This is a genomic window from Streptomyces sp. NPDC002206 (genome assembly GCF_053593595.1).
Genome location: NZ_JBSFCW010000004.1, coordinates 1 through 229,756 on the forward strand (window position 1 = coordinate 1; position 229,756 = coordinate 229,756).

Consider the following 229,756-nt stretch of genomic DNA (forward strand, 5'->3'; position numbering starts at 1 on the left):
TGCCTGGGGCTACGGCGGTGCCTTCGCCCTCGCGGGCAGCATCGGGCTCGCCTCCGCGGTCCTGGCGGTGTTCCTGCGGGCGCCGGGCCGGCCGAGGGCCAAGCGCATCGAACCCAATCCGCATCCGATCAGCCGGGAGATCGCCTGATATGACAGCGGAACCTCATGTAACGGAGTCCGCACCGGCCACCACGGCGGGCGCGGGCTTCCGCGAGATCACGGACGCGCGGGGCGACGTCTGACGCGTCGGCTGGACCGACCGGCGGATCCTCGGCCGGCCCCGGGCTTGGTCACGCAGTTCGGGGTGCTGGTCAGGCACCGTACGCTCCTGGTGACGGCCATGGAGCGTACGGTGCCTGACGTCACCGGGCGGGCGTTTGCACTGTTCCCCGATGTCAGGAATTCGGGGTGAGCCGCGGACCGCCCCTCCGGTGCCGCCGATGGCCTTACTTGCGCAGCGCCGCCAAGTTGTCGTAGCCGATCCGCGCATGGTTCAGGGACTGCGCGGGGATGGTCGAACTCGGTGCGTTGTCCTGCTCGACCATCGGGTTGTGGTAGTTCTTCGCCCCGACGCGGCGGAAGAACGTGCGGTAATCGATGACCCCGGTACCGAAGGGGACCATGTCGTAGCCCTGGCCACTGTTGGTGTTGACGACGCCGTCCTTGGCGTGGAACAGCGGGTAGCGCTTGGTGTTGTCGCGGACCAGCGCCGCCGGGTCGAAGATGTTCTCCTGCTGCGATCCGTCGTGCGCCGTGTAGGTGTGGAACTTGTACTGGGCGACGTGCGCCCAGAAGATGTCCATCTCCAGCCATACGGATTTCGGGTCGGTGACCTGAAGGAAGTACTCGAGCTTGCGGGTACCGGAGCTGCGCGTGGGGCGGCCCTGTGCGTCCAGCGGACCGCCGTCGAGCAGGAAGCCGTAGGCCGCGTCGTGGTTGTGGGTGTACAGCTTGATGCCCGCACCCTGAGCGATCTGTCCCAACGTGTTCCACTTGTCGGCGGCCACGTCCCAGTCGGCACGGTAGGCACTGCCGGTGGGGTCGCCACCGGTGCCCATGTGTTCCATGCCGAGGATGTTCGCTATCTCGAGGTGACGCTTGAACTGGTCCAGGTCGCTCTGGTTCAGCGGCCAGGACGACGGGATGAAGCCGTGGTTGCCCTGGGCGCGCAGACCGTACTCGTCCAGCCACGAGCGCAGCAGCTTCGCGCCTTCCACCGATTCGAGGTTGTTTCCACCGGGTGCGTTGGCGTGCTGGCCGTACCCGGCGAACTCGACCTGCTTGTAGCCGTAGCGGGCCAGCTCCCCGAAGACCTCACGGAAGCCCGAGGGAAGGTCGGTGCTGAGCGGATCCCGGCCCGTGGCGTCGCGCACGGTGTACAGGATGATTCCTCGCTTGTCCGCCGGGACCAGAGCCAGGCCGACGCCCTGACCCTGGTCGGGGACGGGCTCGGCGAAGGCCGGCGACGCGCCGAAGGCGGGTGCGGCAATGGCCGCTGCCGCAGCGGCCGTGCAGGTGCTCAGAAAGCGGCGGCGGCTGACGCCGAGGCTGCGGCGCAGGGCGCCGTCCGTTCCGGATTCGTCGTTGTACGCGGTCACGGTCTCTCTCTTTCTCGAAGATGCTCGAAACGCTGTGCACGGACCGATCTCATGCGAGGCCGGCAAGCGTGAGGAGCAAGGACTTCACTTCGGTGGCCCGGACGGGTCCGGTGAACGCGTGGGGGGTGGAGCAGAGGATGAGCGGACCTTCTTCGTCGCTCATGGGGAGGCGGCCGTGGCTGCCGCGAATGGGTGACGGGTCGAGGGGCACGACCGCCATGCGGTAGCGCATGCCGAGTTTCTTGCGGGCCACGGCGGTGGCCGCCTTGATCCGCACGTACGGATCCTGGGGGTCCAGGAAGAGTTCGACCGGGTCGTAACCGGGTTTGCGGTGGATCTCGACGAGCTGCGCGAAGTCGGGGGCGCGCGCGTCGTCGAGCCAGTAGTAGTACGTGAACCAGGCATCCGGGTCGGCGACGGCGACAAGCTCGCCGGAGCGCGGGTGGTCGAGGCCGTGGGCTTTCTTGCCCTCGTCGTCGAGGAGCTGTTCGATGCCCTGGACGTCCTGGAGCGCTTCACGGGTCGCATCGAGATCCTCGGGACGTCGTACGTAGATGTGGGCGAGTTGGTGGTCGGCGACGGCGAAGGCACGGGAGGCCATCGGGTCCAGGTACTCCATGCCGTCCTGGGTGTGGACCTCCAGCAGGCCGGCGCGGCGCAGTGCCCGGTTGATGTCGACCGGGCGGTCGACACGGGTGATGCCGTACTCGGAGAGCGCGACGACGGTGCGCCCCTCGCGGCGGGCGTCGTCGAGCAGCGGGGCCACGGCCCGGTCGAGCTCGGCCGCCGCCCGGTACGCGCGGGGGTCGTCGGGCCCGTAGCGCTGCAGGTCGTAATCGAGGTGCGGGAGGTAGCACAGGGCCAGATCGGGGTGGCGGGTGTCCAGGATGTGCCGGGTCGCGTCGATGATCCACTGCGAGGAGACCAGGTCGGCGCCGGGGCCCCAGAAGTGGAAGAGGGGGAAGGTGCCGAGCTTCTCGGTGAGTTCGTCGTGGAGCGCGGGCGGCCGGGTGTAGCAGTCGGGTTCCTTGCGGCCGTCGGCGTAGTAGACGGGGCGCGGGGTGACAGTGATGTCGGTGTCGGCGCCCATGGCGTACCACCAGCAGATGTTGGCGACGGTGTAGCCGGGGTGGACACGGCGGGCGGCGTCCCAGAGCTTGTCGCCGGCGACGAGTCCGTTGTGCTGGCGCCAGAGGAGCACGTCACCGAGTTCGCGGAAGTACCAGCCGTTGGCGACGATGCCGTGCTCGGCGGGGGTGGTGCCGGTGAGGAAGGTCGACTGGGCGGCGCAGGTGACGGCGGGCAGCACGGTGCCGAGGGGGGCGTGGGTGCCCGACTGGCCCAGGGACTTGAGGTGCGGCATGTGGTCGAGGAGCCGGGGGGTGAGGCCGACGACGTCGAGGACGAGCAACGGGGTGGGAGTGGCGGTGGCGGAGAGAGGAGAGGACGTACCCGTTTCGGCTGCGGTCATGGGAGCTCCTTGAGGCCGAGGTCGACCAGGAGGTCGCGGGCGAGGGTGAGTTCGGCGGCGATGCCGTCGGCGAGCTGGGGGCGGGTACGCGGGCGCAGCTCGGCGGGGAGCGCCTGCCAGGTGTACGTCTCCACCTCCAGGTGACGGGTCAGCGGTCGGGCTCCGCCGACCAGGCGGGTCAGCGCGGCTCTGAGCACCGGGAGCGTGGAGGTGAGCGGTGGGGCGGGTGGTGCGTGCAGGGGTACGTGGAAGTGGGCGCGCCACGGAGTGCCGTCGGGCAGTGCCTGGCCGGTGACCGCCTCGTCGAGGTCGTCGGTGCCGCGCAGTCCGTGGGTGGTCCGGGTGCGGGTCTGGTGGAGGAAGCGGGGTTCGGCGAATGCGGCGAGCGCCGTACGCACCTCGGGCAGGTGCGGGTGCTCGGCGTGGAGTGCGGCGGAGAGCTGGGCCTTGGCCACCGGAATGCCGGCCGCGGCGAGCGCATCGAGGGCGGTGCCCGGGTCCTCGAAGGAGGTGGCGAGGTGGCAGGTGTCGATGCAGATGCCGATGCGCCGGTGTCCGACGGCGGTGAGCGGTGCGATCGCGTCGGCGGTGGTCTCGACCGTGCAGCCCGGTTCGGGTTCGAGGCCGATCCGGATGGACTTGCCGGTCAGCTCGGCCAGGACGTCGAGACGTTCGGCGAGGGTGGTGAGGGCGGTGTGCGCCGTGCCGGCGGCTTGCGGGTCGCCGGTGTACGGGGTGCGCCAGGCGATCGGGAGGGTGGAGATGGTGCCTTCGGTGACGTCGTCGGGAAGGAGCGTGACCAGGAGCCGGGCGAGATCGGTGGTGTGGGCGAGCCGTTCGGGGTCCGTCCAGTCCGGCTTGTACACCCGGTACTTGACCTCTTCGGCGCCGAAGCCTTCGTAAGGGAAACCGTTCAGGGTGACGACTTCGAGGCCGCGGCGGTCGAGTTCGACGCGCAGTGAGCGCAGCTGGGCCGGGTCGTTGATGAGGGTGCGCGCGGCGTCCTTGGCAAGCCAGAGGCCGATGCCGAGGCGGTCGCGGCCGAGGCGTTTGCGGACCGGTTCGCAGTGGTCGCGCAGCTGGGCGCGGACCCCGTCCAGGGTCTCGGCGGGGTGGACGTTGGTGCAGTAGGCGAGATGGACGGTGGATCCGTCGGGGTGGCGGAAGCGCATCGGGTCACTCCCCGCCACGAAGGATGGAGTTCCCCTCGTGCAGCTGATCGGGGGTGGTGAGGTCGAGCTGGAGGCGGCCGCTCTGGCCGTAGAAGGCGACGGGATTGCGCCAGAGCACCTGATCGACGTCGTCGTCGCTGAACCCGGCGGCGAGCATGGCATCGCCGACCTTGCGGGTCTTGAGGGGGTCGCTCCTCCCCCAGTCGGCGGCCGAGTTGACCAGAATCTTCTCCGTACCGTGGATCTTGAGGATCGCGATCATGCGGTCCTCGTCCATCTTGGTGTCGGGGTAGATGGAGAAGCCGGCCCAGCAGCCGCTGTCAACGGCGTCCTTCACGGTCGTCTCGTTGAGGTGATCGAGCAGGACCCGCTCCGGAGGGAGGTGGGACTCCCGGACGACGTCGATGGTGCGGTGCAGGCCGGCGAGCTTGTCGCGGTGCGGGGTGTGGACGAGGGCGGGCAGCCCGTGATCGGCGGCGAGCTGGAGCTGGGCGGCGAGGGCGGTGTCCTCGGCCGGGGTCATGGAGTCGTAGCCGATCTCTCCGACGGCGACGACGGAGTCCTTGACGAGGTAGCGGGGCAGGGCGTCCAGGACGGGGGTGCAGCGGGGGTCGTTCGCCTCTTTGGGGTTGAGGGCGAGCGTGCAGTGGTGGGCGATGCCGTACTGAGCGGCTCGGAAGGGCTCCCAGCCGAGCAGGGCGTCGAAGTAGTCGAAGAAGCTGGCGGGTGAGGTGCGGGGCTGGCCGAGCCAGAAGGAGGGTTCGACGAGGGCGCGGACACCCGCGTCGTACATCGCCTGATAGTCGTCCGTGGTGCGGGATGTCATATGGATGTGCGGGTCGAAGATGCGCATCAGGACTCCTCCGTGGGGGGATGGGGCCGCCCCTGCTCGGGGAAGGGTGCGGGGGCCGTGAGGGCGAGGACGCGGCTCAGGTCGTGCGGGACGCTACGGCCGGCCGCGGTGCGTTCGGCGGCGAAGTCGCCGAGCATGCGGGCGAGTTCCGCGTCGCCGCGGGCGCGCCGTGCCAGTCCGTCGACGGCGTCGACGGGGACGCCGGTGAAGAGGCACTTGAGGATGGCGTGCCGCCATTGGTGCGCGTCGAGATGGATGGCGGCGTACGGGCCGACTGCGGCGGCGACCAACCGGGTGTCGTTGGTGCGCAGGGCGTCCTCGACAAGCGGAAGGGCGGTGGGGCCCAGGTCCAGCCGGTGCAGGGTGAGGAGGACGGCGCGCCGTTCGGCGGCGGTGCCCTGTTCGTAGAGTCTGGTCACGGCGGGCAGGTCGGCGCGGGCTTCGAGGAGCAGCAGGGCGCGTACGGAGTCGGCGTGCTCGAGTCCGCAGTGCCGGCCGGCGGCGGCGAACCGCAGCTCCCAAGGGGGGACGGCGTAGGGGCTGCCGGGTGCGGTGTCCTCGGTGTCCTCGTGGAAGGCGGTGTGCGCGGCTTCGGCGAGGGCCTCGTCGAGCCAGGCGCGTGCGGCGCCGCCGAGCTGTGCGTCGAGTTGCTTGCGGGTCATCGGCACGGTGTTGCTCCCTTCGAGGACTTCGACGGGATGAGGTCGCGCAGGAACTCGATGGAGGTGCCGGCCAGTTCGGGGCCCGCGTGGGAGTGGCGGGGCAGTTCGACGACGGTGAGGCCGCGATATCCGGTGTCGCCGAGGGCGTCGAGCGCGTCGAGTACGGGCGGGAAGTCGATCTCGCCGTCGCCGAACGGGAGGTGCTCATGGACGCCCCGGCGCATGTCCTCGATCTGGACGTGCCGCAGCCAGGGGGCGGCGGCACGGACACAGTCGACGGGCGCGGCCGGTTCGAGGCACTGGCAGTGCCCGATGTCGAGGGTGAGCCCGAGAGGTTCGGGGTCGCCGCTGAGGACGCGGAGGTGGTGGAAGTCCGAGAGAGTGGCGAGGAGATGGCCGGGCTCGGGCTCGATGGCGAGCGGGACGCCGGTACGGGCGGCGGCGTCGAGCACCGGGGCGAGGGCGTCGGTCAGCCGCTGCCAGGCCGTGTCCGGTGGAGTCTCGGGTGGGGTGACGCCGCTGAAGCAGTGCACGGCGTGGGCGCCCAGGTCGGCGGCGACATCGACGGCCCGCAGCAGCAGCCGGGTGCGGGCTGCACGGGCCTCCGGGTCCGGGTCGAGGAGGGACGGGCCGTGCTTGCGGCGCGGGTCGAGGACATAGCGGGCCCCCGTCTCGATGGTCACGCCGAGCCCCAACCGGCCGAGGCTGTCCGCTACGTGCCGGGTGCGGGCGGCGAGATCCGGGGCGAAGGGGTCGAGGTGCATGTGGTCGAGGGTGAGACCGACGCCGTCGTAGCCGAGGTCGGCGAGGAGTCCCAGGGCGTCGTCCAGGCGCAGGTCGGTGAGCCCGTTGGTGCCGTAGCCGAGGCGGATCGTCATGTGAGGCTCACCTTCCGGGCGAGTGTGCGGGCAAGGGGGACGAGCCCCATGACGGCGAGCCCGGTGCCGGCCGCTCCGGCGCGGGCGGCGAGCACGGCCTGGAGCGGGATCATCGCCCGGATGCCGCTGCCGACGGCGCGCTGGGTGAGGGGCGGGGACGGGTTGAGGGTGGCGTGGAGGAGGGGCTTGGCGGCGGTACGGAGGTAGGCGGTGGTGAGTGCGGTGAGGAGGAGGCGGGGGGCGGTTGATCCGGGTCGGGTCCGGTGGTGGTCACCGGGCCCGCCCTTTCCCGGAACCGGGGGCAGGTCCCGGGACCCACGCTGCTCGCGCATCGCGGCGGCGCCGAGCGCGACGATCGCCGCGAGTGCGCCGAGGGGCGCGACGGTGGAACCGCCCTGCGCCTCGTGGCGGGAGACGGCGGTGACGGCGTAGGTGTGCGCCCCGAGCAGGGCGGCGGCAGGTACGGCGGCACGGACGTCGAGGTGGGTGGTGCGAGCGGGGCCCATGGACTGGGCAGGGACCGCGGCGCGGGCACGGCCCAGGGCGCGGGCGCCGCGCAGGATGCGGGCGGTGCGCGTGGGAGGGACGGTGCCGGCGCTGCGGGCGGCGTACGACGTGCCGGTCGCGCCCACCGGGCGCTTGACGCCCACGTACCCCGCACCCGTCCCCGCCGTCGCCGTCGCACCCAGCAGCAGGTCCAGTGCGCGTGCTCCCGCCATCGCCGCCGGACCGGCCTGGGTGTGCTTCAGATGGAGGTCGTAGGCCCAGACCGTTGCCGCCAGGCCGGTGGCCACGGTCAGGGCCGGGCGGCCCGCGCGGGCGGCCAGGGTCAGGCCGGCGGCCGTCAGGGCGCCGGCTGCCGCGAGGGCCGCGCCGGGGGTGATCCGGCCCGAGGGGATCGGGCGGTGCGGGCGGTCGATGGCGTCCTCGTCCCGGTCGGCCCAGTCGTTGAGGGCCATTCCCGCCTCGTACAGGCAGAGGGAGGCGCCGACCGCCAGCGCGGTGCCTCGGTCGGGCCGGCGGCCGAGGGCCGCCGCCCCGGCGAGCGCGTCCCCGGGGACGGTGAACAGCGCCGAGACCCTGAGCAGTTCGGCCCAGGCCCGTACTGCGGCTTTCACTTCTGCCCCCGCAGTCGTTCGGCGAAGGCCAGGAGCTGCAGGTACTGCTCGGAGAGTGCGGCGGGGCCGCCGTCCGGGTCCTTGAAGTAGAAGCCGAGTTCGGGCCGCGGACCCGTCAGACCCGCTTCGTGGGCGCGGGCCAGCAGTCGCGCCAGGTCCAGTACCAGCGGGGCCGCCAGCGCCGAGTCGCAGCCCTGCCAGGTCGTCTGGAGGACCATGCGCGCCCCGAGGAAGCCGTCGAACGCGATGTGGTCCCAGGCCGTCTTCCAGTCGCCGAGGGCCGGCACGTCGTCGATGTGGACCTCGCCCTCGGGCGTGGTGCCCAGTGTGTCGGCGAGAACGCGTTCCTTGCCCGCGTTCTTGGCCGCCGCCGCGCCCGGGTCGGCCAGCGCCGCCCCGTCCCCGCCGCCCAGCAGATTCGTGCCGGACCAGGCCCGTACGGGCAGGGCGCGTTGCACGAACATCGGGGCGAGTACGGAGCGGAGCAGCGTCTGGCCCGTCTTGCCGTCGCGGCCTGCGTGAGGAAGTCCGCAGTCCGCGACGGCGTCCTGGAGCGCGGGGGTGCGCAGCCCGGTGGAGGGGGTGAAGTTGATGTAGGGGCAGCCGGCCCGGAGCGCCGCGGCGGCGTAGAGCGAGCTGGCGGGCAGCCTGCGCTCTCCGGGTGCCGGGACCGGCTCCGTCGAGGCAACGTTGACCACGACGGTGCGGGCGAGTTCGTTGCGGCGGCCGAAGTCGGTGAGGTCGGCGGCGAACGCCGCGATGAGTTCCTCGTCCGTACGGGTGTCGCCGGGCAGCGGCCCGCCGGGGCGTATCTCCGCGTCGGCGGCGGCGAGTTCGGAGCGTACCGCCGAGGGCAGCCCGTGCGGCAGCACTCCCCCGGCGGCCAGTGCCTCGGCCCGTTTGGGCAGCGGACAGCCGACGGTGTCGTGTCCGCCGAAGACCAGGGAGTTCAGTGCCGGCAGCCCGCTGTCGGCGAAGGGCGCGGTCTCGGTGACCATACCCGCCGCCGGGTGGAGCCCCGCCGTGACGGCTGCGCAGCCCGCCGTGGCGGTGGTGGCGACGGAGCCTCGTGCTCCGATGAACCAGACTCCGGTACGAACGGCATGTGCTGACACGGGCTGCCTCCCTGGCTGGGGATCCTGGCTGGGCAGTGCGAAGAGAGCGGTGCTGATCAGATCGGGGCGGGTCGGGAAGTGGTGGTGACGGCGGGCGGGGTAGGGCCTTTGCCCCGCCCGCCGTCGGACTGCGGCTGTCGCCCTACGTGGCGGGCAGCTCCTTCAACTGAATGTTGCGGAAGGACACCTGGTCGTCGGCTCCGTGGTTCTGGAGGCCGATGTAGCCGTCCTTCAGGCTGCGTACGGGATCGGTGTTGGTGAAGTCGTTGATCTTGACCCCGTTCAGGAAGACCTGGAGCCGTTCACCCTGGACCTTGATCTCGTAGGTGTTCCACTGGCCGGGCGGCCGCAGGACCTGGTCGCGGGCCTTGATGTTCGCCGCCTTGAAGGTGTAGATGGAGCCCGTGGTGCGGTCGGGGACGTCGGTGGCGTCGATCTGGACCTCGTAGCCGTTGTTCACCGCGGACCAGGGGTCGCCGGACTCCGGGAATCCGACGAAGACACCGGAGTTGTCGTCACCCTCCAGCTTCCAGTCGAGCTTCAGCGAGTACGACCCGAGCTCCTTGGCCTGGTAGGTGAGGAGGCCCAGGCCGCCCTCGGAGCGGAGTTCACCGTCGACGACGTTGAACTTCCCGGGGCCGGCCTGCTTCCAGCCTTCGAGCGTCTTGCCGTTGAAGATCGACCGGTAGCCGGTGTCCGGCTTGCAGTCGGCATTCACCTGTCCGGCCGCGTAGCGGACTCCGCCGAGGAGGAGCTGACGGAAGGCAGGTTCGGCGTACGACGCCTTGGTGTGGCCGAGGCCGGTGTAGAAGGACCGGCCGCCCTGGTAGGTCTGGCACCAGGTGATCGGGTGATCGCCCTTCATGGTGCCGCCGGTGTAGGTCGTCTCGTCGAGTGTGGCGAGGACCTTCACCTTGTCCCGCGGGTTGGTGCGGTAGTTGTACAGCTCGTCGGTGTGGTCCCAGGCATCGCCGAGGTGGGCGGTGGCCGGGTTCTTGTGGTCCTCGACGCGGACGGTGACGGGCTGGATCGCGGGGTGCCCGGCGAAGTACGCGCCGACGAGCCCGCCGTAGAACGACCAGTCGTACTCGGTGTCCGCGGCGGCGTGGACGCCCATGTAGCCGCCGCCGGTGGCGATGTAGTTCTCGAACGCCTTCTGCTGGTCGGCGTTGAGGACGTCACCGGTAGTGGAGAGGAAGACCACGGCGTCGTAGCGGGCCAGGTTGCTGGTGGTGAACTGGCCGGCCTCCTCGGTGGAGTCGACGGTGATGTTGCTGCTCGCGCCGAGCTCCTTCAGTGCCGCGATGCCCTCGGGGATCGCGTCGTGACGGAAGCCGGCCGTCTTCGAGAAGACCAGGACCCGCTTGGCGGTCCGGTCGGGGGCGCTGTTGGAGAGCTCGAAGTCGTCGACGTCGTAGAGCGCTCCGTCGCCGCCCTTGAAGACCAGGAAGAGTTCGGTGGCCTTCTCCGGGACGCCGCGCAGCGGTACGTCGATGTCCTGGAAGTTCTCCCAGCCGCCGGTCACCGGCACCGGTGAGGAGCCGAGGATCTTGCCGGTCGGGGAACCGGACCGGACTTCGAGGAAGCCGCCCGCGCCGCCGGACGAGATCCGGGCGGTGAGCTTGGTGGAGTCTCCGAGGATGTACGGCTTGAAGGCGATCCAGTCGCCGTTGTTGATGTCGCCGACCGTCTTGCCGCCGTGCGCAGCCGCCTTGTCGTACAGCTGGATGCCGGACGACTCGGTGAAGTGCTCGGCCTGGCGGTGGCGGGGCTGAAGCTGCGACTGGTCGTGGCCGGAGAGTGCGGCCTGGCCGCCGCCCCCGCCGTCGGTGTACGAGGCGTCGATGACTCCGAAGATGTTGGCGTTCGGGTCGTGTCCGCCGTCGATCTGGGTGCTGATGGTGCCGGTGCAGCCGTTGGTCGTGGTGATCGGGTGGCCGTGGCTGTCATGGCCGAGCACGAAGCGGACCTCGACCTTCGAGCAGTCGATCGTGCCGTCCTCGGGGTCGGTGACGGTCACCTTGAACGGGACCTTGTCCCCGAAGCTGAACAGCTGCCCGTCACCCGGGAGTTCCAGGTTCACCTTGGGTGCGGTGTTGCCGACGGTCACATGGACGCTCGCCGATCCGGTGCGTCCGGTGGGGTCCTTGGCGGTGACGGTCGCGGTGTAGGTGCCGTTCTTCTTGTACGTGTACGTGGGGTTCGCGGCGGTCGACGTGCCGCCGTCGCCGAAGTTCCAGGCGTAGGTGAGCGCGTCGTTGTCGGAGTCCGTGGTGCCCGCGGAGGAGAACTGCACCTTCAGCGGCGCGGTGCCGGACGTCTTGTTGGAGGAGGCTTCGGCGACCGGTGAGTGGCCGCCGGTGGCGTTCTCGATGCGGTAGAGCGCGGAGTGCTCGTCGCCGCCGAACCAGGAGACCCCGTAGTCCAGGACATACAGCGCGCCGTCCGGGCCGAAGGCCATGTCCATCACCTGGGTCCCGGACCACGGGATGTCGTTGATGGACTGGACGTTGCCGTCGCCGTCCTGCTCGATGCGCTTGATCCACTGCCGGCCGAACTCACCGGCGAAGAAGTCCCCGTCGTACGCCTCGGGGAACTTCACGGGCGAGTCGAGGTTGGCGTCGTAGTGGTAGACGGGGCCGCCCATCGGCGACTCGGAGCCGGTGCCGAACTCGGGCACGGATCCGCCGTCGTACGGGATCCAGGCGGGCTGCGCCGGGGGCAGGTCGACCAGGCCGGTGTTGTGCGGCGAGGTGTTCTTCGGTGCGGCGCAGTCGAAGGTCGCGCCGGACGTCTTCGTCGCGAAGTCGTAGTCGACGAAGGGGTCGTTCTTCCCGGTGCAGAACGGCCAGCCGAAGTTGCCCGCCTTGGTCACCCGGGCGAACTCGACCTGTCCGCCCGGTCCGCGCTTCGGGTCGGCCGCGCCCGCGTCCGGACCGTAGTCACCGACGTACGCAATGCCGGTGGCCTTGTCGACGCTGAAGCGGAACGGGTTGCGGAAGCCCATCGCGTAGATCTCGGGGCGGGTCTTGTCCGTGCCCGGCGCGAAGAGGTTGCCCTCGGGGATGGTGTACGAGCCGTCGTCGGCGACCTTGATCCGGAGGAGCTTGCCGCGCAGGTCGTTGGTGTTGCCCGAGGTGCGCCGGGCGTCGAACGCCGGGTTGCGGTCGGGGCGTTCGTCGATCGGCGTGTAGCCGTCGGAGGCGAAGGGGTTGGAGTCGTCACCGGTCGACAGGTACAGGTTGCCCTGTGCGTCGAAGTCGATGTCGCCGCCGACGTGGCAGCAGATGCCGCGCGACGTCTTGACGTCGAGGACCTTCTTCTCGCTGCTCAGGTCGAGGGTGCCGTCCTCCTTGAGGACGAAGCGGGAGAGCCGGTTGACGCCGTCGAACTTGGCGAAGTCGGCGGCGGTGCCGGTCTCCGGGGCGTCGCCGGACGGGGTGTCCAGCGGCGGCGCGTAATAGAGGTAGATCGCCCGGTTCTTGTCGAAGTCCGGGTCGATGCCGACGCCCTGGAGGCCTTCCTCGTCGTGCGAGTAGACCGGGAGCACGCCGGAGACCTTGGTGTTGCCGGCGCTGTCGGTGATCCGCAGCTCGCCGCTGCGCGAGGTGTGCAGGACGCTGCGGTCCGGGAGCACGGCCAGCGACATGGGTTCGCCGGTTTCGGCGGCGCCCTTGGCGAGGGTGACCTGCTGGAAGTCCTCGCCCGCGGCCGCCGCGGCGTCGGTGGCTGCCGGCGAGGCCGGGCCCGACGCGGAGGCGCCGGGGGCGCCCAGGGCGAGGGTGGCTGCGGTGAGCAGGCCGCCGGTGAGCAGGGCGAGGGACTTGCGGAGTCGGGGCCGGATTCTGGTTCTGCTTCTGTGCACGAGTGTCCTCCGGAGAGTGCCGGTTGTACGGGCGGGTGGAGCCGAGCCGTTCCGCGCGGGGACTGCCGCGCAGGTCACCTGGGGCCTGGTGGGGCACCAGCGACGCCAGTCATTTCGTGTACACCACAGGGACGGTAGACCTGTTCGTCCGGGGCGGAAAGCCCTTGCGCAGCAGTTGAGTTAAACTTTTTCCCGCTGCAGGACAAAGAGGGATGAGGGCAGCCGGGACCGCCCCGACAGCGCGCCTGCTGCCGTCGGGCCTTTCCCCTGTCCGAACCGGGGCTGTGCCCCGGGCCCCGCGGACCTCAATCGCCGGGCGCGCTGAACAAGGTGCCCTCGAACGCCGGGCAGGCTTTGGTTTTGCCGCCCGAGCGGGCCGCCGGAGCCGAGTCCGAATATCCAGCCCTCCTGCGATCGAGGAGCGGAGATCCGGGGGCAGAGCCCCCGGGAACCGTCAGTCGCCGCCCCCGAATGCCGCGTCGAACGACGCCGCCGGCGGGTCGAAGTCGTACCGCTTCATCGTGGCAAGCGCTTCCGGCGCACCCACCAGCCGGTCCATCCCGGCGTCCTCCCACTCCACCGAGATCGGCCCCTCGTAGCCGATCGACCGGAGCATCCGGAACACGTCCTCCCACGGCACATCACCGTGCCCGCCGGAGACGAAGTCCCAGCCGCGCCGTGGGTCGCCCCACGGAAGGTGCGAGCCGAGGCGGCCGTTGCGTCCGTCGAGGCGTTTGCGCGCCTCCTTGCAGTCCACGTGGTAGATCCGGTCCCGGAAGTCGTAGAGGAAGCCGACCGGATCGAGGTCCTGCCAGACGAAGTGGCTCGGGTCGAAGTTCAGCCCGAACGCGGCCCGGTGGTCGACAGCCTCCAGGGCGCGGTGCGTGGTCCAGTAGTCGTACGCGATCTCGCTGGGGTGCACCTCATGGGCGAACCGCACGCCCTCCGCGTCGAACACGTCGAGGATCGGGTTCCAGCGTTCGGCGAAGTCCTCGTACCCCCGCTCGATCATCCGCGGTGGCACCGGCGGGAACATCGCCACCAGGTGCCAGATCGACGAGCCGGTGAAGCCGATGACGGTGCGGACCCCGAAGGCCGCGGCCGCGCGGGCGGTGTTCTTGATCTCCTCGGCGGCCCTGCGCCGTACCCCTTCGGGCTCACCGTCGCCCCAGATCCTGGCGGGCAGAATGCCCTGGTGCCGTTCGTCGATCGGGTTGTCGCAGACGGCCTGGCCGACGAGGTGGTTGGAGATCGCCCAGCACTTCAGCCCGTACTTGTCGAGCAGCTGGTGCCGCCCGGCCAGGTAGCCGGGGTCGTTGAGGGCCTTGTCGACCTCGAAGTGATCGCCCCAGCAGGCGAGTTCGAGCCCGTCGTAGCCGAAGTCACGGGCGAGTCGGCAGACCTCCTCCAGCGGCAGGTCGGCCCACTGGCCGGTGAAGAGAGTGAAGGGACGGGGCATGCGCGGAACCTCCTAGAGCTGTACGGGGGTGTGGACGGAGTTCTTCTCGGCGCTCTCCTCCACGGCCGCGAGCACCCGCTGCACCTGGAGCCCGTCGGCGAACGACGGCACCGGGTCCGTCCCTTCGGCGATCGTCCGGACGAGGTCGCGGGCCTGGTGGATGAAGGTGTGCTCGTAGCCGAGGGCGTGGCCCGGCGGCCACCATGCCTCCAGGTACGGGTGTTCGGGCTCGGTGACGAGGATGCGCCGGAACCCCGCCGTGACGGTCGGTTCGATGTGATCGTGGAAGGACAGTTCGTTGAGCCGCTCCAGATCGAAGGCGAGCGAGCCGCGCTCCCCGTTGAGCTCCAGCCGCAGCGCGTTCTTACGGCCCGCCGCCATCCGGGTCGCCTCGAACGACGCCAGCGCTCCGGAGGCGAGCCTGCCGGTGAACACGGCCGCGTCGTCGACGGTGACCGCCCCTCGGGCCTCGCTGCTCGCGACGCCCGAGAGCCCCCCCGACGCTCCGGCGAGCAGGGGGCGCTCCCGTACGAACGTCTCGGACACCGCCGACACCCCCACCAGCAGCTCCCCCGCCAGATACTGGGCGAGGTCGATGATGTGCGCCCCCAGGTCGCCGAGCGCACCGGATCCGGCGTGTTCGCGCTCGAGTCGCCAGGTGAGGGGCGACTCGGGGTCGACCAGCCAGTCCTGGAGGTAGGTGGCCCGTACGTGCCGCAGGGCGCCGAGCCTGCCGTCGGCGATCAGCTTCCGTGCGTACGCGATCGCCGGCACCTTGCGGTAGTTGAAGCCGACCATCGCCACCTGGCCGCGGGCCCTGGCCCGTTCCGCGGCCTCGGTCATGGCCTCCGCCTCGGCGACCGTGTTGGCGAGCGGCTTCTCGCACAGCACGTGTTTGCCGGCCTCCAGGGCGGCGATGGCGATCTCCGCATGGCTGTCGCCGGGGGTGCAGATGTCGACGAGCTGGACGTCGTCCCGGGCGATCATGGCGCGCCAGTCGGTCTCCGCCGCCGCCCAGCCGTGCCGTTCGGCGGCGGCGGCGACCGCCGTACGGTCGCGTCCGCAGATCGCGGCGAGAGCCGGCCTCATCGGCAGGTCGAAGACGTGTCCCGCGGTGCGCCACCCCTGGGAGTGGGCGGCACCCATGAACGCGTATCCGACCATGCCGACCCCGAGCGTCGCCGCCGGCTCTGTCGACGGCGGCGCTTCGGCTTCCTGCTCCGTCTCTTCCCTACGGGCCATACGGGCTTCCTCCTCGTCGGTCGTTCGGTGGGGGCGACAGGAGGGTCAGCACCCTCCTGGACTGCGGATCAGCTGAAGCCCGTCGGCAGGTACTGGTCGATGTTGTCCTTGGTGACCACGGCGGAGTAGAGCGTGAGGCTGGTCGGGATCTCCAGTTCGGAGAGGCCGCCGATGCCCTTGCCCTGGCCGAGTGCGCGCGCCAGGTCGATGGCGGACGCGGCCATCGTCGGCGGGTAGAGGACGGTGGCCTTCAGGACGCTGTTGTCGGCCTTGATGGCGTCCATGGCGGACTTGGCGCCCGCGCCGCCGACCATCAGGAACTCGTCCCGGCCGGCCTGCTGGATGGCACGCAGCGCGCCGACACCCTGGTCGTCGTCGTGGTTCCACAGGGCGTCGAACTTCTTCTGCGCCTGAAGGAGTTGGGCCATCTTCGCCTGGCCGGACTCGACGGTGAACTCGGCGGCCTGCCGGGCGACCAGCTTGACGTTGGGGTAGTTCTTGAGCGCGTCGGCGAAGCCCTGGCTGCGCTGCTTGGTGAGCTCCAGGTTGTCGATGCCCGCGAGCTCGACGACCTTGGCGTTCGGCTTGTCCTTGAGCTGTTCGCCGATGTACGTACCGGCGTTGAGGCCCATGCCGTAGTTGTCGCCGCCGACCCAGCAGCGGTAGGCCTGCGGTGAGGCGAAGATGCGGTCCAGATTGATGACGGGGATGCCCGCCTTCATCGCTTCCAGGCCGACCTGGGTGAGCGCCTTGCCGTCGGCGGGGAGGATGACGAGGACGTCGACCTTCTTGTTGATGAGGGTCTTGACCTGGCCGATCTGGGCGGCGGTGTCGTTGGAGCCCTCGGTGATCTCCAGGGTCACCTCGGAGTACTTCTCCGCTTGTGACTTGGCGTTCTCATTGATGGCGTTGAGCCACCCGTGGTCGGCCTGCGGACCGGCGAAGCCGATGGTGACGGGCTTGCCGGGCTTGTTGTCGGCGGCCGGCTGATTGCTCTGCGCGGTCTGCGACTTCTTGGGCTCGTTGCTGGTGCAGGCGGTGAGGAGGGCGCCCGCGGAGACGGCTGCGGTGCCGAAGAGCAGTCCTCTGCGGCTGGTTTCTGGCATGGCTGTGGAACCCTTCATCCGGTGCGTGGGTGGCATGCGGAACTGTGGGTGGGGCGGGATGGGGTGAGGTGGGACGGGGGTGGGGAGAGCCCGGGGCTCAGGTCTCCCCGTGGGCCGAGGTTCGGCGCTGGACCAGGACGGCGGCGACGATGATCGCGCCCTTGGCGATCTGCTGGACATCGCTCTGCAGATTGTTGAGAGCGAAGATATTGGTGATGGTGGTGAAGACGAGGACGCCGAGGACGGATCCGACGATCGTGCCGCGTCCGCCGCTGAGCAGGGTGCCGCCGATGATCGCGGCGGCGATGGCGTCGAGCTCGTACAGGTTGCCGTTGGTGTTCTGTCCCGAGCCGGACAGGATGATCAGCATGAAGGCGGCGATGCCGCAGCACAGCCCGGAGAGCAGATACAGATAGAGCCGCTGGCGCCGTACGTCGATCCCGGCGAGCCGGGCCGCTTCCGCGTTGCCGCCGACCGCGACGGTACGGCGTCCGAAGGTCGTCCGGTTCAGCACCAGCCAGCCGATGACGGTGACCGCGGCGAACGCCATCACCAGGGGCGGTATGCCGAGGACGTACGAGTCGGGCAGGCCCAGGTCGAGAACCGACTGGACGGTGACGATCTGCGTCTTGCCGTCGGTGAGCAGCAGGGCGAGGCCGCGGGCCGAGGCGAGCATGGCCAGCGTCGCAATGAACGGCACAATCCTCCCGTACGCGATCAGCAGCCCGTTGACGAGTCCGGCGCCGAGTCCGACGAGCACGGCGGTGAAGAGGATGCCTGCGAAGCCGTACTCCTGGGTGGCGAGCGTGGTCGCCCAGACCGAGGCGAGCGCGACCATGGCACCGACTGACAGATCGATCCCGCCGCTGGTGATGACGAACGTCATGCCGACGGTGACCACGCCGATGACGGACGACTGGGTCAGGATCAGCTGCAGGTTCCCGGTGTCCAGGAAGGCGTCGGGCTCGGTGAAACCGCCGACGGCGATCAGTACGGCGAGGACGCCGAGCAGCGACAGGTTACGGAAGTCCGCGCGCACCCCGAGAGCGCGCAGTCCGCCGCCCTTCGAGGGCGGCACCGAGGCCGGGGCGGGTGGGACCGCCTTGTCCGGCCCACCGTGCTGCGCCGAGGAGACGGGCTGTGTCATGACGTCGGGCTCCCTTCCATCACGAGGTCGAGTACACGGTGCTCGTCGAGCTCCCGGGCGTCCGCCGTATGCACGACGCGGCCCTCTCGGAGCACCAGCACCCGGTCGGCGAGGCCCAGCACTTCGGGCACTTCGCTGGAGACCAGCAGGACGGCGAGGCCTTCGTCGGCCAGCCGGCGGATCACGGCGTAGAGCTCGGCGCGGGCGCCGACGTCGACACCGCGGGTCGGTTCGTCTAGCAGCAGCACCCGGCAGCCGCGCAGCAGCCAGCGGGCCAGGACGGCCTTCTGCTGGTTGCCGCCGGAGAGGGTACGGACGGGGGTGTCCGGGTTGTCGGGGCGCAGCGACAGTTCACGGGTGGCGGTGCGGGCCGCCCGGCGCTCGGCCCCCCGGTCCAGCCAACCTGCCCTGGAGAAGCGGGACATGGAGGAGACGGAGACATTGCGGGTGACGGATTCGAGCATCAACAGGGCCTGCGCCTTGCGTTCCTCGGGGGCGAGCCCGATGCCCGCGGCGACGGCGGCGCGGACGCTGCCGGGGCGCAGCGGCCGCCCGCCCACCAGGACCCGGCCCGCGCTCGGCCTGCGGGCGCCGTAGATCGTCTCCAGGATCTCGGAGCGCCCGGAGCCGACCAGGCCGGCGAGGCCGACGATCTCGCCGGGCCGCAGTGCGAGGTCGAGCGGCGCGAACTCCCCTTCCCTGGCGAGTCCTTCGACGGTGAGTACGGGTTCCTTCCGGGCGACCTCGGTGACCTCCGCGGACGTCCCGGGGCGCTGCGGGAAGACGTACTCGACGTTGCGGCCGGTCATCATGGCAACGATGTCCCGTGTCGGGGTGGACTTGGCGGGCAGACCGACCGCAACGGCCCGCCCGTCCTTCAGCACGGTCACCCGGTCGCCGATCCGGCGGATCTCCTCCAGCCGGTGGGAGATGTAGACGACGGCGACGCCGTCGGCGGTGAGTGAGGCGACGATACGGAAGAGGTTGTCGACCTCGTCGGGGTCCAGGGCAGCGGACGGCTCGTCCATCACGATGAGGCGTACGTCGTGGGAAAGCGCCCGTGCCATGGAGACGATCTGCTGCTGGGCCGCGGAGAGCGCGCCGACCCGGCGGGCGGGATCGATCTCGGGGTGGCCGAGGCGCTTCAGCAGTGCGGCGGCCGCCGTCCGGCCCTCGCGGGTGCGGACGATGAAGCGGGCGGTAGTGGGTTCATGGCCGAGGAAGATGTTCTCAGCGACCGACAGGCCCTCGACCAGGTCGAGTTCCTGGTAGATGGTGGCGATGCCGAGGCGCATGGCGGCGATCGGCGACTTCAGCGCGACGGGGGCGCCGCGCCAGGCGATCTCGCCGTCGTCCGGCTGGTGGGCTCCGGCGAGCACCTTGATGAGGGTGGACTTGCCGGCGCCGTTCTGCCCGAGCAGACAGTGGACCTCACCGGCCTGGACCTCCAGGTCCACGCCGTCGAGAGCGCGCACACCGGGGAACGACTTGGTGATGCCGGACATGGTGAGCAGGGGTGGTTCTGGTGCCATGACAAATCCCCTCGGCGAATGGGGTCTCCCCCCTGCTCGAGCGAAGCCGAGAGCTTGGGGAAGGGCCGGTGAGCGGGCAGGGCTGTACCAGGTGCGGGTGGTGCTCAGTTGGCGATGTATCGCTGGTGCCGTACTGCCGGCCGAGGATCAGGCCGGTGAGAACAGGTGGTCGCTGATGAGCCGGGCGGCGCCGATGACTCCGGCGGCCGGTCCCAACTCGCCCAGCACGATGGGCAGATTTCCGGTGGCCAGCGGCAGGGACTGCCGGTAGACCTGGGTCCGGACGCTGGCGAGGAGCGTGTGGCCGAGGCCGGTCACGCCGCCCCCGATCACCACCAGTCCGGGGTTGAAGAAGCTGACGAGTCCGGCGATGACCTGACCGACCCGGTTGCCGCCCTCGCGGATCAGGTCGAGCGAGGTCGCGTCACCGGCGGCCGCCGCGGCGCCCACATCGACGGCGGTGAGCCGGCCCGCCGCCTCCAGTCGGGCCGCGAGCTCCTGCGACTGTCCCGTGCGCGCCGCGTCCTCGGCGTCGCGGGCCAGCGCCGCGCCGCTGAAGTGGGCCTCCAGGCAGCCCCGGTTGCCGCAGGCGCAGGCGCGCCCGTCGGGTTCGACCTGGATATGGCCGATGTCGCCCGCGCTGCCCGTCGTACCGCGGTAGACGTCGCCGCCGACGACGATGCCGCAGCCGATGCCGGTACCGATCTTGACGCAGAGGAAGTCGCCCACGGAGCGCGCGACGCCTGCGTGCTGCTCCCCCATCGCCATCAGGTTCACATCGTTGTCGACCATGACGGGGCAGCCCAGTTCCTGGCTGAGCGCCTCGCGGACCGGGAAGCCGTCCCAGCCGGGCATGATCGGGGGTGCGACCGGTACGCCTTCGGGGAAGCGGACCGGTCCCGGTACTCCGATGCCCGCGCCGTCGAAGCCTTCCGCGAGCCCGGAGGCCCGGAGCTTGGCCGCCATGGACAGCACCTGCTCGAAGACGGCGACGGGTCCCTCACGTACGTCCATGGGGTGGTTGAGGTGACCCAGGACCTCCAGCTCCGCGTTGGTGACCGCCACATCGATCGATGTGGCACCGATGTCGACGCCGAGGAAGCGCAGTGCGGGAGCGAGCCGGATGTTGTGCGAGCGACGCCCGCCGCGGGAGGCGGCGAGTCCGTCGGCCACGACAAGTCCGGTCTCCAGCAGCCGGTCCACCTCGACGGCGAGCTTGGAGCGGGAGAGATCGATCTGATCCCCCAGCTGTGCACGTGAGTTGGGCCCGCCGTCGCGCAACAGCCGAAGCAGTCGCGCCTGATGCGCATTCGCGGGTCGTGCCGTCATACGTCTCACGCGTCCCTCCCCGCCACTTCGGCTCATCCGTCGGGCTTTCGAGTGGAACGTAGCAGCGGTTGCCGGGAGTGGGAAGAAGTTGCGCAGGAATCCGCTACAACTTTCTCCACACCCAGGACAAAGCCGTTCGATGGAGTGGTGGCTCCGCTGTCGGCGCGGGCGCCTTCGGGGCGTGCACCGTGATACGGCGGGGCGGGGAAGTCAGCGGCGCCGGAACGGGCCTTCCGGAGCCGCGCGCACCCTGACCGCACATCGAATTGACCGCACCTGTGCCGACTTCGCGACGGCTCCCGACCGGGCATGCCGGGTCGGCCTCACCATCTCGCGCCCGCGCCGGCGCCCACGTCGCCCTGAACTCCCGGCCGGGAATGGCGGCCGTGTTCAGTCGCGGGGCCAGGGACGGCCGTCGAGGCGTTCGATGTCGCGGTTGAGGCGCCCGAGGCAGTGCGCGAGCTGGGCCGCCTCCTCGGGTGTCCAGTCGGCCAGCACGTGGGCCAGGCCGTTCACGTTCTCGGCCCGGTCGCTGTCCAGGCGGCGCTTGCCTTCGGCGGTGATGGCGAATTTGCGGGCGATGCCGCCCTCGGGGTCGGGGATGCGCTCGACGACACCGGCTCGCAGCATGGCGGCGGTCTGGCGGTTGAGGGTGGAGGTGTCCAGACCGAAAGCGTCACTGAGCTGGCTGATGGACAGCGGGCCCTCGGCCTGGATGCGGCTGAGGAGGATGTAGGCGCTGCGGTCGAGCCGCCCGCTTCCCCGGTGGGTGAGCAGATGCATGTACCGACCGAGAAGCATGGTCTCGAACTCGATCTGGTCAAGGGGCATGTCCACGCAGGGTTTCCTTCGGCCGCGGGCTTGCCTTCCCTTCGGGAAGGTCACCTTCCAGCTAGATATACCACGAATTACATGCATGATGCACGTGATATGTATGGCGCACATCAAGTGCAAGATGCATATTGACTGCATGGCGCATCTCACCATGGCCCCGAAAAGCAAGAGGAGTACCGGTGTCGCCGATCGGCGCCAAGCTCTCTGCCGCCAAGGGCCCCGAGGTCATCCTGGCCGTGGGCAGCCTGATCATCGCCGTCGGCTACGGCATCTCCCGGCAGCTCGGTCTCGGCCGCCGTGATCGGTGTGGTCCTGGCCCAGCTGACCACCGACTTCGGCGGTTACGCCCTGCCCTCCGAGGACGACTTCCGCATCGCCCTGCCGATCGGCTCCGGCGTGGGTCTCGCGGCTGCGGTCGTCGCTTCCCTCATCCCCGCGAGGGCGGCCGCACAGTCGGGGTCCGCCGTTTCGCAGCAGGCCGCCTCCGAGGTGGCCGAAGTCAAGGCCTGACCGGCCGGCCACCACCCGAGCGAGGTTGTCCTGTCCCGTCGCGGGGCAGGACAACCTGCTTTTTGCCTGGGTGGCGGTGCTGAGCGCTGTCGGCTCGAGTCCCACAGGCATTCGATCCGATGGAACGGCGCTTCCCCGGGGCCATGGCCGACCGGGCGAGCGCCTGGGTCGTCTTCGTCGCTCCCGACGGGCAGACGGTCACCGCGTCCCGATGGTGATGGTCCTGCCGTCGGGGCCGGGCGACGCGAACACGACGTTGCTGTCACGACCATCACGGACCGGATCGCGGGCGGCCTCATCACGTGGCCGGCCGCCCGCGCCTCCTCAGTTCGATCTAGCCCTCTTCGCGCTGGTGGTACGTCTTGCGCGTGTGTTCCGTGTGCGTCCGCATGATCTCCGTGGCCCGCTGTTCGTCCCGCGAGGAGATCGCCGCAATCAGTGCGCGGTGCTCGATCCAGGACTGGGTGCCGCGCTGGCGGGCCACCGGGGTGTAGTACCAGCGGACCCGGCGGTCCACCTGCCCGGCGAGCTCGGTGAGGACGACGTTGCCCGCCAGTTCCATGACCTTGGCGTGGAACGCGGCATTGGTGACAACCGCGAGATCCACATCGTCGTCGGCGACGGCCTGCTCACCCTTGGCGCAGAGCTCTTCGAGCGCGGCGATGCCGGCCGTGCCCGAGTTGGCCGCGGCCAGCCGGGCGGCCTCGGCCTCCAGGAGCGTACGGACCGACAGCAGCTGGTCCGCTTCCTCCTCTGTGGGTTCGTGGACGAACGCACCTTGCGCGGGCCGCAGATCGACCCAGCCCTCGGTGTTCAACCGCTGCAACGCCTCGCGCACCGGCTGCCGGGACACGCCGAGGTGTCCCGCGAGTTCGCTCTCGACCAGATGCTGGCCGGGGCGGAGCGCACGCGTGGTGATCAGTTCGAGCAGCGCCTCGTAGACACGCTCGCGCAGCGGACCGGGCCGTTCCAGCTTCGGCACAGCCCCTTGCGGCAGTCCTGTGGACAACATCGCGGTCCCCCTCCGGGCGACGAGCCAATTGCTTATCGTCTACAGTCTACCGAGCACAATGGGGCTCAGGGGCAGCGGATCACCTGACCGGCGTACGAAAGATTCCCGCCGAACCCGAAGAGCAGCACCGGAGCACCGCTCTCGATCTCACCCCGTTCGACCAGTTTCGACAGCGCCATGGGGATGGAAGCGGCGGAGGTATTGCCCGAATCCACTACATCCCGGGCGATGACGGCGTTGACCGCACCGATCTTCCGGGCGACCGGTTCGATGATCCGCAAATTGGCCTGATGCAGTACCACCGCAGCGAGATCCTCGGGGGCCACCCCGGCCCTTTCGCACACCTTGCGCGCGATGGGCGGCAGCTGAGTGGTGGCCCAGCGGTAGACGGACTGCCCCTCCTGGGCAAAGCGCGGCGGCGTCCCCTCGATCCGTACCGCACGCCCCATCTCCGGCACCGAACCCCACAGCACGGGGCCGATTCCGGGCGCAGCGTCCGCATCGCCCCGCGGATCCGCGACCACGACCGCGGCGCCCGCGCCGTCGCCGAGCAGGACGCAGGTGGAGCGGTCGGTCCAGTCGGCGATGTCGGCCATCTTGTCGGCGCCGATCACCAGCGCACGGGTCGCGGCGCCCGCCCGGACGGCGTGATCCGCGGTGGCGAGGGCGTGGGTGAAGCCGGAGCAGACCACATTGATGTCCATCACGGCCGGCGAACCCATGCCGAGACGGGCGGCGACCCGCGCCGACATGCTCGGCGAACGGTCCATGGCGGTGGAGGTCGCGACGAGGACCAGATCGATGTCGGTGGGGAGCAGACCGGCCGTGGCGAGCGCCTTGGCCGCCGCATGTGCGGCCATCTCGTCCACCGGCTCGTCAGGGCCTCCCACATGGCGGGTCTTGATCCCGACGCGACTGGTGATCCACTCGTCACTGGTGTCGACCATGGCCGCCAGGTCGTCGTTGGTGAGCACCTTGGTGGGCTGGTAGTGGCCGAGCGCCACGACACGTGAGCCGGTCATGTAGAGGTTCCCCTCGCTACGTATGGCAGGAACTATCCAGTCTTGGTGGCTACCGCCCGGTACGAGTGCACGTGATCCCACAGGATTACCGGCCGAGGCTTGGAGACTTGACAACACCCTTGACCCCCCTGAACACATACTGTAGACAATATTCTGTCGCCTTGGCACCATCTCCTGTTCCCTCACTCGGTCCCTTACCGAACGGAGAGCTCCGTGAAAGTCGCCGTCCCGGACAGAGACCACCACCGTCTGCGCCCACTGCGGCGTGGGATGCAACGTCACACTCCATGTGCAGGACAATGAGATCGCCGAGGTCACCTCACCGCACGACAACCCGGTGACCCACGGCAACCTCTGCATCAAGGGCCGTTTCGGCTTCCAACACGTACAGAATCGGGTTTAACCGCCATGGGACGGGTCACCGAGCGCCGCCGCACCATTCGCATCCGGGACGGGGTGGTCTCCGCCCGCCCCGACACACTTGTCGCCGAGGAGCCCCTGGAGATCCGGCTGAACGGCAGGCCGCTGGCGATCACGATGCGTACGCCGGGCGACGACTTCGCACTGGCCGCAGGCTTCCTCGTCAGCGAGGGCGTGATCGGTGACGGCTCCGAGGTGCAGTCGATCGTGTACTGCGCGGGGGCGACGGCGGACGGCGTGAACACGTACAACGTGGTGGATGTGAAGCTCGCGCCCGGCGTGGAGGTCCCCGACATCACGCTGGAGCGCAACGTCTACACGACGTCGTCCTGCGGGCTGTGCGGCAAGGCGAGCCTCGACGCGGTCCGCACCACGACCCGGCACCCGATCGCCGACACTCCTCCGGTCCGGGTCGAGCCCGCGCTGCTCTCGGCCCTCCCCGACCGGCTGCGCGAGTCGCAGCGGGTCTTCGACCGAACCGGGGGTCTGCACGCTGCGGCGTTGTTCTCCGAGACGGGGGAACTCCTCGACATCCGGGAGGACGTCGGCCGGCACAACGCGGTCGACAAGCTCGTCGGCCGGGCCCTGACCGACCACCGGCTGCCGCTGTCCCGGGCGATTCTGCTGGTGTCGGGGCGGGCCTCGTTCGAGCTGGCCCAGAAGGCGGTGATGGCCGGGATCCCGATACTCGCCGCGGTCTCGGCGCCGTCGTCGCTCGCCGTCGATCTGGCGATCGAGACCGGACTGACCCTGGTCGGCTTTCTGCGGGGCCCGTCCATGAACGTGTACGCGGGTGACCACCGCATCGCCCTCGAGGCGACGGTCGGCCAGGGCTGAGCCGCCCGGCCCGCAACACGGGTCAGGGATCCGGCCGGCGGGGAGCGCCCCCTGCGCCGGCCGGTCCCGCCCCCGTGAGTACGTCGTCCGCCCGTTCGGGGGCGGCAGAACGAGCGGTCGGGCCACGCCACCGATCAGCAGCTCATGCCAGGGGCGAGCCGGTCAGCCCACCGCGACGGACTCCTGCGCCGCTGCACCGCTCGCCGGAATCCCGGGCCGCTCCCGGCGCCCCTGCCGCGGATCCTGCGGGTCGAGCCGATCGAGCGGATCGCGCGAGCGACGCTTCGCGATCACCGCGCACACCATCAGCTGCATCTGGTGGAAGAGCATCAACGGCAACACGGCCAGGCTCGCGTGTGCCCCGAAGAGCACGCTCGCCATCGGCAGCCCCGCGGCCAGGCTCTTCTTCGAACCGGCGAACTGAATGGCGATCCGGTCCCCCCGGTCGAAGCCGAGCCGCTTCGCCCCGCACCAGGTCAGTGCGAGCATCAGCGCGAGCAGCACCGCTTCGGCGGCGAGCAGCGCACCGAGCCGGGCCGGGGTGACCTGGTGCCAGATGCCGGCGACCATGCCCTCGCTGAACGCGGTGTAGACGACCAGCAGGATCGAGCCCCGGTCGACATAGCCGAGCCCCTTCTTGTGGCGGGTGATGAACCCGCCGATCCAGCGGCGCAGCAGCTGCCCGGCAACGAACGGCAGCAGCAGCTGGACCCCGATCTTCAGCAGTGCGTCCGCCGAGAATCCGCCACCGCTGTTGCCGAGCACCACGGCGGCGAGCAGCGGGGTGAGGAAGATCCCGGCGAGCGAGGAGAAGGAGCCCGCGCAGATCGCCGCCGGCACGTTGCCGCGGGCGATCGAGGTGAAGGCGATCGACGACTGGATGGTCGACGGGACGAGGCAGAGGAAGAGAAAGCCGCTGTAGAGCTGGGGTGTCAGGACGTATGGAACCAGGCCCTCGCCCGCCAGGCCCAGCAGTGGGAACGCGACGAACGTGCAGATCAGGACGGTGAGGTGGAGCCGCCAGTGCTTGAGTCCGTCGAGCGCCTCGGCCGTCGAGAGTCGGGCGCCGTACAGGAAGAAGAGAAGGGCGACCGCTCCGGTCGATGCGTCGCCCGCCACGTCCGCGGCGCCTCCGGACGCGGGCAGCAGCGCCGCAAGCGCGACGGTGCCGATCAGCGCCAGGATGTACGGGTCGATCGGCAGCCGGGACGGCAGCTTCAGGGTGCGGCGGCTCATGTGCTCCACGTATCTCTCGTTCAGGTCGTGCCCTCTCCATTTTGCTCTTGATCACCGCGATCGGGAATCCCGCATACCGTTCTCACTGTCATTATGCTTCGCGATAACCTGGACCATATGTACGACCCTGCACAGCTCCGTACCTTTCTCGCTGTCGCCCAGACGTTGAGCTTCACCCAGGCCGCCCGCCGGCTCGGCGTGCAGCAGTCCACGGTGAGCCAGCATGTACGGCGGCTCGAGGACGCGACGGGACGGCAGTTGTTCACCCGGGACACGCACCGGGTCGATCTCACCGGGGACGGTGAGGCGATGCTCGGCTTCGCCCGGACGATCCTGCAGGCCCATGAGCGGGCAGCGGCGTTCTTCACCGGGACCCGGCTGCGCGGGCGGCTGCGGTTCGGGGCCTCCGAGGACTTCGTGCTGACCCGGATGCCGGAGATCCTGGAGTCGTTCCGCCGCGACCACCCGGAGGTCGAGCTGGAGCTGACCGTGGAGCTCTCCGGGACGCTGCACCGGAAGCTGGCGGCGGGCCGGCTCGATCTGGTCCTCGCCAAGCGGCAGACCGGCGACACGCACGGTGAGCTGGTCTGGCAGGACACGCTGACCTGGATCGGCGCACCGCACGTGCGGATCGATCCGGACCGCCCGGTGCCGCTGGTCCTCTTTCCGCCGCCGGGCATCACCCGGGCCCGCGCCCTGGAGGTGCTGGAGGAGCACGGCCGGTCGTGGCGGGTCGCCTGTACGAGTACGAGCCTCAGCGGACTGATCGCGGCGGCCCGTGCCGGGCTGGGCGTGATGGCGCACACCCGCGGCCTCATCCCGCCGGGACTGACCCCGGTGCCGGCCAGGGCGGGTCTGCCGGAGCTCGGCGATGTGGATTTCGTCCTGCTGCACGGCCGCCGCCGGCACGCGGCGCAGGAGGCGGCGGACGCGCTCGCGGCGGCGATCCTGGCGGGAGGCGACCGGCTGATGCGCTCCGTCGGCGGAATCAACGCGGTCAGCGGCCGCGAAGGCGCGTGACCGAGGCGTACAGATTCGGTGGAGATTCCGGCGCAAGCTACTTACTCCTCCGTCAGATGTGCGCCCGAGCCTTGCCCATGTGGCCGGATATTTGTGGCTGACCTGTGCAGATGCCACGCTTTCCAAAGCCTCCGGGCCCTCCCGCCGCGCTGTCCGATCAGGTAGCGTCACGGCGCTGTGCGGAGCGCCACAAGGAGCAGTTCATTGCGCGAGTTCACGGTCCCACCCATGGCGGCCGCGCCCCACGTCGGCGGTCTGGCTGATGTCGTCTTCGACTACCCGGAGGAGGACCCGCATCGGATTGCGCTCGGCCGGAAGGACGCGAGCGGACGCTGGCGTGACATCACCGCAGCGACGTTCCGTGACGAGGTGCTGGCCCTCGCCAAAGGGCTGATCGCCCACGGAGTCCGGTTCGGCGACCGGGTCGCGCTGATGTCCCGAACCCGCTACGAGTGGACGCTCTTCGACTTCGCGCTGTGGACGGTCGGTGCCCAGTCCGTGCCGATCTACCCGACGTCCTCGGCCGAGCAGGTCTTCTGGATGCTGCACGACGCCGATGTGTCCGCCGTCGTGGTCGAGCACGAGGACCACGCGATGACGGTCGCCTCGGTGATCGACCGGCTGCCCGGGCTGAGGCGGCTGTGGCAGCTGGACGCCGACGCGGTGACCGAGCTCGTCGACGCGGGCGCCCATCTCGAGGACGAGGTGGTGCACCGGCACCGGCGGGCGGTGACGCCCGAGTCCGTGGCGACCATCATCTACACCTCGGGTACGACCGGCCGGCCCAAGGGCTGTGTGATCACCCACGCCAACTTCATGTTCGAGACGGACACCATGGCCTCCCGGTGGGGGTCGGTCTTCCACTCCAAGCCGGGCGACGAGGCCGCCACACTCCTCTTTCTGCCGCTGGCGCATGTCTTCGGCCGGATGGTGGAGGTCACGGCGATCCGCGGCCGGGTGAAGCTGGGCCACCAGCCGGAGCTGTCGGCGAAGGCGCTGATGCCGGACCTGGTGACGTTCCGGCCGACGTTCATCCTTGCGGTGCCGTACATCTTCGAGAAGGTCTTCAACGGCGCCCGGCGCAAGGCCGAGGCGGAGGGCAAGCTCGGGCCGTTCGACAAGGCCTTCGACGTCGCGGTGAGGTACGCGGATGCGATGGAGCACAAGGCGTTCGGAACCGGCCCGGGGCCGTCGCCGGGGCTGCGGATGCAGCACCAGTTCTTCGACAAGGTCGTGTACAAGAAGGTCCGCGAGGCGATGGGCGGGAGGGTGCGGCACGCCATGTCGGGCGGCTCCGGGATGGAGCGGCAGCTCGGTCTGTTCTTCGAGGGCGCCGGCATCACGGTGTACGAGGGGTACGGACTGACCGAGTCGACTGCGGCAGCCACCGCCAATCCGCCGGAGCGCACCCGGTACGGCACGGTCGGGCAGCCGATCCCCGGCACCACTGTGCACATCGCCGACGACGGCGAGATATGGGTGTACGGCGGCAATGTCTTCGGCGGCTATCTGGGCGACCCGAAGGCCACCGACGCGGTGCTGCACGACGGCTGGCTGGCCACCGGCGACCTGGGTGCACTCGACGAGGACGGCTATCTGACCATCACCGGGCGGAAGAAGGAGATCCTGGTGACGTCGGGCGGCAAGAGTGTGTCGCCGGCCGGTCTGGAGGAGCGGGTGCGGGCGCATCCACTGGTCGCGCAGTGCATCGTGGTCGGCAACGACCGGCCGTACATCGCGGCGCTGGTGACCGTGGACCAGGAGTCCGTGGACCACTGGCTCTCCATGCAGGGGCGGCCGCCGATGAGGGCGGCGGACCTGGTGCGCGACCCGGATCTGGAGATGGAGGTCCGGCGGGCGGTGGTGGCGGCCAACACGGCGGTGTCGCAGGCCGAGTCGATCCGTACGTTCCGGATACTGGCGCATCAGTTCACCGAGGAACACGGTCTGCTGACCCCGTCGCTGAAGCTGAAACGGAAGGCGATCGAGACGGCGTACGCCGCCGAGGTGGACGCGCTGTACCGCTGAGGCGTTCCCGGGCGCGCCGACCTGAAATGCCCCTCGCCGGGAATGCATCGCGGCACTTGATCGTTGACCCTGCGAATACCGAACCGACGACGTAAGGATCGACCGCTCGTGAGCCAGGTCCCCTCCATCACCCTCAACAACGGCGTCGAGATGCCGCAGCTCGGTTTCGGTGTCTGGCAGGTGCCGGACACCGAGGCGGCGAAGGCGGTCAGGACAGCCATCGAGTCCGGGTACCGGAGCATCGACACCGCCGCGATCTACGAGAACGAGCAGGGCACGGGCGAGGCCATCGCCGCCTCCGGTGTCGCCCGTGAAGAGCTGTTCGTCACCACGAAGCTGTGGAACAGCCAGCAGGGCTACGACGCCACCCTGCGGGCGTTCGACGCCTCGCTCGACAAGCTGGGTCTCGACTATGTCGACCTGTACCTGATCCACTGGCCGGTGCCGGCCAAGGACGCGTACATCGACACGTACAAGGCCTTCGAGAAGATCTACGCCGACGGCCGCGCGAAGGCCATCGGTGTCTCGAACTTCCTGCCCGAGCACCTGGAGCGCCTGCTCGGCGAGACCTCCGTGGTCCCCGTGATCAACCAGATCGAGCTGCACCCGCAGCTCCAGCAGGCCGAGTCCCGCGCCTTCCACGCCCAGCACGGCATCGCGACCGAGGCCTGGTCGCCGCTGGGGCAGGGCAAGGGCCTCCTGGAGGTCCCGACGGTCGTCGCGGTCGCCCAGAAGCACGGTCGCACACCCGCGCAGGTGGTGCTCCGCTGGCACATCCAGACGGGCAACGTGGTGATCCCGAAGTCCGTGACTCCGTCGCGGATCGCGGAGAACCTCGATGTATTCGGCTTCGAGCTGGACGCCGACGACCTCGCTGCGTTCGCCGCGCTGGACGAGGGCAAGCGCCTCGGCCCGAACCCGGGCGAGTTCAACCTCGGTGCCTGAGCCCTGCCGCTCCACGACCGAATCACGCGGAACCGCCGCCCGGCCTCGCGCCGGGCGGCGTCCGCATGCCCGAACCAGCTCTCACCGGTGCACGAGGGCGCCGCCCTCTACCACCTGACCAACGCGCACAGCGGCAAACGGCTGGACGTCGCCAACGCCTCCACGGAGAACGGCGCCAACGTCCAGCAGTGGAAGGCCAACAACTACGGCGCCCAGGAATGGCTGGTCGAGCAGCACCTGGATGCGCCGGGCACCGTGACCCTGGTCAGCTTCATCAGCGGACTCGTCCTCGAAGTGGCCGACGGCAGCACCGCGGACGGCGCCAACGTCCAGCAGTGGGAGGACACCGACTCCCCCGGCCAGTGGTGGCATTTGGAACCGGTGTCCCAGGTGCGCTGAGGGCTGTCCCGAATGACGGGACAGCCGTTAGGCGCGCCGGGCCAGGTGGACCGTGCGTGCCGTGAGCAGGAAGACGTCCGGGCGGTGGCGCAGTCCGGCCGGGTCGTCGGGGTCGAGCAGCCGGTCGAGTACGGCGAGATCGTCGGCGGTGAGCGCGTCGGCGAACATGTCGCGCCGCCGGGCGAATTCGGCGATGACATGGTCGCGGGCCTGGTCGGAGAGTGGTGCGGGCAGGTCGAGCAGGAAGCTGCGGGTGCCCTGCGGGGCCAGCCCCACCGCGGTGAACAGGGCGCTCCAGTCCTCGATCTCCCGCTTGGTGTCCGGAAGGGACGCCCGCATCTCCTCGAACCAGTCCGCGGTCACCGCGTCGAGCCTCGCCTCCAGGCCCGGTCGGCCGAAACCGATGTCCCGTGGCAGCTGACGGGGCGGCAGCCCGCCCTCGACGAGGGCGACCGTGCCACCGGGGCGCAGCAGCCCGGCGAAACCGGCGAGGACGGCGCGCTGGTCACCCATGTGGTGCAGCGCGTTGCCCGCCCAGATCAGGTCCGCGTCCCCCAGTTTCGCCGGCTCGTCCGGGATCTCCGCGTGCAGCGTACGGACGCGGTCACCGAGACCGAGCCGTTCGGCGCGGGCCCGGGTGCGCTCCAGCAGCGCCGGGGTGCCGTCCACGGCGACGACTTCGGCTTCCGGGAAAGCCTCGGCGAGCAGACACGCGATCACGCCGGGGCCGCTGCCGATGTCGAGGACCCGGCGTACCCGCGGGGCGGTGGGAAGACCGGCGATCCAGCGGGTGGCCTCCTGGTACTGCGGGCTGCTGAGCTCGGCGTTCCGCTCCAGGAGCGGGCTCATGACGTCCCAGTCGAAGTCGGTGGTGTCGTGGTGAGGGCTGTGCGCGGCACGGTCGTGCCGACCGTGGGCGGTGTCGTGGTGAGGGCCGTGACCGGCGTGCTTCGTCATGCGGACAAGACTCGCCCCGTGTCAGGTGTCCGGCAAAGCTTTGTTGCCGGTTCGGCAAACCGACATTCCTCGCGCCACTCATGCGCCACCTGGGTGCCAGGTGCGCACCATCCGTGCGGCACGGTCCCGCCGTCAGTCCCTGCGGCGGAACACCAGCAATCGGTACTCCGGGTCGGGGCGCGGCCTGTCCGGGTCGGGCAGGGCCAGCAGCGCCGCCGCGAGCCGTTCGGCCGCCGCCCCCGGCAGCTCCAGACGCGAGACGAAGTCGCCCCTGCATACACTTCGCGCCGCCGCCTTCGGTGTCCGCCCCTGTCCATGGCCGAGGAAGCGGGCCTCCCCCACCACGTCGAGCCCGGCTTCCGCCCCGTACGCCACGACCAGTTCCTCGCTGTCCGACGGCTTCGGCCTCAGATGGGGGGCGAACGCCTCGTCGATGTCGCTGCCCACGTCGTGCGCCGCGTCCTTGTCGACCGTGGTGACGAACACCCCGCCGGGCCGCAGTACCCGGGCCGCCTCGGACACCACCGCCCGCACCTCCCCCGCTCCCCGCAGCAGATGCAGCAGCCAGATCGCACCGACCGCGTCGATCGTCGCCGCGCCCAACGGCAGCCGCCGCGCGTCGGCGAGCGCCACCGCGCCGATCCGCTGCCGGGCGAGCCGCGCCATTCCGTACGAGGCATCGGTGCCCAACACCTTCAGTCCGGGCCGGGCCACCGCGATCCGCTGGGTGACCAGCCCCGTACCGCAGCCGATGTCCAGCAGCGTGCGTACGGACTCCGGGATCAGGCCCAGCACGGCACGGGCTGCGGACTCGGCCCTGGGCACGCCACCGCGGGTCGCGTCGTAGCCAGCCGCCTCGGTGTCGTAGTCGAGCATGCGGACGACTGTAGGACACCGGCCGGACCCCGGTGGGCGCTGCCGGAAAACTGCGGATGCGCGCTACGACCGACGGCGCGGCTTGCCGCGCCCGCCGCCCTTCGGGCCGCCGGAACCGCCCCGTGGGCTCTTGCCGGCCGACTTGCCGGCCGCGGGCTTCCGCCGTGCGTCGCCCGCGTCGGCGCGCTTGCGCTGCTTCGGCTGGGGCGGGGTGGCGGTGCGGCCGCGGGAGCTGTTCACGGTCCGCCCCCGGACGATCCCGATGAAGTCCTCCACCATGTCGGTGGTTGCGTCCTCCGGCCACGACAGTGCGACGCGTGACTCGGGAACGCCGGTGACCGGCCGGTACGTGAGGTCCTTGCGGTGGTGCAGGCGGGCCAGCGACTGCGGGACGACCAGCAGTCCCACTCCTGCCGCCACCAGTTCGATGGCGTCCGCCGTCGTGGCGGGGCGCTCGATCGCGGGCCGTCCCGGCGGACGCTCCCAGTCGAGGGTGTCGTCGAGGGGATGCAGCACGATCTCGTCGGCCAGATCCTCGGCGGACACCTCGTCGACCGCTGCCGCGATGTGGTCCTTCGGGATCACGACCACCGTCGTCTCGGTGTACAGGGGGATCGCGCTGAGGTCCGTCCGGTCGATCGGCAGCCGCACGAATCCCGCGTCGGCGCCGCCGCCCCGCAGCACGTCGGATGCCTCCGCGGCGGTCACCGCGACGAGGGTCAGCGGGATCTCGGGCAGCCGCTCGTTCCAGATACGCACCCACTTGGTCGGCGTCACGCCTGGTACATACGCGAGCCGGAAAGAAGGGGGGATCTCGGAGCCTGTCACCCCGCCAGGTTACCGGTCGTGGTCGGAGGTATCGCACACGCTCGCTACTCTTGACACCATGACGTCGCACCAGACCACCCAGACCATGAAGCCCGCAACCGCGGCGAAGAAACTGGGTGTGTACCTCGAGGCCACCCCCGCCGAGTTCCAGGAAGGTGTCGTCTCGCGCAGCGAGCTCAACACGCTGCAGGCCGATCCGCCCGAGTGGCTGCAGGAACTGCGGCGCAACGGCCCCCACCCCCGTCCGGTGGTCGCGGCGAAGCTCGGCATCTCCATCTCGGGTCTCGCGCGTGGCGGCATCACGGATGCCCTCACCACGGAACAGATCGAGGCGCTGAAGAAGGACCTTCCCGAGTGGCTGCAGAAGGAACGCGCCATCCAGGCCGAGGTCCGGAAGGAAGCGGTCCGCATCAAGGAGAAGACCGCGGAGAAGAACGCGGAGCAGGGCGACCAGACTCGCTGAGCTCCCTCCCCCCGCGCCCGACGGCTGCTGACGCGGCCGTCGCCGCGGTGAGCGGGCACATCCGGGCGGCGTACGCGGAGGCGGTGGAGCGCAGCGACACCGATACGCGTCGGCTCGCCGCGCACCCCCGGTTCGGCGCGGCGCCCCTACGAGCGCTGCGCCCTGGTTCTGCCGCCGCGACATCGCGCGCTGCGTGGCGCCCCCGTTCTGTCACTGGCGTTACTTGCGTCACTCGCGCTTCGTCAGTGCGCGCCGTGCCCCGTAGCGACCGCCTCCACCCGCGCCGCCAGCGTCAGGTCCTTCTCGGTGACCACACCGCCCGCATCGTGCGTGTGCACCGCCAGGGCAACAGTGTTGTAGCCGAGCGTCAGATCGGAGTGGTGGTTCAGCTCGTCCTGGATCTGAGCGACATGGACGGCCAGTGCGGCGGCGGCGAAGTGCGAGGCGAGCCGGTAGGTACGGGTGATCCGGTCACCTTCCAGCGCCCATCCGGGCAGCTCGCTCAGCCGGTCCTCGATCTCTTTCTGCGACAGCGGTTCGGTGGGCACGGGGCGGCTCCCTCACGAGGTCGGTTGCTGATGGGCGGTGGCGGTGACGTTACGGTCTCCGTATGACAACTGTCGCGCTTGACACGGGGGTAGGGCCACTGCTGCGCAGCTGGCGTCAGCAGCGGCGGATCAGCCAGCTGGAGCTGGCCCTGCGCGCCGACTCCTCGGCCCGTCATATCTCCTTCATCGAGACGGGCCGTTCGCGCCCCAGCGAGGAGATGATCCTGCGGCTGGCCGATCATCTCGACATCCCGGTCAGGGAACGCAACGCCCTGCTGGTGGTGGCCGGTTACGCGCCCCGCTACGCGGAGACCGCGCTCGACGACCCGGCGATGGGCGCGCTGCGCGACGGCATGGAGCAGCTGTTGCAGGGGTACGACCCGTATCCGGCGCTCGTCGTCGACGGCACGTACACCGTGGTGGCGGCCAATCAAGGCGTCGCGATGCTGCTGGAAGGGGTGGCGGAGCATCTGCTCGCCCCGCCGCTGAACGCCATGCGGCTCACCCTTCATCCGCAGGGTCTCGCCCCGCGGATCCGCAATCTGCGGGCGTGGCGGGCGGATCTGCTGGCGCAGATGGAGCGTCAGATCGCGCTGGCCCGTTCGGCGGAGCTGCGTGAACTGTACGAGGAGGTCGCCGCCTATCCGGTGCCGGACGACGCCGTCGGTCAGGACGAGCCGGCGGGACCGCCTTCGGCGCTGTCGTTCGCGCTGCCGCTGGTGATCGAGCACCACGGGCGGGTGCTGTCGTTCGTCTCCTCCATCGCGACGTTCAATACGCCGATGGATGTGACGGTGGCCGAGTTGGCGATCGAGACGTTCCTGCCCGCCGATCAGGAGACCGCCGCGTATCTGCGGTCGCTCGCCTCCTGACGGACGGGCGTCACGTGCGGCCCCCGCCGGGCGCGAGGTGTCATTTCTCGGCGAGGGGGCGGGTCCACGGGGCGTCGGTGCGCGCCAGGAAGGTCGCGGCCGCGCTCGCCGCGGCCAGAATGACCGCGGCGAGCAGCAGGGGCGGTGTCGGGTGTCCGTTCAGGACGGCGAGGGCTCCGACGACGGCGCCGAGCAGCATGGCGCAGGCCGAGACCACCCGCCGTCCGGCCTTGTTGCCGGCTCCTCCGTGAGCTGGCTGTCGGCGGCGATGCCGGCGAACGCGAAGCCGGAGAAGACCACGTTGCCGGTCATGTCGGCGACGAAGACCGCGCCCAGCTGCAGATGGCTGATGGCGTCGACCAGGCCGGTGACGACGGTCAGGGCGAGCATCAGGGGCGGCAGCGGCCCGTGCCGGTCGGTCATGTCGGGTACGAGGGTGGCCCAGGCCTCACGCAGCGGGACGGGCACGGTCACGCTCCGATCACCGGGACGGAATCAGGATTGTGCCGTGATCGGGGTGCGGAACGCAGGATCGCCGCAGCGTGTGCCGCCCCTGCACGGGTGGGCGGGGGCGGCACACGCTGCGGGAGCGCGAAGCGGTTATACGCGCGCTCCGTTGTCGCGCGGATCCCGGCGTTTCGCTCCCGCGCCGGACGTGCGTCCGGGGGCGCGCTTGCGTGCGGGCGGCGGGGTCTTGCTGCTCCTCTCCAGGGTGAGCGCGACCGGTACGGCAGTCAGCACGGAGGAGTATGTGCCGACGCAGATGCCGATGAGCAGGGCGAGCGCGAAGTCCGCGAGGGAGTCGCCGCCCAGCACGGCGAGGGCAGCCAGGATGAAGAGGGCGCCCATACCGGTGTTGACGGTTCTGGGCACGGTCTGCAGGACGGCACGGTTGGCGATGGTCGTCACGGATTCGCGGCGTGCCTTCGCCCACAGCTCGCGGACCCGGTCGAAGACGACCACCGAGTCGTTGACGGAGTAACCGATGACGGTGAGGAGTGCGGCCAGGAAGATGCCGTCGACGGTGCGGCCGAGCCAGGCGAACGCGCCGACCAGCAGGACGACGTCGTGGACGAGCGCGGCAACCGATGCCAGGGCGAAGGTCCAGCGGAACCGGACCGCCAGATAAGCGAGTTGTACGAGGACGGCCACGGCGAGTGCGATCAGCGCGTTGCGCCGCAGTTCGTCGCCGAGGCTGGGGCCGATGAGTTCGTCGCGGACCTTGGTGGTCTGGCCGCCCTCCTCGGCAAGGACGGCACGCAGGGCGTGCTCCTCGTGGTTGTCGAGGTCTCCCGTGCGTACGGAGAGGTCGCCGGCGCCCGCCGTGGTGACCTCGGCGTCGCCGAACCCCGCTGCGGCCAGGACGGTGCGGGCGGTCTCCACGTCGACGGGCCGGCTGGTGGAGTACTCGACGAGCCGGCCGCCGGTGAACTCCACGCCCAGGTTCACACCCCGCACGACGATGCCGAGGACCGCGACGGTGATCAGTGCCGTGGAGATCAGCAGCCAGCGGCGGGGGGACCGGAACAGCTGCGGATCACGGCGGGCCAGCCAGGTCCGTACGCGTCCGGGGCGTGCGATGCCGTTGACGCCCCGGTAGTCGCCGACGAACCGCGAGCGGGACGCGATCTCGGTGAGGGCGCGAGCGATGACGAGCGCCGAGAACATCGAGGCGAGAACACCGATGGCGAGCGTGACCCCGAAGCCCTTGACCGGTCCCGAGCCGAGGAAGAAGAGCAGACCGGCCGCGATCAGTGTGGTCACGTTGGAGTCGGCGACCGCGCTCCAGGCGTTACGGAACCCGGCGGTCATCGCGGAGCGCAGGGAACGGCCGGACCGTTCCGCGTACTCCTCTCTGGCGCGTTCGAAAACCAGCACGTTGGCGTCGACCGCCATCCCGATGGCGAGGACAAATCCGGCGAGTCCGGGGAGGGTGAGGGTGACGCCGAGGGCGACCAGCGCGGCGTACGAGACGACTCCGTACGCGGCCAGGGCCACCGCGGCGAGGGCGCCGAAGAGCCGGTAGACGAACGTGATGAAGAGTGCGGTGGCGGCGGCGCCGATGAGGGCGGCCCGGGCGCTGGCGTCGATGGCGGCGGCGCCGAGCGTCGGGCCGACGGTCCGCTGTTCGACGATCTCGACGGGGAGGGGCAGCGCGCCGCCCTTGATGAGCAGCGCGAGATCGCGGGCCTCGTCGGCGCCGAAGGAGCCGGTGATCTGCGTGGAGCCGGACGGGAGGCCCACGTTGCAGCCGACGGACGGGGCGACCTGGGGGGAGGAGATGACCTGGTCGTCGAGGACGATCGCGACCCGCCGCCGTTCGTCCTGAGCGGGATGGCAGGCGGCTTGGCCGGTCAGCCGGGTCCAGTCCCGGCCCGCACCCTTGTGGAAGTCGAGGGCGACGGTCCAGCCGGCGCCCTGCTGGGCATCGAAGGAGGCCCCGGCGTCCTTGACGCCCGCGCCGGTGAGCCGGGCCGGGCCGAGGGCGAGAGGGCGGCCCTCCTCGTCGGGCAGCGTCAGCCCGGCGGCCTTGCCCTGCTTCTGTTCCGTGCCCGGGCCCTGGACGGCGTGGAAGCTGAGCTGGGCGGTCCTGCCGATGACTTCGGCCGCCTTGCGCGGGTCCTGGACGTCGGGCAGTTCGACAATGATCCGGTCCTCCCCGGACCGGGTCAGGGTCGGTTCGGCGACGCCGAGCGAGTCGATGCGCCGGCGCAGCACCTCAAGGGTCCGGTCGGTGCTCTCCCGGTCCGCCTTCGTGGTGGCGGAGTCCGTGGCCTGGAGCACCATCCTGGTGCCGCCCTGAAGATCGAGGCCGAGTCTGGGTGACATGGTCAGCGTGATGAGCACGGAGACGAGCAGCACGGCCGCAGCCAGGACCGCTCGCACCGTGGTGGCGCGAGTCATGGAAATCCTCCGAGGGACGACGGCCGCCCTCACCTCGGCGAGGACGCGCCGTCAGATCTGTCGAGCAGAACGGTGGCCGGGGGAACGGTCCGTCCTCGGAGGGCCACGTACGCCGGGGAGCGCCACGCGGAAGCGGTCGGCTGCGAAGGAGGAGGCGTCCGGGGTCTGTTGCAGAGCGGGAAGCGGTACCTGGATGCCGAGCGACCCCGGCAACAGGGCGCCGCCGGGGCCGGGCGGCGGGAGCTGGTGCTGAATGCGGATGTGGTCGGTGGCGACCCAGGGGCGGGGAACGGCCGGGAGGTCTGTGCGGTCGTGGCCGGTCGCCGTGGCCGTGCGGGTCCGCCGGATGTCGTGCGGGAGGCCGGGGCAGGCGGTCCGGTCGGTGCGCTGGGCGGGCAGTGTCGGGGCGGTGGGCGTGTACGCGGCGGCGGATGCAGGACCGGACAGGGAGCGTGGCGGGGTTACGCCTCCGGCGGCCGCGACGGCTGCGGACGCGCCGCCGACGACGGTGAGCACGACGAGGAGGAGCACGACCAGGGCCTGACGGGCCGCCGTCGCACGCCCTCGGCCCGCCGTACGGCGGGCCGGCCTGTTCGGTCGCCGTCTCGGGGGTGTGTACCCCGGGGGCGGCCCCGGGAAGGTGGTCACCTCACCGGGCCGGGCCGGGCAGGGCCGGTGCCGCGCCGGGGTGCCGGAGCGCGGAGCCGAGGATCAGTCCCGCGCCGCGGACCACCGTGGTGGCCGGGTCGTCGGCGAGCCGCACCGGAACCCCGAGGCGGACCGCGATCCGGTTGGTGATGTCGGGGCGCAGCGCACCGCCTCCGGCGAGCAACGGCCCCTTGCGCAGGGCTCCGAGGACCGCGCCGTGCCGGTCCTGCCGCCACATCTCCATGATCATGTCCAGTGCGGTGCGGACGACTGCGGTGGGCGGCTCGGCGGGTCCGAGGTCACTGAGCCCGGTCTCGGCCTGGCGGGCGTCACGGACCATTCCGTCGACCAGGAGGGTGACTTCGGTCAGCTCGGCGCCGATGTCGACGACGAGCAGCGGGCCACCGTCCTGCGGTCCGGCGTATGCGGCGGCGGCTCTGGCGCTGTCCAGCACGATGATGCGCGTCGGCCCGAGTGCGGCGAGCAGCTCCCGCACCTCGGCCCGGTGTTCGGGCCCGGCGAGGACCGGGTGGCTGAGAACGATCAGGGTCTCGCTCCGGTCGGCGCCCAGAGCCGTGTCGGCGATGCGGCTGAGCATCCGGCCGCAGGACTCGGGGTCGACGATGCGCCCGCGCCGGACCGGACGGCCGTGACCGGACCCGCCCTCGGGATCGCCGGTGGACTCGGCGTCGGTGACGATGCCGAGCCCGGGGATCCAGGCGCGGGTGCGGGAACTGCCGAGGTCGAGGGCGAGTCCGCGGGTGACACCGCGGTATCCGTTGCGGATGGACCGGCCGTGTCGCCGTCCGTCGTGCGGAGAATGCATCGTCCCTCATCCCCCGGCTTGCCGCAGCAGCCGTTCACACACACGTCGACCCGCTGATAGCGAGGCACGACCGAGCCCTCACTATGCAATAAGAAGGCAAAGAAAGCCACTCTTAGGTAAAATCCAAGGGATCGGCGCGCCCGTCCGTCCACCCGCGCGGACGAGCGCCCGAGTGTTCCGCCCCTCACACCTCCGACGGCAGGAACTCGGCGATCAGCTCGGCGAACTCGTCCGGTGCGGCGATCCGTACACCGAGATCCTCCGCCTTGGTGCGCTTGGACCCGGCCTTCTCCCCGGCGACCAGCAGCGTGGTGCGCTTGGAGACGCTGGACGAGGACTTCCCGCCGGCCCGCTCGATCAGCTCGTTCATCTGGTTCCGCGAGAGCTTCTCCAGGGCCCCGGTCATGGCTCCGGTGACCACGACCGTCATCCCGTCCAGCGGCCGTTCGGCTGCCGCCTCGCCGTCCGCGGGGGCAACGGCCCCGTCCGCGTTCTCCTCGCCGGCCTCCGGCGGCGGCGTCGCACCGGGCTCGACCATGTTGACCCGGGCGGCGACCAGCTTCTCGATCAGCGGGGCGAGCTCCACCAGCTCCGCGACGACGGCCGCGGCCTTCTCCTTGCCGATGCCGTCCACCTGCTGGAGCGCATCGGCATCGGCGGCCCGGATCCGGTCCATGGTCGCGAAGTAGCGGGCGATCCGTCGCGACATGGAGCGCCCGGTGCCCCGCACCCCCAGTGCGCAGAAGACCCGGGAGAGCGGCCGGCTGCGCGCCGTCTCGATGGCGGCCAGCAGATTGTCGGTGCTGGTCTCGCCCATCCGCTCCAGGCCGAGCAGCTGCTCGCGTTCGAGTGTGAAGAGATCGGCGAAGTCGGCGACCAGGCCGGCATCGACGAGCTGGACGACGCGGGTCGCCCCGAGCCCTTCGATGTCGAGCTGGTCGCGTCCCGCCGCGTACGAGATGGAGGCGACCAGTCGGCAGTCCCGGCCCCGGACACAGCGCCAGCGCTGCTCACCGGTGTCGATCTCGGAGCCGCACTGCGGGCAGGCCTCCGGGAAGACGATCGGCTTCTCGTCGCCGGTCCGCAGATGGGCGACGGGTGCTTCGATGCGCGGGATGATGTCGCCCGCCTTGTAGACCATCACCCGGTCGCCCAGGCGGAGATCACGGCGGGTGATGTCGGCCGGGTTGTGCAGCGTGGCGTAGCTGACGGTCGATCCGTCGATCTCGACCGGCTCCAGCACGGCGCGCGGCGCGATGATGCCGGTCCTGCCGACGTTCCACTCGACAGCGAGGAGCCGGGTGACCTTCTCGACGGCCGGGAGCTTGTACGCGATGGCCCAGCGCGGCGCCCGGGTCCCCGAACCGGCCTCGCGCTGGTCGGCCGCGAGATCCGCCTTGATCACGATGCCGTCGATGCCGAACGGCAACGAGGCGCGCAGCGCGGCGACTTCCTCGACCCGGGACTGCACCTCCTCGACGGTGGTGACGGTGCGCGGCGCCACGTCCGTGCCCGCCGCGGTGTGCACGCCGAGTCCGGCGACGTACTCCAGCACCTCGCTGTGCGGGAGTTCGGCCAGGGTGCCGGTCAGCTCGCCGGACTCCGGCAGCGGCAGGGCACCGTACGCGAAGAACGTCATCTCGACCGTGTAGGGGCGGTCCTTGGCGCGGAGGGTTCCCGCCGCGCCGTTCCTCGGGTTGGCGAAGGGGGCGCCGCCGTGCTCGGTGCGCACGGTGTTGGCCTTTTCGAACTGCTCGTTCGTCATCAGGATCTCGCCGCGCATCTCGATCGTCACCGCCTCACGGAGCTGTTCCGGAAGCCCGACGACGGTGCCGATCGCATGCGACACGTCCTCTCCCGCGGTGCCGTCGCCCCGGGTGATCAGGCGCTCCAGCCGGCCCGACCGGTAGCGGGCGGCGACCGCGAGTCCGTCGAGCTTCGGCTCCACGGACCAGGCGGCCACCGGTCTGCCGATCCGGCGCTCCAGGGACGCCGTCCAGGTGACGAACTGCTCGGCGGAGAACACATTGTCCAGGGAGAGCATCGGCACCGTGTGCGGCACGTCCCCACCCGCGGCGCCGCCGGCGACCTTGCCGGTCGGCGAGGCAGCCAGCACGTCCTGTGGATGCACCTCCTCGTACGCGGCGATCCCGCGCACCAGCCGGTCGTACGCGTCGTCGTCGAGCGTGCTCTCGCCCGTGGCGTAGTACGCGGCGGCGGCCGCCGAGGCTTCTTCGACCGCAGCGGCGTAGGCGGCGGCATCGGCGAGCACAACAGCTGAGTTCGTCATGGCCTCCATCCTGCCGCCCACCACTGACAACGCCCCTCAGCCGGCCGCCTGCACGGTCCCGTCCCCCTCGCCGGCGTCATCCGCGCCATTGGGCGTCAGCGGTACCTGCGGCCCGGAGCACTCCCGCAGCCAGCGCCGCAGCACCCCGTGCACCTGCTCGGCCCCCACCGGTTCGGCGTCCGACTCCGCCGATGCGTGGGAGGCCACCGGATCCGACATGGAGCGGGGCCACAGCAGGAACGGTCGCGACTGCCGGCCGCCGAGTCCGCCGTGCGAGCCGATCTGTTCCTCGAAGGCGTGCACACAGCCCGTGTCCGGGTCGTACATCGAGTTGACCATCACATCGGCGACGTGCGGGAAGGTGTCGGTGCGCCGCACCGCGGCCGCCGCGCCCGGGCCGAACGGGGCCAGCGGGCCTTCCCCGTCCTTCAGTTCCGACAGAGGTATCTCGGCGCCGCCGCGCCCCAGCACGACCGATCCGTGCCGCTCGCTACGGACCAGCAGGAAGCCGATGCCCGGGTGGTTGGCGAGGGTGCGGAGCAGCGCGGGGTGGCGGCGGTCGAGCTGTTCGCGGGTCGCGCGTCCGTCGATGTCCGGGAAGGAGATCAGGCCGAGGTTGCCGGAGGCCAGCACAATCGGGTCCGACGGGGGTCCGGCGTGCTCCGCCGCGCTCTCGTCGACGGGGCGGTGCAGGGCGATGCGTACCGCGTCACGCGCCTCCGAGGCACTCCTCGTATGCTGCGCCCGGCGCGGCACGGGCAGCCCGCAGCCCGCCCGCACCAGGTCCTTGAGCGTCAGCCCGTATGCCCCCGCAAAGGTCTCCCCCGGGCTCTGTCCGTGGTCGGAGAGCAGCACGATCCGGTAGGTGCGCGGGGTGTGTTCGGCGACCTTGACGATCAGGGCGAGCGAACGGTCCAGCCGTGCCAGGACCTTCTCCGCGTCCCGGCTGTGCGGCCCGGAGTGGTGCGCCACCTCGTCGTACGCGACCAGGTCGGCGTAGACGGCGGTGCGCCCGGCGAACATGTCGCCGATGACCGCGGCGACCACCACATCGCGTTCGACGACGGTCGCGAAGGCGCGGATGAAGGGGTAGAGCCCGCCGCGCTTGATCCGGGGCGTGTCCTTCCGGAGCCTTGCCCGGGTCGACTGGACGATCTCCCGGACGACCTCGGCGACGAACGACAGCGCGGTTCGGACGGCGTTGGCCGGGTCGGAGAAGTAGGCGAAGTAACCGGCCCGTGAGCGACGGCCCTTGCCGCGCCTTGCGGCCATCGACAGCACGAGGGCGAGCTGGTCGGCGCCGCCGCTGAAGAGATTGCCGCGGCTGGCTCCGTCGAGGGTCAGCAGCCCGCCGTCATGGGTGCGAACGATGGCGCGCCGCTGCAGTTCGAGGGCGCTCGCCGGTCTGCTGGAGACCATGACGTCGCCGGTCTCCTTCTCGTACCAGCGGAAGGCGGGGATGTCGTAGTTGCTGCCGTGCAGAATGCCCAGCTGGCTGGCGCCGGTCTGGCTGGACCAGTCGGTCCGCCACGGGGTGAGCCGGTGGCTCGACCGGTCGCCGAGCCAGTGCGCGACGGTGGGCATCAGCCCATCGGCGGCGGCCTGCGCGAGGACATCGTGACCGACGCCGTCGAGCTGGATGAAGACCGTTCCGGGCGGTCCGCTGCGGCCGCTGTCCGCGCCCCGGCCCGTGCCGGTGCGACGGCGGCGCCGGTCGGCGAGGCGCGAGAGTCTGCGGCGGTAGGCGTTGTCGTCGCGGACGGCGAGCGCGGTGGATGTCGCGGAGGCCACGGCGGACATCACGGCGGCGACGACGACCGCGGTCTCGGGGTCGGCGGCGCCGCTCCCGTCCGGGGTGAGCCGCAGGGCGACCAGCAGCAGCGAGCCGTTGAGGAAGAAGACCAGCATCCCCAGGACGAGGGCGGGCACGATGAGCAGGGCCCGTACGAGAGCCGGCCAGACCAGCGCGGAGAGCAGACCGAACGCGCCCGCGCCCCAGGCCGCCGTGAACGCGATCCTGGTGATGCTGTCACCGTTGTCCGACTGGAGCTGGAAGTCCGGCAGAATCGCGGCGAGCGCCAGCATCGTGAGGGTCGAGACGGCCCACACCACGATCACTCGCATGAGGGCGCTGCCGGCCGTTCGCCATCGCCCGTCACTCACGCCGTCCCACCTCACACGTCCGGGCCGCCTTGCTGCTGAGGGCCCGATCCCAGCCTTTCACAAAGGGCTCGTACGGCGCGGAGCTCCGGGCGGCGGTCAGCAGCCGTCGTAACCGGCGGTCGGCATGGAGAGCCTGCGGTGCACGCTCGCCTTCGTGCGGCTGCTGTACGACGGCTCGTCGAGACAGGCGAACTCCAGCCGTACGCCGCGCCGCTCGCACTCCGCGGTGAACTGCGGCACCGACGTCAGTGCCCGGGCGAGGACTCGGTCGTTGGGGGCCACGAACAGTTCGATGTCGCCGCCCTCGACATCCGCCCACAAGGCGTGGTGGTCGGGGCGCAGGCCGTAGAAACGCAGCTCTCGCGTGACGACATAGCCCTTGTCCGCGGCCCACCGGGCGCACATGGCCTGCTGGCTGCGGGTGTCCACGAGGAACGGGTCGCTGTCGAGCTCCTCGAGCGGTGTGAGACTGGCGATCGCCGCCACCCGTACGTCCCGTACGTCCCCCATGGGCGTTCCCCCCGTGCTAGGCGTACCGGCGACCCTACCTCTCCGACACTCGTACAAAAAGGCGCATGTCAGGACGGGAGGCGTACGGGCGGGAGCGCGCCGCCGCCCCCGCGCCGGGGCGGAACCCGGAGCGGGGGCGGCGGAAGGAGCGGGTGTCAGAGCGACGTCATGACGTGCTTGATGCGCGTGTAGTCCTCGAAGCCGTACGCGGAGAGGTCCTTGCCGTAGCCGGACTTCTTGAATCCGCCGTGCGGCATCTCGGCGACGAGCGCCATGTGCGTGTTGATCCACACACAGCCGAAGTCGAGGTTCTTGGACATCCGCATCGCCCGGGAGTGGTCCTTGGTCCACACCGAGGAGGCGAGGGCGTAGTCGACGCCGTTGGCGTACGCGACCGCCTGGGCCTCGTCGGTGAACGACTGGACGGTCATGACGGGGCCGAAGACCTCGTTCTGGATGATCTCGTCGTCCTGGCGCAGGCCGGAGACGACCGTCGGGGCGTAGAAGTAGCCCTTGTCGCCGACCCGGTGGCCGCCCGCCTCGACCCTGGCGTGCTCCGGGAGCCGGTCGATGAAGCCGCTGACCTGGGCGAGCTGACCTGCGTTGTTGAGCGGGCCGTACAGCACGTCCTCGTCGTCCGGCTGCCCCGTCTTCGTCTCGGCGGCGGCCTTGGCGAGCGCGGTGACGAACTCGTCATGGATCGACTCGTGGACGAGTACGCGGGTCGCGGCCGTACAGTCCTGGCCGGCGTTGAAGAAGCCGCCGACGATCAGGTCCTCGACCGCCTTCTCCAGGTCCGCGTCCTCGAAGACGACGGCCGGGGCCTTGCCGCCGAGCTCCAGGTGGACCCGCTTGACGTCCTTGGCCGCGCTCTGCGCGACCTGGATGCCGGCCCGGACGGAACCGGTGATGGAGGCCATCGCCGGGGTCGGGTGCTCGACCATCAGCCGGCCGGTCTCACGGTCGCCGCAGATGACGTTGAAGATGCCGCGAGGCAGCTCCAGCGCCTCCAGCACGCCGCCGATGATCTCGGCGATCAGCACGGTGGAGGCCGGGGTGGTGTCCGAGGGCTTGAGGACCACGGCGTTGCCTGCGGCGAGCGCGGGTGCGAACTTCCAGACCGCCATCAGCAGCGGGTAGTTCCACGGCGCGACCTGTGCGCAGACGCCGACCGGCTCGCGGCGGATGATCGAGGTCATCCCCTCCATGTACTCGCCGGCCGAGCGGCCTTCGAGCATCCGCGCCGCACCCGCGAAGAAGCGGACCTGGTCGATGGCCGGGGCCAGTTCTTCGCTGCGGGTGAGGTGGAGCGGCTTGCCGGTGTCCCGGCTCTCCGCCGCCACCAGTTCGTCGGCCCGCGCCTCCATCGCGTCGGCGATCTTCAGCAGGGCCAGCTGTCGTACGGAGGGGGTGGTGTCGCGCCATACGGGGAACGCGGCAGCGGCGGCCGCCATCGCCGCGTCGACGTCCGCGGCACCGGAGAGCGGGGAGGTGGCATAGACATCGCCGGTGCTGGGGTCCACGACATCGAGCGTGCGGCCGTCCGAGGCGTCGGCGAAGGCGCCGTCGATGTAATTGCGGAACGTGGTGCTCATGGAACCGGTCTCTCTCGTGGTCGGTCGGCGTTCGCGGGTACGCCCCCGGTCGGGCAGCCGCACCCGCGAACGCCTCGTCAGGCGGTGGTGCGGGCGGACAGGTGCTCGTGAACGGCGGGCCAGCTGCCGTCCTCGGCGCGGGCGAAGACGATCGTCTCCCGCTCGTGGACGGTCTCCTCACCGGCCCGGGTGGCGATCCTGGTCTCGACGTCGTGGCTGAATACGGCGGTGGAGCCGAGGTGCTGGATCAGCTGTCCGGTGGAGGTGCAGCCCAGGATCCGGAAGTCGTCCTCGGCCACCCACTGCTGCCACAGCGCGCGGTACTCGGCCGTGGAGGCGAGCCGCTGCGGCGTGGAGTGGAAGACGAAGGTGGCGTCCGGGGCGAAGGAACCGAAGTAGTCGTCGAGGCGCCCCTCGGCGAAGGCGGCGACGAGCGCATCGGCGGCGGCCCGGATCTCCTGGACGGGGGTGCTCTCGGACGTGGTCATGGGTGGCTCCTGGTTACGGGCGGGGCGGGCGCTCAGTGAGCGGCGGCGGGTTCGGCGGCGAGGGGCTCCTCCGGGTCGCCGGTGATCGGCGGGACCTCGGTGTCCGACGCCCGGACGAGCCGGGGTCCGTCCGGCCCGTACACCCCGCGCGGCTCCGGGAACACGGTGAGCAGGGCGAGGTAGAGCACGGCTGCCAGGGCGAGGCCGACCGGCAGGGAGATGTCCGCGCCGTTCGCCAGGTTGCCGAGCGGTCCGACGAACTGACCGGGCAGGTTGGTGAAGAGGAGCGCCACGACGGCGGAGATGACCCAGGTGGACATTCCGCGCCAGTTCCACCCGTGGTTGAACCAGTAGCGTCCACCGATCTGGCGGCGGTTGAAGACCTGGAGGGCGTCCGCGTCGTACCAGCCGCGCCGGGTGAGGTAGCCGAGAGCCATGACGATCATCCACGGGGCCGTGCACGTGATGATCAGGGTGGCGAAGGTGGAGATGGACTGCGCGAGGTTGAGCGCGAACCGGCCGACGAAGATGAAGGCGATCGACAGGGCCCCGATGAAGAACGTCGACTGGACCCGGTTGAAGCGCGTGAACACGCTGGAGACGTCGAGCCCGGTGCCGTACAGCGCGGTCGTGCCGGTGGAGAGGCCGCCGATCAGGGCGATCAGGCAGAGCGGCAGGAAGTACCAGCCGGGCGAGATGGCGAGCAGTCCGCCGACGTAGTTGGGGGCGGCCGGGTCGACGTACTTCGCGGCCTTGGCGGCGATGATCGACGCGGTGGCCAGGCCGAAGAGGAACGGGAGCAGGGTGGCGATCTGGGCGAGGAACGCGGCGCCCATGACCCGGCGGCGCGGCGTAGCGGTCGGGATGTAGCGCGACCAGTCGCCGAGGAAGGCGCCGAACGAGACCGGGTTGGACAGGACGATCAGCGCGGAGCCGATGAAGGCCGGCCAGAAGAGCGGGTCGGCGGTCGAAGCGAAGGCTCCCGCGTACCCCGGGTCGAAGTCCCCGGCGAAGGCGAAGGCGCCGAGGACGAAGAGCGCCGAGGCGGCGACGACCGCGATCTTGTTGACCAGCAGCATGAACCGGAAGCCGTAGACACAGACGACGAGCACCAGTCCGGCGAAGATCGCGTAGGCGACGCCGTAGCTCACATCGGACTCGGGGAGACCGGCGAGCCGGTGGGCTCCGCCGACGAGTGCGTCACCGGAGGACCACACAGAGATCGAGAAGAACGCGACCGCGGTGAGCAGCGAGAGGAACGAGCCGACGATCCTGCCGTGCACGCCCAGGTGGGCGGAGGAGGAGACGGCGTTGTTGGTGCCGTTGGTCGGGCCGAAGAGCGCCATCGGGGCGAGCAGCAGGGCGCCGACGAGCAGCCCCAGCACGGTCGCCGCCAGGCCCTGCCAGAAGGAGAGCCCGAAGAGGATCGGGAACGCACCGAGCACACAGGTGGCGAAGGTGTTGGCGCCGCCGAAGGCGAGCCGGAAAAGGTCGAGGGGGCGGGCGGTGCGGTCCGCTTCGGGTATCCGCTCGACCCCGTTGGTCTCGACTTCGGTGATCGAGGAAGTCACGGACGCTCCACCTACTGTTCATGCACAGGGACTGGTCCCTCAGTCTGTGGTCCCGAACCGTGGGCGGCAATTGTGAAAGTCACAAAGGGATACGCTGTTATCTGTGGCCAGCAACAAACTCACTGTTGAGGATCTACTCTCCTACCCCGCTCTCCAGCTCACCGTGAAGGCGGGCAGCAGCGGTCTGGGCCGCTCGGTCTCCTGGGCGCACGCGAGCGAGCTGGACGATCCGACGCCCTGGCTCCTCGGCGCCGAGGTGATCATGACGACGGGCCTGGCGATCCCGCGTACCGCCGCCGGGCAGCGCGCCTATCTGGAGCGGCTCGACGACGCCGGGGTGTCCGCGCTGGCCCTCTCGGCGCAGCTGCACATGCCCCCATTGCACGACGCCTTCTTCCGGGCCGCCGAGGAGCGGGGCTTCCCGGTCCTCGAGGTGCCGCTCGCCGTCCCCTTCATCGCGGTGTCCCAGGAGGTCGCCGCATCGGTCCAGGAGGATGCCCGGCACCGGCTCGGCGCCCAGCTGCAGGTCTTCGGTTCGCTGCGCTGGCTGGTCGCCGAGGACCTCGACACGCCGACGCTGCTGCGCCGCCTCGAACGCCTCTCGGGTTACGACGTCTACCTCTGTACGCCGCAGGGGCGCCCCCTCCTGCCCGGCGTGCCCGTGCCCGATCCGGGCGTCCTGCCCGCCTCCGTCGATGCTCCGCCGACCGTGCCCGGCGGGTTCGTGCTGCCCGTTCCGGCGCCCGGCGGCCCGGCGGGGTTCCTCGTCGCCTACGAACGGGAGGGCGCCCAGCCGGCCGGGCTCGCCGTCGTCCAGCACATCGCCACGGTGGCCGCGCTGCGGGTGGCGATGGTACGCAACGAACGCGAGACGCTGCGCCGGGAGGGTGCGGAGACCCTCGCCGAGCTGCTGCAGGAGGTCCTCGACCCGGAAGCGGCCCGGCGCAGGCTCGCCCGGCACGCGATCGAGGGCGACACCGTGCTGATCGTGGTCCGGCGTACCACGGACGAGGCGCTGCTGCGGTGTCTCCAGGACCATCCGCATCTCCTGCTCACCCGGGGCGAGGACCGCTATGTGCTGGGTGCGCCGCAGCTGGCCGACCGGATCGGTGAACTGCCGGACGTGGCGGCGGGGATGAGCCGCCCGTTCCTGCCGGGTGCCGCGCTGCGGGTGGCGCAGCGCGAGGCGCTCTGGGCCGTCTCGAAGGCCGTCGAGTCGGGCCGCCCGGTGATCCGTTACGGGGACGACTCGATGGGCCGCTGGCTGCCCGCCGACCCGGCGGTGTTGACGGCGCTGGTCGAGCATGTCCTCGGCGCGGTCCTGCGTTACGACGAGGCGCACGACTCACAGCTGCTGGTCTCCGCCCGCACCTGGATGGAGCGCGACCGCCGCACGGATGCGGCGGCGGCCGCCCTCCACATCCACCCGAACACCCTCACGTACCGACTACGGCGGTTCGGCGCGCTGACCGACCGCGATCTGGCGTCGACGGGAGCACTGGCGGAGGTGTGGCTGGCGATCCAGGCGGCAGGCGCGCTGGGGCTCACGGACTGAGATCTCCCTGTCGCCGGGCCCAGTGGCGGCCGGACGCGCCCGGCCGCCTGCCCGGCTCCGGCATTACGCTCATGGCCAGGGCCGGACAGCGGGAACCACGGGCGAGGAGGCAACGGTGCCGGTGGAAGTCACCTGGTGGGGTCATGCCACCTGCACCATCGAGGACTCCGGAGTCCGTGTCCTGACCGACCCCCTTTTCGTGCGCCGCCTCGCCCACCTGCGCCGCCGCCGCGGCGCGCTCCCGGGCCCCGAGGCCACCGTCGCCGATGTCGTCCTCATCTCCCATCTGCACTCCGACCATCTGCATCTGCCGTCACTGGCCTGCCTCGCGCCCGGCAGCCGGCTGATCGTGCCGCTCGGCGCCGTCCGTTCCGTACCGGGGCTGCGGATGCTGCGTCGGGTGCGCGGGCTGCGGATCACCGAGGTGGCGGCCGGTGACGAGGTGCAGGTCGGCGGCGTGCGGGTCCGGGCCGTCCCCGCACAGCACGACGGGCGGCGGCTGCCGGTGGGCCCGCACCGTTCGCCCGCGCTGGGCTATGTCGTCGAGGGCGAGGCGCGCACGTACTTCGCCGGGGACACCGGACTGTTCGACGAGATGGCGGAGGCGGTCGGTCCGGTGGACGTGGCGCTGCTGCCGGTCGGCGGCTGGGGCCCGTATCTGGGCCACAGCCATCTGGACGCGGGCCGTGCCGCCCAGGCCCTGGCCCGGCTGGCACCGCGATCGGCCGTGCCGGTGCACTACGGCACGTACTGGCCGATCGGGATGGACGGGGTCCGGCCCCACGAGTTCCACTCACCGGGCGACGAGTTCGTCCGTCAGGCGGCTCTGCTGGCACCGGACGTGACGGTGCACCGGCTGGCCCACGGGGAGCATGTGCGGCCGGAGGCCGCCAGGTGATCCAGGAGGTCGTGGGGCAGCTGCCCCCTGAGTCGACACAGCAGGCCGTCGGCTATCCGTCCCTGTTCCTGTTGGTGGCGCTGGGTGCTCTGGTGCCGGTGGTTCCGACCGGGGCGCTGGTGAGTTCGGCGGCCGTGGTGGCGTTCCATCAGACGGACCCGTTCGCGCTGCTGGTGGTGTTCGCGGTGGCGTCCTCGGCGGCGTTCCTCGGGGACATTTGCCTGTACTGGCTGGGGCAGCGCGGGGTGCGGTCCAGGAACGGTTCGAAGTGGCTGCAGGCGATCCGCGACCGGGCGGCGCCGGAGCGCCTGGCCCAGGCGCAGCAGAAGCTGGACGAGCACGGTTCGGTGGTGCTCGTGCTGTCGCGGCTGGTGCCGGCCGGGCGGATTCCGGTGATGCTGGCGTGCCTGCTGGGCCGGATGCCGATGCGCCGGTTCGCCCGGGGGGATGTGCCGGCCTGTCTGGCGTGGGCGGCGACGTATCAGCTGATCGGCATTCTGGGCGGTTCGCTGTTCCCCGAGCCGTGGCAGGGCGTGGTCGCGGCGGTCGGCCTGACGCTGCTGATCAGCGGGGCGCCCGCGGTGTGGCGCAGGGCGCGGGCCCGGTTCAGCCGCTGAAGCCCTGGGGCGGCTGCGGTGAGCGCGGGGTGCGGGCCCCGTCCAGCACCCGGGAGCCACCGATCGGCAGGTCCCAGAGGTGTTCGCGCGGATGGCCGGCCCGCTGCCAGGCGGCATGGAGCCTGGTGAGCGGTTCGAGTACGGGCTCCGCCGAGAGCAGGAACGTCGCCCAGTGCATCGGCGCCATCGCGCGGGCGCCGAGATCCTCGTACGCCTGCACGGCCTCTTCCGGATCGGTGTGTACGTCGCCGAGCCACCAGCGCGGTTCGTACGCCCCGATCGGCAGCAGGGCCAGATCGATCCCGGGGTGGCGGCGGCCGATCTCCGTGAACCAGTGCCCGTAGCCGCTGTCCCCGGCAAAGTAGACCCGCTGTCCGCCGCCAACGCCGATGCCGTTGATGATCCATCCGCCCCACAGTGAGCGGCAGGTGTCGGTGAGGGTCCGCTTCGACCAGTGGTGGGAGGGCACGAAATCGAAGCGGACGCCGTTCAGCACCGCCGACTCCCACCAGTCGAGCTCGGTGACGCAGGAGAAGCGGCGGCGACGGAACCATCGGCCGAGACCGGCGGGGACGAGGAGCGGGGTGTCCTGCGGCAGTCTGCGCAGGGTGGGGGCGTCGAGATGGTCGTAGTGGTTGTGACTGATGACCACCGCGTCGACCGTCGGCAGATCCTCCCAGCGGACGCCGACGGGCGTGATCCTGGCGGGTGTGCCGAGGATACGGCGGGACCAGACGGGGTCGGTGAGGATGGTCAGCCCGCCGGTCCGGACGATCCAGCTGGCATGTCCGACCCACGTCACGGTGGTCGTGCCCGCGTCGGTGTCGGGCAGCGGTCCGGGGGCGTACGGGAGCCGGTGGACGCCGCGCAGTCCCTCCGCGTCGGGCCGTACGGTGCGCTCATGGGCCAGCCTGGTCATGCCCCTGACACTAGGGAGCGGCGCGGTGAGCCGGTCGGCGAACGTGTCGGGCCAGACCCTCACCTCGCCGAGGGGGCGCGGTGACACGATCCGGCCGAGGGGAGCCGGGCGCGCGGGCCCGTCGAGGGAGCGCTCGGTCTGTTCCGTCATCGAGGGACTCCCGTCTCGGAGTGCGGCGTCGAGTGGGCCATCGCGGGTGCGGCGCCGCGGGTACGGCGTCGCGCAGGCCATCGGGGACGCCGTCGGGTATGCCGTCGTCAGTGGAGTTCGCCGAGAGCTGCTGTGAAAATGCTCAGCGCTCGGGCGACGTGCGGCAATTCGAGGGGCTCCACCGCAGTGAGGGACTCCATCTGCTGCTCCGGCGTCGAGCCCAGCAGCGGCCCGGTGCCCAGCCGCACCCGCAGCGCACCCAGTTCGTCGCCGAAGCGGTGGCCTCCCGGGGTGGGAGCGCCGAGGCGTTCGGTGAGGTACTCCTCCAGTTCCAGGGAGTCCGTGACACCTTGGGTGGCCAGCCGGGACCGGAGAGGGCCGAGGTCGGCGTAGAGATGACGGCCGGCCTGCGGGGGTCTGGCCAGCGCCCCCGAGGCGAGCACCGCCCGGTGGGCCGCGGCCGCGACCTGCGCCTGCAGCCCGGCGGCCAGGCGGACCCGCGCCGTGACGGGCTCCGGTTCACGCAGCGCATGGGCGGCCGCGGCAGCCACCGGTCCCGCGACGAGGGCGCCGAGCGCGGTGAGGATGTCGAGGGTGCGGGCGTGCCGCGCCGCCGCCCGTTCGGTGTCCGGGAATCTGGCGACCGCGACCGGCCAGGCGGACGGAGTCAGCGCACCGGCCAGATCACAGACGACGGTGACGTCCTCGGGGCACATCTCTGCGGGGCTGAGCAGGACGGTGTCGTGCGGCCGGTGCAGGGTGTCGCGCCAGGTCTCGTCACTGACGATGTGCATCCCCTCGGCGACCGCGGCCTCGCACGCCTCGCGCACGAGCTCCGGCGGCGCGACCGTGGCGGTCGGGTCGTCGACGACGGAGATCAGCAGGAGCCGGGGTCTGCCGCCCTCGGCGCGCACTCTGCGTACGGTCTCGAGGAGCGCGTACGGATCGGGCACGCCGCCGCACTCGGCCGGGGTCGGCACATGGTAGGCGGGCCGGCCCAGCAGCCGGGCCTGCGGGATCCAGGTGGGGGGACAGGGGCGCGGCATGAGGACATCGCCACCGTGTGCGGCGATCAGGGCGAGCAGCAGGGGTGAGGCGCCGGGGGCGGCGGCGATGTGCTGCGGTCCGCCGCGCAGTCCGCGCCGGATCCAGTAGGCGGCGGCCGCCTCGCGCAGGGCTTCGCCGCCGCCGGTCGGTTCGGGCTCGCTGCGCCCGGCCGCGGCGGCGAGCACGCCGGCCAGTTCGGGCAGCACCGGCAGCCCCGGATCAGGGGCGGGCGGCCCGTACCGAACGGGCCCGCGGTCCTCCCGAAGGGGCCGGACGGCGGCCCGCCCGGCGCCACTCCCGGCCGGTCCCGCAGCCCCGTCCTGCCCGGCCCGCTCGGCCCGCTCGGCCCGCTCCCGCGCCATCCCGGGCCTCCTTCGCTGTCGCTCCGTCACCCTGTCTCGTCCTCAGGGCCCTTTATACGGAGGTTTGAGCGACACCGCTTGCCCGGCCGGGCGACACACCGGCCGCCCCCGGGCGGGCCGGCCGACCGGGAGCACCCTCCCGACCGGGAATGGCACCGGGACCCGACGGCCCCATTGACACTCGGCCCGCCGCGTCATTACGGTCACGCCAGAATTTCGAACGAGTGACGAAATATCGAACACGTCGAGGGGCAACTCCCGTGCGCATCACCGGAATCAGCACACACGTCGTCGGCACCCCCTGGCGCAACCTCACCTACGTCCAAGTCCATACGGACGAGGGGCTCACCGGTGTCGGCGAGACCCGGATGCTCGGCCGCACCGACGCACTGATCGGTTACCTGCGCGAGGCGGAGACCAACCACATCGCCGGCTCCGACCCGTTCGCCGTGGAGGACCTCATACGCCGGATGAAGTACGGCGACTACGGCCGGGCCGGAGAGATCGTGATGTCCGGCATCGCGGTCGTCGAGATGGCCTGCTGGGACATCAAGGGCAAGGCGCTCGGCGTCCCCGTCTGGCAGCTGCTCGGCGGACAGGTCACCGAGCGGGTCAGGGCGTACGCGAACGGCTGGTACACCACCGAGCGCACCCCGGAGGCGTACCACAAGGCGGCGCGGGCCGTCGTCGAGCGCGGCTACCGCGCCCTGAAGATCGACCCGTTCGGGACCGGCCACTTCGAGCTGGGGCAGCAGGAGACCCGGTACGCGGTGTCGCTGATCGAGGCCGTACGGGACGCCATCGGCCCCGACGCCGAGCTGATGCTGGAGATGCACGGCCGGTTCAGCCCGTCGACCGCCGTACGGATCGCCCACGAGATGGCACCGTTCCGTCCGGCCTGGCTGGAGGAACCGGTGCCGCCGGAGAACCTCAAGGCGCTGAGCAAGGTCGCCGGCAAGGTCGATATGCCGATCGCGACCGGTGAACGCATCCATGACCGGATCGAGTTCCGTGAGCTCTTCGAGTCACAGGCGGCCGACATCATCCAGCCGGACGTCGGCCACATCGGCGGCATCCTGGAGGCCCGCAAGCTCGCCGCGACCGCCGAGACCCACTACACGCTGATCGCACCGCACAATGTGGGCGGCTCGGTGCTGACCGCCGCCAGTCTCCAACTCGCGGGCTGCACTCCCAACTTCAAAATCCTCGAACACTTCAACGACTTCGCGGACGCCGACATCAAGAAGGTCGTCAAGGGCGCCCCGCAGGTGGACCCCGCAACCGGCTGCTTCGAGCTCTCCCACGCTCCGGGCCTCGGCGTGGAGCTCGACGTGGACGCGGCCGCCGAATTCCCGCAGCAGCAGGCCCGGTTCGATCTGTGGGCGGACGGCTGGGAGAGGCGGCAGCCCAAGTGAGCAGCACCCGCTCACGGTCGGTCACGGTCGAGCGGCCCGGCGAGCACCGGCTGACCAGCGGCCCCGTTCCCGAGCCCGGTCCCGGTGAGGTCCGGGTGCGGGTCGCCGCGGCCGGGATCTGCATGAGCGACCGCGAGGTGTACGACGGCCATCGCGACCCCGCCTATGTCCGCTACCCGGTGGTGCCCGGCCACGAATGGTCCGGGGTGGTCGACGCCCTGGGCGCAGGCGTCGATCCGGCGCTGCTCGGCCGCCGGACGGTCGCCGAGGGCTTCCGGTCCTGCGGCAGATGCGAGCGGTGCCGGAGCGGGGAGACGTCGCTGTGCACGGCGGGGTACGACGAGACGGGGTTCACCCGGCCCGGGGCGTTCGCCGACCATGTCGTGGTCCCCGCACGGCTGTTGCACCCGCTGGCCGACGACGCGGATCTGCGGGCCGCCGCCCTGCTGGAACCGGCAGCGGTGGTCGCTGCGGCCGTACGGGCCGGGACACCCGAACCGGGTGAGCGCATCGCCGTCGTGGGTGCGGGGACGCTCGGGCTGCTCGCCGTGCAGCTGCTCTCCGCCATGTCCCCCGGAGAGCTGACGGTGATCGACCCACGGGACGAACGGGCAGGCCAGTCCCTGGCGTTCGGGGCGAGCGAAGCCCGGACCCCGAAGGAGGCCACCGAGGTGCACGGCCGCTACGACCTGATCGTGGAGACGGCGGGCGCGCCGTCCACCGCCGCCGACGCCTGCTTGCTGGCGCGGCGCGGCGGCCGGGTGGTGCTCACGGGCATGTTCGCGCCGGGTGCCACCGGTATCGATCCGGTGCATCTGTCGCTGAGCCAGCTCACCGTGCGCAGCGTGTTCGGGGCGCCGTCGGCGGCCTGGTCCTATGCGGTGCGGGCGTTCACGGCCGGGCTGCTCGATCCGGCGGCGCTGATCACTCACGAGTTCCCGCTGGAGCGGTTCGCGGATGCCGTGGCGCTGGTCGGCGGCGGCGGTTCCGGGACGGGCAAGGTGCTGCTGCGCCCTTAGAGCCCCTTCGGCCCCACCGCTCTCCTCACACCACGCACCGATACCGCCCCACACACGTCCACCCGAACCTCGTCCGATATATCGAACACGAAAGGTCGCTCATGACCTCGTCCGACTCCCCCGCCCGTCGCCCCGGCGAGCCCGCGCTCACCGAGCTCGGGCTGGGCGCGCCCGCCGCCGACCCGGCCGACACCTCCCCGTACGCCTTCCCCGACGGTGGCACCTGGCGGACCGAGGTCCCGTCCGTCGAAGGCCCGGAGGCCCTCTCCGTCGTCCTCAAGGAGTCCTCCCGGCTCGATGTACCGATCCACCGGATCAGCCAGGGCAGCGGCATCTGGATGCTCAGCGACGCCGAGATCACCGAGATGGTCGAGGGGTGCGCCGAACGCAGCGTCGAACTCTGCCTGTTCACCGGACCGCGCGGAAGCTGGGACACGGGCGCCGCCACCCGTACCGACTCGGGCGGGGCGGGGCTGCGTGCCCGCGGCCATGACGCACTGGCCGGCTGCGTCGAAGACGCCCTGCGGGCATCCGAGTTGGGTGTGAAATGTCTGCTCGTCGCCGACGAAGGGGTGCTCTGGACACTGCACCGGCTGCGTACCCGGGGCGTGCTGCCCGCCGATACGACATTCAAGGTGTCGGCGCTCATCGGGCCGGTGAACCCGGCCTCCTTCGCGGTCCACGAGGGGCTCGGCGCCGACTCGATCAATATTCCGTCCGACCTGACACTTGCTCATTTCACCGAGATCCGACGGGTGTCGGGCGCACCGATGGACCTCTACATCGAGGCGCCGGACGACCTCGGCGGCTATGTGCGGATGTACGAGGCGGCCGAGCTGATCCGCCGCGGCGCCCCGATCTATCTCAAGTTCGGCCTGTCCAGGGCGCCCGGCATATATCCGTACGGCGCGCATCTGCGTGATGTCGCGCTGGACACGGCCCGAGAGCGGGTGCGTCGGGGGCAGCTGGCCCTCGACCTGCTGGCCCGGCACGGCGCCGGCACAAACATGTCGCCGCTCGGCTCCCGGCTGCCCGGCCCGCTGCGCCGCTTCACGAGCGAGTAGCGCGCAGCGCGGCCGAGTTCCTCGAAGCTCCCCGCCCGATTCAGCCCGCGAAGGCCGTCCCCGGCATCCCTTGCCCCGCGCCCGGCAGCACCAACAGCGAACCGGACAGCGGGTGCGGGGCGACGAGCCCCGTCCGGGCCGTGGAGATGTACAGGTCGCGCAGGTCCGTACCGCCGAAGGCACAGGCCGTCGGGCGCCGCACCGGCAGTGCGACGGTCCTGTCCAGCGCGCCGTCGGCCGTGTAGCGACGCAGCGCCCCTCCGTCCCACAGGGCGACCCATACGTATCCGTCGGCATCGACCGTCATCCCGTCGGGGAAACCCGCACCCTCCTCGACCGTCACGAACGGCCGCCGGTTCAGGGCGCGCCGGCCGTCGAAGTCGAAGACGTCGATGCGGCGCGTCGGGGTGTCGATGTAGTACATGAGCCGCCCGTCCGGGCTCCACCCGATGCCATTGCTGCAGGCCACTACGGGCAGCACCGGGGTGACCGTGCCGTCGGGTGCGATGCGGGCCAGGCTGCCGCCGACCTCCGCCTCGTTGTAGCGCATGCTGCCCGCCCACAGCGCCCCGTCAGGCGCCACGGCCGCATCGTTGCCGCGCCGCCCGGGCTCGGGGTCGTGCACCAGCCAGCGGAAGGCACCGTCGGGGTCGTAGAGTCCGATGCCGTCGCGCAGATTGACGACCAGCCCGCCGCCCGCGCGCGGCTTCGCCGCTCCGACATGCTGCTCGGTGGCCATGACCGTGCGGCGGCCGCTCACCGGGTCGTACGTGTGGACGCGGGCGGAGAGGATGTCGACCCAGATCAGCCGACCGGTCGCCGGGTCCCAGGTCGGGCCCTCGCCGAGCTCGGCCTGCTCCCGCACGGCCACGTCGAGGCGCATCCCGCTCACCGCTCCCTCCGGTGGTGTCCGAGACGGGCGGAGAGGGCGTCGGCGCCGTCCGCCGCGAGGACCGCCAGCTCCTGCTCGCGCTTCTCGTTCCAGCGGATCATCGGTACGGAGATGGAGAGCGCGGCGACGACCCGGCCCGCCCGGTCCCGTACCGGAGCCGCCACACAGCTCACATCCGGGTTGGACTCACGGTGCTCCACCGCAATACCCCGCTCCCGCACGCCGGCGAGCACGGTCCGCAACTCGGCAGGGTCCGTAATGCTGTTGGGGGTCATGCCGGTGAGTTCGCGGCCGTCGAGCCGGGCGTCGAGCTCCCGGTCGGGCAGGGTGGCGAGCAGCATCTTGCCGACAGAGGTGCAGTGGGCGGGCAGCCTGCGTCCGGCCGCCGAGACCATCCGTACCGCATGGGTGGAGTCCACCTTGGCGATATAGATGACGTCGGTGTCCTCCAGGATCGCCACATGGACCGTCTCGCCACAGGTCTCGGCGACTTCGCGGGCCACCTGCTGTCCCTCGGCGGCGAGGTCGAGCTGCTCGGCGTACCGACTGCCCAGCTGATAGGTGCGGACACCGAGGCGGTAGCGGCCGGGCTGGTCCGGGAGCGCCACCAGGTACGAGCGGGCGGCGAGGGTGGTCAGCAGCTCGTGAACGGTGGTGCGCGGCAGCTGGAGTTTGCGGGTGACCTCGGGCGCGGAGAGTGTTCCGTCGCCGTGGAGGAAGAGTTCGAGTACGTCCAGGGCTCTGGTCACCGCAGGGACGAGTCGCCCCATGTTGTGCACCCACCTCTCGCGTTCGACACTCCGACCATTGGCCGGAATCGCGAACACAGGCTAGTCGTAGCGCACTTGTGACGGCAATGCCGCCGACCCGTCCCGATGCCCCGCCGATTCGCCGATGTGACCCGTTTACCACCTCTTTGTTCAGACCTGCCGCCCGAGCAGCGCGAGCAGCTCGGTCTGCGGGTCTGCGCCCTTCTCGGTCTTGACGGGCGGGGCGAACAGGCCTGTCTGCGACAGAGCTTTCACGTACGGCCCGACCTCACGCCGGGTGAACTCGACGAGATCCGCCGGCAGCCGTTCGTCGGCGCCGATCGCCCGGGAGAGGTCCCAGGAGTGCACCACCGCGTCGCTCACCATCTGCGCGCAGTAGGCGTCGGCGGCGCTGTCCCCGTACGAGAGATTCACGGTCCGCTTCAGCGCTCCGGGGGCGGCGAAGGCGTCGCGGGCCTCTGCCGCCGCACGGTCCCACACGGTGACCGGGTCGTCGCCCAGCACATCGCCGTCGAAGGCGTCACCGACCTCGGCGACGGTACGGCCCTCCGTCAGCAGCGGTGGGACCCACAGCTGCTCGGACGTGAGATGGGTGACCAGATCGCGGACGGACCACTCGGTGCACGGCGTCGATGCGGACCACTGGTCGTCGCGCACGGCATGCACCCGGTCCGTGAAGAGCTGGAGTGCCGCGGCGTGCCGGTCGAGCAGGTCGCGGACGGAGGAATGGTGAGATGACATGTGACCACTGTCTCCGTCCGGAGAGCCGCGCGCGAGCGCGTCTGCTGCTTCGGCGCGGCCGAAAAGGGTATCCGCAGTCCCATGTCGTCTCCGAGCAACGCGTCCTCAGTCCCCTCGCCCACCGGACTCCGTACCTGGCTGCACCGGCGCGATCTCGCCGTCTTCCGGAGCGTGGCCGGCCGGCACTGGCCGGGCGCCGGCCCCGTACTGCCGCGGCTGAGCCGCAGTGCCGATCACGGGCTGCTGTGGTTCGGTGCCGCGGCGGGCATGGCGGCACTCGGCGGCAGCGCCCGGGCCCGGCGCGCCGCGCTCCGCGGGGTGGTCTCGCTGGCCGTGGCCTCGGCCGCGATCAACACCGTGGGGAAGGGTGCAGTGCGCAGGGAGCGGCCGGTACTGGACGCCGTACCGGTGATACGGCGGCTCACGCGCCAGCCGTTCACCACCTCCTTCCCGTCCGGTCATGCCGCGTCGGCGGCGGCTTTCGCGACGGGCGTCGCCCTCGAATCGAAGGGCTGGGGTGCGGCGGTCGCCCCGCTCGCGCTGGCGGTCGCCGCTTCCCGCGTCTATACGGGGGTCCACTATCCGAGTGATGTGCTGGCCGGTGCGGCGCTCGGCATAGGAGCCGCGTTCGCGCTGCGCGGTGTCGTACCGACGCGAGGACAGCTGCCCGCGCCGGGCAGACCACCCGCCCATGCGCCCGCCCTGCCGGGCGGCCGGGGCCTGGTGGTCGTCGTCAACCAGGAGTCCGGCTCGGCGACGGCCACGGCCTCGCTGGTGCGGGACTCGCTGCCGCTCGCCGAGGTGGTGGAGTGCGCGCCCGGCGAGCTCTCCGCCGAACTGGAGAAGGCTGCCGGACAGGGCCATGCGCTCGGGATCTGCGGGGGCGACGGCACGGTCAACAGCGCCGCTGCCGTCGCCGCCGCGCACCGTGTGCCGCTCGCGGTGTTCCCCGGCGGAACCCTCAACCACTTCGCCTACGACCTGGGCATCGAGACGGTGGACGACGTATGTGCCGCGCTGGCCGCGGGCGATGCGGTACGGGTGGACCTCGGCCGCTTCCGGCCGGGGCCGGACGGGCCGACCGGCGCGCCGGGCTACTTCCTCAACGCCTTCAGCCTGGGCGCCTATCCCGAGCTGGTACGGACCCGCGAGCACTGGGCACCACGTATCGGCGGCTGGCCGGCAGGCGTCCTGGCCGCGCTCCATGTACTGCGCGGCGATCGCCCGCTGGAAGCCGAACTGCAGGGGGAGCGGCGGCCGTTGTGGCTGTTGTTCGTGGGTAACGGCCTGTTTCGGCGGGTGGGCCCGGCACCGGGCCGACGCCACAACCTCGCGGACGGACTGCTGGACGTCCGGGCGGTGCACGGCGGCCGCACACCCGGCCTTCGCCTCCTCGCGGCTGCGGTTGCGGGCCCGTTGACCCGCTCCCCCGTTCATGCGGCGGTCCGGCTTCGCAGGGTGCGGATCGCCGGCCTGACCCCTGGCACACCCTATGCGTACGACGGCGAAGTAGCGCACAGCCAGAGGGAGTTGGTGATCGACAAGCTTCCGGAGGCGCTGACCGTCTACTGCCCGATGCTCGTGTGAGCCACCAAGTGGGTCGTCCAGATACCAAGACGTCCATCTCAGAGTCCGACATCTCGGCGTACCGTTGGTGCCACGCTCAGTGCTTCGCATCACGCTCCGGGAGAGGACGCACAGCCATGCCGAAGGAGACCGCCGTCTACACGCACGGCCACCACGAGTCGGTGCTGCGCTCGCACCGCTGGCGCACCGCCGCCAACTCGGCGGCCTATCTGATCGGCGAACTCCGGCCCGGCATGGCGGTGCTGGACGTCGGCTGCGGTCCGGGCACCATCACCGCGGATCTGGCGGCGCTGGTCGCCCCCGGCCGGGTGACTGCCGTGGACACCTCCGGCGAGATCCTGGACCGGGCCGCCCAGGTCGCTGCCGAACGCGGCCTGGACAAAATCGAGTTCACCACCGCCGACGTGCACGACCTGGACTTCCCCGACGACTCCTTCGACGTCGTGCACGCCCACCAGGTGCTGCAGCATGTGGGCGACCCGGTGCAGGCGCTGCGCGAGATGCGGAGGGTCTGCCGCCCCGGCGGCATCGTCGCGGCCCGCGACAGCGACTACGCGGCGATGGCCTGGTTCCCTGAAGTGCCGGTCATGGACGCGTGGCTGGAGCTGTACGGGCGGGTGGCCCGCGCCAATGGCGGCGAGCCGGACGCGGGCCGGCGGCTGCTCTCCTGGGCCCGGCAGGCCGGCTTCACCGACATCACGCCGTCCGCCGCCGCCTGGTGTTTCGCCACGCCGGAGAACCGGGTCTGGTGGAGCGGTCTGTGGGCGGACCGTACGGTCGGCTCGGTGTACGCGAAGCTGGCCGTGGACGGTGGCCATGCGACCACCGAGCAGCTGAACGACATCGCGGCGGCCTGGCGCACCTGGGGTGAGCAGGACGACGCATGGTTCATGGTCCCGCACGGCGAAGTGCTCTGCCGCGCCTGACGCAGCCGGGCCGGCCACGGGAATCGATCACAGGACGCGACCCCGCCAACTACCCTGTTCCGCATGGAAATCCTGGGAACCACGCTGCGCATCTGCGTCGACGACCTGGAGGCCGCGGTGGCCTTCTACGAGGACCTCACGGCCAGTCCGGCGCTGCGCTTCGAGCGCGGCGGTGTCTCGGTCGCCGCGATCAGCTGCTTTCTGCTGATGAGTGGCCCCGAGTCGGAGCTGGAGATCCTGCGCAAGGTCACGGCGACGATCGCGGTGAAGAACGTCGACGACGCGCATGAGTCGCTCACCCGCGTCGGCGCCCGGATACTCGCGGGCCCGGTGCCGACCCCGGTCGGCCGGAACCTGATCGCGGTCCACCCGGACGGCTCGGTCTTCGAGTACGTCGACCGGAACCTGCCGGCCTGATCCGGCAGGTTCCGCAACTCCTGACGCCGCTCCGTAGCCACGCGCGCCGGCACCTCACCCGCCGGTTCGCACGTGGGCGGCTCACTCCAGCGTGTGGCCGGTCAACTCTTCGGGCGCATACGGTAGTTGTACGCGTCGGGCAGTGGCTCGTCGGTGAGCGCCGACCAGACCTCGTCCAGGATCTCCGTCCCCTCCCGCAGGTCCGCGACCTCGAAGCCCTCGTCGAAGACGGCACGGGCCGCCGCACGGTCGCCCTCGGCGAGCAGAAGCCGGGCCTCCAGCAGGCGGAACCGGCCGCGCTGCCGGATCGCCGGGCGCAGCCCGGCCCAGACAGTGCGCGCCTCGTCGGTCCGCCCGGCCGCCAGCAGCGCCTCGACCACCTCATGGCCGAGGGCGGTGGTGGCGGCCGTCCAGGCTTCGCCGTCGTCCCGGCGTTCCGCGCAGAGGTCCTCGAACGCCTCGGCGTAGTGGTCGGCGGCCCTGTTCCGCTGGCCGCCCTCCTGGGCGGCGACGGCAAGGCAGCGCAGCAGCGGCCAGCGGGACGGGGCGAGGGCCAGACCGCGCTCCCAGCTGCGGACCGCCTGGGCGCGGTCGCCGGCATGCCACTGGGCGACGCCGAGGTGGTACTCGGTGAGGGGTTCGGCGGATGCCGTCTCCAGCATGTCGCGCCAGTGTGCGGAGACAAGCGAGGGTCCGGGGGGCGTCACACGGCGCGGCTCGGGGAAGGCGCCCTGATCGAGCAGGTGCAGCCAGGGTGCCTGCTGTTCGCCGAGGGTGGACTCGGCGAACGGTGTGCCCGGGAGCAGGTACTTGCCGCGCCGGACTTCGAGGGCGCCCCAGCCGGAGCCGGTGGCGAGGGACTCGCCGGGCTCGGTGTCGGCGTGCGGGCGCCAGGCCGCGTACGCGGCGTCGACGTCGGCGCGCGGCAGGGCTTCGGCGAGGCGCTGCTCGGTCTCGGCGCGGGCCGCGGCCCAGTCGTCGCCGTGCACGACACCGGGGTCGGCGGTCAGCGGTCCGTACGACTCCAGCCAGCTGAACTCCGCGCCGGGTTCGAGCGGGATGTGCTCCAGCTGGGTACGGGCGAGTCCGGCCTGGATCTCCGCGTAGCCGACGGTGCCGGGTTCGGTGAGCCACTCCTGCCACCGTCGCCCGCCGGGCCCGCTGCCCCAGAGGAACAGCTTGCGTCCGCGCAGCAGGTCGGTGGAGGTCTGGACGAGTCCGTGACCGTCCCCGTCGAGGGAGGCGATCCAGCGGCGGGTGCCGTCGGGCACCTCGTAGAAGTAGTCGGCGGGGAAGTCGCTGCGCAGCGGGTAAGTACGGTCGACGGAACCGGTCTCCGGCACGGGCACCCGGGTCAGGGTCCGCTCGTAGCCGAAGTGCCAGGCCTCGTCGGCAGGGGCCAGGACCCGGGACCGTGCGCCCTCGGGGACGGCGATGTTGGACCACCAGTAGACGGGCGCGGTGTGCTCGTGCGGGTTGCGTATCCGTACCCCGACATGGAGGAAGTCGGAGTCCTCCGGCAGCCACAGGTCCACCTGGAACGGCAGGTCGCGCAGCCGCTCCCACTCCCAGAGCCGGACCATTTCACCACCGTCGGGTGCGGGGACGCGGGCGGCGTGCACCGGGGCGCAGGACAGTGTGGTGTGGCCGGTCGCACCGATGTTCCACTCGATGCCGCCGGAGAACCAGGCGCCGTTGAGAGCGAAGTCGGCAGGCTGCAGGACGGGGTTGGTGTAGAGCAGCTCCCGACCGGTCGGCTTGTGGTGAAGGGAGTGGATCCGGCCGCCGAGCCCGGGCAGGACGGTGGCCCGGAGCCGGTCGTTCTCGATGACGATCGCGTCCAGGTCGGTGGGGGTCCGCTCGCGCCCGTACCCGTCGAGAATGCGCACCGGCAGGACGGTGGTCAGCGGCTCGTAGCCGATCTGCCGCGCCATGTCGCGCGGCAGCCCGGCCCGGTCACGGTCGTCGACGACATGCATCTCGTCGAGCGGCCGCAGCGCGGGCAGCGGGTTTTCCGGGCCCAGCGGTGCGGCGGGCAGAGTCAGTACGGCACGTCGTACGGTCGTGGCCAAAGCAACCTCGCTCCCTCGCGCGGGCCGCCGCAGGTCCGGGCGCCCCCCGATGACCATGGAACACTCTCGAAGCCGCCCCGACCAGGGGCGTCGCCGTCAGACTTCGGCAAAGGCCGCTACGGGCGTCGACGCCGACAATATTCCGCGTGCGTCTCACCCTCGCCGTCGTAGCCTTGATCCTCAACGGTTCATGCGACAGAGGCGGCAGAACGGGATGAGCACCCAGCACACCTACCGAGTGATCGTGCGCGGCACCTGGGAGGGCCTCACGGACGAGGCCCGCGCCCGCCTGCTGGCCGAGGTGGAGCAGCACGGCCTGGAGGCCATGCAGTTCACCGAGGAGGGTTCGCTCACCTACGACACGGTGCTCAAGCACTTCAGCTTCCGGTACGTGGTCGTGTCGGACGCCGAGGACGGCGAAGAGATGGCATCCGCGATCGCCGAGGACCGGGCGGAGACGACGCTGAAGGAGCACGGGTACGGCTACGGACGGCTGCGCTCCACCGCGACGGACATGGACACCATGAAGATCAACTACAAGGGGCGCTGAGCGGCGGACTCGGCGCGACACCGCGTCGGGGGCCGGGGCGGGTGGGCTACTGCCCATTGAACGCGACGAAGCGTTGGGCTGCTTCCCGGGCGTCCTGGCGTCCGGTGTCGATGACGATCGCGTCGACCGTCCGCTGGTTGTCGCCGGCCTGCTCGACGCGCAGGTCGCTGTGACCCCGTCACGGTCGGGTCACGGATTCGAATATGCCCAAAAAAGATACCCTGGGAAAACAAGCATGTACCCAAGGTCACAATTCAGTGTCTTGGGGGCAGCCGTGGCGGATCTTGTACTGGCCGGAATTCTGGGGGCCGTCGCCCTGGCGGTATTCCTCCTCCACTGGGCGCACCAGAGAAGTCGAGAGACCATCACCCAGCTGCGCGCAAAGGTAGCCGCACAGAGGATTGCAGCAACGCCGCTTGGCCGAACGTCCGTTGTAGCTGCCTCTGACGCCCCGGAGGGGCCGGTCCGCCGCAGCGGCGGTGCAGCCGCCCTTCTCGCCTCCTTCGGTGACCGAGCCCGGTCTGCCTGGAGGGGACATCGCACGGCCACCATCACGGTGACAGCCGCCACCGTCGCCATCGTCGGCGCGCACGCCCTGACGTCGGGCGGGAGCACACCCCAAACAGCCACCGCCGCGCCGCCCGCCACTGCCCCGGGCGCCATCCCGGACGCCCGCCAGGACAAGAAAAGGGACGGTCAAGATACGGAGCACAGCCCCGCCGAAGAGGGAGACGACACAGGCACCACCCATGACGACAGCAACGCGCGTGCGTTCTCCGGCCCCGGATCGGTGGCCCCCCTCGAGGGGGAGCCCACCCCTGGGACCAGCAGCACGCCCGCCTCCGGCGGCGAGGACCGGACCGAGCCGCCCACCGGAGGCACCCCGGCCCCGGACCGGACGACGGCACCCGGCCCGCCCGGGACCACCGCACCCGGCCCGGGCGCTTCCCCCGCCACTACGCCGCCACCTCCCACGCCGAAGCCCTCAGCGCCCCAGAAACCGGACACGTGTGACGGCGTGATCGACCTCCACCTACCACTGCTGCCGGACGTCTGCCTCCTGTAGCGCAGAGGGCAGAGCGCGCAGCCAGTTCGGTGATCTTGGTTTTGAGCTGCTGCGACACGTGGCCGTCCGGTGGCCCGGACTCAGGGGCTCCCGCCCTCTGGCGATCACTCCGCCATCGTCGTGGCGTTGCCACCCGGCATCGGCGGCATGCTCGCCCTGCACCAACTCCCGCTGCTCAAGCCCGAAGCAGACCGCGGATCGGAGACCGCGCAGGCCTCGTGACGCTCAAAGGTGCCTCCGGTCGGTCGTCGTCCACAAGCACGTCCGCCCTCAACCGAGTCGAGCGGTTGCGGAGGCTGCCGGTCTGCCCGGAGACATCACTTGGGCAGCCAGGCGCGCCACGTCGACTCGTTCTCGTCGACCCACTTCTTTGCCGCCTCCTGAGGTGAGAGCTTCTGATCGGCGATCATCAGAGCCACCTCGTTCTGCTCCTCGGTGCCCCAGGAGAAGTTCTTGAGGAACTGAGCCGCCTTGCCGCCGTTGCCGGCGAAGCGCGCGTTGAGGTACTTCTTCAGCGGCGTGTGCGGATAGGCGCACTCGACCTTCTCTGCGTCGGCGTCGCAACCATCCTTGTACGGAGGCAGTTCGATCTCCGTCATCGGTACCTTCTCGAACAGCCACTGCGGCTTGTACCAGTAGGTGAGGAACGGCTTCTTCTCCTTGGCGAACTGCTTGATCTGGGTGATCTGCGCCGCTTCGGAGCCCGAGAACACGACCTGATAGTCCAGGCCGAGGTTCTGCACGAGCGCCTTGTCGTTGGTGACGTACGACGGAGAGCCGTCCAGCAACTGGCCCTTGCCGCCGCTCTCGGCGGTGCGGAACTGGTCGGCGTACTTGTTGAGGTTCTTCCAGTCGGTGACGTCGGGGTGCGCCTCGGCGAAGTACGTGGGGACGAACCAGCTGATGTGGCCGGTGACCCCGAGGTCCCCGCCGGGCGTGATCGTCTTCTTGTCCTTGACGTACCGGGCCTCCTGGTCCGGATGGCCCCAGTCCTCCAGGATGGCGTCCACCCGGCCTTGGCTGAGGGCGTCCCAGGCGGGCACCTCGTCGATCTGAACGGTGTCGACGCGGTAGCCCAGCTCGTGTTCGAGGAGGTATTCGGCCACGGCCGTGTTCGCCTGGGCGCCGACCCATGACTGGACCGAGAGCGTCACGGTCCTGGCGCCCTGCGCGTTGGCGAACGGAGAGGGCTGGCGCGTCATGTCCGCCGCCCCGCAGCCGGCAACGGCGACGAGACCGGCGGCGCAGACGAGCGCGATCAGAGGTGTGCGCGGACGAGCCATGTCAGGCCCCCTTTTCGGTGCGGCGCTGTGTCGGCTGCGTGACACGGTCGAGCATCAGGCCGAGGCAGACGATCGCGGCACCTGCGACCAGACCGGTCGCGAGGTCGCCCTGGGCGAGGCCGAACACGACGTCGTAGCCGAGAGCACCTCCGCCGACGAGACCGCCGATGACGACGACGGCGAGTACGAGGACGACTCCCTGGTTGACGGCGAGCAGCAGTGCCGGGCGGGCCAACGGCAGCTGGACCTTGCGCAGCTGCTGCATCCCGGTGGCACCGAGCGAACGCGAGGACTCCATGACGACGGGGTCGACGCTGTTCATTCCCTGTGTGGTGATGCGGACGACGGCGGGCAGCGCGTAGATGACGGCGGCAGCCACCGCCGGTGCGCGACCGACGCCGAACAGAGCGACCACAGGGATGAGGTAGACGAACTGCGGCATCGTCTGGAACACGTCGAGCACCGGACGCAGCAGGCGTTCCACCCGCTCGCTCCGGGAGGCGGCGATACCGACGGCGAAGCCGATCACCAGGGTGACGGCGACGCCGGCCAGCACCTGGGAGAGTGTGTTGAGCGCCGGGTCCCAGACGCCGAGCGCGCCGATCGCGGCCATCGCGAGGACGGCGGTCAGCGTGGTGCGCCATGTGCCGATCACCATGGCGAGTACGGCGACCAGCAGGAGCAGTGCCCACCAGGGCAGCCACTGGAGCCCGTCGCGTACCGGATCGAGGATCCAGGTGGTGAAGTGGGCGGCCCAGTCCGCCGTGCCGCCGATGACGGGCACACCGGAGTAGAGGTGGTCGGTCATCCAGCCGACGGCCTCATTGACCGGCTCTGCGATGCCGACCGTCCAGGCATCGGGCCAGGTCGGCTTGGAGGCGAGCCGCGCCACGACGGCGGCGACGACAGTGCCGGCCATCACGACGGCCCAGCCGGACCAGGCGGGCCGGGCCTGCGGGGCGGTGCCGATGCGGTTGCCGGCCGCGGCGGTGACCCGGTCGAGGACGACGGCGAGCAGCACGATCGGAATGCCGGCGGCGAGCGCGGCGCCGACGTCGACGGAGGCGAGGGCCTGGTAGACGCGGTCACCGAGGCCGCCCGCGCCGATCACGGAGGCGATGACGGCCATCGACAGGGCCATCATGATCGTCTGGTTGAGGCCGAGCAGCAGTTCCTTGCGGGCGAGCGGAAGCCGGGCGGTGAGGAGCCGCTGCCGTCCGGTCGCGCCGAGCGAGGCCGCGGCCTCCATGACGCCGGCGTCGGCGTCGCGCAGTCCGAGCGCGGTCAGCCGGGCCATCGGAGGTGCCGCGTAGATGACGGTCGCGAGGACGGCGGCAGGCACACCGATGCCGAAGACCAGCACCACCGGTAGCAGGTACGCGAAGGCCGGCATGACCTGCATGGTGTCGAGTACCGGGCGCAGAGAGCGGAAGACGCGGTCGGACAGACCGGCGGCCAGGCCGAGCACTGCTCCGAGGATCACGGAGGCCAGGACGGCGACGACCATCAGCGCGAGGGTCTGCATCGTGGGCACCCACATGCCGAGCAGTGCGCAGAGGATGAACGCGGCGACGGCGGTGAGTGCGAGCCGGACACCGGCGACCCGCCAGGCGATCAGACCGGCGGCGGCCGTGACACCGGCCCAGCCGGCGGCGAGCAGGACCAGGTAGATGCCGCGTACGGACAGCACGACGGCGTTGCTGATGTGCCCGAAGAAGTAGAGGAACAGCGGGTGGGTGTCGCGGTTGTCAATGATCCAGTCGCTGACGTCCCCGAGCGGACCGGTCAGATCGACGGTGAGGCTCTCGGGCCATGTCCCGCCGCCGATGAGGAAGGCGCCGAGTATCAGCAGTGCGAGGGCGCCGACCAGCACGACGCCGGTGCGGTGCCGCGCGAAGGAGGAGGCCGGCGTGGAGGCGTCCAGCCCGGTGGTGCGCGGAGCGGTGACAGTGGCGGTCATCGCGACCACCCCACGCTCGTGGGCCAGGAGGCCCGCGCGGCGGCCCGGCATTCCGGCGCGGACGGGTCAGCTGACGTATCGCCCGGCGGAGCCGAGGAGGTACTCACATGCATCACGCGGCCTCCTTCACGGCCGGTATCCCGGCTACGACGCCGAGCAGGCAGGCGTGGTCGACCACGCCCAGGCAGCGGCCGTCGTCGACCACGCGTGCCGTCCTGCCGGTTCGGACGACCGCCTCGATCGCATCGGAGACCGTGGTACCGGGTGCAAGCGCCGGGCCCGAGATGCTCTCCTCGCCGTCGGCGGGACGCATGGCGGTCAGCACCGTCACGACCTGCTCACGCGGCACGTCGCGCACGAAGTCCCGTACGTAGTCGTCGGCCGGCGTCACCACGATCTCCTCCGGAGTGCCCAGCTGCACGATCCGTCCGTCGCGCATGAGCGCGATGCGGTCGCCGAGCTTGAGTGCCTCGTTCAGGTCGTGGGTGATGAAGACCATCGTGCGACCCTCCTCGCGGTGCAGGCGTACGACTTCCTCCTGCATGTCGCGGCGGATCAGCGGGTCGAGCGCGCTGAACGGCTCGTCGAACAGCAGCACTTCGGGGTCGACGGCGAGCGCACGCGCAAGTCCGACCCGCTGCTGCTGACCGCCGGAGAGCTGTCCCGGACGGCGGTTCTCCATGCCGTCGAGGCCGACCTTGGCGATGAACTCGGCCGCCCGCTCGCGCCGCTGCGCGCGGCCCATGCCCTGGATCTCGAGCCCGTAGGCCACGTTGTCGATGACCGAGCGATGCGGCAGCAGGCCGAAGTGCTGGAAGACCATGGCGGCGCGGTGGCGGCGCAGTTCGCGCAGCCGGCCGGCGTCCATCGACAGCACGTCCTCGCCGTCGATGGTGACCTCACCGGACGTCGGCTCGATGAGCCGGGTGAGGCAGCGCACGAGCGTGGACTTGCCGGACCCGGACAGGCCCATGACGACGAACACCTCGCCCTTGCGGACGTCGAACGAGACGTCGCGCACGGCTGCGGTGCAGCCGGTGCGTTCGCGCAGCTCGGCCGGGGTGAGCGCACCGAGTTCGGCATCACCGGGGACGCGGTAGGCCTTGGGACCGAACACCTTCCACAGGTCGCGTACGGAGAAAACGTGCGGCGGCGTGTTCATCAGGCATGACCCCCAGGAGTGGCACCGAGCAGATCTGCGCATTTCTCCCCGACCATCAGCACGCCGATCATCGGGTTGACGGTCGTCATCGTCGGGAAGACGGACGCGTCGGCTATCCGGATGCCGTCGAGGCCCCGGATCGTCAGGTCGGGTTCGACAACGGCGAGTTCGTCGTCGGCCGCGCCCATGCGGCAGGTGCCGGCCGGGTGGTAGACGGTGTGCGCGACCTTGCGCGCGTACTCGCTGATGTCCTCGTCGGAGGTGATCTCGGGCCCCGGGCAGACCTCGCGCTTCAGCCAGCCGGCCAGCGGTTCCTGCGCTGCGATCTCGCGGGCGATCCTGATCCCGTCGACGAGCGTGCGGCCGTCGTAGTCGTCCTCGTCGGTGAAGTACCGGAAGTCGAGTGCGGGTTTGACCTCGGGGTCGGGGCTGGTCAGGTACAGCCGTCCGCGGCTCTTCGGCTTCGGGATGTTCGGCGTCATCGACACGCCGTGCGCGGGCCGCTCATAGCCGAGGCGCTCGGGGTTGTCGGTGAACGGGATCTGGTAGAAGTGGAACATCAGGTCGGGGCCCTGGCTGTTCGGATCCCGCCGTACGAAGAGCCCGGCGTCGCTGTCCATCGCCGAGTTCTCGGGGATCGGCCCGTGCGTCTCCCAGACGATGACGGACTCGGGATGGTCGAGCAGGTTCTCACCGACACCCGGCAGGTCGTGCACCACGGGGATGCCGAGCTTCTCCAGCTCCTCGCGGTGCCCGATGCCGGAGTGCATCAGCAGCCTCGGGGTGTCCACCGCACCGGCGCACACCACCACTTCTCGCCGCGCCCGCACGACCCGCTCCGCACCGTCCTTGGTCCGCACGTGCACGCCGGTCGCACGCATTCCTTCCAGCTCCAGCCGGAACGCCCAGGTCTCCAGGGCGATGTGGAGGTTCGGGCGGTCGAGGAAGGGGTGCAGATACGCCACCGACGCCGAGGAACGCTTGTTGTTCTCGGGATGGTAGGCGAGGTCGAAGAAGCCGACACCGTCCCGGAAGGCCTCCTTGTTGAAGCCCTCGACGCGCGGCACCCCGAGCGTGGTCTGCGCCGCGTCGACGAAGTCGCGGGCGATGGCGTTCCGGTCGGCCTCGTCGACGGGGACGATGTTGTTGCGCAGCTTGTGGAAGTACGGGTCCATCGACGCCGCGTCCCAGCCGGCCGCGCCCGCCTCGGCCCACTCGTCCCAGTCGGACGGCAGCGGCTTGAAGGCGATGAGGGTGTTGTGGGACGAACAGCCGCCGAGCACCCGGGCCCGGCTGTGGCGGATGTTCGAGTTGCCGCGGGGCTGCTCGGTGGTGGGGTAGTCGTAGTCCAGCTCACCGCCGAGGAGGCCCATCCAGCGGCGCAGGGTCAGGACGTCGTCCCGACCCACGTCGCTCGGTCCGCCCTCGATGAGGGCAACGGTGATGTCCGGGTTCTCGGTGAGCCGGGAGGCGATCACCGAACCTGCGGTGCCGCCCCCGACGATGACGTAGTCGTAGTCGGTCATGTTCTCCACCTCTGCTCCCGTTCAGCCCGCGAACCAGCGCACAGGGCGCGGGGCGAGGTTCTGGTAGATGTGCTTGGCCTCGCGGTACTCGGCCAGGCCCGTCGGGCCCAGCTCCCGGCCGATGCCGGACTTCCCGAAGCCGCCCCACTCCGCCTGCGGCAGGTAGGGGTGGAAGTCGTTGATCCAGACGGTGCCGTGGCGCAGCCGGCCCGCGACCCGGCGTCCGCGGCCCGCGTCCGCAGTCCACACGGCGCCGGCGAGTCCGTACTCGGTGTCGTTCGCGAGGGCGACGGCCTCGTCCTCGGTACGGAAGGTCTCGACGGTCAGGACCGGCCCGAAGATCTCCTCGCGCACGACGCGCATGGATCGGTCGCAGTGGTCCAGAACCGTGGGCCGATAGAAGTACCCGGGGCCTTCGGGACGCTCGCCACCGGCCCGCAGCACCGCACCTTCCTTCAGCGCGGAGGCCACGAACTCCTCGGTCCTGACGAGCTGCTGCTCGGAGACGAGAGGACCGCATTCGACACCGTCGTCGGTGCCGCGGCCGATACGGATCCTCGCGGCGCGCCGGGCGAGTTCGGTGACGAAGCGGTCGCGGACCGACTCCTCGATGATCAGCCGGGAACCGGCGGAGCAGACCTGCCCGCTGTGGATGAACGCGGCGTTCAGTGCCTGATCGACGGCGGTGTCGAAGCCCTCGTCGGTGGCGCACGCGTCCGCGAACACCACGTTGGGGTTCTTGCCGCCGAGTTCGAGCGCGACCTTCTTGACGGTGTCCGCGGCGGCCCGCATCACCTTCGTACCGCTGGCGAGTCCGCCGGTGAAGGAGACGAGATCGACGTCGGGGTGGTCGGCGATCCGGGCACCGACGGCGGCACCGGCACCGGTGACGATGTTGGCCACACCTGCGGGCAGTCCGGCCTCGACGAGCAGCGCGACGAGGGCAACGGTGGTCAGCGGCGTGATCTCACTGGGCTTGACCACAAAGGTGTTGCCCGCGGCGAGTGCGGGCGCGATCTTCCAACTGGCCTGGAGCAGCGGGTAGTTCCAGGGCGTGATGAGTCCGCAGACTCCGACGGGCTCGTGCACGACAACGCTGTGGATCTCGTCGGATCCGGCGTCGACGACGCGTCCGCCGCTCTCGTTCATGACGAGGTCGGCGAAGTAGCGGAAGGCGTCGCGCACGCAGTCCACGTCGACGCGTCCCTCTTCGAGCGTCTTGCCGGCGTCCCGGCACTCCAGAGCGCCGATCTTCTCCCGGTCGCGCTCCAGCAGGTCGGCCACCCGCCTGAGCAGTGCGGCCCGCTCCGCGACGGGCGTGTGTGGCCAGGGCCCCTTGTCGAAGGCGGCCCTGGCTGCGGCGACGGCGGCGTCCGTGTCCGCGACGCCACCCTCCGCGACGACGGCGAACGCCGTCGCGTCGACGGGGTCGAGAATCTCGCGCGTGGCGCCGGAGGCGGCTTCTCGCCACTCTCCGCCTACGTGAATGGTCTTTTGTGCCGACACGTCGAGCCTCGCCCTTCTTGAGCCGGTTTGTCTGATACGGGGCGCATCCCAGCGGTCTGGTCCTCTTCCCCGGAAGGTGAAAGCCATGCGCAACGATTGACCGAAAGTGACTGGGCTCACGCGCGTGTGCTGCTGCGGAGGCTCTCCGCATGCGATCCCCACGTCAGGCGGCAGGCCGGGCCGGTTGGCACGATGCGCGGAGTTCCGGCCCGAGGCGGCTCCTCGGCGGGAAGGGCACGGGATTCCGTGCCGTGGGAGGTCAGTTGGGTATCCGGCCGGCCGCGTGGGCTCTCCCACACCCCGGTCCGTGGCCTGACCACTTACCTGCGGCCCGTCCCCCTGGTCACCGAGTGCTTCAGCTTCCACGGCCCCCGGATCGATCGAACACACATCAGTCGCTACGGGGACGTCGGACCAAGCCCAGCCAATGTGCGATCACCACCGGTGGAACATCCCCCGGCGCCGCCGAGGCAGTCACGACGCCGCGTCCACCCGCAACAAAAGAATTGACCATATGTTCGAATTCTTTGCCGGTCAGGGTGCACGAACAACCAATAGCGTGGCCAGCCAGTCACCAGTCATGTCCCTCGACCAGGAGGCAGTCAGACCATGGCCGCAAAACCTGAAGGCACGCCCTGTTGGGCCGACGCGATGTTCCCCGACCTGGAGGCCGCCAAGGGCTTCTACGGTGAACTGCTGGGCTGGAACTTCGGCGAGTCGTCGGAGGAGTACGGCAACTACACGCAGGCGTACTCGGGCGGCAAGAATGTCGCCGCCGTCTCCCCCCAGATGCCCGGCTGGGAAGGCCCGCCGGCCTGGAACATCTACCTCGCCTCGTCGGACGTCGACGCCGCCGCCGCCAAGATCCGCGACAATGGCGGCGAGTTGATGATGGAGCCCATGTCCGTCGGCGAGTTCGGCAAGATGCTGATGGCCAAGGACCCGAGCGGCGTCGTCTTCGGCGTCTGGCAGGCGGGCACGCACGAGGGCTTCGAGAAGCAGGACGAGGCCGGCGCGTTCTGCTGGGCCGAGGTCACCACACGCGATGTCGAGAAGGCCGACGGTTTCTTCCCCGCTGTCTTCGGTTACGGCGTGAAGACCATGCAGGACGAGGCCATCGACTTCAAGCTCTACGACCTCGACGACGACACCGCGCTCGGCCGGATGAAGATGACGAAGGACTGGCCGGCCGAGGTCCCTCCGTACGTCAACGTCTACTTCTCCGTCGACAACTGCGACGACGCGATCGCCACCGTCACCAAACACGGCGGCCACGTGCACTTCGGCCCGCACGACAGCCCGTTCGGCCGCTTCGCGGCCGTCTCCGACCCGCAGGGCGCGGCCTTTTCCGTGATCGACGTCAAGACGACGAAGGGTGAGATGCCCAAGATCACCTGAGCGACGGGGAACCGCCGCCCCTCCCTCGTCCGGTCCGCGGCGGCTCGTCGGCCGCGGACCGACTACGAAGGACGCTGAGCGACAGGATCGGTCCCCTCTCCTACTGCTGCGGCAGCGGATCGGCGCGCTCATCCCCGCGGTTCGGCTCCGGAGCCGAGGCGTCACTCGTCAGCATGGATGATCTTTCCGTGGGGGCGGTCCCAGTGGTGGGCGGGTGGCCGGTGGATCGCGATGAGGGCGGCGTCGTCACCGAGGCGTCCGCCGGCGTGAGCGAGGAGATCACGCTGGATGTGGTGCAGGAGTGCCTTGGGGTTGCACTCGGTCCACTGTGCCGCGCGCTGCGCGAACGGATAGAAGTCACCGGCCCGGTCACGGGCCTCGATGACGCCGTCGGTGTACAGGACGAGGGTGTCTCCGACCTCGAAGGTGAACACGTCAAGAGTGTGGGCCGTTCGCATCAGGCCGAGCCCCAGCGGAGGCGCGGGGTGCAGGCTCGGGACGGTGACGGAGTGGCCGGGGCTGAGCAGCAGGGGCGGAGGGTGCCCGCAGCCGGTCATCCGGGTGATGTGATCGTTGTCGGAGATCTCCAGCAGCAGGGCGGTGACGAAGCGTTCCCCGACCTCACCCTCCGGCTCGGAGAATTCTGCCTGGTAGCGGTCCACGCTCTGATCCAGGGCGTCGGCCAGTGCGGGCAGGGACGTGTGCTGGTGGGCGGCCTCGCGGAAGGCGCCGAGGAGCAGTGCTGCCTCTCCGATGGCCGCCAGGCCCTTGCCCCGTACATCCCCGATCATCACTCGGGTACCGCCGTCGGTGCGGGTCGCCGCGTACAGGTCACCGCCGATCTCGGCCTCGTCCTCGGCGGCCAGGTACAGGCAGGCAGTCCGCAGTGGACCGATCCGGTCCGGGAGGGGCCACAGCAGCACGTGCTGCGCGGCCTCGGCCACCGACCGCACCTGGGCCAGCTTCCTTTCGCGCCGCTCGCGCACCACGCAGAAGCCCACGATCAGACATGAGAGCACCGCCAGCGCGACGACCTGCACCACCACGTTGCGGGAGAATTGCGCGCCGAAGTGCCAGCCGATGTACGCCTGGGCAGCTACGGCGAGGAGTCCGATCGCGCCGGTCAGCCGGGGACCGGCGAACGAGGCAGTGATCGCCGGTGCGATGACCAGCAGCGGACCGAGGTGCACGTCGGCCGGGACCAGGATGTCCACGACCGTGATCACCACGATGAACGCGATCGGGATCACCAGCAGTGCATGGCTCGACTGCCATGGCCGCCAACCGGCAGAACGCTGCCCACCTCCCATGACTTCCACAGTGCACCGTCCGAGGGGGACTGACGAGCTGGGCACACCACGAAGACATGGCCGGGCGTGGAAGTCCGCCTTGCGGCAGTCGTCGAGCAGGCGCATGCGCGCGCTCCGACAACGCCGTGCGGCGCCGTAGTGCCGTTGTGCGCCCGTCAGGGGTTACGGGACAGCCCTTGGGCCGCCCCCGACGCCTTGAACGCGATCCGCCGGGGCGGCCGCACGGCCGCGTCCCGAGTCCCGCAACTCACTGCGGAAGGCACAGCTCCGCCCAGATGATCTTGCCACGTGCGGCGTAGCGGGTGCCCCAGTGGTCGGTGAGCTGGGCGACGAGGAACAGGCCGCGACCGCCCTCGTCGTCGGTGTGGGCCCGGCGCAGATGCGGAGCCGTGCTGTTGCCGTCGGACACTTCGCAGATGAGGCTCTGATCGTGGATCAGGCGTAGCCTGATGGGCGGCTTGCCGTACCGGATGGCGTTGGTGACCAGCTCGCTGACCACCAGTTCGGCGACGTACGCCAGATCCTGCAGCCCCCACAGGTCCAGCTGCCGGGTGGCCGCGGCCCGCGCGTCCACCACGATGGCGGGATCCAACGGCAGATCCCAGGAAGCCACGCGGTCCGGGCCGAGTGCGCGGGTGCGGGCGACCAGCAGCGCGACATCGTCCGGCGGCCGGAACGGCAGCAGCGTCGCGATCAGCTGATCGCAGATGTCCTCGAGCGTGGGCTCCGGTTGGGACAGGATGCGGCGCAGCGAGTCCAGGCCGATGTCGATGTCCTGGTCCCGGGCCAGGATCAGCCCGTTGGTGTACAGGACGAGCAGGCTGCCCTCGGCAAGGTCCAGTTCGGTCGTCTCGAACGGCAGTCCCCCCAGACCCAGCGGAGGCCCTGCGGGTACCTCCGGGAAGTCGACGCTGCCGCCGGGGCCCACCACAGCGGGCGGATAGTGGCCGGCACTGGCGAGCGTGCAGCGCCGCTCGGCGGGGTCGTACACCGCGTACAGACAGGTTGCCCCGATCGCGGGCCCGTCGGCGTGCGGTTCGTCGCGGCCCCCACCTTCTTCCTCGGTGAGGCGGGCCACCAGGTCGTCGAGATGGGTGAGCAGTTCGTCGGGCGGCAGGTCCAGGTCGGCCAGGGTGTGTACCGCAGCGCGCAACCGCCCCATGGTGGCGGAGGCCTGTACTCCGTGTCCGGGCACATCCCCCACGACCAGGGCCACCCGGGCCCCGGACAGCGGGATCACATCGAACCAGTCCCCGCCCAGATCGGTGTCCGAGCCGGCGGGCTGGTAGCGGCCGGCGACCTCCACCGCGTTGAGCACCGGCAGGCGTTGCGGGAGCAGGCTGCGCTGCAGGGCCAGGGCGGTCTTGCGTTCGCGCGTGTAGCGGCGGGCGTTGTCCATGGAGAGGGCGGCCCGGGAGGCCAGTTCGGCGGCCAAGGTGACGTCGTCGTCGTCAAAGGGCTCGGGATCCCGCCACCGGTAGAACGTGACCACGCCCATCAGGACGTTCCGCGCGGTCAGGGGTACGGCGATGAGCGAGTGGACCCTGGTGGCACGGATGATTGCAGCCCGCTTGGGATCCTCGTCCAGCCACGGCGCCGTGAGGTCCAGGTGAGCGATGAATTTCGCCTCGAGATCGGCCATGCACAGGGCCTGGGGCAAGGCCGGACCGAATCGGCTCAGTTCGCCCACGGCCAACGCCTTCGGTGGCCGCGTCGACTCGGAAACGGTCTCGTGGGCCGCACGACGCAATGTGAGGCCCTGGTCGGGCGGGCCCGGTGTGGGCGTGTCGCCCCGGAGCACCGAGTCCAGCAGATCCACCGTCACGCTGTCCGCCAGTCGGTGGAGCGCCACTTCGGCCAGTTCCTTCGCGGTGCGCCCCACATCCAGGGTGGTGCCGATACGTATGCTCGCCTCGTTGATCAGCTGCATCCGCTCCCTGGCCCGATGGGCATCGGTGATGTCGACGACCGCGTGGCACAGTCCGAGCACCGTTCCCTCGGAGTCCTGGAGCCGGAAGATCCCGGTGGACCAGACGTGCTCGCGGCTGGGATCGGCCGGGGTGAGGCCGCGTTGGATGAAGTCGAGCACCGGTTCGCCGGTGGCCAGGACGCGTTTCATCACCGTCTCGACCTCGGCGGCGTTCAGGTCGGGCAGCGCCTCGCTGATCTTCTTGCCCAGCCGCTGCCCGATCGGCACGCCGGTCATCCGCTCCAGCGCCAGATTGCGCCGGGTGCAGCGGAGATCGGTGTCGGAGACCAGCAGACCGACCGGTGACTGGTCGAACAGGCCGGACAGTACCGCGAAGTCTTCCTCCCACCGCCGCGTCTCGGCCTCCTCGGCGGCCAGCAGCAGCCAGAACCGTGCCTCGTCCGGGCCCACCCAGGGGTGTGCCCGCAGGGCCACCGCCAGCTCTCGCCCGTCCTTGCATCGCAGAGTGGCACCGACGTGCCGCCCCTGCGCCGCCTCGTGGCTCAGGTCGGCGGCCGCCGTGAGGAATGCTGCGCGCCCGGCAGTGGCGAGCAGGGACGCAGCAGGCTGCCCCAGAACCTCGGCAGCTTCGTAGCCCAGCAACTGCTCCGCACCCGCACTCCACCCGACGAGAACCCCGCGGGCGTCCATCACCGCTGCGGCCGCTCGATTCGCAGCGAACGGACTGCAGGACGGACTGCCGACCTCGGTGTGGTGTGTGTCCGGTGCCATGCACCCCGTCCTTGCCGTGTCGTCCTCAGAGACCTTCCCAAGACAGTCCTGCTCGCGAACGCACTCCGATTATCATCCGCCGTGTCCGAATGGGCCTTTCCTGGTCACCGGCCCGGCCGGCACCGATCCGGTGGAGACGGTGAAGAGACCTCCACCGGGGTCGCTGATGACGGACTCGGTCCCGCCGCCCGGGGACGGAGCCAGGGGAGTGGCGGTTCCTCCTGCCCTGCGTGCGGCGACGACGACCGGTTCCACGTCGTCGACCCGGAAGTGCACGTGCCAGCGTGGCCGCACGCGGGGGTCGGGAGATTCCCCGACGCCGCCTCCGCGCACGGTGGCCACGGTGTTCTTGACCTGCCGCACGGTGACGGTGTCGTTCTCGTAGGCGTAGGCGACCTCGCAGCCGCCGGGTTCGCCGGAGGCCCAGTCGAAGATCTGTGCGTAGAAGATGGCGGCGTCGAACGCGTCCCGGGTGCGCAGTTCGAGAAAGGCCGGTGGGTTGCCGTGCTCGTCCGACCAGCGAAGCGCCCGGCCTTCCCAGAAGCCGAAGACGGCCCCGTCGCGGTCGGCTGCCACCGCGCCCCGGCCCAGGGGGAATCGCACCGGACCGACGGCGACGGTGCCGCCGCGCTCACGGACCCGGGCCGCGGTGGCGTCCGCGTCCGCCACGGCGAAGTACGGGGTCCACGACCCGGCCACCGGCCGCCCGGGGGCGGCCACTTCACCCATCCCGGCCACCGGCCTCCCCTGGGCGAAGGCGACCGAGAAGCCCGTTCCCAGGCTGCCCGGCCGGAACTCCCATCCCAGAACGGCCGAGTAGAAGTCCTGCGTGGCGCGCAGGTTGCGGGTCATGAGGTTGACCCAGCACGGTGTTCCGCACACCGGCATGACGTGCCCTGTGGGCGTCATCAGCGTTGTCTCCTCGCCCCCGCACGATGCGCTGTCAGCGGCCGAGCGCCTCGCGCAACTCCTGCTTGTTCATCGTCGAGCGGCCCTCGACGTGCTTCTTCTTCGCCTCTTCGTAGAGCTGGTCCTTCGTGGGCCCCTGCGCTCCGCGATGGGACCGCTCACCGCCACGCTGTGGGGCGGATTTCGGATCGCGCAGGGAGGTCCTGCTCGCCGTTTTCGCCTCTCCCGAGCGGGCCCGCTCCTTGTTGACGGTGCGCGCGGCGAGTTCCTTCGCGCGCTCCTCGGAGGCACCACGTTCCTGGGCACTCTCCTTGATGTGCTCGTACTGCCGCTCCCGCTGACGACTCGATCCTGCCGGCATCACATCGTTCCCTTCCTGCATCCGGCCCTGCGCGCGGCAGCCCGGGTGGCGATTGCCTCGCGCCGTGCGACGTCCCCTGCCGAGCCGCCGCACGCACTCCACCCATACGCCCACTACGCCCCGTACGCCACCGGACTCCTGCCCGCCGATCCGTCGGCGCTCCCGGAAAGTTCACGCACTGACAGGTACCGATTGCCGCACGAACTCCGCGCTCTGCAACCACATTCCCGCCGTACGCGTTCACACGCGGGGCCGGTAGCCCAGCGCCCGCACTATCTGCCCGGCGTTCCCGTACCGCTCGTCCGCGGGCAGGTCCCGTACGACTTCGAGCAGTGGGTCCGGCACATGCTCCTCGGCCAGGGTCCGCAGGAGTGACGTGCGGTCGGCCGGGAAGTCGCTGCGGTTCAGATGCCGTGCCAGGTCGGACCTGAGCCGTCCGGCCTCGGCCTCGGCACGCGCCCGGTCCCTTCCTGCCCCGGGCGGCGGAACGGGACCGCCGACGTCCACCCTCACATCGTCGTCGGCCGCCGGCTCGGGGTCGTACGACTCCACGGTGTGGGTGGGGTGTCCGGACCTCAGATAGTCCTTGAGCTCGTGCTTTCTCTCGTCGTCCATCCACGGACTGACCTGGCTGCTTCCTCGCTCCATGGTCAAGCACCTCCTAGGCCTCCGTCGCTGACACAGGCGCGACCTCGCTCAGCCTTGGATCTCATTGTGCTCTGCGTGTCCGTCGATGGCGATCTTGCGATCTTGTGGGGCTCGGCGCCCTCGGTGATCGGCAGCACAGGGGCAGTACCTGCTTTCGTCGCGCTCGGTGCCGATGTGCTCCCCCGTGCGGTTCGCCCGACATCCGCTGCAGCATGTCATCCATGGGATGACATGCTGGATGTCGTCCAGTCGATGACGTCACTTCGGAGGAAACACGGTGCCCACAGCAGCCCCGCGCGATCCGTCCCGGGACCCGGATCGGGGCGCGGTTTCCTTCCTCGCCGCCGCAGCGGCGCTGGAAGCCATCGACGCAGCCGTGCGCAGCGCCCGCACCGGCGGCGAGACACCGCCCTCTTCACTCGCAGGGCGCGAGCAGGCGCTGGCCTCGCTCCTGCTGCTGCGCCAGGTGCGCGAACAGCTCGCGGGCTGGGAAACGAGCCTGATCGAAACGGCCCGGGAGGCAGGGGCCAGTTGGGCCGATCTCGCAGGCCCCCTCGGCGTCGCCAGCCGTCAGGCCGCCGAACGCCGCTACCTGCGGCTGCGCCCCGGCGCCGACGGCACCACCGGCGAACAGCGGGTCAAAGCCACCCGGGACCGCCGCGCGGCCGACCGGACCGTCACCGCGTGGGCCCGTACCAACGCGGCCGACCTGCGCACCCTCGCCGGGCAGATCACCGCCCTGACCGACCTTCCCGCTCCTTCCCGCACCTGCCTCGGACATCTCCGCCAAGCCCTGGCCGACGACGACCCCGCCCTTCTCGTCGCCCCGCTCGCCGCGATCCGTCCTCACCTCGAGGCCGACCACCGCGACCTGGCAGGCCGGATCGACTCCATCACCCACCACACCGGCCAACTGCGCCGGAACGCCACGGTCCGACGCCAGGACGCCTGAACGAGCCCGCCCCGCTGCGAAGGTCGCAGCCGCGACCGTCATCCGGGCCGGCCTCGACCGCCGAAGCGAGCACTCCGGGCTCCGGCGGGCCGGTCCCGAGGGGCAACGGTACGGATGCCGACCGAAACTGGTTCCATGAACCCGTACGAGGGACTGGCAACGGTGAAGTTGGCGGACGACTCAACGGTTCGCGTGTGGGCCGAAGTCTCGCTCGACGAGAACCCCGACGACACCGCCGGGCCCATCGACACGCCTCGATGGACAGCCCGGCTGACGGCCCCCGGCGGCGAAGCACTGATGCTCCGGGGCTGCGTGACCCTGATCCTCGACTCCGGTGCCCGCTGGCCGGCCGAGGTGACCTCCTCGCACCCGTCATCCGGACCCCACTCCCCGAACTGGACCGAGGTCAAGGGCGCGGGCCCGGCCGTGAGCCGGACGACGTGATCGCCTGCTGCCCCTGCATCGCAGAGAGTGCACCGGCGATCTCGTTCCCGCGGCCGCTGCACGAGGCGGCGGGCTACGACGGTGTGCGCCTCGGCGGTTTCCTCCCGGCAGCGGCGGGCCTCCCGCCGCCCCGGCCCCCTGGGCAACAGGCCGCATGCTGCGTGCATCGCGTCCCACCACGTGAGGCCTTCCTCGACCGGCGCACCGGACCTCCTCGGTCCAGGATGTTGTTCGCGTACACACGTGGCCGGCCTGCCGGCCCCCGCGGCTCGTCATCGGCCTGCGGGAAGCGGTCCCGACCGCTGCGTCGGCACGTATGTCCGCGGACGCTTAGTCTGAGTGAGGTCGTCATACGTCTGATATCTGACGGTTCGGTGCGAGCGGGAAATGGCCTGAGCCGGACGGACCGGCGCGGACCGCGTAAGCGTCGCCCCGGAAGATGGGCGGAGGGTATGCATTACGAACATGTGGACGGAGCGGAGGCGGCCGGTTCCCAGGCGTCGTCGGCAGCCGCGGGGTTTCCCGCCTACGCGACGTGCGAGTGGCCCGGATCCGGGGTGCGCATCGATGTCCTGGGTGGATTCGGCCTGTGGGTGGGCGACGAGCCCGTCGCCGTCCCCGCGGGGTCGGAGCGGGTGCTGGCGTTCGTCGCTCTGTGCTGCAGGGCCGGCGTTCCCCGGCCGATGATCGCGGGCACGCTGTGGCCTGAGACGTCCGAGCCCCGTGCCTGCACCAACCTCCGCTCCGCCCTCGCCCGTCTGCGCACCGAGGGCAGGCGGGCCCTGGACATCGGCCCGGCCTCGGTGTGCCTGGCCCGCGGCACCACCGTCGACCTCCACCACGCCCAGCGGGTCGCCCGGCGCGTCCTCGCCTCCACCGATCCCGCCCGGCTCCCCGGTTCCATCCCGGCCGCCGTCGAAGCGCTCTCCGTGGACCTGCTGCCCGGCTGGTACGACGACTGGGCCCAGCTGGAGGCGGAGGAGTGGCGGCAGCTGCGGCTGCACGCCCTGGAGACGCTGGCCGGGCGGCTGATCGCGGCGGGACGTCACGCCGAGGCGGTTTCCGCCGCGCACGCGGCCGTGCACGCGGATCCGCTGCGCGAGAGCGGCCAGACCCGACTGCTCCAGGCCCACTTGGCCGAGGGCAACCGCTCCGAGGCCCTGCACGCCTTCCGCCGCTACTCGCGGCGCCTCCACGAAGAGCTGGGGCTGGAACCGACCGAGCGGCTCCGTGGGCTCGTCGCCGAGATCTCCCCGTCACCTCGCGGTGACGCCCAGCCCGGACGGTAGGGACAGCCGGACTCCGGCACCGCACCGACGGGCCCGCGCCCGGGCGCACGGCGCAACTACGGGTGCTCCGGAGGTCCACCCGGCCACGGGCGATCTCTCGGCCCGAACCGTCGATCACCGCTCCGGCCGCTCGGCCACCCGCAGCAGCAGCTTGCCCGTCGAAGTGCGTCCGCCCATCAGCGTGTGGGCGTCGCCCGCCGCGGACAGCGGGAACTCCGCACTGATCGGCACGTCCACGACGCCGTCGACGACGGTACGGAACGCGCGTTCGACGAGCGGGCGCAGAACCTCGGGCGCGGTCCGGGCAAGCGACAGGACGCGCAGCTGCGGCAGCTTCGACGTCCCGGTCGGCAAGGCTGCGCTCAGCCACCACTTCTCCGTGCTGCGCGGCGCCGGCCTGGTCGAACAGCGCGATCAGGGGCCCAAGCGGGTCAACCGACTGCGGCGGGAGGAGTTCGACACGCGCTTCCCCGGTCTCCTCGAACTGGTCCTGCGCGCCGACAGCCCTCGTCGGTGATTTCTGCCACTGGTCGAGGCAGGGCCCTGTCGAACGGGCGGCCGTCACGGGATATCTTGATGTCAAGCAATGTTGCAGACGTGGAGCGGAGCACCCGGTGACTGACTCGACCATCATCTATACGCACACCGACGAGGCCCCGGCGCTGGCCACGTATTCGTTCCTGCCCGTGATCGAGGCGTACGCCTCGACGGCCGGGGTCACCGTGGAGAACCGCGACATCTCCCTGTCGGGACGGATCATCGCCGCGTTCCCCGAGCGCCTCGACGAGAACCAGCGCATCGATGACGCTCTCGCCGAGCTCGGCGCGCTGGCCAAGACGCCCGGCGCGAACATCATCAAGCTGCCGAACGTCTCGGCGTCGATCCCGCAGATGAAGGCGGCGATCGCCGAGCTGCAGCAGCAGGGTTACGCACTGCCGGACTACCCGGACGACCCGCAGACGGACGAGGACAAGGACGTCCGCGCGCGCTACGACAAGATCAAGGGCAGCGCGGTCAACCCGGTGCTGCGCGAGGGCAACTCCGACCGCCGCGCCCCCGCGTCCGTGAAGAACTACGCCAAGGCGCACCCGCACCGCATGGGCGCCTGGACGGCCGACTCGAAGACGAACGTCGCGACGATGGGCGTCGACGACTTCCGCTCCACCGAGAAGTCTGTCGTGATCGCCGAGCCGGACACGCTGCGCATCGAACTCGTGGGCGACGACGGCACCACCACCGTGCTGCGCGAGTCGGTACCGGTTCTCGCGGGCGAGGTCGTGGACGCGTCCGTCCTGCGTGCCGCACCGCTGCGCGAGTTCCTCACCGCGCAGATCGCCCGGGCCAAGGCCGAGGGCGTGCTGTTCTCCGTGCACCTGAAGGCCACGATGATGAAGGTCTCCGACCCGATCATCTTCGGCCACGTGGTCCGCGCCTTCTTCCCGAAGACGTTCGCCAAGTACGGCGAGACGCTGGTCGCCGCGGGCCTGTCCCCGAACGACGGTCTCGGCGGCATCCTCAAGGGCCTGGATTCGGTGCCCGACCTGGGCGCCGAGATCAAGGCGTCCTTCGAGGCCGAGCTGGCCGAGGGCCCGGCCCTCGCGATGGTCGATTCCGACAAGGGCATCACCAACCTGCACGTCCCGAGCGACGTCATCGTCGACGCCTCCATGCCGGCCATGATCCGCACCTCCGGCCACATGTGGGGCCCGGACGGCAAGGAGGCCGACACCCTCGCCGTCCTCCCGGACAGCAGCTACTCCGGCGTCTACCAGGTCGTCATCGACGACTGCCGTGCGCACGGCGCGTTCGACCCGTCCACCATGGGCTCGGTCTCGAACGTCGGCCTCATGGCGCAGAAGGCCGAGGAGTACGGCAGCCACGACAAGACCTTCGAGATCCCCGCCACGGGCACCGTGCGCCTCGTCGACCAGGCCGGCAACGCCGTGCTGGAGCAGCAGGTCGCCCAGGGCGACATCTTCCGCGCCTGCCAGGCGAAGGACCTGCCGATCCAGGACTGGGTCAAGCTCGCGGTCACCCGCGCCCGCGCAACCGGCGTCCCGGCCGTGTTCTGGCTCGACGAGACCCGCGCCCACGACGCGCAGGTGATCGCCAAGGTCAAGACGTACCTCGCCGACCACGACACCGACGGTCTGCAGATCGAGATCCTGTCGCCGGTCGAGGCCACCGCGTTCTCCCTGGAGCGCATCCGCCGTGGCGAGGACACCATCTCTGTCACCGGCAATGTGCTGCGTGACTACCTGACCGACCTGTTCCCGATCCTGGAGCTTGGCACCAGCGCCAAGATGCTCTCGATCGTCCCGCTGATGGCCGGCGGCGGCCTCTTCGAGACGGGCGCCGGCGGCTCCGCCCCGAAGCACGTCCAGCAGCTCGTCAAGGAGAACTACCTGCGCTGGGACAGCCTCGGCGAGTTCTTCGCCCTGGCCGCCAGCTTCGAGCACCTGGCCACCACCACGGGCAACGCGCGCGCCCAGATCCTCGCCGACACCCTCGACCGCGCCACCGGCACCTTCCTCAACGAGGACAAGTCGCCGAGCCGCAAGCTGGGTGGCATCGACAACCGCGGCAGCCACTTCTACCTGGCGATGTACTGGGCCCAGGAGCTGGCGAAGCAGACGGACGACCCGCAGCTCGCGGAGGCGTTCGCCGGTCTCGCCAAGACGCTGACCGAGCAGGAGCAGACCATCGTCGACGAGCTCATCGCCGTGCAGGGCTCGCCGGTCGACATCGGCGGCTACTACCGCCCCGACGCCGCCAAGGCCTCGGCCGTCATGCGTCCGTCGGCGACGTTCAACGAGGCCATCGCGACCCTCGGCTGACCCTCGGGCCACCCGACGACTTCGGTACTCGTTCCGCCCCGGCTGCACTTCCGTGCGGCCGGGGCGGTCCCGTATCCGGACACCGCCGGCTCAAACCTGCTGGGGACAGCCCTTAGGCTGGGGACGACGCTGTTCGTACCCGTGACCTGCGCGTATGAAGAGACCTGTGCATGCCTGACAGCTCTGTCGACCGCCGCCGACCGACCCGGAGCAGCACGTGTCCGCACCCTTGACCGTCGCCGTCGCCCAGCCCGTCTGTCTCCACCTCGACGTCGCCGCGAACGCCACCGCCCATGCGGCGGCAGTCGCTGAAGCCCGGGCTCGGCTGGTCGTCTTCCCGGAGCTGTCGCTGACCGGCTACGACCTCACCGCCCCGGCCGTCTCCCCCGACGACTCCCGCCTCGGGCCGATCGTCTCCGCATGCCGGGCCACCGGGGCGACGGCGCTGGCCGGGGCCCCGGTGCTCGACGCCGACGGGCGTGAGCACATCGCCACGCTCGCCGTCACGGGAGAGGGCGCGCGCGTCGTCTACCGGAAGATTTGGCTGCACGGCGAGGAGTTCGACCGTTTCAGCCCGGGCGAGAAGCCGGAGGTCCTCGGTGTCGGCGGTGTGCGGCTGGGGCTTGCGATCTGTTACGACGCGGCTGTCCCCGACCATGCCGCCGACACCGCCGCTCTGGGCATCGACGCGTATGTGGCGAGCACCCTCTACGGTGCGGGTCCCGAATCGGCCGCCCGGCGCGACGGGCACATGAGCGAGCGGGCCGCCGCCCACGGTGTGTGGGTGGTGCTGTCCACCTCGGCGGGGGCCGGCGGAACCTATCCTCAGACGTCGGGCGGCTCCGGAATCTGGGCTCCGGACGGGACGGTGGTCGTTCAGGCCGGACCGGAGCCCGGGGCCATGGTGTCGGCGACCCTCGGCGGGTCCTGACGCACCATCTCGGCCGTGATCGCCCACCGCTCGTGATCACGCCACGCCCCGTCGATGAAGAGGAAGTCCGGGGAGAAGCCTTCGAGGCGGAAGCCGGCCCGGCGCACCAGGGCGATCGAGCCCGCGTTGGCAGGCTGGATGTTCGCTTCCAGGCGGTGCAGGCCCAGCGGGCCGAAGGCGTACCGCATCACCAGGTCGAGCCCCTCGCTCATCAGGCCGCGCCCGGCCGCGTGGGCGAACGCCCCGTATCCCAGCGCGCCGCAGCGGAAGGCACCGCCGACGATGTTGTTGATGTTGATGAAGCCTGCGATGGGGCCGCTTCCGGCCGCGGTCCCGTTCCCGTCGTCGACTGCACGTTCGCAGACGAGGAAGCCCGCCTTTGAGGCGTCCTCCGTCAGCCGGCCCGCGTACGCGGCGTACGCGGGCACGTCGTCGGGCGGGAACAGCCACGGGCGGTGCATCCGGTGGCTCTCCCTGGCGCGGGCGGTGAACTCTTCGGCGTCCGCAGGGGTGAAGGGGCGGATCGCCGTGCGCGCGCCCTCGGCCAGGTAGGCGTTCTCAGACATCCGGACAGCGTAAGCAACCGCCGTCGGCCTCACTTCGCCCGGCGGCGGAAGAGATAGCCGCCGCACACCATCCCGGCGACGAACATCGCCAGCAGCGCAACCGCGAGCGGCATCGTCACCAGCGGGATCAGCAGACGGATGGTGACTTCGCCGGTGTTCTCGACGATGAAGACGAGCGACAGCAGGGCGATGACGAGGGCAACGATGCGGGACGGTGAGAACGGTCCGGTGGAACCCTTGCCGCCGCTCGACACATCCTTCGGGCTCATGGTCCGGCCCCTTCTCTGGTTCCTGGAACGCCGCCGCCCCCGGTACCAGAATGTCCCCATCCGGGCGCCAGGGGGCGGTGGTGAGCGGCCGTACGGGTGACGGGCCGGTCCGCGTCGGTCTGCCCGGTCTCAGTTCAGCCCTCCTGAAGGATGTTCAACTTCTTCGCATCCGGAGTACGTTCAGACCAGCGCGGGCACCTCGACCGTGAGCGTGCCCGGGCCGCCGTCGTCCGGCGCGTCCAGCACCGCGGGCACACCGAGTGGGATCGTCAGCGCCGTCGGGCCGTGCCCGAAGCCCAGCTCCTCGACGACGGGCACGCCGAGCCCGCCGAGCCGGTCGGCGAGGACCGCACGCACCTCCTCGTACGGTGCGCAGCCCTGCCACGAGCCGCAGGCGACCCCGGATATCCCGGACAGCGCCCCGGCCCTCAGGAGTTGGGTGAGGATGCGGTCGAGGCGGTACGGATCCTCCGTGGTGTCCTCGATCATCAGCAGCCCGCCCCGGGCGGACGTCCGGGCGTGCGGGGTGCCGATATCGGCGGCGAGCAGGCTCACACAGCCGCCGTATGTGATGCCGCGGGCCCGGCCGGGCACCAGCACCCCGGCCGTACGAAGGCCGAGGGTCCGTACCGACTCCGGCTCGAACAGGGTGGCCCGCAGCGATTCCTGGGTGTCCGGGTCCTTGAGGAAGGTCTCCGTGGCGGCCATCGGGCCGTGCAGCGTCGAGAGCCCCATGCGCCGGGCGAACGCCTCGTGCAGCACGGTGATGTCGCTGTAGCCGACGAACACCTTGGGCCCGGCCGCACGCATCGCCGCCCAGTCGACCAGGTCGATCATGCGGTGTGCCCCGTACCCGCCGCGGGCGCACAGCACCGCCTCGACCGACGGATCGCACCAGGCCTCCTGGAGGTCCCGGGCACGCTCCTCATCCGTACCCGCGAGATAGCCCAACTCCGATTGCACTGCGCGGACATGAGGCATCTCGACGAGCTCCAGGCCCCAGCCGCGCAGCACATCGAGACCTGCTTCGAGGCGGTCGACGGGCACCGGTCCGCTGGGCGACACGACGGCGACCCTGGCGCCCGGTCGCAGGCGGGCGGCGCGGGTCAGAGGAGTCAGAGTCACTTCTTCAGCTCCAGTTGCGGTACGTCGGGGCGGTCGATCCCGAAGGTCTGTGCATAGAGGGAGAGTTCGGCCTCCAGCGCGGCGATCATGGTGTCGGCACGCCGGAATCCATGGCTCTCTCCCTCGAACGCGAGATACGCGTGCGGGATGCCGCGGCCTTCGATCGCAGCCAGGAACCGCTCGCACTGGGCCGGCGGGCAGATCACGTCGTCGAGCCCCTGGAGCAGCAGGAACGGGGTGGTCAGCCGGTCGGTCCGGTTGATCGGCGACCGTTCGCGGTAGCGGTCCGGGACCTCGGCGAGCGGGCCGATCAGGGACTCCAGGTACTGCGACTCGAAGTCATGGGTCTCGTCGGTGCCCCAGCCGGTCAGGTCGAGGATGGGGTAGCTGACGGTTCCGCAGGCGTAGACATCGGTGCTGGTCAGCGAGGCGGCGGTGGTCCAGCCACCGGCGCTGCCGCCGCGGATGGCGAGCCGGTTCGGGTCGGCCGCGCCCTCGGCTGCCAGCGCCTGGGCGACGGCGGCGCAGTCCTCCACGTCGACGACGCCCCACTGTTGGCGCAGCCGGTTGCGGTACGTCCTGCCGTAGCCGGTGGAGCCGCCGTAGTTGACCTCGGCGACGCCGATGCCGCGCGAGGTGAAGTAGGCGATCTCCAGGTCGAGGACGAGCGCGGCGTGCCCGGTGGGACCGCCGTGCGCCCACACCACATAAGGCGGCAACTCACTTTCCGGACCGACCCGTTCGGGGTTTCGCGGCGGGTAGACGTGGGTGTGGATGTCGCGGCCGTCGGGCCCGGTGAAGGTGCGCTGGTGAGGTTCGGGGTAGTACGCGGGATCGACTTCGTCCCGGTGCCGGGCGCCGATGATCCGGCTGCGGCCGGTCGTGGTGTCCAGCTCCACGATCTCGTACGCGCTCCGCGGGCTAGCGGCGACACCGATGACCCGGCTGCCGTGCACGGCGAGCGTCTCGGCCCATTCGGTCCAGGGCCCCGCGATGTCGGCGAGTTCACCGGTCTCCGGATCGAGGATGCCGAGGGTGGTGGTGCCCTTGCCGTGGATGGTGGCGATCAGTCCGTTCTCCAGTGGCCGGAACCAGCCGAGCCCGATCTTCCAGAGGGGTCCGGCGAACTCCTGCTCCTGTGTGCAGAGCGCCACCGTGCCCCGGTGCGGATCGGCGCGGTACAGGTTCCACCAGCCGCTGCGGTCGCTCGCGAAGAGGAGCTGTCCGTCGGTGGTCCATTCGATCTGTGGCACCGATTCCTCGGGTCCGCCGCCGAAACTCCAGGCGCTGTGGAACGTGCCGTCGTCGGCGATGTCGGCGAGCATCACCTCGGTCCCGTCCCACGGCATCCGCGGATGGTCCCAGGCGATCCACGCCACCCGCCGCGCGTCGGGCGAGACCTTCGGTCCGGTGACGAAGCGGTGCCGGTCGTCGGAGAGTTCGCGCACCGCGCCGCGGTCGTCGGCCGCCGTTCCGTCCAGCGGCACTGCGGCGATCACCCGTCGCACCTCGGTGGGCGCCTCGCCGGTGAACTCCTCCAGGACACACCACACTTCGCCCCGCTCGCCCCGGTCGAGGTGCAGCTGCGGGTCGACCCAGCGCAGTCCGCCGCCGACGCCCGACAGCGGGGTGAGCGGCCACGGCTCGCCGGGCGCGTCCGGCGCGTACGCGTACAGCCGCTGGTCGGTGAAGTTCACGAAGACGACGAGCGGCCCGCCGTCGGTGCGCCCGGCGCCGGCCCAGGGCCGTCCGCCGTACTCGATGACGCGGCTGCGGACGTTCCACGGAACAGGCAGCACGGACTCGGTGGTCCCGTCCGCCCGGCGGCGGACCAGGGCGCGGCGGCCCGCCTCGGCGGGGCGCGGCTCCGTCCACCACACCTCGTCGCCGACCACGCCGACGTATTCCGGGCGGCCGTCGTGCGACGCGGCCAGCCGTGCGTCGATCGGTGACGGCCATGTTCCGTAAGCTCCTGTGGACACCATGATCAAATCCCCCCGTGCGGGTCAGGCCGTGCGCAGATAGTGGTCGAGTACGCGGACGCCGAAGTGCAGCGCCTCGACGGGCACGCGTTCGTCCACGCCGTGGAAGAGCGCCTGGTAGTCGAAGCCCACCGGGAGCTTCAGCGGTGAGAATCCGTAGCCGGTGATGCCGAGGCGGGAGAACTGCTTGGCATCCGTGCCGCCCGACATGCAGTACGGCACGACATGACCGTCCGGGTCGAAGCGTTCGACGGCGGCGCGCATCTTCGCGTACGTCGGCGAGTCGACCGGGGCCTGCAGGGCGACCTCGCGGTGGTGGAAGTCCCAGTCGACATCGGGTCCGGTCAGCCGGTCCAGGGTGGCACCGAACTCGTCCTCGCCGCCGGGCACCATCCGGCCGTCGATGTAGGCGACGGCGCGGCCCGGGATCACGTTGACCTTGTAGCCGGCCTCCAGCATCGTCGGGTTGGCGCTGTTCCTGACGGTGGGTTCGACCAGTGCGGCGGCCGGTCCGAGCTTGCCGAGGAGTTCGTCCACGTCGAATCCGGGAGCGTCGACATCCACCTGGATCCCGTGCAGCGCGGCGATCTCGGTGAGCGCCGCGCGTACGGTCGGGGTGAGCCGCACCGGCCATTCGTGCGCGCCGATCCGGGCGACGGCGGCGGCGAGTGTGCTGACCGCGTTCGCCTTGTTGACCTTGGAGCCGTGGCCCGCCTTGCCGTGTGCGGTGAGCTTCAGCCATCCGGTGCCGCGTTCGCCCGCGGCGATCGGGTAGAGCGGCATCCTCGGTCCGGCGTGGAAGGTGAACGCACCGGACTCGCTGATGCCCTCCGTGCACCCTTCGAAGAGTTCGGGGTGCTGGTCGGCGAGGAAACCGGAGCCGTCGGCCGCGCTGGCCTCCTCGTCGGCGGTGTACGCGATCACGATGTCCCGGCGGGGCCGGATGCCGGCCCGGGCCCAGGCCCGGACGACGGCGAGGACCATCGCGTCCATGTTCTTCATGTCGATCGCGCCCCGGCCCCAGACGACCCCGTCGCGGACCTCCCCGGAGAAGGGGTGCACGGTCCAGTCGTCGGCCTCGGCGGGCACGACGTCGAGATGCCCGTGGACCAGGAGCGCGTCGGCGGACGGGTCGGTGCCTTCGATCCTGGCGACCACGTTGGTGCGGCCCGGGGTGCGTTCCAGCAGCGTGGGTGCCAGACCTGCGGCGGCCAGCCGTTCGGCCACGTACTCGGCGGCGGGGCGCTCCCTGCAGTCGCCGTCGCCCCGGTTGGTCGTGTCGATCCGGATCAGTTCGGAGGTGAACGTCACCGATTCGTCGAGCGCCAGATCGTCGACGGAGTCCTGGGGGGTGGTCACCTCAGCCATACTGCTCCTCCACAGCGGACGACACGATCGTCGTCACCGCCTTGAACGTGCGAATACCTTCGTACATCGTCGTACTGGTGTAGGCGACACGCCGCTCACCGCTCGGCGCCACGCCGGGGACGACGGTCGCAGCCGCCGCCAGGTGCTCGGCGTCGAACTCCAGCTCCACGGTGAACGAGCCGCCCCGCACCGGATCACGGCGCCCGGCGAGCACGGTCGCCTCCTTGGCGGCCGCACGGATGTCGGCGGCGGTACGGGCCGGGGTGCGGCACACCGCCGCGTACCGCGACACATAGTCCTTCACGGCGACCTTGCGGGCCTCGGGGGCATATCCGTCCGCGTCCACGCAGGTCAGGTTGTCGCCGGTGACGAGGACGACGGGCACGCCGTACTCGGCGGCGACATGGGCGTTGAGCAGCCCTTCGCTGGCGCGGACGCCGTTCAGCCAGACGCCGGTGATGGAGTTGGCGAGGTAGGTGTGCGCGAGCACGCCCTCCGTACCGGCTCCCGTGTGGTAGCCGACGAAGGCGATCGCGTCGACGTCCCCGTGCTGGATGCCCTCCACCATGCTGAGGGACTTGTGCTTGCCGGTGAGCATCTGGACCCGGTCGTCGAGCCGCTCCAGCAGAAGGTTGCGCATGGACCAGTGCGCCTCGTTGATGAGCACCTCATCGGCTCCCCCGTCGTAGAAGCCGAGGGCCGCCGCGTTCACATCGGAGGTGAACATCGAGCGGCAGCGCTCCCACTGCGGGGTGCCGGGCAGCACATCGGCCGGCCAGGTCACCCCCGTGGCACCTTCCATGTCCGCGCTGATGAGGATCTTCACGATGTACCGGTCCTCTCACAGGTCAGAAGTCGTTGCGATCTTCCTGCCGCAACACCGTACGCGGCGGTGGAGTCCCAGGCCAGAGGTGTTTTCAGCTCCAGAGGTCCAGTCCAGTGCAAGACCGTTGGGATCTCGGAGCCGGGCGTGCGGTGTGTTCGGCGCCGGCAGTACGAGGTCGGTGACTGCACCAGCGGCGAGCTCGGCGGTGCGGGTCAGCGCCTGGGTTCGCGTCGCTTGCGGGCTGCCCCGATGAGGCCGCAGCCCGTCAGTACGATCCCGCCCGCGAGCATGCCGATGCCTGCCAGGACCTGGGTGTTCAGGCCCGCGCCGGCCAGGGCCGGCTGTGCGGACGACCTGTCGCCGGTGGCGGCCTGGCGGATGAGATCGGTGACGGCCTCCGGGTGCGACACCGGGGCGGCGTGGGATGCGTCGACCTCGATCGTCTGCGCGTGGGCACGCTGCGCCTCGAAGCGCTCGAGGGCCGGGGAGATGGCCTTGTCCCGGGTGGAGACCAGGGCCCAGGACGGGATGGTCTTCCACGCGGCTTCGGCAGCCTTGTCCATGAACGCGGAGGCGACGATGGGGCGTTGGGTGGCAGCCATCACGGCCGCCATGGCCGCGGGGAGGTCCGCGGCAAAGGCCTGGTGGAACTTGGCGGCCTGCAGGTAGAGGTCGGTACCGTTGGTGCCGTCGGCGTTGCGGAACGGTACGGGCTTGAGGGCCGCGGCGAGTTCACTGCCCGGGAACCTGTCGCCCAGTGCGCCGAGGGCCTCGCCCTTGTCCGGCATGAACGCGTTGACGAACACCAGGGACTTCACCTGGGGGTTCCCGGCGGCGGCGGTGCTGATCACCGCGCCGCCGTAGGAGTGCCCGACCAGCACGATCGGTCCCTGGATGCTCTTGAGGAAGCTGGCTATGTACGCGGAGTCCCCTGCCAGTCCCCGGAGCGGATTGGCCGGGGCGACGACGCTGTATCCGTCCCGCTGCAGCCGTTCGGCGACGCCGTTCCAGCTGGAGGCGTCAGCGAACGCACCGTGCACCAGTACCACGGTCGGCTTGGTCACGACTGTGGTGCCCGTGTCGGCCGCTGCCGATCCGGCAGCTCCGGCGAGGACCGTCGCGGTCAGCGCCGCAGCGATCGCATGTCCACGACGGGAACGTGTCGGTTGTATTCGCCGGTGCCGCGGTGCGAGAACGGGTGACACAGTCATGCGGTTCTCTCTTCGGGAGGAGGGGGACGACGCACCCAGCGTTTCCGGAGCCGGCCGGTACGGCGCGGCCCGGGAAGCAGCGGAGTGACATCGGCCGACCGTCCGGGTGAAGACGGCTCCTGACCGCATGGCGACCGGCGGATCGGGTCACCTTTTGCCGGCCCCAGGTACGGCTCCGTTCCCGGGCGGACCGGGCGGGCTGCCCGGTCCGCGCCCTCCTCCGAAGGACAGCACCTCCTTCAGGAGGTCTTCAGAAGTTCCTCGATCCGGGCCAGTTCCTCGTCGCTGAACTCCAGGTGACGCACCGCGTCGACGCTGTTCTCCAGCTGGGCGACACTGCTCGCCCCGACCACGGCCGACGTGACCCGTCCGCCCCGCAGCACCCAGGCCAGCGCCATCTGCGCCAGGGACTGCCCGCGCTCGGAGGCGACCTTGTCCAGTGCGCGCAGCCGGCTGATCAGCTCCGGGGTGACCGACTCGGGCGTCAGGAAGGGGCTGTCGCCCGCCGCGCGCGAGCCCGCCGGGATCCCCTGCAGATAGCGGTCGGAGAGGATGCCCTGTTCCAGCGGCGAGTAGGCGATGGAGCCGACGCCCAGCTCGTCCAGTGCCGTGAGCAGGCCGTCCTCGACCCAGCGGTCCAGCATCGAGTAGCGCGGCTGGTGGATCAGCAGCGGAGTGCCGAGGTCCTTGAGGATCCTGGCCGCCTCCCGGGTCTGCTCCGGCGAGTAGTTGGAGAGGCCGACGTAGAGCGCCTTGCCCTGCCGTACCGCCGAGTCCAGCGCCCCCATGGTCTCTTCGAGCGGGGTGTCCGGGTCGGGCCGGTGCGAGTAGAAGATGTCGACGTAGTCGAGGCCGAGCCGGGTGAGGCTCCGGTCGAGCGACGAGAGCACGGACTTGCGCGATCCCCACTCCCCGTACGGCCCGTCCCACATCAGGTAGCCCGCCTTGGTGGAGACGACGATCTCGTCCCGGAGCCGGGCGAAGTCCGTCCTCAGGGCGCGTCCCATCGCGCTCTCGGCGGCGCCGGGCGGCGGGCCGTAGTTGTTGGCGAGATCGAAGTGTGTGATGCCGAGGTCGAACGCCCGGCGGAGGATCTGCCCCTGGGTGTCCGCGGTCCGGTCGCCTCCGAAGTTGTGCCAGAGGCCGAGCGAGAGCGCGGGGAGCAGCAGACCGCTGCGTCCGGTGCGCCGGTACGGCATGGCCTGGTAGCGGTCGGGCGACGGGAGGTACATACGGGGCTCCACGGAGAGAGGAAGGGGTGCGCGAATGCGTGGGTCTCCAGGCTCCCCGACATCGATCCAGCAGTCCAACAGAAGATTTAGGTTGGATTCATCGTCTATGTTTCTCAATCATGGAGTTGCGCCAGCTGGAACATTTCATCGCCGTCGCCGAGGAGCAGCACTTCACCCGTGCCGCCGAACGGGTCGCCGTGTCGCAGTCCGGGCTGTCGGCCTCCATCCGCTCCCTGGAGCAGGAGTTGAAGACCCCACTGTTCAGCCGGACCACCCGCACCGTGCGGCTGACCGAGGCGGGCCGCGCACTGCTCGTGGAGGCGGAGCGCACGCTGGCGGGTGCACGGGCGGCGAAGGACGCCGTCGATGCGGTACGGGGACTGCTGCGCGGCACACTGACGGTGGGGGTCGAGCAGTGTGTGGCCGGTGTGCGGGTCCCGCGGCTGCTCGCGGCCTTTCACCGCAAACACCCGCAGATGGAGATCCGGCTCCGCCAGGAGGGCACGTCGAGTCTGGTGGACGGGGTGGCGGGTGGCCGGCTCGACGTCGCGTTCGCCGCGGCGGTGAGTGCCGGGGAGTGGCGTGGCGAGCTGATCCCGCTGGCGCGGGAGCGGATGGTCGTCCTGTGCGCCCGCGGCCACCGGTTCGCGCAGGCGCCCCGCGTCCCGTTCGACGAGCTTCCCGGTGAGTCGTTCATCGACTTCCATCCGGACTGGGGGCCGCGCCGCGCCGCCGACGAGGCGTTCGCGACGGCGCGGGTGCGCCGCACGGTGGGCCTTGAGGTGAACGACGTACACAGCCTGCTGGAGCTGGTGCACGAGGGACTGGGGATCGCCGTGGTGCCGCACCACTTCTCGCGCAAGCCCGAGGCCCTGGGGCTGGTCGCGGTGGAACTGGACGGGGCCGACCAGCCTTTCTACGAGAGCGTCGTGGTGCTTCCGGCCGCCGGGGCGATGAGCCCCGGCGCCCGCTCGCTGATGACCTTGGTGCGCAGCGACGTGCGTGATGGCGCCACGCGCTGACCGCGGTCACCCGCCCAGCGCCGTCGCGAAGGCTCCTGGCTTCTGCTCGACCCCGCTGCACGTGTCGCTCGCCTTCGTGGTGTCCTCGTCGGTGCACTCCCGGTCGCGGAAGGTGGCCCACATGGAGAGCGCACCGACGCCGGTCCGCCGGGCGAAGGCGCGCAGGGAGGTGGCGTCGGCGAGGGTGAACGTCTCTCCGGCTGTGTCGTTGACACCGAGCATCACCGTGATGTGCAGCGCCTGCCAGGCCTCGGAGTCCGACAGACCGAGTACGTGGGTGAGCTGATCGTGGGTGGCTTCGGCGGCCTGCTGCGCATAGTCGCTCATGTCGCCGTCGTGGGACGTGCTGTAGTTCATGGCCATGATGTTCACCGCGGAGAGGTCGACCTTCTGCTCGGCGGCGTCGCTCAGGAGGTCCGTGCCGGTGGTCTCCAGGCCGTCCGGCATCACGGGCAGGGTGTACGTGACATCGAGGTGCCGCTTCTTCTGGAGCAGGTGGAGCGCCTTGTCGCGGAGTTTGATCGACGCCCGGTCGGTCAGTGCCTCGCCCTCGATGTCGAAGTCGGCCTTGGTGGCGCCCACGGCGTCGAGCACCCGGGCGTAGGCGTCGGCCAGTTCCTCGGCGCTGTCGCAGGCGAGCGCCAGCTCGGTCCCCGCGGCCCCGCCGAACGAGACCCGGATGTCCGCACCGGTCGCGGTGAGTGCGGCGACGCGTGAGGCCACCGCATGGCTGGCGGCCTCGGCGGTGCCGCCCCAGAGCGGGGCGCAGGTGTCGTCGTCGGCGACGACAAAGGCGAGGTTGTACGTGTCCGCGGAACCGACGGCGTCGGTATCGGCCGCGGTCGTCGCGCTGACATACGGGGTGTAGGCGGTCGTGGCGGCGGAGGCCGTGGGGCCGCCCGGGCGGGAGCGGGAGTCGCCGCCCTGGTTCGCCGCCGCGCCCGTCGTACACGCCGAGCAGGCGAGCCCGAGTGCGACGAGTCCGGCGACGACGGCGGTCGCCCGCCTCGCCGCACCCTTCGGAGAGCCCTTCGGTGAAATGCGCATAAAGTTTGTACCTGCTCTCGTGAAAATTGTCCCGAAACAGCAACAATGAAGAACGGGAAACACCGAAAACCTCTCACACATCGCCATGTGTCCGAACCCGATGATTTCACCTAGGGCCCACCGAAGAGCCACCCACGGATTATTCATTCGCCCGTCGCCAAAAGGGATATGACGAGGCATCATATATCCCGTACGGAGTCCGGCTCGCGGTCGCGTTCTCAGTTCGTCCACAGACTTTCCGCGTTCTCACAGCGTTCGGCCAGGAACGGCTCAGACTTCGCACATCGCAGTTCGTCAGCATGCGCAAATGCATTCCGACACCGCCATCGAGAAAAATCCGACCGGACACGGCCGGCGCAAACACGCCGGCCTGCGCAGGCCCCTGGCCGGCACCGCAGCGCAGGAAGGTCCCGTCTTCGTGGACAGCTCCGGGCGCCGGGCCCGGTTGCTCCGCCGTGCGGGTATCGCCCTGGGCATCGCCTGTGTCGGTTACGCGGCCGTGCTGGGCCTCGCCTTCATGGGTGGCATCTCCATGTCGCCCTCGGAACTGCTTCCCTTCGACGGCGCGCCCTCCGCCCGGAGCGGCCCCAACGGGATCACCCCTCCGGGAGTCACCGGCGCACCCCCGAGCGGCCCTCCCGCCGACGGGGCGGGTCCGTCGCCCTCGGCATCGGTGTCCGTGTCGGTGTCCGCGACCACGGGGACCGGCTGATCCTTGATGAACCGGAATCAGGTACGACCCCAGCGGCGGCATGCCACGCCGAGCCGGATCGAACGCGTCCGCCGCCAGGCGGTTCCCAAGCCGCGGGTGATCATCGCCCTGCTGCTCCTGCTCGGTCTCGTCTCCGTGATGCTGCTCGACGGCTATCTGCGGGCCGAGGTCGGAACCGACCAGCGTGTCCGCTCCGACGCGAGCGCGAGCGAGGTGCCCGACAGCGTCCTCGACGGCGGACCGTTCCTCAGCTTCCAGAGCGGCACGGCGCGGACCCGGTCCGTACCGGGCAAGACGATCGTGCTCACCTTCGACGACGGCCCGGACCCCGAGTGGACCCGGAAGGTGCTCGACATCCTGGACGACAACGATGTGCCCGGCACGTTCTTCCTGGTCGGCTCGATGATCTCGCGTTACCCGGATGTGGTGCGCCGGATGGTCGACGACGGCAACGAGGTGGGCGTCCATACCTTCACCCATGTCGATCTCTCGTACCAGAGCGCAGCCCGCGTCACTCGGGAGATCGCACAGACACAGCTCGCACTGGCGGGAGCCGCGGGCATCACGACGACACTCTTCCGCGCCCCGTACTCGTCGACGAACGACGCGATCGACAACTACAGCTGGCCCGTCTACAAGGAGCTCGGCGCGATGGGCTACACGAGTGTCTTCATCGACACGGACAGCGAGGACTGGCAGCAGCCGGGCGTCTCCAAGATCATCAAGTGGGCCACACCGAAGAGCGGAAAGGGCGCCTCGGTTCTCTTCCACGACGCGGGCGGCAACCGCGCCCAGACTCTCGAAGCGCTGCCCAAGTACATCAAGAAGATGAAGTCGAAGGGCTATACCTTCACCACGGTCAGCGGCGCCCAGCAACAAACACAGGGACAGCAGGCACAAGGGCAGCAGGCACAGGGACAGCAGGCACAGGCGCCGCCGGGCACCCCCGGCACCACGGGCAACACCCGGCAGAGCAACCCGGAGCAGGCCGCGCACCGCACGGCCGACACCGCCACGCTCTGGGAGGGCCGCGCCCTCCTCGGTGCGGTCGCCGTCGCGGAGTGGACCGTACCCGGTCTGGCCGCGGTGCTGGCGGTCGTGGGCGTAGCCGTGTTGGGCAGGTTCGCGATGATGCTCGTCCTCGCACGGCGCCACTACCGGCAACGCAACAGACGCAGGTTCTCCTGGGGGCCCTCGGTCACCGAACCGGTCAGCGTGATCGTGCCCGCGTACAACGAGAAGGAGTGCATCGCCAACACCCTCAACTCCCTGGCCGCCAGCACCCACCCCATCGAGATCGTGGTCGTCGACGACGGCTCGACCGACGGCACCGCCGAGATCGCCGAGTCCCTGGGGCTGCCGAACGTGCGGGTGATCCGCCAGCCGAACGCGGGCAAGCCCGCCGCGCTCAACAACGGTGTGCGGCACGCGCGTTACGACATCGTGGTGATGATGGACGGCGACACCGTCTTCGAACCCGACACCGTTCAGCGACTCGTGCAGCCGTTCGGCGACCCGGAGGTCGGTGCGGTCGCCGGCAATGCCAAGGTCGGCAACCGCACCACCTTGATCGGCGCCTGGCAGCACATCGAGTACGTGATGGGCTTCAACCTCGACCGCCGGATGTACGACCTGCTGCGCTGCATGCCCACCATCCCGGGCGCGATCGGGGCGTTCCGCCGCGATGCGGTGCTGGGGGTCGGCGGGATGAGCGAGGACACTCTCGCCGAGGACACCGACATCACGATCGCGCTGCACCGCGCCGGATGGCGCGTGGTCTACGCCGAGCATGCGCGCGCCTGGACCGAGGCGCCCGCCTCGCTGGGGCAGCTGTGGCGGCAGCGCTACCGCTGGAGCTACGGCACGATGCAGGCGCTGTGGAAGCACCGGAAATCGGTCACCGACCGGGGGCCGTCCGGCCGCTTCGGCCGGGTCGGGATGCCGCTGGTGGTCCTCTTCCAGATCGTCACGCCCGTCTTCGCACCGCTCATCGACGTGTTCACGGTCTACGCGATGATCTTTGTGGACTTCAAGGCGTCGCTGTTCGCCTGGCTGGCGGTGCTCCTTGTCCAACTGGTCTGCGCCGGCTACGCGTTCCGTCTCGACCGCGAGCGGTACCGGTATCTGCTCATGCTGCCGTTGCAGCAGATCGCGTACCGGCAGCTGATGTACCTGGTGCTGATCCACTCGTGCGTCACTGCCGCGACCGGCGGCCGGCTGCGCTGGCAGAAGCTGAAGCGCACCGGCGAGGTCGGTACACCGGCCCCCGGCACGGGGGTGCAGTGATGGGAGGCGCACACCGCAAAGGTGGACCGCAGACCGCGATCCATACGGAGGATGTCGCGGTCGAGCCTGTGCTGCCGGCTGCCCCGAAAAGCGGCCGCGACCGCTACTTCGACGCGCTGCGGGCCTTCGCGCTGGTCCGCGTCATCACGTACCACACGTTCGAGTGGCCCTGGCTGGGGCTGGTCTTCCCGTCCATGGGCGTGATGTTCGCACTCGCCGGATCGCTCATGGCTCGTTCGCTGGAGCGGCCCGCGCTGCGCGTCATCCGCGGCCGGCTGCGCAGACTGCTGATCCCCCTCTGGGTGTTCGCGCTGGTCATCGGTACGGCGATGCTGCTGCACGGCTGGCTGCCGGGACCCGATGTCCTGTACTGGGTGCTGCCGGTCGGCGATCCCCCCGGCAATGCGTGGGGCGAGCAGGCCTGGGCGGTGCTCTGGTACCTGCGCACGTATCTGTGGTTCGTGCTCCTGTCGCCGGTGCTGCTGCGCGCCTTCCGCCGGGCCCCGCTGCCCGTGCTCGCACTGTCCCTCGTGCCTGTCGTGGTCCTGGAGACCGTGGGGAGTGTGCCGGACGGGCGCCTCGGCAGTGCCCTCAGCGACCTGTCGGTCTTCCTGTTCTGCTGGCTGCTCGGCTTCGCCCACCGCGACGGTGTCCTCGACCGGATGCGCCCCGCACTCGTCGTCACCGTGGCGCCGGCCCTTCTGGTGGCGGGCGCCTGGTGGGCCTTCCACCACCGGGTCGACGGTTCCTACGATCTCGACGACATCCCGCTCGCCCAGGCGCTGTGGTCCGCGGGATTCGTCCTGCTGCTGCTCCGCTTCCGGCCCGACTTCGCCGGGCTCGCCCGGCATCGCGTGGCCGACCGGATCGTGAAGGTCTTCAATGCCCGTGCCGTGACGATCTATCTGTGGCACGAGGTCGCGCTGATGGCGAGCGTCCCGCTGATCGATCTGATGTGGAACGTTCCCGCGTTCGAACGGGATCTGCCGCTGGACAGCATGTGGTTCCAGTTCACGGTCGCCTGGGTGCTGATCGCGGCGGCCGTGGCCCTGTTCGGCTGGGTCGAGGACATCGCAGCGAAACGGGGGCCACGACTGTTGCCGTGACCCCGTGTCAGCCGCCGGCGAGGACGAACCAGCGGGCGGGCAGGTCGATGCGGGTGCCGTCGGGCAGGTACTCGGTCTGGGCGAGTGCGGTGTCCCCGGAGGCTAGTGTCGTCATCCCGGCCGCCCGCAGCAGCTCCGGAATTTCCTCCTCGGTGGCGCCGGCCGGCTTGAGCCCGTGCTCGAAGACCCGCCGCAGCTTCTGGGGCGGTCCGCCCGGCGCCTGGGCGGCCTGCTGGAGCACGGCCTTGGAGGCGGGGGTCAGCTCTGCGACGAAGGCCCGGCCACGCTCCCCGATCAGCGTCGCGACGGCTGCGGCGACCGCGGCCCGGGCCGGCGGCTCGCTCTGGTGGATCACCGCCCGCATATAGACGTTGGTGTCGCCGATCCGCTCGTGCAGAGCCCGCACCGCGTCACCGTCGACGAGGTTGAGCTGGGCGAACTCCACGACGCCCGAGGTGTCCGCGCGGCGTGCGTGCTCGATGGCCGCGTGCGAGAGGTCCACGCCGATGGCGCGGGCGAAGCAGGTGGCGAGGTAACGGGTCTGGGTGCCATTGCCGCAGCCGAGGTCGACGACGGGCAGCGAGGCGTCGGCGTACGGAAGCAGCAGCTCGCTGTCGGGTACGGAGGTGAGGGACGGGTCGGAGTCCCAGATCGCCTCGCCGGGGGCGTCGGAGGTGGCCGACCAGAAGCCTTCCCACGACTCGCGGTAGCCCTGCGACACGTCCATAAGCACTCCCGACTCCGTTGTATCCACCGCTGTCTGCTCAGCAACGGACTACCGCCCGGAGCGTCCCGGGGCAAGGGGGTGCGCACCATCCGTCGTTCGGGGCGGCGTCTTTCACCTGGTGTTCGACCGGGGGCGCGGGAAGCGGGTGAGTGCCTGTTCGAACCAGACGGTCTTGCCCCGTGCCGTGGTGCTCGTCCCCCACTCGCGGGCGAGGCCGCTCACCACCAGCAGTCCGCGGCCGAACTCGTCGTGGGCGGAGGCGTTGAGGAGCGCGGCCGGGGCCGGTTCGTCGTCGCTGACCTCGCAGAGCAGGGCGCCGGTCCGGACGAGGCGCAGCCCGATGTGGTGGGTGCGCCCGTGCTTCACGGCATTGGTGACGAGTTCGCTGACCATCAGCTCGGCCGACTCCACCGCCTCCGGCAGCTCCCAGTCGAGGAGCTTGCCACGGACCAGCCGCCGGGCGCGGGCCACTTCGCGTGAGTCCAGGGCGAGTTGCCACTCGGCGACGTCACCGTCCGGGATGCCGTTCAGCCGGGCCATCAGCAGTGCCACGTCGTCCTTGCGGCCGCCCTTCGGGTTCAGGGCGCGGATGATCGTGTCGCAGGCGTCGTCCATCGAGGCGGCGGGGTGCGCGGCGGAGGCGCAGAGTGCGGCGAGTCCCGCGCCGATGTCCTGGCCGCGCACCTCGACCAGACCGTCGGTGCACAGAACCAGCCGGTCGCCGGGCCGCACCTGCACGGTCGCGGTCTCGAAGGCGACACCGCCGACGCCGATGGGCGCACCGGTCGGCAGGTCGAGGAGCTCCGCCCGGCCGTCCTCGGCGCGGACCAGTACGGGCGGGATGTGCCCGGCGTTGGCGATCTGGAGCTCGGAGTGGATCGGGTCGTAGACGGCGTAGAGGCAGGTCGCCAGATACTGTTCGCCGAGGCGCTGCGCCAGGTCGTCGAGGTTGCGCAGCAGCTGGGCGGACGGCATCTCCATGGTGGCCATCGTCAGTACGGCGGTGCGCAACTGGCCCATCATCGCGGCCGAGTTGAGTCCGTGTCCCATGACGTCGCCGACGACGAGCGCGGTCCGGGAGCCGGGCAGTTTCACCGAGTCGAACCAGTCGCCGCCGATCCGGCCGAGCCGGGCGCCGGGCAGATAGCGGGTGGCGATGTCGCAGCCCGCCATACGCGGTTCGACCTGGGGCAGCATGCTGTCCTGGAGGGTGTCGGCGACGTTCTCCTGGTACGTGTACATGCGGGCGTTGTCGAGTACGAGCCCGGCACGGGCGGCGAGTTCGGCGCCCGTGGTGCGGTCGATGTCGTCGAAGGGCTCACGGCCGGGACGGCGCATCAGGACCATGAAGCCGAGCACCACGTCACGGGCCTTGAGCGGCACGATGAGCAGCGACCGGTGAGTGATCAGGGGGCGCAGGTCGCGCTTCTCGAACTCGCCCGAGATCCGGTTGCTCATCTCCTCGCTGACGTACGGGATGAGGACCGGCTCACCGGTGACCATGCACTGGAAGAACGGTGTGTGCTCGGGGAAGGCGATGGACTCGCCGACCGGGACGGTGTCGTCCCAGCGGCCGGGTTCGTCGTTGTGCTCGACCCACACCCGGTGCCAGACGGTGGTGACGTCGGGCGGCCCGTCCGGGAAGCCCTCACCGGCGAGGACCGCGGCGCGCAGATGCGTACCCGCGAAGTCGGTGAAGCGGGGGACGGCGGCGCTGGTGACCTCGCGGATGGTGCGTTCGAGATCGAGGGAGGTGCCGATGCGGCCGCTGACCTCGTTGAGGAACTCCAGCCGTTCGCGGACCGCGCCGTATTCGAGGTCGAGTTCGGGGCGCGGCACGGCGCGGGGTGCGGGCGAACCGTCGGCGTTGGCCTCGGGATCCTCCGCCGGACGGCGCGGCGTCCGGCGAGGCACACCCCAGTCGGGTGTGACCGGGACCCGGTCGCGGTGGCTGAACTCCAGGATCGGGTAGCCCAGTTCGAGGACCTGCGAGACGATCCGGGTCGCCTGGTGGACGCTCATGTTGGGCAGGATCTCGGGGAGCCTGCCTGCCAGGTCCTGATAGCCGGGGAAGTCGGTGTGGAGCGCGAAGCCGGGGGCGATCGTCTCGCTGTCCCGGCTGCCGTTCGCATCGGCGTCGCGCAACTGCCCCGCGTCCGCAGCAAGGACGAGGAGCCGCTCGGGGCCGGGGCCGACCAGCGGGTAGGCCCACCACAGAACGTCGATCCGGCCGCGCCGAGGCTCGTCGACACGGGCCCGTCCCGCCGCCGGATAGGCGACGCTCCCGCTGAGCGAACTGTCGAGTCCGTGGCCGAACCCGGCGTACGTACCGTCCGGCCCGGGCGACCCGTCCTGCCGCAACGCCCCGGAGACCGGCAGGAGTTCACCGGCCAGGCAGCCGATGGCTTCCTCCCTGACGACGCCGAAGAGCCGTCTGGCCCCGGTGGACCAGTGCGACACGAGTCCGGCCGCGTCGACGACGACCACGGCGAGCGGCACCCGTCCGGCAGTGGCGTCGCGCGACTGTGGTGCCCTCTGCGGCGGTACACCGAGGTCCATGGGCGGAAGGCTCCTTCCCCACCGCAAGGCTCTGCGGCATGTGACTCCACGGTACGGCTCCCTGTCCGGCCCTCGCCGGTCATCGGCGGAATCAACCCCGGGGTGGTGCGCCCCGCGCGCCACGCCGCGCACAACCGGGCAGGTGGGAGGCGCTGGGGGCGACCGGAACCGGGCTCCCTCAGTCCTCGTGCCCGAGCTGGAGGTCGCGTTCGGTGCGTCCGCCGCCCGCGACCTGGAGGACGGTCGCCACCGGCGGATACCCGGCCGCGATCACCGTGTACTCGCCGGTCGACAGGTCCACGAAGCGGAACGCCCCGTCGGGCCCGGTGGTCAGGGTGTCGACGACATTGCCCGCCGCGTCGAGGAGCGTGACCCGGGCGTCCTCGACGGGCCGTCCGCCGCTCGCCCGTACGATGCCGCGCAGCACAGCGCCACCGGCCAGTTCGATGTCCTGCCGGGTCTCTCTGGCCGCCTGCACGCTGACCGGCAGTGCTGCGGGCCGGAAGGCGGGGGCGCTGGCGGCGAGGGTGTACTCGCCGGCCACCAACTCCGAGATCACATAGCCGCCCTCGCGGCCGCTGCGGGTGGACGCGACGACCTCGCCGCGCACATCGGTGAGGGTGACGGCGGCGTCCCGCACCGGGATCCCATCGGCCGTGACGACGGTCCCAGCCAGCCTGCCCGCGCCGCCGAGCACCACATCGAGCTCGACGGGCCGTTCGCCGACGGTGACGCTGACGGCCTGCGGCTGGTGTCCGCCGGCCGCCGCGATGAGAACGTAACTGCCGGAGCCGGGCACGCTCAGCGCGTACCGCCCGTCGTCACCGCTCGCGCCCCTTCCGACCTGCTGCCCCTGGACGTCGATGAGGGTGAGGGCGGCGCGCGGGACCTTCGAACCGTCGGCGTGCTGGACGCTGCCGCACACGGGTACGCCCGAGAGGTGGATGGGCGGCGGCGGGGCGGCGGTAGTACGTGCGCCGGGGATCGAGGCGGACTCGGCAGCTGAATCGGGGCTGTGGTGGGACACCAGCGGTTTCTCCTTGAGGAAGAAGGCGATGAAGAGGCCGAGCGCGAGCACCGGCACGAGGTAGAGGAAGATCCGGGGCATCGCGTCGGCGTACGCCTGGATGTAGCTGTCGCGGAGCGCGGGCTCCATGGCATGGACCAGCTGCGGGGTGATCGACTCGGGGTCGGGGAGGTCGGCTCCGGACGGGAGGCGGACGGCGAGAGCGTCCGCGAGACGGCCCGCGAAGAGCGTCCCGAACACGGCGGCGCCGACGCTGCCGCCGATCTGCCGGAAGTAGTTGTTCGCGCTGGTGGCGGCGCCGAGGTCGGCGGGCGGTACGGAGTTCTGCACGGCCAGGACGAGCACCGGCATGATCAGGCCGATCCCGATGCCGAGCACGGCCTGCGCAACGCTGTACTCGAGGCGCGGAGTGTCGGTTTCGAGGCGCGAGAGCAGCCACATGCCGACCACCGAGATCGCACTGCCGAGGATCGGGTACACGCGGTAGCGGCCGGTACGGGAGATCAGCTGGCCGGAGACGACGGACGCCCCCACGATGCCGCCCATCATCGGGAGCATCAGCAGCCCCGATTCGGTGGCGGTGGCGCCGTCGACCATCTGCAGGAACGTCGGCAGATAGCTGGCGGCGCCGAAGAGGGCGACGCCGACGACCGCGCCGACGAGCGCGGTGACATTGAAGATCGAGTCGCGGAACAGCCGCAGCGGGATGACGGGTTCGGGTGCGTGGCGCTCGACCACGAGGAAGAGCAGTGTCGTGCCGGCAGCTCCGGCGGCCAGCCCGAGGATGGTGCGCGAGCCCCAGGCGTACTCCGTGCCGCCCCAGCTGGTCAGCAGCACCACGCAGGTGGAGGCGGCGGCCAGCAGCAGGGCGCCGAGCACATCGAGGCGGGGTCGGACCGTGGGCTTGGGGAGCTTGAGTACGACGGTGATGACGGCGAGGGTGACCAGGCCGAACGGGACGTTGATGTAGAAGCACCAGCGCCAGGAGGCGTGGTCGGTGAAGAAGCCGCCGAGCAGCGGGCCCGCGACGGACGCGAGACCGAACGCGGCACCGATCAGCCCCATGAAGCGACCGCGCTCGCGAGGCGGTACGACGTCCGCGATGATCGCCTGGACCCCGATCATGAGTCCGCCGCCGCCGACGCCCTGGACGGCACGGAAGGCGATCAGTTCGTCCATGGTGCGGGACCAGCCGGCCAGCGCGGAGCCGACGACGAAGACGACGATCGCGAACTGGAAGACGCTCTTGCGGCCGAAGAGATCGCCGAGCTTGCCGTAGATCGGCAGTCCGATGGTGGAGGCGAGGAGATAGGCGGTGACCGCCCAGGACATCTTCTCCAGGCCGTGCAGCTCACCGACGATCTTGGGCAGCGCGGTGGCGACGATCATCTGGTCGAGCGCCGCGAGCAGCAGCGTGAGCATCAGCCCGAGGAAGACCAGCCGGATCCTTCGGGGGCTGATCTCCTGGGCGGGATCCGTGGCGGTGGAAGCAGTGGAAGCCGATGCGGACGGGGGCGCGGTCGCCGCGCCGGGAGGGGCGGCCGTCTGCTCCCCGGCGCCGCCCGCACCGTCCGGCTCGTCCTTCACCAGAGTGATACCACCCACCACGTGCCGCTCCCCTCGTCGCATCTGCGCCGCCCATTTCTCGCATTACGCGACATAGAGAGGCAAACGCGACGGGGGGCGCTGACGGCGCACTCGGGGGGCTTATGCCCCGGTGGGAGCCACTACGGCGCGCAACCGGCGAGCCAGGAAAACCACCCGAACCGGTGAGGCCGGTCAGGGATGCCCGGTGCTACTTCTCGACCTCGGTGGCGAGGTTCTGCAGCAGCTCGTCGTAGATGCGCCCAAGTCCCTTGGGCGCAAAGGTCTTCTCGAAGAATCCGCCGATGCCGCCCGCACCGTTCCAGACGGTCGACACGACAGCCTTGGACTTGCCCTCGCCGGCCGGGGTGACGGTCCAGGTGGTGACCATCGACGAGTTGCGGTCCTTCTCGACGAGCTGACCTTCGGTCGGCTCGCCGACCTCCAGCAGGCAGTCGCGGATCCGCTTACTGGTGGCCTGCAGCTTCCAGTGGACGAGGGTGCCCTCGCCGTCACCGCCCTCGCGCACCTCGTACTCACTGAATTGACCGGGCAGCACCTTGCCCCGGACCTCCTTGTAGTCGGCCAGCGCGTCGAACACCGTTTCCGCGTCCGCCGCGATGATCCGCTCTGTCGAGGCCTCGACCTGCGCCATGGCTGCTCCTCCACCACTCGGTTGTTCGGGGTGTGCTGAGCCAATCACCTCCGGCACCCCGCTCAAAATCCGGGCCGGGACGAAGGGGAGAAAACGATCAAGGGAACAAGTGTTCTATTCTGTGCCCAGTGCTACCGAGGAGGCGTCCATGCGCTGGGACAATCTGGTCGAGAACACCCGGGAGACCGGGACCGGCGCGCTCTTCGCCGCGGACGCGGTGACCACGCGCACCTTCGACACCCCCGAATTCCGGGGAATCACCTTCCATGAGATCCGGGCCCGCTCGATCGTGAACCGGGTGCCGGGCGCATCCCGGATGCCGTTCGAATGGACCGTGAACCCGTACCGGGGCTGTACGCATGCGTGCGTCTACTGCTTCGCCCGCAAGACCCACAGCTATCTGGACCTCGACACCGGGCTCGGCTTCGACTCGCAGATCGTCGTCAAGATCAACGCCCCGGAACTGCTCCGCCGCCATCTCGCCTCCAGCCGCTGGCACGGCGCGCACATCGCGATGGGCACCAATGTCGACTGCTACCAGCGGGCCGAGGGCCGCTACCGGCTGATGCCCGGCATCATCGAGGCCCTGCGCGACCACGCGAACCCGTTCTCGATCCTCACCAAGGGCACGATCGTCCTGCGCGATCTGGAGCTGCTGCGGCAGGCCGCGGAGGTCACCGAAGTCGGCATCTCCGTCTCGGTCGGCTTCGTCGATCCCGAGCTGTGGCGCACGGTCGAACCCGGCACCCCCTCCCCCGAGCGCCGCCTCGACGTCGTGCGCACGCTGAGCGAGAACGGCATCGACTGCGGCGTACTGATGGCGCCCGTCATCCCGTTCCTCGGTGACCGCCCGGACCAGCTGCGGGCCACGGTCCGCGCGATCGCCGCCGCCGGGGCGACCTCGGTGACCCCGCTCGTGCTCCATCTGCGGCCGGGCGCCCGCGAGTGGTTCATGCAGTGGCTCGGCCGGCACCACCCGCAACTGGTCCGGCGTTACGAGCAGATGTACGCGGACGGGGCGTACGCACCCACGTGGTACCAGCGCACCGTCACCCGCCGGGTGCACGAGCTGGCCGCCGAGTACGGCATCGGCCCGGCGCGTCGCGGAGAACCCCGCCGGATCCCCGTCCAGCAGGAGCAGCAGTCGCCGCTCGACGGTCCCGGCCCCACCCAGCTGACTCTGCTCTGACGGCGGCCCGAGCCCTGTTCCGGACCTCGCCCCGAACCTGCTGCGGGCCTGCACGAACCGGGGTCGGGCAAATGGGTCAACTCTCATCAGAACATGTCCTTCCGTGTCCGAATGTGGGGAGCATGCGGCGGGGGCTGCACCACCCGCAGCCGCGTTCCCTCCACCACGGGAGGCCATATGACGAACCGTTCAGGAATTCTGTTCGCCGTCGGTGCGACAGTCGCCGCTCTGATGACCGGCGTTCCTTCCCCGGCGGCAGCCGATGGAGTCGCGCCGCCTGCCGCGCAGCTCACATGGACCGGCTGCGCCACAAAGTCGTATCCGACGCTGCAGTGCTCAACCGTGCGTACCCCGCTCAATCATGACGATCCGTCGGGCAGGAGCATCACCCTCGCCCTGTCGCGGATCCCGCACACCGCGAAGACCTCGCAGGGCCCTCTGCTCGTCAACCCCGGCGGCCCCGGCGGCAGCGGGCTGGCTATGGCCGGCTTCGTGGCGGCCTCGCTGCCGAAGGAGACCGCCGCGCAGTACGACGTGATCGGGTTCGACCCGCGCGGGGTCGGGAAGAGCTCCCCGGCACTGAACTGCGTACCGAAATACTTCGAGCCGCTGCGCCCCGACCCGGTGCCGCTGAACCTCCGGATCGAGCAGGCCAACCGCGACCGCGCCAAGTCCTTCGCCGCCGCGTGCGGCGCGAAGTACCCCGATCTGCTGCCGTACATGGACACGGTGAGCACCGCCAAGGATCTCGATGTGATCCGGCAGGCCATCGGCTCCCCGCAGATCAACTACTTCGGGTACTCGTACGGCACCTATCTGGGCGCGGTGTACGCCAAGCTGTTCCCGGAGCGGGTACGGCGTCTGGTGCTCGACTCGAACGTCGACCCGGACGGGGTCTGGTACGACGACAACATCGGCCAGGACTACGCGTTCGACGCCCGCCTGAAGGCGTTCGCCGCCTGGGTCGCGAAGCACAGCTCGACGTACGGACTCGGCAGCGACCCGGCGAAGGTCGAGGCCGCCTGGTACGGGATGAGCGAAGCGGTCAGGAAGGAGCCCGCGGGCGGGACGGTCGGCGCGAGCGAGTTGCAGGACACGTTCCTGCCGGGCGGCTACTACAACGGGTACTGGCCGTACCTGGCCGACGCGTTCGCCTCGTACGTGACCGACAAGGACCAGGACGCGCTGGTCCGCGCGTACAAGAAGTTCGGCGCCGTCGACGACAAGGGCGACAACGGCTACTCGGTCTACGCGGCCGTGCAGTGCCGCGACGCCGAGTGGACGCGCGACTGGAACACCTGGCGCAGCGAGAGCTGGAAGGTGCACAGCAAGGCACCCTTCTACGCCTGGAACAACACCTGGTACAACGCACCGTGCGCATCCTGGCCGGTGGAACCGCACAACCCGGTACGGGTCTCCAACGCCGCACTCCCGCCGGTGCTGCTCTTCCAGGCCACTGAGGACGCGGCCACGCCGTACGAGGGCGGGGTCACCCTGCACCGCAAACTCCGCGGCTCCAGCCTGGTCGTCGAACAGGGCGGCGGCAACCACGGCATCACGCTGAGCGGCAACACATGCCTGGACGGGTACTTGGTGGACTACCTCGACAAGGGCACCGTCCCGCGCGGCAACGGCAGCAGCGCCGACGCGGACGCGGTCTGCCCGAGGTCGCCCGACCCGGAGCCGCTGGCCGCCGGGGCATCGGCGAAGTCGCTGCGGGGCGCGACGGCAGAAGGAGGCGGCGCACTGCACGGGCTGCTCGGCTTCCGCGGCTGACGGGAGGGGGCCGGACTCCGGCCCCCGTGACCCGATCGCGCGCCCTCGGGGGCGTACGCCACCATGGTCCGTATGACGACACGGCCCACCTCCGCGTACGCCCCCGACCTGTCCGTCAGATCCATGACCATCGACGACTGCGAGGCCGTCGCGACGATCCGGGTGCGCGGCTGGCAGGCCGCGTACACCGGGCTGATCCCGCAGGCGTATCTGGACGCGATGGACATCGCCGAGGACGCGCAGCGGCGTCGCGGCTTCTTCGCCGAACGCCACACGGTCGTCAATGTGGTGGCCGAGCGGCCGGGCCCGGGTGTGATCGGCTGGGCCTGTTACGGCCCGTACCGCGCGGACGGCAGGCGGCTCGCCCGCGGCGAGCTGTACGCCATCTATGTGCTGCCCGAGCAGCGTGGGACCGGGGTCGGCCGCGCCCTGATGGCGGAGATCCTGGCGCGCTCCGCCGCGGACGGGTTTCCCGATCTGTCGCTCTGGGTCCTCAAGGAGAACGCACCGGCGCGCCGCTTCTACGAGCGTGCGGGCTTCGTTCCGGACGGCGCCGAGGAACCCTTCCAGGTCGGCGGCGTCCTCGTGCCCGAGGTGCGTTACGTACGTCCTCTCAGCCCGCCGGCAGCCGACTGATCGCCTCCTCGGCCGCGCCGCCGAGCCTCGGGTGCGGCAACGCCGCCTGCAGGACCGGGCGGGCCTGTGCGTCGCCGAGCTGCCCCAGCCCCTCCACACAGGCCAGCGCGACCCGCCAGTGCGGCTCGTCCGGTGCCAGCAGCCGTTCCAGGGTGCTGATCAGCGTCGGGACGGACTCGGGGGCCCGCAGGGCGGTGAGCAGCCGCACCGGGTGCAGGGCGTAGGCGGTGCGCAGGGTGTTGGTCGCGAGGGCGGCGGCGGCCCGGGGCGTGCGCGGGTCGCCGAGGCGCACCAGGGCATGGGCGGCGGAGACACAGCGCTCCGGGTCGCGGTGGTTGAGCAGCAGGACCAGCGCCTCGAAGGCCCGTCTGTCGCCGCCGCAGCCGAGCCGGAACGCGGCGATCTCGCGTGCCCAGAGCGGGCGTTCGCGTTCCACGAGGACCCGGGCGAGCTCCTCGTCGTCCTCGGTGGCGAGCAGTCTGCGGTACGCCGCCGACTCCCCCGCCTCGCCCCCCAGCCGGTCGGCCAGCGACCGGAACTCCTCGTCCATGACCGTCAGCGTATCGGCGGACACGGCGAGTGTGAGCGGGCACACAACAACTCGGGACTGGCGCGCTCGTTACTCGCCGGTTAACCTCATATGAGCGGGACACACTCCCCGCCGACTCCAGTGGCCTGGTGACGCAGCCACCCGGAGTGCTTGTCGGTTCGGCAGCTTTGCGAGACGTGACTCCGGGACAGAGTCCGTCACCCCATCCCGGTCCGGGTGTGTTCGGTACACCCCCGGCCCTGAGCACCACGACACGCAATTTCCGCACGCCATGCGCCGGTCGGGCCCCACGGCCCCACCAGATCCGTGCGCGTCGTGCGTCCACACAGTCGTCACTCATCCCTGGAGTCCCGTGATGGACACCCCGCTCTCCACCATTGCCGTCGTCGGCCTCGGCACCATGGGCACCGGCATCGCCGAGGTCCTCGCCAGGGCCGGCCGCGAGGTCATCGGTATCGACATCAGCGAGGCGGCCGCGCGTCAGGCCGTTGCCGCCCTCGAAGCCTCCACTGCCCGCGCCGTGCAGAAGGGCCGGATCACCGAGGGCGAGCGGCACGACGTCCTCGCCAGGTTCCGTACCTTCTCCGATCTGCAGGCCGCCGCGGACGCGCAGCTCGTCATCGAGGTCGTGCCCGAGTCGTACGAGATCAAGCAGCAGCTCTTCCGGGAGCTCGACGCGATCACCTCCCCCACCGCGATCCTGGCGACCGGCACCAACGCCCTGTCGGTGACCCGGCTGGCCGCCGAGTCGCAGCACCCCGAGCGCGTGATCGGTCTGCACTTCTTCAACCCGGCGCCCGCGATGAAGCTGGTCGAGGTGGTCTCCTCGGTGCTGACCGCGCCGCCGGCCGTCGAGGCGGTCACCGCGCTCGCCCGTGAGCTGGGCAAGGAGCCGGTCGCGGTGGGCGACCGGCCGGGGTTCGTCGCCGACGGGCTGCTGTTCGGCTACCTGAACCAGGCCGCCGCGATGTACGAGGCGAGCTACGCCTCCCGTGAGGACATCGATGCGGCCATGAAGCTGGGCTGCGGGCTGCCGATGGGCCCGCTCGCCCTGCTCGACCTGATCGGGGTCGACACCGCCCGTACCGTCCTGGAGGCCATGTACTCCGAGTCGCACGACCGGCTGCACGCCCCTGCACCGATCCTCAAGCAGCTCAGCGAGGCCGGGCTGACAGGCCGCAAGTCGGGCCGTGGCTTCTACACGTACGCGGCGACGGGCAGCCAGACCGTGGTGCCGGACGCGAAGACACCGCAGGAGAGCTCCCGAGCGGCGGCCGGGCGTACTGTGCGGTCGGTGGGTGTCGCCGGGTCCGGGACGATGGCGTCGGGCATCGCGGAGGTCTTCGCGAAGGCCGGTTACGACGTGGTGCTCGCCGCGCGCAGCCAGGAGAAGGCGGACACGGCGAAGGGCCGGATCGCCAAGTCCCTGGAGCGTTCCGTCACCAAGGGGCGGCTGACGGCCGAGGCGCGGGACGAGACCCTCGCCCGCGTCACCGCGGCCGGTTCGCTGGACTCGTTCGACGACGTCGATCTCGCGGTCGAGGCGGTCGCCGAGGACCTGGCGGTCAAGCAGCAGCTGTTCGCCACGCTGGACAAGGTCTGCAAGCCGGGTGCGGTGCTCGCCACCACCACGTCGTCGCTGCCGGTCGTGGCATGTGCACGGGCCACCTCGCGTCCGCAGGACGTCATCGGGATGCACTTCTTCAACCCGGCGCCCGCGATGAAGCTGGTCGAGGTGGTCCGTACGGTGCTCACGGACGACGACGTCCACGCCACCGTCCGCGAGGTGTGCGGGAAGATCCGCAAGCACCCGGTGGACTGCGGGGACCGGGCCGGTTTCATCGTCAACGCGCTGCTGTTCCCGTACCTCAACAACGCGATCAAGATGGTCGGGGAGCACTACGCGAGCCTCGACGACATCGACGCCGCGATGAAGCTGGGCGGCGGCTATCCGATGGGTCCGTTCGAGCTCCTCGACGTCGTCGGGCTCGATGTCTCGCTCGCCATCGAGAAGGTGCTGCACAGCGAGTTCCGCGACCCGGGTCTGGCCCCGGCACCACTGCTGGAGCACCTGGTGGCCGCCGGCTGCCTCGGCCGCAAGACGGGGCGCGGCTTCCGCGAATATGCCCGGCGCTGAGGGCCGGCGGGCTCCTGCCCGGCCGGCCGGGTCTCCGGCCGGGCGGGACCGGCCGACCGGCTCCCCGCCGGTTCCCGGGCCGGGAGCCGGCTGGGGAGGGCTGCTCGATCCGCCGCCACCGCCTTCGACGTGGGAGGTGCCGCCCGGCGGCCCGCCCCCGCAGGCGCGCTCTCCTGCACCGATGCAGTACGTTCACACCATGTCCCAGCCCGCCAGGTCCCCCCGTGTCTCCGCCGCACCCGACGCCCCGGAGAGTGCCGCAGGCACGCGCGCCGCCGCCCAACGGCTCAAGATGCGCCGCGAACTGGCGGCCGCGGCGATGGAGCTCTTCGCCACGAAGGGGTACGAGGCGACGACGGTCGACGAGATCGCGGGCGCCGCGGGCGTCGCCCGGCGGACCTTCTTCCGGCACTTCCGCTCCAAGGAAGAGGCGATCTTCCCGGACCACGACGACACCCTCGTCCGGGCCGAGGCTGTCCTGAATGCCGCCCCCGCGCACGAGCACCCGCTCGACACCGTCTGCCGCGGTATCAAGGAAGTCATGAAGATGTACGCGGCGAAGCCCGCGGTCTCCGTGGCCCGCTACAAGCTGACCCGTGAGGTCCCCACCCTGCGGGAGGCCGAGATCGCCTCGGTGGCCCGCTACGAGCGGCTGTTCACGCGCTATCTGCTGGGCCATTTCGACGAGCGCGACCACCATGTCGGCAATGACGATCCGCTGCTGGCGGAGGTCGCGGCGTCCGCCGTCGTCACCGCGCACAACCATGTGCTGCGCCGCTGGCTGCGGGCGGGCGGCCAGGGTGACGTGGAGGCCCAGCTCGACCACGCGTTCGCGATCGTCCGGGAAACGTTCGGGACCGGGATCGGCGCGGGCCGGATCGCCGGGACCGAGCCCGCGTCCCCGCCGGCTGCCGCTTCGGTGAGCACGGAGGGCGAGGTGCTGGTCGCGGTGGCGCGCACCGACGCACCGCTCGACGAAGTGATGCGCACGATCCAGCAGGCGCTCAAGGACCACTGAGCGGGAGCCTGTCGACCGAACCGCTCCGTCGACCCCCGCATGCCGGACGGGCTCGCTGTCGCAGCCCGTTCGGCATACGCGTGCCCGGCGCCGAAACCTGGTTGCAGCCCGTACACGCCGGTGCTGTGGTGGGCGCATGACTCATGATCACGACGCCTTGCTGTCCCTCTTCGACCACGAGATGCGCGAGCATGCCCGACCCGACGGCCCCGGTGTCCGTGTCGAGCGCACCGCCGATGTCGTACGTCAGGTCGGCGCGGCCGGCGACTGGAACGGCGTGGTCTGGTCGGCGCCGGATCTGGACGCCGTCCGGGCGGATGCGGCGATCGCGGCTCAGGTGGAACGCTTCACCGCGCTCGGCCTCGACGAGTTCGAGTGGAAGCTGTACGCGCACGACCGGCCGGCGGACCTGGGGGTGCGGCTGCGGGCGGCCGGCTTCGTCGCGGAGGAGCCGGAGACCCTGCTGGTCGCCCCGGTCGCGGACCTCCCGACCGCCGTGGAACTCCCCGAGGGCGTCCGGCTGCGCACGGTGACCGATGCGGCCGGTGTGGAGCTGATGGCCCGGGCCCATGAGCGGGCGTTCGGCTCGGACCGGTCGGGGCTGCGGCATCAGGTGCTGGCCCGGCTGACCGAGGCCCCGGACAGCTTCGTCGGGGTGCTGGCCATGGTGGGCGACGAGCCGGTGAGCTCGGCCCGGATGGAGCTGTACCCGGGCACCGGCTTCGCGGGGCTCTGGGGCGGCGGGACGGTCGAGCCGTGGCGCGGGAAGGGCATCTACCGGGCGCTGGTGGCTTTCCGTGCCGCGATCGCCGCCGAGCGTGGTTACACATATCTGCAGGTCGACGCGACCGACCAGAGCCGTCCGATCCTCCAGCGGCTCGGTTTCACCGCGCTGAGCACCACCACGCCGTATGTCTACCGGCGCACGGCCTGACCGCACCGAGCAGGACAGAACGGCGCGAACCACCCCGCATGTCGCTCATGCGTGCCGGCCGGGTGACATGTGAGAGAAATTGTTGGCACCCAGTGCCTTGCCAGGTGTCACGGAGTGCCATACGTTGAAGTTGTCCGGGCGGCCGGCGTGCAGAGACCTCACGTACGCCGGCTGTCCCCGCAAGCCATGTGCCTGCGCGCCCGGGCGCCTGCGTCACAGGCAAACCCTTCTGCTCCACCAGAGCAGGCCGAAGCCTTACCAGCCGAACCGACGGCAGCACCTCCACAACGCACCGCACCCCCCGTTGGCAGGGACCCACAGTCGTCCCTCGACGCATTCCCCGAGCACTCGGCTCCGGTCGAGCAGGGGAGACACCATCCCGGAGGCACACCGTGAAGGAAATCCTGGACGCGATCCAATCGCAGGACAGCACAGCCGCAGATTTCGCGGCCCTGTCCATCCCTGAGTCGTACCGCGCGGTGACCGTGCACAAGGACGAGACGGAGATGTTCGCCGGGCTCGACTCCCGCGACAAGGACCCCCGCAAGTCACTGCACCTCGACGACGTCCCGGTGCCCGAGCTCGGGCCCGGCGAGGCACTGGTCGCCGTCATGGCCAGCTCGGTAAATTACAACTCGGTCTGGACCTCGATCTTCGAGCCGATGTCCACCTTCGGCTTCCTGGAGCGCTACGGAAGGCTCAGCGAGCTCACCAAGCGCCACGACCTGCCGTACCACGTCATCGGCTCCGACCTGGCGGGCGTCGTCCTGCGCACCGGTCCCGGCGTCAACGCCTGGCACCCCGGCGACGAGGTCGTCGCGCACTGCCTCTCGGTCGAACTGGAGTCCTCGGACGGCCACAACGACACGATGCTCGACCCCGAGCAGCGGATCTGGGGCTTCGAGACCAACTTCGGCGGCCTCGCCGAGATCGCGCTCGTCAAGTCCAACCAGCTGATGCCGAAGCCGCAGCACCTCAGCTGGGAGGAGGCCGCCGCTCCCGGCCTGGTCAACTCCACCGCCTACCGCCAGCTCGTCTCGCGCAACGGCGCCGGCATGAAGCAGGGCGACAATGTGCTGATCTGGGGCGCCAGCGGCGGACTCGGTTCCTACGCCACGCAGTTCGCGCTGGCCGGTGGCGCCAACCCGATCTGCATCGTCTCCAGCGAGCAGAAGGCGGACATCTGCCGGAAGATGGGCGCAGAGGCGATCATCGACCGCAACGCCGAGGGCTACAAGTTCTGGAAGGACGAGCACAACCAGGACCCGCGCGAGTGGAAGCGGTTCGGCAAGCGCATCCGTGAGCTGACCGGCGGCGAGGACGTGGACATCGTCTTCGAGCACCCGGGCCGCGAGACGTTCGGCGCCTCGGTGTACGTGACCCGCAAGGGCGGCACGATCGTCACCTGCGCCTCCACGTCGGGCTACAACCACGAGTACGACAACCGCTACCTGTGGATGTCGCTGAAGAAGATCGTGGGCTCGCACTTCGCCAACTACCGCGAAGCGTGGGAGGCCAACCGGCTGGTCGCCAAGGGCAAGATCCACCCGACGCTGTCGAAGGTCTACTCCCTGGAGGAGACCGGCCAGGCCGCGTACGACGTGCACCGCAACCTCCACCAGGGCAAGGTCGGCGTGCTCGCACTGGCCCCCCGCGAGGGTCTGGGTGTGCGCAACGAGGAGCTGCGCGAGCAGCACATCGACGCCATCAATCGCTTCCGGGACGTCTGACATGAGTGGGCGTCAGAAGGACCGCCCGTGGCTCATGCGGACGTACGCCGGTCACTCGACCGCCGAGGCGTCCAACGAGCTCTACCGGCGCAACCTCGCCAAGGGCCAGACCGGTCTGTCGGTCGCCTTCGACCTGCCGACCCAGACGGGTTACGACCCCGACCACATTCTCGCCCGCGGCGAGGTCGGCCGGGTCGGCGTGCCCGTCTCGCACCTCGGTGACATGCGGCGGCTGTTCCAGGACATCCCCCTGGAGCAGATGAACACCTCGATGACGATCAACGCCACCGCGATGTGGCTGCTGGCGCTCTATCAGGTGGTCGCGGAGGAGCAGGGCGCCGACGCCACGAAGCTCCAGGGCACGACGCAGAACGACATCGTCAAGGAGTACCTCTCGCGCGGGACGCATGTCTTCCCGCCCGGTCCCTCGCTGCGGTTGACCACCGACATGATCACGTACACGGTCAACCACATACCCAAGTGGAACCCGATCAACATCTGCAGCTATCACCTGCAGGAGGCGGGGGCCACTCCGGTCCAGGAGATCGCGTACGCCATGTCGACGGCGATCGCCGTGCTCGACGCGGTCCGTGACTCCGGGCAGGTGCCCGAGGAGAAGTTCGGCGACGTCGTCGCCCGTATCTCCTTCTTCGTGAACGCGGGCGTCCGCTTCATCGAGGAGATGTGCAAGATGCGCGCCTTCGGCCGCATCTGGGACCAGGTCACCCGCGAGCGGTACGGCATCACCGACGCCAAGCAGCGCCGGTTCCGCTACGGCGTCCAGGTCAACTCCCTCGGGCTGACCGAGGCGCAGCCCGAGAACAACGTCCAGCGCATCGTCCTGGAGATGCTGGCGGTCACCCTCTCCAAGGACGCCCGCGCCCGGGCCGTCCAGCTGCCCGCCTGGAACGAGGCGCTGGGGCTCCCCCGGCCCTGGGACCAGCAGTGGTCGCTCCGGATCCAGCAGGTCCTCGCGCACGAGAGCGATCTGCTGGAGTACGAGGACATCTTCGCGGGTTCGCACGTGATCGAGGCCAAGGTGGACGCCCTGGTCACCGAGTCGCTCGCGGAGATCGACCGGATCCAGCAGATGGGCGGCGCCATGGCGGCCGTCGAGTCCGGCTACCTCAAGTCGGAGCTGGTCTCCTCGCACGCACAGCGGCGGGCCCGCATCGAGGGCGGAACGGAGAAGGTCGTCGGCGTCAACATCTACGAGACGACCGAGCCGAACCCGCTCACCGCGGACCTCGACGGCGCGATCATGACGGTCGACCCCGCCAACGAGGCCAGGGTGGTCGCGGCGCTCCACGAGTGGCGCGACAACCGTGACGAGGCCCGCGCCTCCGACGCGCTGGCGGCGCTGAAGAAGGCCGCGGCCGGCACCGACAACATGATGGAAGCGACCGTGGAGTGCGCCCGCGCGGGTGTCACCACCGGCGAGTGGTCGTGGGCGCTGCGCGATGTGTTCGGCGAGTTCCGGGCCCCGACGGGCGTCTCGTCCGCACCGGTCGCGGTGACCGCGGAGGCGGGCACGCCGCTCGCCCTGGTCCGCGAGAAGGTCGCCCGCACCGCCGGCGACCTCGGCACCGGACGGCTGCGGCTGCTGGTCGGCAAGCCGGGCCTGGACGGGCACTCCAACGGCGCCGAGCAGATCGCCGTACGGGCCCGTGACGCCGGGTTCGAGGTCGTCTACCAGGGGATCAGACTGACCCCCGAACAGATCGTCTCAGCTGCTCTCGCCGAGGACGTGCACTGCGTCGGTCTGTCGATCCTGTCCGGCTCGCACGCCGAGCTGGTGCCGGACGTGCTGAACCGGCTGCGCGACGCCGGCGCCAACGACATTCCCGTCATCGCGGGCGGGATCATTCCGCCCGCCGACGCCACCGCGCTGATCGAGGCGGGCGTCGCCGCCGTATTCACCCCGAAGGACTTCGGCATCACGGAGATCATCGGCCGTATCGTCGACGAGATCCGGAAAGCGAACAAGCTCGACCCTCTGGAGGTCCCCGCATGACCCAGCCCGTGAACCGTCTGCGTCCGCGTCGCTCCTGCCTGGCTGTGCCGGGCTCGAACCCGCGGTTCCTGGAGAAGGCCCAGGGCCTCCCGGCCGACCAGGTCTTCCTGGACCTCGAGGACGCCTGCGCCCCGCTCGCCAAGGAGGGCGCCCGGCACCACATCGTCGACGCGCTGAACAACGGCGACTGGACGGGCAAGACCCGGGTCGTGCGCGTCAACGACTGGACGACGCACTGGACGTACCGCGATGTGATCACGGTGGTCGAGGGTGCCGGCCAGAACCTCGACTGCATCATGCTGCCGAAGGTCCAGGACGCCCAGCAGGTCGTCGCCCTCGATCTGCTGCTCACCCAGATCGAGAAGACGATGGGCTTCGAGGTCGGGAAGATCGGCATCGAGGCACAGATCGAGAACGCCAAGGGCCTGGTGAACATCGACGACATCGCCGCCGCCTCACCCCGCCTGGAGACGCTGATCTTCGGCCCGGCCGACTTCATGGCGTCGATCAACATGAAGACCCTGGTCGTCGGCCAGCAGCCGCCCGGCTACGGCGCGGACGCGTACCACTACATCCTCATGCGCATTCTGATGGCGGCCCGTACGCACGACCTCCAGGCGATCGACGGTCCCTTCCTGCAGATCCGTGACGTGGACGCGTACCGCGAGGTCGCGGGCCGTGCGGCGGCACTGGGCTTCGACGGCAAGTGGGTGCTGCACCCCGGCCAGGTCGACGCGGCCAACGAGGTGTTCTCGCCGTCGCAGGAGGACTACGACCACGCCGAGCTGATCCTCGACGCGTACGAGTGGTGCACCTCGGAGGCGGGCGGCAAGAAGGGCTCGGCGATGCTCGGCGACGAGATGATCGACGAGGCCAGCCGGAAGATGGCCCTGGTCATCGCAGGCAAGGGCCGCGCGGCCGGTATGCAGCGCACCTCCAAGTTCGAAGCTCCGGAGGCCTGACCATGCAGTTCGGACGCACCTATGAGGAGTTCGAGGTCGGTGCGGTGTACAAGCACTGGCCCGGAAAGACGGTCACGGAGTACGACGACCACCTTTTCTGCCTGCTCACCATGAATCACCACCCGCTGCACATGGACAGCAACTACGCGGAGAAGACGACCGATTTCGGCAAGAACGTTGTAGTCGGCAACTACATCTATTCGCTGCTGCTCGGCATGTCCGTCCCCGACGTCTCCGGAAAGGCGATCGCCAACCTGGAGGTCGAGTCGCTCAAGCATGTGGCGCCGACCTTCCACGGCGACACGATCTACGGCGAGACGACCGTCCTCGACAAGACTCCGTCAAAGTCCAAGAGTGACCGCGGAATCGTCTACGTGGAGACCAAGGGCTACAAGCAGGACGGAACACTCGTCTGCGTGTTCCGCCGCAAGGTGATGGTCCCCACCGAGACGTACATCAAGGAGCGCGGCGGCGAGCAGCCCGGCCGCCCGGAGCTGAACCAGCCTTCGCAGAAGAACGTGGAGAAGTAGCCATGACGCGACTCGCCCAGACCGCCGGTCTGAACGACATCCAGCAGGAAATCCTCTCCACGGTCCGGGATTTCGTCGACAAGGAGATCATTCCGGTCGCGACCCAGCTGGAGCACCGCGACGAGTACCCGATGGAGATCGTCGAGGGGCTCAAGGAACTCGGCCTGTTCGGGCTGACGATCCCCGAGGAGTACGGGGGCCTGGGTGAGTCGCTTCTCACATACGCACTCTGCGTGGAGGAGATCGCGCGCGGCTGGATGAGCGTGTCGGGAATCATCAACACGCACTTCATCGTGGCGTACATGCTCAAGCAGCACGGCACCCAGGAGCAGAAGGACACGTTCCTGCCGCGGATGGCGCTGGGCGAGGTCCGGGGCGCGTTCTCGATGTCCGAGCCGGCGCTGGGCTCCGACGTCGCGGCGATCACCTCCAAGGGCGTCAAGGACGGCGACGAGTACGTCCTGAACGGCCAGAAGATGTGGCTGACGAACGGCGGCACGTCCTCGCTCGTCGCCGTGCTGTGCCGAAGTGACGAAGGCCACCCCGAGGGAACGGCCCCGCACAAGTCGATGACGACCTTCCTGGTGGAGAAGGAGCCGGGCTTCGGCGAGGTCCGGCCGGGGCTCACCATTCCCGGGAAGATCGACAAGATGGGTTACAAGGGCGTCGACACGACGGAACTCATCATGGACGGACTACGCATTCCGGCCAATCGTGTACTAGGCGGCACCACCGGCCGAGGGTTTTACCAAATGATGGACGGTGTCGAGGTCGGCCGGGTGAATGTGGCCGCGCGTGGTTGCGGCGTCGCGCAGCGTGCATTCGAGCTGGGCGTTTCCTACGCTCAGCAGCGCCACACCTTCGGAAAGCCGATCGCCCAGCACCAGGCGATCCAGTTCAAGCTGGCCGAAATGGCCACCAAGGTCGAAGCGGCGCATGCAATGATGGTGAATGCAGCGCGCAAAAAGGACTCCGGGGAACGAAACGACCTGGAGGCAGGGATGGCGAAGTACCTCGCCTCCGAATACTGCAAGGAAGTCGTCGAGGACGCCTTCCGCATCCACGGCGGTTACGGCTTCTCCAAGGAGTACGAGATCGAGCGCCTCTACCGGGAGGCCCCGATGCTGTTGATCGGTGAAGGTACCGCCGAGATCCAGAAAATGATCATTGGGCGCCGACTCCTCGAGGAGTACCGGTTCCAGGGCTGATCGTCCCCTTCGAGGTGATTTGGCCGCGAAGAAGATCACACCCTGTCATCCTCAGCCGGTGCCTTCCCGCCGTCCGACTCGGCTGCTGGCTTGCCCAGTTACGGCTCGCAACCGATAACATCGCCGGAAAAGCCGCCGTCCCCCGTTGCCAGCGCGGCATCATCCGCTACGAAGGTCATCCATGCCCGACAGCCAAACCTCTGCATCACGCGGCGGAGTCCGCCTTGCGCGCGGAGCTTCGCCGTGGCTCCTCCCGACCGTCGCCACCGCGGCGCTCAGCCTCACCCGGGCCCGCAAGTCCGGACGCTGGGCCGCCGTGGCCGTGCCCACCACCGCCCTCGCGGCGGGCATGCTGTGGTTCTTCCGCGACCCCGAGCGCGAGATCACCCAGGGCCGAGTCATCTCTCCGGCCGACGGTGTGGTGCAGAGCATCATGCCGTGGAAGGACGGGCGCACCCGCGTCGCGATCTTCATGAGCCCATTGAATGTCCACGTCAACCGCGCGCCCCTGGCCGGCACGGTGACATCGGTCGAGCACATCCCCGGTGGGTTCGTCCCGGCGTTCAACAAGGAGAGCGAGAACAACGAGCGCGTTGTCTGGCACTTCGACACCGAGCTCGGCGACATCGAGATGGTGCAGATCGCGGGTGCGGTTGCCCGTCGCATCGTCCCGTACATCCCGCAGGGCACGAAGGTGGAGCAGGGCGAGCGCATCGGCCTGATCCGCTTCGGCTCCCGCGTCGACATCTACCTTCCGGAAGGTATCGATGTCGCGGTCGAGGTCGGCCAGGCCACCACCGCGGGGGTGACTCGAATTGACCGTGATTGATCCCGACACACAGGCCGGCTGGGTGCCGGAGGCCGAGTCCGAGGACGACGTCGAGGACATGCCGCTGTCTCTGCGGCTGTCGATAGCGGACACCCTCACTCTCGGCAATGCCACGTGCGGTTTCATGGCGGTGTACTTCACCACCACGGGGATCCTCATCCCGCACCTCACGGGCAGCGACGAGAGCGGCATGGCCCGGCACTCCGCGGCCACCGCCGTGATCCTGATGCTCCTCGCCGCGGTCTTCGACCTCTTCGACGGGCTGGTGGCGCGCAAGCTCCGCAGCTCGCCGATGGGCGCGGAGCTGGACAACCTCTCGGACCTGATCAGCTTCGGCCTCGCCCCGGCGTACTTCGTACTCGTGTACGGCATGGTCGCGGACGACGCACACCAGAGGGTGTCGGCGCTCGCGGCGATCGTCGTGCTGCTGGCCGTGGTGCTGAGACTGGCCAGATTCTCCTGCGTGACCATGAAGGACGGCATGTTCCAGGGCATGCCGAGCCCCTTCGGAGCGCTCACGGTCGTCTCGATCGTCCTCCTGGAGCTGCCCTTCGTACCGACGCTGCTCGCGATCGTCGGAGTGGCGTGGCTGATGGTCAGCCGGGTCGAGTACCCGAAGCCGCGGGGTGTCCTCGCGGTGGCGATGCTCAGCTGGATCGTCGGCGCGATGGGACTGCTCGCCGCCTGGGCGTTCGACGCCCCCGGCGGTCAGCTGCTCCTGCAGACCGGCTGCGCGCTGCAGGTGGTCCTGGGAGCGGTCATCCCGCTCTTCGCGACGGCGCGGCGGGTGAACACCTTCCGCGACAACCGGCGCGAGGCACGGGCGGCTCAGCTGCCCTAGCGGTACAGCACAAGACGTACGAGGGCCCGGGTGCTTCCCCAGCACCCGGGCCCTCCTGCATGTCATGGTGACCGCGCCTCCTCGGTGCGGCCTTGTCGATCGCCGTTCCGTACGGGTCCGGGCGCCGCTGCCGTGGTCTCGCATCAGGTACCGGCCGAGTGGCTCCGCGTCGGTGCTCCGGCTCGGCCGGGTTCGCTCAGCGGACGCCGGCGCCCGCTACGCCGGGTCCCAGCGGGCGGCGAGCAGGAGCGCGATGTCGTCGGGCCGGTCGGACTCCTGCTTCGCCTCCCGAATGACCAGGTCCGCCATGTCGGCGAGCGACGGCAGGTCGGCTCGCTCGATCGTGGAGCGCAGCCGCTCGATGCCCAGATCGATGTCGGCCCCTGCCTGCTCGACCAGTCCGTCGGTGAACAGTGCCAGGATCGCGCCGGGGTCCAGGAGGAAGTCGCTGACCGGGTAGGACGCACGGGGGGCGACACCGAGCACGATGCCGCCGGGCAGGTCCAGGACCTCGGTCGTGTGGTCGGGGTGGCGGAGCAGGGGCTGCGGGTGCCCGGCCCGGACCGCCTGGGTCCGGCCGGTGACGGGGTCGAGGACGACGTAGCAGCAGCTGGCGATCTGGCCGGGGTCTAGGTCGATGAGCAGCCGGTTGGTGCCGCTCACCACCTCCTGCGGATCGTGCCCGCTGAGGGCGAAGGCTCTTACCGCGCTGCGCAGTTGCCCCATGGTCGCGGCCGCGGCGACTCCGTGCCCCTGGACGTCCCCGATGATCAGGGCCAGGCCGCGCTCCGTCTCGACGACGTCGTACCAGTCGCCTCCGATATCCATGCCCTGGGTGCCGGCGAGATACCTCCCGGCGGTGTCGACGTGTTCGAGTACGGGCAGCCGGTGCGGCAGCAGGGCGTTCTGCAGGCCACGGGCCAGGGCGGATTCCGTGTCGTATCGCTGGGCCCGCTGGAGGGAGTGGGCGATGAGTCCGGCGAGTGCGGTGAGGACCGTGCGTTCCTCGGGGGTGAAGCCGCGCGGGTGGTCGAAGCCGAGGATGCAGGAGCCGACGGGCCGCCCGGAGGCGATCAGCGGCAGGAACGCGCGGGCGCCGACGTCGGCGTCCAGGGGGATGCCGGGGTAGGCGGCGGCCAGGTGCTGCATGGACTCGAAGAAGATCGGGCGGCCGGTGGTGAGCGTCTCGACGCCGGGCAGATGGGCAGCGAGGGACACCCCGTCGAAGCGGTCCAGGAAGCCCTGCGGGAAGCCGGTCTCCCAGGCCAGGTAGAGGTGCCGCTCGTTCAGCAGGTAGATGGCCAGTTGCCTGCCGCCGAACGCAGGCAGCAGTTCCTCCGTGACCACCACCGAGACCTGGCGTGCCGTGACGGCCTCCGTCAGCGCGATGGCGAGGGCGACCGGCCGGTAGAGCGCGGACGCCCGGTCGGCCGGGGAGCCGAGCCCCACGCCCGGCGTGACGACGGACCCCGGAGTGTAGGCCGGTTCCGTGGCCGCGAGCGTGGCTGTCACTCCGTCGTGGCCCGGGTACAGGGACACGGACAGCCAGTCGTCGGCGTCGCGCCGCGCGAGGAAGTGCACCGGGTCGTGGGAGAGCAGCGCGGCCCGGTGGTGGTCGTCGTACGCGGGGTGTCCGAACCACGGCAGGACCTCCCACACGACGCGTCCGACCAGGTCGGCGCGCGCCCGGTCGAGCAGCTCCTCCGCGAGACGGTTGACGTAGGTGATCCGTCCGAGCCGGTCGAACGAGAAGATGCCGCGCGGGAGCCGGTCGGCCGCCTCCCCGACGATCGCTCCGGCACCGAGGTCGACGAGGAAGCCGGTGAGATGACCGGCCGCGCCGTCACCGGGCGGCCGGGTCCGGCGGCTGGAGAGTTCGAGGAAGTTCGTCCGGCCGTCGGGGCCGCGCAGCCGCAACCGGCGTACGACCGGGCCGGGAGATCCGGCCGCCCGGCGGGCGACGGCGCACAGCCCGCACACGTCCTCCGGTGCCAGCAGCGCCGTCAGCGCGTCGATGGTGCCCGCGAACTGTGCGGGCTCCGTGGCGAGGATCGCGCACAGCTCCGCGTCCACGTCGACGGCGCCGGTGTCGAGGTCCCACTCGAAGTGCCCGATCCTGACCGGTGGTGCGACGGCCGAGGGCAGCTGGACGGGTACCGGCTCGCCGTCCCACACGACCTGGGTGCCCTCGCCCGCCAGCTCCGCGAGGTCGGTGCCGAGCTGCCGGGCAACGTGCTGAAGACTGTGCTGGTGGGCCGGCGATACCGGCTTCCCGGGTGTGGCCGGGCGCAGCACCGTCAGGACCCCGAACCTCTCGGGGCCGCCGCCGATCGGCACGAACAGCGAACCGAACGGGAACGGCAGGCCCGCCATCAGCTGCGGGAAACGGCGCATGGCCTCCTCGGCGTCGGGGAGCATGATCGACCGGTGCGAGCGGTAGGACTCGCACACCGGGAAGGGCCGGTTCACATGCATGCGCCACCAGGGGCGGAACAGCCGACCCGGCAGCCCCGCGAGCACCGCGAGCCGCAGCAGCTCAGGGTTCCCGGAGCGTAGATATACGCCGCCGGCGTACCCGCCGGCGGACTCGACCGCGCTCACTGCGGCCTGCGCGAGCGCCAGGGACAGTTCGCCCGGCACTCGGCCGCCGTTCACCGCCCCGGGCACCGTCCCGCCTTCATCCTGCGGACTGTGCCGGGTAGCGCCGTACCAGGTCACACAGTCAGGATGCGCCCCGGCGGCCCTGCAACGCATCCGGTGGACCCGGTCACGGCAATGAGCGACATCTTCCAACAACATGCGAGTCTTTTGCGTCATATAGCAGCTACTCATGCGCCTGGAGTCGTTCACATGCCATGCGGCAGTTCGGATCTACCCGCTCCGCACGCCCATATTTCTGGATCTTATTCGTAAAAGGCCACTATCGCAGTCTCAATTTTGAGCGATCAAGACGTTATTTTGCGAACGGCATAGACGTCTTTGCGGTCCACTCCTAGCCTGTGGGGCGTCCGAAGAGCCCCCACGAGCCGCAAGGACGACGATCACGTGACCCCACCACCGAAACGCCTCCTGCTCAGACGCTCTCTGTCCGCCTCTCTCTCCCTGGCCCTCGCCGCGTTCGGCACCGCCGCCGCGGTCGTACTGTCCAGCGCCCCGCCCGCCCGGGCCGCAGGTGTCTCCGCACCCTCCCCCCTCGCGGTCCCCGGCCGCGGTGCGACCGTTCCGTTCAAGGAGCAGGAAGCCGAGTACGCGGCCACGAACGGCACGCTGATCGGACCGAACCGGCTGTACGGCACGCTGCCCTCCGAGGCCTCGGGCCGGCAGGCCGTGACGCTGGACGCCGTCGGCGAGTACGTGGAATTCACCCTCACCGCCCCGGCGAACGCGATGTCCTTCCGGTACTCGCTGCCGGACAGCGCCGACGGAACGGGCCGGGACGCCTCGATCGACGTGCGCGTGGGCGACGGGGCACCGAAGAGCGTCCCGATCACATCGAAGTACGGCTGGTACTACGGCGGTTACCCGTTCAACAACAACCCGGGCGACACCAACCCGCACCACTTCTACGACGAGGCCCGGACCATGTTCGGGTCGACGCTCCCCATCGGCACGAAGGTGCGGCTCCAGGTCTCCTCCACTGCCGCGTCGCCGACGTTCACCATCGACCTGGCCGACTTCGAACAGGTCGGCGCCCCGGTCGGCAGGCCGTCGGGGGCGCTGGACGTGGTGGGCGACTTCGGCGCCGACCCGACGGGCGCCACCGACTCCACCGGCAGGATCCGGGCGGCCGTCGACGCCGGCCGGGCCCAGGGCAAGGAGGTGTACATCCCGCAGGGAACCTTCCAGGTCCGCGATCACATCGTCGTCGACAAGGTGACACTGCGCGGGGCCGGTCCCTGGTACAGCGTGCTGACCGGGCGGGACCCATCGAACCGCAGCAAGGCGGTCGGGGTCTACGGCAAGTACGCCGCGGACGGCGGCAGCAGCAATGTCACCCTCAAGGACTTCGCCATCATCGGCGACATCCGTGAGCGGGTGGACAACGACCAGGTCAATGCCATCGGCGGGGCAATGTCCAATTCGGTCGTCGACAACATCTGGATGCAGCACACCAAGTGCGGCGCCTGGATGGACGGGCCCATGGATAATTTCACCGTCAAGAACAGCCGCATTCTGGACCAGACCGCCGACGGCGTAAATTTCCATTACGGCGTCACGAACTCCACCGTCACCAACACATTCGTCCGCAACACCGGTGACGACGGCCTGGCGATGTGGGCGGAGAACGTACCGAATGTGAAGAACAAGTTCACGTTCAACACCGTGATCCTGCCGATCCTCGCGAACAACATCGTGACGTACGGCGGCAAGGACATCACCATCTCCGACAACGTCATGTCCGACACGATCACCAATGGCGGCGGCCTGCATGTCGCCAATCGCTATCCCGGTGTGAATTCGGGTCAGGGCACGGCGGTCTCCGGCATCACGACAGCCGCCCGGAACACTCTGATCCGCACCGGGAACAACGACTTCAACTGGCGGTTCGGGGTCGGCGCGATCTGGTTCAGCGGACTCAACGAACCCATCAACGCCACGATCAACATCACCGACACCGAGATACTCGACAGCTCGTACGCCGCGATCCATCTGATCGAGGGTGCGACCAACGGGCTGCATTTCGACAACGTCAGGATCGACGGCGCGGGTACCTACGCCCTGCAGATCCAGGCTCCGGGGACGGCGACGTTCACCAATGTCGTCGCCACGCACATCGCCCAGTCGAACCCGATCCACAACTGTGTCGGCAGCGGCTTCCAGATCACCCGAGGCAGCGGAAACTCCGGCTGGTACGCCGACCCGCCGGTCTGCACCGGCACCTGGCCGGACCCGGTGTGGACCAACGGCGGGGTGCCGGGGGGCGGCACCGACCCGACCGACCCGCCCACCGACCCTCCGACCGATCCCGGCAACCTTGCCCTGGGCCGACCGGTCACCGAATCGGGGCACACGGACGTCTATGGTGCGGCCAACGCCGTGGACGGCAATGCGAACAGCTACTGGGAGAGCACCAACCACGCCTTCCCGCAGACCATCACCGTGGACCTGGGCGCTCCCCGGGCCGTCAAACGCGTGGTCCTGAAGCTGCCCCCGGCGACGGCATGGGCGACCCGCACGCAGACGGTGAGCGTGTCGGGCAGCGCCGACAACTCCTCGTACAGCTCGCTCAAAGGGGCGGCCGACTATGTCTTCGACCCGGCCGACGGCAATACGGCAACGGTCACTCTGCCCGGTACACCGGCCCGCTATCTGCGGCTGACGTTCACCGCGAACACGGGGTGGCCCGCGGGTCAGCTCTCGGAACTGGAGGCGTACACCAGCTGACGGTGCGACCGGTCGCCGGACGGGTTCGGGCCCGTCCGGCGACCGGCCGGCCGGTCGGACGTTCCGGGCAGGCCACGGCCCGTCCCGGATCGGCCCGGCTCGATCCGACTCGGCTCAGCTCAGCTCAGCTCACGACAGGAAGTCGCGGGCGATCCCTTCCGCCACCCGCTCCAGCAGGGGGCCCGCCTGTGCCATGCACACGGCCGGGTCCGGCTCCAGCTCCGTGAGGGCGTACGCACGCCGGATGCCGGCCCTGCCCAGCGCCTCCGGAGGCAGTGCCAGGCGGCCGCATACCGCCACCACCTCCAGTCCTGCCGCGCGGGCCGCCGCCGCGACGCCCGCCGGGGCCTTGCCGTGCAGGGTCTGCTCGTCGAGGGAGCCCTCACCGGTGATCACCAGCGTGGCGCGGGCCAGCGCCGGGGCGAAGCCGAGTACGTCGAGCATGACCTCGATGCCGGGGCGGAACCGGGCGCCGAGTGCTACCAGCGCCCCGTAGCCGATACCGCCCGCCGCACCCGCTCCGGGGAGCTTCGCGTGGTCCGGGCCCAGGATGGACGCGTAGTGGGCGAGCGCCGCGTCGAGGGTCGCGATGTCGTCCTCGGTCGCGCCTTTCTGCCGCCCGTAGACCTCCGGGGCACCCTTCGGACCGGTCAGCGGGTTGTCCACGTCGCTGGCGAGGATCAGGTCCACGTCGGCCAGCCGTGGGTCGAGGCCGGACAGATCCGCCTCGGCCAGCTCCGCGAGGCCGCCGCCACCGGGGCCGACGGGCTTGCCGTCCGCGTCCAGGAAGCGGGCGCCGAGCGCGGCCAGCATGCCCGCGCCGCCGTCGGTCGTCGCGCTGCCGCCGACCCCGAACACAATGGTCCGGGCGCCCGCGTCCAGCGCTGCGGCAAGCAGTTCGCCGGAGCCGTACGTGGTGGCCGTGAGCGGGGCGAAGACCCCTGCGGGAAGGTGCTGGAGGCCCGAGGCCTCGGCCATCTCCACCACCGCGGTGGTGTCGCGCAGCGCGTACGCCGCGGTCACGGTCTCCCCGCGCGGCCCGGTCACACGCGCCTCGCGCCGCTCGAAGCCGGCGGCCACCGCCGCCGCCACCGTGCCGTCGCCGCCGTCCGCCACGGGCAGGGTCTCGACCTGCACCTCGGGGACGATGCGCCGCAGTCCGGCTGTCACCCGCTCCGCGACCTGTACCGCGGTGAGCGAGCCCTTGAACTTGTCCGCCGCGACGAGCACGCGGGCGGTCTCCATCACTGCTCCGTCCGTCACCTTGCATCCCTTGCTTTCGAACAGGCAGTCGCGCCGCCCCGACCCTATCCGGAGCACCCGCCCTGTGCCCATGGGTGTCCGGGCCCTGGACCCGGGCTCCGGTGGCCGGCCCGATGCCCCTACTACGCTGCGCACGTGACCACCACTGACTACGCCACGTACATCGCAGGACTGCCCAGGGTGCTGGCCGCCGCGGCAACCGTCTTCCAGGACGGGGAAGGACGGGTCCTGCTCGTCGAGCCGAACTACCGGGACGGCTGGGCGCTGCCCGGCGGAACGATCGAGTCCGACGCGGGCGAGACCCCGCGCCGGGCCGCGCGCCGTGAGACGGCCGAGGAGATCGGGCTCGATCTGGAGCCGGGACGGCTGCTCGCGGTCGACTGGGCGCGCAGCCCCGCACGGCCACCGATCGCCGCGTATCTGTACGACGGCGGAGTCCTGGATGACGTCCAGTTGAAGGCGATCCGGCTGCAGGAGGAGGAGCTCCTGTCCTGGAAGCTGGTGGAGCGCGACGCGCTCGACCAGTATCTGCTCGGCTCGCTCGGACACCGGGTGCGGGCGGCACTCGAGGTGCGCGACTCCGGGACCGGCGCCGTGGAGCTGGAGGACGGCAGGCCGGTCACCCCCTGACCGTCCCGCCGGCGTCGGCGTCCTGGGGCTGCCGACGACGGCGGGGACCCACCACGAGTGCCGCATCGGGACCGACGGTGGCCTCAACCGTGGGAGGGCCCTGACAGGGTGATCAAACGCCTCGCGGGCGGCGGCCGTCGCTGCGTACGCTCGCCGTATGACTCTCGTCGCGATACTCAGCGGCGCCGGCATCTCCACGGACTCCGGCATCCCCGACTACCGCGGGCCGAACGGCCTCTGGCGGAAGGACCCCGAGGCCGAGAAGCTCGTCACGTACGACTTCTACATGGCCGATCCGGAGATCCGGCGCCGCTCCTGGCAGATGCGCCGCACCAGCGCGACCTGGCACGCCGAGCCGAACGCCGCCCACCGGGCCGTGGCGGATCTGGAGCGGGCCGGGGTTCCGGTGCGGGTGATCACGCAGAACGTCGACGGGCTGCATCAGCTGGCCGGTGTCTCCGCCCGCAAGGTCCTCGAACTGCACGGCACCGCCCGCGAGGTGGTCTGCACCCGATGCCACGCCCGGTCACCCATGGCTCAGACGCTGACCAGGGTCGAGGCGGGCGAGGCCGACCCTGCGTGCACGGTCTGTGGCGGCATCCTGAAGTCGGCGACGGTCATGTTCGGTGAGCGGCTCGATCCGGTGGTGCTCGGCGAGGCGATGTCGATCGCGAAGGCCTGCGAGGTGTTCATCGCAGTCGGTACGACGCTGCAGGTGCAGCCCGCCGCGTCGCTGGCCGGGATCGCGGCGGAGTACGGTGCGCGGCTGATCGTGGTGAACGCCGAGCCGACGCCGTACGACGAACTGGCCGAGGAGACGATCCGCGAGCCCATCGGAACCGCGCTGCCGTCACTGCTCGCGCGACTGTCCGCCGAAGCGGACGCGGGGGCGGGCGGCTGACAGGCCAGAGGCGGCGGCCTGCCTCGACGGGCGATCACGCCCGGCCGGCCTTCGCACATGGAAGACACCCGGAGCCGCCCCCGAGCCTGCTCGCCCTCCCCTCGTACCTGGCGAGCCATGTCGCCAGGATCGGTCACCTCCTGCTGGTCGACGCGCTCGCCGAACACGATCTGCGGCTGCCGCACTTCGCGGTGCTGACCGGGCTCTCCGACTTCGGCCCGCTCGCCCAGCACGACCTCGCCGACCGGCTCGGCCTCAACCGGAGCCATCTGGTCGGCTATCTCGACACGGTCGAACAGCGCGGCCTCATCCGTCGTGAACGCGACCCGGACGACCGCCGCGGACAGCGCGTCGCGCTCACTGCGGCCGGGATGGAGCTGCAACAGCGGCTCCAGCAGTCGGCGCAGGACTCGCAGCGGGAGTTTTTCGACGTACTGACCGAGTCCGAACGCAGTACGTTGATGGAGCTGCTCGGCCGCGTGCTGCGGGTCAACGGAGGCTAAGGGCTGTCCCGTAATCCCTGGTGGATCAGCGCGCGGCGTCAGATGCGGTGCATCGCAAGGCGGAGGGGCGTCCTCATACTGGGCGTATTCGGGCGTTCCGACAACGCGGCGAGGTGCCGTAGCTGTCGTCGTGCGCCCGCCAGGGATTACGGGACAGCCCTTAGGACGAACCGAGTTCCTGCTGTACGCGGCGCGAGGGGCGGAAGGTGTAGAGGTCGAGGATGTCGGGGGCGTCCGCGAGGCCGGGGCCACCCGCTTCGACCCAGGCGACGATGTCGGCGACGGCATCCGGGTCGTTGACGAGGCCGAGCCAGACCGGACGGCCACCCGCCCTCCTGCCCTCGGCCGAGGGCTGCACGACGATGACATTGGCCTGCTCGCAGGCGTCCAGGCACTCCACGGCACGCACCGCGGCGATCTCGCCGAGGGACCTGCGCAGAGATGTGAGCTGGCCGGCATGGTCCACGTCCGGGATCTTCGGCGTACCGCAGCAGCAGCCCCGGCAGACGCTGACGGTGGGCCGGGGTGCGCCCGGGGCGGATGTGGCAGCCTTGCGGGTACGGCGGCTCATACGGGGACGCTTCCGGTCGTGACGCGGGCGAGGGCGCGGATGATCACCGTGGGACTGTACCGAGCCCATAGTGAAGTCGAACACTTGAGCCCCTCCGACGCCGATGGCTTCGCAGGGGTGCGGTAAAGTGGGTGGCTGCGAAGGGGAGTAGCCCCGCAAACCGGTCGTCGACACACTGGAACCCTCGGGTTCCCGGTGGCCGGGCCCGTAGATCGTTACGGGCGGGCGAGACCTTCGGTCAGGTATGACACGCCCGCGCCCTGTGGGCGCTGCAGTCATGCCGGGCCGAGTGGTCCTCCGAAAAGCCCGAGTGGCGCTTCGCGGAAAGACCCGGGGCCCGGCTCTCACAGAAAGCCACCCGGAATGCATCTCGACCCCCTGGCGATCATCACCGCCTTCGGGCTGATCTTCCTCGCGGAGCTCCCCGACAAGACCATGTTCGCGTCGCTGGCCATGGGCACCCGCATGCGGCCGCTCCATGTCTGGTTCGGCACCTCGTCCGCGTTCCTCGTGCATGTCGCGATCGCCGTCGGCGCCGGCGGTCTGATCGGGCTGCTGCCCGACTGGATCGTCAAGCTCGTCTCCGCGGCCCTCTTCGCGTTCGGCGCGTTCATGCTGCTGCGCGGCGGGGGTGACGACGGCGACGAGGACGGCGAGGTCAAGACCGTGACCGGCTTCTGGCCGGTCTACTCGACCGCGTTCATGGCGGTGTTCATCAGTGAATGGGGCGACCTCACCCAGATCACCACGGCCAACCTGGCCGCCAGTAACGGCACGTGGTCCACGGCCATCGGATCCCTGGCCGCGCTGATGTCCGTCTCCGCGCTGGCGCTGCTCGCGGGACGCTTCATCGCGAAGCGGGTTCCGCTGGGGACGGTCCAGCGCATCGGCGGGCTGTGCATGCTGGGGCTGGCGATCTGGTCGGTGGTCGAGATCTTCACGGCCTGAGCCGGTTCCGCAACGCAGCAAGCACGGCGAAGCCCGCCGGTCGCCCCGTGCGACCGGCGGGCTTCGCCGTGTCCGGATCACGGCCCTCAGAAGAGCGCCGGGGTGTCCTCCCCCGTGCCGTTCTCGAAGGCCAGCAGCCGCTGCTTGCGGTCGAGACCGCCGCCGTAGCCGGTGAGACTGCCGGAGGCTCCGATGACCCGGTGGCACGGAACGATGATCCCCACCGGGTTCTTGCCGTTGGCGAGGCCCACCGCGCGTGAGGCCCCCGGCTTGCCCAAGTGCTCGGCGAGTTCTCCGTACGAGCGTGTCTCCCCGTACGGGATCTGCCGGAGCTGCTCCCACACGCTGCGCTGGAACGGCGTTCCGTCCAGGTGCAGCGGCAGATCGAACTCCCGCAGCTCGCCCGCGAAGTAGGCGTCCAACTGGTCGATCGTCTCCGCGAAGGGGCGTGGATCGGGGTCGCCGAAGGTCTCCTCGGGCGGCCGGTGCCGCTGCTCGGTCATATAGAGGCCCGAGAGCACGCCGTCGGTGGCGACGAGGGTGAGCGGGCCGTACGGGCTGTCGACGACCGTGTACCGGCGGGTCGCGAGATGTGTCGCAGTCATGCGGGAACTCCCTTATGCGGGCAGGTGGTTGATGGGGTGGTCGTCGACGGTCCACAAATACTGGACCGCGTACGCCCGCCAGGGGCGCCAGGCCGCCGCGCGTGCGGTGAGCGCCGCGGGTGTCGACGGGAGGCCCAGTTCCTCCGCCGCCCGCCGGATGCCGAGGTCGGTGGGGAGAAAGGCGTCCGGGTCGCCGAGCGCCCGCATGGCGATGACCTCGACGGTCCACGGGCCGAAGCCGGGCAGTGCGATCAGTTCGGCCCGGGCCTTCTCCCAGTCGCTGTCGGTGCCGAGCTGCAGCGAGCCGTCGGCGAGCGCACCGACCAGTGTGGTGAGGGTGGTGCGGCGGCTGCGGGGCAGGGCGAGTTGCTCGGGGTCGAGGCATGCCAGCGCCTCGGGGGTGGGGAAGAGGTGGGTGAGGCCGCCCTCCGGGTCATCAACGGGGACGCCGTGCGCGGCGACCAGGCGGGCCGCATGGGTGCGGGCGGCGGCCGTCGAGACCTGCTGGCCGAGCACCGCCCGTACGGCGAACTCCGCGCCGTCGACGGTACGCGGCACCCTCCGCCCGGGAGCCTTGTCGATCAGCGGGGCGAGCAGCGGATCGGATCGCAACTGGTCGTCGACGGCGACCGGGTCGGCGTCCAGGTCGAGCAGCCAGCGGCAGCGGCTGATGGCGAGGGTGAGGTCGCGCGGATCGGTGAGGAAGAGCCGGCACGCGATGTGATCGGGGTGCGGGGTGAGGGCCACGATGCCGTGCCCGTACGGGAGGGTGAGCGTACGGCGGTAGGAACCGTCGCGCCATTCCTCGACGCCGGGGACCGCTGTCGCGGCGAGATGGCCGAAGAGGTTGGACGGGTTGAGCGGGGCCCGGTACGGCAGCCTCAGCGCGATCACGCCCGGTGTCGCCGACGTCTTCACGGACCGGGCGGCGCGGGTGCGCAGCTCGCCGGGCGCGAGGGCGAAGACCTCACGGACGGTGTCGTTGAAGGTACGTACGGACGAGAACCCGGCCGCGAACGCCACGTCGGCCATGGGGAGTTCGGTCGTCTCGATGAGCAGCCGGGCGGTCTGGGCGCGCTGGGCGCGGGCCAGGGCCAACGGACCGGCGCCCAGTTCGGCGAGGAGCTGGCGTTCGATCTGGCGGGCGGAGTAGCCGAGCCGGGCGGCCAGCCCCGGCACACCCTCGCGGTCGACGACCCCGTCCCCGATGAGCCGCATCGCGCGGGCGACCGAGTCGGCGCGGGCGTTCCACTCCGGGGAGCCGGGGCTGGTGTCCGGCCTGCACCGCTTGCAGGCGCGGAATCCGGCCTGCTGGCAGGCGGCGGCGCTGGGGTAGAAGGTCATGTTCTCGACCTTGGGCGGCACGACGGGGCAGCTCGGACGGCAGTAGATCCGAGTGGTCAGGACCGCCGTGAAGAACCAGCCGTCGAAGCGGGCGTCCTTGGACCGGACGGCCCGTACGCAGCGCTCGGTGTCGGTGTACATGCTTCAAGCATGGGTCACCGGACGCGTGGGGGCTGGCGAGAATCCGACATCAACCTTGCGCTGCCAGGACCTCTTCGAATTGCTCACGTCGCGGCACACAAGAGACAGGCCTGTGATCGACTGTCGAGCAGAACGATCAAAACAGCGATCAATGGGCATTAAGAGCGCCCTTCTGACTCCCCCGGGCACCCCGCCCTAACGTTCCGGTCGCCATCGCAGGACGGGCGGCCGGGAACGGAACGCTTCTCCCCGGTTGCCCTTCGGACCCACATCCGGGAGACCATCGATGAAACGTACGGCTCGCGCGGAACTGATCAAGGGCAAGCTCGACTGCGTCTTCGTATCGCGCGAGCTGAAGCCGGCCGACATCCAGGGTTTCCACGACGCCTTCGGCTACGACCCGCTCAGCATCCCCATATCCGGCGGGAGCTACCGGCACTTCGGCTTCCTGGACTCCGTCGGGTTCATGGTCAACAAGAAGAACCCGGTGGACAAGCTCTCTCTCGACCCGCTCGACGCCGTACTGTCCACCACCCACAACCGCGGCGGCAAGGCTGCAACCACCTGGGGCGATCTGCGCGCGACCGGCGACTGGGCCGACAAGCCGATCCATATCGTAGGCCTTCAGCCGTGGAACGGCTTCGAGGAGTTCGTCCGCGAACGGGTACCCCTATGCCATCGGGTACACGGGGATGGCCTACGTCGACTCGGCGGTCAAGGTCATCTCGCTGGGCGACCATGCCGGTGACCCGGCATACGCCCCTACGTACGAGAGCGTCGCCTCGGCCGCGTACCCCCTGAGCCGGGTCACGTATCTCAACGTCAACAAGCAGCCGGGTAAGCAGCTGGATCCGGTCATGGAGGAACTGATCCGGTTCATCCTCAGCAAGCAGGGCCGGCAGGTGGTCTCAGGGCAGCAGATCTTCCTGCCGCTGCGATACGGCCAGACGCGCAACAGCCTCGACGTACGCGGCACTGCACCCTGATCCCCCCTCGCCCGTAGTCCCGGTCTGGGCGGTCGCGAGCGCCCGGACCGGGGCTGCACGACCGTGAATCACGCCCCCATGACGTCCCGCTTCGCAGTCGGCCGGTCCCCCTGCTGCGCGGCCGCGCGCAAGCCCGGCCGGTTAGGCTCGCCGACAGCCCCGGCACCCTTCCGGCCTGGGACGCCGTTCCGCAGCAGAACGGCGTCCTTGTGGTCGATGTAGGTGATCCCGGCCGTGTCCAGCGAGCGCGCCGCGCCCGTCAGCCCCACGCTGCCAGGACCTCTTCGAACTCCGCATACGCATGCGCGTCGAACAGTACGAACCGCACCTCTTCGACGGGTGCGGCGGCCTCCTCCAGAACCGTGCGGACGGCGATACGCGCCCCGTCGTCCATGGGCCAGCCGTAGATCCCGGTCGAGATGGCGGGGAAGGCGACGGTGCGCGCCCCCAACTCCGCAGCCACACGAAGCGACTCGCGGTAGCAGGAGGCGAGAAGCGCGGACCGGTCCTCGGCACTGCTCCAGACCGGGCCCACGGTGTGAACCACCCACCGGGCGTCGAGCTTTCCGGCAGTCGTGGCAACAGCCTGGCCGGTGCGCAGGCCCTTGCCGTACTTCGAGGCGCGCAGTTCCCGGCACGCGGCGAGGATCTCCGGGCCGCCGCGCCGGTGGATCGCTCCGTCGACTCCGCCGCCGCCGAGCAGGGAGGAGTTTGCCGCGTTGACGATGACATCGGCGGACTGCCGGGTGATGTCACCGCGTACCAGGGTGACGGTGACAGCCTCAGGTGTGCGCATGCCGGCCATCATGCCGCGACCGCGCGTCCCGGTGGTCTCAAACCGCCCGGAGCCGTCGCGAGACGCGAACGCGCCGGACGCGATGTCGCCGAACGGGGAGCGGAAGAGGGCGCCGTGAAGCGTCTCCCAGAGGCAACTTCCGGCCGGGCTGCGCATATCGGACGCCACCTGCCTGCTTACGGACACGATCATGTCAAATCTGTGAAGTTGACCTGCCACGCCTGCTCCCATGGGTGTCACTCTCCCCGCACACCCCTCACGGAACTCAAGGGCAACGCGTTCTGGTCGGACAACTGCTTCTGCATGATGTAGTGAGACGGCTCGGGCGACCTCAAGCCGCTCACCTCGCTGGACGTCGCCGGACACGAAATGAGCCGCGGCCTCACCGCCTCCACCCCGGGCCTCAAGTACAGCCGCGAGTCGGGCGGCCTCAACGAGGCGACCAGCGACATATTCGGCACAGCTGTCGAGTTCTACGACGCCAACAGCAGCGACGTCGGCGACTACTTCATCGGCGAGAAGATCGACATCAACGGCAACGGCACCCCGCTGCGCTACATGGACAAGCCGAACAAGGACGGCGCCTCCGCCGAGCTGGCTACCCTGCCCGCATGTCTACCCTCTCCCTTTCGCCGCTTCACTTCTCTGCAGAGGAGATCGCCGAGGTCGTCGAGCTCTAGGCGAGCAACCCGGAGTACTGCCGCGCCGCCGGGGAGTACGACCCCGAGAACATTGAGGCCGACCGGGTCGAAGCCGACCTGCGTGAGGAGAACAACCCCGCCGCCCTCACTTTCTGGAGCTCACTGGGCCGGCAGGAGATCGACCGCCGTGCCGACAGACAGCACGGCCGACCCTGCATCGTGATGCACAAGCAACTGACCTGACTGACCGTTTGGTGTCCGAGGGCAGCGGCGCGAAATCCATCGACGGAGTCTCGTGCAACTCACCTACCGCCAACGGCTCCACGGTCACCGGGACCGGGCGCGACATGGCCGTCCAGTTGGTACAAGGAACTTACCGCCCATATGACCTCGTCCACGACTGCGCCGCGGCACGGGTCGCGACGCTGCGGGCGGCGAACGACCTCTATGGCGCGGGCAGCACGGAGTACACAACCGTCGCCGCCGTCTGGTCGGCAATCAACGCCAACCAGGCAAGGAGCAAAGCTTCCTCGCTGCACCGCTCCCGATCCTGTGGAGCACCCTCGCGCCGCATATTTCCTCCGAGCCCATCGGGGAAATACGCGGCGCGCGGCCGATCGGGCGGCCCGATGGCCTCACGCGGACCCCCGACGGCGCGTGCGAGCACCAGATCACGGAAGCCGAGCGCGAACCGCTCCAGCTGCCGCTCGATGACCTCGGTGGCATCGCCCTCGGGCCCCACAACGGATGCCCCGGATGGCAGGGACGAATGCGTGGCGGATATTTGTCGTGGCCAGTATCCGCCACGACGTGACGGAATCTGTTGGATCTTCGGCGGATAGTCTCTCGGCCGCACACCACTCCTCCGCGCGGGGCAGCAGGGACTGCCGGCTGCACGTTGGAGACAGTTGCTTGTCCGTGCAATGCCTATGGGTTGTGGGGTGAGATGCTCGAAGCGATCGGGATCGGAGCTGCCGAGGAGAGCCTGTACGTGGCACTCCTCACCGGGCCCGCCGTCGATGCGGCCGAGCTGGCGGACCGCACCGGATTGCCCGTGCCGGACGTAACCGCGGGTCTTGCCGAACTGGAGTCCAGAGGCCTGATGACGCCTCACCCCGGCCGACGCCATGCCCTGCGCGCCGCGCCGCCGGACATCACGCTGAATCTGCTGGTCCTTCAGCGCATCGACCACCTGCGGAAAGTACAGCTCGCCGTCGCCCAGCTCGCCCGCGACCACCGAGGCGACGACCTGTCCGGCGACGCCACCGAGACGGTCGAGGTCATCGAGGGCGCAGCCGCCATCGCCGAGCGGTTTGCCCAGATCCAGCGAACAGCGTGCGAAACGATCCGCGCCTTGACCTCCGGTCCCGCCGTTGCCGTCCCGGCCACCGCGAACCGAGGTCAACGCGACGCCATGCGCGCTGGTGTGCGGTACCAGGTCATCTACGAACGAGCGTCCCTGGACCTGGAAAGCCGGGACGCACCGCTGCTGCTCGACGAATGGGCCGCACTGGGCGAGGAGATGCGGGTGGCGGTCGATGTGCCGCTCAAGATGGTCATCGCCGACGACCGACTGGCTCTCGTCGTACCCCGAGAACACCTGCCCGGCGAACCGATTGCCCTGGTCACGCGTATCCCTGCCCTGCTCGAGGCCCTCGGCTGGATCTTCCGCAGGGTCTGGGAGTCCGCCGTGCCGGTGCCCGCCGCGCTGGCGGCCACCTCCGACAGCCCTCTGTCGGCCGACGACCGGCACCTGCTCTCGCTGCTGCTTGCCGGATACACCGATCAGACGATCGCCTCTCAGCTGGGCGTGAGCTTGCGCACCGTCCAGCGACGGGTTCAGCGGCTGCTTGCCCTCGCGGGAGTGCAGACCCGGCTTCAGCTCGGCTGGCAAGCAGCTCGCCGCGACTGGCTCTGACGCCGCCGATCAGGTCGGAAGCCTCCCCTGACATGCGAGGGGCAACCAGCCCGTTGTACGGCTGTCAAGTTAGTGACAAGTCATCAAACCGCCAGTTCTACACACTGATCATTGCGCTCTACCGATGACATGGTGTCGCTGTTCGAAAGCCTCGAGCAGAAGGAGACTGATGTTCCGTCACCATCTCGACAACACCTCGCGCAGATCCCGGCTGATCACCGCGGCGACAGCCGCCGCCCTGTTCACCACCGGCTGCCTGACCCTGACGTCCATACCGGCCATGGCCGATGCTGCCCCCGCCCGCCCCGGCGCAGCGCCGCTGTTCTCCACCGGAGCCGCCTCCGGTCCGGGCTCCTCCACCGTCACTCTGGTGACCGGCGACCGGGTCGCCTTCACCGGACGCGGGACGAAGGTCCAGGTGACCGGCGTCACCCCGGCACCGGACCGGGAACACATCGGATTCACCCGCTACCACATGAACGGGCACGAGTATGTGATGCCCACCGACGCCGAGGAACTGGTGGACCGCGGCACGGTGGACGAGGCACTGTTCGATGTCACCGGACTGGTGGCGCTCGGCGGCGACGACAAGCACAGCAACACCGTCCCGATCCTCGCCGCCGGGCCCGGCGGCGGCCGCGACGGCATGGGCGGCACCACCTTGCGTTCCGCGCCCGCCGGAACCAAGGTCACCCGCTCGCTCCCGCGGCTCGGAATCACCGCGCTGAGCGTCGACAAGGATCGGGCCGCGACCGCCTGGAACCGGCTCACGGGCAGCGGCACCGGGAAGGCCCGTACCGCACGCGCCGCCGCCCGGCGGCTGTGGCTCAACGGCAAAGTGAAGACGACCCTCGACGTCAGCGTCCCGCAGATCGGTGCACCCGAGGCGTGGAAGTCCGGCCTCACCGGAAAGGGCGTCAAGGTCGCGGTACTCGACACCGGCTACGACACCGGGCACCCGGACCTGGCCGGCCGGGTCACCGGCTCGAAGAACTTCACCTCCGCGACGAGCATCCAGGACCGCAACGGCCACGGCACTCACGTGTCCTCGACCATCGCCGGCTCCGGCGCGGCCTCCGGCGGACGGCTGAAGGGCGTCGCCCCGGACGTCTCCTTGATCGAGGGCAAGGTCCTGGACGACAGCGGCAGCGGCTACACCGACTGGATCCTGGCCGGCATGGACTGGGCCGTGGCCCAGGGTGCCGACGTCGTCAGCATGAGCCTCGGCAGCAACGCGAAGACCGACGGCACCGACGTTCTGTCGGCCGCCGTGAACAGGCTCTCGGCGGAATCCGACAGCCTGTTCGTGGTTGCCGCCGGTAACTCCGGCGCCGCCTACACGGTCGGCGCCCCCGGCGCCGCCGACTCGGCCCTGACCGTCGGCTCGGTCACCAAGCAGGACGCCGTGTCCTCGTTCTCCTCTCGCGGTCCCCGCTTCGGCGACGACGCGATCAAGCCCGAGATAGCCGCCCCCGGCACCGGCATCGTCGCCGCGCGGGCGGCCGGCACGCTCGCCGCGGAGTCCGTGAACAGCTCGTACGCCAAGCTGTCCGGTACCTCGATGGCTACACCGCACGTCGCGGGTGCCGCTGCCATCGTCAAGCAGGCGCACCCCGAGTGGACCGGTGAACAGCTCAAGGCGGCTCTCGTAGCAGCGTCCGACGGGGTCGATCAGGCGGGCGTCTTCGACGTCGGCGCCGGCCGCGTCGACATCCCTGCCGCGCTGAACGGCCAGGTCTCGGCGGAGCCCGCCGTGCTGCAGACCGTCAAGGCCGCCCAGCCGGTCGCGAGCACCAGTCCGACGGTGCGCCGGGTCACCTATACCAACCGCTCGGACCACGCCATTCAGCTGAACGTCCGGGAAGAGGCCACGGGCCCCGACGGCAGCACCGCACCTACCGCGCTCGCTGTCCTCGACAAGAACCACGTGGACATCCCGGCACACGGCACCGGCACCGTCACCCTGACCCTGGCCCCGGCCGCCGCGGTGAAGAGCGGCGCCTACAGCGGCATCGTCTCCGCCTCCGGCAGCGGGCAGAGCATACGAATCCCGTTCGCGCTCACGGTCGAGCACACGACCCATAACCTCACCCTGACAGGCGCCGACAACCGCCCGGGCGTGGACAACAGCACGACCAGCGCATTGGTCCAGAACACGTCGACCGGTAATTCCGTACGAATCTCCCTCGCCCCCGGGAAGACGAAGCAGCTCGCCCTGCCGGCGGGTGACTACCGCATCTTCGGCCTCGTCTGGGAGCAGCATCTCAGCGGCACCACCGAGGTCGCCACCGCGGCCGTGCACTACGCCTACCAGGTGTCCCTGGGCAGTGACCGCACGGTGACCGTCGACATCGCGGACGCGAAGCCGGTGGCACTCGGCGTCGACCGCGACGACGCCGTCTCCACCACCTATGCCGGCACCGGACTGGTCTCCACAGTCGGCGGTTCATCGGGCAGCGCCACCACTGGCCTGATCGCCCCGCTGAACGCCAATGCCCACTCGGTCTACGCGGTCGCCAGCACCGGTCCCGAGATGCCCGGCTTCAGCTTCTTCGGCGCCGGCAGCTTCCAGCAGCCCTGGGTCACTGCCCGGGACACCTCCACCAGCAAACCGATCGATGTACAGATCAACCCCTATTACTTCGCGGGCTGGTTCGGCGACGTCTCCGGCGCCGTGGTCGACGTCGCCAACGGGGCCGACATCAGCGGCCAGGACCTGAAGGGCAAGGTCGTGCTCTTCGAGCCCGGCTTCATCGACCCCACCGCCGTGCGCACCGCCCGCTACAACGCCATCAAGGCCGCCGGCGCCGCGGCGATCGTCGTCAGCGGGTACATCAGCGGCTCCCAGCCCACCGACCCGATCCTGTCCATCGACGTGGCCAACACCAAGCGGCTGCGCGCGCTGCTCGCAGCCGGGCCGCTGGCGCTTCGGTTGACGGGCACCACGGGCAGCGCGTACCACTACCTGACCTTCCACCAGGTCGACGGCCGGGTCCCGGCCGGTGCCCGGTGGACGGACCGGACCAGCGACCTCGCCAAGGTCCGCACCACTGCCTGGGCGCCGGGGTACCCGAACGACATCAAGGGGCTGTACGGCTGGATCGAGCACAATGGTCTGGTCTGGCTGCAGCAGCACACTGCAACGCGCTCGCCGATCGCCACCGATCTCTATCTGACCCCGGACGTGCCATGGTCCACGGCGACGTTCCACATCCTGGACGCCGAGGGCGCCACGGTGGGCGCGCAGTACACCGAGCCCACCGAGTACCAGGTCGGAAAGAGCTACTCCAACGAGTGGCTGAAGGCACCGTTCAACCCCTCGCTGTCGGTGCGCGACTCGAAGGGCGAGCCGCAGGTGGCACGTACCGGTGACGACCTGTCGATCGAACTGCCGATGTTCTCCGACGCCGCCGGCCACCGCTCCGACAACATGTCAGGCATGGACAGCGGCAGCACAGTGCTGACCCGGGACGACGGCACCCCTGTCGCGGACAACGACGCGCCCGGCAAGGGCGAGTTCAGGCTCTCAACGGACGACGGCTGGTACCGCTTGAAGATTGCCGCGCACCGCGACGGCGGCCCGGAGCTGGGCAGTCACTGGCCTATGTCCGACTCGGTGACCGACGAGTGGCGCTTCCGCTCCGGACACACGGACACCGGCCGGCCGAAGGCCGCCTCGCTGCTGGACCTCCGCTACGATCTGCCGCTCGGCGGACTGGAGGAAATCGAGACCGGTAAGCCGGCCACATTCCATGTGGCCGTCGCCAGGCAGACCGGTTCGACCGGCGCACCGGTGACGAGGGTCGGCATGGACTACTCGGTGGATGGGGGTGCGACCTGGACCGCGGCGTCGGTCCGGGCCGACGGCGACCGCTGGGCAGTGGAGATCCCGGCCCTCGCCCAGGGCCGCGTCGCGCTCCGTACCCATGCGGTGGCCGCCGACGGCAGCGAGGTGACGGAGACCGTCCGCAAGGCGTTCGAGGTCGGCTGCGTCGAGTTCTGGTGCGGACACGTCGGCTGACGATCCCGCTCCTGACCGCGGCCCACCGCCCGAACCCGGGCGGTGGGCCGCCCAACTCTCCCGCCCTGCGTCCCGGGCCCGCTCTTGCGGGTGGGGCCCGGCCCCGGGAAGACCATGACGGCCATTGCCTCGGCCGGTGCTCCGCCTGTTCACCGAAGCCGACGGGGACGGGGCGGGCCCCAACCCCCAGCCTCCGCCTGCACTCGGGACGCTGCACGAAGGTCCGATGACGACCAAGTGGCGCGAAGCCTCACGCACACCGGTTTCGGGTGCCCGCAGCCCAGAACGCGTACCCGTCGGCATGTTGATTGCCCTGGGCTGGGCCGTCCCGCCGTCTCACTCGGCGCGCAGCCTCCGCCAGACCGCCTTCGCCGCATGGTGACCGGACATACCGTGCACCCCGGGCCCGGGAGGAGTGGCCGAGGAGCACAGGAAGACGGCCGGGTGGGCCGTCGCGTACGGCACGCGGGCGAGCTTCGGCCGGATCACCGTCTGCAGTCCGGCGAACGCGCCGCAGGCGATGTCACCGCCGACGTAATTGGCGTTGCGCGCGGCGAGTTGTGGCGGACCCGCGACGGCGCGCGCGAGCACCAGATCGCGGAAGCCGGGCGCGAACCGCTCCAGCTGCCGCTCGATGACTTCGGTGGCGTCGCCCTCCCAGCCCGCCGGGACATGCCCGTACGCCCAGAAGACATGGCGGCCCTCCGGCGCGCGCGACGGGTCGAAGAGGCTGGGCTGCGCGGTGATCAGGAACGGCACGCTCGGGTCGCGGCCCGCCACCGCTGCGCGCAGCGCGCCATCGATCTCACCGGCCGTGGGACCGACATGGACCGTGCCGGCCCGCCGTGCCTCCTTCGCGGTCCAGGGGACAGGGCCCGACAGGGCATAGTCGACCTTGAAACAGGCGGCGCCGTACCGGTAGCCGCGGTAGGCGTGACCCAGTCCGGCGATCCGGGCGAGGGCGGTCGGCGAGGTGTCGAAGACATAGGCGCGCGCGGGCGGGAGCTCGTCGAGACGCTTGACCTCCGTGCCGGTACGGATCGTGCCGCCCAGCTCGCGTACGTACGAGGCGAGGGCGTCCGAGATGGCCTGTGAGCCGCCGCGCGGCACCGGCCAGCCGTTCTCGTGCGCGGCGAGCGCGAAGAGCAGGGCGATGCCGCCGGTGGCGATACCGCTGGTGGGAGCTATGGCATGGGCGGCGAGTCCGGCGAACAGGCCGCGCGCCTTCGCGCCCCGGAACCGGCGGGAGAGCAGCGTGGCGGGCTGGATCGCATTCATTCCGAACCGCACCCAGTGGTACGGATCGCGCGGCAGCCCGTCCCACGGGGTCCGCAGGAAGTCCTCGGCGAGCGTGTCCCAATGGCCGAGGTACGGGGCGAGCAGTCTGCGGTACGCCCCTGCGTCCTGCGGCCCCAGCGACATGGCGCTCTCCCCCACCGACCCGGTGAGAATCGCGGCGGAGCCGTCCGGGAAGGGGTGGGCGAGCGCCAGCTCGGGCTGGAGCCACTCCAGGCCGTGCCGGGCAAGCGGCATCGCCGCGAACGCGGGCGAGCCGATGCCCAGCGGGTGCACGGCGGAACACGGGTCGTGGCGGAAGCCGGGGAGGGTGAGCTCCTCGGTGCGGGCGCCGCCTCCGACGGTCTCAGCCGCCTCGAACACCTCCACCGAGAAGCCACGGCGGGCCAGTTCGGCGGCGGCGGTCAGTCCGTTGGGTCCCGCCCCCACGACGACGGCATCGAGCATCGACGGCACCTTCGGACTCCTTTGTCAGCCGACGGCCAAGAGACTCAAGGATATTCCGCCGCACCGACAGCCGGGTCGCGGGTAACGTCCCTGCCGATGAACAGGGATTCGGTGGATGTATCACTCATCGGCGACATGGCGGCGCGGCTGGCCGAACTGCCCGGTGTCCGGGCCGTCGTCCTCGGCGGCAGCCGCGCCCGTGGCACACACCGCCCGGACTCCGACTGGGACCTCGGCGTCTACTACCGGGGCGCCCCCGACCTGGCCGCATTGACCGCACTCGCGTGCGAGGTGCAGGGCTCCCCGGTGGAGGTGGCGGGTCCGGGCGGCTGGGGTCCGTGGGTCAACGGCGGTGCGTGGATGCGGGTCGACGGCACGCCGGTGGACTGGATCCTGCGCGACCTGGACCGGGTCGAACAGGTCTGGTCCGACTGCCGTGAGGGCCGCTACGAGGTGGGCATCCAGCCCGGCCATCCGCTGGGGTTCTGGTCCCCCTGCTATCCGGGCGAGGTGGCGCTCAGCCGCGTACTGGCTGATCCTTACGGTGAACTGACGGAGCTTCAACAGGAGACCCGCAGCTACCCGGAGCCGCTGCGCAGGGCGCTCGCCGACGCCGCGTGGGAGGCGGACTTCTCGGTGGCCGCAGCACGAAAATCGGCCTCCTCCGGCGACACCCTGCATGTCGCGCTGTGCCTGTCGAGGGCGTTCGGCATTCTCGCCCAGTCCCTCCACGCCCATCACCGCACCTGGTGTCTGAACGAGAAGGGCGCGCTGGCGGCGGCCGCGCTGCTGCCGCAGACTCCGGCGGACTTCGCCGAGCGGGTGGGCGTGGCGCTGCGGGGGCTGGACGTGACGGCGGTGGAGACGGCGGGGGCCGTGGTGCGGGATGTGCGGGCTGTGTTCCGGTGACCGGGCCCGCCAGTGACCGGGTCCGGCTTAGGATCCGGTCATGATCGCCGAACTTCAGTGCGTGGTGCTCGACTGCCCCGATCCCGTACGTCTCGCCGAGTTCTACCGGTCGGTCGTGGGCGGCCGGGTCAATGAGCCGGACCGGCGGTGGGGGCTCGACGAGAACTGGGCGACGCTGCACACCGACGCCGGTCTCGTTCTGGCGTTCCAGCGGGCGGCGGATTATCGGCCGCCGCAGTGGCCGGACCCGGCGCGTCCCCAGCAGTCCCATCTGGACTTCGGTGTGCCGGACCTGGACGCGGCGCAGGCGGAGGTCCTCGCAGCCGGCGCTTCCGTGCTCGACGACGGGAGCACGGACGGCGCGGGGGAGGCGGACCCGGAGCGGGCCGAGCGGCCGTGGCGGATCTATGCCGATCCGGCGGGGCATCCGTTCTGCCTGGTCCTGCACCGGGTGAAGCAGCCGTAGCCCGGTCGTTGCGGAGGACGGCCCGGCTCGTCGCGGACGGCCGGCCGATGCCGGCCCCGTGGGGCCAGGTCATCCTCCGGCGCGCAGTGCCTCCAGGATCCGCTCGGCCGTCGCCTCGTCGCGGGCCGCCGTGAAGGGCAGGGCGTTGCCGCCGGTGATACGGAACGGGGCGCCCGAGAGCGTGGCCTGCGCGCCGCCCGCCTCGGTGACCAGGAGCAGGCCCGCCGCGTGGTCCCAGGCGTACTCCCAGTTGAAGGCGACCGCGTCCTGGTCGCCGCGGGCGACGGCCAGGTATTCGAGGCCCGCCGAGCCGCACGGGCGCGCGTTGATGCCTTCGGTGCGCAGCCCGAGCAGGGCGTGCTTCTGGGCGTCGGAGGTGTAGTCGGGGTGCGACATGGCCACCTCGAGCACGGCGCCCGGCGCGGGCGATCCGGAACGCATCGGCACGCCGTTCAGCGTGGCGCCGCGGCCGCGGACCGCGACCGCCATCTTGTCCAGGGCCGCGGCGTACGTCCACGAGGCGAGGAGTTCGCCGTGGTGGGCGAGGGCGACGAGCGTGCAGAAGCCGGGCTCGCCGCGGACGAACTGGCGGGTGCCGTCGACCGGGTCGACGATCCACACCGGTGCCTCGCCGCCCAGGGCGTCGTACACCTTCGGATCGGCGTGGACCGACTCCTCACCGACGACCACCGAGCCGGGCAGGAGCCGGGTCAGGGACGCGGTGAGGTGTTCCTCGGCAAGGCGGTCAGCGGTGGTGACGAGGTCGTGCGGACCGCTCTTCTCGACGATCTCGTGTGCGGCCAGCTGCTGGTAGCGCGGCATGATCTCGGCGGCGGCCGCTGCGCGGACCGCCTCCTCGACCTCGGTCAGGTCCCCGGCAAGGAAGTCATCGATCATGACTCCAGCTAAGCACGGTCCACCGGGTCCCTGACGACCTGGTCATGACGTGAAGGTGGCCGGTCAGCGGCCTACGGCGTACCCCTGCATGCCGCGCGGGTTCGCGGCGGCGGAGAGCACGCCGGTCTCCGGGTCCCGGGCGACGGCACACATCCGGCCCTCGGACCACGGATCCCCGACCGTGACGTCATGGCCGCGGCGGCGCAGCTCCTCGACGACCTCCGGGTCCATGCGCTCCTCGACAGTGACGCTGCCGGGCCGCATGCCGCGCGGGAAGAACGAGCCGGGAAAGCTGTCGTTGTGCCAGTTCGGTGCGTCGATGGCGCCCTGCAGGTCGAGCCCGCCCCGGACCTCGGCGCGCAGCGCGACGGCGAGGAAGAAGTGGACCTGCCACTGGTCCTGCTGGTCGCCGCCGGGCGTACCGAACGCCATCACCGGGACGCCGTCGCGCAGGGCGAGGGACGGGGTGAGGGTGGTGCGGGGGCGGCGGCCGGGGGTGAGGGAGTTCGGCAGGCCCTCGTCGAGCCAGGCCATCTGGAGGCGGGTGCCGAGCGGGAAGCCGAGCTCCGGCACGACCGGGTTGGACTGGAGCCAGCCACCGCTGGGGGTGGCGGAGACCATGTTGCCCCAGCGGTCGACGATGTCGACGTGGCAGGTGTCACCACGGGTCGCGCCGTCCTTCGCGACGGTCGGCTCGCCGACGCCCGCCGCCGGGATGCCCATGGCGTCGAACCCGCCCTCGCCGGAGGCGACGGCGTGCGCGTGCTCGCTGAGGAGGGGGGTGCGGCCGCCGGGGCTGCCGGGGCGCAGCTCGCGCGACGCCTCGTCGGTGATCAGTGCGCGCCGCTCGGCGTTGTACGGCTCCGAGAGCAGCACGTCGAGGGGTACGTCGGCGGCGTCGCCGTACCAGGCCTCACGGTCGGCCATGGCGAGCTTGCAGCCCTCGATGAGCAGGTGCACGTACTCCGCGGAGCCGTACTGCGGGAGCTCGGCGGGGAGCAGGGCGAGCTGCTGGAGGAAGGCGGGGCCCTGGCTCCAGCCGCCGGCCTTGGCGAGCGTCCAGCCGTTCCAGTCATACGTGGCGGGCGCCTCGTACGACGCGGACCAGCCGGCCAGGTCGGCGGCGGTGAGGGTGCCGGTGTGGCGGCTGCCGCTGGTGTCCATGGTGGGGCGGGCGGCCTGGCGGACCAGGGCTTCGGCAATGAAGCCCTCGCTCCAGACCTTCCGTGCGGCGTCGATCTGGGCGATGCGGTCGTCGCCGCCGGTCTTCTCGGCCTCGGCGATCAGGCGGCGCCAGGTCGCGGCGAGGGCGGGATTGCGGAAGAGCTCGCCCGGCTTCGGGGACTTGCCGCCGGGGAGGTACACGTCGGCGGAGGACTGCCACTCGTTCTCGAAGAGCTCGCGAACGGTCTCGACCGTCTGGCCGATCCGCTCGACGGGTGCGTGGCCGCCCTCCGCGTACCCGATCGCGTACCGCAGCACCTCGGCGACGGACTTGGTGCCGTGGTCGCGCAGCAGCAGCATCCAGGCGTCGAACGCACCGGGGACCGCTGCGGCGAGGGGTCCGGTGCCGGGAACGAGGTCCAGGCCGAGGGAGCGGTAGTGGGCGACGGTGGCGCCGGCGGGGGCCGGGCCCTGGCCGCAGAGGACCTGCACGTCGCCGTCGCCGGGCGCCAGGATCATCGGCACCTCACCGGCCGGGCCGTTGAGGTGCGGTTCGACGACGTGCAGGACGAATCCGGCGGCGACGGCGGCGTCATAGGCGTTGCCGCCGTCCTCCAGGACGGCCATCGCGGACTGCGAGGCGAGCCAGTGGGTGGAGGACACCATGCCGAAGGTGCCCTGAAGGGTCGGCCGGGTGGTGAACACGGATGCGGCTCCTAGCTGCGACGTACTGTGCGACGTACTTGCGTGTGGTTCGGATCGTATGTACGGGAGGTCAGGAGGCCGCGTCCGGGGCGGTCCCGTCCGCTTCGACGAGGTGACAGGAGACCTGCCGTCCGCCGGGCAGTTCGCGCAGGGCCGGTACCTCGGTGCGGCAGCGGTCGGTGGCGAGCGGGCAGCGGGTGTGAAAGCGGCAGCCTGCCGGGGGATCGAGCGGGCTGGGCAGGTCGCCGTGGAGCACGATGCGTTCACGGGAGCGCTGCTCGACCGGGTCGGGGACGGGCGCGGCGGAGAGCAGCGCCTGGATGGCAGGGGTGCTTCGGGGCGGCGAACAGTTCGGCGGCGAGCTGCAGCACGACCGCGCCATCCTCGTCGATGTCGTAGAGCAAAGGTGCAGGACGCACACGGGCCGGGCGGATCGACCTGGATGCCCTGTACGACATCGAGGCCAGTCCGCCCGGCCTGTTTCCGCCGGTCCGTGGGGGCCCGGCCCCGCTCCGTCCCGGCCCGGCTCAGCGGCGCGTCAGACGCACCGTGACCAGCTCGAACGGGCGCAGCGACAGCTGTACGCCCGCGTCCACCCGCACCGGCACGTTCCCCTCGGCGAGCGGCCGCTCCAGCAGGTCGGTCGCCTTCGGATCGGCGAACTCGAAGCCGATGCCGAGCCGGACCCTGGCGCGGCCGCCCGTCGACTCGTAGAGCCGTACGACGACATCGCCGCTCGCGTCGTCCGCCAGCTTGACGGCGCTGACCACGACCGCGTCGTTGTCCACGGTCACCAGCGGCGCCACCGTACGGTCGCCGGCGACCCGGCGCTCCGGCAGGTTGATCCGGAAGCCCTCACGGACCGCGTCGCCGATCGTGGCGCCCGGTACGAGGGCGTGGCGGAAGCGGTGCACCCCCTGGTCGGTCTCCGGGTCGGGGAAGCGCGGGGCGCGCAGCAGTGAGACCCGGACGGTGGTGGTCGTCCCGGCGGTCGAGTCCCGGACGGTACGGGTCACGTCGTGGCCGTACGTCGAGTCGTTGACGAGCGCGACGCCCCAGCCCGGCTCCTCCAGGTGGATGAAGCGGTGGTTGCAGGCCTCGAACTTGGCGGCCTCCCAACTGGTGTTGGTGTGGGTGGCCCGGTAGAAGTGCCCGAACTGGGTCTCGGAGGCGTACCGCTCGGCGTGGATGTCCAGCGGGAACGCGGTCTTCAGGAACTTCTCCGTCTCGTGCCAGTCGACCTCGGTGTCGATGTCGAGCCGCTTGGCGCCCGGGGACAGCGTCAGCACCTGGGTGACCTGGGAGTCGCCGAAGCTGCGGACGATACGGACGCCGACCGCGCCCTCGTCCTCGACAGGGGTGAGCTTGTCGAGCTCCGTCAGATCCGTGACGGTGTTGCGGTAGAACGCGTCGACGTCCCAGGCGTCCCACATGTTCGGGAAGTCGGGGTGGATCTGCAGCAGGTTCGCGGCCTGTCCGGGCGCCACGGTCTCGCGCTCGGCACCGATGTCGTACGCGGACACCACCAGACCGCGGTCGTCGATCTCCACCTGGAGCAGGCCGTTGTCGAGTACGTAGCCGCCGCCCTCGCGCGGTGCGAGCCGGCCCGGGCTGCCGACCGTGACGGCCCCGGCACCACCGGCCGGAACCCCGCCGCGGGTGTGCGGCGCGGAGTTGAAGACAAGCAGCTCCCCCGATGCGGGGTCCCCTGCCAGGGCGCGCTGCGCAGCGGCGACGATGCCGTTCAGTTCATCGGCGACGGCCGCGTACGTCTTCTCGGCTTCGCGGTGCACCCAGGCGATCGACGAACCGGGCAGGATGTCGTGGAACTGATGCAGCAGCACCGTCTTCCAGATCCGGTCCAACTCCGCATACGGGTACGGGAACCCGGTGCGCACGGCGGCGGTGGCGGCCCACAGCTCGGCCTCGCGCAGCAGGTGCTCGCTGCGGCGGTTGCCCTGCTTGGTCTTCGCCTGGCTGGTGAGGGTGGCGCGGTGCAGCTCCAGGTAGAGCTCGCCCACCCACACCGGGGCGTTCGGGTACTCCGCCTCCGCCTTGGTGAAGAAGTCGGCGGGCGTCTCCCAGGTCACCGTGGCCGACCCTTCGAGGCTGCGCATCCTGGCCGCCTTCGCGACCATCTCGCGCGTGGTGCCGCCGCCTCCGTCGCCCCAGCCGGTCGGCGCGAGGGAGTGCCGGGCGACGCCCTTGTCCTTGAAGTTCTTCGCCGCGTGGGCGATCTCGCTGCCCTTCATCGAGCAGTTGTAGGTGTCGACGGGCGGGAAGTGGGTGAAGATCCGGGTGCCGTCGATGCCTTCCCACTGGAAGGTGTGGTGCGGGAACTTGTTGGTCTGGCTCCACGAGATCTTCTGGGTGAGCAGCCACTTGGAGCCGGCGGCCTTGATGATCTGCGGCAGACCGGCGGCGAAGCCGAAGGTGTCGGGCAGCCACGCCTCGTCGTTCTCGACACCGAACTCGTCGAGGAAGAACCGCTTCCCGTGCACGAACTGACGGGCCATCGCCTCGGAGCCCGGCATGTTGGTGTCGGACTCGACCCACATGCCGCCGGACGGCACGAACCGTCCGTCCGCCACGGCCTTCTTGACCTTGGCGTAGACCTCGGGGCGGTGCTCCTTGATCCAGGCGAACTGCTGGGCCTGCGACATCGCGAAGACGAAGTCGGGCTCGTCCTCCAGCAGGGCCGTCATGTTGGACGTCGTACGGGCGACCTTGCGGACCGTCTCACGCAGCGGCCACAGCCAGGCGGAGTCGATGTGCGCGTGACCGATGGCGCTGATCCGGTGGGCGGACGGTTCGGCGGGGGCCGCGAGGACCGTGGCGAGCTCGGCGCGGGCGGCGGCCGCGGTGCCGTTCACGTCCTGCAGGTCGACCCTGTCGAGAGCGCGGCCGACGGCACGCAGCACGTCCCAACGGCGGGCGCCCTCGACCGGAAGTTCCGCCATGAGTTCGCCGAGCACCTCCAGGTCCTGGACGAGATTCCACACGTTCTCGTCGAAGACGGCGAGGTCCATCCGGGCGAGGGTGTACTGCGGTTCGCTGCCTGCGGTCTCCTTGTCACCGAGCTGCGTCGGCAGAAAGGGGTGGTAGTCGAGTATGACCGGGTTGGATGCGGCCTCGATGTGCAGCAGCACGTCCTCGCCGCCCGCGACGGGGGCGCCGATGCGCACCCACTGATTGCGCGGGTTGAGGCCCTTCACCGGGGTGCCGTCGGGCCGGTGGACCAGGCCCTCGCACTGGAATCCGGGCATGTTCTCGTCGAAGCCGAGGTCGAGGAGCGCCTCGACGGTGCGACCCGCCCATACCTGCGGAACGGTTCCGGAGACCCGGAACCAACTGGTGCCCCAGGGCGCGCCCCACCGGTCACCGACCGCGATGGGTACGGCCGGGGCCGCGAGGCCCTCGGCGACGGGGACGGGCTCACCCGGCGCGGTCCAGACGGCGATGTCCAGCGGTACGGACTCCGGGTGGACTGCGGGCCGGATGCGCTCGTCGAGAACGCGCTTGAGCCGGGCTTCGACCAGGGTGCGGTCGTCATGCATAAGGGTGACTCCGTGGTGGGTTGGGATGCGGGTCCGGTTGTGTGGCCGGTGTGCGTCAGCGGACCTGGTCCGGGGTGAGGACATCGGTGATCCCGCGGGCGGCCAGGTGTTCCTTGTTCCCGGTCTGGCTCGCGAGGACGGCGGTGGGCCGGACCCCGTCCGCGGTGAGCCGGGCGAACGCCTCGAAGAACGCGCCGCCGGGGGCGCATGTGGAGCGCCGGGGCGCGGCGTCGTCGTCTCCGGTGTCGACGACGAGTGCGGTGGTGCGGGGCGCCGGGCGGTACTCCCTGCCCCGCCGGTCCGCCACGATCCCGGCGATGGCCCCACCGGCCGGCTTTACCCGCCGGTCGTTGGTCAACAGGCCCAGGCTGTATTCGAGTTCGGGGAAGTCGGCCAGCGACCGGGACACATCGTGGGAGCACCACCAGGTGATGCCCCACACGTCCTCGCAGTCCAGGGCGTTCGCCACGGTCGCCTCGGTGAACGCGACCGCGTGCTCGGCGGGAACGAGCGGAGCGGGGGCGCCGACCTCCTGCAGCCAGACGGGCCGATGCGGGTCGGTGGCCCACGCCTTGGACAGTTCGATCAGATACGCGGCGTGGTGCTCGGTGGCGGTTCCGGTGCGGCCGTGCCGTTGGGCGGTGCCGTTGAAGACCCAGGAGTGCACGGCGGTGACCGCGCCGATCCGGGCCGCGTGGGCGGGCGTGAACGCGTGGTCGTCCTGATACCAGGCGGCGTCGTACTCGGCGTGCAGATGGAGCCTGCCCGGCGCGCCCTCCTCGCAGGCGTCGAGCAGGGTGCGCAGCCAACGGCCCGCCTGTTCGGGGGTGATGGTGTCCGGGTCGGGGTGCGGGGGGCCGGAGAACTGATTGATCTCGTTACCCAGCGTCATGCCGAGGAAGTTCGGCCGGTCGGCGAGGGCTGCGGCGAGCGTACGCAGGTATTGGGCCTGGCCCGCCACCACGTCCGGGTCGGTGAAGATGTTGCGCCGGTGCCAGGTCTGCGTCCACGCGGGCAGGAAGTCGAAGCTCGACAGGTGGCCCTGCAGTCCGTCCACATTGACGTCGAGGCCGCGCTCGGCCGCGGCGTCGGCGAGCTGGACGAGCTGCTCGACGGCGCGCGGCCGGATCAGGGTGCGGTTGGGCTGGAAGAGCGGCCAGAGCGGGAAGACCCGGATGTGGTCGAGGCCGAGGCCGGCGATCGAGTCCAGGTCGGCGCGCACGGCGTCGAGGTCGAAGTCCAGCCAGTGGTGGAACCAGCCCTGGCTGGGCGTGTAGTTGACGCCGAAGCGCAGCGGGGAGTGAGGCATACGGTACGGGTGTCCTGGTTCTGTGGTGCGAAGGGGCGGGGAAGGCCGGGCGGTCAGCCCTTGACGGCGCCTTCGCCGACGCCCCGGAAGAAGAAACGCTGCAGGCAGGCGAAGAGCACGATGAGCGGGAGCACCGCGATGATCGTGCCCGCGGCGACGAGCCGTTCGTCGTTCGCGAACGTGCCGTGCAGATAGTTCAGCCCGATGGTCAGCGTGAAGTTCGCCGGGTCGCTCAGCACGATCAGCGGCCACAGGAAGTCGTCCCAGGCCCCCATGAAGGCGAAGATCGCTACGACGGCAAGGGTTCCTCTGACCGAGGGAAGGGCGATCCAGAAGAACCGCTGCCAGACATTGGCGCCGTCGACGAACGCCGCCTCCTCCACCTCGTGCGGAAGGTTGAGGAACGCGTTGCGCATCAGCAGGACGTTCATCGCGGCGACGGATCCCGGCAGCAGCACACCGATCAGGGTGTTGTTCAGACCGAGCTCACGCATGGTGGTGAACTGGGCGATGATGATGCCCTCGACGGGTACGAGCATGGCGAGGATGAACGCCAGCGTCGCGGCCCTGCGCCCCCGGTACCGCATCCTGGCCAGCGCGTAGCCGGCCAGTGCGGAGCCGACGCAGTTGGTGACCACATTGGCGGTCGCCACCTTGACGGAGTTCAGCGCGTAGTCCCAGACCGGGATGGTCTCGGCGACCCGCGTGTAGTTGTCCGGAGTGGGGTGGCCGGGGAAGAACCTCGGCGGGGAGCTGAAGATGTCCTCGCCGGGCCCCTTGAGGGAGGTCGAGAGCTGCCACAGGAACGGTCCGACGGTCAGCGCGAGTACGGCGAGCAGCAGGAGGTAGCGCAGCAGGAGCTGCCAGACCGGGATGCGGCGGCCGTCGCCGTCGGTGAAGGTCAGGATGCTCATGCGTCCTCCTTGCGGTCGGCGCGGAGCACCAGGAGCATCAGGGCGACCGTCACGACGAAGATGACGACGGAGATCGCGGAGGCATAGCCGACCCGCCCGGTCAGTCCGGTGCCGACGCGCTGGACGAGCATCACCAGAGTGGTGTCCTCGCCGGCCGGGCCGCCGGAGGGACCGGCCATCAGATAGACCTCGGAGAACGCCTTGAAGGCGGCGACCGACGCCAGCGCCCCGACGAGGACCATGGTGGAGCGGACGGCGGGAACGGTCACGGTGAAGAACCGGCGGACGGCGCCGGCGCCGTCCACGGAGGCCGCCTCGTGGAGTTCTCTGGGGACGTTGGCCAGCGCGGCCAGATAGATGATCATGTAGTAGCCGAGGCCCTTCCAGACCGTGACCGTCATCGCGCTGAGCAGCAGCAGCCACTGGTCGCTCAGGAAGCCGACCCTGCCGATCCCCACCGCCTCCAGTACCGCGTTGATCAGCCCCCGGTCGTCGAGCATCCACACCCAGATCAGCCCCACGACGACGATGGAGGCGACGACGGGGGTGTAGAAGGCGGAGCGGAAGAACGTGATGCCGGGGATGTTCCGCTGGACGAGCATCGCCAGGAGCAGCGGCAGGAGAACGAGGGCGGGGACGACTCCGACCACATACAGCGTGCTGTTCCGCAGCCCGATCCAGAACATCTCGTCGTGGATCAGCTCCTGGAAGTTCGCCAGGCCGACGAACTTTCCGGGCATCAGCGTCCGGCGGTCCGTGAAGGCATTGACCAGGGTGCTGAAGAACGGGAACAGGCTGAAGGTCCCGACGACGAGCAGGCCGGGGGCCGCGAACAGCCACGGGCTGGAGGGGAGATGGCGGCGTATCCGGTGGCCGGGGAGCCGGCCGGCCCAGCGGTCGCCGGGACGTGCGCCCCGGGCCACCGGTACCGCTGTGCCGGTGTCCGGGATCGGCGGAGATGCCATGGCCGATTTCACGAGGGGGGTCTCCACGGGGGGCTCAGCTCTGCTGCAGCAGCCGGTCGCAGGCCTTGACAGCGTTGTCAAGAGCTTCCTTGGGGCTCTGCTTGCCCTGCAGCGCCTTCGCCACCTGGTTGCGCAGCTCGGTCTTCATCTGGTCGCTGAAGAGCACCGGCGTGTAATTGACCGCTGTCTTGAGGGACTTGGCGGCGGCGACCCGGACCCGGGTCACGTCGGTGCCGTCCTCCTCGGTGAAGTACGGGTCGTCGAGGGATCCGGCGGTGCTCGGGAAGATGGCGACCTGCTTCGCGAAGTCCATCTGCCGCGTCGCGTCGGTCACGTAGTGGGCGAAGGCCACGGCCGCCGGCTTCTGCTTCGTCTGCGCGTTCACCATGACGCCCATGACGTACATGTTGGCCTTGCCGGTGCTGCTGATCTGGTCGGTGATACCGATGTTCTTGTACAGACTCGGAGCCTGCTTCTTGAAGTTCTCCAGGTCCAGTGCGCTGCCCGGGTTCATCGCCACGGACCCGGTGAGGAACTTGTGGCCGGACGACTCGGGGGTCGCGGTCAGCGCCTGCGGGTCGAGCGCCTTGGCGTCGTACAGCTCCTTGTAGTGGGTGAGCAGTTCGACACCCTTGGCGTCATTGAAGGCGAAGCCCGTACCTTCCTTGTTCATCAGCTGACCGCCGTAGCGGCCGAAGTCCTCGATGGTGGGCACGTTGGCCAGCGTGGCGACCTTGCCCTTGCTCTTCGTGGCCAGTTCCAGACCTGCGTCGAAGAGTTCGTCGTAGGTGGTCGGCGGCTTCTCGGGGTCGAGTCCGGCGTCCTTGAAGAGGGACTTGTTGTAGAAGAGCGGTCCGGTGTTGAGGTACCAGGGGAAGGCGTAGGTCCCTTCCATGCCCGGTATCCGGTGGCTCTGCCAGGCGCCCGGCAGGTACTCCTTGCGATACTTCGCCGCCGCCTTGTCGAGGTCGAGTGCGAGCCCGGCCTTGGCCAGCGGTGCGACCAGGTCGGGCGAGACATTGACGACGTCCGGCAGCGTGCCGCCGGCCGCGTCGGCGCTGATCTTGTCCGCGTAGCCCTCGGCCGGCCGGTCGACCCACTTGACCTCGGTCCCCGGGTACTTCTTCTCGAAGTCCGCGATCACCCCGTTGAAATAGTCCTTGAAGTTCGCCTGCAGGTTCCAGGTCTGGAAGGTGATCTTTCCTTCGACCTTGCCGGAGGCGTCGGACGAGCTGTCGCCGGATCCGCCTCCGCACGCGCTCAGCGGCAGGACGGTGGCGAGTACGGCGGCAGCGGTTACTGCTCTGCGGGAGATACGCACGGTGAACGGCTCCTTTGCTCGGACCAGGCGTGCGGACGGCGGGCCGAGGTCGATGACGCTCCGGCTGCGTGCGCCCAGCAGACCTTCCAATGCACACGACGCAAAGTCAATACATTCGCTTGAAGTTAGCTTCAACTTTCCAGATATTCGCAGGTCAGAGCGGTACATGGAGTTATTGGCGACGTTTGACTAATGCGCTTTAGAGGGTCTGCACTCAAGCGCATTAGTCGGGCGAACACTTCGGTCGACCAAAGCGCCGGCAAGGCTTACGATGCACCGGGGGCGAGCGAGCACCACGCCCCCCAGGAGCGACGGGGAACGCAGGAAGAGGGGCACCGGGTGACACCGAAGGGGCCGCCGGCCGAGGAGACCCGGCCGGCAAGGCGCACACCCGCGCGACGGCCGACCATGAAGGACATCGCCCAGCGCGCCGGAGTGTCGGAGAGCGCCGTCTCCTTCGCGCTCAACGACCGCCCCGGCGTCTCGGAGATCACCCGGGACCGGATCCGGCGCGTCGCCGAGCAGTTGGGCTGGCGGCCGAGCACCGCCGCCCGCGCGCTGTCGGGCGAGGGGTCGGCCACCGTGGGGCTGGTCGTGGCGCGCCCGGCGGCGAGCCTGGGCGTGGACTCGTTCTTCCTCCAGCTGATCTCCGGCATCCAGGAGGTGCTGGCCGAGCGTCACCTCGGGCTGCTCTTCCAGGTGGTGGAGGATGTGGAGGCCGAGTGCGCCGTCTACCGGCGCTGGTGGGCGGAGCACCGCGTCGACGGGGTGCTCGTCGTCGACCCCCGTACGGACGACCCCCGCCCCGGCCTGCTGGACGAACTCGGGCTGCCTGGAGTCGTGATCGGCGCTCTGCCCGGCAGCGACACGGGTCCGCACCCGGGGCTCTCGCAGATACGCGCGGACGATGCGGGCGCCATGGCGGCGATCGTCGGCCGGCTGCACGAGCTGGGCCATCGGCGCATCGTGCACATCGCGGGGCTGCCTTCCCTCGCCCACACCGACCGGCGCATCCGCTCCCTGCGCATCGAGGCCGACCGGCGCGGGCTGGCCGAGGCCCACTCGGTGACCACGGACTACTCCGATACGGAGGGCGCGGCCGTCACCCGCAGAGTGCTGGAACGGTCCACGCCGCCGACCGCGATCATCTACGACAACGATGTGATGGCCGCGGCCGGAGCCACGGTCGTCGCGGGCCTCGACCGCTCCGTTCCCGGCGATGTCTCGGTCGTGTCGTGGGAGGACTCCGCCCTGTGCCGGCTGACGGTCCCCTGGCTGACGGCGCTGTCCCGGGACACGGTCGCGTTCGGACGGATCGCCGCACGCGAGCTGACCGCACTGCTCGACGGCGGCGCGGCCCGCACCGTGCAGGTACCGCTGCCCGGGCTGATCGAGCGCGGGAGTACGGCACCGGCGCCCGGCAGCCCATGAGGCCGGCGGGCGTGACGGACGGCCTGACGACCGGCGACTGACGCACCTGCCCCCATGGGGTGTCTCATACGCTGCCCGAGCCCGCCGCCCGTCCGCCCATGTTCCATCGAGCTCGATGGGCGCTTCGTCACGATATGATGCGCTCTGTGATCATGCCCGGGCAGCTGTGGCGCCGTCGTCCTCCCCACGGCGGCCGGCGGGAAGCTGCTCCGCTGGCACCGGTGATCCTTACCTTCCTCATCGCCGGCCTGGCGTTCTCCACACCGAGGGAGATCGCCGTCAGCCGCCTCCTGCCCGCCGCACCCGCCCTGGCCGCCGCGATGTGGCCCGTGCTCCCCACGATCCTGCTGGGGACGTTCTGCCTGCTGGTCATGGTCGGCCTCAGCCTCGTGTACACCGACCTGGGGACGCCGTACACGGCGGCTGCGATCGTCGCGGTCACCCTGGCGGCCGCATACGCAAGCCATGTCCGACTCCAGCGGGAGGAGGCGCTCTTCCAGATCCGGCTCGTCGCCGACACAGCCCAGAAGGTGCTGCTGCGCCCGCTGCCGCGCCGCATCAAGAACATCGAGATCGAGTCGCTGTATCTGGCGGCTCAGGAGCAGGCCCGGATCGGCGGCGACTTCTACGAGGCGGCCGACACACCGTACGGGGTCCGGCTGCTCATCGGCGACGTGCGCGGCAAGGGCCTGTCCGCGGTGGGGGCTGCCTCGGCGGTGATCAGCTGCTTCCGGGAGGCCGCATACGACGAGCCCGACCTGAGGGGCATCACCCATCGCCTGGACACCAGCATCAACCGCCACAGCGCCACGTTCCCCGCCCACGACCTGCCGGAGCGCTTCGCCACCGCTCTCATCGCCGAGATCCCGCACGGCGGCGGCCACGTCAGGCTTCTCAACTGCGGGCATCCCCCGCCGCTCATCGTGCACCTCGGGGAGATCCGCGTCCTGGAGCCCACCACTCCCTCACCGCCCCTCAACCTCGCGACACTGATCGGGGACCACTACTACGTCGACACCGTCGCCTTCGCCCCGGGCGACCAGCTGCTGCTCTACACCGACGGCGTAACGGAGACCCGGGACCGCACCGGCGAGTTCTTCCCCCTGCCCGACTGGATGCGACGGCAAGGCCCGACGCCGCCCCGCGAACTGCTCGACCGGCTTCACCGGGCCCTGCTCCACTACAGCGGCGGAAGGCTCGACGACGACATCGCGGCCCTCGCCGTGCGGCGCCCGCATACCCGGACTCCGGGAACACCGCAGGCAGGTGGCTGGAAGCCGTAGGTGAGACTCGCGGGCCCCGCCGACAGCGGCATGCCACGGCCGAGGCGGCGGCTGCCGAGTCTTCGCGGTGCCGTCCCTGGTGCCGGCCGGGCCGGCTCCGAACCGCCCGTCGTCGCTGTGGTCGTCGGGTTCACGCGGCGGCGGTGAGGCTGAGTGTGCCGATGAGGTGCAGGCCTCGGCCGTTCTCGGCGTCCATGTCGGCGGTACCGGTGGCGACAGGGGTGTGGGTGCTGGTGTCGCGGACTGCGCAGCGCGACGCACGACCCTTCCCTCGTGTTCGGGCTGATCGACACAGACGGGTTCCCCATGGGGAACCAGAACGTCAGGGTCTGCATGGGCACCAAGAGCATCGGGCCCTTCACCGACGGGACCAAGGCCGTGCTCCTCCCCACCGGCAGTGGTGGCAATGGGATGCTTCCTGCCGGAGACGACGGTGGCGTCGGTGCGGGTGACGGCTGCACCGAAGCCGACGACGGAGGCGGGCACCGACATGAACGGCGGCACTGCGGTACGGGCTGAGCACCCCGTGGTGGCTCGCCGGGTAGTACGGGACCGCGTCACCGACGACCAATAGCACCACCGCACGACGAAGAAGCGTCTGCACCGGGACTCACGCGAAATGCAGGACAGTCCCGGAGCAGGCGCCGGATACGGCCCCGCCCCGCTACACCCAGCCCCGGCGAGCGGCCTGCCATGCCAGTTGCATGCGTGTCGCGGCGTCGGCGAACGTCATCAGCTGCTGGATGTGGCGTTGGACCGTACGTCGACTCAAGCCCATCTGGGAGGCGATCGCCTTGTCCGCGACACCTGCGACGAGCAGGGAGAGCAGCCGTCGGTCCGTTGCTGAGAGGGGGTCGGCGCCGACTACTCCGTCGGTACCGCTGACCGTTCCGGAATCGTCCACGTGCAGGGGGACGGCATCGTCCCAGTAGCGCTCGAAGAGCGCGACGAGCGCCGCCAGCAGGCTGCTGTCGCGTACCAGGGCCGTGGTGGGTTCCTCGGGGCTGCCGTACGGACCTCCCGGCACGAGGGGGCAGATGGCGATGGCGCGATCGGACACGGCGAGGCGCAGCGGCAAGTGGGGCACGGCGCGGGCGACTTCACCTGCCCGTACTCCCTCGATAACGTTGTCCACGGCACCGTCGTCGTCGAAGAACGCCTTCTCGTAGAGGACGCGATAGCGCACACCGCGCGCCAGGGCTTCGAACTCCTCGCTGTTGCTGCCCGAGGGCATGGCCACGTACTGCGCCTTGCAGAACCAGAGCATTTCGTCGCGGGTGTCCGCCTGGATGCGGCGCAGGTGCTGGCGCAGTGCGTCCGCCCCGGTGATCACCTCGATGAGCTGGTCGGCGTCGCTGCGGCGCATGGTGTCCCGGTAGATCTCCAGCAGTCCGGTGGCCGTGGCACGGGCATGGTCGAGGGCATCGGCCTGCTGTTTGAGCCGGGGCATGAGCGCCACGTCGGGAGGCGTTGCCCGGTAGAGCCTCGGCACTCCGTCGGTGTGGCTGGCCAGCCCCTTGGCGGTCAGTGCCGTGAGTATCTGTTCGGCGTCCGTGATGTCGAGACCGGACCGTACCGCGAAGTCGTGCGCGGAAGCCCGGCCCATCGTCACCAGAATCCGGTAGGCGGACTCCTCGACATCGCTGACTCCGGCGGCTTCCAGTGTCACGGTGTTCTCCTTGATACCACCCGTCCAACAGTTGAATACCGTACTACACCCCTCGAGTGCGGCGGCCGGTGCGCAGACATACTCGACGTCCGCGCCGCTGCCATGTGCCGGAGTACCGCCAGTACAGCCCTCGGTGCAGGCAGGCGCGCTACACGGTCTGCCGGACGCCGGGGCAAGCTGCTGCCAGAACCGGTCCAAGTCATTCCCGGACACACGGACCCGCCTGCGCGTCGATGCTGTCCAGCCGACAAGTGGACGCGTCGTCGTCCTCGGCGAGGGTGGCGGGCTTGCACACCGCGGGGGCCGCAGCAAGGCGGATCCGTCTCATCCGGTCGGCACCTTTCCATGAATGCACGGCAAATGCTCATGCGGTGCTGCACAGAATCCGGTGACGCCGGGCGCAGTGTCACCGATTATCGGTGGCGCAGGTGGGACATGTCGCAACCGCGACATCGCGAGCAGGCCGGCATCCCCGGACCGTGAGCGGCCCCTCACCGACGCATGCGGTCGCCTCGACGACGGCGTGGGCGACGTCCTCCGGCCCAGCGGTGGACGCGTCCACTCGCAGGCTCCGTCGGAAGGACGACGCCGATCGCCTGTCCGGCGATCAAGTGCTGGTTGATTCCCGAGCTCGGAGCGCGAGTTCGATTCCCGTCACCCGCCCCAACAGCAATCCACGGCCCCGGGGTTCCTTGTTGTCCGGACCGCGCTAAGCGCCTTGCACCGGATCCGCGCCGGAGGGCTTCTCCTTGCCCTTCTGCCGGGCGGCCTGCACGAGCTCATCCGGCCCGATCGCACCTTCCTGGTGGGAGCCCGGCAGCGCACTGCTCTCAAGGGTGGGGATCATGAAGCATGCCGCGCCGGCCAGGACTCCGGCCAGCATGAAGCCCCACGCATAGCCCGCCGAGCCGATGAGCCCGCCCAGCAGCGGCGGTGTCAGCGATGCGGCGAGATTCTGACCGGTGTTCTGGACGCCCATGGCGCGTCCCGACCAGGAGCGCCCTGCGAGCTCGGCGGTGGCGGTGAAGGCCAGGCCGTTGGTGCTTGCGGTGATACCGCAGGCGACGATCATGGCGAGATCCGTCAGCGGCGAGGGCCAGAGGGCACCCAGCGCAGTCGCGCCCATGACGACGGCAATGCACACGGACAGCTGCCTCATCGGCCGCACCCGGCTGCCGACCCGGTCGGACCAACGGCCCGCCACGACACGCGAAACAGCCCCCAGCACCTGCGACACCACCAGGAGTTGACCTGCGTGCACGGCGCTCCAGCCCCGGACGTCGATCAGGAACACCATCGCGAACGCGTTCGCCGCGAACTGTGGAACGCACAGCAGGGCGCTGGAGGCATGGATGCGCCACAGATTGGAGTGACGGTAGGGGTTGGCGGCCGGCTCCTGCGCTGCGGACTGCGCGGTGCGAGGCGGATCCGAGGTCAGCGAGCCGACGAGCACGGCGACGACACCGCACAACGCCGCGCAGAACAAGACGGTCCCCTTCACGCCGCTGCGCGCGGCGAGCGTGGGGACGATCAGAGCGGCGATCCCCATGCCCAGCGGGGTCGACGTCTGCCGGATTCCCATGGCGAGCCCGCGCTCCCGGGCGGAGAACCATCCGACGACGAGCCGGCCGCTGGCCGCGGACCGATGCGCTCGCCGCCCCGGCCAGTGCCAGGAGCACGCCCAGGGGAACCAGGCCATTCACCGCACCCCCCAGGGAGAGGAGGACGGTTGTGATGGCCAGACCGGAGGTGATGACGCCCCGCTCGCCAAAACGGTCGGCCAGGGCTCCCCAGGCGACGAGAGTCAACACGAGGCCGACGGTCGGGCAGGCGATCAGCAATCCGACTTGACCGAGTGTCAGCCCGTTGTCCCGTCTCAACGTCTCCGAGGTGTACGGCAGTCCGTAGAGGAAGGTGCAGGCGACCGTCTGCGCTGCGGTCCCAAGAGCCAGCATCATCCAACGGCGCACAGCAGCCCTCCCTGGTATGTGTGGGTTACAACTATGGCAGCTGATCCATAATGCAAGACATCCCGTCTCGCATACTGAGCCGATCTTGATGCGCCCCACAGAAGGCAGGTCGCCACTGCCCCCTGCGGCCGACAAGCCCGTCGTCCACGGGCGACCTCACGGAAGTGCGGCCGGCGCCGCGTGCCGCAAAGACCCTCGGAGAGCCGCCCTGAAGCGTCGATGAATTGAGACAACTCGAATAATCATTCGATAAAATGCTCAGTAGGAGCGCGCATCATCGAACGTGGGGAGACCGTCGACAAGGAGTGGCAATGAGGCTGTCGTTCCTGGAGCCCCTTTACGCGGAGCCCGGCCCGTTCGCCTCCGTGTATCTGGACACCTCGCGTGACGTCGAGCATCCGGAACGGGCGATCGCGCTGCGCTGGCAGCGGCTGCGGGACCGCCTGACCCGTCAGGGCGCGGACAGGACACTGCTCAAGGTGGTGGAGGAGGTGGTCGGCGCCGATACGGAAGTACCGGGGATACATGGGCAGGCCATATTCGCCGCGCACGGGGCGCTCGTACTGGACGGGGAGCTGCCCAGACCACCCGCGCACGACTCCGCGCGCTACGGCACGCTGCCGGACGCGATGCCCCTGGTCACCCAGCACATCCCGGAGATCCCCTACCTGGCCGTGACCGTGCACTACAGCGGGCTGCCGACCGCCGAGACCCACGGCTGGGTGACGCTGGACGCGGAGACCGGGACCTGGCCGGCATCCAATGTCACCCCGGGTGAGCGGCTGCACCTCAGGGTCGCGGTGGCGACCTGGCACCACACCGCGGTCCGGCTGGGCCATCAGTTGGACGAATGGGCGCGGCGCGCCCACGCCGACGCCGTCGTCATGGGCGGGGACAAATGGGCGTCCAACGTACTGATCCGCCGCCTCCCGCACGCCCTGCGGGACAGGGTCGTACGCGTAGGTGGTCCCACGGCGACGGACACCGGACGCGCCCTCCTGGAGCCGCAGCTGAACACCGTCTTCCACGGCCACATGGCCGCGCACGACCGGACGCTGGTGGACATCTTCATCGGCCGGCACGCACTGCACGGGGCCGCGACGGAGGGGCTGTCCGCCACCGTCGCCGCCCTCCAGCGCGGCCAGGTCGCGGCGTTGCTGCTCAACCACCCTCCCGGGAGCTCCCTGCGGCTCTGGGCGGGCCCTGAGCCCACCCTGCTCACCCTGACCGAGGAGGAGCTGATCTCCTTCGGCGTGCGGGCACCCCGCGAGGAGCGCGCCGACGAGGCCCTGGTGCGGACCCTCGTGGGCACCAGTGCCGAACTTGTCGTCGTGCCGGAGAGCGAGCTGACGCTGGACGAGGGCGTGGGCGCGCTGCTGCGGTACGCCGACCCTGGGACGCCCTCCTGACGCGGACGTGAACGCGTACGCGGTTCCGGGGCACGGCGGGTGCGATGCACCGGCACCGGACATGACGGCGGCAGTGCAGCGCGAGGAAAGCGGGCAGGTCATGAGCGTGATCGGAGGAGTCGGTCGATGTGGCTGGAACGCACCACGACTGCGGTCCGACGGGCTGCCGCAGGCACTCGATGGCCCATCAGTCATCCCCCGAGGAGCTGGTCCGCGCGGCGCGGGCCGTGGGTGTGACGGACGACCGGCTGCTGGAGGCTGTCCGGGTCACCCCGCGGGCGGCCTTCGTCCCCGCCGGGCATCTCGCGTCCGCGTACCTGGACGTACCGATTCCGCTCCCCCACGATCAGGTGACCACCCAGCCCTCGTTGGTCGCCATGATGGTCTCCGCACTCGGCCTCACCGGAGGCGAACGCGTCCTGGAAGTCGGGACCGGCTACGGCTGGCAGACCGCACTGCTGGCGCGCCTGGCCGCTTGCGTCGTCAGCGTCGAGCGCTGGCCGGACATGGTCGAGGAGGCCCGCCGACGGCTCGCCGGGCAGGGCCTCGGCAACGCCGAGATCGTCCCCGGTGACGGGACGCTCGGCATGCCGGCCCGTGCTCCGTACGACGCCGTCGTCGTCTGCGCGGCCTTCCCTGAGGTACCAGGGCCGCTCGTCGCACAACTGCGGACCGGTGGCCGGCTCGTCCAGCCCATCGGGCCGGGCGGCCGGGAACGGGTTGAGCTGTACGAGCGACAGGCGCACGGCCTCGTACACCGCGGGACGGTCGTGTCGGCCCGCTTCGTCCGGCTGTACGGGGCCCATGGATACGATCAGCGCTTATACGTGCCGACCCGCAAGGCTGAGTCGGGACGACAGGATGTGAACCTGCGCCCCCTTGCCCCCAACGGGCCCCGCACGACGCTGTCGACGGCGTCAGCGCTGGTAGGTGCCCACCAGCGAGCCGCTGGCCAGCTGCCTGCCCTTCAATGCATGGTGCACCGCGTCGGAGCCTGGACGGCCGTGGAGAGGGAGCGGCTCGGACACGGCATACAGGCGAAAGAAGTAGCGGTGTTTCCCGTGCCCCGGGGGCGGCATGGGCCCGCCCCAGCCCACTCGTCCGAAGTCGTTGGGCCATGCGTGGCCGCCGGGGGGCGACTCGCCGTCGTCCACACCGGAGCTCCCCGGGTCGATACCGGTGACGAGCCAGTGGAGGAACGTCCCTCCCGGTGCATCGGGGTCTTCGCAGACCAGGACCAGCTCCGCTGCACCCTCCGGTGCCGCCGTCCAGGTCAAGGGGGGCGAGACGTCGTCCCCCTCCCCGCTGTAGTGGCGTGGGATCATCTGATGGTCGCCGAACGCCGTGCTGCTGAGCTCAATTGCGGTCATGAGCGCCGCTCTACCCGGTGAACGGCATGAACATCACGGAGCGGGCGCCCCAAGCACCCGATCGGACGAGTCGAGGCGGCACTTACCCTCTTCGCTGAAACCCTGGTGGAGGACTGCCGACGCCTGAAACGGAGTACGACATGCCGACAAGGATCCTGCTGGAGGGGCGCCCCGGGGTCGGTAAGACGACCGCAATCCGCCGACTGGCCGCGCTTCTGCACAACCGTGACATCGTCGGCTTCACCACGGAGGAGATCCGGCAAGGCGGCGCCCGGGTCGGCTTCGCTCTGGAGACGGCAGCGGGACACCGTGCTGTGCTCGCCCATGTCGGCTTCCCGGGACCGCCACAGGTGGGGCGCTACGGCGTCGACCTGGGCGTCATGGACCGGTTGGCACTGCCGGTTCTGATGGCGGCTTCGGCGGATCCAGTCCCCGGGCAGCTTGTGCTCATCGACGAGCTCGGGCGGATGGAGCTGGCCTCTGCCTCGTTCAGGGAGGCCGTGCGTTCCGTCTTCGAGTCCGGCATCGACGTGGTCGCGACCGTTCATGCACACAGCGACCCGTTCACCGACCCCCTGAAACAGCGCGCCGACATCGAACTCATCACCGTGACCCGGGCGAACCGGCACGCTCTCCCCGAGAGACTGGCGGCACGGCTGGAGTACCGGTGACGGATTCGGCAATTCAGCGGGGCCACCACCAGCACGCAAAAGGCCGTCCGGTCAGCGCAGAACGACGGTGGTGCCGAGTTGTCTGAGGTATTGCACGGTGCTCTCGAAGTAGGTGAGCTCGCCGGCGGCGTCCACGCTTACCGAGGCCAGGGCGTGTCGGGCGATCTCGGAGTCGTGCCAGACAAGGGTGAATCGCCCCGGCAGGTTGTCCCCGCCGCAGGGGCAGCCCTTGAGCATTCCCCAGCACAGATTGAGGTGCCGGCCGGGGCCTGCGACTGCTTCGCCGAGCGCGCACTTCAGGCCGGCGACGTCCGTGACGAACCTGCCGTCCAGATGACACGTGCTGCCCGCGTCCGCGCCGGGACTGGCCGAGGTGAAGCGCAGCCACTCCTCCCGGCCGCCGGGTGAGTAGCGGGCCCACATGTTCCGTTCTCCCGGAGCGCCGTCGTGCCACGCGTCCCAGACCGGGCGTGCCGCCAGTCCCGGCGGGTGCTTCAGCCCTTCGCGCAGGGATATGTCGATGAGGGCGCCCCCGAGCACGGACGGGCGCGAGTCGGCGATGTGCAGTGTGAGGCGATTCTCGGTGCGGATCACCCGGCCCGTACGGTCCACCGCCCAGAGCTCCACCGGGTCGCCGTTCGTCCTCGGCCGGACGAGCCGTTCGAGCAGTTGGCCGGTCGGCTCGCAGCCGATGAGCCGCATCGGCGCCACCTCCGGGGCGGGCCGGTCGGCATACAGGCCCTCGACTCGGCGGCACCGGCCGATCCGGCTGCCCGTCCCGTTGTTGATCCGCACCTCTGCGTCCTTGGGCTCGCGGACCGGGCCCGGACGGTAGGAGGGCTGAGTCGGACCGGTCACCTCGGCCTCGATGAGCACATCGAGCAGCAGCGGATCGGTCGGGGAGGGACGGCTGCCGACAACGAGGACGTGCTCCAAGTCCCAGTAGTGCACCCAGTACCCGCCCCGCGAATCGTCATGGCTGTCCGGGAAGTCGACCGTGACGAACAGATCACCGAGATCGACCGGCTCACGGGCCGACCGCTCGACGGCCTTCAGCAGCCGACCGGTCGGTGCGCAGGCGACGAGGGTCAGCGATTCCCGCCTGGATACGGGGTCCACGAACAGCCGGTCGGTGTTGGAGCACCGCGCCCAGAGCGTCTGCTCGCCGTCCCATTCCTCGCTGACCAGCAGATACCTGAGCGGAATGTTCCGGTTCCACGTCCAGTTGGCGTCCTCGAACTGCACATGGTCCTCTCATTGAGTCACAACCTGGCTCGACGATATGTCGGCCGGAGGGGAGCTGCTGAGAGTTTCAGCGGCGGACCGGCCGGGCGAGAGACAGGCAGGTGCCGGCGAGGCATCCGTCGATGAGGTCGGGCCGCAGTGGGACGTATCGCAGGCCTCGGCGGAGGGTGCGGGTGAGGTGGTCGAGGTCAGGGCCAGGCCGGGCTATGAGGAGGTTCGGGAACGTGGCCGTGAACGTTTCCAGGTGAAGCAACTGCGCGCAGCGATGCGTCGACATCCCGAGGTTGTCGAGCAGTTCATGACAGAGCAGACGAACGCGCAGTCGCGCCGAGACGCTCACGCCACCAGCCAGAGCAGTTGAAGCCTCCATCGCTCCGCGGTGGGGCTTCCTTCTGCCCGGCAGCGACAACGGCTTCGAGGTGCGGTGACCACCGCGCGCATGCAGCACGGCACCAGCCGCTGACAGCCGAGAGACCACAGCCGCGAAGCCTCCCGCGGGGAGGTCGGGAGGGGCGGCGGACCCCGCCAAGTACGCAACTCCTGGCAGAACCCGAAACGGGGCCTCGGCCTGGGGGCTTCGGGGATCCCGCGCGATCAACGATGCACCCGAACCAGCCACGCGCATAGGGGCGTGACTGAAAATGTTGTTCAGCGCCCATGTCCGGGCCGCTCTCAGTACAGCCCCGCCTGCTGCATCTCCTTGATGACCTGCTCCCGGAGCTCGGGGCAGTGGGTGGTGACGCCGAGCATCAGCAGCTCCTCCGCCTCCGGCCTCTCGGTGCCCCACCCAGGTCCGATCGGGTACGCCGACGCGTTGTCTCCGAGCAGGTGGTCGACGCTGTGCCCGTCCTTCAGCTCCAGGCACCACTCCGGCGGCAGCATGAGCAGTTCCTGATCGGTGGGGCCGCTCTTCGCCCAGCTCTCGAACTGGCGGGCGTGGACTTTCGCGAGGAACTTGTCCCCCGCGTCCGGTCCGCTCGGCGACTGCGAGGGTTTCGCGTCGGCGTCGGTGGTCTCGGCCGTGTCGCTGCAGCCGACCGCCGCCAGCGCGAGCGCTCCCACGAGAAGCAAGGTCCCAAGGCGCATGGATCCCCCAAGGTGTGCGGACGATGGAGCGCATCATCCGCCACCTGCGTTGATCGCATATCCAACATGATTGAACGGTGACAGTTCGCCGTGAACTACGGGATCAGGAAATAACGTTCAGCTTCAGTGCTTCAGCCGAAGGTGGCTGGTCACAGCCGTGCCGACGGCATACTGCACGCGACGAGGCCGGGCGCTGGTTGTCAGTAGGCCTGGATCCGGTACCCGGCATGAGCGGCGATCACGACATCGCGTGGATGGACAGTGTGCTCGGCGATGTGGGTCGCACGCTTCCGCGTGTGTAGATGCCGAGCTCAGAAGATCCTCAAGACTTTCGCCTTGGATGCTACGAGCGCCGGGCGGCATGCCATGGTCATCACACGCGAGAACCCGAGCGCGTATCTGCAGGCAATTGCAGCCATTCGACAAGGGAGACGCACGTGTTCGGAGCAATGCCCCTGGGCGCCAAGATCGCTGCTGCTGTCGTGATCATCGCTGTCGTCGGACTAGCCATCGCTGCGATCCGCTGGTTCAAAGCACAGATGCGATAGGCCGGGACCACCTCCGGGCCGTGATCGAACTTACAAGGCACGTGCCGGCGGCGCCGCGCGTGCCAGACCTGTGCCAGATCGATCAGTCACTCACGGTCGATTGGGGTGCGAGGCGGTGCAGGCACGCGCTGACAGACTGGGCGCTGTTGTACGGCTGTTGACCTGCCAAGACCCTGTGGTCGGCGCCAGGCCCACAAAGCAGATGTCGGCGGTTCGAAACGTCCGCGCCCACCAGTCAGAACGCCCCCGCTGCGGGGGCGTTGACGGTAGTAGTTGACGGCAGCTCCTCGGGCGTACCGGGTAAGTGGTGGGCTGCGTGAGTAGAAACCTTCTCTACGGATTCAAGGCTCGCTGCGCTCGCCGGCTGACGAAGTCAGGTCGATCCGTGACCGAAGGCCGCGCACAGCGCGGCGGCCAAATGCAGCACTGGGCGGGATCCACTCCGCCGCACGCCAGTCACTCACTCCGTGTGGCGCTCCTGTCGTACGCGTCCTGGTGGCGTCGGATCTCGGTGTGATGCTCGGAGCTCCAGGCAGCCAGGGGCTCGATGGCCAACAACTACGTCACCGGCCAGATCATCACCGTCGACGGCGGCGAAACCCTCACCTGACTCCGACTCCCACCGCCTGAGCTCAGCATGATGGCAGCGCGGGCACAGGTCTCCCCAATGATCACTGAGCGTCACAACTCCGTGATCACCGAGACCTGTGCCAGTTCTGCCGCCGAGGCCCCCACCACGCCTATCCGCGCGACCACTAAGCCAACCGGCAGTAGCCGACCGGCAGTAACCGTCGACGATCCTCGTCCCCCCTCGCGACCCGCCCAGCAGACCCCAGCGAACCTCCCGCCCATAGGTCGCATCGACACCTCGCCATGCCGTCAGCGAGACTCTTTTCCCGAGTCCCACTGAACTCCATGGCCAGTTCCAGCTGGGACTCGGACTTCTGGTAGAGGTCGTAAGAAGCTCTGAAGCCTTCGGCATAGGCGACGTATGCCGCTTGGCGCGGCTCGCGCATTGATCGCTGATGTTCCGCGCGCAGTTGTAGACGAGCATGTGATCGATTCACCAGGGAACCTCGGGACTGCGTGGCTGCCCCATTGCGGGTTCCAGTCGGTTGCCAGGCGACCATGGACGACCTCATCGCGTTGGCCTGGTCATTGATCGCAGGAAATCTCAGCCAACCATTCCGGGGTGTAGCACTCAGCGAACGACCACTTCTGGTCCGAGTTGCCGTCGTCCGTGCTGTCCGTGTACACCTCAAGCCTGCCTTGCGGCGTCAAGCGGTAGTACTCGCGAATCGGGTCACCTTCCACAGTGGGATAGGTCACCTTCAGTTCTGCGCTCTGGCCACTCTCCAGGGCTCGCCGGAGGCAGACGATTTCCCGCACCGCCTGCTTCTGCATCTCCTCACCCTGAGCCAAGCTCACCTTGCCGCAACTTGAAAACTCAGTTCTGGACTCCCAGCGGTCCTTGACCGGATCGTCCAGCATTCCGCAACTTGCAGCCAGCAGGGACGTGGCCGCTACCGCGACGAGCCGCGCGCGGACCGAAACAGCCGCCACACGGCGACGAGAGCCCGTGATCTGACCTGTCGCCCGCGCCAGGTCCGCCGGCCCCACTCGTCGCAACGGGTCCGACACGTCGTTGTCGGCGTACACGAGCAGCGTCTTCGCTCTCAAAGCCCCTCCCCGAACCCGATGGTTGATCGCGGCCGCACCGTACCAGCAACTCCGACATGAGATACACCAATGCCGCCTCTCCGGGCCGTCCCTGGGCCGTCCTGGGCCGCTCGCCATCACCCAACGGCGACCAGCAACGACCATTTGCCCACGGGCGTACACCACCCCGACCGGAAAAGACCCAGCTCACCAAGACTGGAGACAAGACCGAGGGCAAGAAGACACAGCCGTTTTCGTTGCCACGGTCACCCCGCCAAGAGGTCTGCGACGACTCGCTGGAGCTGCGGATCAGATGTCCTCCGTGCCACAACCGCGCCAGATCGGGCGGGGACTCACAGGGAACTGCGCCCGCTGGCGGAGGCCACAGCCGGCAGCCGCCGAAGTCGGTATCCCGCAGGTCAGACCTCAACTCGCCCCACCTCGCTCCCAAAGCAGTGTTGCCCGTTCACATCCTGCCGGGGAGCCGGCGCACACGTCCCGGCCGGTGGCTTCGTCCATGAGAACGGACAGCACTTCGATACTGATTTGGGAGGCATGAGGCTCCCGAGGCCGGGACGGAATGTTCACGAGTTTCGACAGCACCGTGCTTGCCTCGGGCCGGCTGAGGCACGGTGTCGTCGCTCCTCCGGATCGTTCGCCGCAGCGCGCGCCTTGCCGATCACTCCGGGCCGGCACAGCCCGAAGGAGACGGCCTATAGACGCGATGATCGCGGTATTCACAAACTCCGCCACCGCGCCGATACTGTCAGTAACGGATCGACAAGGGACCACAGGACGGTTCCGCCGGACAAAGGGGGACCCATGATCTTCATTGTTTCCATGGCGGTTGTGCTCGCGACCGTGGCCGGGGTGTGCTTGGTCGTACTGCGGCGCAGAGGCGGCTCGGGGGAAAGCGGGGCACTGCAGCGTGGGGCAGCGGCCCAGGGACTCGCACAAGGGCTGGGCATGACCCCCAGGTCATAACCACAACCGCCTGGAGGCGGAGGCGGCGGTCGCCGTGCTCGTCATCATGGCCGAGGGATGGCAGTCGGAGCCCGCCCCCGTCCGCTCCCGCCCGGACCGGGACGCCGTGCCGGCGGATGCCCGAACCCTGCTCGACCGGTACGGGCCCACCGCGCGCTACTGGACCAACGCGACGGCCGCCGCCTCTGATCCGGCTCCGGACTTCCTCGCAGCAGGCCTCCACGGCACGGAATCCCGTGGTTTCCTCACCTCCGAGTACCTCAACGGCCTCGACTTCTTCGAGGACCTGGGCCTGATCGCGGTGGCCGACGACGAGGTGGGCGTCTTCTGGTCGTTCGGGGCGTACTGACGACGTTCGGAGAAGGCCACCCGGCCACCGTCCACCACCGTCTTGGCACCCGGCGGCCGGGCACCGCCGCCGGTGAGGCGGGCCGTTCCCTGGCCGACCGCCTTGGGGTGCCGTTCCACTTCGCCTCCCCGGACATCCCCGATGACGAGGCCCCGCACCGGCGGACAGCCCAGGGTCTGTCCGGAGGGGCATGATCGGAAGGTGGATCGAGACGACGCTCGGGAGCAAGGCCGGCCGCCGGGTGCTTCCCGTGCGTCTTCCGCGGGATGTGTCAGGCGGAAGAAGCGCGGGGCCACCCGGCAGCGGCTGATGCAGAGGTCTGCTCGTCCCGCCGCGTCCGAGAGGGCGCCTCTCAGCAGGGGATGTCGACGCTGACGGCGGCGCCCTGTCCGGTGTTCTCGGCGAGCGCGGTGCCGCCGTGAGAGGCGGCGACCGCGGCGACGAACGCCAGGCCGAGTCCTGAGCCGGGGCTGGTGCGGCTGGCCTCGGCGCGCGCGAACCGGTCGAAGGCCTTGGGCAGGAAATCGGGTGGGAAGCCGGGTCCCTCGTCCGTGACGGTCAGACGCAGGCGCCCGTCGGCGGCGGTTGCGGTCATGTGGATGTGGCCGCGGCTGTGGCGCAGGGCGTTGTCGATGAGGTTGCCGATGGCCGGGTGGATCCAGTGGGCGTCCACGTCGACGGTGCCGGGTGCCGCGTCGATGCTGATGGTGCGGTGCTCGCGTGTGGCGCCCGCGCGGTAGGGAGCGACCGCGGAGGCGATCAGCTCGGGCAGGTCGATCGGGGAGCGGGTGAGGTGGTCGGTGCCGCCGAGCTGCTCCAGGTCCAGCAGGGCGTTGGTCAGGTCGATGAGGCGCTGCACTTCGCTGTCCACCGAGTGGAGAGTGGCGGTGAGTTCGGCGGCGGGGCGCGGCCGGTGCAGGGCGACATCGAGTTCGGCACGCAGCAGGGACAGCGGGGTGCGCAGTTCGTGGCTGGCGTCCGCGAGGAAGCATCGTTCGCGTTCGGCGGCGGCTTCGAGGCGCTCGAGCATCTCGTTGAGGGTGTGCCCGAGCCGGGTGAGTTCGTCGTCACGGTCCTCGGGAACGGGCAGCCGCACCCCGGAGGTGCCATCGGCCAGGGTTGCGGCGCGGCGGCGGTAGCGCTCCACCGGATCCAGAGCGGCGCGGGCGGTGCGGTAACCGACGTAGGAGGCGGCGACCAGGGTGAGTCCCATGGCGATGGCAAGCTGTGCGAGGAGTTCACGCAGGGCCTCGTCGCGGTGGCCGCGGCGCACGGCGGCGACCGCGATCACGGTGCGGTCAGGCAGCTGGACCCGCTGGGCCTTGAGGCGCAGCGTGTGCGGGTCGAGCGAGGCCAGGCCTCCGATGTCGCGGCGGACCGCGGTGCCGCCGGCGACCGATGTGATGGCTGCTCCGCTCAGCAGGCGCTGGGTCCGGACCAGGTCGCTGGCCTCGATGATCCGTCCCTGGGGGGTGAGGATCTGGTAGGCGCTGCCGTCCGGGCCGCCCAGCTTGCGGCCGGCGAGGACATCGACCCGCAGGTCGTGGGAGTAGGTGCCAAGGTCCGCGTCGAGCTGTTCGTCCAGGGCCTGCTGGACCTGCCAGTACACCAGGCCGCCCGCCCCGCTCAGCACGAGGGACATGGTGACGGCGACGGCGAGGACCAGGCGCAGCACGATGGGCAGTCGCTGCCAGCGGCCCAGACCCCGAGGGCGGTCGGCGGTCTTGGTCGCTGCCTGCGCAGCCGGTGTCATATCTGTGTCTCCAGGCGGTAGCCCGTGCCGCGCAGCGTGGTGATGCTGTTGCGGCCGAAGGGCTTGTCGATCTTTGCGCGGAGCTTGGAGATGTGGACGTCGACGGAGTTGCTGTTCAGGTCCGCCTCGCCGTCCCATGCCTCTTCAAGGAGCCGTGTCCGGCTGACCACCCACCCAGGGGTCTCCATGAGGATCTTCAGGACGGCGAACTCGCGCCGGGACAGGTCCAGTTCGGATCCGGCGCGCCAGGCGCGCTGCTCGTCGGGATCGAGGACCAGGTCGCCGACCTCGAGACGGCTGCCGAGGGCGGGCCGGCGGCGGGAGACCGCGCGCAGCCGGGCGCTGAGTTCCTCCATCGCGAAGGGCTTGACCAGGTAGTCGTCGGCGCCGGCGTCCAGGCCCGCGACGCGTTCCTTGACCGCGCTGCGGGCGGTCAGGAGCACCACGGGCACGTCGTTGGCTTCTCGGCGCAGGGTACGGCACGCCTCCACGCCGTTCATGCCCGGCAGCATCACGTCCATGATCACTGCGTCCACGCGCGGATCGCGGGCGGCGTCGAGCCCGCTCAGCCCGTCATGACGAGCCTCGGCGGTATGCCCGGATTCGCTCAGGTATTGAATGATCAGGCCGGCGAGCCGGGCCTCGTCCTCGACGACCAGAAAGTGCACCCCGGAAGGGTAGCTCTGCGCGCGGGAGGAGTCGTGCGCCCCGTGCTCCGGCGAGGCATGGGCATGGGCATGGGCAAGGCTTCATGGTCTGTTAATGCGACTTCCCTAGCGTGCGTCACCTTGCGGCAGCACCGGCCCCTGACCGCCACAGGCGGCGGCCGCTGCCGGGAACGGAGACCACGACCATGCATCCCCCGATATACCTGCTTGCCGACAAGTCCCTCGCCGCAGCACTGACCGTGGGCGACCTGACGGCCCGCGCCGGCCTGGACGTCCTGGCCATCCTGGTACTGGTCGGCTGGCTGTACCGGCGCCGACGCAGTGTGGCGGAGATGCCGCTCGCCCTGACCGCCCTCAATCTGGGGCTGTTCGCCGCGATGACCGCGATCAGCGCAGGCAAGTTCCCTGCCGGGGTCGGGTTCGGCCTCTTCGGCATCCTCTCCCTTGTCCGGCTGCGCAGCGCCGCTTTCACGGTCAGAGATGTCGCGTACGCGTTCATCGCGCTGGTGATCGCGCTGAGCAACGGCCTGCCGCAGCGCGAGACGTGGATGATCATAGCCATCGACGTGCTGCTGCTCGCCGCGGTGCTGCTGGTCGACGCCCCGTCCTCGTACCGGCCCACCCGCACCATGAAGGTGACCCTCGACCGTGTCTACCGTGACGCCGCCGACCTGCGCACCGATCTGACGACCCGGCTCGGCACCGCGCCCCTCGCCGTCGAGGTCGACGAGATCGACTACGTGCGGGAGACGACCCGCGTCTCCGTCCGCTACGCCGCGGAGGAGAGCACGGAGCTCTTCCTCCCGGCCCAGCGGGATCCACAGGACGCCTTGCCGCTCGCCACCGACCTTCCCGAGGCGGGGAAGTCGCTGTGAGTGTCACCTCCGCCATGTCTGCAGGCCCGGGGGCGGCGGCCGGAACGGGTGAGGGGTTCGCGCGGCTGCTGCGACTGGACGAACTGCGCGGGGTCCCGCTCGCCGAGGTGGACGCCGTGGCCGCACTCCAGCACCGGGTGGACCGCAAATACCTGATACCGGCCGCGTCGGCGGCCCGGCTGGTGGGGGAACTGGCCGGCACCCATCACGTCCTGGACATTCGCGGGCGCCGTACCACGGAGTACCGCAGCACCTATTTCGACACCGCTCACCTGGCCGCCTGGCGCGCACACAATCAGGGGCGCCGCCGCCGGTGGAAGGTGCGCACCCGGCTGTATGCGGAGGACGGGATCTGCCGGATGGAGATCAAGACCAAGGACGGCCGGGGCGCCACGGTCAAGCACGCCCATCGCATCGAGGCGGATGCCTACGGCCGTCTGGAGGCCGGCACCGAGGCCGCCGCCTTCGTCGACAGGGTGATCGAGGCTGCCGGGGTCGATGTCAGGGCTGCCGATCTCGCGGCGGCCGGCGAGGTCCGCTACCGGCGTGCCGCCCTCGCCGACCTCGAAGCCGGCACCCGTCTCACCCTGGACGGCCTGCTCACCTGCCACCGCGACGGCCGAACGGCCGCGCTGAATGACGGCTACGTCCTGGTCGAGACCAAGGGCACGGCCCGGCCCGCCCCCGCCGACCGGGGCCTGCTCGCGCTGGGCGCCCGTCCGGTGTCCATCAGCAAATACGTCATCGGGCTCTCGCTGCTCGTGCCGAATCTGCCCGACAACAACATGCGCCGCCTCGCCCGCACCCGCTTCCGCACGGGCCCGCACCCCACAGCACCCGCCACACGCCCCGAAAGGACCCTCCCCGCATGAACCGCCTCCGCTCCATCAAGTGGCAGTACGCCGTGATCGCGATCATCGCGGCCGCCGCCGCAGCCTTCGGCCTGGTCCACACGGCCGCCACCACGCCGGCAGCCGCGACCACCGCGTCGACGAAGAAGCCCGGAGCGACCGACCGGATCAAGAGCGACCCGCCGCCCGCGCTCTTCGCCGACGCCGATGTCGCCGCGCTCGCCGAGCAGCAGGCCGCGCAGAAGCACACCGCGGACACCCTGTTCGCCACGTGGAAGGCGGCACACGGCTCCGCGCGGGATGACAAGGCCTTCACCGCCTGGGTCGTCCAGCAGGTGCCCGCGCCTCCCGCCAAGGCCGCCCGAACCGGCGAGCTGCACCAGGTGCAGCTGCTCGCCAAGAACCGTTCCGCCGCCGGCAAGAAGGCCGCGACCTGGCTCGAAGTCCACGGCAAGGGCGACATCTGGAAGCTCTACGCCCACGACCAGCGCGAACTGCTCCCCCAGGGCCAGGGAGCCGTGGACAAGATCCAGCTCAAGAGCGCCCTGAAGATGGCCAAGGCGATCACCGAGAAGGTCGCCGCCCGCGACAAGCAGCCCGCCCCCTATGTCCTCGATCCCTCGCTGCGCCCCGACAAGCACGTCACTGCCGGGCAGAAGGGCCCCTACTCCTACCCCTCCCGGCACGCGGCCAAGGCTGCCGCCGCAGTCACCCTCCTCGGCGACTGGGCCCCGCACCGCGCCGAGGACTACCGCGCGATGGCCGCCCAGATCGTCTACTCCCGCATCTACATGGCCGGTCACGTGCCCAGCGACATCACGGCCGGCACCCTGGCCGGCGACCTCGTCGGCGACTACTTCGCCAGCGCTGCCTCCACACCTGGCGCGGGCAAGTAGCCGAGGCGATGAGCCCGGTGATGCTGATCAGGCCGCGCCCCCGCCCCACCCGGGCGGGCGTCGCGGCCGGCAACCTGCTCCCGCTGGCGGGGCTCGCACTCGCCTTCGCCCTGACCCAACTGCTCTTCGTGATCCCCGGGTTGAACCTCAGCTGGGACGAGTCGGTGTACGCCAGCCAGGTCACCCCGCACATCCCGTCCGCGTACTTCAGCGCGCCACGCGCCCGCGGCGTGCCGATACTGCTCGCACCGCTGACCCTCCTCACGTCGTCCACGCTCGCCCTGCGGCTCTATCTCGCTACCCTGTCCGCCACCGGGCTCTTCTTCGCGCTGCGGGTATGGCGACGGCTGCTGCCCCTGCCCGTGGTCACCCTGGCCGGACTGCTCTTCTCCGGCCTGTGGATCACCCAGTTGTACGGCCCGCAGGCGATGCCGAACCTCTGGGTCGCCCTGTGTGCACTGACTGCGGTCGGCTGTTTCCTGCGGGCCGCCGGGGACCGCGGCGACCGCCGCGCCCTGGTGGGACTGTGCCTGGCCCTCGCGGCCGCCGCGCTGCTGCGGCCCTCGGACGCGGTGTGGCTGTCACTGCCGATGGCCACCGCCGGCCTCGTCGTACGCCGGTGGCGGCGCCCGGGGCTGCTCGCAGTCCTGGTCGCCGGGCTCACGCTGGGCGGCGCACCGTGGATCGTCGAGGCCTACCTGTCCTACGGCGGAGTGGCCGCGCGGCTGCACCGTTCCAGTGCCATCGAAGGCGGTATCGGATGGCATCTCGCCATCGGCGACCAGCTGCGCACGCTGGCGGGCGGCCCCGAGCTGTGCCGGCCCTGTTCGGTGCCCTGGAGACACCGCACGAGCGCGATCTGGTGGCTCGCGACTCCGCCTCTCGCCGCGGCTGGTGCCCTGCTCGCCGCCCGCGCCCGACGACCGGCCACGGCCCTGCTGCCCGCCGTGTGCGGCGCATCCGTAGCCGTCCCGTACCTCCTGCTCATCGACTACGCGGCGCCCCGCTTCCTGCTCCCCGCCTACGCGCTGCTCTCCCTGCCCGTCGCGCACGCCGTGACCACTGCCGCCCGCTCAGTACGCCCCCGGCTGCGGCCCGCGGCCACCACCCTCGTCACAGCCCTCGTCGTACTGCAGCTGGTGAGCCAGCACCTCATCCTGGACCGCGCCGTGCACACCGTTGCCGACGTCACCGGCGACTACGCCCGCATCGCGGCCGACCTACGCAGGCACGGAGTACGACCGCCCTGCCTGATCACCGGCCGGCTCGCCACCCCCGTCGGATATCAGGCCCGATGCACCTCCGGGCAGATCACCGGACACAACCGGAACACCACGGTCTCCGAGATCCTCACCACCGCCCGGCAGGAGCCGGTCGTGGTCCTGGTCAAGCCCCACCACAAGCCGCCCGGGTACGCCCGTCACTGGAACTCCCACCGGCTTCCCGGCCTGCTCATCCACCGCGGCTACCGCGTCTACCTCTCACCCTTCAAGTCACAGGCTGAAAAGTAACGGCTGATACATTCTTCGGCGTGACTGCTGACAATCGCAGGGTGCGCTGGCTGGTGCTCGTGATCAGGCTGGCCGCCGAGCCGTCCCGCCACCGGGTGGCCGTGTGGCGGGAGCTGCGCAAGGTCGGGGCCCTCTCCCTGGGCCAGGGAATCTGGGCCGTACCCGATGTTCCGGCCTTCGCCGACGGGGTCCGGCGCGCCATCGCGCTGGCCGAGCGGGCCGAAGGCGAGGCCGTGACCCTGGAAGCGGTGGGGCGCGAACCCGCCGACGCGGCCCGCTTCGAGGCAATGTTCACGGCCGCGCGGCAGGCGGAATGGACCGAGTTCCTGGCCGACTGTGGCAAGTACGAGGCGGAACTGGCCAAGGAGATCCGCCAGGCCAAATTCACCCTGGCGGAGCTGGAAGAAGAGGAACAGAGCCTGGAGCGGCTGCGGCGCTGGCACCGCGACCTCACGGTGCGGGACGTCTTCGGCGCCCCGACCGCCGCCGAGGCCGGCGAACGCCTACGGCAGTGCGCAGGGGCATGCGAGGACTACGCGGAACGGGTCTTCCGGGCCCTGCACGAGACACCCCAGGACAGCCGATGACCACACAGCCCGCACCGCGGCGGCAGATGTGGCCCCTGTACGCGGCCGCCTTCACCACCGCCTTCGGCGCACACGGCATCGCGGCCAACCTCGGCGCCCTCTCCGGCGACGCGGTGACCTCACTCATGGTGCTCGGCGGGCTGCTCGCCCTGTACGACGGGGCGGAGGTACTCCTCAAGCCGGTCTTCGGCACCCTCGCCGACCGCGTCGGAGCCCGCCCGGTCCTCCTCGGCGGACTGATCGCCTTCGCGGCGGCCTCCGCCGTGTATGCGGTGGCGGACAGCCCCGGCTGGCTGTGGGCGGCCCGCCTGGGCCAGGGAGCAGCCGCCTCCGCGTTCTCCCCCTCGGCCTCCGCGCTCGTCGCCCGCCTCAACCCGGCCGCCAAGCACGGCCGCGCGTTCGGCAGTTATGGGTTCTACAAGTCCATCGGCTACACGCTGGGCCCGCTGCTCGGCGGCGTACTGGTGTGGGCTGGCGGGCTGCGCCTGCTGTTCACCGTCCTCGCCCTGCTCGCCGCAGGCGTGGCGGCATGGGCCGGCCTCGTCGTCCCCCCTGTACCGCCGCTGCCGCGCGCGAGGCAGACCCTCGCGGACCTGGCCAGGCGCCTGACCGACCCCGGCTTCCTGCGGCCGACCGCCGCCCTCGCGGGCGCCACCGCCGCGCTCTCCGTCGGCGTCGGCTTCCTGCCCGTCTCCGGCGCGGCAGCCGGGCTCGGCACCGTGGCCACCGGCGCGGCCGTCTCGGTCCTTGCCGCGTGCGCCGCGATCGTTCAGCCCAGGACCGGACGAGCCCTGGACACCGGCCGCCTCACCGCACGCACCGGCATCGGAATCGGTCTGCTGACCACGGCAGCGGGCCTGGCCTGCGCCATGCTGCCGGGGCTGGCCGGGGTGCTGCTCGCCGCGGCACTCATCGGCATCGGCACCGGCCTGATCACACCACTCGGGTTCGCCACCCTGGCCACGACCACACCCCCCGAACGCCTCGGCCAGACCATGGGATCCGCCGAACTCGGACGAGAACTCGGCGACGCCGGCGGCCCCTTGCTCGTTGCCTCCATCGCCACCCTGGCCACCCTCACCTACGGCTACGCCGCACTCGCCCTGCTCCTGGCAGCACGCCCCATTGCCCTCCTGGTCGCCCGGCTACGCACGCCACCCGCACCGATGGGCAAGCCACACACGTAGAGATGTGAGACGGGCGCCGCAGCACTCCGCCGGCGGCGCGGCGCGGCTCCCAGTCGCCTTCGCAGCCCAGGATGAGGCGCACGTCTGAGCTGTGACTCGATGCGGTCCGGCCAAGAACTCGCCAGCTACCAGACAACAGATCCGCCAACCATGAATCTGAACCGTTCCGGGTTCGGTAGAGATCTCAGATGTCGGTTGAGACCTGGGGTTTCGTGGTGGTCAGGTAGTGCGCAAGAGTCAGACCACCTCAGCCGGGACCACCCGATCCTTGCGGGATCCGGTACGAGAAGACTGACAGTCGTACGCGTCTCCGACCGAGCCGATCGACGCTGAGATGCCGGCGGCCGCCAGGTGTTCGGCGAGCGCGAACGACGATGTGGTTCACCCGCGCCGAACGCGATGAGGTGGCGCTGCGTCCAGGGTCTCTCGGTGGTGCGGGGTCAGCCGTATGAGAGGTCGGAGCAGATGCTGCGGTTGGCTGGGCGTGCCTGTGCGGTGACGGTTGAGGGCAGTGCGGCTGTGGGTGCCGGCAAGGTGGTGGTGGGGGTGTTGGCGTAGTCCTGGCCGGTGATGAGATTGATCTGGTTGCCGGGGATGGGGTGGAGCTGGGCGTGGGGGAAGAGTGCGGCGAGGGTCTGTGCTTGTGTTTTGAGGCCGGTGCCGTACTCGATGAGGGTGGTGGTGTGGTTCTGTGAGGTGGCTGTTGCGGTGCTGGAGACGGTGAATTGCTGGGCGCGCAGGAGGTCGGCCGCGCGGGCGGCGAGTCCGCGGGTGGTGGTGCCGTTGTAGACGGCGACGGTGATGCCGGCGCCACTGACCGTGCTGGCGGTGGGGGCCGGGGTGGCCTTCTTCTGCTGGGTGTGCTGTGCGGTGGGTTTGCCGTCGAGGGTGCGGTCTTCTTTGAGGGTGGTCCAGAGATTGTCGGCGTCGGGGTGGACGAGGGCGATGCGGGCCCCGCTGTACCGCCAGGGGACGGTGAGGAACTGGATGTTGGCAAGGTCGATGTTCTTCAGCGACATGGCGAAGGACAGGAGCTTGCCTGCCGAGTCGAGGCCGGGATCGACGGTGAGGGACTTTGTCGCCGCATTGGCGAGCGGGAGCAGGGTGGTGGGGCTGAACCCTTCCTTCTTGACCTGGCCGATGAGGCTGGAGATGAAAGCCTGCTGGCGTTTGGTTCGCCCGATGTCGGAGCCGTCACCGATGCCATGGCGCAGCCGGACGTAGTCGAGGGCGGCCTTGCCGGAGACTTTCTGTTCGCCCTTGCGGTAGACGAGGTTGCCCTGGGTGGGGCGGTTGGGGTTGAGGTCTTTCTGGTGGATGTCCTTGGGCAGGCAGACGGGGACGCCGCCTACCGCTTCGGTCATCGCGGCGAAGCCGGCGAAGTTGACGACGACGGTGTGGTCGACGCGCAGCCCGGTCAGTGCTTCGACGGTGTTCTGGGTGCAGGCAGGGTTGCCGGACGCGGTGCTGCCGAGGGTGAAGGCGGAGTTGAACATGGCGTTGGTGCGCGTCTGTGACCAGGTGCCGTCGGGGAGCAGGCAGGGCGGTATGTCGACCAGGGAGTCGCGGGGTATGGACACGCCGACCGCATGGCGGTGGTCGGCGTAGACATGCAGCAGGATCGTGGTGTCGGAGCGGCCCACCGGGTCTTTGCCGCCGCCGAGTTTCGCGTTGTCGCCGGACCTGCTGTCGGATCCGATGAGCAGGATGTTCTGCGCGTCGCCCGGGGTTTCTTCCGGGCGGTGGTGGCTGAGCCCCTTGCCGTCGAAGGTGTCGATGTTGCCGGACAGCCGCAGATATACGGCGCCGCCTGCCGCGACGGCCAGCACGATGACCGCTGCCGTGGTGGCCAGGAACAGCTTCTTGTGGCTGCGGGGCCTGCGCCGCCGCCGCGCACCGGACGGCTCGGCCGGGCGCTTGCGACGGCGGCCCGGACCCTGTGATGACGGTGATGTGTGGCCGGGTACGGCCGGCCGCTGGGTGGTGTCGTGTATCTGGTGCTCGGCGGTCATGATCACGCATTCGTCCGGGCGCCCAGGGGGTGGGCGCGAGGGAAGCCCCCGCCATGTGCGGGAGCGCGGGTGACGCATGGGGACGCGAAGTCCGGGAAACGCCGTGGCGGCCCTTCCGGGCGACACGGCAAAAGGTGGGGGCCGTCAGGCCAGGATCGGGATGAGTCCCAGGCCGAAGACGACGTAGAAGAGGGCCGTCACGGCCAACCGTCCGGGGGTGAGCTTGTGGGCGCGCATCGTTGCCAGGAGGTAGACGATCGCGGCCATGGTGATCAGCCCGGCCCAGAGGAGGGCGCCGTCGAACTTCCAGCTGGTGAACAGGAGCCCCAGGCCGCTGGGGACGGTCGCCTGGATCATCATGGCGCCGGATATGTTCGCCAGGGCGAGCTTGGTCTTGCCCTGGCGGACCCAGATGATCGCGTTCATGATCTCGGGCAGTTCTGTCGCGATCGGCGAAAGGAGCAGCGCGGTGACCGCAGCCGACAGGCCGAGCATGGGGCCGATCGCGTCGAGCTGTTTCACGAACAGCTGGGACGCGAAGAAGATCACGGCCAACGTGGCCAGGGTCTGGACCACCACCGCCCAGGTGGCCGGGGTGGCGGCCTTGGGCTGGAGCTTCAGCGGCTCCAGCGCCTCGTCCTCCTCACCGTCGTCACCGCTGCGGATCTCGCGCCAGAAGTAGACGGCGTAGGCGCCGAAGAACAGCAAGCCGAGGGCGGGCTTGAAGGCGAAGGCGACCAGGCCGAGAGCGACCTTGACAATGAAGATCGGCAGGAACCACTTCTGATCCTTGGCCAGCCGCTTCATGTCCTTCTCATCACCCAGCGCCTCAACCCCGTCGGGGCCGCTGGCCGGCATGCCGGTGGTGACCAGGACCAGGCTGCGCTCCTTGCGGTGCTTGAGGAGCAGCATCGCGCCGGTCACGCCGTAGGCGACCGTGGCCAGCGCCAGCGGGCCACCCATCGCCGCGCCGACGCCGATGTTCTTGGCCTCGTCGGTGGCGCCCGTGGTAACCGCGACCAGCGTCACCACCGACTCGGGCAGCGCTGTGCCGAACGCGGCCAGGATCGTGCCGACCGCCATCTTCCCGACATTGAGGCGCTGTCCCAGCCACTCGACCGCGTTGACGAACCACTCGCACGAGAGATAGATCGCCACCGCACACACAATGAGCAAAACGAAATGGATCACACTGACCGCCCGGCTTTCCCGCACCGCGGGATCCTGGGCGATACGCGGTAGGAGTCCCGGCGTACGACCTCGGCCCCGCGACGTACGTACATCGTCGACAAAGAGCCGAAGGTCTCGCCCACCCGGCAGATCCTGCACGGGCCCGGCCACCGGGAGCCACAAGGACTCCAGCATGTCGACGACCGGTTTGCGGGGCTACTCCCCTTCGCAGCGGCCCACTGTACACAGACCCAGCACGCCCCGAAAAGGCCCAGCCCCCGCGCATCCGTGGCTGACCGAAGACCAGCCGCGCCCCTGGCCCTGGTCCAGGGAGCGATGCGCCACCCGCTGCCCCGCACCGGAGGCGGTCACTCCTCCTTGCACCTGCTGATAGCGCGCGCACTCCCCCGCTCCAGGGTCGATACCGGCTGCGGAAGGGATAACGCTTGGAACGACTAGCCGACGTCACGTAATTCGATGCGAAAACGACTCGCGACCTGACCGGGGTCCAGCTGGTTTTCTGTCGTCCGGCTGCCTCCCGGCAGTGCCGCGGTACTGCGCATGCGCTCATAGGCGCCGCCGCACAGCCGGTCCTGCCGTGTCCCGGGCGGTCAGTCGGTACCGCCCCGGGGGCATCGGAGCAGAGAGGAAGCCGCCGTGAAGTTCATCAATGAGAAACTGCGTGCCCCGCCCCAGCCAGCGGCCCATGCACCGGCACAGTCTTCGGTCTCCGCCGGCAACTGCGGTCTGCTCCTCATCAGGCTCACCTTCGGCCTCCTCATGGCAGGGCACGGATGCCAAAAGCTCTTCGGAATATTCGGTGGTGAGGGTCTCGCCGCAACAGGCAGGGGATTCGCCGGTCTGGGCTACCACCCCGGAGTGGTCTATGCCGCCATCGGCGGCGGCTCCGAGTTCCTCGGGGGCCTCGGCCTGGCTCTGGGACTGTTCACCCCACTGGCATCGGCTGCCCTGATCGGCGTGATGATCAATGCCATGGTGACTGTCACCGCGGCACATGGCCTGTGGGAGACAGAAGGCGGCGTCGAGTTCAACGTGTGCATCGCGGTCGTGGCGCTGGCCATCGCTGCCATCGGTCCCGGCCGGCTCGCCCTCGACAGACCTTTCCGCTGGGGGCAGGGCGGCTGGCCAGAAGCTGCCTTCGCCCTGTGTGTCGGCGGCATCAGCGCCGCCATCGTGCTGAGCCTTTGAATTCCGGCAGAGGACACTGATGCCGATCACAACGCGGCGAAATCAAGCCGCTTGCTAAGCGTGCCGCAGGAGGGGCCCCGTGGCGCAGTGGATTACAACGCGGACGGCGTCCCCATCCGCGCTGCACCAGCCCGGCGATCGCTTGGACACCATTCCGCCTCCCCCCGCGCCGATCGATCCTGCCGTGACACCCGACCGGCACACGGATCACAAGCACCGACACGGTGAACCTCTGCGGTCACGGCGCGAGTACGGCTTGGTCAGGTTGGGGCTGGTGCGGGTATGGCGCGGTGACAGGCGGGGCAGGCATCGTTCCAAGTGACAAGGAGGGCCTGTAGTTCGCGGACGATCCGGTAGAGGCTCAGGCCGCCGGGTCGTCTTTTGGGGCGCGGACCAGCCGAGAGTGTTGCCTTGATCGGTTGAATCTCAGACGGCTTTCTTCGCGAAGAAGACCCGGTGACGGTGCACCCGTTCATCGAGGTGGAGAAGTGGAGCGGCCACAACGTCAAGCGCGCGTGTGAACTGCTGAAGGTCTCCCGGAACCCCCTTCTACGCCCGCCGAGGATACCGACGAACTCGCGGCCGTTGCTCTCGCACTCAACAACAGGCCCCGCAAGACTCTCGGTTGGAAGACACCCGCCGAAGCCCTCAACGAACATCTACTCTTGGTCCAAGAAGCCGGTGTTGCGACGACCACTTGAGCCCGGGCAGTACACCAGCCAGCAATTCGCCGCCCTGGCCAAGGAGTTCGGCGTTCTTCTCTCAGCCGGCCGCCCGGCTCTTACGTCGTCTTCGCGGTGGGGCTGATCCCCGTCCTCAGCTGATCCCACAGGCTGCGCTCGCGTCACGGGGCGGCCACAGCCCGGAGTGTGGCCCCGCGTCAAAGGGGCAATGGGATGATCTTGCGGGCAACCCGGTACGCCAGGACAGCCCCGGCCCGCCAGGCAGGCCGGGGTGCGGGACGCGTCAGCTGACGATGAAGCTGCCCTTCATGCCCTTGTCGGCGTGGTCGCCGATGCCGCACTTGTAGGTGTAGGTGCCGGGCTTGGCCAGGGTGATGACAGCCTCGCCGGTCGCGCCGGGCTTGACCGGGCTGACCTCGCCGACCTCCTTGCCGTCGGGGCCGAAGATCTCCAGTTCGTGCTCGGCCGTGCCCTCGTTCTCCAGCTTGAACTCGATCTTCTCGCCGGCCTTGGCGGTGAACTTGTCGAGGCCTTCGAGCTTGTATTCCTTGGCCTCGACCTCTACCTCGCGGTCGTACGCCTCCTCGGCCTCGTCGTCCGCCTTGGCGCCCTCGACGGTGATCTTCTGGCGGATGCCGTCGCCGGCCTGGCCGGGCTTGCAGGCGATCTCGTACGTGCCGCCGCCCAGCTTGACCTTCATGTCGCGGGAGGTACCGGGGCCGATGTTCTCGGCCTCGGTGACGACCTTGGTGTAGGTGCCGTCGTGTTCGCCGTAGACGTAGACCTCGGTGGCCTTGTCGCCCTTGTTGGTGACGGCGAAGTGGGCCTCGCCGGCACTCAGTTCGGTCTTGGCGACCTTGCAGGCGGTGTCAGTGGCGGTGACGGCGACCGTGTCGCTGCCGGAGTCAGTGGAGTCCTTGCTGCCGCAGGCGGCCAGGAGGGGAAGGGCGAGCAGTACGGCGCCGAGGACGGGGAGCGTGCGGGACGTGCGCATGGGTGATCTCCGGAGAGGGGGCCGATGAGGTAGTTGGCGAACACGGCGCGGACAATAGATGAGGTAAGCCTTGCCTATCAAGTTCCTGTGCGTCAGATCTCGACCGGGTATCGACGCGGTCACACTTGCCCCACCCGGAGTGGTTGACCTCTCAATACATTGACTCGTGAACGAAAGGCGAGGTAAGCCTTACCTAATTTTTGCTGTGAGTCGTCTGGGAGACATCTGTGTCCGCTCTGCCCTCGGAGTCGTCGGTTACCGCCCTGCCCGCGCCATCGCTGTCCAGCGACGGTCCGGCCCGGCGGCTGGGCCTTTATGACTCCTGGTGGACCATCGTCGCGGCCTCATTGGCCGCATGCATGGCGCTTGTGGCCTGCGCCTGGGTCTCCCTGCACCTGCACGCGGATCCCGCCCTGCACACCGCGGCTCTGTTCGTCCACCTGGCCTCCCTGGTGCTCGGATTCGGCGCCGTCCTGGTGACCGACTACTACGGACTGCTGTGGATAACGGGACGGTGCACCCTGAACGACGCCCTCGGCAGTACCGCCCGCCTGCACGTCCCGATCTGGACCGGGCTCGCTGGGCTCGTCGTCAGCGGCGTAATGCTCCACCCCGACCTGACCTCACCCCTCACCCTTACCAAACTGGCCCTCGTCCTCATCCTCACCCTCAACGGCCTGCAGGCCGGGCTCCTCAACAGACGCACGGCCCATCGGGCATCATCCGCCCCGCTCACCCCGCGCCTCCTGGCCTGGGGCGCCACCACCGCCCTCGTCTCCCAGATCTGCTGGTGGGGTGCCGTAGTAATCGGGTTCCGCAACAGCCAGCACTAAAGACGGTGTCCTATGTGGTGAGTTTGAGGAAGCATTTGTAGCAGGAGGGGGCGGCGGCGAGGCCGAGAAACGCCAGGTGGTTGCGGGGATGGCGTTCCTAGCGGTGGTTGAGTCTGCGGTAGCCGGTCAGCCAGGACATGGTCCGCTCGATCACCCATCGTCGGCGTCCTGATCGTTCGCTGGACTCGATGCCTTTGCGGGCGATGCGCTTGCCCCGCAGCCATTTCCGCAGGTGGGGGACGTCGTAGGCCTTGTCCGCGTGCAGGTGTTGGGCCTTGAAGTACCTGCCGCGGTGGGGGGCGCGTCGCGATTGGTGACCGGCCACCATGGGCTTCAGCCCTTCGCTGTCGTGGGTGTTGGCGGCGGAGAGGCCGCCGACCAGGGGCAGTCCGTTCGCGTCCGACAGGATGTGCATCTTGGAACCCGGCTTGCCTCGGTCCACGGGACTCGGACCTGTAAGTTCGCCCCCTTTTAGCGCGTACGTGGGCGGAGTCGAGGACGACGCGAGAGACGTCGATCAGGCCGGCCTCGTCGAGCTGGTGCAGGACCGCCTCGTACAGCCGGCCCCACACACCGGCCCGCGACCAGATCATGAAACGGCGATGGGCCGTTGACTTCGATATCCCGAAACAGGGCGGCAGAGCCCGCCAGGAACACCCGCTCACCAGCACGTAGATGATCGCCGCGAACAGCGTCTCATCAGGCGTGTTCTGCGTGCCGCCGCCCTGACGCGGCGCACCTCGACTTGATAGGCAAGTGAGCAGTTGCCTATCCTGTGGTCGTGGCCGACGACCTTTTCAAAGCCTTGGCCGACCCCACCCGCCGCACCATCCTCGACGAGCTCACGGAGAAGTCCGGACAGACACTGTTCGAGATCTGCTCGCGACTGAGCATGAAGCATCAGCTCGGCATCTCACGCCAGGCGGTCTCCCAGCACCTCGCCGTGCTGGAGGCCGCCGGGCTCGTCGAGACCAGGCGGGAGGGCCGCTACAAGTTCCACGACCTGAACACGGCCCCGCTGCGGCAGATCGCCGAGCGATGGCTCGTGCCCGATACGTCCGAACCAGAGGAGAGCACCCCATGAAGATTCATCTGACCAGCGTCTTCGTTGACGACCAGGCCAAGGCCCTGCGCTTCTACACCGAGATCCTCGGCTTCGTGAAGAAGCACGACGTCCCGTTGGGCGAGAAAGACCGGTGGCTGACCGTCGTCTCGCCCGACGAGCCCGGCGGCACCGAACTCCTCCTGGAGCCCGCCGGCCACCCGGCCGTCAAGCCCTACCGCGACACCCTCGTCAAGGACGGCATCCCGCTCGCCCAGTTCGCCGTCGACGATGTGAAGGCGGAGTACGAGCGCCTGCACGGCCTCGGAGTCCGCTTCACCCAGGAACCCCTGGAGATGGGCCCCGTCACCACCGCCGTCTTCGACGACACCTGCGGCAACCTGATCCAGATCGCGACAAAGCCGCAGTAGGCGGTCGTCCGCGTGCGGGGCTCGGCCGCGCCGAGCGACCGGACTCTCGCCCTGGGGTTCACCGGCGGTGTGGGCCCGACTCCGGAGTTCCTCGAAAGCTCTCGGCCAGCACGCGCGCCGTCATGCACTCGTCCAGCGGCGGCAAGCCCGTCCACCTCTTCCACCGGCTCTATGACAGCGAGCTGCGCACCGCCTTCGACATCATCTGCGACCCCATCATGGACCTGGGTGAGCCAGGCCGGGAGTTCGAAGAGCGCAAGATCGAAGAGATCAAGCAAATGGCACGCGACAAGAAGTTCGACGCGCTCATACTCTGGATCCGGTCGCGCCTCGGCGGCAACCTCCGCGAGTCCCTTCAGCACCTTGACGCGCTCATGGACTTCATACGCCGACCGGGACGCTTCCCCGGCCTTGATCGCGCCATGCACGGCCGACGGCAGGGTTCAGTGACGACGCTCACCGTTCCGCCGGGACAGTCACATCCACTGGTCGGGGCCGGGGTCGCCGCATTCCGCTCGTGCGGCGAGGCGCTGGACGTAGTGCGTCCAGCCCTCCTCGTGGGCGGCGCATGCCTCGGGGGTGGGCAGTCCGCTGTGGACGAGGCGCAGCAGGGTGCCGTCGGTGACCGGTTCCAGCGTGATCTCCACGGTGGTGGAGCCGGGCGGTACGGGCATGCCGCCCTCGGCCCAGCCCCAGGTGAAGACCAGTCGCTTGGGCGGGTCGACCACGACGAAGCGGCCCTCGGCGACGTTCTCACCTGTGACGTTCGTTCGGTAGGCCCCGCCCGGCTCGAAGGAGAACTCGCCGTCCTTGCCCATCCAGGACAGCCACTTCTCCCGGTCTGTGAAGAAGGAGAACACGGTCTCGGGCCGGGCGGCGATGCGCCGTTCCACCGTGACTACGCCTGTGCTCACCGGGCCGCCCCTCCGGACCTCTCGCTCCGCTCGGCCGCCTCCGCCGCCTCCGCCAGCTCGGCGAGGGTGTCGAGCCTGGTGGCCCACATCGACTGCAGGTAGTCGGCCAGCGGCCCCATGGCTTCGCGCTCCGCGCGGTAGAAGCGCCTCTTGCCGTCCTGGCGCAGCGTAACCAGACCCGAGTCCCTCAGCACCTTGAGGTGCTGCGAGACCGCACCGAAGGTGACGTCGAAGCGCCCGGCGATCTCTCCGGCGGACAGCTCCGCATCCCAGACCAGGCGCAGGATCTCTCGCCGTCTCGGCTCGGCGACCGCCTGTACCGCATCCATGTGCGTCATTTTAGTCGCCACTTCAGTTTGCCAACGCCGAGGGTTTCATTTTAGTGTCGACTAAAGCAAGTCCGGCCAGCCGGCCGGAACCGAACATGAAGGGACACCCCCGTGGCCGACATCGCGCTTCAGATCCGTATCGACGCCGACACCGACACCGTTTACCGGGCGATCTCCACCGCCGATGGCGTGGCCGGCTGGTTCACCACCGGCGCCGAGATCGGCGAGGGCGTCGGCGCCCTGCACCGGCTCTCCTTTCCCGGTGCGCCGATGACCTGGGACTTCCGTATCGAGACGGCGGAGCCGGGCAAGCGCCTGACGCAGACCGTGGTCGCCGGCCCGCCGCAGTGGATCGGCACCGAGATCGTCTACGCCCTGGAGGCACACCCCGAAGGCGGCACGGTGGTGCGGTTCGACCACACCGGCTTCGCCGTGGTCGACGACATGTTCCGCGAGGTCACGATGGGCTGGGCGGGCATGTTTCTGCGCCTGAAGGAGTACGTCGAGACCGGCAGCCCGGTCCCGTACTTCACCGTCTGAACCCCCACCCACCCCGCACCACCAGGAGCACGACCCATGTCCGAGATCGCATTCCAGGTCGACGTCGACGCCGAGCGCACCACTGTTCACGAAGCCCTGAACACCCATGACGGCCTCACTGGCTGGTGGACCACCGGCGTGAACCGCAAGGACGACATCCTCTTCTTCGACTTCCCGCAGATCCCCGAGCCGTTCCAGCTGCGCCGGGACCAGGCCGACGAGAACGAGGTCCGCTGGACGTCCGTCGGTGCCTTCCCGCCGCACTGGTCAGGCACTGTCATCACCTGGCAGCTGACCGACATCCCCGACGCGTCCGGCACCCGGATCCTGTTCCGCCACGCGGGCTGGCCGGACGACGACCCGGGCCTGCCCCCGGCCGCCTACACCTGGGGACAGCTCATGACCCGGCTGAAGCAGTACGCCGAAACCGCCACCGCGCAGCCCCTGTTCACCCTCTGAGGACCGGCATGGCATACGACGAAGGACTTGCCCGGCGCATCCGTGAGCGCCTCGGAGCACAGGACCACATCACCGAGAAGCGCATGTTCGGCGGCCTTTCGTTCCTGTGCCACGGCAACATGGCCATCGGGGTCATCGGGGACGAGATGATCGTCCGAGTCGGCCCCGACAGCACCGAGGCCGCGCTGGCCCGGCCCGGCGCGCGCGCTTTCGACTTCAGCAGCCGCCCGATGCGCGGCTGGGTCACCGTCGCCGCGTCCGCGCTCGCGACGGACGCCACTCTCCTCGCCTGGATCGACGAGGGGCACGGCTGCGCACTCGGTCTTCCGCCCAAGCAGACATGACCAGCAGGCCGTACGAACGCCGACGGCACGGCACAACGCAGGAGAGCGATGACGATCGACGAGACGGCAGAGCGGGTGATCCCGCTCCCGCCGGAGCAGGTCGCGGCCTACGCCATGGACTGGCGCAACGACCCCGAGTGGACCCAGGGCATCCGCGAGGCAGCGCTGACCCGGGAGGCGGACGCGGGCGGGTTCGGCGTCGGCGCCGAGGTGACCCGTACCGCGTACTTCCTCGGCAAGCGCATCGACTACGTGCTGCGCGTCGACACGTACGAACCCGCCAGGCTGCTGGACATGGTGTCAGTGGCCGGCCCGATGCCCATGCACGTCACCTACACCTTCGCCCCGCATCCCCGCGGCACACTCGCCCGGATCCAGGTCCGCGGCGACGCCGGCGGCTACTACCGCCTGGCCGCGCCCGTCATGGCGAGAAAGGTCCGCTCCTCCATCACCAAGGACCTGCGCGACCTGGAGCGCAGGCTGTCGGAGCCGCCACAGTCCACCGACACCCCCTAGCCGCCGATCGCGCTTGTCGTGTGGGCCTGCGGTGTGCCGTTGGTGAGGACGGCCAGGCGGTAGGTGCCGACGCGAAGGGACGTGGTCGGGTGGCTGCGCCGAATGGTGCGGTCGACGGGCGAGCGCGGAGTCGTCTGGGAGAGGAAGTGGAGCCGCCGGCCGTCGGCGGACTCCACGAACGGGGTGAGGGCGTAATGCTGGACCAGCCGCCCGTCGAAAAGCTGTGCCTCCAGGTGAAGGTCGGACGTGAAGGTGAGCGGCTGTCCCGCGGGGGTCGGATCGCCGGTCGGCCGGAGACCGGTGATGCGCGCCGGGCTGTCGGGGCGGGCTCCGATCAGGGCAAAGGCCTCGAGGCTGCCCTTGCGGATCAGCCCGCGCAGGCCGTGGCGCACCACCGCATCGGTGTGCGGCCGGCCTTCGCGTATCCATCGGTGTGCGGTGTGCAGGGCAGTGGCGGGGTGGTCGTGGGCGATGTCCTTGAGATGGTTGGCCACCGAACGCCGCACGCACTCCTCCGGGTCGGCGCGGAGCCGGTCGAGAAGCGGAACGGTCAGTTGGGGTCGGCGAGCAAGGAGACGCGGGCGGCCACCGGCAGGCAAGGGCGTGAGTCCTCCGACGCGAGCCGACGCAGGTGACCGTCGGGCGATTCGGCCCAGAAGTGGAGGCGGGCAAGGGATCGACTGGCCGGTGCGTTGCGCCCGGTGTCAGCTGCCGGGCTTTCCTGTGTGCGAGGGCTTCGGGTTGTAGTCGCTGTTGCCTGGCGCTTCAGCCGGTGCCGTCGTCGGTGCGGTCAGCAACTTCTCGCAGTACGCGGCAACGTTCCGCTCCCCGCCCGCCGCCGCCTCCAGTCGCGACCGGGCCGCCGAGTCCATGGCCTTGCCGTGCCCACTGACCTTTTGGTACGCACGGCACAGCGCCTCGGCGTTCTGCGCAGGTGCGGGAGCATCGGCGAGGTCGTGCTCTCCGCTGTTGCCGCGCGCCGGGCCGTCCGTCGAGGCACTCTGCGATGCCCCCGGATCCGGCTCCGGCCCCTGCGTCCGCTCCGGCCCCTGCGTCCGCTCCGGCTCCGGCTCCGGCTCCGGCGCAGCAGGCCGCTGCTTGGTGCTGCTGCTACTCGAGGGGCCGGGGGACGGCCTGTCGTCGCCCCCTGTCACGAAGGGATCGGGCAGCGCGCCCGCGGCCATCGCGACCCCGCCGAGAGTCACGCTCGCCACCAGTGCCGCTATGGCCGCCCTCAGCGAACGCGCGCCGCCGCGCTGCGGCTTGGGCCTCCAGTCGTCACGGCGCCGCGGCCTGGTATCGGCATGCGCACCGGCGTCGCGCGCCGCCCTGAACGCAGTGACCGCCTGCTCGGCGGCGTCCGGGTCGACGGGACAGGGCCGAGCGGCAGCGACAAGCAGCGCATCAAGCGCGGGCACTGTCTCACGCACATCCCATTCGTCCCGCTCGTCCGGGAAGTCTCGGTTGTTGCTCATCTCGAACCTCCCAGCGCACGGGCTCCAGTATTCGTCACACGTTGTGCGAGACGCTTCAGCCCGCGATGCGCGGCGGTGCGTACCGCACCAGGCCGTTTGCCCAGCACCCGAGCCGTTGCGGGCCCGTCGAGCCCCACCACCACGCGCAGCAGTACGGCTTCCGCCTGGTCCTGCGGCAGCGTGGCCATCAGCTCCAGCGCCCGCTCGGTGGCCAGCGACTCCAGCGCCTCACCGGCAGTGTCCTGAGCGCCCGGCATCTCAAGCAGGTCCTGCTCGTTGAGCGAACCCCGCGGCCGGCTCTTCTGCCGCCGCAGATGGTCGAGCGCGCGGTGCCGCGCGATGGTCGCGGTCCAGCCGCGAAATCCGGCCCCGTCACCCCGGAAGCGCCCCAGATCGCGGGCTATCTCCAACCAGGCATCTGACGCCACATCCTCGGCGTCCTCGCCGACGAGTCCGCGCAGAAAGCCGAGCAGTCCCGGCTGCACGATCCGGTACGCGATCGCGAAGGAGTCCTCGTCACCGGCCTGGGCACGCTCGACGGCAGCCTCCAGCTCGGCGTCGTACGCTCCCGCACGACGGCGCCCCGCAGCCTCGTTCACACGATCCTCTTCACACCGGCACGGCACGGAACACCGTGCCCGCGTCCCCCGTCGATCTCAGCACCGGGCCGCACAAGAATGTAACAGCCGTTCGAAAGAAAGGCTCCGTGCCGCAGGATGTCGTCACGTCAGACGTCCTGCAGCATCCGGTCGTCCGGGACATCGGCGATCTCGGTCGGCGCGGCCGGCCGGGCGTGCACAGGCCTTCCGTACTGCGATAGCCGGACCGTCATCGGCATCCCGTTGCAACCGCCCTTCATCTTCCGGACGTACGGAACGCCCAGGGCCGACACGTACATGGTCACTGTGTTGTCGTCTCCCTCCCGGGACAACGTGCTTGGCGCCCAGCGGGATGACAACACAATCGGTTTCCGTCCCCAGTGCGGCGCGCTGAGGCAGTGAGGTTGCTGTCGCAGTCGGCGATCACAGCTCGCGTTGGCTTGGGTGGGCAGTCCAGTCGGAGACCGGACCGCCCACCGCCCTACCTGCGATGCCTATGCGCAAGCTCGGTTGTTGCCGTGTCACGCGAAAACACGGAACTTGGGGCTCACGGGGCCAGGGCTGTTCCCAGGTGCGCCCCGGCCGGTGTGCCGAGCTGGGTCGATCCGTAGGAGGTGGACGTGGACAGGCCCAGGCCGGTGCTGTTGCTCGGGACGGCCAGGAGTGTGCCGTTGCCCGTGTCTTCACCCGCCGCGCCGATCGTCAGGTCGGCGCGGCCGTAGCCGGAGAGATCCGTGAGGGAGACGGACGAGCCCAGGTTGTCGCCTGTCTCGGTGGAGCCGGGGACACCGGTGGTGTCCTGCGAGATGGCCTGGGCGCCGGTCCCGGTGAGTCCGGTGGGACTGCCCTTGAGGAGGATCGATGTGCCGGCGTCGGACTGGTTCACCGAGTTGCGGGTGATGTCCTCGTTCGGGGCTCCGGTCAGGACATCCGCGTAACCGTCGGCGTTGTAGTCGCCGACCGAGACGGCGGTGCCCATGGCGTCGCCGGACTCGGCCGCGCCCGGCACGCCGGAGGTGTCCTGGTGGATGACCGTTGCGCCGGTGGAGGTCAGGCCCGTGCCGGCGGTGCCGTAGACGGCGGTGACCTGGCCGCCCGCGTGCGCACTGGACTCGGAGGTGTAGGGCTGGCCGACGGCGATGTCGTCGACGCCGTCGCCGTTGATGTCGCCGGCGGCGAGGGAGCGGCCGCCCTTGACGGACAGGACGCCGACCTTGGTGAGGCCGCCGCTGCTGCCCTTGAACCAGACGAGGCGGCCGATGCCGGCGGCGTCACGGTAGGTGAGGGTGACGTCCGCGTAGCCATCGCGGTTGAAGTCGCCGGATGCGGCGTCCTCGTAGGCGAGTTGGGTGGTGGCCGTGGTCAAGGTGCCGTACTGAGTGGTGGAGCCGGTCAGGTGGGCATTCCAGCTGCCGCCGCTGCCGGTGCCCGCGGAGAAGACGTCGGCTTTGCCGTCGGCGTTGAAGTCGCCGACGGTGACGGCGGAACCGAGCTTGGCGCCCGCCGCGGTGGTGCCGACCGTGGTGTACGAGAGGCCTGAGGTGAGGCTGGGGCCGTACAGGACGGTGACGGCGCCGCGGTCGGCGTTGCCGGAGGTGTCGTCCTCGCCGGGTGCTCCGACGGCGAGGTCCGCGTAGCCGTCCCCGTTGATGTCGCCTACTGCCGTGGCGGCGCCGAACGAGTCGCCGCTCTCCGCCGTGCCCGGGACGCCCGAACTGGCCTGGGTCAGCGCCTTCCTGGCGGCTGCAGAGGGTCCCGTGAGCGAGCCGGGGACGACGGTGAGGCTGCCGCTGGCGTTCTTCGGCATGCCGGCGACGAGGTCGCTGACGCCGTCGCGGCCCAGGTCCGCGGTGGGGCGGACGGCGGAGGCTGTGGGTGAGGTGGTCAGTGCGCGCAGGTCGGCGAGCCGGTCGTGCAGGTTGGCACCGGGGCAGGCGGTCGCCATGAGGTCCTGGTGGCTGGTGATGCGGTCGGTCTCGACCTGCTGGCCCGCGGTGTAGCGGCCGTTGTCGAACTCGGCGGTCAGCGTCGTCTTCGACAGCGGGTCCGCGCCGTACAGACCGAGCTTCCACCCGGCGATACGGGAGATCGCGGCGAGCGCGGCCGGAGTGGGCTTGGCGGTCTCCATGTTGCCCAGCAAAGAGATGCCGACCGTGTCGGGGTTGAAGCCGAGGGTGTGCCGGGCCTTGACCGGCTTGTCGACACCGCCCTTGCTGCCCTCGAAGATCTGCCCGCACTTGTCGACGACGAAGTTGTACCCGATGTCGCCCCAGCCCTGGGTCTTGACGTGGAAGGCCTGGATGGACCGGACCATGGCTGCGGACTGCACACAGCTGTAGCTGTTACTGCCCGCCTCGTGATGAACCACGACGGCCTTGACTGCCGGGCTGTAGACGGTCGGGCACTGCACGATCGACTCGTCCGCGCCCCAGGCGGCGCGGGAGATGATCGCCGGCTTGGGGACAGGCCCGGTGGCCGGCGTCGCGGGCGCAGTCGACAGGCCGTCCAGGCAACGCGGCCCGGTCACCGAGGTCGGCGAAGGCGACGGGCTTGCGCTCTCGGCGGTGAACGCGGCGAGCTCGCTGTCCGCGGCGGGGGACCCGCCCGTCCCGGGGTCGACCAGGTCCAGACGCATCGACGCGGGCAGGGACCGTCTGCCGCTCACCCGGGCCTCGATACCGTCCGACGGGCCCACCCACAGCGGCTCGGTACTGCCGCGCATGCCTTTGCCCGAGCCGTCACGCCCCAAGTCGGGCGGCGTGTCAGCGATCTCGAGCCCGCGCCAGCCACTCCAGGTGCTGCTGCCGGCGGCATGCGTGCGGATCTCCACCTCGCCGCTGAGCCGCGCCTTGGCCGAGGGCCAGCTCACGGCCACCATCGAGAAATCCTCGGTGGTGGTCTGCTGCCGCTCACGCGCCGTCGCGGACGAACCCTCCAGGGCCAGGGTGCGGACGGCGGCGGGACGAACCTCGCGCTGCGAGTCCTCGGGCGAGGAAGTGGTGCCGATGGCCAGGGCGGCCAGCGCGCCGGAACCGATCAGCGCCGTGGCGAGGGAGGGCAGCACGATCCTGCGCATTCTTCGCTGCGGCAGCCGACGACTGCCCAACCCTGTATTCCTGCTGTTCGACACAGATTCCCGCCCTGGTATCTCGATGTGCATGGTCTGCACCAACTCCAGCGCACCAGGCGCCACATCTGTCACATCCTGCTGGCGCCGCTCACGGTGGGCATCAGACGCATCCGTGACTGAATGCGGGACTTTAACGCCACATGCCGGGAGGCAACCGTCGCCATGAGGTGACGATTGCCTCCCTGTACTAAGGAGGCGAGAACGCCCTGGACCTCACATGGGCTGAGTCGGAAGGCGGGCCGATGATTGTCGTAGAGGAGTCGCTGAGGCGTCTCTGCAGGTTGCGGGCGGTGGACTGTTTTCGTCCCGCGGCGCGTGCGGCCTCACCCTGCTCGATGCCCTGGCGCTGCACTGGGGCGTGGAGCAGGGTCCCGGCACCAAGACGGTGTGGTGCGAGCTGCCAGGCGGCAACCGCACCTCCCCTGGTGAGCCCTCCGCGGTCATTCGGGTCGATTCGGAAGGAATGTCCGTGGCCGTGATCGCAAGGTGAATGCTGCTGTACAGTCCGCCCGCTACAGGTTCGGTGGTCGTGACGAAGGAATGGGTACGTGCGAAATCGTTTCAGGTGCGCTGTGTTGCTTCTCCCTCTGTCGCTCTCGCTCGCCGCTTGCGGCACCGAGGACGGGCAGTCGGAGTCGGCTGTGCCGAAGAGCCCGGACACGATGGATTCGCCGAAGCCTTCCGCCGCTTCCGTGCCCGAGTCGCCGGAGGATTTCCTCGACCTCGCCGAGAAGGCGATGGCGGAGGAAAGCGTGTGGACGTTCGCCGTGAAGGGGCGGGAAGGGCTGACGCTGCAGGGCCAGGAGAGCGCTGCGTCCTACCGGGCCACGGTCCGGCGTGGCATGGCGCCGGAGGCTCTGCACTCGCAGGGTGTCAGTACCAGCAGCAAGGGGGCCAAGGAGAACGAGGAGATCTACGTCGTCGACGGCACGGCGTACCTCAAGAAGGGGGGCGCACCGTGGAAGGACGCGCCCGCCTCCGATCCCGAGATGCAGAACAAGGTCGAGGACCCAGTTGCGGCCATCGAGGAGTTCCGGGCGTACGCGCGGGCCGCCACCGGTGACGAGGTGACGCTGACCGCGGCGGACGGCACGGTCGAACTCCGCGTCGGCAGCGACAAGCAGAAGCTGACAGCCGTCCGCGACCATGCGTGGGCGAAGAAGGCGGTGCGGGAGTTCGACCCCACTGCCGATCAGCTCCGCACGGCCGGCATCCCGGTGAGCGACGTGCAGCTCACCCTGTCCGGCCTGGAGGAGGTGTTGGTCCTGGACGCGACGACGTACCGCGTCAAGAGCCACCGCTTCGAGTTCGGCTTTCTGATCCCTTACGGCGGACAGAACATCACGTTCGAGCAGGACGTTCAGCAGGAGAACCAGGGCACGTTCAACGGGAAGATCGAGCTTCCTGCCGACGTGCACTGACCTGGTCCGCAGTTCCAGCGATCGGGGCCAACTGCCGGGCGCCGGCCGCCAACGCCGCCGGCCAGGGCGACGACCGCAAGGCCGGACGGCCGCGCGAGGGCCCGCCCTGTTGCAGAGGCTGGCCATCTGCGGCGGCCCCGGGTGCCCGGGCCGACGCGTATTGGGATGGCCTACGACGAGCCGAGACTGGCATGGTTCACGTGGTCCCTCGCCTTCTCGCCACGCGTCCTGACCCCCCACCTGACGGCGGGGATGCGGGAGTTTCCCCGAGTCGTTGCGACGACGGCTCGGGCGCCACTGCCACGTGGAATGCCCGAGCCGCCATACAGGCGCAGGAGCGAGCCGACACGGGGGGACCCAGCCCGCTCCTGCGGTCGGCGCCCGCATACCTCCCCATGAGAGCGGACGCCCCGATCCGCGTGATCGGGTCACCTTGTCCAGCGCGCCGCGCGTCGGAAACATCACCGGCGACGGGGGATGGTCACGGAGTCAACACTCTTGCGAGGAAATCGACTTGAGACCGTCACGACTCAGTCGCCCTCCTTGCACGTATGCCGGTGAGCGCAACGCTTCCCGCAGGGCCGGCGCAACTCGCAACTCGACAACCTGCGCGGTGGGTGTCGTACCGTCCGATTTCGCACGGGCGCCTCCTGGAGGGGGCGTCGGCTCCGAATGCGGCCCTCGCGGGGCAGGTACGCTAAGGCCGCTGCGGCGCCCCCCTTCATCCGTGCTCTCGCGGTGAGTCATGGCCTGCGGCGATCAAGACGTCTTCGGGCATGAGGAAGAGACACAGTGCTGATAGCGGACCGATACCGGCTGCGGGACGCCATCGGGCGCGGAGCGATGGGCGAGGTCTGGCGCGCCTTCGACGAGACACTGGACAGACCGGTAGCCGTGAAACTGATGCTCACCCGGGATGCCGACCCCACCGCGGCCTCCCGCTTCCGCCTGGAGGCGCAGACCGCCGGGCGCCTCAACCACCCGCACGTGGTCGGTGTCCGCGACTTCGGCGAGTACGACAACCGCCTGTTCCTGGTGATGGACCTGATCGAGGGCGACAGCCTCGCCGGGGCGCTCGCCGCCCAGGGAACACTCCCCGCCGAACGGGTCGCCCGTATCGCCGCCGAGGCCGCGGGCGGACTCGCCGCCGCCCACCGTCAGGGCATCGTCCACCGGGACATCAAGCCCGCCAACCTCCTGCTGGACGCCGACGGCACCCTGAAGATCGGCGACTTCGGCATCGCCCGCTTCCTCGACGACCCCGGTAACGCCCTCACCGCCACCGGCCACATCGTCGGCACCAGCCTCTACCTCGCGCCCGAACGCGCCCTGGGCCACGCCGCCGGTCCGGCCTCCGACGTATACTCCCTGGGCTGTGTGCTGTACCAACTTCTCACCGGGAGGCCGCCGTTCCAGGCGGACTCCGCGCTCGCAGTGCTCCATCAGCACCTCGACTCCGTCCCCGTACCGCCCCGGCAACTCGGCGCCAGTCTCCCGCCCGCCTTCGAGAGCTACCTGCTCGGCCTGTTGGCCAAGGATCCCCAGGAACGGCCCACGGCCGACGAAGCGGCGCACTGGTTCGCACACGGGGCTTGGCGCGGAGCCCCGGAACCCCTGCCACAGGAACACCAGGACCACACCCGCCGGGGCGGGCTGCCTGTCACGGGCTCGAGACCCACTGGGCTCGCGACGCCCGCGCACACCGCAGCTACCGGGGGCGTATTCGTCCCGGCGGCGGACACCGAATGGAGGACGAGTGTGCACCGAGCGGTGCCGCGCCGACCTCGCCCGTCGCTCCTGCGCCGTTCCAGACTCGTGACCGCGCTGGGCACCGCCGCCCTGTTCGTCGTGGCGCTCCTCGTCGGCATGGCCTGGTTCTCTCCCGACACCGGCTCGGCGCAGAGACCGCAGGCTGATCCGTCCACGCCGCTGTCCTCCTCTCCTTCCACACCGGCACCCTCCTCCTCTCCGTCACAGCCCGACGCCCAGGAGACACAGAAGCCGGCCGACAACATCAAGCCGAGGCCCGACAAGCACGGCGGCAAGGGCAAGCACTGACGAGAGCCGAGGCAGGGTATTACCCACATAGCCGAAGGCCGCGCCGTAGCTGGCGAAGAGCGCGGCAAAGCCGAGGACGAACAGCGCGGTTCCGGCCACCATGCGGCCCCGGGCCTGCCGGCCCGCCTGGACGTCGGCAGCGGACATGCCGGTGGCGTACGAGAGATAGCCGGGCACCAGCGGCAGACAGCAGGGCGAGAAGAATGACACTCCACCGGCGAACAGCGCCAGTGGCGCCGCCAGCAACAAGGGCCCGCTGGAGACGAGTTCGGACAGAGCAGCACTCGCGGACGGACCTCCGGGCATCAAGGGCGCGCGTCGCGCTGGACACCCCGCGAGATTACTCCTAACTTGGTTAGGTGATGCGGGAGGGGTTCCCTTCCGCCGTACCGGAGGAGCTCGGCATGGCCAAGACGGTCTCGCATCCGCTGTTCGCCCGGCTCTATCCGCGCATCAACGCCTTCGCCGAGGCGCACGGCTCGGTCGAGCACCGTCAGGAACTCCTCGCAGGGGTGCGTGGCCGGGTGATCGAGATCGGGGCGGGTACGGGGGCGAATTTTCGGCACTATCCGCCTGAGGTCGAGCAGGTCGTCGCGGTGGAGCCGGAGCCCAGGCTGCGCGCCTTGGCCGAGCAGGCTGCCGCCGACGCTGCCGTGTCGGTTCAGGTGCTGCCTGATCGGGCCGAAAAGCTTCCCGTGCCGGACGGCTGCTTCGATGTGGCCGTCTTCTCACTCGTGCTGTGCACGATCGCCGACGCGCCGGGCGCGCTCGCCGAGGCCGCGCGCGTCCTCAAGCCGAACGGGGAGCTGCGCTTTTACGAACACGTTCGGTCGCAGAAGCCCCGCGATTTCCGGCTACAACGGGTCTTGAATCCGCCGTGGCGGCTGGTCGGCGGAGGCTGCAACCTCACCCGCGACACGGAGCGCGCGATCATGGACGCGGGGTTCACCGTCGAGGAGATCCACCGCTTCGACTTCCTGATCAACGGCAGGAGCGGTCCGGCCTCCCCCTCGATCATCGGAAACGCTCGCCCGCACGCCGCCACCTAGGCCGCTTAGGATGTCTGGAGTCGTACCGAGACGGGAGGAGCCCGCATGCCGCAGTTCGGGGAGCTGGAGGCCGCGATCATGGACGCGGTGTGGAACGCGGGCGAGCCGCTGCGCGTACGCGAGGTGCTCGACCGGCTCGGCCGCGATCCTGAGCCCGCGTACAACACCGTGCACACCGTGACCGAGATCCTGTACCGCAAGGGCTGGCTGTCGAAGGAGAAGGACGGCCGGGCTTATAAGTACGGCGCGACCCGCACCCGCGAGACGTACGTCGCGGGGCTGATGGGTGAGGCGTTGTCGGTGGCCGGGAATCGGTCCGCGACGTTGGCCCGCTTCGTGCAGGAGGTGATGCAGCCCGGTGAGGCCGAGGAACTGCAGCGCCTACTAGGCGAGGCTGCAGCGCGGGAGTCGTCAAAGTGATCGTCGCCGCCGTGCTGTTCGGCTACACCGCTCTGCTGTCCACGCTGATGCCCCGGCTGCTGCGGGGTGCGCGCTGGGCTGAGCAGGCGCCTCGTCTGGGCATCGCGGTCTGGCAGGCGCTAGGGGTGTCCGCCCTGGCCGGTGCCGTGATGGCAGGACTCGCGCTGACTGTGCCCACGGTGCGCGTGAGTGCCGACCTCGCCTCGATGTTGCAGGCGTGTGTGATGGCACTGACCGCGCAGTACGCCTCGCCAGGCGGGGCTGCGGCGGGCGCGGCGGGCGCCGTGTTGGCGCTGGCAGTCCTCGGGCGTACCGCCTGGTGTGCGGGCGCGGCCATGCTGCGGATCCGGCGGGAGCGTCGCGATCACCGCGAGGTGCTGGACATGGTCGGTCGCCGCGATGCAGCACGCGGCGTGGTCGTTCTGGAGCACGCGGAGGCGGCGGCGTATTGCCTGCCGGGCCGCCACCGCCGCACCGTGATCACTACCGGTGCATTGCAGGCGCTGGACGACGAACAGTTGGCGGCTGTGCTGGCCCACGAGGACGCCCACCAGGCCGAGCGCCACGACGCGGTACTGGCCTGGGCGCAGACACTGGCCCGCGCCTTCCCCCGAGTACCGCTGTGCCGTACGGCCGAGAACGAGATCGCGCGACTGGTCGAGATGCGCGCCGACGATGTCGCCGCCGCTCGCTCCGGGCGGCTGACCACGGCCGCAGCCCTGCTGGCGGTGGCTGGCGGGCACACTCCGGCCGCGGGACTCGCGGCGGGCGGCTCCACTGCCGCCCAGCGGGTGCGCCGCCTGATCGAGCCGCATCGCCCGCTCAACCGGGCCCGCATCGCGGCGGGCTCTCTGACCGCCGCAGCCGCACTCGCCCTCCCGCTGCTGGTCCTCGGCGGCCCGGCGGCAGCCGCGATGCAGCTGAACTACTGTCCCGACGGCACCCCGCCGTCTCAGGTCACGACCATGCGCTGATTTTCCCACAGGCCCGTCCGGCCATGAGCAGTCGCACTGTCTCGGTGGGCATCTCGCTCACTGGTGAGTCCTCAGCAGCGCAAGCCGTCGTTTGTACTCGTCGTCGTCGATCTCCCCGCGGGCATACCGCTCAGCCAGTACATCCTCGGCGCGTGCTTGCCCGCCGACCGGACCGGGCGTATCCGCTTTCCGGGTGCCGCCGACGTAGCGAACGAGCGCGATGATGCCGACGACGATCAGCCCCCAGAACAGAAGCATGGTGATACCCATGCTGAGCCAGTAACCCAAGCCCCAGCCGTACCCCCACATCATCGCGATCACCCTTTCGGCAAGCACAGCCGACCGGTACACGGCCGGGTGGCTGCGTAGTTCCAGTGTGCAGCGGGCCGACCCCACGCGAGGGGGCGGTAGACATCCTCATCCCCATAACCTAATCTCCTTAGGAGTTCAGGTCTTGGAGAGAGGGAAACGTCGGCATGGGGCAGTTGCTGTTCGGCACGACACTGCTGGCGTCGTTCCTCGGCGGGATGGTGGCGCTGCTGGCGCCGTGCTGCGTGTCGGTGATGCTGCCCGCGTATCTGGCCACCGGCTTCCGCCGACGTACGGGCGTGCTGGCCGCCACACTCGTCTTCGCCGCCGGAGTCGCCACCGTGATCGTGCCGATCGGGCTCGGAGCCACGGCCCTGGTCTCACTGGTATCCGGGCACCACCTGCTGGTGTTCTCCCTCGGTGGCATTGCGATGATGGCGGGCGGCCTGGCGCTGTTGGCCGGGTGGAAGCCGCAGCTACCGATGCCGGCGGGCCGGGCGCCGTCCGGGCACGGCTTCGGGTCGGTGTACGGGCTCGGGCTGTTCTCCGGCGCGGCCAGCTCCTGCTGTGCGCCGGTCCTGGCCGGGGTCGCCGTACTCTCGGGAGCCACCGCCTCGTTCCCGGCGGCGCTCGCGGTCTCCCTCACGTACGTCGCAGGGATGGTTGCCCCGCTGTGCCTGCTCGCCCTGGTGTGGGACCGACGCGACTGGGGAGCCTCCCGCCTGCTGCACGGCCGCCGGGTGACCGTGCGGCTGGGCAGGTTCCGCCGCCGCATGGCACTGGGCAGTGCCGCCTCCGGCGTACTGCTCGCAGTGATGGGCGCACTCGCCTTCATACAGGCGTTCACCGGACCGGACATGGCCTCCGGCGGCTGGCGCGTACGCGTCGCTGCCGACCTGCAGCACGCTGCCTCAGTGGTCACCAAGGCGCTTGGATGGCTACCCGGCTGGGGCATCGCACTTCTCCTGGCCGCGGTGGCCGCCTTCCTCGCGCGACAGGCCCGCGCCCATCTGGCCGCCCCCGCCCGGCGTTCCCCCGGCGCCGAGGCGGGGGCTTCCCCACCCCCTTGCCGCGAGGACCCGCACCCCACAGCCACGACCGTCTCCGCCGGAGAGGACCGCCCCGCATGAGCACCACCAGCAAGAGACCACCGTTCAGGCGGCCGGACATCGTGATCGCCACGGCACGGCAGGTCAGACTGCGTCGGGTGACGTGGATCGTCAGCGTGGCCGCCGCCGCGGCTGCGCTCGTCGTTCTCTACGTGATCTTCTCCACCTCACCCGCCAAGAGCACGAGAAGCGGCGGGAGTTCGTACGACACCGGCAGCCCTGGCATCGGCAAGAGCGCTCCCGCCTTCACCCTCAAGTCGAGCACCGGCAAGCCGGTCGGCCTCAAGGACTTCCAAGGCAGAAACGTCCTCCTTTACTTCCAGGAGGGCCTGACCTGCCAGCCCTGCTGGGACCAGCTCACCGACCTGGAGAAATCCTCCGCCGCGCTCAAGGCCGCCGGCATCGACCAGGTCGTGTCGATCACCACCGACCCGGCCGACCTGATCGCCCGCAAGACCCGCGACATGGGCCTGACCACGCCCGTACTGTCCGACCCCGATCTCGCCGTCTCCAAGGCGTACCAGGCCAACAACTACGGGATGATGGGCACTTCGCGCGACGGTCACAGCTTCCTGCTCGTCGGCCCCGACGGCACCATCCGCTGGCGCGCCGACTACGGTGGCGCCCCCGACTACACGATGTACGTCGCGGTCGACAAGCTCCTCGCCGACCTCAAGGCCGGGTCCGCGTCGTGATCACCCTCACTCTGCTCACCCAGGACGACTGCGCCTGGTGCGAACGCGCCAAGCAGCTGCTCGCCGACCTTGCTGCCGACTTCCCGCACCAGCTGGACGAAGTCGCACTCGACACCGTCGGGGGCCGCGAACTCGCCGCCCGGCACCGACTGCTGTTCGCCCCCGGCCTGCTCCACGACGGTCAGCTCATCGCCCACGGACGCCCCTCCGCCCGTGCACTGCGCCGCGAACTGAACCGCATCTCCCACCCCTGACAAGGAGTCCTGCCATGGACAAACTGCTCTACCTCCTGCCCGCCCTCGCCTGCCCGGTAGGCATGGGCGCGATGATGTGGCTCATGATGCGCCCCAAGCGCGACGCCCAGAACGACCCCGCCACCACCGCCGACCGGCAGGAACTGGCCCGGCTGCGCAAGGAAATCGACGCCCTGCGCAGCGATCAGAGCGCGCATCACACCACGGTGCAGGACCGCCCGGCATGAACGGCATCTGGCTCCCTCTCGCAGCGACCGCGCTCGCTGCCACTCTGACCTGGTGGTTCTGCGTACGCCCGATGACCAGGGGCCGCTCCTGCCACGGAGCGCCCGCGGCCGATGAGGAGCTGCGAGAAGAACTCCGCCGCGCCCGCGAAGAGCTGCGGGACCTGCGGGACAAGGCCACCCCGACCGCCGCACGAAACACTGGACCGGAGACCCTTGACCGGTGACACCACTCGCACCGTCCGCCCGGCGCTCCCTCCTGGGCTCCGCCGCCGCGCTCTTCTCGCTTGTCCTGGCCCTGCTGCTGGTCACCGCCGCACCCGCGTCCGCACACGCCACCTTGCTGTTCACCAGCCCGGCGGCGGACGCGACGGTGGCGGACTCGCCCACCGCGCTGGTCCTCGTCTTCGACCAGCCGGTCAGCGTCACCGGCTCCACCGTGCACCTCGCTCCGGCCGCGCAGCTGGGCACTCCGACGCTCAGCCAGGGCGACCGGACCGTCACCATCCCCGTGCGCACCACGCTCACGGAAGGTGTCCAGACCGTCAACTGGCAGGTCACCGCACGCGACGGCGACATCATGATGGGCAGCTACCGCTTCGCCATCGGCCCGCACACCGTCGCTCTCGCCTCAGGCCAGGCCACAGCCGCCAAGGACGCCACCCCCACCACGGTGCTGCGCTGGCTACTGTTCGGCTCCCTCGCCCTGCTGCTCGGCGAGCTGATCGCGGGCCGCCTCGCCCGCCAAATCTCCGACGCTCCTGAGGACCGCCCACGCCGCTGGAGCCTTCCCGCCGCGCTGACCGGCTGCGCAGCCGCCGGCGCCCTGACCGCCCTGGTGATCGGCAACGGATCACCCGGTGCCGCATTCAGTACCCGCCCCGGCGTCCTGTCCCTGATCGAGGTCGCGGGTTTCGCACTCGCTGCCGTGACCGTCCTCGTACGCCGCCCTGCCTGGGCCGCCGTCCCGCTGACCGTTGTCCTGGTGGCCGAGGCCCTGCGTGCACACCCGCAGGCCGACCACCCGCTCGCGGGCCCCCTGCTCACCTTCGTCCATCTGGCTGCCGCCGCTCTGTGGGCCGGCACCCTGATCCAGGTGCTGCGTACGGCCGCCGCCTGGCGCGCCGAGCGTGCTGCTGCCCGCGCGGTCCTGCTCGCCTACGCCCGCCTCGCCGCCTGGCTGTTCGCAGCCGTCGCCGCTAGCGGCCTGGTGTCCGGACTGCTCCTCGTCCCACTCGACGACCTGACCACCAGCACCTACAGCCGGGTCCTGCTCGGCAAACTGGCCCTCGTCGTCATCGTCGCCGCCCTCGCCTTCACCGCCCGCAGGCGGCTTCGCCGCAACGCGGCCGCGCAGCGCCCGGCCCGCGCCGAAGCCTCCGTGCTCGCCGCGGTCCTCGCCCTGTCCGCCACGCTCACCGTGCTGCCGGTCCCCGCCGACGCCAACCGCCCCCTGCCCTTCGCGCCACCCGCCAACGGGCCGATCGTGCCCACCGGAACCCGCGCCGGAGAGATCGGCATCAGCGCCCGCGCCAGCACCGGCCAGCTCGTCATCGACCTCACCACACCGCAAATCGGCGACGGCACGAAGAAGTACGGACTCACGGCCACGGTTGCCGACCCGCACGGCACCGCCCGCCGCCTGAACCTGCGAGGCTGCGGCACCGGCTGCTTCTACTCCCCGATCACCTGGCAGTCCGGCACCAGCCGCCTCACCCTGACCGCCTCAGCCGGCGACGAGTGGGCCGGAGGCCGCGCCGGACTCAGTCTCAGCTGGCCGCCCAGGCCCGACGCCGACCTCCTGCAAAAGACCGTGACCGCCATGAAGGCCATCCCCCACTTCACCCTGCACGAACTGGTTACCAGCAACACGACCCTCGGCCCCGGGATCCGCAAGCAACTCCCCATGACCGGCAAGAAGTTCCTCGCCGCCGATCCCTACGGCAGCGGCGCCGCCCCCGTCACCACCCGCCTGCCCAACGACAACAGTCACCGTCGCATCGCCCTCGCCTACCCCGCCGAGCACACCCAGCTCGAGCTCACGCTCGACGAGGACGGCCGGATCCTCCACGAGACCCTGACCGCCCCCAACCACCTCGTCACCCGTACCTTCGTCTACCCGGAGGCGGGCGAGGAGCATCACGAGCACTGACGGCGGCTACGGCTACGTACCGCTCGGAAAGTCGTACGAGGACGGCACATTCACCTTCGCGCCTACCGGCCCGAAGACGAGCGTGATCTCCCGGTGCCCGGTCAATTCGATCGCTGCCGGGTCACCGGCCACCTTCTTGCCATCCACGTACGCCGACAACTCCTTGCCCCCGCCCGCCTTCAACCCGCCGATCCGACCGGGTTCCAGCTGCACACCCCACTCGTTGAAGAGCTGCCCCAGCACGTAGCGGCGCTTCGCCGGCGCCTCGATGTGCAGCACCCCGCTCGCGTCATGCGTGTGCAGCTCCGACATCGCCTGATCCTGCGCATCGATCCCCAGATTCGCGGGCACCTCCACCGGCTTCCCATCCACAATCACGTCCAGATGCGTGTGGAAGTGGTTAGCGGTCCCTTCCATCGTCGCAACCTTCAACCCCGCCACCTTCGCCCCCGCCTGGGCATTCGCCGGGGCGGACCAGGGCGGCAGAACCGTCGTACTTCCATACGCGACCGGTTTCGGCAGCACCCCCGCAGCCGCGCCACCACCCGAACCGCCATCGGCAGAGACGGCCCACACCACACCCCCGACCACGGCGGCACAGATCACCCCCGTCGCGGAGATGAACGCCACACGCCGCCGGCGCTCCTGCCGCGCCTCTGCAGCCCGCGCGGCCGCCACCCGCTCCCGGGCAGCCACGCGCTGCGCCTGCTTCCCCTCCGTAGCACCACTGATCCTCGTCGGCTTCTTGGCCACTGCTGATCTCCCTGTTCGGTCGCGCTCGGCACGAATCACCGATTCACCTAAGGAGTTTAGGTTATGCGATGTAGTGAGACCTGAGACGTGATGACGACCACAGAGGAGAATCTGGTGGGCCCTGCCGGACGCGGCCTCCTGAGTAATCCTGGCGCCGAGCGGCCGCCGCCTGCTGCGCCACTCGCCCTCACCGCAGGCCTGTCCGCCGCCTTCGCCGCGCAGCCCGTCCTCTGCCCCAGCTGCCGGCTGGTCACGTGTCCGCTCGCAGACTTGCTGGCCGCGAACGCGGACCTGCCTCGCGCCGGCCGGATCGGAGGCCGCGATGATCCTCTGGCCACGCCGGGATCCCGACCAAATCGACCGCGTACGCCCAGAACTGCCGGGAGATCATCCGCGCCTTTCCAGAGCGAGTCCGGCAGGTGCCGGGGGATTCACAGGCACGACTTCGGCATTGGCGGGCAGTTGAGATGCATCACCTGCGGAGATCAGCCTCCTAGCCGCACCTGACACCGGCCCCAGGTGCGAACCCCGGCTGTGGACGAGACGCTGGGGAAACCCGGTAGGGGTATCGTCGGGCGCGTAAAGCACGACGTGCATGAAGGATGACAGGAAGCCATGGCCCGCAGGCGGACGCGTGTGCCGGGGGTGTCCCGGCTGCTCGTGCTGTGTGCCGTCCTGCTCGGGCTGTTCCTGATGCATGGGGCTCCGGCGAACGCCGCCGAAGGCTGCCATGGCTCGATGGGCACGACCTCGCCCATGGCCATGAGCGCGGGTCATGTCGCTCTACCCGGTGAGCACGGTGGTGCCCACATCACCTCCGTCATGACGGGGATGGGCGGCGAGTTGTGCGTGTCCACCGCCGCCCGGGACCGGTTGCCGCTGCCCTCGGTCGGGCTGCTCTCTGCGGTCGGCCTGGTGCCCATGGTCGTTTGGGGGCTCCTGGGGGCTCCTGGGGGCTCGTACGGGCATGCGCGGACCGGCACGGCGGGGCCCGCCGTTCGGCGGCAGAGGTCTCCTCCTACAGGTGTGCATCGCGCGGACGTGACGGGCATCCGCCAACTCCGGCCCTCCGGCCGGACCGGCCAGATGTCCTGCCCATTCGCGCGCCACCGGTGTGGCGCGTCCACCCGGAAAGAACCGTGTGATGTCCGCTTCTCCCTCTGCCGCTGCCCGCCGCCGCACGCTCGCGGCCGCCGGCACCGTCGCCGCCCTCGCCCTGACGCTGGCGGCCTGCGGCTCCTCCGAAGGCTCCAAGTCCAGTGACTCCTCGATGCCCGGCATGAACCACAGCTCGGGCAACAGCACCTCCGCGCCGGCCACCCCGGGCGGCGCGTTCAACGACGCGGACGTGCTGTTCGCGCAGCAGATGATCCCGCACCACCGGCAGGCCATCGAGATGGCCAAGCTCGCTGACGACCGCGCCGCCGACCCGGAGATCAAGGACCTGGCCGCCGCGATCGAGAAGGCCCAGGATCCCGAGATCAACACGATGAAGGGCTGGCTGAAGTCTTGGGACAAGCCGCTGCCGTCACCGTCGTCCTCGATGGGTGACATGCCCGGCATGAACCACGACTCGGGCGGCTCGTCCGGCATGGCCGGGATGATGTCCGATCAGGACATGGCCGACCTCAAGGCCGCCGCGGGCAAGGACTTCGACAAGAAGTTCGCTCAGCTCATGATCGGCCACCACCAGGGCGCGGTCACCATGGCCAAGGACGAGCAGAAGAACGGCAGCAACACCGACGCGAGGAAACTCGCCGACGCCGTCGTCGCGGCCCAGACCGCCGAGATCGAGAAGATGAACAAGATCCTCGACCGGCTCTGATCGCCTGATCGGGTTCCGGGCCTTCGTCCCCTATGAAGGCCCGGAACTCATTTACGTCCCTCCACCTGGAAGGCACGCCCATGGACGCCGTCCGGCACGCACTCGCAATCACCGGCTCCATGACCTGGGAGATCACCTGGGCCCTGATCCTCGGCTTCGCCCTGTCCGCCGTCGTCCAGGCGGTGGTGCGCAAGTCCACGGTCGTCCACCTCCTCGGCGACGACCGCCCCCGCACGCTCGCGCTGGCTGCCGGGCTGGGTGCCGCCTCGTCCTCCTGCTCGTACGCCGCCGTCGCGCTCGCGCGTTCACTGTTCCGCAAGGGCGCGAACTTCACCGCGGCTATGGCCTTCGAGATCGCCTCAACCAACCTGGTCGTCGAACTCGGCGTGATCCTGGCCCTGTTGATGGGCTGGCAGTTCACCGCGGCCGAGTTCATCGGCGGCCCCATCATGATCGTTGTGCTCGCGGTGCTCTTTCGCCTCTCGCTCCGCGACAAGCTGCTGCGCGAGGCGCGCGAGCAGGCCGAGCGTGGCCTTGCAGGCTCGATGGAGGGCCATGCCGCGATGGACATGTCCGTACAGAAGAAAGGTTCGTTCACCAGGCGGTTGCTCTCCCGCGAGGGCTTCACCTCGACGGCGCATGTCTTCGTGATGGAGTGGGCCGCGATCCTGCGCGATCTCGTCGTTGGCCTGCTGATCGCGGGGGCGATCGCCGCGTGGGTGCCGGATTCCTTCTGGCGTACGTTCTTCTTCGACGGCCACCCTCTGGCGTCCAAGCTCTGGGGCCCGCTCATCGGACCGCTCGTCGCAATCGCTTCGTTCGTCTGCTCGATCGGCAACGTGCCGCTGGCGGTGGTGCTGTGGAAGGGCGGCATCAGCTTCGGCGGAGTGGTCGCGTTCATCTTCGCCGACCTGTTGATCCTGCCGATCCTCAACATCTACCGGAAGTACTACGGCGCACGGATGGCCGCATTTCTCCTCGGCACGTTCTATCTGGCCATGGTCGTCGCGGGGTACATCGTGGAGTTCAGCTTCGGCGGCCTCGGTCTCGTCCCCGACCAGGCCGACGCCACCATCCCCATGGAGGGCATCTCCTGGAACTACACGACCTGGCTCAACATCGCTTTCCTCATCCTCGCGGCCGTACTGGTTGTGCGCTTCTTCCGGACCGGCGGGATGGGGATGCTCAAGATGATGGGCGGGGCACCCGGCGGCAACCTTGACCGCCAAGGACACGGAGCAAGCAGCGACAGGCCGGTGGGCCACACCGGGCACGGAGACGAGCACAGGCCCCGGCGGCAAACCCACAAGGACACGGGCTCCAGCCCACATGAGGGACACCACTGAACCAGGATCAATCTCCATACCAGGAAAATCTCGATCGCTGGCTTCGCCTTCTCGCACATGCTCGACTTCAAGCTGATGCCGCGCTTGAAGAACATCGGCTCGGCGAAGCTGTACCGGCCCGCGGCCGGTCAGGACGGGACCTGACCCCACCTCGCCCCGGTGCCGTCCACCCGCACGACCGACTGGGCCCTGATCCGCCAGCAGTACGACCAGATCGTGAAGTACACCACCGCCCTGCGGCTAGGCACCGCCGAGGTGGAGCAGGTCCTGCGCTACTTCGCTGCCAGCCACGTCACAAGCCGAAGGCGCCGCCCTCGATGAGGATGAGCAGGCCGATGGCGATCAGGACCAGGGGCAGCAGGATGTGACCCCAGCGGGCCAGGGCCTTGGCGATGACCGGGCGGGTGGCGAAGAACCGGCCCGCGAAGCACCACACCGCCACCAGCACGAGGAACACCACGGCGTACACGCTCATCCCGCCGACGCCGGCGGTGGCGAAGACGGGCACGTAGACGCCGATGTTGTCGCCGCCGTTGGCGAAGGTGACCGCGGCAACCTCCAGCGAGCTCGGGCCGCTCTCCTTGGCCTGCGCCTCCTCGTCCGCGCCACCCTCGCGATGGCTCTCCCACGCCTGCCATGCGGCCTTAAGGCCCAGCGCGAGCGGCAGCAGACCGAGGTAGGGGATGGCGGACTCAGGCAGGAACGTAGCGCCGAATGCGGCGGCCACCGCCACAGCGAGGATCGCAGCAAAACCCAGGTACTGGCCGAGCACGATGCGGCGCGCGGAACCGCGGTGCCCAGCACCTTGGGCGAAGAACAGCGCCAGGACCAGGATGTCGTCGATGTTGGTGACAGTGAACAGCCCGGCCGCCTGCCCGATGAAGCTCAGGTCCACGAGTAGGTGTTCTCCTTGGTGTCGTCGTCCCGGTGACGCTACCGAGAGCCCGGACCGAGGACCGAACGGGGCCGAAGTTCAGTGCTGTTCCTGCTCATGGGCATCGAACACGACGCCGTCGGAGCGCCTCCCGGAGTGCTGAACAGCTGCTGTCGAAAGTGGAGCAAAGCCAGCTGCGGCCTTCTTCGGGTTCGGCCTGCATTCAGGCCAGACGCAGGAGGGTCTCCTGGAAGGAGACAGCATTCTTGGGGGGCCTGTTGTGGGGGAGCTTGGCCAGGATCGCGGCCATCCCGCAGGTGTTGGTCACGCCCGAGAAGACCAGACCGGCACCCACCGCGCCGGACAGCCAGTGCGCCGGCGGCCAGGCGAACCCGGCGAGGAACCCGGCGACGACCAGCGCCCCGGCGGCCAGACGGACCTGGCGGTCCATCGGCCAGGTGGCGCGGGCTCCGGCGGGTCGCTCCACGGGGTGGCCCGCAGCCGCCCAGGCGGTGGTCCCGCCCTCCAGCGTCGCGGCCTCGATGCCCAGCCCGGCCAGCTGGGCGCAGCCCTTGGCCGAGCGGGCCCCGGAGGCGCACACCAGCAGCAGCGGTGTGCGGGTGGCAGCGTTCTTCAGTGCCCCAGCGGCTTCGTCCAGCCGGTCGAGGGGGACGTTGTGAGCGCCGGGGACGTGGCCGCCAGCGTATTCGCCGGGGGTACGGACGTCGATCACGGTGAACTCTGCGAAACGGACAGAAGCCTGGGACGGAGTGAGAGCGGTGGGGGTGGTCACGGAACAATGCCTTTCGGATAGGGGTTGCCCTCCACATACGATACCCATAGGGGTATATGGAGGAGGTCGCGTGGAACTCGATATGACGGCTGATGAGCTGAAGTCGGCGCTGAACCGGCTGCGGCGTGCGCAGGGCCAGCTCGCCGGTGTGATCAAGATGATCGAAGAAGGCCGGGACTGCGAGGACGTGGTCACACAGCTGGCCGCCGTCTCCCGCGCCCTGGACCGGGCCGGGTTCTCGATCATCGCGACAGGGTTGCAGCAGTGCATGACCAGCGAGGATCCGCAGGTGCGGGACTCAGTCCAGATGCGGGCCCGGCTGGAGAAACTCTTCCTGTCACTGGCCTGAGACGCCGCCCCGTGGGGTGTGTGCCGCCGGCTTCCGGGACCGGATGCAGGCACCCCACACCACGGGGCTTCACAGCACCACGCCGGCGGCCATCGTCACGGCGACGGCCAGCAGGAGACTGCCGAAGACACGCTGGAGCGTGTTCGGGGAGACCTTCGCGGCCAGGCGTTTGCCGTCCCAGGCCCCCAGGACCGCCGTCGCGATGAACGGCACGATGAGGACCCAGTCCAGGGTGACGGCCGTGGCGGCACGGGCGGTGAGGGCGACCAGCGCGTTGGCGATGATGACCAGCAGACTCGTCCCCACGGCGGCGCTCATCGGTACGGCGAGCACGCCCACCAACGCCGGGACGGCAAGGAAGCCCCCGCCCACTCCCAGGAAGCCGGTGATGGCACCCAGTCCGGCTCCAGCTCCCGCCGCCCGCCCCGCTGAGACAGTTCCTGCACCCTGCGGGGTCCTGCGACGGAGCATGCGCAGTGCGGCCAGGACGGCCAGGACGGCGAAGGCCAGGGTGAGCACGATGGCGGGGATGTGCACGGACAGCAGTCCCGCCGCGGCAGCGGGCAGGAGTCCCGCCGCCGCGAACAGCAGCCCCGCACGCCAGCGCACAGCTCCCGCCCGGGCGTGGGCCACGAGGGCGGTCAGTGACGTGACGATGACGATGATCAGGCTGGCTGTCGTCGCCTCCGCCGGGGTGAAGCCGAGCAGGTAGATCAGGGCGGGGACGGTGAGAATGCTGCCACCCGCGCCCAGCGAGCCGAGCGCCAGGCCTACCAGGGCACCGGCGGCCAGCGCCAGCAGGAGCGCGGTCATATGACGCTGCCTGTCGCGCCGTGCGCGTCCTGGACGGTGAGGCCGGCCGCGCTCCAGGCGAGCATGCCGCCCCTCACGTCCGCGCACGGCACACCGCGGCCGGCGAGCAGCCGCGCCGCCTGACAGGAGCGATTGCCGGAGCGGCACACCAGCACGATGCGCCGGTCGCCGTCGGTGCCCGGTACGTCCGCCACACCCGCGCTCAGTCGGGAAAGGGGCACGTGCACCGCCCCAGACGCGTGACCGGCGCGGTACTCGTCGGACTCGCGGACGTCGACCAGCAGGGCCGAACGGTCCTGGACCATCCGGTGGGCCTGCTCGGGGGTGATGCGGCTGTCCCGGGGTCGGGAGAAGATCATTTTGCGTTCCTTACATGCTCCCGCCGCCCGGCCAGTGGCTCGGAGCGGACGGGCAAGTGCAGTCAGTGCTGGTCGGGGACGACGAGGGTGAGGCCCGCGTCCGCGGCGGCGGTGTAGCCGTCGTCGACGGCCACCACGTCCCGTCCGGCGGCGTCCAGCACAGAGGCGGCGATAGCCGCACGCATCCCGCCGGCGCAGTGCACCCACACCGTGCCCCCGGGCACCTCGTGAAGGCGCTGGTGAATCTGATGGATGGGGACGTGGACACTGCCCTCGATCCACCCGCCCGCCCGCTCTCCGTCCCGGCGCACGTCAAGGACCACCGGCTGCTCGCCACGCGCCCGTGCGGCAGCGAGGTCGGCGAACGCCGCACGCGGGAACGACACGGGCGCCTCGCCCTCGGTGATCCAGTCCAACGGCCCGCCGACGGCTGCCGCGGCCGGGCGGTCGATCCCCACCCGGGCCAGCTCCCGTTGGGCCCGGGTGATGTCCTCGGCGCTCTGCGCCAGGAGTGTGACCGGTTTGCCCCACGGGATCATCCACGCCAGGTACGTCGCCAGCTGGCCCTCAACCTCGAAGTTGAACGACCCCGAGACATGCCCCTCGGCGAAGGCGACACGGCTGCGCAGGTCTACGACCCACTCACCGGCGGCCAGGCGGCGCCCGATCTCCGCACCGTCGGCCCGCTGCGGTGCGGTCAGGTCCAGCGGCGCGGGACCCGCCGCATTGGCCGGGCCCATGTGCGCGTAGTAGGCGGGAACGTCATCCAGGCCCGACAGCAGGTCGGCCACGAACGTCTCCACATCCTGGACCAGCGCGGGATTCGACGCCTTCTCCGCGCCGATGGTGCTGTGCTCACCACCTGCCTGCGTGGAGGAACAGAAGCTGCCGAAACCATGCGTCGGCATAACCGCCACAGCATCGCCCAACTGGGAGGCCAGACGGTGGGCGGAGGCGTGCTGCGCACGGGCCAGCTGCTCGGTCAGCCGCGGCTCCACCAGATCGGGTCGCCCCACACTGCCGATCAGCAGCGAACCGCCAGTAAACGCGGCGACCGCCCGCCCGTTCTCCCGAAGGACATAGGCGGTGTGGTGCGGCGTGTGGCCCGGTGTGGCGACCGCCTTCAGCTCGATGCCGTCCTCGATCCGCTCGACATCGCCGTCACTCACCGGCACCCGCTCATAAGCGACCGACGCCCCGGCAGGCACCAGGTACCGCGCGCCCGTCAGCCGGGCCAGCTCCAGGCCCCCGGTCACGTAGTCGTTGTGCACATGCGTCTCGGCGACCGCGACAATCCGCACACCGCGCCCCGCCGCAGCGGCGATCACCCGGTCAATGTCCCTGGGCGGGTCCACGACCACGGCCGCCCGGGCTCCCCCGGCCAGATAACTGCGGTTGCCCAGACCTTCGGTCTCCAGGACGTCAGCGAAGAACACGCCACTCTCCCTCATCACATTTTTACCCCCCGGGGTATCTGTCTTCTACCGTATCAGGGATACCAGGGGGGGTATTTCTGAGGGCCATGCGACGCCCATCACGCAACCGGCACCAGTGAGAGCCGGAAGGTCCTGGCTCGCACGAGCGGTCCCTCACCGGAGCAAGATCAATTGAGCGGCGGGACGCCACTTCGGAGCCCGGATCGGTTCGCGCAACTCGTTCTCGCTCAAGAGCGGGACATACCGGCGAACACGCTGTGGACCCAGGAGCCCGCGGATTGAGCGAGGGGTTCGTCCTGTCCAACGGGCAGCATGACGAGGACCCGGACGAGCACACCCTGCCGATCGGCGAAGCGTTCAGGATCGTGGATCACATCGTCAGCCAGGGATCCTGGCCTCCGGACGCGCGATGGGTGGCCGATCACTGACCAAGCGGGCTATTACCGGGCCCAAATGAGGATGGCGGCGAGGTGGAGTGCGGCTTGGTAGGCGATGGCGAGCCCGTCCTTTCGCATGGCAAGACCGCGCCACTGCTTGAGCCGGTTGATGCATCGTTCGACCGCGTTGCGCTGCTTGTATGCGTCGTCGTCGAAAACCGGTGGGCGACCGCCGGCTCGCCCTCGCCGCAGGCGGTGACCGACCTGGTCGGCGGGCTGAGGAATGACAGCCTGAATGCCGCGCCGGCGCAGATGCGCGCGGATCGCGCGAGACGAATACACACGATCCGCCCGAACGACCTCAGGCCAAGTTCTGGGTCTCCCGAGTCCGCTTCGTGGAACCCGGATCCTGGCCATGACAGCCTCGAAGGCAGGTGCGTCGCCGGCCTGGCCTTCGGTGACGTGGAGGGCCAAGGGTCGTGCTTGGCTGTCGCTGGCACGATGGACTCTTGTGCTCAGGCCGCCGCAGGAACGTCCGAGTGCGTGATCGTCTGGCTCGGCGCGGCCGGAAGCCTCCTTCTTCTGGCTCCGGCGGCATGCTGGTCGGCCCGGCAGACGGTGCGCACTTGCGTGGCTAGGCGTCCGATGGTGATCAGAAATGCGGAGATCCCTCCTGACCTGCAACGATGGGGCCTTTCTTGGGTCCAGGAGACGGTCCGCAAGGCAGCGCTCACCGCGGTGAACGTACGGATTAAACCGCATGGCGGCGGCGTTGTCCGTGGACGGATCCGATTCGTAAAGATGAGAGTCGGGCGGAAGCGGAGGCGTTGCTGTGCACGGTGAGTACAAGGTCCCCGGCGGCAAGCTCGTCGTGGTGGACCTGGATGTCGAGGGCGGCGCGCTGCACAACGTACGGGTGTCTGGGGACTTCTTCCTCGAACCCGACGAGGCCATCCTCGCCATCAACGCCGCCCTGGAAGGCGCCCCGGCCAACACCGACACCGCCGGGCTCACCGCCCGCATCGACGCGGCACTGCCCGCCTCCACCGTGATGCTCGGCCTGACCTCCGAAGGCGTCGCCGTCGCCGTACGCCGGGCCCTCGCGCAGGCCACCGAGTGGAGCGACTACGACTGGCAGCTCATCCACGAGGCCCCACAGTCCCCCGCACTCCACATGGCACTCGACGAGGTCATCACCGCCGAGGTTGCCGCGGGCCGCCGCCCGCCTACGCTCCGGGTCTGGGAATGGGCCTCCCCCGCCGTGATCATCGGCAGCTTCCAGTCCCTGCGCAACGAGGTCGACCCCGCGGGCGCCGAGCGTCACGGCGTCTCCGTCGTGCGCCGTATCTCCGGCGGCGGCGCCATGTTCGTGGAGCCCGGCAACACCATCACGTACTCGCTCTCCGTCCCGGACACCCTCGTCTCCGGCCTCTCCTTCGCGGACAGTTACGCCTACCTCGACGACTGGGTGCTCGCGGCGCTCGGCGACATGGGCATCAAGGCCTGGTACCAACCGCTCAACGACATCGCGACCGACATCGGGAAGATCGCCGGAGCAGCCCAGAAGCGCGTTGTGGGCCCCGGCGGCGGGCCCGGCGCCGTGCTCCATCACGTCACGATGTCCTACGACATCGACGCCGACAAGATGCTCGATGTCCTGCGCATCGGCAAGGAAAAGATGTCCGACAAGGGGACCAGGAGCGCCAAGAAGCGCGTCGATCCCCTCCGTCGGCAGACCGGCCTGCCACGCGAGGCCGTCATCGACAACATGATCGACTCCTTCCGCAAGCGCCACGGTCTCACCCAGGGCGCAGTGACCGCTGAGGAGCTGGCACAGGCGGAAGAACTCGTACGCACCAAGTTCGGCACTGCCGAGTGGACGGCACGGGTGCCGTAGCGGCTGCTGACTCGGACGTCGCGCAGACAGGCGCGATGGGGAGCCCGGCAGCAGCACGGGCACAGGACTTCGTGATCATGGAGTTGCGACGCTCTGTGATCACTGAGGAGACCTGTGCCCGCGCTGCCATCGTGGCTCACCGAACCGCTCCGGGACCAATTCGCGACACTGCTGCCTGAGCGGCCGAAGTACCACCCGGACCATCCACTCCGCTGTCACCGCCCGCGGATCAGCGACCGGATCATCTTCGACAAGCTCCTGCAACTGCTGCGCCTCGGCTGTTCTTACGGGGCGATCGCCGATACAACGTGCTCGGCCACCACGATCCGCCACCGTCGCGACGAGTGGATACGACTCGGCGTCTTCGCCCGGCTCAAACAGATCGCGCTGGAGTCCTACGCCCGGATCATCGGCCTCGTCCTCGACCAGATCGCCGTCGACCGCTCCATCACCAAGGCTCCCGGAGGAGGCGAGGCCGCCGGACGCTCACCGGTCGTCCGTGGCAAACAGGGCCTGAAACGCTCGGGCATGACGGATGGATACGGCATTCCCCTGGGCCGTGTTCTGGCCGACGCCAACCGACACGACTCACCCCTCTGCTCGCACCGACCCTGCACCGCCTGCACGACCTCGGCCCGTTACCCGACGACATCACCGTGCATCTGGACGCCGGCTACGACTCCGAGAGGACCCGCGCTCTCCTCGACGAACGCGGCCTCCACGGAAGCATCGCGCGCGAGGGCGAGAAGGCACCCATCCAGGCCAGTCAGCGTTGGCACGTCGAACGCCCCACGCCTGACAGAATGCTTTTCACCGCCTCGCCCGCTGCTACGAGCGGCGCACGACCGTCCTCGACGCATTCTTCGACCTCGCCAACACGATCATCACCGTGCGTAGCCTGATCCGGCAGGCGTGGACGATCCATCGCTGGGACGAACGCCCGAACCGCCGACCATGACCACGCGCCTATCCGTGCGACCTCCAACTGGCCGCCGTTGAGCTGCCGGAAGAGTGTGGCCGCGTCGATTTCCCCGTCTCCGCCGCATGATCCTCCTGGCGAGAGTATTTCCGGATGAGGGCAGTTGTCTCCATTGAGCGGATCGGAGTGTCATCTATGTGACAAGTCATCTATGCGACAGCGCCTGTGACTTTCGAGCGGTGCGGTTAGGCAATTGAATACGGCGGCGGTCTGATCGGGCCGCGATCGGGCGGGGGACGTCGTCATCGCCCGGTCACCTCCGTTTCAGGAGACTCTTCTTGCGTACAGCCCGTCTCAGACCGAGCGGTGGACGTGGAGGGCGGGCCGCTACCGCGGTTGCCGGCCTCATGTCGGCAGCGCTCGCTCTCATCGGACTCCAAGTGCCCACCGCGGCGCCTGCGGTCGCCGCGTCCTCCGGCAAGACCGCGGTGGTCCGGCAGTGCGGAGACCCCAAGCCCGGGGAGTTCGCCTGTATGGCGATGCGCCGGACCGACGTGCCCGCTCGCACCGGTGTGCAGCGCCAATCCGCGACCCCGGCCGGTTTCGGCGCCGGCGACCTGCAGAACGCCTACACGCTGCCCGCGGACGGCGGCGCCGGCCAGACCGTCGCGATCGTGGACGCCTACGACGACCCGAACGCCGAAGCAGACCTGGCGGTCTACCGCCAGCAGTACGGTCTGCCCGCGTGCACCACGGCCAACGGCTGCTTCACCAAGGTCGACCAGCGCGGCGGCACGAACTACCCGGCCGCCGACCCGGGATGGGCCGGCGAGATATCCCTCGACGTGGACATGGTGTCCGCCGCCGCACCCAACGCCCACATCCTGCTGGTCGAGGCGGACAGCGCGAACTTCGCCGACCTCGGTGCCGCGGTGGACCAGGCGGTCGCACTCGGCGCGAAGTACGTCTCCAACTCCTACGGCACCTTCTACGACAGCACGCCGGGCAGCGGCGAGGACCCGGCGGAACTCACCGCCATGGACCCCTACTACAACCACCCGGGCGTCGCGGTCGTCGCGTCCTCCGGTGACAGCAGCTACGGCGTCAGCTATCCGGCGGCCTCCCAGTACGTCACCTCCGTCGGCGGCACCGCCCTGGTAAGGGACTCCGGTACCAGCCGCGGCTGGAGCGAGTCGGTGTGGCAGGGCGACAGCGGCGGCACCGGTTCGGGCTGTTCGCTCTACGAGCCCAAGCCCGCGTTCCAGACCGACACCGCGTGCGCGAACCGCACCGTCGCCGACGTCTCCGCGGTCGCCGACCCGGCGACCGGCGTCTCGGTCTACCAGACCTACGGCGGCAGCGGCTGGGCGGTGTACGGCGGAACGAGCGCCTCCTCCCCGCTCATCGCGGGCGTCTACGCGGTGGCCGGCACCCCGGCCGCGGGAACGTACCCCAACGCCTACCCGTACGCGAAGGCCGCTGCGCTCAACGACGTGACCACCGGCAACAACGGCACCTGCACCCCGGCGGCGCTGTGCACCGCGGGCCCCGGCTACGACGGCCCCACCGGGCTCGGCACGCCGAACGGTCTCGCCGCGTTCACCACCGGTCCGCACGGTATCGTCACCGGTACCGTCACCGACGCGTCGACGAGAGCACCGGTGGTCGGTGCCACCGTGACGGTCGGCGACTCGAGGGCCATCACCGACACGTCCGGTCATTACAGCGCCTCCGTGCCGGTCGGTACGTACGACGCGACGGCCGCGGAGTACGGGTACGCGAGCAAGAAGCTCAGCGGCGTCACCGTCACCGACGGCGGCTCGGTGACCGAGGACTTCGCGCTCGACCCGCTGCCGACGTCGACGGTGTCCGGCACGGTCACCGACGGCTCGGGCCACCCCTGGCCGCTCTATGCGACGATCACCGTCGACGGCGTACCGGGCGGACCGGTCCACACGGACCCGTACACCGGCCGCTACAGCCTCAAGCTGCTGCAGGGCCAGACGTACACGCTCCACGTGAACCCGAACTACCCGGGCTACCAGGCGGAGACGAAGGACGTGACGGTCGGAACGTCGAACGTCAATACCGACGTCAACGTCCCGGTCGCGGTGTACGACTGCATCGCGCCCGGGTACACGGCCCACAACAAGGGAACGACGCAGACGTTCGATGCCCCGACGACTCCGGCCGGCTGGACCTTGAAAAACACGGCCGCGGGCGCATGGGCGTTCAACGACCCGCCGCTGACGGCTCCCGGTGCGACCCAGGGCAACCACACCGGCGGTAGCGGCAACTTCGCCGTCACCAACACCAACCACACATCGAGCCGTGACCCGTATGACATGTCACTGGTCTCCCCGGTGACGGACTTCTCCGGCGACGCGAACCCGGTCGTGTCGTTCAACACCGACCTCCGGGCATACGGGGGCATCGCGGACGTCGACGTCACCATTGACGGCGGCGCCACGTGGAAGAACGTATGGCACCGTTTGGCGGTCGACGAGCCTGGCCCGGCGCACGTCGACCTGCCGTTGCCGATGTCCGCTCACCAGTCCGCCGTACAGATGCGGTTCCGCCTCACAGGGCCTTTCCCGGGGTGGTGGCAGGTGGACGACGTCTTCCTCGGCAACCGCACGTGTGACCCGATCCAGGGCGGCCTGGTGGCCGGAACGGTCACCGACGCCAATACGGACAAGCCTGTTGTCGGCGCGACCGTCGCGAGCGCCGAGAAGCCGGCCGAGCACGCGACAACCACTGCGACGCCGGACGACCCGAATGTGTCCGACGGCTTCTACGCGGTGTTCTCGTCGCCGACCGGTACGCACGACTTCACGGCGGCGCGGCGGAACTACGCCACGACCACAGCCCACGTCGATGTGGTGGCGGACGCGGTGACCCGGACGCCGCTCACGCTCAAGGCCGGCAGGATCACGATCACGCCCAGGGTCGGCATGACCGTGCCCTGGCAGGGGAAGGCCGGCCAGGCCGTCACCGTCAAGAACACCGGCAGCGCGCCGGCCAAGGTGACGCTCGGCGAGCAGTTCGGCGGCTCCACGCCGTTGACCGCGCACGGCGCGCCCACCGTGCGGATCAAGGGTACGTACTCGCCGCTGTCCCAGATCAAGGACGGCTCGATCCGCAAGGCGACCCGTGCCGCACCGAACAGCTCGGTACCGGCCGACGGGCCGTGGACCTCGATCGCCGACTACCCGGCGGGCACGGTCATGGACAACGCCGCCGTCTCGCTCGGCGGCAAGGTCTACTCAGCGTTCGGGTACGGCGACAACGGTATCTACAACACGATGTACGCCTATGACCCGGCTGCGGGCAGCTGGTCTCAGCGGGCCAACCCCGCCGACAAGCGCGAGAACCCGGTGATGGCGGTACTGAACGGGAAGATCTACGCAACCGGCGGCTGGGGGCTGGACGACCGCGATTGGGGACACCCCGACGGCAAGACCGAGGTGTACGACCCGGCGACGGATGCGTGGACGACCGCGGCAGCCAACCCGCACCCGCTCGCGGCCTCCGGCGTCGCGGTTCTCGACGGCAAGATGTACGTCGTCGGCGGCTGCCACGAATTGGATTGCGGCGCCACGGACGTCATGGAGTACGACCCGGCCACCGACTCCTGGAGCCGCGACGCCGACTACCCCGAGCCGATCGCCTGGGAGTCGTGCGGCGCGATCTCCGGCAAGCTCTACTGCGCCGGCGGCGAGTCCAGCTCCGGCGGCGCGACACGCCACACGTACGTCTACGACCCGCATTCCGACTCGTGGTCGCCGGCGGCCGATATGCCCATCGACATGTACGGATCCGGGTACACGACGGCAGAGGGCCGGTTGCTGGTCTCCGGTGGTGTCACGGAGCACGACACCGTGGTCACCAACCAGGGCTTCGGCTACGACCCGGCCGACGACACCTGGACGCCGATCCCGAACTCGAACAACGCGCTCTACCGCGGTGGTAGCGCATGCGGGTTCTACAAGATCGGTGGTCGCCTGGGTGACCAGGATGGCGGCTTCGACGGCCATACCGTGGCCGGTGCCGAGGTGTTGCCGGGCTTGGCCGACTGCGGTGACACGAACGACGTGAGCTGGCTGTCGCCGAAGTCGAAGACGCTCACGATCGCACCGGGTGCCAGCGCCACGGTCACCGTGACCGTCGACGCGAATGTTCCGAGCATCACGCAGCCCGGCACGTACACGGCGGCTCTCGTGATCGGGACGGATACGCCGTACGCGGTGCCGAACGTCCCCGTGTCGATGACGGTCAACCCGCCGAAGACCTGGGGCAAGATCACCGGCACGGTCACCGGACCGTCCGGGCCGATGCCCGGCGCCACGGTCCAGATCGACACACCGGGCGCGCACTACACACTCAGGACCGACGCGAGTGGCCACTACCAGCTGTGGCTCGATGTCCGGAACAACCCGTTGCAAGTGGTCTGCTCGAACGACGGCTATCAGCCGCAGGGGACGACCGTAAAGATCAGAAAGGGAGAGACGACGGCCCTGAACTTCGCCTTGCAGAAGGCCTAGTTCCGGCCGAGCGAAAGGGCCCGGGCGGTGACACCGCCCGGCCCCTCTCGCGCCGCCCCATCGCGGGCCGTCGTCCAGACGCATGACGTCAACGCTCTGATCGAGCCGCGATCGGGGCGGAGACATCCTCATCACCCGGTCACCTCAGTTTCAGGAGAATCTCCTTGCCTACAATCCGTCTCAGACCGCGCGGTGGACGTGGAGGGCGAGCCGCAACCGCGGTAGCCGGCCTCCTGTCGGCAGCGCTTGCCCTCATCGGACTCCAAGTGCCCACCGCGGCCCCCGCGGTCGCCGCGCCCTCCGGCAAGGCCGCAGCCGTCCGGCAGTGCGCGGACCCCAAGCCAGGGCACGTCACCTGCATGGCGATGCGCCGCACCGACGTGCCCGCTCGCACCGGTGTGCAGCGGCAGTCCGCGACCCCGGCGGGTTTCGGCGCCGGCGACCTGCAGAACGCGTACTCGCTGCCCGCGGACGGCGGTGCCGGGCAGACCGTGGCGATCGTGGACGCCTATGACAACCCGAACGCCGAAGCCGACCTGGCGGTCTACCGCCAGCAGTACGGTCTGCCCGCGTGCACCACGGCCAACGGCTGCTTCCGCAAGGTCGACCAGCGCGGCGGCACGAACTACCCGTCCGCCGACCCGGGATGGGCCGGTGAGATATCCCTCGACGTGGACATGGTGTCCGCCGCCGCCCCCAACGCCCACATCCTGCTGGTCGAAGCAGACAGTTCGACCATCGAGAACATGGGTGCCGCGGTGGACGAGGCGGTCGCGCTCGGCGCGAAGTACGTCTCCAACTCGTACGGCACCGGGTACAACAGCACGCCGGGCACCGGCGAGGACCCGTCCGACGTCACCGAGGCCGACCCGCATTACAACCACCCGGGCGTCGCTGTCGTGGCGTCCAGCGGTGACAGCGCTTTCGGCGTGTCCTACCCGGCCGCGTCGCAGTACGTCACGGCGGTCGGCGGCACGAGTCTCGTCCGGGACTCGAGCGCGCGCGGCTGGAAGGAGTCCGTGTGGAGCGGCGCGGGCAGCGGTTGCTCGCTCTACGAGGCGAAGCCGGCGTGGCAGACCGACAGCGGTTGCTCGGAGCGCTCCGTGGCCGACGTCGCAGCGGTAGCCGACCCGGCCACCGGCGTCGCCGTCTACAACTCCTTCCAGGCGGGCGGCTGGAGCATGTTCGGCGGGACCAGTGCCTCGTCGCCGATCATCGCGGGCGTGTACGCCGCCGCCGGTACCCCGGCCGCGGGCACATACCCCGCCGGCTACCCGTACGCCGGCACGGCGCACCTGAACGATGTGACCGCCGGAAGCAACGGCACGTGCTCGCCGGCGTACCTGTGCACGGCAGGCGCCGGTTATGACGGCCCGACCGGACTCGGCACGCCGAACGGTCTCGCCGCGTTCACCAGCGGCCCGCACGGCGTCGTCACCGGTACCGTCACCGACTCATCGACGAACACGCCGGTGGCCGGCGCCACGGTGACGGTCGGCGACTCGAAGGCCATCACCGACACGTCCGGCCACTACAGAGTCTTCGCGCCGGTGGGCACGTACGACGCGACGACTGCGGCGTACGGATACGCGACCAAGACCATCAACGGTGTCACCGTCACCGAGGGCGGCTCGGTGACCGAGGACTTCGCGCTCGACCCGGTCTCCGCCTCGTCGACGATCTCCGGTACGGTCACCGACGGCTCGGGCCACCCCTGGCCGCTCTATGCGACGATCACCGTCGACGGCGTACCGGGTGGGCCGGTCCAAACCGACCCCTACACCGGCCGCTACAACCTGAAGCTGCTGCAGGGCCAGACGTACACGCTCCACGTGAACCCGAACTACCCGGGCTACCAGGCGGTGACCAAGGACGTGACCGTCGGAACCTCGGACGTCACGGCCGACGTCAGCGTCCCGATCGACGTGTACGACTGCCTTGCACCCGGGTACAAGGCCCACAACACGGGTACGACGGAGACGTTCGACGACACGTCGACTCCGGCCGGTTGGACCTTGAAGAACACCGACGTGGGCGCCTGGCAGTTCGACAACCCGCCGCTGACGGCGTTCGGGTCGAGCCAGAAGAACAACACCGGCGGTAGCGGCAACTTCGCCGTCACCAACACCAACAACTGGGCCTGGAACAACCCGGCGGACATGTCGCTGATCTCCCCGGTGACCGACTTCTCCGATGCCGCGAATCCGGTCCTGTCGTTCGACACCGACTT

Annotated in this window: 195 protein-coding genes and 15 pseudogenes (1 of these 210 cut by a window edge); 100 read left to right on the top strand and 110 right to left on the bottom strand. The window is 70.0% G+C overall.

The window, feature by feature from the left end:
- Positions 1-148, top strand: a pseudogene (locus tag ACWCP8_RS10450) (MFS transporter); the annotation flags it as partial.
- A 298-nt stretch (positions 149-446) separates the two neighbouring features.
- Here ACWCP8_RS10450 and ACWCP8_RS10455 read toward each other — a convergent pair.
- The 16 genes from ACWCP8_RS10455 to ACWCP8_RS10530 all read right to left on the bottom strand — a co-directional run bounded on the left by ACWCP8_RS10455 (position 447) and on the right by ACWCP8_RS10530 (position 21,384).
- The gene (locus ACWCP8_RS10455; protein ID WP_451115359.1) at positions 447-1,598 is read right to left on the bottom strand and encodes a sugar phosphate isomerase/epimerase family protein; all 1,152 of its coding nucleotides are present in this window, start codon (positions 1,596-1,598) and stop codon (positions 447-449) included.
- Between the two features lie 49 nt (positions 1,599-1,647).
- Positions 1,648-3,069 carry a nucleotide pyrophosphatase/phosphodiesterase family protein gene (locus ACWCP8_RS10460; protein WP_352267230.1) on the bottom strand — a complete coding sequence of 474 codons (1,422 nt, stop codon included), beginning with the start codon at positions 3,067-3,069 and terminating at the stop codon, positions 1,648-1,650.
- Complete coding sequence (gene eboE / locus ACWCP8_RS10465) at positions 3,066-4,241, bottom strand: metabolite traffic protein EboE (protein ID WP_356000615.1); 1,176 nt, start codon at positions 4,239-4,241, stop codon at positions 3,066-3,068. Before eboE ends, ACWCP8_RS10460 begins: the two co-directional genes overlap by 4 nt.
- Before the next feature lie 4 nt (positions 4,242-4,245).
- Positions 4,246-5,094, bottom strand: a complete 849-nt coding sequence (locus ACWCP8_RS10470; RefSeq protein ID WP_352267232.1) for a TatD family hydrolase — start codon at positions 5,092-5,094, stop codon at positions 4,246-4,248.
- A complete protein-coding gene (locus tag ACWCP8_RS10475; RefSeq protein WP_451115743.1) occupies positions 5,094-5,756 on the bottom strand; it encodes an EboA domain-containing protein in 663 nt (220 codons plus the stop codon). Before ACWCP8_RS10475 ends, ACWCP8_RS10470 begins: the two co-directional genes overlap by 1 nt.
- A complete protein-coding gene (locus ACWCP8_RS10480) occupies positions 5,753-6,634 on the bottom strand; it encodes a sugar phosphate isomerase/epimerase family protein (protein ID WP_352267234.1) in 882 nt (293 codons plus the stop codon). The genes ACWCP8_RS10475 and ACWCP8_RS10480 overlap by 4 nt, the downstream gene beginning before the upstream one ends.
- Positions 6,631-7,752, bottom strand: a complete 1,122-nt coding sequence (locus ACWCP8_RS10485) for an SCO3242 family prenyltransferase (protein ID WP_352267235.1) — start codon at positions 7,750-7,752, stop codon at positions 6,631-6,633. Before ACWCP8_RS10485 ends, ACWCP8_RS10480 begins: the two co-directional genes overlap by 4 nt.
- Positions 7,749-8,867, bottom strand: a complete 1,119-nt coding sequence (locus tag ACWCP8_RS10490) for an inositol-3-phosphate synthase (RefSeq protein WP_352267236.1) — start codon at positions 8,865-8,867, stop codon at positions 7,749-7,751. The genes ACWCP8_RS10485 and ACWCP8_RS10490 overlap by 4 nt, the downstream gene beginning before the upstream one ends.
- A 142-nt stretch (positions 8,868-9,009) precedes the next feature.
- Entirely contained in the window at positions 9,010-12,732 is a 3,723-nt protein-coding gene (locus ACWCP8_RS10495) for a ThuA domain-containing protein (RefSeq protein WP_451115363.1), read from the bottom strand.
- 454 nt (positions 12,733-13,186) lie between these two features.
- Positions 13,187-14,191, bottom strand: a complete 1,005-nt coding sequence (locus tag ACWCP8_RS10500) for a sugar phosphate isomerase/epimerase family protein (protein ID WP_328625418.1) — start codon at positions 14,189-14,191, stop codon at positions 13,187-13,189.
- Between the two features lie 12 nt (positions 14,192-14,203).
- Entirely contained in the window at positions 14,204-15,433 is a 1,230-nt protein-coding gene (locus ACWCP8_RS10505; protein ID WP_451115365.1) for a Gfo/Idh/MocA family protein, read from the bottom strand.
- 68 nt (positions 15,434-15,501) lie between these two features.
- The gene (locus tag ACWCP8_RS10510; RefSeq protein ID WP_352267239.1) at positions 15,502-16,539 is read right to left on the bottom strand and encodes a substrate-binding domain-containing protein; all 1,038 of its coding nucleotides are present in this window, start codon (positions 16,537-16,539) and stop codon (positions 15,502-15,504) included.
- A 97-nt stretch (positions 16,540-16,636) separates the two neighbouring features.
- Positions 16,637-17,686, bottom strand: coding sequence for an ABC transporter permease (locus ACWCP8_RS10515; protein WP_451115368.1), 1,050 nt, complete (start codon positions 17,684-17,686; stop codon positions 16,637-16,639).
- Entirely contained in the window at positions 17,683-19,218 is a 1,536-nt protein-coding gene (locus ACWCP8_RS10520) for a sugar ABC transporter ATP-binding protein (RefSeq protein ID WP_451115370.1), read from the bottom strand. Before ACWCP8_RS10520 ends, ACWCP8_RS10515 begins: the two co-directional genes overlap by 4 nt.
- Before the next feature lie 147 nt (positions 19,219-19,365).
- Positions 19,366-20,547, bottom strand: a complete 1,182-nt coding sequence (locus tag ACWCP8_RS10525) for an ROK family transcriptional regulator (RefSeq protein ID WP_352267243.1) — start codon at positions 20,545-20,547, stop codon at positions 19,366-19,368.
- A 390-nt stretch (positions 20,548-20,937) separates the two neighbouring features.
- The gene (locus tag ACWCP8_RS10530; RefSeq protein WP_356000635.1) at positions 20,938-21,384 is read right to left on the bottom strand and encodes a MarR family winged helix-turn-helix transcriptional regulator; all 447 of its coding nucleotides are present in this window, start codon (positions 21,382-21,384) and stop codon (positions 20,938-20,940) included.
- Between the two features lie 176 nt (positions 21,385-21,560).
- On the opposite strand from ACWCP8_RS10530, the pseudogene ACWCP8_RS10535 reads away from it, so the two are divergent.
- Positions 21,561-21,891, top strand: a pseudogene (locus ACWCP8_RS10535) (MFS transporter); the annotation flags it as partial.
- Between the two features lie 334 nt (positions 21,892-22,225).
- Here ACWCP8_RS10535 and ACWCP8_RS10540 read toward each other — a convergent pair.
- Both ACWCP8_RS10540 and ACWCP8_RS10545 read right to left on the bottom strand, forming a co-directional pair.
- Positions 22,226-22,903: a GntR family transcriptional regulator gene (locus tag ACWCP8_RS10540; protein ID WP_352267245.1), complete on the bottom strand. Its 678-nt coding sequence runs from the start codon at positions 22,901-22,903 to the stop codon at positions 22,226-22,228.
- A gap of 65 nt (positions 22,904-22,968) precedes the next feature.
- Positions 22,969-23,925, bottom strand: coding sequence for a beta-ketoacyl-ACP synthase III (locus ACWCP8_RS10545; protein ID WP_451115373.1), 957 nt, complete (start codon positions 23,923-23,925; stop codon positions 22,969-22,971).
- 226 nt (positions 23,926-24,151) lie between these two features.
- On the opposite strand from ACWCP8_RS10545, the pseudogene ACWCP8_RS10550 reads away from it, so the two are divergent.
- Positions 24,152-24,328: pseudogene (locus ACWCP8_RS10550) on the top strand (2Fe-2S iron-sulfur cluster-binding protein); the annotation flags it as partial.
- 5 nt (positions 24,329-24,333) lie between these two features.
- Positions 24,334-25,182, top strand: a complete 849-nt coding sequence (gene fdhD, locus ACWCP8_RS10555) for a formate dehydrogenase accessory sulfurtransferase FdhD (protein WP_352267247.1) — start codon at positions 24,334-24,336, stop codon at positions 25,180-25,182.
- 162 nt (positions 25,183-25,344) lie between these two features.
- Here the strand turns inward: fdhD and ACWCP8_RS10560 are convergent, their stop codons facing one another.
- Positions 25,345-26,418 (bottom strand): bile acid:sodium symporter family protein, encoded by a 1,074-nt coding sequence (locus tag ACWCP8_RS10560; RefSeq protein ID WP_451115375.1) that lies wholly within the window; start codon positions 26,416-26,418, stop codon positions 25,345-25,347.
- Positions 26,419-26,526: 108 nt separating this feature from the next.
- Between ACWCP8_RS10560 and ACWCP8_RS10565 the strand changes: the two genes are divergently transcribed.
- The 4 genes and pseudogenes from ACWCP8_RS10565 to ACWCP8_RS10580 form a co-directional block, all read left to right on the top strand.
- A complete protein-coding gene (locus tag ACWCP8_RS10565; protein ID WP_352267428.1) occupies positions 26,527-27,438 on the top strand; it encodes a LysR family transcriptional regulator in 912 nt (303 codons plus the stop codon).
- A gap of 228 nt (positions 27,439-27,666) precedes the next feature.
- Positions 27,667-29,466: an AMP-dependent synthetase/ligase gene (locus ACWCP8_RS10570; protein WP_451115377.1), complete on the top strand. Its 1,800-nt coding sequence runs from the start codon at positions 27,667-27,669 to the stop codon at positions 29,464-29,466.
- Positions 29,467-29,574: 108 nt separating this feature from the next.
- Positions 29,575-30,411, top strand: a complete 837-nt coding sequence (locus tag ACWCP8_RS10575) for an aldo/keto reductase (protein ID WP_355998703.1) — start codon at positions 29,575-29,577, stop codon at positions 30,409-30,411.
- A gap of 75 nt (positions 30,412-30,486) precedes the next feature.
- Positions 30,487-30,810 (top strand): annotated as a pseudogene (locus tag ACWCP8_RS10580) (RICIN domain-containing protein); the annotation flags it as partial.
- 27 nt (positions 30,811-30,837) lie between these two features.
- Here ACWCP8_RS10580 and ACWCP8_RS10585 read toward each other — a convergent pair.
- The 3 genes from ACWCP8_RS10585 to ACWCP8_RS10595 all read right to left on the bottom strand — a co-directional run bounded on the left by ACWCP8_RS10585 (position 30,838) and on the right by ACWCP8_RS10595 (position 33,471).
- Positions 30,838-31,767, bottom strand: a complete 930-nt coding sequence (locus ACWCP8_RS10585) for a class I SAM-dependent methyltransferase (RefSeq protein WP_352267253.1) — start codon at positions 31,765-31,767, stop codon at positions 30,838-30,840.
- Between the two features lie 132 nt (positions 31,768-31,899).
- Positions 31,900-32,643: a class I SAM-dependent methyltransferase gene (locus ACWCP8_RS10590; RefSeq protein WP_451115380.1), complete on the bottom strand. Its 744-nt coding sequence runs from the start codon at positions 32,641-32,643 to the stop codon at positions 31,900-31,902.
- Positions 32,644-32,706: 63 nt separating this feature from the next.
- Positions 32,707-33,471: a LysR family substrate-binding domain-containing protein gene (locus ACWCP8_RS10595; RefSeq protein WP_451115382.1), complete on the bottom strand. Its 765-nt coding sequence runs from the start codon at positions 33,469-33,471 to the stop codon at positions 32,707-32,709.
- A 58-nt stretch (positions 33,472-33,529) separates the two neighbouring features.
- On the opposite strand from ACWCP8_RS10595, the gene ACWCP8_RS10600 reads away from it, so the two are divergent.
- Positions 33,530-33,934 carry a DUF5997 family protein gene (locus tag ACWCP8_RS10600; protein WP_352267257.1) on the top strand — a complete coding sequence of 135 codons (405 nt, stop codon included), beginning with the start codon at positions 33,530-33,532 and terminating at the stop codon, positions 33,932-33,934.
- Positions 33,935-34,176: 242 nt separating this feature from the next.
- On the opposite strand, the gene ACWCP8_RS10605 is transcribed toward ACWCP8_RS10600, so the two are convergent.
- Positions 34,177-34,482 (bottom strand): 4a-hydroxytetrahydrobiopterin dehydratase, encoded by a 306-nt coding sequence (locus tag ACWCP8_RS10605; protein WP_352267258.1) that lies wholly within the window; start codon positions 34,480-34,482, stop codon positions 34,177-34,179.
- A gap of 62 nt (positions 34,483-34,544) precedes the next feature.
- Here ACWCP8_RS10605 and ACWCP8_RS10610 point away from each other — a divergent pair, with 62 nt between their 5' ends.
- A complete protein-coding gene (locus tag ACWCP8_RS10610) occupies positions 34,545-35,354 on the top strand; it encodes a helix-turn-helix domain-containing protein (protein ID WP_451115385.1) in 810 nt (269 codons plus the stop codon).
- A gap of 40 nt (positions 35,355-35,394) precedes the next feature.
- Here the strand turns inward: ACWCP8_RS10610 and ACWCP8_RS10615 are convergent, their stop codons facing one another.
- The 11 genes from ACWCP8_RS10615 to ACWCP8_RS10665 all read right to left on the bottom strand — a co-directional run bounded on the left by ACWCP8_RS10615 (position 35,395) and on the right by ACWCP8_RS10665 (position 48,349).
- Positions 35,395-35,553 carry a hypothetical protein gene (locus ACWCP8_RS10615; protein WP_352267260.1) on the bottom strand — a complete coding sequence of 53 codons (159 nt, stop codon included), beginning with the start codon at positions 35,551-35,553 and terminating at the stop codon, positions 35,395-35,397.
- Positions 35,514-35,828 carry a DUF1275 family protein gene (locus ACWCP8_RS10620; RefSeq protein WP_352267262.1) on the bottom strand — a complete coding sequence of 105 codons (315 nt, stop codon included), beginning with the start codon at positions 35,826-35,828 and terminating at the stop codon, positions 35,514-35,516. The genes ACWCP8_RS10615 and ACWCP8_RS10620 overlap by 40 nt, the downstream gene beginning before the upstream one ends.
- A gap of 126 nt (positions 35,829-35,954) precedes the next feature.
- Complete coding sequence (secD, locus tag ACWCP8_RS10625) at positions 35,955-38,258, bottom strand: protein translocase subunit SecD (RefSeq protein WP_451115387.1); 2,304 nt, start codon at positions 38,256-38,258, stop codon at positions 35,955-35,957.
- A gap of 51 nt (positions 38,259-38,309) precedes the next feature.
- Positions 38,310-38,789 carry a hypothetical protein gene (locus ACWCP8_RS10630; protein ID WP_451115389.1) on the bottom strand — a complete coding sequence of 160 codons (480 nt, stop codon included), beginning with the start codon at positions 38,787-38,789 and terminating at the stop codon, positions 38,310-38,312.
- Positions 38,790-38,907: 118 nt separating this feature from the next.
- Positions 38,908-39,732, bottom strand: a complete 825-nt coding sequence (locus ACWCP8_RS10635) for a rod shape-determining protein (RefSeq protein ID WP_451115391.1) — start codon at positions 39,730-39,732, stop codon at positions 38,908-38,910.
- A gap of 184 nt (positions 39,733-39,916) precedes the next feature.
- On the bottom strand, positions 39,917-42,031 hold the full coding sequence (gene ligA, locus ACWCP8_RS10640; RefSeq protein WP_451115393.1) for an NAD-dependent DNA ligase LigA: 2,115 nt from the start codon (positions 42,029-42,031) through the stop codon (positions 39,917-39,919).
- Between the two features lie 27 nt (positions 42,032-42,058).
- Complete coding sequence (locus tag ACWCP8_RS10645) at positions 42,059-44,185, bottom strand: alkaline phosphatase family protein (protein ID WP_352267268.1); 2,127 nt, start codon at positions 44,183-44,185, stop codon at positions 42,059-42,061.
- Positions 44,186-44,281: 96 nt separating this feature from the next.
- Positions 44,282-44,695 carry a recombinase family protein gene (locus tag ACWCP8_RS10650; protein WP_352267269.1) on the bottom strand — a complete coding sequence of 138 codons (414 nt, stop codon included), beginning with the start codon at positions 44,693-44,695 and terminating at the stop codon, positions 44,282-44,284.
- A 155-nt stretch (positions 44,696-44,850) separates the two neighbouring features.
- Positions 44,851-46,290: a gamma-aminobutyraldehyde dehydrogenase gene (locus ACWCP8_RS10655; RefSeq protein ID WP_451115396.1), complete on the bottom strand. Its 1,440-nt coding sequence runs from the start codon at positions 46,288-46,290 to the stop codon at positions 44,851-44,853.
- Positions 46,291-46,367: 77 nt separating this feature from the next.
- On the bottom strand, positions 46,368-46,778 hold the full coding sequence (locus ACWCP8_RS10660) for a YybH family protein (RefSeq protein ID WP_352267272.1): 411 nt from the start codon (positions 46,776-46,778) through the stop codon (positions 46,368-46,370).
- A 32-nt stretch (positions 46,779-46,810) separates the two neighbouring features.
- The gene (locus ACWCP8_RS10665; RefSeq protein ID WP_382832804.1) at positions 46,811-48,349 is read right to left on the bottom strand and encodes a purine-cytosine permease family protein; all 1,539 of its coding nucleotides are present in this window, start codon (positions 48,347-48,349) and stop codon (positions 46,811-46,813) included.
- A 103-nt stretch (positions 48,350-48,452) separates the two neighbouring features.
- Between ACWCP8_RS10665 and ACWCP8_RS10670 the strand changes: the two genes are divergently transcribed.
- The 3 genes from ACWCP8_RS10670 to ACWCP8_RS10680 all read left to right on the top strand — a co-directional run bounded on the left by ACWCP8_RS10670 (position 48,453) and on the right by ACWCP8_RS10680 (position 51,419).
- A complete protein-coding gene (locus ACWCP8_RS10670) occupies positions 48,453-49,904 on the top strand; it encodes a PucR family transcriptional regulator (RefSeq protein ID WP_451115398.1) in 1,452 nt (483 codons plus the stop codon).
- 115 nt (positions 49,905-50,019) lie between these two features.
- Positions 50,020-50,802 carry an MBL fold metallo-hydrolase gene (locus ACWCP8_RS10675; protein WP_451115400.1) on the top strand — a complete coding sequence of 261 codons (783 nt, stop codon included), beginning with the start codon at positions 50,020-50,022 and terminating at the stop codon, positions 50,800-50,802.
- Positions 50,799-51,419 carry a DedA family protein gene (locus ACWCP8_RS10680; RefSeq protein WP_352267276.1) on the top strand — a complete coding sequence of 207 codons (621 nt, stop codon included), beginning with the start codon at positions 50,799-50,801 and terminating at the stop codon, positions 51,417-51,419. The genes ACWCP8_RS10675 and ACWCP8_RS10680 overlap by 4 nt, the downstream gene beginning before the upstream one ends.
- Here ACWCP8_RS10680 and ACWCP8_RS10685 read toward each other — a convergent pair.
- Together ACWCP8_RS10685 and ACWCP8_RS10690 are read right to left on the bottom strand one after the other, a co-directional pair.
- Positions 51,409-52,488 (bottom strand): MBL fold metallo-hydrolase, encoded by a 1,080-nt coding sequence (locus ACWCP8_RS10685; protein ID WP_451115403.1) that lies wholly within the window; start codon positions 52,486-52,488, stop codon positions 51,409-51,411. The genes ACWCP8_RS10680 and ACWCP8_RS10685 overlap by 11 nt on opposite strands.
- Before the next feature lie 107 nt (positions 52,489-52,595).
- The gene (locus ACWCP8_RS10690) at positions 52,596-53,897 is read right to left on the bottom strand and encodes an aminotransferase class I/II-fold pyridoxal phosphate-dependent enzyme (RefSeq protein WP_451115405.1); all 1,302 of its coding nucleotides are present in this window, start codon (positions 53,895-53,897) and stop codon (positions 52,596-52,598) included.
- Between the two features lie 260 nt (positions 53,898-54,157).
- Here ACWCP8_RS10690 and ACWCP8_RS10695 point away from each other — a divergent pair, with 260 nt between their 5' ends.
- From ACWCP8_RS10695 to ACWCP8_RS10705, 3 genes are all read left to right on the top strand, one after another.
- Entirely contained in the window at positions 54,158-55,312 is a 1,155-nt protein-coding gene (locus ACWCP8_RS10695) for a mandelate racemase/muconate lactonizing enzyme family protein (protein ID WP_451115407.1), read from the top strand.
- Positions 55,309-56,331, top strand: coding sequence for a zinc-dependent alcohol dehydrogenase (locus ACWCP8_RS10700; RefSeq protein WP_451115409.1), 1,023 nt, complete (start codon positions 55,309-55,311; stop codon positions 56,329-56,331). The genes ACWCP8_RS10695 and ACWCP8_RS10700 overlap by 4 nt, the downstream gene beginning before the upstream one ends.
- A 101-nt stretch (positions 56,332-56,432) precedes the next feature.
- Positions 56,433-57,395: a hypothetical protein gene (locus ACWCP8_RS10705; protein ID WP_451115411.1), complete on the top strand. Its 963-nt coding sequence runs from the start codon at positions 56,433-56,435 to the stop codon at positions 57,393-57,395.
- A 40-nt stretch (positions 57,396-57,435) separates the two neighbouring features.
- Here ACWCP8_RS10705 and ACWCP8_RS10710 read toward each other — a convergent pair whose 3' ends face one another.
- From ACWCP8_RS10710 to ACWCP8_RS10720, 3 genes are all read right to left on the bottom strand, one after another.
- Positions 57,436-58,278, bottom strand: a complete 843-nt coding sequence (locus ACWCP8_RS10710; RefSeq protein WP_451115745.1) for an SMP-30/gluconolactonase/LRE family protein — start codon at positions 58,276-58,278, stop codon at positions 57,436-57,438.
- A 5-nt stretch (positions 58,279-58,283) separates the two neighbouring features.
- A complete protein-coding gene (locus ACWCP8_RS10715; protein ID WP_355998762.1) occupies positions 58,284-59,057 on the bottom strand; it encodes an IclR family transcriptional regulator in 774 nt (257 codons plus the stop codon).
- A 150-nt stretch (positions 59,058-59,207) separates the two neighbouring features.
- Positions 59,208-59,798, bottom strand: a complete 591-nt coding sequence (locus ACWCP8_RS10720; RefSeq protein WP_451115413.1) for a TIGR03086 family metal-binding protein — start codon at positions 59,796-59,798, stop codon at positions 59,208-59,210.
- A gap of 81 nt (positions 59,799-59,879) precedes the next feature.
- Between ACWCP8_RS10720 and ACWCP8_RS10725 the strand changes: the two genes are divergently transcribed.
- From ACWCP8_RS10725 to ACWCP8_RS10735, 3 genes are all read left to right on the top strand, one after another.
- The gene (locus ACWCP8_RS10725; protein ID WP_451115415.1) at positions 59,880-61,385 is read left to right on the top strand and encodes a phosphatase PAP2 family protein; all 1,506 of its coding nucleotides are present in this window, start codon (positions 59,880-59,882) and stop codon (positions 61,383-61,385) included.
- A gap of 116 nt (positions 61,386-61,501) precedes the next feature.
- Positions 61,502-62,311: a class I SAM-dependent methyltransferase gene (locus ACWCP8_RS10730; protein WP_451115417.1), complete on the top strand. Its 810-nt coding sequence runs from the start codon at positions 61,502-61,504 to the stop codon at positions 62,309-62,311.
- A 63-nt stretch (positions 62,312-62,374) separates the two neighbouring features.
- Positions 62,375-62,728, top strand: coding sequence for a VOC family protein (locus ACWCP8_RS10735; RefSeq protein ID WP_030971888.1), 354 nt, complete (start codon positions 62,375-62,377; stop codon positions 62,726-62,728).
- A gap of 101 nt (positions 62,729-62,829) precedes the next feature.
- Here ACWCP8_RS10735 and ACWCP8_RS10740 read toward each other — a convergent pair whose 3' ends face one another.
- A complete protein-coding gene (locus tag ACWCP8_RS10740) occupies positions 62,830-64,800 on the bottom strand; it encodes a DUF5107 domain-containing protein (RefSeq protein ID WP_451115419.1) in 1,971 nt (656 codons plus the stop codon).
- A gap of 214 nt (positions 64,801-65,014) precedes the next feature.
- Between ACWCP8_RS10740 and ACWCP8_RS10745 the strand changes: the two genes are divergently transcribed.
- Together ACWCP8_RS10745 and ACWCP8_RS10750 are read left to right on the top strand one after the other, a co-directional pair.
- Positions 65,015-65,350 (top strand): DUF6204 family protein, encoded by a 336-nt coding sequence (locus tag ACWCP8_RS10745; protein ID WP_266999974.1) that lies wholly within the window; start codon positions 65,015-65,017, stop codon positions 65,348-65,350.
- Between the two features lie 556 nt (positions 65,351-65,906).
- Positions 65,907-66,416, top strand: a complete 510-nt coding sequence (locus tag ACWCP8_RS10750; protein ID WP_451115421.1) for a hypothetical protein — start codon at positions 65,907-65,909, stop codon at positions 66,414-66,416.
- 317 nt (positions 66,417-66,733) lie between these two features.
- Here the strand turns inward: ACWCP8_RS10750 and ACWCP8_RS10755 are convergent, their stop codons facing one another.
- The 5 genes from ACWCP8_RS10755 to ACWCP8_RS10775 form a co-directional block, all read right to left on the bottom strand.
- Positions 66,734-67,699 (bottom strand): ABC transporter substrate-binding protein, encoded by a 966-nt coding sequence (locus ACWCP8_RS10755; RefSeq protein ID WP_451115423.1) that lies wholly within the window; start codon positions 67,697-67,699, stop codon positions 66,734-66,736.
- A gap of 1 nt (position 67,700) precedes the next feature.
- Positions 67,701-69,659, bottom strand: a complete 1,959-nt coding sequence (locus ACWCP8_RS10760) for an ABC transporter permease (protein WP_451115425.1) — start codon at positions 69,657-69,659, stop codon at positions 67,701-67,703.
- Positions 69,660-69,771: 112 nt separating this feature from the next.
- Positions 69,772-70,821, bottom strand: a complete 1,050-nt coding sequence (locus ACWCP8_RS10765; protein WP_451115427.1) for a quaternary amine ABC transporter ATP-binding protein — start codon at positions 70,819-70,821, stop codon at positions 69,772-69,774.
- Complete coding sequence (locus ACWCP8_RS10770; RefSeq protein WP_451115429.1) at positions 70,821-72,347, bottom strand: GMC family oxidoreductase; 1,527 nt, start codon at positions 72,345-72,347, stop codon at positions 70,821-70,823. The genes ACWCP8_RS10765 and ACWCP8_RS10770 overlap by 1 nt, the downstream gene beginning before the upstream one ends.
- Positions 72,348-72,368: 21 nt before the next feature.
- Entirely contained in the window at positions 72,369-73,853 is a 1,485-nt protein-coding gene (locus tag ACWCP8_RS10775; protein ID WP_352267297.1) for an aldehyde dehydrogenase family protein, read from the bottom strand.
- Between the two features lie 609 nt (positions 73,854-74,462).
- Here ACWCP8_RS10775 and ACWCP8_RS10780 point away from each other — a divergent pair.
- Positions 74,463-75,251, top strand: coding sequence for a VOC family protein (locus tag ACWCP8_RS10780; protein WP_451115431.1), 789 nt, complete (start codon positions 74,463-74,465; stop codon positions 75,249-75,251).
- Between the two features lie 161 nt (positions 75,252-75,412).
- Here the strand turns inward: ACWCP8_RS10780 and ACWCP8_RS10785 are convergent, their stop codons facing one another.
- From ACWCP8_RS10785 to ACWCP8_RS10805, 5 genes are all read right to left on the bottom strand, one after another.
- Complete coding sequence (locus ACWCP8_RS10785; RefSeq protein WP_451115433.1) at positions 75,413-76,561, bottom strand: PP2C family protein-serine/threonine phosphatase; 1,149 nt, start codon at positions 76,559-76,561, stop codon at positions 75,413-75,415.
- A gap of 247 nt (positions 76,562-76,808) precedes the next feature.
- Positions 76,809-79,262: a SpoIIE family protein phosphatase gene (locus ACWCP8_RS10790; protein ID WP_451115435.1), complete on the bottom strand. Its 2,454-nt coding sequence runs from the start codon at positions 79,260-79,262 to the stop codon at positions 76,809-76,811.
- A gap of 72 nt (positions 79,263-79,334) precedes the next feature.
- Entirely contained in the window at positions 79,335-80,171 is an 837-nt protein-coding gene (locus ACWCP8_RS10795; RefSeq protein ID WP_451115437.1) for a VOC family protein, read from the bottom strand.
- 34 nt (positions 80,172-80,205) lie between these two features.
- Complete coding sequence (locus tag ACWCP8_RS10800; RefSeq protein ID WP_451115439.1) at positions 80,206-80,532, bottom strand: plasmid stabilization protein; 327 nt, start codon at positions 80,530-80,532, stop codon at positions 80,206-80,208.
- Between the two features lie 240 nt (positions 80,533-80,772).
- On the bottom strand, positions 80,773-81,147 hold the full coding sequence (locus tag ACWCP8_RS10805) for a DUF2795 domain-containing protein (RefSeq protein WP_451115441.1): 375 nt from the start codon (positions 81,145-81,147) through the stop codon (positions 80,773-80,775).
- Positions 81,148-81,457: 310 nt separating this feature from the next.
- Between ACWCP8_RS10805 and ACWCP8_RS10810 the strand changes: the two genes are divergently transcribed.
- The 3 genes from ACWCP8_RS10810 (at position 81,458) to ACWCP8_RS10820 (ending at position 83,865) form a co-directional block, all read left to right on the top strand.
- Positions 81,458-82,132, top strand: coding sequence for an HSP18 transcriptional regulator (locus tag ACWCP8_RS10810; protein WP_451115443.1), 675 nt, complete (start codon positions 81,458-81,460; stop codon positions 82,130-82,132).
- 135 nt (positions 82,133-82,267) lie between these two features.
- A complete protein-coding gene (locus ACWCP8_RS10815; RefSeq protein ID WP_352267304.1) occupies positions 82,268-82,576 on the top strand; it encodes a hypothetical protein in 309 nt (102 codons plus the stop codon).
- Positions 82,577-83,028: 452 nt separating this feature from the next.
- Positions 83,029-83,865 carry an AfsR/SARP family transcriptional regulator gene (locus ACWCP8_RS10820; RefSeq protein WP_352267305.1) on the top strand — a complete coding sequence of 279 codons (837 nt, stop codon included), beginning with the start codon at positions 83,029-83,031 and terminating at the stop codon, positions 83,863-83,865.
- Between the two features lie 114 nt (positions 83,866-83,979).
- Here the strand turns inward: ACWCP8_RS10820 and ACWCP8_RS10825 are convergent, their stop codons facing one another.
- Positions 83,980-84,219 carry a hypothetical protein gene (locus ACWCP8_RS10825; RefSeq protein WP_451115766.1) on the bottom strand — a complete coding sequence of 80 codons (240 nt, stop codon included), beginning with the start codon at positions 84,217-84,219 and terminating at the stop codon, positions 83,980-83,982.
- Between ACWCP8_RS10825 and ACWCP8_RS10830 the strand changes: the two are divergent.
- The 3 genes and pseudogenes from ACWCP8_RS10830 to ACWCP8_RS10840 all read left to right on the top strand — a co-directional run.
- A pseudogene (locus ACWCP8_RS10830) lies at positions 84,176-84,382 on the top strand (ArsR/SmtB family transcription factor); the annotation flags it as partial. The gene ACWCP8_RS10825 and the pseudogene ACWCP8_RS10830 overlap by 44 nt on opposite strands.
- A gap of 97 nt (positions 84,383-84,479) precedes the next feature.
- The gene (locus ACWCP8_RS10835) at positions 84,480-86,702 is read left to right on the top strand and encodes an NADP-dependent isocitrate dehydrogenase (RefSeq protein WP_352267306.1); all 2,223 of its coding nucleotides are present in this window, start codon (positions 84,480-84,482) and stop codon (positions 86,700-86,702) included.
- Between the two features lie 217 nt (positions 86,703-86,919).
- Positions 86,920-87,633 carry a carbon-nitrogen hydrolase family protein gene (locus ACWCP8_RS10840; RefSeq protein ID WP_451115446.1) on the top strand — a complete coding sequence of 238 codons (714 nt, stop codon included), beginning with the start codon at positions 86,920-86,922 and terminating at the stop codon, positions 87,631-87,633.
- Here ACWCP8_RS10840 and ACWCP8_RS10845 read toward each other — a convergent pair.
- The 8 genes from ACWCP8_RS10845 to ACWCP8_RS10880 all read right to left on the bottom strand — a co-directional run bounded on the left by ACWCP8_RS10845 (position 87,579) and on the right by ACWCP8_RS10880 (position 96,212).
- On the bottom strand, positions 87,579-88,199 hold the full coding sequence (locus tag ACWCP8_RS10845; RefSeq protein WP_352267308.1) for a GNAT family N-acetyltransferase: 621 nt from the start codon (positions 88,197-88,199) through the stop codon (positions 87,579-87,581). The two genes, ACWCP8_RS10840 and ACWCP8_RS10845, sit on opposite strands and share 55 nt — an antisense overlap.
- Before the next feature lie 29 nt (positions 88,200-88,228).
- Positions 88,229-88,468: a lipopolysaccharide assembly protein LapA domain-containing protein gene (locus ACWCP8_RS10850; protein WP_451115449.1), complete on the bottom strand. Its 240-nt coding sequence runs from the start codon at positions 88,466-88,468 to the stop codon at positions 88,229-88,231.
- Between the two features lie 180 nt (positions 88,469-88,648).
- Positions 88,649-89,593, bottom strand: coding sequence for a S66 peptidase family protein (locus tag ACWCP8_RS10855; protein ID WP_451115451.1), 945 nt, complete (start codon positions 89,591-89,593; stop codon positions 88,649-88,651).
- Positions 89,590-91,578 carry a prolyl oligopeptidase family serine peptidase gene (locus ACWCP8_RS10860; RefSeq protein WP_451115453.1) on the bottom strand — a complete coding sequence of 663 codons (1,989 nt, stop codon included), beginning with the start codon at positions 91,576-91,578 and terminating at the stop codon, positions 89,590-89,592. Before ACWCP8_RS10860 ends, ACWCP8_RS10855 begins: the two co-directional genes overlap by 4 nt.
- Before the next feature lie 21 nt (positions 91,579-91,599).
- Positions 91,600-92,943: a M20/M25/M40 family metallo-hydrolase gene (locus tag ACWCP8_RS10865; RefSeq protein WP_352267312.1), complete on the bottom strand. Its 1,344-nt coding sequence runs from the start codon at positions 92,941-92,943 to the stop codon at positions 91,600-91,602.
- Positions 92,936-93,769, bottom strand: a complete 834-nt coding sequence (locus ACWCP8_RS10870; protein ID WP_352267314.1) for a M55 family metallopeptidase — start codon at positions 93,767-93,769, stop codon at positions 92,936-92,938. Before ACWCP8_RS10870 ends, ACWCP8_RS10865 begins: the two co-directional genes overlap by 8 nt.
- Positions 93,770-93,981: 212 nt before the next feature.
- A complete protein-coding gene (locus tag ACWCP8_RS10875) occupies positions 93,982-94,980 on the bottom strand; it encodes an alpha/beta fold hydrolase (RefSeq protein WP_352267315.1) in 999 nt (332 codons plus the stop codon).
- A 239-nt stretch (positions 94,981-95,219) separates the two neighbouring features.
- Positions 95,220-96,212 (bottom strand): aldo/keto reductase, encoded by a 993-nt coding sequence (locus tag ACWCP8_RS10880; protein WP_352267317.1) that lies wholly within the window; start codon positions 96,210-96,212, stop codon positions 95,220-95,222.
- Between the two features lie 119 nt (positions 96,213-96,331).
- Between ACWCP8_RS10880 and ACWCP8_RS10885 the strand changes: the two genes are divergently transcribed.
- On the top strand, positions 96,332-97,234 hold the full coding sequence (locus ACWCP8_RS10885; protein WP_451115456.1) for a LysR family transcriptional regulator: 903 nt from the start codon (positions 96,332-96,334) through the stop codon (positions 97,232-97,234).
- Positions 97,235-97,240: 6 nt separating this feature from the next.
- On the opposite strand, the gene ACWCP8_RS10890 is transcribed toward ACWCP8_RS10885, so the two are convergent.
- The gene (locus ACWCP8_RS10890; protein ID WP_451115458.1) at positions 97,241-98,281 is read right to left on the bottom strand and encodes a chitinase; all 1,041 of its coding nucleotides are present in this window, start codon (positions 98,279-98,281) and stop codon (positions 97,241-97,243) included.
- Between the two features lie 307 nt (positions 98,282-98,588).
- Here ACWCP8_RS10890 and ACWCP8_RS10895 point away from each other — a divergent pair, with 307 nt between their 5' ends.
- Genes ACWCP8_RS10895 through ACWCP8_RS10905 form a run of 3 tightly spaced genes read left to right on the top strand, consistent with a single transcriptional unit; the run spans position 98,589 to position 102,385 of the window.
- Positions 98,589-98,993, top strand: a complete 405-nt coding sequence (locus ACWCP8_RS10895; RefSeq protein WP_451115460.1) for a hypothetical protein — start codon at positions 98,589-98,591, stop codon at positions 98,991-98,993.
- A 6-nt stretch (positions 98,994-98,999) separates the two neighbouring features.
- Positions 99,000-101,279, top strand: a complete 2,280-nt coding sequence (locus ACWCP8_RS10900) for a bifunctional polysaccharide deacetylase/glycosyltransferase family 2 protein (RefSeq protein WP_451115462.1) — start codon at positions 99,000-99,002, stop codon at positions 101,277-101,279.
- Positions 101,279-102,385: an acyltransferase family protein gene (locus ACWCP8_RS10905; protein ID WP_451115464.1), complete on the top strand. Its 1,107-nt coding sequence runs from the start codon at positions 101,279-101,281 to the stop codon at positions 102,383-102,385. Before ACWCP8_RS10900 ends, ACWCP8_RS10905 begins: the two co-directional genes overlap by 1 nt.
- 7 nt (positions 102,386-102,392) lie before the next feature.
- On the opposite strand, the gene ACWCP8_RS10910 is transcribed toward ACWCP8_RS10905, so the two are convergent.
- The 4 genes from ACWCP8_RS10910 to ACWCP8_RS10925 all read right to left on the bottom strand — a co-directional run bounded on the left by ACWCP8_RS10910 (position 102,393) and on the right by ACWCP8_RS10925 (position 108,937).
- Positions 102,393-103,112, bottom strand: coding sequence for a methyltransferase domain-containing protein (locus tag ACWCP8_RS10910; protein WP_352267323.1), 720 nt, complete (start codon positions 103,110-103,112; stop codon positions 102,393-102,395).
- A 111-nt stretch (positions 103,113-103,223) separates the two neighbouring features.
- A complete protein-coding gene (locus tag ACWCP8_RS10915) occupies positions 103,224-105,671 on the bottom strand; it encodes a SpoIIE family protein phosphatase (protein WP_451115466.1) in 2,448 nt (815 codons plus the stop codon).
- 178 nt (positions 105,672-105,849) lie between these two features.
- Positions 105,850-108,306 carry an MFS transporter gene (locus ACWCP8_RS10920; RefSeq protein ID WP_352267325.1) on the bottom strand — a complete coding sequence of 819 codons (2,457 nt, stop codon included), beginning with the start codon at positions 108,304-108,306 and terminating at the stop codon, positions 105,850-105,852.
- A gap of 187 nt (positions 108,307-108,493) precedes the next feature.
- The gene (locus tag ACWCP8_RS10925; RefSeq protein WP_451115469.1) at positions 108,494-108,937 is read right to left on the bottom strand and encodes an SRPBCC family protein; all 444 of its coding nucleotides are present in this window, start codon (positions 108,935-108,937) and stop codon (positions 108,494-108,496) included.
- A gap of 148 nt (positions 108,938-109,085) precedes the next feature.
- Here ACWCP8_RS10925 and ACWCP8_RS10930 point away from each other — a divergent pair, with 148 nt between their 5' ends.
- From ACWCP8_RS10930 to ACWCP8_RS10940, 3 genes are all read left to right on the top strand, one after another.
- Positions 109,086-110,126: an Rv2578c family radical SAM protein gene (locus ACWCP8_RS10930; RefSeq protein WP_355998922.1), complete on the top strand. Its 1,041-nt coding sequence runs from the start codon at positions 109,086-109,088 to the stop codon at positions 110,124-110,126.
- 177 nt (positions 110,127-110,303) lie between these two features.
- Positions 110,304-111,902, top strand: coding sequence for an alpha/beta hydrolase (locus ACWCP8_RS10935; RefSeq protein WP_451115471.1), 1,599 nt, complete (start codon positions 110,304-110,306; stop codon positions 111,900-111,902).
- A 72-nt stretch (positions 111,903-111,974) separates the two neighbouring features.
- A complete protein-coding gene (locus ACWCP8_RS10940) occupies positions 111,975-112,538 on the top strand; it encodes an N-acetyltransferase family protein (protein WP_451115472.1) in 564 nt (187 codons plus the stop codon).
- Here the strand turns inward: ACWCP8_RS10940 and ACWCP8_RS10945 are convergent.
- Positions 112,516-113,088, bottom strand: a complete 573-nt coding sequence (locus ACWCP8_RS10945) for an adenylosuccinate lyase (RefSeq protein ID WP_355998930.1) — start codon at positions 113,086-113,088, stop codon at positions 112,516-112,518. The two genes, ACWCP8_RS10940 and ACWCP8_RS10945, sit on opposite strands and share 23 nt — an antisense overlap.
- 355 nt (positions 113,089-113,443) lie before the next feature.
- On the opposite strand from ACWCP8_RS10945, the gene ACWCP8_RS10950 reads away from it, so the two are divergent.
- The 10 genes from ACWCP8_RS10950 to pssA all read left to right on the top strand — a co-directional run bounded on the left by ACWCP8_RS10950 (position 113,444) and on the right by pssA (position 125,291).
- The gene (locus tag ACWCP8_RS10950; protein ID WP_451115473.1) at positions 113,444-115,225 is read left to right on the top strand and encodes a 3-hydroxyacyl-CoA dehydrogenase family protein; all 1,782 of its coding nucleotides are present in this window, start codon (positions 113,444-113,446) and stop codon (positions 115,223-115,225) included.
- 199 nt (positions 115,226-115,424) lie between these two features.
- Complete coding sequence (locus ACWCP8_RS10955; RefSeq protein ID WP_352267334.1) at positions 115,425-116,243, top strand: TetR family transcriptional regulator; 819 nt, start codon at positions 115,425-115,427, stop codon at positions 116,241-116,243.
- A gap of 136 nt (positions 116,244-116,379) precedes the next feature.
- Positions 116,380-117,177: a GNAT family N-acetyltransferase gene (locus tag ACWCP8_RS10960; RefSeq protein WP_451115475.1), complete on the top strand. Its 798-nt coding sequence runs from the start codon at positions 116,380-116,382 to the stop codon at positions 117,175-117,177.
- A gap of 392 nt (positions 117,178-117,569) precedes the next feature.
- Positions 117,570-118,907 carry a crotonyl-CoA carboxylase/reductase gene (ccrA, locus tag ACWCP8_RS10965; protein ID WP_352267336.1) on the top strand — a complete coding sequence of 446 codons (1,338 nt, stop codon included), beginning with the start codon at positions 117,570-117,572 and terminating at the stop codon, positions 118,905-118,907.
- 1 nt (position 118,908) lies between these two features.
- Positions 118,909-120,921 (top strand): protein meaA, encoded by a 2,013-nt coding sequence (locus ACWCP8_RS10970; protein WP_451115477.1) that lies wholly within the window; start codon positions 118,909-118,911, stop codon positions 120,919-120,921.
- A complete protein-coding gene (locus ACWCP8_RS10975) occupies positions 120,918-121,883 on the top strand; it encodes an HpcH/HpaI aldolase/citrate lyase family protein (RefSeq protein ID WP_352267338.1) in 966 nt (321 codons plus the stop codon). Before ACWCP8_RS10970 ends, ACWCP8_RS10975 begins: the two co-directional genes overlap by 4 nt.
- A 2-nt stretch (positions 121,884-121,885) precedes the next feature.
- A complete protein-coding gene (locus ACWCP8_RS10980; protein WP_030916550.1) occupies positions 121,886-122,413 on the top strand; it encodes a MaoC family dehydratase in 528 nt (175 codons plus the stop codon).
- A gap of 2 nt (positions 122,414-122,415) precedes the next feature.
- The gene (locus tag ACWCP8_RS10985; RefSeq protein ID WP_451115480.1) at positions 122,416-123,621 is read left to right on the top strand and encodes an acyl-CoA dehydrogenase family protein; all 1,206 of its coding nucleotides are present in this window, start codon (positions 122,416-122,418) and stop codon (positions 123,619-123,621) included.
- Positions 123,622-123,802: 181 nt separating this feature from the next.
- Positions 123,803-124,450 carry a phosphatidylserine decarboxylase gene (locus tag ACWCP8_RS10990; protein ID WP_030916556.1) on the top strand — a complete coding sequence of 216 codons (648 nt, stop codon included), beginning with the start codon at positions 123,803-123,805 and terminating at the stop codon, positions 124,448-124,450.
- Positions 124,451-124,472: 22 nt separating this feature from the next.
- Entirely contained in the window at positions 124,473-125,291 is an 819-nt protein-coding gene (gene pssA / locus ACWCP8_RS10995) for a CDP-diacylglycerol--serine O-phosphatidyltransferase (RefSeq protein WP_176902275.1), read from the top strand.
- Between the two features lie 216 nt (positions 125,292-125,507).
- Here pssA and ACWCP8_RS11000 read toward each other — a convergent pair whose 3' ends face one another.
- Positions 125,508-128,045 (bottom strand): SpoIIE family protein phosphatase, encoded by a 2,538-nt coding sequence (locus tag ACWCP8_RS11000; protein WP_451115747.1) that lies wholly within the window; start codon positions 128,043-128,045, stop codon positions 125,508-125,510.
- 291 nt (positions 128,046-128,336) lie between these two features.
- Between ACWCP8_RS11000 and ACWCP8_RS11005 the strand changes: the two genes are divergently transcribed.
- Complete coding sequence (locus ACWCP8_RS11005; protein WP_451115482.1) at positions 128,337-130,676, top strand: discoidin domain-containing protein; 2,340 nt, start codon at positions 128,337-128,339, stop codon at positions 130,674-130,676.
- A 129-nt stretch (positions 130,677-130,805) separates the two neighbouring features.
- Here the strand turns inward: ACWCP8_RS11005 and ACWCP8_RS11010 are convergent, their stop codons facing one another.
- Positions 130,806-131,921, bottom strand: coding sequence for a glycerate kinase (locus tag ACWCP8_RS11010; RefSeq protein WP_352267430.1), 1,116 nt, complete (start codon positions 131,919-131,921; stop codon positions 130,806-130,808).
- 153 nt (positions 131,922-132,074) lie between these two features.
- On the opposite strand from ACWCP8_RS11010, the gene ACWCP8_RS11015 reads away from it, so the two are divergent.
- The 3 genes from ACWCP8_RS11015 (at position 132,075) to ACWCP8_RS11025 (ending at position 133,973) form a co-directional block, all read left to right on the top strand.
- The gene (locus tag ACWCP8_RS11015; RefSeq protein ID WP_352267341.1) at positions 132,075-132,569 is read left to right on the top strand and encodes an NUDIX hydrolase; all 495 of its coding nucleotides are present in this window, start codon (positions 132,075-132,077) and stop codon (positions 132,567-132,569) included.
- A gap of 157 nt (positions 132,570-132,726) precedes the next feature.
- Entirely contained in the window at positions 132,727-133,470 is a 744-nt protein-coding gene (locus ACWCP8_RS11020) for an SIR2 family NAD-dependent protein deacylase (protein ID WP_451115484.1), read from the top strand.
- Between the two features lie 191 nt (positions 133,471-133,661).
- Positions 133,662-133,973 (top strand): MarR family winged helix-turn-helix transcriptional regulator, encoded by a 312-nt coding sequence (locus ACWCP8_RS11025; RefSeq protein ID WP_451115486.1) that lies wholly within the window; start codon positions 133,662-133,664, stop codon positions 133,971-133,973.
- A 160-nt stretch (positions 133,974-134,133) separates the two neighbouring features.
- Here the strand turns inward: ACWCP8_RS11025 and ACWCP8_RS11030 are convergent, their stop codons facing one another.
- Entirely contained in the window at positions 134,134-134,544 is a 411-nt protein-coding gene (locus ACWCP8_RS11030) for a (2Fe-2S) ferredoxin domain-containing protein (RefSeq protein WP_352267344.1), read from the bottom strand.
- Between the two features lie 363 nt (positions 134,545-134,907).
- On the opposite strand from ACWCP8_RS11030, the gene ACWCP8_RS11035 reads away from it, so the two are divergent.
- Positions 134,908-135,492, top strand: a complete 585-nt coding sequence (locus ACWCP8_RS11035; protein ID WP_352267345.1) for a TMEM165/GDT1 family protein — start codon at positions 134,908-134,910, stop codon at positions 135,490-135,492.
- A gap of 86 nt (positions 135,493-135,578) precedes the next feature.
- Here the strand turns inward: ACWCP8_RS11035 and ACWCP8_RS11040 are convergent, their stop codons facing one another.
- Entirely contained in the window at positions 135,579-136,097 is a 519-nt protein-coding gene (locus tag ACWCP8_RS11040; protein ID WP_352267346.1) for a methylated-DNA--[protein]-cysteine S-methyltransferase, read from the bottom strand.
- Positions 136,098-136,109: 12 nt separating this feature from the next.
- Complete coding sequence (locus ACWCP8_RS11045) at positions 136,110-137,582, bottom strand: AlkA N-terminal domain-containing protein (protein WP_352267348.1); 1,473 nt, start codon at positions 137,580-137,582, stop codon at positions 136,110-136,112.
- Positions 137,583-137,868: 286 nt separating this feature from the next.
- On the opposite strand from ACWCP8_RS11045, the gene ACWCP8_RS11050 reads away from it, so the two are divergent.
- Together ACWCP8_RS11050 and ACWCP8_RS11055 are read left to right on the top strand one after the other, a co-directional pair.
- Positions 137,869-138,330 carry a hypothetical protein gene (locus ACWCP8_RS11050; RefSeq protein WP_451115490.1) on the top strand — a complete coding sequence of 154 codons (462 nt, stop codon included), beginning with the start codon at positions 137,869-137,871 and terminating at the stop codon, positions 138,328-138,330.
- A complete protein-coding gene (locus ACWCP8_RS11055; RefSeq protein ID WP_451115492.1) occupies positions 138,275-138,568 on the top strand; it encodes a hypothetical protein in 294 nt (97 codons plus the stop codon). The genes ACWCP8_RS11050 and ACWCP8_RS11055 overlap by 56 nt, the downstream gene beginning before the upstream one ends.
- Before the next feature lie 259 nt (positions 138,569-138,827).
- Here the strand turns inward: ACWCP8_RS11055 and ACWCP8_RS11060 are convergent, their stop codons facing one another.
- Positions 138,828-139,364: an O-acetyl-ADP-ribose deacetylase gene (locus ACWCP8_RS11060; protein ID WP_355998970.1), complete on the bottom strand. Its 537-nt coding sequence runs from the start codon at positions 139,362-139,364 to the stop codon at positions 138,828-138,830.
- Between the two features lie 273 nt (positions 139,365-139,637).
- Here ACWCP8_RS11060 and ACWCP8_RS11065 point away from each other — a divergent pair.
- The 4 genes and pseudogenes from ACWCP8_RS11065 to ACWCP8_RS11080 all read left to right on the top strand — a co-directional run.
- Positions 139,638-139,958: pseudogene (locus tag ACWCP8_RS11065) on the top strand (M4 family metallopeptidase); the annotation flags it as partial.
- 298 nt (positions 139,959-140,256) lie between these two features.
- Positions 140,257-140,451 (top strand): annotated as a pseudogene (locus ACWCP8_RS11070) (M4 family metallopeptidase); the annotation flags it as partial.
- Between the two features lie 500 nt (positions 140,452-140,951).
- A complete protein-coding gene (locus ACWCP8_RS11075; protein WP_451115494.1) occupies positions 140,952-141,923 on the top strand; it encodes a helix-turn-helix domain-containing protein in 972 nt (323 codons plus the stop codon).
- 169 nt (positions 141,924-142,092) lie between these two features.
- A complete protein-coding gene (locus ACWCP8_RS11080; protein WP_451115496.1) occupies positions 142,093-145,944 on the top strand; it encodes a S8 family serine peptidase in 3,852 nt (1,283 codons plus the stop codon).
- Positions 145,945-146,280: 336 nt separating this feature from the next.
- Here ACWCP8_RS11080 and ACWCP8_RS11085 read toward each other — a convergent pair whose 3' ends face one another.
- On the bottom strand, positions 146,281-147,696 hold the full coding sequence (locus ACWCP8_RS11085) for a phytoene desaturase family protein (protein WP_382832937.1): 1,416 nt from the start codon (positions 147,694-147,696) through the stop codon (positions 146,281-146,283).
- A gap of 87 nt (positions 147,697-147,783) precedes the next feature.
- On the opposite strand from ACWCP8_RS11085, the gene ACWCP8_RS11090 reads away from it, so the two are divergent.
- Together ACWCP8_RS11090 and ACWCP8_RS11095 are read left to right on the top strand one after the other, a co-directional pair.
- Entirely contained in the window at positions 147,784-148,596 is an 813-nt protein-coding gene (locus ACWCP8_RS11090; protein ID WP_451115498.1) for a nucleotidyltransferase domain-containing protein, read from the top strand.
- 40 nt (positions 148,597-148,636) lie between these two features.
- Positions 148,637-149,062: a VOC family protein gene (locus tag ACWCP8_RS11095; protein ID WP_352267351.1), complete on the top strand. Its 426-nt coding sequence runs from the start codon at positions 148,637-148,639 to the stop codon at positions 149,060-149,062.
- A gap of 69 nt (positions 149,063-149,131) precedes the next feature.
- On the opposite strand, the gene ACWCP8_RS11100 is transcribed toward ACWCP8_RS11095, so the two are convergent.
- From ACWCP8_RS11100 to ACWCP8_RS11135, 8 genes and pseudogenes are all read right to left on the bottom strand, one after another.
- A complete protein-coding gene (locus ACWCP8_RS11100; RefSeq protein ID WP_352267352.1) occupies positions 149,132-149,959 on the bottom strand; it encodes an inositol monophosphatase family protein in 828 nt (275 codons plus the stop codon).
- A gap of 63 nt (positions 149,960-150,022) precedes the next feature.
- Complete coding sequence (locus tag ACWCP8_RS11105) at positions 150,023-151,828, bottom strand: gamma-glutamyltransferase family protein (RefSeq protein ID WP_451115501.1); 1,806 nt, start codon at positions 151,826-151,828, stop codon at positions 150,023-150,025.
- Between the two features lie 70 nt (positions 151,829-151,898).
- Positions 151,899-152,187: pseudogene (locus ACWCP8_RS11110) on the bottom strand (oligopeptide/dipeptide ABC transporter ATP-binding protein); the annotation flags it as partial.
- Positions 152,188-152,355: 168 nt separating this feature from the next.
- Positions 152,356-155,385 (bottom strand): alpha-mannosidase, encoded by a 3,030-nt coding sequence (locus ACWCP8_RS11115; RefSeq protein ID WP_451115503.1) that lies wholly within the window; start codon positions 155,383-155,385, stop codon positions 152,356-152,358.
- A gap of 55 nt (positions 155,386-155,440) precedes the next feature.
- Positions 155,441-156,694, bottom strand: coding sequence for a glycoside hydrolase 5 family protein (locus tag ACWCP8_RS11120; RefSeq protein ID WP_451115505.1), 1,254 nt, complete (start codon positions 156,692-156,694; stop codon positions 155,441-155,443).
- A gap of 53 nt (positions 156,695-156,747) precedes the next feature.
- Positions 156,748-157,608 carry a carbohydrate ABC transporter permease gene (locus ACWCP8_RS11125; protein ID WP_352267357.1) on the bottom strand — a complete coding sequence of 287 codons (861 nt, stop codon included), beginning with the start codon at positions 157,606-157,608 and terminating at the stop codon, positions 156,748-156,750.
- A complete protein-coding gene (locus ACWCP8_RS11130) occupies positions 157,605-158,573 on the bottom strand; it encodes a carbohydrate ABC transporter permease (RefSeq protein WP_451115507.1) in 969 nt (322 codons plus the stop codon). Before ACWCP8_RS11130 ends, ACWCP8_RS11125 begins: the two co-directional genes overlap by 4 nt.
- Positions 158,574-158,607: 34 nt before the next feature.
- A complete protein-coding gene (locus ACWCP8_RS11135; protein WP_352267359.1) occupies positions 158,608-159,894 on the bottom strand; it encodes an ABC transporter substrate-binding protein in 1,287 nt (428 codons plus the stop codon).
- Positions 159,895-160,302: 408 nt separating this feature from the next.
- Here ACWCP8_RS11135 and ACWCP8_RS11140 point away from each other — a divergent pair, with 408 nt between their 5' ends.
- The 3 genes from ACWCP8_RS11140 (at position 160,303) to ACWCP8_RS11150 (ending at position 163,127) form a co-directional block, all read left to right on the top strand.
- Positions 160,303-161,325 carry a LacI family DNA-binding transcriptional regulator gene (locus tag ACWCP8_RS11140; protein ID WP_451115749.1) on the top strand — a complete coding sequence of 341 codons (1,023 nt, stop codon included), beginning with the start codon at positions 160,303-160,305 and terminating at the stop codon, positions 161,323-161,325.
- Between the two features lie 221 nt (positions 161,326-161,546).
- Entirely contained in the window at positions 161,547-162,608 is a 1,062-nt protein-coding gene (locus ACWCP8_RS11145; protein ID WP_352267361.1) for a PP2C family protein-serine/threonine phosphatase, read from the top strand.
- A gap of 306 nt (positions 162,609-162,914) precedes the next feature.
- Entirely contained in the window at positions 162,915-163,127 is a 213-nt protein-coding gene (locus tag ACWCP8_RS11150) for a hypothetical protein (protein ID WP_451115510.1), read from the top strand.
- A 145-nt stretch (positions 163,128-163,272) separates the two neighbouring features.
- Here ACWCP8_RS11150 and ACWCP8_RS11155 read toward each other — a convergent pair whose 3' ends face one another.
- The 4 genes and pseudogenes from ACWCP8_RS11155 to ACWCP8_RS11170 all read right to left on the bottom strand — a co-directional run.
- On the bottom strand, positions 163,273-164,277 hold the full coding sequence (locus ACWCP8_RS11155; protein ID WP_352267363.1) for a helix-turn-helix domain-containing protein: 1,005 nt from the start codon (positions 164,275-164,277) through the stop codon (positions 163,273-163,275).
- 199 nt (positions 164,278-164,476) lie between these two features.
- On the bottom strand, positions 164,477-164,605 hold the full coding sequence (locus tag ACWCP8_RS11160) for a hypothetical protein (protein ID WP_352267364.1): 129 nt from the start codon (positions 164,603-164,605) through the stop codon (positions 164,477-164,479).
- 381 nt (positions 164,606-164,986) lie between these two features.
- Entirely contained in the window at positions 164,987-165,976 is a 990-nt protein-coding gene (locus ACWCP8_RS11165) for an MFS transporter (protein ID WP_451115512.1), read from the bottom strand.
- A gap of 7 nt (positions 165,977-165,983) precedes the next feature.
- Positions 165,984-166,235: pseudogene (locus ACWCP8_RS11170) on the bottom strand (MFS transporter); the annotation flags it as partial.
- Positions 166,236-166,558: 323 nt separating this feature from the next.
- Here ACWCP8_RS11170 and ACWCP8_RS11175 point away from each other — a divergent pair.
- A complete protein-coding gene (locus tag ACWCP8_RS11175) occupies positions 166,559-167,656 on the top strand; it encodes a baeRF2 domain-containing protein (RefSeq protein WP_352267366.1) in 1,098 nt (365 codons plus the stop codon).
- A gap of 179 nt (positions 167,657-167,835) precedes the next feature.
- A pseudogene (locus ACWCP8_RS11180) lies at positions 167,836-168,393 on the top strand (protein-L-isoaspartate O-methyltransferase family protein); the annotation flags it as partial.
- Between the two features lie 180 nt (positions 168,394-168,573).
- Here the strand turns inward: ACWCP8_RS11180 and ACWCP8_RS11185 are convergent.
- Positions 168,574-169,026, bottom strand: a complete 453-nt coding sequence (locus ACWCP8_RS11185) for a YbhB/YbcL family Raf kinase inhibitor-like protein (RefSeq protein ID WP_352267367.1) — start codon at positions 169,024-169,026, stop codon at positions 168,574-168,576.
- Positions 169,027-169,166: 140 nt separating this feature from the next.
- Between ACWCP8_RS11185 and ACWCP8_RS11190 the strand changes: the two genes are divergently transcribed.
- A complete protein-coding gene (locus ACWCP8_RS11190; protein ID WP_451115515.1) occupies positions 169,167-169,697 on the top strand; it encodes a nucleoside-triphosphatase in 531 nt (176 codons plus the stop codon).
- A gap of 51 nt (positions 169,698-169,748) precedes the next feature.
- Here the strand turns inward: ACWCP8_RS11190 and ACWCP8_RS11195 are convergent, their stop codons facing one another.
- From ACWCP8_RS11195 to ACWCP8_RS11210, 4 genes are all read right to left on the bottom strand, one after another.
- Complete coding sequence (locus tag ACWCP8_RS11195; protein WP_451115517.1) at positions 169,749-170,942, bottom strand: barstar family protein; 1,194 nt, start codon at positions 170,940-170,942, stop codon at positions 169,749-169,751.
- Positions 170,943-171,009: 67 nt separating this feature from the next.
- Positions 171,010-171,312 carry a hypothetical protein gene (locus ACWCP8_RS11200; RefSeq protein WP_451115768.1) on the bottom strand — a complete coding sequence of 101 codons (303 nt, stop codon included), beginning with the start codon at positions 171,310-171,312 and terminating at the stop codon, positions 171,010-171,012.
- 302 nt (positions 171,313-171,614) lie between these two features.
- Positions 171,615-172,004, bottom strand: a complete 390-nt coding sequence (locus ACWCP8_RS11205) for a hypothetical protein (protein WP_451115519.1) — start codon at positions 172,002-172,004, stop codon at positions 171,615-171,617.
- A gap of 1,727 nt (positions 172,005-173,731) precedes the next feature.
- Entirely contained in the window at positions 173,732-174,256 is a 525-nt protein-coding gene (locus ACWCP8_RS11210) for a hypothetical protein (RefSeq protein WP_352267373.1), read from the bottom strand.
- Positions 174,257-175,229: 973 nt separating this feature from the next.
- On the opposite strand from ACWCP8_RS11210, the pseudogene ACWCP8_RS11215 reads away from it, so the two are divergent.
- A pseudogene (locus ACWCP8_RS11215) lies at positions 175,230-175,568 on the top strand (hypothetical protein); the annotation flags it as partial.
- Positions 175,569-175,920: 352 nt separating this feature from the next.
- Here the strand turns inward: ACWCP8_RS11215 and ACWCP8_RS11220 are convergent.
- Positions 175,921-177,321 (bottom strand): HAMP domain-containing sensor histidine kinase, encoded by a 1,401-nt coding sequence (locus ACWCP8_RS11220; protein WP_352267374.1) that lies wholly within the window; start codon positions 177,319-177,321, stop codon positions 175,921-175,923.
- Positions 177,318-177,989 carry a response regulator transcription factor gene (locus tag ACWCP8_RS11225; protein WP_352267375.1) on the bottom strand — a complete coding sequence of 224 codons (672 nt, stop codon included), beginning with the start codon at positions 177,987-177,989 and terminating at the stop codon, positions 177,318-177,320. Before ACWCP8_RS11225 ends, ACWCP8_RS11220 begins: the two co-directional genes overlap by 4 nt.
- A 185-nt stretch (positions 177,990-178,174) precedes the next feature.
- Here ACWCP8_RS11225 and ACWCP8_RS11230 point away from each other — a divergent pair, with 185 nt between their 5' ends.
- Genes ACWCP8_RS11230 through ACWCP8_RS11255 form a run of 6 tightly spaced genes read left to right on the top strand, consistent with a single transcriptional unit; the run spans position 178,175 to position 183,896 of the window.
- Positions 178,175-178,864 (top strand): DUF4956 domain-containing protein, encoded by a 690-nt coding sequence (locus ACWCP8_RS11230; protein WP_451115522.1) that lies wholly within the window; start codon positions 178,175-178,177, stop codon positions 178,862-178,864.
- Positions 178,861-179,736 carry a VTC domain-containing protein gene (locus tag ACWCP8_RS11235; protein ID WP_352267377.1) on the top strand — a complete coding sequence of 292 codons (876 nt, stop codon included), beginning with the start codon at positions 178,861-178,863 and terminating at the stop codon, positions 179,734-179,736. Before ACWCP8_RS11230 ends, ACWCP8_RS11235 begins: the two co-directional genes overlap by 4 nt.
- Positions 179,733-180,611, top strand: a complete 879-nt coding sequence (locus ACWCP8_RS11240) for a phosphatase PAP2 family protein (RefSeq protein WP_451115524.1) — start codon at positions 179,733-179,735, stop codon at positions 180,609-180,611. The genes ACWCP8_RS11235 and ACWCP8_RS11240 overlap by 4 nt, the downstream gene beginning before the upstream one ends.
- A 20-nt stretch (positions 180,612-180,631) precedes the next feature.
- Positions 180,632-182,122 (top strand): hypothetical protein, encoded by a 1,491-nt coding sequence (locus tag ACWCP8_RS11245; RefSeq protein WP_451115526.1) that lies wholly within the window; start codon positions 180,632-180,634, stop codon positions 182,120-182,122.
- 20 nt (positions 182,123-182,142) lie between these two features.
- Entirely contained in the window at positions 182,143-182,709 is a 567-nt protein-coding gene (locus ACWCP8_RS11250; RefSeq protein ID WP_451115528.1) for a Chromate resistance protein ChrB, read from the top strand.
- Positions 182,706-183,896, top strand: coding sequence for an MFS transporter (locus ACWCP8_RS11255; RefSeq protein ID WP_356005829.1), 1,191 nt, complete (start codon positions 182,706-182,708; stop codon positions 183,894-183,896). The genes ACWCP8_RS11250 and ACWCP8_RS11255 overlap by 4 nt, the downstream gene beginning before the upstream one ends.
- Before the next feature lie 440 nt (positions 183,897-184,336).
- Here ACWCP8_RS11255 and ACWCP8_RS11260 read toward each other — a convergent pair whose 3' ends face one another.
- The gene (locus ACWCP8_RS11260; protein ID WP_451115531.1) at positions 184,337-185,908 is read right to left on the bottom strand and encodes an LCP family protein; all 1,572 of its coding nucleotides are present in this window, start codon (positions 185,906-185,908) and stop codon (positions 184,337-184,339) included.
- Between the two features lie 144 nt (positions 185,909-186,052).
- Positions 186,053-187,066 (bottom strand): sodium:calcium antiporter, encoded by a 1,014-nt coding sequence (locus ACWCP8_RS11265; RefSeq protein WP_451115533.1) that lies wholly within the window; start codon positions 187,064-187,066, stop codon positions 186,053-186,055.
- A gap of 678 nt (positions 187,067-187,744) precedes the next feature.
- On the opposite strand from ACWCP8_RS11265, the gene ACWCP8_RS11270 reads away from it, so the two are divergent.
- Both ACWCP8_RS11270 and ACWCP8_RS11275 read left to right on the top strand, forming a co-directional pair.
- A complete protein-coding gene (locus ACWCP8_RS11270; RefSeq protein ID WP_451115751.1) occupies positions 187,745-188,287 on the top strand; it encodes a DoxX family protein in 543 nt (180 codons plus the stop codon).
- A gap of 456 nt (positions 188,288-188,743) precedes the next feature.
- Positions 188,744-189,094, top strand: coding sequence for a hypothetical protein (locus ACWCP8_RS11275; protein ID WP_451115535.1), 351 nt, complete (start codon positions 188,744-188,746; stop codon positions 189,092-189,094).
- A 159-nt stretch (positions 189,095-189,253) separates the two neighbouring features.
- Here ACWCP8_RS11275 and ACWCP8_RS11280 read toward each other — a convergent pair whose 3' ends face one another.
- Entirely contained in the window at positions 189,254-189,964 is a 711-nt protein-coding gene (locus ACWCP8_RS11280) for a cupredoxin domain-containing protein (protein WP_352267384.1), read from the bottom strand.
- Between the two features lie 227 nt (positions 189,965-190,191).
- Here ACWCP8_RS11280 and ACWCP8_RS11285 point away from each other — a divergent pair, with 227 nt between their 5' ends.
- Positions 190,192-190,797: a hypothetical protein gene (locus ACWCP8_RS11285; protein WP_352267385.1), complete on the top strand. Its 606-nt coding sequence runs from the start codon at positions 190,192-190,194 to the stop codon at positions 190,795-190,797.
- A gap of 10 nt (positions 190,798-190,807) precedes the next feature.
- Here the strand turns inward: ACWCP8_RS11285 and ACWCP8_RS11290 are convergent.
- Positions 190,808-191,525: pseudogene (locus ACWCP8_RS11290) on the bottom strand (IS5 family transposase); the annotation flags it as partial.
- Between the two features lie 53 nt (positions 191,526-191,578).
- On the opposite strand from ACWCP8_RS11290, the gene ACWCP8_RS11295 reads away from it, so the two are divergent.
- Together ACWCP8_RS11295 and ACWCP8_RS11300 are read left to right on the top strand one after the other, a co-directional pair.
- Positions 191,579-191,881 carry an ArsR/SmtB family transcription factor gene (locus tag ACWCP8_RS11295; RefSeq protein ID WP_352267386.1) on the top strand — a complete coding sequence of 101 codons (303 nt, stop codon included), beginning with the start codon at positions 191,579-191,581 and terminating at the stop codon, positions 191,879-191,881.
- Entirely contained in the window at positions 191,878-192,270 is a 393-nt protein-coding gene (locus ACWCP8_RS11300) for a VOC family protein (protein ID WP_352267387.1), read from the top strand. The genes ACWCP8_RS11295 and ACWCP8_RS11300 overlap by 4 nt, the downstream gene beginning before the upstream one ends.
- A 476-nt stretch (positions 192,271-192,746) precedes the next feature.
- On the opposite strand, the gene ACWCP8_RS11305 is transcribed toward ACWCP8_RS11300, so the two are convergent.
- Both ACWCP8_RS11305 and ACWCP8_RS11310 read right to left on the bottom strand, forming a co-directional pair.
- Positions 192,747-193,184 (bottom strand): SRPBCC family protein, encoded by a 438-nt coding sequence (locus ACWCP8_RS11305; RefSeq protein WP_352267388.1) that lies wholly within the window; start codon positions 193,182-193,184, stop codon positions 192,747-192,749.
- Positions 193,181-193,513: an ArsR/SmtB family transcription factor gene (locus tag ACWCP8_RS11310; RefSeq protein ID WP_451115539.1), complete on the bottom strand. Its 333-nt coding sequence runs from the start codon at positions 193,511-193,513 to the stop codon at positions 193,181-193,183. Before ACWCP8_RS11310 ends, ACWCP8_RS11305 begins: the two co-directional genes overlap by 4 nt.
- A gap of 111 nt (positions 193,514-193,624) precedes the next feature.
- Between ACWCP8_RS11310 and ACWCP8_RS11315 the strand changes: the two genes are divergently transcribed.
- The 4 genes from ACWCP8_RS11315 to ACWCP8_RS11330 are packed head-to-tail and all read left to right on the top strand — an operon-like array spanning position 193,625 to position 195,372.
- Entirely contained in the window at positions 193,625-194,053 is a 429-nt protein-coding gene (locus tag ACWCP8_RS11315) for an SRPBCC family protein (RefSeq protein WP_451115541.1), read from the top strand.
- A 36-nt stretch (positions 194,054-194,089) separates the two neighbouring features.
- Positions 194,090-194,512 (top strand): SRPBCC family protein, encoded by a 423-nt coding sequence (locus ACWCP8_RS11320; RefSeq protein ID WP_352267391.1) that lies wholly within the window; start codon positions 194,090-194,092, stop codon positions 194,510-194,512.
- Positions 194,513-194,520: 8 nt separating this feature from the next.
- Positions 194,521-194,856: a TfoX/Sxy family protein gene (locus tag ACWCP8_RS11325; protein ID WP_352267392.1), complete on the top strand. Its 336-nt coding sequence runs from the start codon at positions 194,521-194,523 to the stop codon at positions 194,854-194,856.
- Between the two features lie 48 nt (positions 194,857-194,904).
- Positions 194,905-195,372 (top strand): SRPBCC family protein, encoded by a 468-nt coding sequence (locus tag ACWCP8_RS11330; protein ID WP_352267393.1) that lies wholly within the window; start codon positions 194,905-194,907, stop codon positions 195,370-195,372.
- Here ACWCP8_RS11330 and ACWCP8_RS11335 read toward each other — a convergent pair.
- The 5 genes from ACWCP8_RS11335 to ACWCP8_RS11355 form a co-directional block, all read right to left on the bottom strand.
- The gene (locus ACWCP8_RS11335) at positions 195,369-195,971 is read right to left on the bottom strand and encodes a hypothetical protein (RefSeq protein ID WP_451115544.1); all 603 of its coding nucleotides are present in this window, start codon (positions 195,969-195,971) and stop codon (positions 195,369-195,371) included. The two genes, ACWCP8_RS11330 and ACWCP8_RS11335, sit on opposite strands and share 4 nt — an antisense overlap.
- A 105-nt stretch (positions 195,972-196,076) precedes the next feature.
- The gene (locus ACWCP8_RS11340) at positions 196,077-196,847 is read right to left on the bottom strand and encodes a hypothetical protein (protein WP_451115546.1); all 771 of its coding nucleotides are present in this window, start codon (positions 196,845-196,847) and stop codon (positions 196,077-196,079) included.
- Positions 196,844-197,446, bottom strand: a complete 603-nt coding sequence (locus tag ACWCP8_RS11345; protein ID WP_352267396.1) for an RNA polymerase sigma factor — start codon at positions 197,444-197,446, stop codon at positions 196,844-196,846. The genes ACWCP8_RS11340 and ACWCP8_RS11345 overlap by 4 nt, the downstream gene beginning before the upstream one ends.
- Positions 197,447-197,574: 128 nt before the next feature.
- Complete coding sequence (locus ACWCP8_RS11350) at positions 197,575-197,751, bottom strand: hypothetical protein (RefSeq protein WP_352267397.1); 177 nt, start codon at positions 197,749-197,751, stop codon at positions 197,575-197,577.
- 242 nt (positions 197,752-197,993) lie between these two features.
- Positions 197,994-200,510 carry an FG-GAP-like repeat-containing protein gene (locus ACWCP8_RS11355; RefSeq protein ID WP_451115549.1) on the bottom strand — a complete coding sequence of 839 codons (2,517 nt, stop codon included), beginning with the start codon at positions 200,508-200,510 and terminating at the stop codon, positions 197,994-197,996.
- Positions 200,511-201,148: 638 nt separating this feature from the next.
- On the opposite strand from ACWCP8_RS11355, the gene ACWCP8_RS11360 reads away from it, so the two are divergent.
- The 5 genes from ACWCP8_RS11360 (at position 201,149) to ACWCP8_RS11380 (ending at position 206,498) form a co-directional block, all read left to right on the top strand.
- A complete protein-coding gene (locus ACWCP8_RS11360; protein WP_451115551.1) occupies positions 201,149-201,997 on the top strand; it encodes a hypothetical protein in 849 nt (282 codons plus the stop codon).
- Positions 201,998-202,789: 792 nt separating this feature from the next.
- The gene (locus ACWCP8_RS11365; protein ID WP_451115553.1) at positions 202,790-204,055 is read left to right on the top strand and encodes a serine/threonine-protein kinase; all 1,266 of its coding nucleotides are present in this window, start codon (positions 202,790-202,792) and stop codon (positions 204,053-204,055) included.
- Between the two features lie 404 nt (positions 204,056-204,459).
- On the top strand, positions 204,460-205,104 hold the full coding sequence (locus ACWCP8_RS11370) for a class I SAM-dependent methyltransferase (RefSeq protein WP_451115555.1): 645 nt from the start codon (positions 204,460-204,462) through the stop codon (positions 205,102-205,104).
- A gap of 45 nt (positions 205,105-205,149) precedes the next feature.
- Positions 205,150-205,524 (top strand): BlaI/MecI/CopY family transcriptional regulator, encoded by a 375-nt coding sequence (locus ACWCP8_RS11375; RefSeq protein WP_356004879.1) that lies wholly within the window; start codon positions 205,150-205,152, stop codon positions 205,522-205,524.
- On the top strand, positions 205,521-206,498 hold the full coding sequence (locus tag ACWCP8_RS11380; protein WP_451115557.1) for a M56 family metallopeptidase: 978 nt from the start codon (positions 205,521-205,523) through the stop codon (positions 206,496-206,498). Before ACWCP8_RS11375 ends, ACWCP8_RS11380 begins: the two co-directional genes overlap by 4 nt.
- Positions 206,499-206,555: 57 nt before the next feature.
- Here ACWCP8_RS11380 and ACWCP8_RS11385 read toward each other — a convergent pair whose 3' ends face one another.
- On the bottom strand, positions 206,556-206,834 hold the full coding sequence (locus tag ACWCP8_RS11385; RefSeq protein ID WP_352267405.1) for an SHOCT domain-containing protein: 279 nt from the start codon (positions 206,832-206,834) through the stop codon (positions 206,556-206,558).
- A gap of 140 nt (positions 206,835-206,974) precedes the next feature.
- Between ACWCP8_RS11385 and ACWCP8_RS11390 the strand changes: the two genes are divergently transcribed.
- The 6 genes from ACWCP8_RS11390 to ACWCP8_RS11415 are packed head-to-tail and all read left to right on the top strand — an operon-like array spanning position 206,975 to position 211,241.
- The gene (locus tag ACWCP8_RS11390) at positions 206,975-207,937 is read left to right on the top strand and encodes a cytochrome c biogenesis CcdA family protein (protein ID WP_451115560.1); all 963 of its coding nucleotides are present in this window, start codon (positions 206,975-206,977) and stop codon (positions 207,935-207,937) included.
- Positions 207,934-208,611, top strand: a complete 678-nt coding sequence (locus tag ACWCP8_RS11395; protein ID WP_352267409.1) for a peroxiredoxin family protein — start codon at positions 207,934-207,936, stop codon at positions 208,609-208,611. The genes ACWCP8_RS11390 and ACWCP8_RS11395 overlap by 4 nt, the downstream gene beginning before the upstream one ends.
- Positions 208,608-208,865, top strand: coding sequence for a thioredoxin family protein (locus tag ACWCP8_RS11400; protein WP_352267410.1), 258 nt, complete (start codon positions 208,608-208,610; stop codon positions 208,863-208,865). Before ACWCP8_RS11395 ends, ACWCP8_RS11400 begins: the two co-directional genes overlap by 4 nt.
- 14 nt (positions 208,866-208,879) lie before the next feature.
- Positions 208,880-209,092, top strand: coding sequence for a hypothetical protein (locus ACWCP8_RS11405; protein WP_352267411.1), 213 nt, complete (start codon positions 208,880-208,882; stop codon positions 209,090-209,092).
- On the top strand, positions 209,089-209,316 hold the full coding sequence (locus tag ACWCP8_RS11410; protein ID WP_352267412.1) for a hypothetical protein: 228 nt from the start codon (positions 209,089-209,091) through the stop codon (positions 209,314-209,316). The genes ACWCP8_RS11405 and ACWCP8_RS11410 overlap by 4 nt, the downstream gene beginning before the upstream one ends.
- Entirely contained in the window at positions 209,313-211,241 is a 1,929-nt protein-coding gene (locus tag ACWCP8_RS11415) for a copper resistance CopC/CopD family protein (RefSeq protein WP_451115563.1), read from the top strand. The genes ACWCP8_RS11410 and ACWCP8_RS11415 overlap by 4 nt, the downstream gene beginning before the upstream one ends.
- A 12-nt stretch (positions 211,242-211,253) precedes the next feature.
- Here the strand turns inward: ACWCP8_RS11415 and ACWCP8_RS11420 are convergent, their stop codons facing one another.
- Positions 211,254-211,994 carry a hypothetical protein gene (locus ACWCP8_RS11420; RefSeq protein WP_451115565.1) on the bottom strand — a complete coding sequence of 247 codons (741 nt, stop codon included), beginning with the start codon at positions 211,992-211,994 and terminating at the stop codon, positions 211,254-211,256.
- A 1,144-nt stretch (positions 211,995-213,138) separates the two neighbouring features.
- On the opposite strand from ACWCP8_RS11420, the gene ACWCP8_RS11425 reads away from it, so the two are divergent.
- From ACWCP8_RS11425 to ACWCP8_RS11435, 3 genes and pseudogenes are all read left to right on the top strand, one after another.
- Positions 213,139-213,819 (top strand): DUF305 domain-containing protein, encoded by a 681-nt coding sequence (locus ACWCP8_RS11425; protein ID WP_451115567.1) that lies wholly within the window; start codon positions 213,139-213,141, stop codon positions 213,817-213,819.
- An 80-nt stretch (positions 213,820-213,899) separates the two neighbouring features.
- Complete coding sequence (locus ACWCP8_RS11430; RefSeq protein WP_451115569.1) at positions 213,900-215,165, top strand: permease; 1,266 nt, start codon at positions 213,900-213,902, stop codon at positions 215,163-215,165.
- A gap of 33 nt (positions 215,166-215,198) precedes the next feature.
- Positions 215,199-215,486: pseudogene (locus ACWCP8_RS11435) on the top strand (Tn3 family transposase).
- Here ACWCP8_RS11435 and ACWCP8_RS11440 read toward each other — a convergent pair.
- A complete protein-coding gene (locus ACWCP8_RS11440) occupies positions 215,458-216,060 on the bottom strand; it encodes a cadmium resistance transporter (RefSeq protein WP_451115571.1) in 603 nt (200 codons plus the stop codon). The pseudogene ACWCP8_RS11435 and the gene ACWCP8_RS11440 overlap by 29 nt on opposite strands.
- Positions 216,061-216,262: 202 nt before the next feature.
- A complete protein-coding gene (locus ACWCP8_RS11445; protein ID WP_352267420.1) occupies positions 216,263-216,832 on the bottom strand; it encodes a rhodanese-like domain-containing protein in 570 nt (189 codons plus the stop codon).
- Between the two features lie 70 nt (positions 216,833-216,902).
- Between ACWCP8_RS11445 and ACWCP8_RS11450 the strand changes: the two genes are divergently transcribed.
- A complete protein-coding gene (locus tag ACWCP8_RS11450) occupies positions 216,903-217,181 on the top strand; it encodes a metal-sensitive transcriptional regulator (RefSeq protein ID WP_352267421.1) in 279 nt (92 codons plus the stop codon).
- Between the two features lie 69 nt (positions 217,182-217,250).
- On the opposite strand, the gene ACWCP8_RS11455 is transcribed toward ACWCP8_RS11450, so the two are convergent.
- From ACWCP8_RS11455 to ACWCP8_RS11465, 3 genes are all read right to left on the bottom strand, one after another.
- Positions 217,251-217,994: a sulfite exporter TauE/SafE family protein gene (locus ACWCP8_RS11455; RefSeq protein WP_451115574.1), complete on the bottom strand. Its 744-nt coding sequence runs from the start codon at positions 217,992-217,994 to the stop codon at positions 217,251-217,253.
- Positions 217,991-218,353, bottom strand: coding sequence for a rhodanese-like domain-containing protein (locus tag ACWCP8_RS11460; RefSeq protein WP_451115576.1), 363 nt, complete (start codon positions 218,351-218,353; stop codon positions 217,991-217,993). The genes ACWCP8_RS11455 and ACWCP8_RS11460 overlap by 4 nt, the downstream gene beginning before the upstream one ends.
- A 62-nt stretch (positions 218,354-218,415) precedes the next feature.
- Positions 218,416-219,789, bottom strand: a complete 1,374-nt coding sequence (locus tag ACWCP8_RS11465; protein ID WP_451115578.1) for a rhodanese-like domain-containing protein — start codon at positions 219,787-219,789, stop codon at positions 218,416-218,418.
- 278 nt (positions 219,790-220,067) lie between these two features.
- Here ACWCP8_RS11465 and ACWCP8_RS11470 point away from each other — a divergent pair, with 278 nt between their 5' ends.
- Positions 220,068-220,217, top strand: a complete 150-nt coding sequence (locus ACWCP8_RS11470; protein WP_451115580.1) for a hypothetical protein — start codon at positions 220,068-220,070, stop codon at positions 220,215-220,217.
- A gap of 12 nt (positions 220,218-220,229) precedes the next feature.
- Here ACWCP8_RS11470 and ACWCP8_RS11475 read toward each other — a convergent pair.
- A pseudogene (locus tag ACWCP8_RS11475) lies at positions 220,230-220,786 on the bottom strand (IS5 family transposase); the annotation flags it as partial.
- Positions 220,787-220,998: 212 nt separating this feature from the next.
- Here ACWCP8_RS11475 and ACWCP8_RS11480 point away from each other — a divergent pair.
- From ACWCP8_RS11480 to ACWCP8_RS11495, 4 genes and pseudogenes are all read left to right on the top strand, one after another.
- Entirely contained in the window at positions 220,999-222,063 is a 1,065-nt protein-coding gene (locus ACWCP8_RS11480; RefSeq protein WP_356004857.1) for a lipoate--protein ligase family protein, read from the top strand.
- Positions 222,064-222,177: 114 nt separating this feature from the next.
- A pseudogene (locus ACWCP8_RS11485) lies at positions 222,178-223,021 on the top strand (IS5 family transposase).
- Positions 223,022-223,389: 368 nt separating this feature from the next.
- Positions 223,390-227,526 (top strand): carboxypeptidase regulatory-like domain-containing protein, encoded by a 4,137-nt coding sequence (locus tag ACWCP8_RS11490; protein WP_451115583.1) that lies wholly within the window; start codon positions 223,390-223,392, stop codon positions 227,524-227,526.
- Positions 227,527-227,792: 266 nt separating this feature from the next.
- On the top strand, positions 227,793-229,756 hold the 5' portion of the coding sequence (locus ACWCP8_RS11495) for a carboxypeptidase regulatory-like domain-containing protein (RefSeq protein ID WP_451115585.1). It continues 2,113 nt past the right edge of the window; 1,964 of the gene's 4,077 nt are visible here — the first part of the coding sequence; it begins with the start codon at positions 227,793-227,795; its stop codon lies off the right edge, out of view.

What these genes read in the sequence shown, in the direction of transcription:
- ACWCP8_RS11395 (WP_352267409.1), top strand. Translation starts at nt 207,934, where the DNA reads ATGAGCACCACCAGCAAGAGACCACCGTTCAGGCGGCCGGACATCGTG.
- ACWCP8_RS10745 (WP_266999974.1), top strand. Translation starts at nt 65,015, where the DNA reads ATGAGCACCCAGCACACCTACCGAGTGATCGTGCGCGGCACCTGGGAG.
- ACWCP8_RS11425 (WP_451115567.1), top strand. Translation starts at nt 213,139, where the DNA reads ATGTCCGCTTCTCCCTCTGCCGCTGCCCGCCGCCGCACGCTCGCGGCC.
- ACWCP8_RS10800 (WP_451115439.1), bottom strand. Translation starts at nt 80,532, where the DNA reads ATGCCGGCAGGATCGAGTCGTCAGCGGGAGCGGCAGTACGAGCACATC.
- ACWCP8_RS11000 (WP_451115747.1), bottom strand. Translation starts at nt 128,045, where the DNA reads ATGCGTTGCAGGGCCGCCGGGGCGCATCCTGACTGTGTGACCTGGTAC.
- ACWCP8_RS10715 (WP_355998762.1), bottom strand. Translation starts at nt 59,057, where the DNA reads ATGGGGCGACTCGTCCCTGCGGTGACCAGAGCCCTGGACGTACTCGAA.
- ACWCP8_RS10710 (WP_451115745.1), bottom strand. Translation starts at nt 58,278, where the DNA reads ATGCGCCTCGACGTGGCCGTGCGGGAGCAGGCCGAGCTCGGCGAGGGC.
- ACWCP8_RS10805 (WP_451115441.1), bottom strand. Translation starts at nt 81,147, where the DNA reads ATGGACGACGAGAGAAAGCACGAGCTCAAGGACTATCTGAGGTCCGGA.
- ACWCP8_RS10475 (WP_451115743.1), bottom strand. Translation starts at nt 5,756, where the DNA reads ATGACCCGCAAGCAACTCGACGCACAGCTCGGCGGCGCCGCACGCGCC.
- ACWCP8_RS10955 (WP_352267334.1), top strand. Translation starts at nt 115,425, where the DNA reads ATGTCCCAGCCCGCCAGGTCCCCCCGTGTCTCCGCCGCACCCGACGCC.
- eboE (WP_356000615.1), bottom strand. Translation starts at nt 4,241, where the DNA reads ATGCGCTTCCGCCACCCCGACGGATCCACCGTCCATCTCGCCTACTGC.
- ACWCP8_RS11125 (WP_352267357.1), bottom strand. Translation starts at nt 157,608, where the DNA reads ATGAGCATCCTGACCTTCACCGACGGCGACGGCCGCCGCATCCCGGTC.
- ACWCP8_RS11460 (WP_451115576.1), bottom strand. Translation starts at nt 218,353, where the DNA reads ATGATCTTCTCCCGACCCCGGGACAGCCGCATCACCCCCGAGCAGGCC.
- ACWCP8_RS11490 (WP_451115583.1), top strand. Translation starts at nt 223,390, where the DNA reads ATGTCGGCAGCGCTCGCTCTCATCGGACTCCAAGTGCCCACCGCGGCG.
- ACWCP8_RS10865 (WP_352267312.1), bottom strand. Translation starts at nt 92,943, where the DNA reads ATGGCTGAGGTGACCACCCCCCAGGACTCCGTCGACGATCTGGCGCTC.
- ACWCP8_RS10885 (WP_451115456.1), top strand. Translation starts at nt 96,332, where the DNA reads ATGGAGTTGCGCCAGCTGGAACATTTCATCGCCGTCGCCGAGGAGCAG.
- ACWCP8_RS10950 (WP_451115473.1), top strand. Translation starts at nt 113,444, where the DNA reads ATGGACACCCCGCTCTCCACCATTGCCGTCGTCGGCCTCGGCACCATG.
- ACWCP8_RS11010 (WP_352267430.1), bottom strand. Translation starts at nt 131,921, where the DNA reads ATGGAGACCGCCCGCGTGCTCGTCGCGGCGGACAAGTTCAAGGGCTCG.
- ACWCP8_RS10480 (WP_352267234.1), bottom strand. Translation starts at nt 6,634, where the DNA reads ATGACGATCCGCCTCGGCTACGGCACCAACGGGCTCACCGACCTGCGC.
- ACWCP8_RS10505 (WP_451115365.1), bottom strand. Translation starts at nt 15,433, where the DNA reads ATGGCCCGTAGGGAAGAGACGGAGCAGGAAGCCGAAGCGCCGCCGTCG.
- ACWCP8_RS11330 (WP_352267393.1), top strand. Translation starts at nt 194,905, where the DNA reads ATGACGATCGACGAGACGGCAGAGCGGGTGATCCCGCTCCCGCCGGAG.
- ACWCP8_RS11040 (WP_352267346.1), bottom strand. Translation starts at nt 136,097, where the DNA reads ATGACTGCGACACATCTCGCGACCCGCCGGTACACGGTCGTCGACAGC.
- ACWCP8_RS10660 (WP_352267272.1), bottom strand. Translation starts at nt 46,778, where the DNA reads ATGACCACGTCCGAGAGCACCCCCGTCCAGGAGATCCGGGCCGCCGCC.
- ligA (WP_451115393.1), bottom strand. Translation starts at nt 42,031, where the DNA reads ATGGAGGCCATGACGAACTCAGCTGTTGTGCTCGCCGATGCCGCCGCC.
- ACWCP8_RS10780 (WP_451115431.1), top strand. Translation starts at nt 74,463, where the DNA reads ATGGCCGCAAAACCTGAAGGCACGCCCTGTTGGGCCGACGCGATGTTC.
- ACWCP8_RS10985 (WP_451115480.1), top strand. Translation starts at nt 122,416, where the DNA reads ATGACGCGACTCGCCCAGACCGCCGGTCTGAACGACATCCAGCAGGAA.
- ACWCP8_RS11185 (WP_352267367.1), bottom strand. Translation starts at nt 169,026, where the DNA reads ATGACCGCAATTGAGCTCAGCAGCACGGCGTTCGGCGACCATCAGATG.
- ACWCP8_RS10930 (WP_355998922.1), top strand. Translation starts at nt 109,086, where the DNA reads ATGCGCTGGGACAATCTGGTCGAGAACACCCGGGAGACCGGGACCGGC.
- ACWCP8_RS10850 (WP_451115449.1), bottom strand. Translation starts at nt 88,468, where the DNA reads ATGAGCCCGAAGGATGTGTCGAGCGGCGGCAAGGGTTCCACCGGACCG.
- ACWCP8_RS11140 (WP_451115749.1), top strand. Translation starts at nt 160,303, where the DNA reads ATGAAGGACATCGCCCAGCGCGCCGGAGTGTCGGAGAGCGCCGTCTCC.
- ACWCP8_RS11035 (WP_352267345.1), top strand. Translation starts at nt 134,908, where the DNA reads ATGCATCTCGACCCCCTGGCGATCATCACCGCCTTCGGGCTGATCTTC.
- ACWCP8_RS10725 (WP_451115415.1), top strand. Translation starts at nt 59,880, where the DNA reads ATGTCGTCTCCGAGCAACGCGTCCTCAGTCCCCTCGCCCACCGGACTC.
- fdhD (WP_352267247.1), top strand. Translation starts at nt 24,334, where the DNA reads ATGGGACGGGTCACCGAGCGCCGCCGCACCATTCGCATCCGGGACGGG.
- ACWCP8_RS11245 (WP_451115526.1), top strand. Translation starts at nt 180,632, where the DNA reads ATGCTGATCAGGCCGCGCCCCCGCCCCACCCGGGCGGGCGTCGCGGCC.
- ACWCP8_RS10545 (WP_451115373.1), bottom strand. Translation starts at nt 23,925, where the DNA reads ATGACCGGCTCACGTGTCGTGGCGCTCGGCCACTACCAGCCCACCAAG.
- ACWCP8_RS11095 (WP_352267351.1), top strand. Translation starts at nt 148,637, where the DNA reads ATGATCGCCGAACTTCAGTGCGTGGTGCTCGACTGCCCCGATCCCGTA.
- ACWCP8_RS10815 (WP_352267304.1), top strand. Translation starts at nt 82,268, where the DNA reads ATGAACCCGTACGAGGGACTGGCAACGGTGAAGTTGGCGGACGACTCA.
- ACWCP8_RS10905 (WP_451115464.1), top strand. Translation starts at nt 101,279, where the DNA reads ATGGGAGGCGCACACCGCAAAGGTGGACCGCAGACCGCGATCCATACG.
- ACWCP8_RS11060 (WP_355998970.1), bottom strand. Translation starts at nt 139,364, where the DNA reads ATGCGCACACCTGAGGCTGTCACCGTCACCCTGGTACGCGGTGACATC.
- ACWCP8_RS11160 (WP_352267364.1), bottom strand. Translation starts at nt 164,605, where the DNA reads ATGAGACGGATCCGCCTTGCTGCGGCCCCCGCGGTGTGCAAGCCCGCC.
- ACWCP8_RS11320 (WP_352267391.1), top strand. Translation starts at nt 194,090, where the DNA reads ATGTCCGAGATCGCATTCCAGGTCGACGTCGACGCCGAGCGCACCACT.
- ACWCP8_RS10525 (WP_352267243.1), bottom strand. Translation starts at nt 20,547, where the DNA reads ATGACGGCACGACCCGCGAATGCGCATCAGGCGCGACTGCTTCGGCTG.
- ACWCP8_RS10845 (WP_352267308.1), bottom strand. Translation starts at nt 88,199, where the DNA reads ATGTCTGAGAACGCCTACCTGGCCGAGGGCGCGCGCACGGCGATCCGC.
- ACWCP8_RS11075 (WP_451115494.1), top strand. Translation starts at nt 140,952, where the DNA reads ATGCTCGAAGCGATCGGGATCGGAGCTGCCGAGGAGAGCCTGTACGTG.
- ACWCP8_RS10705 (WP_451115411.1), top strand. Translation starts at nt 56,433, where the DNA reads ATGACCTCGTCCGACTCCCCCGCCCGTCGCCCCGGCGAGCCCGCGCTC.
- ACWCP8_RS10590 (WP_451115380.1), bottom strand. Translation starts at nt 32,643, where the DNA reads ATGCTCGACTACGACACCGAGGCGGCTGGCTACGACGCGACCCGCGGT.
- ACWCP8_RS11175 (WP_352267366.1), top strand. Translation starts at nt 166,559, where the DNA reads ATGAGGCTGTCGTTCCTGGAGCCCCTTTACGCGGAGCCCGGCCCGTTC.
- ACWCP8_RS11390 (WP_451115560.1), top strand. Translation starts at nt 206,975, where the DNA reads ATGGGGCAGTTGCTGTTCGGCACGACACTGCTGGCGTCGTTCCTCGGC.
- ACWCP8_RS10690 (WP_451115405.1), bottom strand. Translation starts at nt 53,897, where the DNA reads ATGGCGCGGGAGCGGGCCGAGCGGGCCGAGCGGGCCGGGCAGGACGGG.
- ACWCP8_RS11120 (WP_451115505.1), bottom strand. Translation starts at nt 156,694, where the DNA reads ATGCCTCACTCCCCGCTGCGCTTCGGCGTCAACTACACGCCCAGCCAG.
- ACWCP8_RS10880 (WP_352267317.1), bottom strand. Translation starts at nt 96,212, where the DNA reads ATGTACCTCCCGTCGCCCGACCGCTACCAGGCCATGCCGTACCGGCGC.
- ACWCP8_RS10910 (WP_352267323.1), bottom strand. Translation starts at nt 103,112, where the DNA reads ATGGACGTGTCGCAGGGCTACCGCGAGTCGTGGGAAGGCTTCTGGTCG.
- ACWCP8_RS10635 (WP_451115391.1), bottom strand. Translation starts at nt 39,732, where the DNA reads ATGCATTCTCCGCACGACGGACGGCGACACGGCCGGTCCATCCGCAAC.
- ACWCP8_RS10900 (WP_451115462.1), top strand. Translation starts at nt 99,000, where the DNA reads ATGAACCGGAATCAGGTACGACCCCAGCGGCGGCATGCCACGCCGAGC.
- ACWCP8_RS11090 (WP_451115498.1), top strand. Translation starts at nt 147,784, where the DNA reads ATGAACAGGGATTCGGTGGATGTATCACTCATCGGCGACATGGCGGCG.
- ACWCP8_RS11260 (WP_451115531.1), bottom strand. Translation starts at nt 185,908, where the DNA reads ATGACCGCCGAGCACCAGATACACGACACCACCCAGCGGCCGGCCGTA.
- ACWCP8_RS10940 (WP_451115472.1), top strand. Translation starts at nt 111,975, where the DNA reads ATGACGACACGGCCCACCTCCGCGTACGCCCCCGACCTGTCCGTCAGA.
- ACWCP8_RS10615 (WP_352267260.1), bottom strand. Translation starts at nt 35,553, where the DNA reads ATGCTGCTCGGCGCCGTCGTCGGAGCCCTCGCCGTCCTGAACGGACAC.
- ACWCP8_RS11190 (WP_451115515.1), top strand. Translation starts at nt 169,167, where the DNA reads ATGCCGACAAGGATCCTGCTGGAGGGGCGCCCCGGGGTCGGTAAGACG.
- ACWCP8_RS10970 (WP_451115477.1), top strand. Translation starts at nt 118,909, where the DNA reads ATGAGTGGGCGTCAGAAGGACCGCCCGTGGCTCATGCGGACGTACGCC.
- ACWCP8_RS11240 (WP_451115524.1), top strand. Translation starts at nt 179,733, where the DNA reads ATGAACCGCCTCCGCTCCATCAAGTGGCAGTACGCCGTGATCGCGATC.
- ACWCP8_RS10990 (WP_030916556.1), top strand. Translation starts at nt 123,803, where the DNA reads ATGCCCGACAGCCAAACCTCTGCATCACGCGGCGGAGTCCGCCTTGCG.
- ACWCP8_RS11080 (WP_451115496.1), top strand. Translation starts at nt 142,093, where the DNA reads ATGTTCCGTCACCATCTCGACAACACCTCGCGCAGATCCCGGCTGATC.
- ACWCP8_RS11430 (WP_451115569.1), top strand. Translation starts at nt 213,900, where the DNA reads ATGGACGCCGTCCGGCACGCACTCGCAATCACCGGCTCCATGACCTGG.
- ACWCP8_RS10470 (WP_352267232.1), bottom strand. Translation starts at nt 5,094, where the DNA reads ATGCGCATCTTCGACCCGCACATCCATATGACATCCCGCACCACGGAC.
- ACWCP8_RS10860 (WP_451115453.1), bottom strand. Translation starts at nt 91,578, where the DNA reads ATGGTGTCCACAGGAGCTTACGGAACATGGCCGTCACCGATCGACGCA.
- ACWCP8_RS10655 (WP_451115396.1), bottom strand. Translation starts at nt 46,290, where the DNA reads ATGAGCACCACGTTCCGCAATTACATCGACGGCGCCTTCGCCGACGCC.
- ACWCP8_RS10925 (WP_451115469.1), bottom strand. Translation starts at nt 108,937, where the DNA reads ATGGCGCAGGTCGAGGCCTCGACAGAGCGGATCATCGCGGCGGACGCG.
- ACWCP8_RS10755 (WP_451115423.1), bottom strand. Translation starts at nt 67,699, where the DNA reads ATGGCTCGTCCGCGCACACCTCTGATCGCGCTCGTCTGCGCCGCCGGT.
- ACWCP8_RS10510 (WP_352267239.1), bottom strand. Translation starts at nt 16,539, where the DNA reads ATGCCAGAAACCAGCCGCAGAGGACTGCTCTTCGGCACCGCAGCCGTC.
- ACWCP8_RS11405 (WP_352267411.1), top strand. Translation starts at nt 208,880, where the DNA reads ATGGACAAACTGCTCTACCTCCTGCCCGCCCTCGCCTGCCCGGTAGGC.
- ACWCP8_RS11030 (WP_352267344.1), bottom strand. Translation starts at nt 134,544, where the DNA reads ATGAGCCGCCGTACCCGCAAGGCTGCCACATCCGCCCCGGGCGCACCC.
- ACWCP8_RS11375 (WP_356004879.1), top strand. Translation starts at nt 205,150, where the DNA reads ATGCCGCAGTTCGGGGAGCTGGAGGCCGCGATCATGGACGCGGTGTGG.
- ACWCP8_RS10785 (WP_451115433.1), bottom strand. Translation starts at nt 76,561, where the DNA reads ATGGGAGGTGGGCAGCGTTCTGCCGGTTGGCGGCCATGGCAGTCGAGC.
- ACWCP8_RS10650 (WP_352267269.1), bottom strand. Translation starts at nt 44,695, where the DNA reads ATGGGGGACGTACGGGACGTACGGGTGGCGGCGATCGCCAGTCTCACA.
- ACWCP8_RS10980 (WP_030916550.1), top strand. Translation starts at nt 121,886, where the DNA reads ATGCAGTTCGGACGCACCTATGAGGAGTTCGAGGTCGGTGCGGTGTAC.
- ACWCP8_RS10765 (WP_451115427.1), bottom strand. Translation starts at nt 70,821, where the DNA reads ATGAACACGCCGCCGCACGTTTTCTCCGTACGCGACCTGTGGAAGGTG.
- ACWCP8_RS11200 (WP_451115768.1), bottom strand. Translation starts at nt 171,312, where the DNA reads ATGGAGGCTTCAACTGCTCTGGCTGGTGGCGTGAGCGTCTCGGCGCGA.
- ACWCP8_RS11255 (WP_356005829.1), top strand. Translation starts at nt 182,706, where the DNA reads ATGACCACACAGCCCGCACCGCGGCGGCAGATGTGGCCCCTGTACGCG.
- ACWCP8_RS10790 (WP_451115435.1), bottom strand. Translation starts at nt 79,262, where the DNA reads ATGGCACCGGACACACACCACACCGAGGTCGGCAGTCCGTCCTGCAGT.
- ACWCP8_RS10770 (WP_451115429.1), bottom strand. Translation starts at nt 72,347, where the DNA reads ATGACCGACTACGACTACGTCATCGTCGGGGGCGGCACCGCAGGTTCG.
- ACWCP8_RS10890 (WP_451115458.1), bottom strand. Translation starts at nt 98,281, where the DNA reads ATGCGCATTTCACCGAAGGGCTCTCCGAAGGGTGCGGCGAGGCGGGCG.
- ACWCP8_RS10560 (WP_451115375.1), bottom strand. Translation starts at nt 26,418, where the DNA reads ATGAGCCGCCGCACCCTGAAGCTGCCGTCCCGGCTGCCGATCGACCCG.
- ACWCP8_RS10730 (WP_451115417.1), top strand. Translation starts at nt 61,502, where the DNA reads ATGCCGAAGGAGACCGCCGTCTACACGCACGGCCACCACGAGTCGGTG.
- ACWCP8_RS10460 (WP_352267230.1), bottom strand. Translation starts at nt 3,069, where the DNA reads ATGACCGCAGCCGAAACGGGTACGTCCTCTCCTCTCTCCGCCACCGCC.
- ACWCP8_RS11220 (WP_352267374.1), bottom strand. Translation starts at nt 177,321, where the DNA reads ATGACACCGGCTGCGCAGGCAGCGACCAAGACCGCCGACCGCCCTCGG.
- ACWCP8_RS10720 (WP_451115413.1), bottom strand. Translation starts at nt 59,798, where the DNA reads ATGTCATCTCACCATTCCTCCGTCCGCGACCTGCTCGACCGGCACGCC.
- ACWCP8_RS11370 (WP_451115555.1), top strand. Translation starts at nt 204,460, where the DNA reads ATGGCCAAGACGGTCTCGCATCCGCTGTTCGCCCGGCTCTATCCGCGC.
- ACWCP8_RS10960 (WP_451115475.1), top strand. Translation starts at nt 116,380, where the DNA reads ATGACTCATGATCACGACGCCTTGCTGTCCCTCTTCGACCACGAGATG.
- ACWCP8_RS11100 (WP_352267352.1), bottom strand. Translation starts at nt 149,959, where the DNA reads ATGATCGATGACTTCCTTGCCGGGGACCTGACCGAGGTCGAGGAGGCG.
- ACWCP8_RS10500 (WP_328625418.1), bottom strand. Translation starts at nt 14,191, where the DNA reads ATGCCCCGTCCCTTCACTCTCTTCACCGGCCAGTGGGCCGACCTGCCG.
- ACWCP8_RS10585 (WP_352267253.1), bottom strand. Translation starts at nt 31,767, where the DNA reads ATGACGAAGCACGCCGGTCACGGCCCTCACCACGACACCGCCCACGGT.
- ACWCP8_RS11280 (WP_352267384.1), bottom strand. Translation starts at nt 189,964, where the DNA reads ATGCGCACGTCCCGCACGCTCCCCGTCCTCGGCGCCGTACTGCTCGCC.
- ACWCP8_RS11115 (WP_451115503.1), bottom strand. Translation starts at nt 155,385, where the DNA reads ATGCATGACGACCGCACCCTGGTCGAAGCCCGGCTCAAGCGCGTTCTC.
- ACWCP8_RS10685 (WP_451115403.1), bottom strand. Translation starts at nt 52,488, where the DNA reads ATGACGGAACAGACCGAGCGCTCCCTCGACGGGCCCGCGCGCCCGGCT.
- ACWCP8_RS11310 (WP_451115539.1), bottom strand. Translation starts at nt 193,513, where the DNA reads ATGGATGCGGTACAGGCGGTCGCCGAGCCGAGACGGCGAGAGATCCTG.
- ACWCP8_RS10935 (WP_451115471.1), top strand. Translation starts at nt 110,304, where the DNA reads ATGACGAACCGTTCAGGAATTCTGTTCGCCGTCGGTGCGACAGTCGCC.
- ACWCP8_RS11340 (WP_451115546.1), bottom strand. Translation starts at nt 196,847, where the DNA reads ATGAGCAACAACCGAGACTTCCCGGACGAGCGGGACGAATGGGATGTG.
- ACWCP8_RS10760 (WP_451115425.1), bottom strand. Translation starts at nt 69,659, where the DNA reads ATGACCGCCACTGTCACCGCTCCGCGCACCACCGGGCTGGACGCCTCC.
- ACWCP8_RS10945 (WP_355998930.1), bottom strand. Translation starts at nt 113,088, where the DNA reads ATGGACGAGGAGTTCCGGTCGCTGGCCGACCGGCTGGGGGGCGAGGCG.
- ACWCP8_RS11150 (WP_451115510.1), top strand. Translation starts at nt 162,915, where the DNA reads ATGGGGAACCAGAACGTCAGGGTCTGCATGGGCACCAAGAGCATCGGG.
- ACWCP8_RS10975 (WP_352267338.1), top strand. Translation starts at nt 120,918, where the DNA reads ATGACCCAGCCCGTGAACCGTCTGCGTCCGCGTCGCTCCTGCCTGGCT.
- ACWCP8_RS10915 (WP_451115466.1), bottom strand. Translation starts at nt 105,671, where the DNA reads ATGGACCTCGGTGTACCGCCGCAGAGGGCACCACAGTCGCGCGACGCC.
- ACWCP8_RS10570 (WP_451115377.1), top strand. Translation starts at nt 27,667, where the DNA reads ATGGCGGCCGCGCCCCACGTCGGCGGTCTGGCTGATGTCGTCTTCGAC.
- ACWCP8_RS11055 (WP_451115492.1), top strand. Translation starts at nt 138,275, where the DNA reads ATGGCCTACGTCGACTCGGCGGTCAAGGTCATCTCGCTGGGCGACCAT.
- ACWCP8_RS10820 (WP_352267305.1), top strand. Translation starts at nt 83,029, where the DNA reads ATGCATTACGAACATGTGGACGGAGCGGAGGCGGCCGGTTCCCAGGCG.
- ACWCP8_RS10520 (WP_451115370.1), bottom strand. Translation starts at nt 19,218, where the DNA reads ATGGCACCAGAACCACCCCTGCTCACCATGTCCGGCATCACCAAGTCG.
- ACWCP8_RS11455 (WP_451115574.1), bottom strand. Translation starts at nt 217,994, where the DNA reads ATGACCGCGCTCCTGCTGGCGCTGGCCGCCGGTGCCCTGGTAGGCCTG.
- ACWCP8_RS10795 (WP_451115437.1), bottom strand. Translation starts at nt 80,171, where the DNA reads ATGACGCCCACAGGGCACGTCATGCCGGTGTGCGGAACACCGTGCTGG.
- ACWCP8_RS10735 (WP_030971888.1), top strand. Translation starts at nt 62,375, where the DNA reads ATGGAAATCCTGGGAACCACGCTGCGCATCTGCGTCGACGACCTGGAG.
- ACWCP8_RS11325 (WP_352267392.1), top strand. Translation starts at nt 194,521, where the DNA reads ATGGCATACGACGAAGGACTTGCCCGGCGCATCCGTGAGCGCCTCGGA.
- ACWCP8_RS11130 (WP_451115507.1), bottom strand. Translation starts at nt 158,573, where the DNA reads ATGGCATCTCCGCCGATCCCGGACACCGGCACAGCGGTACCGGTGGCC.
- ACWCP8_RS10610 (WP_451115385.1), top strand. Translation starts at nt 34,545, where the DNA reads ATGACAACTGTCGCGCTTGACACGGGGGTAGGGCCACTGCTGCGCAGC.
- ACWCP8_RS10875 (WP_352267315.1), bottom strand. Translation starts at nt 94,980, where the DNA reads ATGACTGTGTCACCCGTTCTCGCACCGCGGCACCGGCGAATACAACCG.
- ACWCP8_RS10600 (WP_352267257.1), top strand. Translation starts at nt 33,530, where the DNA reads ATGACGTCGCACCAGACCACCCAGACCATGAAGCCCGCAACCGCGGCG.
- secD (WP_451115387.1), bottom strand. Translation starts at nt 38,258, where the DNA reads ATGACTCGCGCCACCACGGTGCGAGCGGTCCTGGCTGCGGCCGTGCTG.
- ACWCP8_RS11045 (WP_352267348.1), bottom strand. Translation starts at nt 137,582, where the DNA reads ATGTACACCGACACCGAGCGCTGCGTACGGGCCGTCCGGTCCAAGGAC.
- ACWCP8_RS10540 (WP_352267245.1), bottom strand. Translation starts at nt 22,903, where the DNA reads ATGTTGTCCACAGGACTGCCGCAAGGGGCTGTGCCGAAGCTGGAACGG.
- ACWCP8_RS11020 (WP_451115484.1), top strand. Translation starts at nt 132,727, where the DNA reads ATGACTCTCGTCGCGATACTCAGCGGCGCCGGCATCTCCACGGACTCC.
- ACWCP8_RS11165 (WP_451115512.1), bottom strand. Translation starts at nt 165,976, where the DNA reads ATGGCCTGGTTCCCCTGGGCGTGCTCCTGGCACTGGCCGGGGCGGCGA.
- ACWCP8_RS10515 (WP_451115368.1), bottom strand. Translation starts at nt 17,686, where the DNA reads ATGACACAGCCCGTCTCCTCGGCGCAGCACGGTGGGCCGGACAAGGCG.
- ACWCP8_RS11410 (WP_352267412.1), top strand. Translation starts at nt 209,089, where the DNA reads ATGAACGGCATCTGGCTCCCTCTCGCAGCGACCGCGCTCGCTGCCACT.
- ACWCP8_RS11230 (WP_451115522.1), top strand. Translation starts at nt 178,175, where the DNA reads ATGCATCCCCCGATATACCTGCTTGCCGACAAGTCCCTCGCCGCAGCA.
- ACWCP8_RS10895 (WP_451115460.1), top strand. Translation starts at nt 98,589, where the DNA reads ATGCATTCCGACACCGCCATCGAGAAAAATCCGACCGGACACGGCCGG.
- ACWCP8_RS11050 (WP_451115490.1), top strand. Translation starts at nt 137,869, where the DNA reads ATGAAACGTACGGCTCGCGCGGAACTGATCAAGGGCAAGCTCGACTGC.
- ACWCP8_RS11300 (WP_352267387.1), top strand. Translation starts at nt 191,878, where the DNA reads ATGAAGATTCATCTGACCAGCGTCTTCGTTGACGACCAGGCCAAGGCC.